The sequence below is a fragment of the Streptomyces sp. NPDC107654 genome, assembly GCF_055639035.1.
This window is the reverse complement of the sequence record NZ_JBVKBI010000003.1, coordinates 311,697-535,983: the sequence shown is the minus strand read 5'-3', so window position 1 is coordinate 535,983 and position 224,287 is coordinate 311,697. Positions and strand designations below refer to the sequence as shown.

167 protein-coding genes, 4 pseudogenes and 1 riboswitch (1 of these 172 running past the window's edge) are annotated in these 224,287 nt (G+C 74.7%); of the genes and pseudogenes, 88 read left to right on the top strand and 83 right to left on the bottom strand.

All coding sequences use genetic code 11. From position 1 onward, the window contains the following. The coding region (locus ACZ7N4_RS08275; RefSeq protein WP_471355157.1) for a transposase at window positions 1-147 on the bottom strand (147 nt) is incomplete at its 3' end. A gap of 56 nt (window positions 148-203) precedes the next feature. Between ACZ7N4_RS08275 and ACZ7N4_RS08270 the strand changes: the two are divergent. Further along, window positions 204-848: pseudogene (locus tag ACZ7N4_RS08270) on the top strand (M48 family metalloprotease); the annotation flags it as partial. Between the two features lie 56 nt (window positions 849-904). Here the strand turns inward: ACZ7N4_RS08270 and ACZ7N4_RS08265 are convergent. The 3 genes from ACZ7N4_RS08265 to ACZ7N4_RS08255 form a co-directional block, all read right to left on the bottom strand. After that, complete coding sequence (locus ACZ7N4_RS08265; RefSeq protein ID WP_471355155.1) at window positions 905-1,261, bottom strand: tetratricopeptide repeat protein; 357 nt, start codon at window positions 1,259-1,261, stop codon at window positions 905-907. 62 nt (window positions 1,262-1,323) lie between these two features. After that, window positions 1,324-2,214 (bottom strand): cytochrome c oxidase assembly protein, encoded by an 891-nt coding sequence (locus tag ACZ7N4_RS08260; RefSeq protein ID WP_471355103.1) that lies wholly within the window; start codon window positions 2,212-2,214, stop codon window positions 1,324-1,326. Then, window positions 2,214-2,780, bottom strand: a complete 567-nt coding sequence (locus ACZ7N4_RS08255) for a DUF2243 domain-containing protein (RefSeq protein WP_471355101.1) — start codon at window positions 2,778-2,780, stop codon at window positions 2,214-2,216. Before ACZ7N4_RS08255 ends, ACZ7N4_RS08260 begins: the two co-directional genes overlap by 1 nt. Window positions 2,781-3,035: 255 nt before the next feature. On the opposite strand from ACZ7N4_RS08255, the gene ACZ7N4_RS08250 reads away from it, so the two are divergent. Then, entirely contained in the window at window positions 3,036-3,809 is a 774-nt protein-coding gene (locus ACZ7N4_RS08250) for a chaplin (RefSeq protein WP_471355099.1), read from the top strand. Window positions 3,810-4,058: 249 nt separating this feature from the next. On the opposite strand, the gene ACZ7N4_RS08245 is transcribed toward ACZ7N4_RS08250, so the two are convergent. Then, entirely contained in the window at window positions 4,059-5,576 is a 1,518-nt protein-coding gene (locus ACZ7N4_RS08245) for a hypothetical protein (RefSeq protein ID WP_471355097.1), read from the bottom strand. 113 nt (window positions 5,577-5,689) lie between these two features. On the opposite strand from ACZ7N4_RS08245, the gene ACZ7N4_RS08240 reads away from it, so the two are divergent. Further along, window positions 5,690-7,030 (top strand): molybdopterin-dependent oxidoreductase, encoded by a 1,341-nt coding sequence (locus ACZ7N4_RS08240; protein ID WP_471355095.1) that lies wholly within the window; start codon window positions 5,690-5,692, stop codon window positions 7,028-7,030. Window positions 7,031-7,343: 313 nt separating this feature from the next. On the opposite strand, the gene ACZ7N4_RS08235 is transcribed toward ACZ7N4_RS08240, so the two are convergent. The 3 genes from ACZ7N4_RS08235 to ACZ7N4_RS08225 are packed head-to-tail and all read right to left on the bottom strand — an operon-like array spanning window position 7,344 to window position 9,693. Further along, entirely contained in the window at window positions 7,344-8,357 is a 1,014-nt protein-coding gene (locus ACZ7N4_RS08235) for a class I SAM-dependent methyltransferase (RefSeq protein WP_471355092.1), read from the bottom strand. Further along, window positions 8,354-8,983 (bottom strand): TIGR04282 family arsenosugar biosynthesis glycosyltransferase, encoded by a 630-nt coding sequence (locus ACZ7N4_RS08230; RefSeq protein ID WP_471355090.1) that lies wholly within the window; start codon window positions 8,981-8,983, stop codon window positions 8,354-8,356. The genes ACZ7N4_RS08235 and ACZ7N4_RS08230 overlap by 4 nt, the downstream gene beginning before the upstream one ends. Beyond that, window positions 8,980-9,693: a glycosyltransferase family 2 protein gene (locus tag ACZ7N4_RS08225; RefSeq protein ID WP_471355088.1), complete on the bottom strand. Its 714-nt coding sequence runs from the start codon at window positions 9,691-9,693 to the stop codon at window positions 8,980-8,982. Before ACZ7N4_RS08225 ends, ACZ7N4_RS08230 begins: the two co-directional genes overlap by 4 nt. A gap of 526 nt (window positions 9,694-10,219) precedes the next feature. Between ACZ7N4_RS08225 and ACZ7N4_RS08220 the strand changes: the two genes are divergently transcribed. Together ACZ7N4_RS08220 and ACZ7N4_RS08215 are read left to right on the top strand one after the other, a co-directional pair. Then, on the top strand, window positions 10,220-10,990 hold the full coding sequence (locus ACZ7N4_RS08220) for a response regulator transcription factor (protein WP_471355153.1): 771 nt from the start codon (window positions 10,220-10,222) through the stop codon (window positions 10,988-10,990). A gap of 1 nt (window position 10,991) precedes the next feature. Continuing rightward, a complete protein-coding gene (locus tag ACZ7N4_RS08215; protein WP_471355086.1) occupies window positions 10,992-12,107 on the top strand; it encodes a sensor histidine kinase in 1,116 nt (371 codons plus the stop codon). Between the two features lie 270 nt (window positions 12,108-12,377). Here the strand turns inward: ACZ7N4_RS08215 and ACZ7N4_RS08210 are convergent, their stop codons facing one another. Continuing rightward, on the bottom strand, window positions 12,378-13,367 hold the full coding sequence (locus ACZ7N4_RS08210) for an NAD-dependent epimerase/dehydratase family protein (RefSeq protein ID WP_471355084.1): 990 nt from the start codon (window positions 13,365-13,367) through the stop codon (window positions 12,378-12,380). Between the two features lie 829 nt (window positions 13,368-14,196). Next, a complete protein-coding gene (locus ACZ7N4_RS08205; RefSeq protein WP_471355081.1) occupies window positions 14,197-15,411 on the bottom strand; it encodes a cytochrome P450 in 1,215 nt (404 codons plus the stop codon). Between the two features lie 519 nt (window positions 15,412-15,930). On the opposite strand from ACZ7N4_RS08205, the gene ACZ7N4_RS08200 reads away from it, so the two are divergent. Beyond that, complete coding sequence (locus ACZ7N4_RS08200) at window positions 15,931-16,875, top strand: LysR family transcriptional regulator (protein ID WP_471355079.1); 945 nt, start codon at window positions 15,931-15,933, stop codon at window positions 16,873-16,875. A 17-nt stretch (window positions 16,876-16,892) separates the two neighbouring features. Here the strand turns inward: ACZ7N4_RS08200 and ACZ7N4_RS08195 are convergent, their stop codons facing one another. Both ACZ7N4_RS08195 and ACZ7N4_RS08190 read right to left on the bottom strand, forming a co-directional pair. Then, on the bottom strand, window positions 16,893-17,459 hold the full coding sequence (locus tag ACZ7N4_RS08195; protein ID WP_471355077.1) for a GNAT family N-acetyltransferase: 567 nt from the start codon (window positions 17,457-17,459) through the stop codon (window positions 16,893-16,895). 2 nt (window positions 17,460-17,461) lie between these two features. After that, on the bottom strand, window positions 17,462-18,061 hold the full coding sequence (locus tag ACZ7N4_RS08190) for an HD domain-containing protein (RefSeq protein ID WP_471355075.1): 600 nt from the start codon (window positions 18,059-18,061) through the stop codon (window positions 17,462-17,464). Window positions 18,062-18,123: 62 nt separating this feature from the next. Between ACZ7N4_RS08190 and ACZ7N4_RS08185 the strand changes: the two genes are divergently transcribed. Both ACZ7N4_RS08185 and ACZ7N4_RS08180 read left to right on the top strand, forming a co-directional pair. Beyond that, window positions 18,124-18,750, top strand: coding sequence for a transmembrane-type terpene cyclase (locus ACZ7N4_RS08185; protein WP_471355074.1), 627 nt, complete (start codon window positions 18,124-18,126; stop codon window positions 18,748-18,750). Window positions 18,751-18,909: 159 nt separating this feature from the next. Next, window positions 18,910-19,266, top strand: coding sequence for a cupin domain-containing protein (locus ACZ7N4_RS08180; protein ID WP_471355072.1), 357 nt, complete (start codon window positions 18,910-18,912; stop codon window positions 19,264-19,266). A 187-nt stretch (window positions 19,267-19,453) separates the two neighbouring features. On the opposite strand, the gene ACZ7N4_RS08175 is transcribed toward ACZ7N4_RS08180, so the two are convergent. From ACZ7N4_RS08175 to ACZ7N4_RS08165, 3 genes are all read right to left on the bottom strand, one after another. Continuing rightward, the gene (locus tag ACZ7N4_RS08175) at window positions 19,454-20,428 is read right to left on the bottom strand and encodes a D-cysteine desulfhydrase family protein (RefSeq protein ID WP_471355070.1); all 975 of its coding nucleotides are present in this window, start codon (window positions 20,426-20,428) and stop codon (window positions 19,454-19,456) included. A gap of 131 nt (window positions 20,429-20,559) precedes the next feature. Beyond that, on the bottom strand, window positions 20,560-21,921 hold the full coding sequence (locus ACZ7N4_RS08170) for a vWA domain-containing protein (RefSeq protein ID WP_471355067.1): 1,362 nt from the start codon (window positions 21,919-21,921) through the stop codon (window positions 20,560-20,562). Then, window positions 21,918-22,775, bottom strand: a complete 858-nt coding sequence (locus ACZ7N4_RS08165; protein ID WP_471355065.1) for an AAA family ATPase — start codon at window positions 22,773-22,775, stop codon at window positions 21,918-21,920. The genes ACZ7N4_RS08170 and ACZ7N4_RS08165 overlap by 4 nt, the downstream gene beginning before the upstream one ends. Window positions 22,776-22,938: 163 nt before the next feature. Here ACZ7N4_RS08165 and ACZ7N4_RS08160 point away from each other — a divergent pair, with 163 nt between their 5' ends. From ACZ7N4_RS08160 to ACZ7N4_RS08145, 4 genes are all read left to right on the top strand, one after another. Continuing rightward, window positions 22,939-23,511 (top strand): TetR/AcrR family transcriptional regulator, encoded by a 573-nt coding sequence (locus ACZ7N4_RS08160; RefSeq protein ID WP_471355063.1) that lies wholly within the window; start codon window positions 22,939-22,941, stop codon window positions 23,509-23,511. A 124-nt stretch (window positions 23,512-23,635) separates the two neighbouring features. Then, on the top strand, window positions 23,636-24,316 hold the full coding sequence (locus ACZ7N4_RS08155; protein WP_471355062.1) for an ABC transporter permease: 681 nt from the start codon (window positions 23,636-23,638) through the stop codon (window positions 24,314-24,316). A 28-nt stretch (window positions 24,317-24,344) separates the two neighbouring features. Continuing rightward, window positions 24,345-25,016 (top strand): ABC transporter permease, encoded by a 672-nt coding sequence (locus tag ACZ7N4_RS08150; RefSeq protein ID WP_471355059.1) that lies wholly within the window; start codon window positions 24,345-24,347, stop codon window positions 25,014-25,016. Further along, a complete protein-coding gene (locus tag ACZ7N4_RS08145; protein ID WP_471355058.1) occupies window positions 25,013-25,954 on the top strand; it encodes an ABC transporter substrate-binding protein in 942 nt (313 codons plus the stop codon). Before ACZ7N4_RS08150 ends, ACZ7N4_RS08145 begins: the two co-directional genes overlap by 4 nt. Before the next feature lie 6 nt (window positions 25,955-25,960). Here the strand turns inward: ACZ7N4_RS08145 and ACZ7N4_RS08140 are convergent, their stop codons facing one another. The 8 genes from ACZ7N4_RS08140 to rhaI form a co-directional block, all read right to left on the bottom strand. After that, the gene (locus tag ACZ7N4_RS08140; protein WP_471355056.1) at window positions 25,961-27,115 is read right to left on the bottom strand and encodes an ABC transporter ATP-binding protein; all 1,155 of its coding nucleotides are present in this window, start codon (window positions 27,113-27,115) and stop codon (window positions 25,961-25,963) included. 69 nt (window positions 27,116-27,184) lie between these two features. Next, entirely contained in the window at window positions 27,185-27,676 is a 492-nt protein-coding gene (locus ACZ7N4_RS08135; RefSeq protein WP_471355054.1) for a zinc-binding dehydrogenase, read from the bottom strand. Between the two features lie 160 nt (window positions 27,677-27,836). Further along, window positions 27,837-28,478: a LutC/YkgG family protein gene (locus ACZ7N4_RS08130; RefSeq protein WP_471355052.1), complete on the bottom strand. Its 642-nt coding sequence runs from the start codon at window positions 28,476-28,478 to the stop codon at window positions 27,837-27,839. After that, entirely contained in the window at window positions 28,475-29,953 is a 1,479-nt protein-coding gene (locus tag ACZ7N4_RS08125) for a LutB/LldF family L-lactate oxidation iron-sulfur protein (RefSeq protein ID WP_471355050.1), read from the bottom strand. The genes ACZ7N4_RS08130 and ACZ7N4_RS08125 overlap by 4 nt, the downstream gene beginning before the upstream one ends. A 25-nt stretch (window positions 29,954-29,978) precedes the next feature. Beyond that, window positions 29,979-30,734: a (Fe-S)-binding protein gene (locus ACZ7N4_RS08120; protein ID WP_471355048.1), complete on the bottom strand. Its 756-nt coding sequence runs from the start codon at window positions 30,732-30,734 to the stop codon at window positions 29,979-29,981. Between the two features lie 72 nt (window positions 30,735-30,806). Further along, on the bottom strand, window positions 30,807-32,273 hold the full coding sequence (locus ACZ7N4_RS08115; protein WP_471355046.1) for a rhamnulokinase: 1,467 nt from the start codon (window positions 32,271-32,273) through the stop codon (window positions 30,807-30,809). Continuing rightward, on the bottom strand, window positions 32,270-34,309 hold the full coding sequence (locus ACZ7N4_RS08110; RefSeq protein WP_471355044.1) for a bifunctional aldolase/short-chain dehydrogenase: 2,040 nt from the start codon (window positions 34,307-34,309) through the stop codon (window positions 32,270-32,272). Before ACZ7N4_RS08110 ends, ACZ7N4_RS08115 begins: the two co-directional genes overlap by 4 nt. A 108-nt stretch (window positions 34,310-34,417) precedes the next feature. Beyond that, a complete protein-coding gene (gene rhaI / locus ACZ7N4_RS08105) occupies window positions 34,418-35,578 on the bottom strand; it encodes an L-rhamnose isomerase (protein ID WP_471355042.1) in 1,161 nt (386 codons plus the stop codon). 280 nt (window positions 35,579-35,858) lie between these two features. On the opposite strand from rhaI, the gene ACZ7N4_RS08100 reads away from it, so the two are divergent. From ACZ7N4_RS08100 to ACZ7N4_RS08060, 9 genes are all read left to right on the top strand, one after another. Beyond that, entirely contained in the window at window positions 35,859-37,376 is a 1,518-nt protein-coding gene (locus ACZ7N4_RS08100) for a sugar ABC transporter ATP-binding protein (RefSeq protein WP_471355040.1), read from the top strand. Beyond that, window positions 37,373-38,497 carry an ABC transporter permease gene (locus ACZ7N4_RS08095; protein WP_471355038.1) on the top strand — a complete coding sequence of 375 codons (1,125 nt, stop codon included), beginning with the start codon at window positions 37,373-37,375 and terminating at the stop codon, window positions 38,495-38,497. Before ACZ7N4_RS08100 ends, ACZ7N4_RS08095 begins: the two co-directional genes overlap by 4 nt. Continuing rightward, the gene (locus ACZ7N4_RS08090) at window positions 38,490-39,479 is read left to right on the top strand and encodes an ABC transporter permease (RefSeq protein WP_471355036.1); all 990 of its coding nucleotides are present in this window, start codon (window positions 38,490-38,492) and stop codon (window positions 39,477-39,479) included. The genes ACZ7N4_RS08095 and ACZ7N4_RS08090 overlap by 8 nt, the downstream gene beginning before the upstream one ends. Window positions 39,480-39,507: 28 nt before the next feature. Continuing rightward, complete coding sequence (gene rhaS, locus ACZ7N4_RS08085; RefSeq protein WP_471355034.1) at window positions 39,508-40,584, top strand: rhamnose ABC transporter substrate-binding protein; 1,077 nt, start codon at window positions 39,508-39,510, stop codon at window positions 40,582-40,584. A 17-nt stretch (window positions 40,585-40,601) separates the two neighbouring features. Continuing rightward, window positions 40,602-40,922: an L-rhamnose mutarotase gene (locus tag ACZ7N4_RS08080; protein ID WP_471355032.1), complete on the top strand. Its 321-nt coding sequence runs from the start codon at window positions 40,602-40,604 to the stop codon at window positions 40,920-40,922. A gap of 24 nt (window positions 40,923-40,946) precedes the next feature. Continuing rightward, window positions 40,947-42,359, top strand: coding sequence for a BNR repeat-containing protein (locus tag ACZ7N4_RS08075; protein ID WP_471355030.1), 1,413 nt, complete (start codon window positions 40,947-40,949; stop codon window positions 42,357-42,359). A gap of 55 nt (window positions 42,360-42,414) precedes the next feature. After that, on the top strand, window positions 42,415-43,446 hold the full coding sequence (locus ACZ7N4_RS08070) for a LacI family DNA-binding transcriptional regulator (RefSeq protein WP_471355028.1): 1,032 nt from the start codon (window positions 42,415-42,417) through the stop codon (window positions 43,444-43,446). Window positions 43,447-43,555: 109 nt separating this feature from the next. Continuing rightward, window positions 43,556-44,854 (top strand): alpha/beta fold hydrolase, encoded by a 1,299-nt coding sequence (locus tag ACZ7N4_RS08065; RefSeq protein WP_471355026.1) that lies wholly within the window; start codon window positions 43,556-43,558, stop codon window positions 44,852-44,854. A 68-nt stretch (window positions 44,855-44,922) separates the two neighbouring features. Further along, entirely contained in the window at window positions 44,923-45,666 is a 744-nt protein-coding gene (locus ACZ7N4_RS08060; RefSeq protein ID WP_471355024.1) for a PIG-L deacetylase family protein, read from the top strand. A gap of 37 nt (window positions 45,667-45,703) precedes the next feature. On the opposite strand, the gene ACZ7N4_RS08055 is transcribed toward ACZ7N4_RS08060, so the two are convergent. After that, window positions 45,704-47,218 carry a cytochrome P450 gene (locus tag ACZ7N4_RS08055; RefSeq protein WP_471355022.1) on the bottom strand — a complete coding sequence of 505 codons (1,515 nt, stop codon included), beginning with the start codon at window positions 47,216-47,218 and terminating at the stop codon, window positions 45,704-45,706. A 121-nt stretch (window positions 47,219-47,339) separates the two neighbouring features. On the opposite strand from ACZ7N4_RS08055, the gene ACZ7N4_RS08050 reads away from it, so the two are divergent. Beyond that, window positions 47,340-47,948 carry a TetR/AcrR family transcriptional regulator gene (locus tag ACZ7N4_RS08050; protein ID WP_471355021.1) on the top strand — a complete coding sequence of 203 codons (609 nt, stop codon included), beginning with the start codon at window positions 47,340-47,342 and terminating at the stop codon, window positions 47,946-47,948. 101 nt (window positions 47,949-48,049) lie between these two features. After that, window positions 48,050-48,775 carry a DUF2470 domain-containing protein gene (locus ACZ7N4_RS08045; RefSeq protein ID WP_471355019.1) on the top strand — a complete coding sequence of 242 codons (726 nt, stop codon included), beginning with the start codon at window positions 48,050-48,052 and terminating at the stop codon, window positions 48,773-48,775. Here the strand turns inward: ACZ7N4_RS08045 and ACZ7N4_RS08040 are convergent. The 5 genes from ACZ7N4_RS08040 to ACZ7N4_RS08020 form a co-directional block, all read right to left on the bottom strand. Next, window positions 48,743-49,978 (bottom strand): lactonase family protein, encoded by a 1,236-nt coding sequence (locus ACZ7N4_RS08040; protein WP_471355017.1) that lies wholly within the window; start codon window positions 49,976-49,978, stop codon window positions 48,743-48,745. The two genes, ACZ7N4_RS08045 and ACZ7N4_RS08040, sit on opposite strands and share 33 nt — an antisense overlap. A 181-nt stretch (window positions 49,979-50,159) precedes the next feature. Continuing rightward, on the bottom strand, window positions 50,160-51,302 hold the full coding sequence (locus ACZ7N4_RS08035; RefSeq protein WP_471355015.1) for a hypothetical protein: 1,143 nt from the start codon (window positions 51,300-51,302) through the stop codon (window positions 50,160-50,162). 46 nt (window positions 51,303-51,348) lie between these two features. Continuing rightward, window positions 51,349-52,602 carry an FUSC family protein gene (locus tag ACZ7N4_RS08030; RefSeq protein WP_471355013.1) on the bottom strand — a complete coding sequence of 418 codons (1,254 nt, stop codon included), beginning with the start codon at window positions 52,600-52,602 and terminating at the stop codon, window positions 51,349-51,351. Window positions 52,603-52,691: 89 nt separating this feature from the next. Then, entirely contained in the window at window positions 52,692-53,186 is a 495-nt protein-coding gene (locus tag ACZ7N4_RS08025; protein ID WP_471355011.1) for an FBP domain-containing protein, read from the bottom strand. A 110-nt stretch (window positions 53,187-53,296) separates the two neighbouring features. Further along, window positions 53,297-53,938, bottom strand: a complete 642-nt coding sequence (locus tag ACZ7N4_RS08020; RefSeq protein ID WP_471355009.1) for a PAS domain-containing protein — start codon at window positions 53,936-53,938, stop codon at window positions 53,297-53,299. A gap of 659 nt (window positions 53,939-54,597) precedes the next feature. Between ACZ7N4_RS08020 and ACZ7N4_RS08015 the strand changes: the two genes are divergently transcribed. Both ACZ7N4_RS08015 and ACZ7N4_RS08010 read left to right on the top strand, forming a co-directional pair. Next, on the top strand, window positions 54,598-57,777 hold the full coding sequence (locus tag ACZ7N4_RS08015) for a bifunctional cytochrome P450/NADPH--P450 reductase (RefSeq protein WP_471355007.1): 3,180 nt from the start codon (window positions 54,598-54,600) through the stop codon (window positions 57,775-57,777). Window positions 57,778-58,032: 255 nt separating this feature from the next. Next, entirely contained in the window at window positions 58,033-59,322 is a 1,290-nt protein-coding gene (locus ACZ7N4_RS08010) for an ROK family protein (protein ID WP_471355004.1), read from the top strand. Window positions 59,323-59,436: 114 nt separating this feature from the next. On the opposite strand, the gene ACZ7N4_RS08005 is transcribed toward ACZ7N4_RS08010, so the two are convergent. The 4 genes from ACZ7N4_RS08005 to ACZ7N4_RS07990 all read right to left on the bottom strand — a co-directional run bounded on the left by ACZ7N4_RS08005 (window position 59,437) and on the right by ACZ7N4_RS07990 (window position 62,919). After that, a complete protein-coding gene (locus ACZ7N4_RS08005; RefSeq protein WP_471355002.1) occupies window positions 59,437-59,676 on the bottom strand; it encodes a hypothetical protein in 240 nt (79 codons plus the stop codon). Window positions 59,677-59,753: 77 nt separating this feature from the next. Further along, the gene (locus ACZ7N4_RS08000; RefSeq protein ID WP_471355000.1) at window positions 59,754-60,785 is read right to left on the bottom strand and encodes an SDR family oxidoreductase; all 1,032 of its coding nucleotides are present in this window, start codon (window positions 60,783-60,785) and stop codon (window positions 59,754-59,756) included. Window positions 60,786-61,162: 377 nt separating this feature from the next. Beyond that, window positions 61,163-61,819, bottom strand: coding sequence for an HAD family hydrolase (locus ACZ7N4_RS07995; RefSeq protein WP_471354998.1), 657 nt, complete (start codon window positions 61,817-61,819; stop codon window positions 61,163-61,165). Window positions 61,820-61,851: 32 nt separating this feature from the next. Further along, window positions 61,852-62,919 carry a PHP domain-containing protein gene (locus ACZ7N4_RS07990; protein ID WP_471354996.1) on the bottom strand — a complete coding sequence of 356 codons (1,068 nt, stop codon included), beginning with the start codon at window positions 62,917-62,919 and terminating at the stop codon, window positions 61,852-61,854. A 152-nt stretch (window positions 62,920-63,071) separates the two neighbouring features. Between ACZ7N4_RS07990 and ACZ7N4_RS07985 the strand changes: the two genes are divergently transcribed. Next, entirely contained in the window at window positions 63,072-63,860 is a 789-nt protein-coding gene (locus ACZ7N4_RS07985; RefSeq protein ID WP_471354994.1) for an SDR family oxidoreductase, read from the top strand. A 65-nt stretch (window positions 63,861-63,925) separates the two neighbouring features. Continuing rightward, window positions 63,926-64,171, top strand: coding sequence for a hypothetical protein (locus ACZ7N4_RS07980; protein WP_471354991.1), 246 nt, complete (start codon window positions 63,926-63,928; stop codon window positions 64,169-64,171). 18 nt (window positions 64,172-64,189) lie between these two features. On the opposite strand, the gene ACZ7N4_RS07975 is transcribed toward ACZ7N4_RS07980, so the two are convergent. Beyond that, entirely contained in the window at window positions 64,190-65,425 is a 1,236-nt protein-coding gene (locus tag ACZ7N4_RS07975) for a ricin-type beta-trefoil lectin domain protein (protein ID WP_471354989.1), read from the bottom strand. A gap of 99 nt (window positions 65,426-65,524) precedes the next feature. Continuing rightward, a complete protein-coding gene (locus ACZ7N4_RS07970; protein ID WP_471354987.1) occupies window positions 65,525-66,142 on the bottom strand; it encodes a VanZ family protein in 618 nt (205 codons plus the stop codon). A 251-nt stretch (window positions 66,143-66,393) separates the two neighbouring features. Here ACZ7N4_RS07970 and ACZ7N4_RS07965 point away from each other — a divergent pair, with 251 nt between their 5' ends. The 6 genes from ACZ7N4_RS07965 (at window position 66,394) to ACZ7N4_RS07940 (ending at window position 70,550) form a co-directional block, all read left to right on the top strand. Then, on the top strand, window positions 66,394-66,585 hold the full coding sequence (locus ACZ7N4_RS07965) for a hypothetical protein (RefSeq protein ID WP_471354985.1): 192 nt from the start codon (window positions 66,394-66,396) through the stop codon (window positions 66,583-66,585). Further along, window positions 66,582-67,034, top strand: coding sequence for an MrpF/PhaF family protein (locus ACZ7N4_RS07960; protein ID WP_471354983.1), 453 nt, complete (start codon window positions 66,582-66,584; stop codon window positions 67,032-67,034). The genes ACZ7N4_RS07965 and ACZ7N4_RS07960 overlap by 4 nt, the downstream gene beginning before the upstream one ends. 375 nt (window positions 67,035-67,409) lie before the next feature. After that, a complete protein-coding gene (locus ACZ7N4_RS07955) occupies window positions 67,410-67,670 on the top strand; it encodes a Na(+)/H(+) antiporter subunit B (protein ID WP_471354981.1) in 261 nt (86 codons plus the stop codon). Beyond that, complete coding sequence (locus tag ACZ7N4_RS07950) at window positions 67,667-68,428, top strand: MnhB domain-containing protein (RefSeq protein WP_471354979.1); 762 nt, start codon at window positions 67,667-67,669, stop codon at window positions 68,426-68,428. Before ACZ7N4_RS07955 ends, ACZ7N4_RS07950 begins: the two co-directional genes overlap by 4 nt. 8 nt (window positions 68,429-68,436) lie before the next feature. After that, entirely contained in the window at window positions 68,437-68,784 is a 348-nt protein-coding gene (locus tag ACZ7N4_RS07945; protein ID WP_471355151.1) for a sodium:proton antiporter, read from the top strand. Then, complete coding sequence (locus ACZ7N4_RS07940; RefSeq protein ID WP_471354977.1) at window positions 68,784-70,550, top strand: complex I subunit 5 family protein; 1,767 nt, start codon at window positions 68,784-68,786, stop codon at window positions 70,548-70,550. The genes ACZ7N4_RS07945 and ACZ7N4_RS07940 overlap by 1 nt, the downstream gene beginning before the upstream one ends. On the opposite strand, the gene ACZ7N4_RS07935 is transcribed toward ACZ7N4_RS07940, so the two are convergent. The 3 genes from ACZ7N4_RS07935 to ACZ7N4_RS07925 form a co-directional block, all read right to left on the bottom strand. Beyond that, complete coding sequence (locus ACZ7N4_RS07935; protein WP_471354975.1) at window positions 70,551-71,213, bottom strand: DUF4230 domain-containing protein; 663 nt, start codon at window positions 71,211-71,213, stop codon at window positions 70,551-70,553. Window positions 71,214-71,273: 60 nt separating this feature from the next. Further along, entirely contained in the window at window positions 71,274-71,654 is a 381-nt protein-coding gene (locus ACZ7N4_RS07930; RefSeq protein WP_471354973.1) for an anti-sigma factor antagonist, read from the bottom strand. A 156-nt stretch (window positions 71,655-71,810) separates the two neighbouring features. After that, window positions 71,811-72,761 carry an NADP-dependent oxidoreductase gene (locus tag ACZ7N4_RS07925; RefSeq protein ID WP_471354971.1) on the bottom strand — a complete coding sequence of 317 codons (951 nt, stop codon included), beginning with the start codon at window positions 72,759-72,761 and terminating at the stop codon, window positions 71,811-71,813. A 71-nt stretch (window positions 72,762-72,832) separates the two neighbouring features. Here ACZ7N4_RS07925 and ACZ7N4_RS07920 point away from each other — a divergent pair, with 71 nt between their 5' ends. Together ACZ7N4_RS07920 and ACZ7N4_RS07915 are read left to right on the top strand one after the other, a co-directional pair. Next, window positions 72,833-73,801 (top strand): GlxA family transcriptional regulator, encoded by a 969-nt coding sequence (locus ACZ7N4_RS07920; RefSeq protein ID WP_471354968.1) that lies wholly within the window; start codon window positions 72,833-72,835, stop codon window positions 73,799-73,801. 62 nt (window positions 73,802-73,863) lie between these two features. Continuing rightward, complete coding sequence (locus ACZ7N4_RS07915; RefSeq protein WP_471354967.1) at window positions 73,864-74,712, top strand: hypothetical protein; 849 nt, start codon at window positions 73,864-73,866, stop codon at window positions 74,710-74,712. 12 nt (window positions 74,713-74,724) lie between these two features. On the opposite strand, the gene ACZ7N4_RS07910 is transcribed toward ACZ7N4_RS07915, so the two are convergent. Both ACZ7N4_RS07910 and ACZ7N4_RS07905 read right to left on the bottom strand, forming a co-directional pair. Beyond that, window positions 74,725-76,350, bottom strand: coding sequence for an amidohydrolase (locus tag ACZ7N4_RS07910; RefSeq protein ID WP_471354965.1), 1,626 nt, complete (start codon window positions 76,348-76,350; stop codon window positions 74,725-74,727). An 18-nt stretch (window positions 76,351-76,368) separates the two neighbouring features. Further along, entirely contained in the window at window positions 76,369-77,871 is a 1,503-nt protein-coding gene (locus ACZ7N4_RS07905; RefSeq protein WP_471354963.1) for an APC family permease, read from the bottom strand. Window positions 77,872-77,996: 125 nt separating this feature from the next. On the opposite strand from ACZ7N4_RS07905, the gene ACZ7N4_RS07900 reads away from it, so the two are divergent. The 3 genes from ACZ7N4_RS07900 to ACZ7N4_RS07890 all read left to right on the top strand — a co-directional run bounded on the left by ACZ7N4_RS07900 (window position 77,997) and on the right by ACZ7N4_RS07890 (window position 79,702). Further along, window positions 77,997-78,728 carry a TetR/AcrR family transcriptional regulator gene (locus tag ACZ7N4_RS07900; protein WP_471354961.1) on the top strand — a complete coding sequence of 244 codons (732 nt, stop codon included), beginning with the start codon at window positions 77,997-77,999 and terminating at the stop codon, window positions 78,726-78,728. Window positions 78,729-78,760: 32 nt separating this feature from the next. Continuing rightward, window positions 78,761-79,225, top strand: a complete 465-nt coding sequence (locus tag ACZ7N4_RS07895) for a pyridoxamine 5'-phosphate oxidase family protein (protein ID WP_471354959.1) — start codon at window positions 78,761-78,763, stop codon at window positions 79,223-79,225. An 84-nt stretch (window positions 79,226-79,309) separates the two neighbouring features. Beyond that, window positions 79,310-79,702, top strand: coding sequence for a VOC family protein (locus ACZ7N4_RS07890; RefSeq protein ID WP_471354957.1), 393 nt, complete (start codon window positions 79,310-79,312; stop codon window positions 79,700-79,702). Window positions 79,703-79,776: 74 nt separating this feature from the next. Here ACZ7N4_RS07890 and ACZ7N4_RS07885 read toward each other — a convergent pair whose 3' ends face one another. Together ACZ7N4_RS07885 and ACZ7N4_RS07880 are read right to left on the bottom strand one after the other, a co-directional pair. Then, complete coding sequence (locus tag ACZ7N4_RS07885) at window positions 79,777-80,079, bottom strand: DUF4235 domain-containing protein (protein ID WP_471354955.1); 303 nt, start codon at window positions 80,077-80,079, stop codon at window positions 79,777-79,779. Window positions 80,080-80,107: 28 nt separating this feature from the next. Then, window positions 80,108-81,008: pseudogene (locus ACZ7N4_RS07880) on the bottom strand (glutathione S-transferase C-terminal domain-containing protein). A 257-nt stretch (window positions 81,009-81,265) separates the two neighbouring features. Here ACZ7N4_RS07880 and ACZ7N4_RS07875 point away from each other — a divergent pair. Next, window positions 81,266-82,192, top strand: a complete 927-nt coding sequence (locus ACZ7N4_RS07875) for a cation diffusion facilitator family transporter (protein WP_471355149.1) — start codon at window positions 81,266-81,268, stop codon at window positions 82,190-82,192. Window positions 82,193-82,271: 79 nt separating this feature from the next. Here the strand turns inward: ACZ7N4_RS07875 and ACZ7N4_RS07870 are convergent, their stop codons facing one another. After that, the gene (locus ACZ7N4_RS07870; RefSeq protein WP_467922392.1) at window positions 82,272-82,721 is read right to left on the bottom strand and encodes a nitroreductase family deazaflavin-dependent oxidoreductase; all 450 of its coding nucleotides are present in this window, start codon (window positions 82,719-82,721) and stop codon (window positions 82,272-82,274) included. A 239-nt stretch (window positions 82,722-82,960) separates the two neighbouring features. Between ACZ7N4_RS07870 and ACZ7N4_RS07865 the strand changes: the two genes are divergently transcribed. Beyond that, window positions 82,961-84,190, top strand: a complete 1,230-nt coding sequence (locus ACZ7N4_RS07865) for a cytochrome P450 (protein WP_471354952.1) — start codon at window positions 82,961-82,963, stop codon at window positions 84,188-84,190. A 12-nt stretch (window positions 84,191-84,202) separates the two neighbouring features. Beyond that, the gene (locus ACZ7N4_RS07860; RefSeq protein WP_189299357.1) at window positions 84,203-84,403 is read left to right on the top strand and encodes a ferredoxin; all 201 of its coding nucleotides are present in this window, start codon (window positions 84,203-84,205) and stop codon (window positions 84,401-84,403) included. Between the two features lie 62 nt (window positions 84,404-84,465). Here ACZ7N4_RS07860 and ACZ7N4_RS07855 read toward each other — a convergent pair. Continuing rightward, window positions 84,466-85,230: pseudogene (locus ACZ7N4_RS07855) on the bottom strand (endo alpha-1,4 polygalactosaminidase); the annotation flags it as partial. Between the two features lie 208 nt (window positions 85,231-85,438). Here ACZ7N4_RS07855 and ACZ7N4_RS07850 point away from each other — a divergent pair. Next, on the top strand, window positions 85,439-86,407 hold the full coding sequence (locus ACZ7N4_RS07850) for an aldo/keto reductase (protein ID WP_471354950.1): 969 nt from the start codon (window positions 85,439-85,441) through the stop codon (window positions 86,405-86,407). 212 nt (window positions 86,408-86,619) lie between these two features. Beyond that, on the top strand, window positions 86,620-88,710 hold the full coding sequence (locus ACZ7N4_RS07845; protein WP_471354948.1) for an RICIN domain-containing protein: 2,091 nt from the start codon (window positions 86,620-86,622) through the stop codon (window positions 88,708-88,710). A gap of 1 nt (window position 88,711) precedes the next feature. On the opposite strand, the gene ACZ7N4_RS07840 is transcribed toward ACZ7N4_RS07845, so the two are convergent. From ACZ7N4_RS07840 to ACZ7N4_RS07820, 5 genes are all read right to left on the bottom strand, one after another. Beyond that, window positions 88,712-89,221 carry a universal stress protein gene (locus tag ACZ7N4_RS07840; RefSeq protein ID WP_471355147.1) on the bottom strand — a complete coding sequence of 170 codons (510 nt, stop codon included), beginning with the start codon at window positions 89,219-89,221 and terminating at the stop codon, window positions 88,712-88,714. Window positions 89,222-89,238: 17 nt separating this feature from the next. Further along, the gene (locus tag ACZ7N4_RS07835) at window positions 89,239-90,492 is read right to left on the bottom strand and encodes an SLC13 family permease (protein WP_471355145.1); all 1,254 of its coding nucleotides are present in this window, start codon (window positions 90,490-90,492) and stop codon (window positions 89,239-89,241) included. A 63-nt stretch (window positions 90,493-90,555) separates the two neighbouring features. Beyond that, on the bottom strand, window positions 90,556-91,797 hold the full coding sequence (locus ACZ7N4_RS07830; protein ID WP_471354946.1) for a polysaccharide deacetylase family protein: 1,242 nt from the start codon (window positions 91,795-91,797) through the stop codon (window positions 90,556-90,558). Between the two features lie 197 nt (window positions 91,798-91,994). Further along, window positions 91,995-92,699, bottom strand: coding sequence for a DUF4232 domain-containing protein (locus tag ACZ7N4_RS07825; RefSeq protein WP_471354944.1), 705 nt, complete (start codon window positions 92,697-92,699; stop codon window positions 91,995-91,997). A 161-nt stretch (window positions 92,700-92,860) separates the two neighbouring features. Next, window positions 92,861-94,270, bottom strand: coding sequence for a serine/threonine-protein kinase (locus ACZ7N4_RS07820; protein WP_471354942.1), 1,410 nt, complete (start codon window positions 94,268-94,270; stop codon window positions 92,861-92,863). A gap of 44 nt (window positions 94,271-94,314) precedes the next feature. On the opposite strand from ACZ7N4_RS07820, the gene ACZ7N4_RS07815 reads away from it, so the two are divergent. Continuing rightward, window positions 94,315-94,863: an RNA polymerase sigma factor gene (locus ACZ7N4_RS07815; protein WP_471354940.1), complete on the top strand. Its 549-nt coding sequence runs from the start codon at window positions 94,315-94,317 to the stop codon at window positions 94,861-94,863. Window positions 94,864-94,878: 15 nt separating this feature from the next. Here the strand turns inward: ACZ7N4_RS07815 and ACZ7N4_RS07810 are convergent, their stop codons facing one another. Continuing rightward, window positions 94,879-97,278: a SpoIIE family protein phosphatase gene (locus ACZ7N4_RS07810; protein WP_471354938.1), complete on the bottom strand. Its 2,400-nt coding sequence runs from the start codon at window positions 97,276-97,278 to the stop codon at window positions 94,879-94,881. Window positions 97,279-97,553: 275 nt separating this feature from the next. Between ACZ7N4_RS07810 and ACZ7N4_RS07805 the strand changes: the two are divergent. The 4 genes and pseudogenes from ACZ7N4_RS07805 to ACZ7N4_RS07790 form a co-directional block, all read left to right on the top strand. Further along, window positions 97,554-98,056 (top strand): annotated as a pseudogene (locus ACZ7N4_RS07805) (hypothetical protein); the annotation flags it as partial. A gap of 225 nt (window positions 98,057-98,281) precedes the next feature. Beyond that, window positions 98,282-98,521: a hypothetical protein gene (locus ACZ7N4_RS07800; RefSeq protein ID WP_471355143.1), complete on the top strand. Its 240-nt coding sequence runs from the start codon at window positions 98,282-98,284 to the stop codon at window positions 98,519-98,521. A gap of 2 nt (window positions 98,522-98,523) precedes the next feature. Next, window positions 98,524-98,901: a toxin Doc gene (locus ACZ7N4_RS07795; RefSeq protein ID WP_471354936.1), complete on the top strand. Its 378-nt coding sequence runs from the start codon at window positions 98,524-98,526 to the stop codon at window positions 98,899-98,901. 369 nt (window positions 98,902-99,270) lie between these two features. Beyond that, on the top strand, window positions 99,271-100,812 hold the full coding sequence (locus tag ACZ7N4_RS07790) for an RICIN domain-containing protein (RefSeq protein WP_471354934.1): 1,542 nt from the start codon (window positions 99,271-99,273) through the stop codon (window positions 100,810-100,812). Window positions 100,813-101,069: 257 nt separating this feature from the next. Here ACZ7N4_RS07790 and ACZ7N4_RS07785 read toward each other — a convergent pair whose 3' ends face one another. Beyond that, window positions 101,070-102,248, bottom strand: coding sequence for a lactate 2-monooxygenase (locus ACZ7N4_RS07785; RefSeq protein WP_471354932.1), 1,179 nt, complete (start codon window positions 102,246-102,248; stop codon window positions 101,070-101,072). Window positions 102,249-102,703: 455 nt separating this feature from the next. Here ACZ7N4_RS07785 and ACZ7N4_RS07780 point away from each other — a divergent pair, with 455 nt between their 5' ends. Beyond that, window positions 102,704-103,138 (top strand): protease inhibitor, encoded by a 435-nt coding sequence (locus ACZ7N4_RS07780; RefSeq protein WP_471354929.1) that lies wholly within the window; start codon window positions 102,704-102,706, stop codon window positions 103,136-103,138. A 208-nt stretch (window positions 103,139-103,346) separates the two neighbouring features. On the opposite strand, the gene ACZ7N4_RS07775 is transcribed toward ACZ7N4_RS07780, so the two are convergent. The 5 genes from ACZ7N4_RS07775 to ACZ7N4_RS07755 all read right to left on the bottom strand — a co-directional run bounded on the left by ACZ7N4_RS07775 (window position 103,347) and on the right by ACZ7N4_RS07755 (window position 107,559). Then, complete coding sequence (locus ACZ7N4_RS07775) at window positions 103,347-103,595, bottom strand: CDGSH iron-sulfur domain-containing protein (RefSeq protein ID WP_471354927.1); 249 nt, start codon at window positions 103,593-103,595, stop codon at window positions 103,347-103,349. Beyond that, window positions 103,576-104,217 (bottom strand): HemK2/MTQ2 family protein methyltransferase, encoded by a 642-nt coding sequence (locus ACZ7N4_RS07770; protein ID WP_471355142.1) that lies wholly within the window; start codon window positions 104,215-104,217, stop codon window positions 103,576-103,578. Before ACZ7N4_RS07770 ends, ACZ7N4_RS07775 begins: the two co-directional genes overlap by 20 nt. Before the next feature lie 33 nt (window positions 104,218-104,250). Next, window positions 104,251-105,306, bottom strand: coding sequence for an iron-containing redox enzyme family protein (locus ACZ7N4_RS07765; RefSeq protein WP_471354924.1), 1,056 nt, complete (start codon window positions 105,304-105,306; stop codon window positions 104,251-104,253). Window positions 105,307-105,708: 402 nt separating this feature from the next. After that, window positions 105,709-105,918 carry a hypothetical protein gene (locus ACZ7N4_RS07760; RefSeq protein ID WP_471354922.1) on the bottom strand — a complete coding sequence of 70 codons (210 nt, stop codon included), beginning with the start codon at window positions 105,916-105,918 and terminating at the stop codon, window positions 105,709-105,711. Between the two features lie 135 nt (window positions 105,919-106,053). Further along, on the bottom strand, window positions 106,054-107,559 hold the full coding sequence (locus ACZ7N4_RS07755; RefSeq protein ID WP_471354920.1) for an MFS transporter: 1,506 nt from the start codon (window positions 107,557-107,559) through the stop codon (window positions 106,054-106,056). Between the two features lie 223 nt (window positions 107,560-107,782). Here ACZ7N4_RS07755 and ACZ7N4_RS07750 point away from each other — a divergent pair, with 223 nt between their 5' ends. From ACZ7N4_RS07750 to ACZ7N4_RS07740, 3 genes are read left to right on the top strand one after another with little or no spacing between them, the layout of a single operon-like run. Then, window positions 107,783-108,622: an SDR family NAD(P)-dependent oxidoreductase gene (locus ACZ7N4_RS07750; protein ID WP_471354918.1), complete on the top strand. Its 840-nt coding sequence runs from the start codon at window positions 107,783-107,785 to the stop codon at window positions 108,620-108,622. A gap of 5 nt (window positions 108,623-108,627) precedes the next feature. After that, window positions 108,628-109,587, top strand: a complete 960-nt coding sequence (locus ACZ7N4_RS07745) for a DMT family transporter (protein WP_471354915.1) — start codon at window positions 108,628-108,630, stop codon at window positions 109,585-109,587. A gap of 7 nt (window positions 109,588-109,594) precedes the next feature. Further along, window positions 109,595-110,386, top strand: a complete 792-nt coding sequence (locus tag ACZ7N4_RS07740) for a polysaccharide deacetylase family protein (protein ID WP_471354913.1) — start codon at window positions 109,595-109,597, stop codon at window positions 110,384-110,386. 355 nt (window positions 110,387-110,741) lie between these two features. Here the strand turns inward: ACZ7N4_RS07740 and ACZ7N4_RS07735 are convergent, their stop codons facing one another. Continuing rightward, window positions 110,742-111,869, bottom strand: a complete 1,128-nt coding sequence (locus tag ACZ7N4_RS07735; protein WP_471354912.1) for an MGDG synthase family glycosyltransferase — start codon at window positions 111,867-111,869, stop codon at window positions 110,742-110,744. Between the two features lie 191 nt (window positions 111,870-112,060). Between ACZ7N4_RS07735 and ACZ7N4_RS07730 the strand changes: the two genes are divergently transcribed. After that, window positions 112,061-112,879: a ribonuclease BN gene (locus tag ACZ7N4_RS07730; protein WP_471354910.1), complete on the top strand. Its 819-nt coding sequence runs from the start codon at window positions 112,061-112,063 to the stop codon at window positions 112,877-112,879. On the opposite strand, the gene ACZ7N4_RS07725 is transcribed toward ACZ7N4_RS07730, so the two are convergent. The 5 genes from ACZ7N4_RS07725 to ACZ7N4_RS07705 form a co-directional block, all read right to left on the bottom strand. Beyond that, window positions 112,876-115,692 carry an NHLP bacteriocin export ABC transporter permease/ATPase subunit gene (locus tag ACZ7N4_RS07725; protein ID WP_471354908.1) on the bottom strand — a complete coding sequence of 939 codons (2,817 nt, stop codon included), beginning with the start codon at window positions 115,690-115,692 and terminating at the stop codon, window positions 112,876-112,878. The two genes, ACZ7N4_RS07730 and ACZ7N4_RS07725, sit on opposite strands and share 4 nt — an antisense overlap. Before the next feature lies 1 nt (window position 115,693). Continuing rightward, on the bottom strand, window positions 115,694-117,928 hold the full coding sequence (locus ACZ7N4_RS07720; protein WP_471354906.1) for an NHLP family bacteriocin export ABC transporter peptidase/permease/ATPase subunit: 2,235 nt from the start codon (window positions 117,926-117,928) through the stop codon (window positions 115,694-115,696). Further along, entirely contained in the window at window positions 117,925-118,731 is an 807-nt protein-coding gene (locus ACZ7N4_RS07715) for a hypothetical protein (protein WP_471354904.1), read from the bottom strand. The genes ACZ7N4_RS07720 and ACZ7N4_RS07715 overlap by 4 nt, the downstream gene beginning before the upstream one ends. Window positions 118,732-118,832: 101 nt before the next feature. Beyond that, on the bottom strand, window positions 118,833-119,051 hold the full coding sequence (locus tag ACZ7N4_RS07710) for a type A2 lantipeptide (RefSeq protein ID WP_471354902.1): 219 nt from the start codon (window positions 119,049-119,051) through the stop codon (window positions 118,833-118,835). A 454-nt stretch (window positions 119,052-119,505) separates the two neighbouring features. Further along, window positions 119,506-119,919 (bottom strand): PaaI family thioesterase, encoded by a 414-nt coding sequence (locus tag ACZ7N4_RS07705; RefSeq protein WP_471354900.1) that lies wholly within the window; start codon window positions 119,917-119,919, stop codon window positions 119,506-119,508. A 273-nt stretch (window positions 119,920-120,192) separates the two neighbouring features. Here ACZ7N4_RS07705 and ACZ7N4_RS07700 point away from each other — a divergent pair, with 273 nt between their 5' ends. Next, window positions 120,193-121,659 (top strand): S1 family peptidase, encoded by a 1,467-nt coding sequence (locus ACZ7N4_RS07700; protein ID WP_471355139.1) that lies wholly within the window; start codon window positions 120,193-120,195, stop codon window positions 121,657-121,659. 367 nt (window positions 121,660-122,026) lie between these two features. On the opposite strand, the gene ACZ7N4_RS07695 is transcribed toward ACZ7N4_RS07700, so the two are convergent. Beyond that, the gene (locus ACZ7N4_RS07695; RefSeq protein WP_471355137.1) at window positions 122,027-124,162 is read right to left on the bottom strand and encodes a SpoIIE family protein phosphatase; all 2,136 of its coding nucleotides are present in this window, start codon (window positions 124,160-124,162) and stop codon (window positions 122,027-122,029) included. Between the two features lie 1,591 nt (window positions 124,163-125,753). Here ACZ7N4_RS07695 and ACZ7N4_RS07690 point away from each other — a divergent pair. The 11 genes from ACZ7N4_RS07690 to ACZ7N4_RS07640 all read left to right on the top strand — a co-directional run bounded on the left by ACZ7N4_RS07690 (window position 125,754) and on the right by ACZ7N4_RS07640 (window position 174,926). Continuing rightward, a complete protein-coding gene (locus ACZ7N4_RS07690) occupies window positions 125,754-126,962 on the top strand; it encodes a cytochrome P450 (protein ID WP_471354897.1) in 1,209 nt (402 codons plus the stop codon). A gap of 102 nt (window positions 126,963-127,064) precedes the next feature. Continuing rightward, window positions 127,065-128,426, top strand: a complete 1,362-nt coding sequence (locus ACZ7N4_RS07685; protein ID WP_471354895.1) for a serine hydrolase domain-containing protein — start codon at window positions 127,065-127,067, stop codon at window positions 128,424-128,426. 504 nt (window positions 128,427-128,930) lie between these two features. After that, entirely contained in the window at window positions 128,931-147,647 is an 18,717-nt protein-coding gene (locus tag ACZ7N4_RS07680; protein ID WP_471354893.1) for a non-ribosomal peptide synthetase, read from the top strand. 13 nt (window positions 147,648-147,660) lie between these two features. Continuing rightward, window positions 147,661-167,835: a non-ribosomal peptide synthase/polyketide synthase gene (locus tag ACZ7N4_RS07675; protein ID WP_471354890.1), complete on the top strand. Its 20,175-nt coding sequence runs from the start codon at window positions 147,661-147,663 to the stop codon at window positions 167,833-167,835. A 147-nt stretch (window positions 167,836-167,982) separates the two neighbouring features. After that, complete coding sequence (locus ACZ7N4_RS07670; RefSeq protein WP_067045059.1) at window positions 167,983-168,186, top strand: MbtH family protein; 204 nt, start codon at window positions 167,983-167,985, stop codon at window positions 168,184-168,186. Window positions 168,187-168,447: 261 nt separating this feature from the next. After that, window positions 168,448-168,978, top strand: a complete 531-nt coding sequence (locus ACZ7N4_RS07665; RefSeq protein ID WP_471354887.1) for a GNAT family N-acetyltransferase — start codon at window positions 168,448-168,450, stop codon at window positions 168,976-168,978. Then, entirely contained in the window at window positions 168,975-170,240 is a 1,266-nt protein-coding gene (locus tag ACZ7N4_RS07660) for an MFS transporter (RefSeq protein ID WP_471354885.1), read from the top strand. The genes ACZ7N4_RS07665 and ACZ7N4_RS07660 overlap by 4 nt, the downstream gene beginning before the upstream one ends. A gap of 838 nt (window positions 170,241-171,078) precedes the next feature. Then, window positions 171,079-173,529 carry a SpoIIE family protein phosphatase gene (locus ACZ7N4_RS07655; protein WP_471354882.1) on the top strand — a complete coding sequence of 817 codons (2,451 nt, stop codon included), beginning with the start codon at window positions 171,079-171,081 and terminating at the stop codon, window positions 173,527-173,529. A gap of 81 nt (window positions 173,530-173,610) precedes the next feature. Next, window positions 173,611-173,883: a hypothetical protein gene (locus tag ACZ7N4_RS07650; RefSeq protein ID WP_471354881.1), complete on the top strand. Its 273-nt coding sequence runs from the start codon at window positions 173,611-173,613 to the stop codon at window positions 173,881-173,883. A 338-nt stretch (window positions 173,884-174,221) separates the two neighbouring features. Beyond that, a complete protein-coding gene (locus ACZ7N4_RS07645) occupies window positions 174,222-174,590 on the top strand; it encodes a DUF6479 family protein (protein ID WP_471354879.1) in 369 nt (122 codons plus the stop codon). Between the two features lie 150 nt (window positions 174,591-174,740). Further along, on the top strand, window positions 174,741-174,926 hold the full coding sequence (locus ACZ7N4_RS07640) for a hypothetical protein (protein ID WP_471354877.1): 186 nt from the start codon (window positions 174,741-174,743) through the stop codon (window positions 174,924-174,926). 84 nt (window positions 174,927-175,010) lie between these two features. On the opposite strand, the gene ACZ7N4_RS07635 is transcribed toward ACZ7N4_RS07640, so the two are convergent. Both ACZ7N4_RS07635 and ACZ7N4_RS07630 read right to left on the bottom strand, forming a co-directional pair. After that, window positions 175,011-175,595 carry an isochorismatase family protein gene (locus ACZ7N4_RS07635; protein ID WP_471354874.1) on the bottom strand — a complete coding sequence of 195 codons (585 nt, stop codon included), beginning with the start codon at window positions 175,593-175,595 and terminating at the stop codon, window positions 175,011-175,013. 261 nt (window positions 175,596-175,856) lie between these two features. Beyond that, on the bottom strand, window positions 175,857-176,294 hold the full coding sequence (locus ACZ7N4_RS07630; protein ID WP_189299283.1) for a MarR family winged helix-turn-helix transcriptional regulator: 438 nt from the start codon (window positions 176,292-176,294) through the stop codon (window positions 175,857-175,859). Between the two features lie 158 nt (window positions 176,295-176,452). Between ACZ7N4_RS07630 and ACZ7N4_RS07625 the strand changes: the two genes are divergently transcribed. From ACZ7N4_RS07625 to ACZ7N4_RS07605, 5 genes are read left to right on the top strand one after another with little or no spacing between them, the layout of a single operon-like run. Further along, a complete protein-coding gene (locus tag ACZ7N4_RS07625) occupies window positions 176,453-179,497 on the top strand; it encodes an FAD-binding and (Fe-S)-binding domain-containing protein (RefSeq protein WP_471354873.1) in 3,045 nt (1,014 codons plus the stop codon). A gap of 2 nt (window positions 179,498-179,499) precedes the next feature. Further along, a complete protein-coding gene (locus ACZ7N4_RS07620; protein ID WP_471354871.1) occupies window positions 179,500-180,609 on the top strand; it encodes an enolase C-terminal domain-like protein in 1,110 nt (369 codons plus the stop codon). Between the two features lie 33 nt (window positions 180,610-180,642). Continuing rightward, window positions 180,643-181,650: an SDR family oxidoreductase gene (locus ACZ7N4_RS07615; protein ID WP_471354869.1), complete on the top strand. Its 1,008-nt coding sequence runs from the start codon at window positions 180,643-180,645 to the stop codon at window positions 181,648-181,650. Window positions 181,651-181,659: 9 nt separating this feature from the next. Next, window positions 181,660-182,160 carry a metallophosphoesterase family protein gene (locus ACZ7N4_RS07610; protein WP_471354867.1) on the top strand — a complete coding sequence of 167 codons (501 nt, stop codon included), beginning with the start codon at window positions 181,660-181,662 and terminating at the stop codon, window positions 182,158-182,160. A 25-nt stretch (window positions 182,161-182,185) separates the two neighbouring features. Continuing rightward, entirely contained in the window at window positions 182,186-182,776 is a 591-nt protein-coding gene (locus ACZ7N4_RS07605) for a GNAT family N-acetyltransferase (protein WP_471354864.1), read from the top strand. 205 nt (window positions 182,777-182,981) lie between these two features. On the opposite strand, the gene ACZ7N4_RS07600 is transcribed toward ACZ7N4_RS07605, so the two are convergent. Beyond that, window positions 182,982-184,088 (bottom strand): XdhC family protein, encoded by a 1,107-nt coding sequence (locus ACZ7N4_RS07600; RefSeq protein WP_471354861.1) that lies wholly within the window; start codon window positions 184,086-184,088, stop codon window positions 182,982-182,984. Between the two features lie 184 nt (window positions 184,089-184,272). Between ACZ7N4_RS07600 and ACZ7N4_RS07595 the strand changes: the two genes are divergently transcribed. Together ACZ7N4_RS07595 and ACZ7N4_RS07590 are read left to right on the top strand one after the other, a co-directional pair. Beyond that, complete coding sequence (locus tag ACZ7N4_RS07595) at window positions 184,273-186,267, top strand: GTP-binding protein (protein WP_471354860.1); 1,995 nt, start codon at window positions 184,273-184,275, stop codon at window positions 186,265-186,267. Between the two features lie 80 nt (window positions 186,268-186,347). Continuing rightward, window positions 186,348-188,210 (top strand): glycoside hydrolase family 5 protein, encoded by a 1,863-nt coding sequence (locus tag ACZ7N4_RS07590; RefSeq protein ID WP_471354858.1) that lies wholly within the window; start codon window positions 186,348-186,350, stop codon window positions 188,208-188,210. A gap of 61 nt (window positions 188,211-188,271) precedes the next feature. Here the strand turns inward: ACZ7N4_RS07590 and ACZ7N4_RS07585 are convergent, their stop codons facing one another. Then, a complete protein-coding gene (locus ACZ7N4_RS07585; RefSeq protein ID WP_471354857.1) occupies window positions 188,272-189,525 on the bottom strand; it encodes a YncE family protein in 1,254 nt (417 codons plus the stop codon). Between the two features lie 141 nt (window positions 189,526-189,666). Here ACZ7N4_RS07585 and ACZ7N4_RS07580 point away from each other — a divergent pair, with 141 nt between their 5' ends. Next, a complete protein-coding gene (locus ACZ7N4_RS07580; RefSeq protein WP_471354855.1) occupies window positions 189,667-190,329 on the top strand; it encodes a TetR/AcrR family transcriptional regulator in 663 nt (220 codons plus the stop codon). A gap of 125 nt (window positions 190,330-190,454) precedes the next feature. Continuing rightward, entirely contained in the window at window positions 190,455-191,480 is a 1,026-nt protein-coding gene (locus tag ACZ7N4_RS07575) for an alcohol dehydrogenase (RefSeq protein WP_471354853.1), read from the top strand. A gap of 15 nt (window positions 191,481-191,495) precedes the next feature. Here the strand turns inward: ACZ7N4_RS07575 and ACZ7N4_RS07570 are convergent, their stop codons facing one another. The 4 genes from ACZ7N4_RS07570 to ACZ7N4_RS07555 all read right to left on the bottom strand — a co-directional run bounded on the left by ACZ7N4_RS07570 (window position 191,496) and on the right by ACZ7N4_RS07555 (window position 194,704). Continuing rightward, window positions 191,496-192,725: a glycosyltransferase gene (locus tag ACZ7N4_RS07570; protein WP_471355135.1), complete on the bottom strand. Its 1,230-nt coding sequence runs from the start codon at window positions 192,723-192,725 to the stop codon at window positions 191,496-191,498. Window positions 192,726-192,989: 264 nt separating this feature from the next. Further along, entirely contained in the window at window positions 192,990-193,154 is a 165-nt protein-coding gene (locus tag ACZ7N4_RS07565) for a hypothetical protein (RefSeq protein ID WP_471354851.1), read from the bottom strand. A gap of 128 nt (window positions 193,155-193,282) precedes the next feature. Beyond that, the gene (locus ACZ7N4_RS07560) at window positions 193,283-194,131 is read right to left on the bottom strand and encodes a bifunctional 5,10-methylenetetrahydrofolate dehydrogenase/5,10-methenyltetrahydrofolate cyclohydrolase (protein ID WP_471354849.1); all 849 of its coding nucleotides are present in this window, start codon (window positions 194,129-194,131) and stop codon (window positions 193,283-193,285) included. Between the two features lie 25 nt (window positions 194,132-194,156). Then, a riboswitch (ZMP/ZTP riboswitch) is annotated at window positions 194,157-194,237 on the bottom strand. A 101-nt stretch (window positions 194,238-194,338) separates the two neighbouring features. Then, window positions 194,339-194,704: a nuclear transport factor 2 family protein gene (locus ACZ7N4_RS07555; protein WP_471354847.1), complete on the bottom strand. Its 366-nt coding sequence runs from the start codon at window positions 194,702-194,704 to the stop codon at window positions 194,339-194,341. Window positions 194,705-194,876: 172 nt separating this feature from the next. Between ACZ7N4_RS07555 and ACZ7N4_RS07550 the strand changes: the two genes are divergently transcribed. The 5 genes from ACZ7N4_RS07550 to ACZ7N4_RS07530 all read left to right on the top strand — a co-directional run bounded on the left by ACZ7N4_RS07550 (window position 194,877) and on the right by ACZ7N4_RS07530 (window position 198,970). After that, complete coding sequence (locus ACZ7N4_RS07550) at window positions 194,877-195,179, top strand: hypothetical protein (RefSeq protein WP_467922338.1); 303 nt, start codon at window positions 194,877-194,879, stop codon at window positions 195,177-195,179. Window positions 195,180-195,352: 173 nt separating this feature from the next. Then, on the top strand, window positions 195,353-196,441 hold the full coding sequence (locus ACZ7N4_RS07545; RefSeq protein ID WP_471354844.1) for an S-(hydroxymethyl)mycothiol dehydrogenase: 1,089 nt from the start codon (window positions 195,353-195,355) through the stop codon (window positions 196,439-196,441). After that, entirely contained in the window at window positions 196,441-197,070 is a 630-nt protein-coding gene (locus tag ACZ7N4_RS07540) for an MBL fold metallo-hydrolase (protein ID WP_471354843.1), read from the top strand. Before ACZ7N4_RS07545 ends, ACZ7N4_RS07540 begins: the two co-directional genes overlap by 1 nt. 100 nt (window positions 197,071-197,170) lie before the next feature. Continuing rightward, window positions 197,171-198,085 carry an SDR family oxidoreductase gene (locus ACZ7N4_RS07535; RefSeq protein WP_471354841.1) on the top strand — a complete coding sequence of 305 codons (915 nt, stop codon included), beginning with the start codon at window positions 197,171-197,173 and terminating at the stop codon, window positions 198,083-198,085. 96 nt (window positions 198,086-198,181) lie between these two features. Next, window positions 198,182-198,970 (top strand): SDR family NAD(P)-dependent oxidoreductase, encoded by a 789-nt coding sequence (locus ACZ7N4_RS07530; RefSeq protein ID WP_471354838.1) that lies wholly within the window; start codon window positions 198,182-198,184, stop codon window positions 198,968-198,970. A 74-nt stretch (window positions 198,971-199,044) separates the two neighbouring features. Here ACZ7N4_RS07530 and ACZ7N4_RS07525 read toward each other — a convergent pair whose 3' ends face one another. Continuing rightward, entirely contained in the window at window positions 199,045-200,433 is a 1,389-nt protein-coding gene (locus ACZ7N4_RS07525) for a pyridoxal phosphate-dependent decarboxylase family protein (RefSeq protein ID WP_471354836.1), read from the bottom strand. Between the two features lie 221 nt (window positions 200,434-200,654). On the opposite strand from ACZ7N4_RS07525, the gene ACZ7N4_RS07520 reads away from it, so the two are divergent. Beyond that, window positions 200,655-201,350 (top strand): L,D-transpeptidase family protein, encoded by a 696-nt coding sequence (locus ACZ7N4_RS07520; RefSeq protein WP_471354834.1) that lies wholly within the window; start codon window positions 200,655-200,657, stop codon window positions 201,348-201,350. A 106-nt stretch (window positions 201,351-201,456) separates the two neighbouring features. Next, a complete protein-coding gene (locus tag ACZ7N4_RS07515; protein ID WP_471354832.1) occupies window positions 201,457-201,636 on the top strand; it encodes a hypothetical protein in 180 nt (59 codons plus the stop codon). 73 nt (window positions 201,637-201,709) lie between these two features. Here the strand turns inward: ACZ7N4_RS07515 and ACZ7N4_RS07510 are convergent, their stop codons facing one another. The 3 genes from ACZ7N4_RS07510 to ACZ7N4_RS07500 form a co-directional block, all read right to left on the bottom strand. Then, the gene (locus ACZ7N4_RS07510; protein ID WP_471354830.1) at window positions 201,710-203,086 is read right to left on the bottom strand and encodes a S1 family peptidase; all 1,377 of its coding nucleotides are present in this window, start codon (window positions 203,084-203,086) and stop codon (window positions 201,710-201,712) included. Window positions 203,087-203,221: 135 nt separating this feature from the next. Next, on the bottom strand, window positions 203,222-204,052 hold the full coding sequence (locus tag ACZ7N4_RS07505) for an SAM-dependent methyltransferase (RefSeq protein WP_471354828.1): 831 nt from the start codon (window positions 204,050-204,052) through the stop codon (window positions 203,222-203,224). A gap of 62 nt (window positions 204,053-204,114) precedes the next feature. Continuing rightward, window positions 204,115-205,152, bottom strand: a complete 1,038-nt coding sequence (locus ACZ7N4_RS07500) for a hypothetical protein (protein ID WP_471355133.1) — start codon at window positions 205,150-205,152, stop codon at window positions 204,115-204,117. 377 nt (window positions 205,153-205,529) lie between these two features. On the opposite strand from ACZ7N4_RS07500, the gene ACZ7N4_RS07495 reads away from it, so the two are divergent. Together ACZ7N4_RS07495 and ACZ7N4_RS07490 are read left to right on the top strand one after the other, a co-directional pair. After that, the gene (locus ACZ7N4_RS07495; protein ID WP_471354826.1) at window positions 205,530-207,155 is read left to right on the top strand and encodes a TROVE domain-containing protein; all 1,626 of its coding nucleotides are present in this window, start codon (window positions 205,530-205,532) and stop codon (window positions 207,153-207,155) included. Window positions 207,156-207,206: 51 nt separating this feature from the next. After that, the gene (locus ACZ7N4_RS07490; RefSeq protein ID WP_471354824.1) at window positions 207,207-207,593 is read left to right on the top strand and encodes a PPOX class F420-dependent oxidoreductase; all 387 of its coding nucleotides are present in this window, start codon (window positions 207,207-207,209) and stop codon (window positions 207,591-207,593) included. 75 nt (window positions 207,594-207,668) lie between these two features. Here ACZ7N4_RS07490 and ACZ7N4_RS07485 read toward each other — a convergent pair whose 3' ends face one another. The 3 genes from ACZ7N4_RS07485 to ACZ7N4_RS07475 form a co-directional block, all read right to left on the bottom strand. Then, window positions 207,669-210,434 carry a hypothetical protein gene (locus ACZ7N4_RS07485; RefSeq protein WP_471354822.1) on the bottom strand — a complete coding sequence of 922 codons (2,766 nt, stop codon included), beginning with the start codon at window positions 210,432-210,434 and terminating at the stop codon, window positions 207,669-207,671. Window positions 210,435-210,634: 200 nt separating this feature from the next. Further along, window positions 210,635-211,051: a Zn-ribbon domain-containing OB-fold protein gene (locus ACZ7N4_RS07480; RefSeq protein ID WP_471354820.1), complete on the bottom strand. Its 417-nt coding sequence runs from the start codon at window positions 211,049-211,051 to the stop codon at window positions 210,635-210,637. Window positions 211,052-211,219: 168 nt separating this feature from the next. Next, complete coding sequence (locus ACZ7N4_RS07475; protein ID WP_471354817.1) at window positions 211,220-211,981, bottom strand: TetR family transcriptional regulator; 762 nt, start codon at window positions 211,979-211,981, stop codon at window positions 211,220-211,222. Between the two features lie 207 nt (window positions 211,982-212,188). Here ACZ7N4_RS07475 and ACZ7N4_RS07470 point away from each other — a divergent pair, with 207 nt between their 5' ends. The 3 genes from ACZ7N4_RS07470 (at window position 212,189) to ACZ7N4_RS07460 (ending at window position 214,421) form a co-directional block, all read left to right on the top strand. Further along, window positions 212,189-213,031 carry an ATP-grasp domain-containing protein gene (locus tag ACZ7N4_RS07470; protein WP_471354815.1) on the top strand — a complete coding sequence of 281 codons (843 nt, stop codon included), beginning with the start codon at window positions 212,189-212,191 and terminating at the stop codon, window positions 213,029-213,031. 111 nt (window positions 213,032-213,142) lie between these two features. Beyond that, complete coding sequence (locus tag ACZ7N4_RS07465; protein ID WP_471354813.1) at window positions 213,143-213,868, top strand: peptidoglycan-binding protein; 726 nt, start codon at window positions 213,143-213,145, stop codon at window positions 213,866-213,868. A gap of 40 nt (window positions 213,869-213,908) precedes the next feature. Beyond that, entirely contained in the window at window positions 213,909-214,421 is a 513-nt protein-coding gene (locus tag ACZ7N4_RS07460; RefSeq protein ID WP_471354811.1) for a flavin reductase family protein, read from the top strand. 49 nt (window positions 214,422-214,470) lie between these two features. Here the strand turns inward: ACZ7N4_RS07460 and ACZ7N4_RS07455 are convergent, their stop codons facing one another. From ACZ7N4_RS07455 to ACZ7N4_RS07435, 5 genes are all read right to left on the bottom strand, one after another. After that, window positions 214,471-216,840: a SpoIIE family protein phosphatase gene (locus ACZ7N4_RS07455; protein ID WP_471355131.1), complete on the bottom strand. Its 2,370-nt coding sequence runs from the start codon at window positions 216,838-216,840 to the stop codon at window positions 214,471-214,473. 201 nt (window positions 216,841-217,041) lie between these two features. Then, complete coding sequence (locus ACZ7N4_RS07450; RefSeq protein WP_471354808.1) at window positions 217,042-217,422, bottom strand: hypothetical protein; 381 nt, start codon at window positions 217,420-217,422, stop codon at window positions 217,042-217,044. A 344-nt stretch (window positions 217,423-217,766) separates the two neighbouring features. Continuing rightward, window positions 217,767-218,684 carry a MurR/RpiR family transcriptional regulator gene (locus ACZ7N4_RS07445; RefSeq protein WP_471354807.1) on the bottom strand — a complete coding sequence of 306 codons (918 nt, stop codon included), beginning with the start codon at window positions 218,682-218,684 and terminating at the stop codon, window positions 217,767-217,769. 78 nt (window positions 218,685-218,762) lie between these two features. After that, window positions 218,763-220,583, bottom strand: coding sequence for a phospholipid carrier-dependent glycosyltransferase (locus tag ACZ7N4_RS07440; RefSeq protein WP_471354804.1), 1,821 nt, complete (start codon window positions 220,581-220,583; stop codon window positions 218,763-218,765). Between the two features lie 470 nt (window positions 220,584-221,053). Further along, window positions 221,054-221,716, bottom strand: coding sequence for a nucleoside/nucleotide kinase family protein (locus ACZ7N4_RS07435; protein WP_471354802.1), 663 nt, complete (start codon window positions 221,714-221,716; stop codon window positions 221,054-221,056). 226 nt (window positions 221,717-221,942) lie between these two features. On the opposite strand from ACZ7N4_RS07435, the gene ACZ7N4_RS07430 reads away from it, so the two are divergent. Beyond that, window positions 221,943-222,683 carry an HAD family hydrolase gene (locus tag ACZ7N4_RS07430; protein ID WP_471354800.1) on the top strand — a complete coding sequence of 247 codons (741 nt, stop codon included), beginning with the start codon at window positions 221,943-221,945 and terminating at the stop codon, window positions 222,681-222,683. Beyond that, window positions 222,680-224,287, top strand: the 5' portion of a protein-coding gene (locus ACZ7N4_RS07425; RefSeq protein WP_471354798.1) for a glycoside hydrolase family 65 protein. The gene runs 747 nt beyond the window's last position; the window shows 1,608 of its 2,355 coding nt (coding positions 1-1,608); it begins with the start codon at window positions 222,680-222,682; its stop codon lies beyond the right edge, outside the window. Before ACZ7N4_RS07430 ends, ACZ7N4_RS07425 begins: the two co-directional genes overlap by 4 nt.

Here is a 224,287-nt window from a genome sequence, read left to right as displayed (position 1 = left end):
ACGCCACTGAACGCCGGTCCGCACCCGGTGCAGAATCCCGTCGATCACCTGCCGGTGATCCCGCCACCGGCCACAACGCCTGTTGCTGACCGGCAAGAACGGCCGCAGCCGTTCCCACTCGGCATCCGTCAGATCGCCCCGCCCCATGTCCACATCAACGACACGGGTGCGGAGTAGTCACATGATCGGCCGGACAAGTCCTAGTCGCCGCCGCCTGCGCCCGCACCCTGTGGCGGCACCGCCGGGTCACCCGCCGCGCCCGCCGCGCGCTGGCCGGCGTGCCCGGGCGCACGGTCGCGGTCCTGCCCGACCGCACGCCGTACGCGTACGCCCTCCCCGGCGGCCGGGGCCGGATCGTCGTCACCACGGCGCTGCTGGCCGGGCTCGCGCCCGCCGAGCGGCGCGCGCTGTTCGCCCACGAGCGTGCCCACCTGGCCGCCCGTCACCACCGCCACCTGCTCGCCGCGCACCTGGCGGCCCGCGCCAACCCGTTCCTGAGACCGCTGCGCACCGCCGTCGTCTACACGGCCGAGCGGTGGGCGGACGAGGAGGCGGCCCGCGCGGTCGGCGACCGGCGCACGGTCGCCCGCGCCATCGGCAAGGCGGCCCTGCTGTCCCCGGGCACCCCGGCACCGACCCTGGCCGCGCTCGCGGCGACCGGTCCCGTGCCGCGCCGGGTGGCCGCACTGCTGGCCCCCGCCCCCGCGGCCCGCACCTGGCCGTCGGCGTTCACCTCGGTGGGCCTGGCCGCCTGGGGCGCCGCCGCGGGCGCGCTGGTCTCCGCGATGTCGTCGGCGAACTCGGCCGTCACCCTGTTCCTGATCCTCCACACGGCGACCCCGTTGTGAACCGGCCGAGGGCCCGGCCCCTCGGGGGGCCGGGCCCTCGGCCGGATGACGCGCGCTCACTCCCGCGGGACCTCCGGGAAGTCACCCGCGAACGCCGCGGCGATCCGCAGGTGCCGCTCCGCCTCCTCGTGCCGGGCCTGCCGTTCGAGCGTGCGGCCCAGCATCAGCCGGGCGTAGTGCTCCACCGGGTCCCGCTTCACGATGATCCGCAGCTCGGCTTCGGCGCGGCGCAGCTGGGCCGAGTGGTAGTAGGCGCGGGCGAGCAGCAGCCGAGGCCCCGTCTGCTCCGGCACCTCCTCGACCAGCGCGGCCAGGACCCGGGCCGCGTCCGCGTACTCCTTCGCGTCGAAGTACCGCTGCGCGCGCTCCCAGCGCTCCGCCGGGGCCCCGTGGTCGTAGTACGTGGGCTTCACTCGCGTCTCCACTCGTGACCTCCTTCGACGCCCACAACGCAACGTGGTTGTTCAATATTCCACTACTCGGGGGTGGTGGCGGTGGCGGTCGCCTTGGAGAGGGCGGCCCGGCCGTACGGCGAGGCCGGCGACGGCTTGCGCGGAGCACGCGCCGCGGGCCGCCCGGTCCCGCGCCGCTCCGGACGCCAGGTCGTGACGAGCGCCGCCGCGAGCAGGAGTTCGGCGAGGTCACCGCCGTAGTACATGATCTCCGCGCCGCCCTGGACCTCCGGGACCGGGGCGTGGACGTCCACCCAGAACCCGCCGTACATCAGCTGCGCGACGACCGCGTGCACCGCGATGGCGCACCCCAGACAGACCAGCCGGGCCCGCACCCCGGGCCGGGACGGGGCCGGGTCGGGGCCGGCGACGGAGTGCGCGAACAGGCACCCCGACAGCAGGAAGTGCGCGTGCAGCAGCCAGTGTCCGGCCGGGTGGGCCGTCACGGTGTCGTAGAGCGGGGTGAAGTACACGACCGGAAGCGTCCCCGTGGACAGCAGCAGCGCCACGGCGGGGTGGGCGAGCAGGCGGGCCGGTCCGCTGTGCAGGAGCGCGGTGAGACGGCGGGCGCGCGGCGCGGGCAGGGCGCGCAGCAGGAGGGTGGCCGGGGCGCCGAGCACCAGCGCGAGGGGCGCGTACATGCCGATCAGCAGGTGCTGGGTCATGTGGCCGCGGAAGTCGCGGTGGGCGAAGGGCGCGAGCGGCGGCAGCAGCGCCACCGCCAGCAGGGCCATCCCGGCGCCGAAGCCGACGGTACGCCAGGGGTTCCAGCCCCGCGCCGGGTTGCGGCGGCTCGCCCGGCGGGCCAGCAGCAGATAGCCGCCCGCGCACACCAGCAGCGCCAGGGCCGGCAGCAGCACCCCCAGGGTGCCGCCGCTCTCCTGGTGGTGGCCGTGGGGCATGGGGTGGTCCATCAGGCGACACGTCCGTCTCGTCCGGCGCCGGCGCCGACGGCCGCGGGGTCGAAGGCCCGCCCGCCGCGCTGCAGCAGCCACCCCCCGGCCAGCAGCACGGCGCCCAGGACCAGGAAGGCGACGTCCCACCACATCTGGTGCGGGCCGCTGTGCACATGGTGGATGCCCAGGAGGTGGTGGTCCAGCACGCCCTCCACGAGATTGAACAGCCCCCACCCGGCCAGGACCCAGCCCCAGAGCACCCGCGAGGCCCACACCCGGCGCCGGCCGGTGGTCACCCGCGCGTACAGGACGGCGAGCCCACCGAGGACGGCGAGCCAGCACACGGTGTGGAAGACGCCGTCCCAAAGGGTGTTCATCTGCAGCCCGGAGACGGTGTGGGGGTCGTAGTACCGCACGCCGATACGGTCGTGATTGGTACTGCTGAGCATGTGGTGCCAGCGCAGGAGCTGGTGCAGCAGGATCCCGTCGACGAATCCGCCGAGTCCCACTCCCAGCAGGATCCCGGGCAGTTGCAGACTGGCGGGTGCGGTCGTGGCCCTGGCGTCGTGCACGGTGGTTGCCATCGCTCCTCGTCTCGGTCGGTGGATCACGGCAGTGGCTGCCGTACGACAGCTACCAGTTCCCCGGTTCCACCGCTGCGGCATGCTCGGCCATGTGTGCGGGTGCCGGTGCGGAACGGCTTGTTCTAGGGGCGAGGGGCCGCTCATGCGCCTCTTGTACCGGCGAAAGGTTGATAAGCCATAACTTGCACGGTTTGGCCAGCGTTTCACCGGATGCGGGTGAGTGCCCGCGACCGTATGTGGAAGGACAGGGAACCGATGAAACGGGTTACCCGAAACAGTGTGATCGCAGTCGCCGCCGCCTCCGGTGCGATGGCAGTGGCGGGGCCGGTGTACGCCGACTCCGCCGCGGAAGGCTCCGCGGCCGGCTCGCCCGGGCTGATCTCCGGCAACGGCATCCAGTTGCCGGTGCACCTCCCGGTGAACGTGTGCGGGAACACCGTGAACGTCGCCGGGCTGCTCAACCCCGCGATGGGCAACCGCTGCGCCAACACAGGCAACCACGCCACCGGGAAGGAGAAGCCCACGGCGTCCGGCGGGTCCACCACGTCGGGCGGGTCCACCGCGTCCGGCGGGTCGAGCGAGTCGGGCGGTGCCACGGCTCACTCCAGCACACAGAACTCCCCGGGCCTCGTCTCCGGGAACGGCATCCAGCTCCCGGTCGATCTGCCGGTCAACGTCAGCGGCAACACCGTCAACGTGGTGGGCATCGGCAACCCCGTCTTCGGCAACACGTCCGTGAACGGGTCGGTCGACCACCCGGAGGAGCCCGGCCGGACCACACCGCCCGCGCCGAAGCCGCCGACCCGGGTCACCCCGCCGGCGCACTCCGAGCCGCGGCCGCACCACCCTCCCAAGGCGCACACACTGCCCAAGCCGACCCCGGTCGTCGTGCCGCGGCCGACCGGCACCCTCGCGCACACCGGAACGGACAACGCGTGGGCGGCGGCCGCCGCGAGCCTGGCCTCGCTGATCGGCGGCACGGTGCTGCACCGGCGCTTCCGGTCCCGGGCGTCCGGCCGGGAGGGATGAGCCACGGGGCGGACGGCGCGACCCCTCCCTGACCGGGCCGGACCCCCGCACGCCCGCCCCCGGAGCGGCCGCTGCCCATGCCCTCACGGGCAGCGGCCGCTCCTCACCGCAGGAGTGTCGTTCGTGTGGGGGCGCGCGGGGCGTGCGGGTCCGCCCGGGGCCATGCGACTCCGGGCGGGTTCTCAAGACTCCGTGCGGGGTCGTGCGGTCCTGTCCGGGGACCACACGGCTCCGTGCGGGCCGGGTGGGTCACCAGCCGGTGAAGAGCAGGTGGTTCAGCAGCAGTGCGAGCACCGCCTGCGCGGCCAGCCAGGCGCGCGGCCGCGGAAGCAGCGCGCCGGCCGCGAGCAGCCACATCGCGAACGGCAGCCAGATCCGCTCCGTCTCGGCCTTGCTCATGCCGGACAGATCCGCGGCGAGTACGGCGACGAGGGCTGCCACGAGGAGGAAGGCGAGCCGGACTTCGGCCGGGGCGGATTGGGCCCCGGTCGGGGCCGGCCGGTTCTCGTTCGGGGTCGCCCGGGTCTTGGCCAGGGGGTTCTCGGTGGGGGTCGGCCGGTTCCCGTTCGGGGCCGGCCGGGTTTCGGCCGGGGTGGGTGGGGGGCTCGGTGGGGTGGGGTGGGGGTCGGGCCGGGGTGGGCCGTGGCGGTGGGTGAGTGCCGTGGCGGCACGCCGTAGGCCCGCCGCCGTGGCCAGGCCGGTGGTCAGGACCGTGCAGGCCGGGTTGGCCCAGACCCAGTAGCCGTACGGGCGGGTGCCGCCGACGCCCTGGTAGTAGCGCGTGACCAGGAGCCGGTACCCCTCCGCCCAGTCGAAGCCGGCGAGGGTGAAGGCCAGCGGGACGACAGCCGCACCGGCCACGAGGAGGAGCAGGAGGGCCGGTCGTTCGCGGAGCCCGCGCCGCCCTGCCACCAGCACCGCCGCCCCGATCAGCGCGAACAGCGTGAGGCCGTAGGAGAGGTAGCAGGTCAGGCCGTACAGCAGCCCGCTGCCCGCCGCCCACGCCGAGGACCGTCCGGTGACCGCGAGGGACAGCAGGGCCACGGACCAGGCGGCGACCGCCGCGAAGTACCCGTCGGCCGAGGCGCCCACCCACACGGCGGCCGGGGCCAGCACCAGGAACGGCGCCGCCCGCCGGGCCAGGTGCTCGCCGGCCAGGGCCCGCACCGCCACCAGCACCGCCACACAGGCGGTCGCGCCGACGGTGACGCACCAGGCACCGGCCCAGCCGCCGCCGCGCAGCCCGATCCGGTTCAGGAGGACGAAGGTGAGGGTGGCCGCCGGGGGGTGCCCGGCGATGTGGGCCGGCCAGGGATCCGGGGTGCCGCTCACGATGTGGTGGGTGAAGTCGCGCAGGGCGGCCGGGACGTCGTGGAAGCGCCCGATGACCGTGAGGTACTCGTTGCGGGTGGTGAGCCGCCCGGCCACCCCCCGCTGCCAGCCGTCGACCAGCGCCAGCGACCACGTCCAGGCCAGTGCCCCGGCCCAGGCCGCGAGGAGCAGCCGCCGCCACCGCAGCCGGGCGGCGACGGAGGGCCCGTGGGTCACCACGGCGGCCGCCACCAGGACGGCGGCCGGCGTGCCCGGACCCAGGTGCGGGTCCCAGTCCGCGAACAGCGGCGGCCAGTGGACGAAGAGGGTGCGGCGGGTGTCCTGGATGTGCCGGCCGACGAGCACGGCGACGAGGACGAGCAGGGCGGCGGCCACAGCGGCACCGAGGTCGGCGCGCAGGCCGGCGTACCGGTCGCGGAAGGGAGCCTGGGTCACACCGGAACGCTAGGGCGGCGGCCGGGGGAACGGGGGGACCGGTGGGCGGACGTCAGCGTTTCGTCATGGGTCGTGGCCCCGGTCCGGCCGCTCTCCCGGCCTACCGTCGGAACATGCGAGACGACCACCCACGGCTTCCCAGCTCACCCGGCTTCTGGCGCAGCCCGCTGCGCGGCCCCTGGTTCACCTCGGTGCTCGGTGTGGTGCTGCTCGCCGGCATCACCGTGCTGTTCGTGACCGGCCTGGTGTCGTACGCGGCGTACAACCCGGACCTGTCCCCGGTGAACGACCAGACCCCGGACAAGGGACTCCTGGGCTTCTACCTCTTCGCCTGGCCGACCGGCCCGGTGTGGCTGTACCGGTTCACCCAGGGCGTCCACGTCACCCTCGGCATCGTCCTGGTCCCGGTGCTGCTGGCCAAACTGTGGTCGGTGGTGCCGAGGCTGTTCGCCCTGCCCCCGGCCCGCTCCCTCGCGCACGCGCTGGAGCGGATCTCGCTGCTGCTGCTCGTCGGCGGCGGGCTGTTCGAGTTCACGACCGGTGTGCTCAACGTCCAGCTGGACTACGTCTTCCCGGGCTCCTTCTACCCGCTGCACTTCTACGGCGCCTGGGTGTTCTTCGCCGCGTTCGTCGCGCACGCCGTGCTGAAGGCGCCGACGGCGCTGCGGAACCTGCGGCGGCGCGGGCGCGGGGAAGGTGACCGGGTGCGCAAGGAGGGCGACCGGGTGCGCGAGAAGGGCGACCGCGTGCGCGAGAAGGGCGACCACGTGCGCGGGGAGGGTGACCGCGTGCGCGAGGAGGGCGACCTGGTCGCCCCGCGCCCCGACGCGCCCACCGTCTCGCGGCGCGGTGCCCTGGCGCTGGTCGGCGGCGGCTCGCTGCTGCTGTTCCTGACCACGGTGGGGCAGAGCCTGGGCGGCCCGTTCCGCCGTACGGCCCTCCTCGCGCCGCACGGCGGTGCCGACCCCGGCGGCGGGCCGAACGGGTTCCAGATCAACAAGACGGCCGCGTACGCCGGGATCACCCCGGGCGACACGCACCAGGACGCCTGGCGGCTCGTCGTCACCGGGCACGGCGGAACCGTGCGGCTCAGCCGCGCCGACCTGCTCCGCATGCCGCTGCACAGCTCGTCGTTGCCGATCGCCTGCGTCGAGGGCTGGTCCACGGCGGACCAGTGGTGGCGCGGTGTGCGGCTGCGCGACCTCGCGGCGCTCGTCGGCCACGACGGCGACCCGCCGGACGTGTTCGTGGAGTCGTTCCAGCGGCACGGCGCCTTCCGCCGCGCCGCCCTGCGCGCCAACCAGGTGGCCGACCCGCGCTCCCTGCTCGCCCTGTACGTCAACGGCGAGACCCTGTCCCCCGACCACGGCTACCCGGCGCGGATCATCGTGCCCGCCGCGCCCGGTGTGCTCAACACCAAGTGGGTGGCCCGGCTGACCTTCGGAGACCTGTGATGGGTCCGCGCCCGCCGCTCGGCAATCCCTTCCAGATCCTGCTGCTGGCCTGCTCGTTCGCGCTCGCCTGCTATGCCGGGGTGCGGCTGCTCGCGGGTGACTGGCGGGCCGTCGCCCTGTGGCTGGTGGGGGCGGCCCTGCTCCACGACCTGGTGCTGCTGCCGCTGTACACGCTCGCGGACCGGGCGGTCGTCCGCGGGCTCGGCGCCGCCGGGCGCCGGGAGGGGACGCTGTACGTCCGCGTCCCGGCCGCCCTGTCCGGGCTGCTCCTGCTGGTGTGGTTCCCGCTGATCAGCGGGATGACCGACCGGCGCTACCGGTCCGCCACCGGCCTCTCGACGGACGGCTTCCTCGCCCGCTGGCTGCTGATCAGCGCGGTCCTCTTCGGCGGCTCGGCGCTGCTGCTGGGGCTCAGGGTGCGCAGGGCCACGAAACGCCGCCCGCCGGCGGCCCACTGACCGACGGCCCGCCAGCCAGCCCCGCCCGCGTACCGCAGCAGGGCCGGGGTACCGAGCCGCGCCCAGGGGAAGGCGCCGCCGCCATCCATCGGCCCGCGGTCGGGGCCGTCGTAACCCGCCCCTCGCTCGAAGGCGCCCCTGCCCGCCCCGCGGTGGGGGCCGACGGCGGCCGTCGCGACGGTGGGGCCGCCGGCTGCCGCCGTCGGCTCGGTGCAGTTGCCGACCGTTCCGGCCGTGTGGGCGCAGCCGGCCGCCGTCGTCGGCTCGCCGTCGCCGCCAACCGTCCCGACCCTGAGGCCGTCGCCAGTGGCCGTCGGCTCGATGCCGCCCTCACCCGTCCCGCTCCCGGCTCCGAACCCGGTGACGACCTGGACCTCCGACCGCTCGTCGACGTCCACGACCGCCGTCTCGGCGATCAGCAGGCCACCGGGCCGCAGCAGTCGGGCCACCCGGTCCAGCAGGGCGCCCGGATCGCCGCCGATGCCGATGTTGCCGTCCATGAGCAGCACCGTGTCCCAGCGTCCCTCGCCGGGCAGCGGATCGAACACCGAGCGCCGCAGCGCCTGGCCACCGGTGCGCACGGTGTGTTCGACGGCGGCCTCGCTGACGTCGATGCCGAGGACGGTACGGCCCCGGGCGGCGAGTTCCGCCACCAGCCGCCCCGGCCCGCAGCCGACGTCGAGGACGGCGCCCTCGCACCGGTCCAGCACCGCCCGGTCCACCGGATCCGCCCGCGCGCACCACCGCTCGACCTCCAGCGGCAGCAGCCAGCCGTCGGTACGGCGCAGGAACAGCGGGCCGCGCCCGGTCCGCAGCGCGGCGGCGTAGGGATCGGCCCCCGCCCAGGCGAGGGCCGCCGGTGTGCTCACCGCCCCGCCCCGGATCCGGAGCGTGCGGCGCAGCGGGCCAGCCGCGCGGCGAACCGGCCGTGCGGGGCCAGGGCGGCGACCGCGACCGCGTCGGCGGCGGTGTCCACGTCCCGCAGCCGGGGCAGGTCACGCACCCGCAGCCCGGCCGCGACCAAACGCTCCCGCTGGACGGCACCCGTCCGCGGTGTCGACATGGGCACGCCCCGCAGCAGACCCGGATCGGGTTCGGCGAGCCCCAGCGCCCAGAAGCCGCCGTCCTCCGCCGGCCCGAAACACGCGTCGTGGTCGGAGAAGTCCACGGTGAGCAGCTCCGGCGTCACCTGCGGGGTGTCCATCCCGATGAGCAGGGCGGGACCCTCGCACCCCGCGAACGCGTCGGCGAGCCGCAGGTCCAGACCGCCCGCGCACTGCGGTACGACGTCGAAACCGGGCGGCAGCCAGGGGCCGGGAGCCCCGTCCAGCACCAGGACGCGCCGGGTGGCGGGAGCGGCCGCCACGGCGCTCAGCGTGTCGGCCAGTGCCGCCTCCGCGAGCGCCGCCGCGTCCGCGGGGCTGAACGGCGGGGTGAGACGCGTCTTCACCCGCCCCGGCCGCGGTTCCTTGGCGATGACGAGCAGTGTGGTCACGAGGCCGCCCTCCCGCCGGCCGGGGGCTCGGCCAGCACCCGGCTCATGTCCCGCACCGCCTGCCAGGTGCCCCGCCAGGTGCCCGTCACCTTGGAGGCGCCGGAGCGCGGCAGGTACGGCACGTCGCGCTCGGCGATCCGCCAGCCGGCGTCGGCCGCGCGCACCACCATCTGCAGCGGATAGCCGCTGCGCCGGTCGCTGAGACCGAGTGCGAGCAGCGGCTCCCGGCGGGCGGCGCGCAGCGGGCCGAGGTCGTGCAGCCGCACTCCGGTACGGCGGCGCAGCAGCCGTGCGAGCGCGAAGTTGCCGGCCCGGGCGTGCGCGGGCCAGGAACCCCGGCCCCGCGCCCGCCGCCGCCCCAGAACCAGGTCGGCCCGGCCGTCGAGGACGTCCCGGACGAAGGGCACCAGGTGGCCGGGGTCGAGGGAGGCGTCGCAGTCGCAGAAGCAGACGACGTCGGCGGTGGCGGCGGTCAGCCCGGCGTGACAGGCGGCACCGAAACCGCGCCGTGGTTCGTGGACGACGGTCGCGCCGAGCGCCCGGGCGATGTCCTCCGAGCCGTCGGTGGAGCCGTTGTCGACCACGAGGGCGCGCCAGCCCGCCGGGATCCGGGCGAGCACCCAGGGCAGGGCCGCCGCCTCGTCCAGACAGGGCAGCACCACGTCCACGCTCGCCGGTGATGAGGGAGAAGAGGTGGTCACGCCGTTCACCTTACGAACGCGAAAGGGACATCACGGACTGGCTCTCCTTACGAAACGCGGACGTCGGGGGCGGGGCGGGGTCATGGGTGCGACAGCCGCGAGGGGCCGGTGCGAGGCTGGGACCATGCAACAGCCGCACCTGCCCGGAGCCATGGACGGGGCCGCCCCCGGCCCCACCGCACCGCCCCCCGAGTCCGGCACCGGCACGGCCGCCGGGGCCCCCGAGCCCGCCACCGCGCCTGTTCCGGGTGCCGCCGTATCGGCCCTGGGGTCCGGCACCGTATCGGCCTCCGTGTCCGGCCAGGGTGTCGCCGCGTCTGTCTCCGAGTCCGGTACCGGCTCCGCCGCGCCGGCTCCTGCGTCCGGCATCGCGCCTGGCCCGGGTGCCGCGGCATCGGCCCTGGGGTCCGGCACCGTATCGGCCTCCGTGTCCGGCCAGGGCGTCGCTGCTTCTGCCTCCGAGTCCGGTACCGGCTCCGCCGCACCGGTTCCCGCGTCCGGTGCCGCAGCGGCCCGCGTCCCCGCTCCCACCGCCATGGCCCCCGCACCCACCCCCGGCTCCGCCGCCCCGGCCTCCGCTCCCACCCCCGGCCCCACCGCCCCGGCCCCCGCGTCCGCCCGGGTCCTGGTCGTGGACGACGACGCGACCGTTGCCGAGGTCGTCGCCGGATACCTGGGCCGCGCCGGCTACGTCGTGGACCGGGCCGACGACGGCCCCAGCGCCCTGACCCGTGCCGCCGCCCACTGGCCCGACCTCGTGGTGCTCGACCTGATGCTGCCCGGGATGGACGGCCTGGAGGTCTGCCGCCGGCTGCGCGCCCGGGCCTCCGTGCCGGTCGTCATGCTCACCGCCCGCGGTGACGAGGACGACCGCATCCTCGGCCTCGAGGTGGGCGCCGACGACTACGTGACCAAGCCCTTCAGCCCCCGTGAACTGGTCCTGCGGGTCCAGTCGGTGCTGCGCCGCGCCCGCCCGGGTACGCCCGCCGGCCCGCTGGCCGCGGCCGGCCTCGCCGTCGACCCCGCCGCCCGGCGCGCCACCAAGAACGGCGTCGAACTCGCTCTGACCCTCCGCGAGTTCGACCTCCTCGCCTTCTTCCTGCGGCACCCGGGCCGGGCGTACGGCCGGGAGGACCTGATGCGCGAGGTGTGGGGCTGGGACTTCGGTGACCTCTCCACCGTGACGGTCCACATCCGCCGGCTGCGCGGCAAGGTCGAGGACGATCCGGCCCGGCCGCGCCTGATCCAGACCGTGTGGGGCGTCGGCTACCGCTTCGACCCGGTCGGCCGGGCGGAGGAGGACTGACATGCGCGACACCCTCCTCATCGCCCTGTACGCCTTCGCCGGCGCCGCCGCCACCGGTCTCGCCGGGGCCGCCGCGCTACGGCTGCTGCGGCGCCGCTCGCTCACCGTGTCCCTCGCCGTCGTCGCCGCGGTCGGCGTGGGCGGCGTCCTCGCCGGCACCCTCGCGGTCGCCTGGGCGATGTTCCTGTCCCCGCACGACCTGACCGTGGTGACGACGGTCGTCGCGATGGCGGCCGTGGTCTCCCTGGTCACCGCGCTGCTGCTGGGCCGCTGGGTCGTCGCCCGCAGCCACGAACTCGCCCTGGCCGCACGCTCGTTCGGTGAGGCCGGTGACTTCGCCGCCCCCGTAGGTCCGGCCACCGCGGAACTGGCCGAACTGAGCCGCGAGCTGGCGGCCACCAGTGCGCGGCTCGCCGAGTCCCGGGAACGGGAACGCCTGTTGGAGACCTCGCGCCGGGAGCTCGTCGCCTGGATCTCCCACGACCTGCGCACCCCGCTCGCCGGTCTGCGCGCCATGTCGGAGGCCCTGGAGGACGGCGTCGCCGCCGACCCGGAACGCTATCTGAAGCAGATGCGCACCGAGGTGGAGCGCCTCAACGACATGGTCGGCGACCTCTTCGAACTCTCCCGCATCCACGCCGGCACCCTCCCCCTGGCACCGTCCCGGATCTCCCTCTACGACCTCGTCGGCGACGCCCTCGCGGGAGCCGACCCGCTCGCCCGCGCCCACGGCGTACGGCTGGTCGGCGACCGCGTGGAGCCGGTCCCGGTGGAGGTCGACGCCAAGGAGATGAGCCGTGTCCTGGGCAACCTGCTGGTCAACGCCATCCGCCGGACGCCCGCCGACGGCACGGTGGCCGTCGCCGCCGAACGCTCGTCCGACGGCGTGGTCCTGTCCGTGACGGACGGCTGCGGCGGCATCCCGGAGGAGGACCTGCCCCGCGTCTTCGACACCGGCTGGCGCGGCACCCACGCCCGCACCCCGCCCGCCGGGGCGGGCCTGGGCCTCGCCATCGTGCGCGGGATCGTCGAGGCCCACCGGGGCCGGGCCACCGTACGCAACATCCCCGGCGGCTGCCGCTTCGAGGTCACCCTGCCCGCGGCTCCCGCACCATGACCACGTCCACCGGATCCACGGTCCGGCGAGTGGGCCCCGGCCGCTCGTACAACCGCCGGACCGGACCGCCCCCGGGACGTCCAGCCGCGACAAGGTCAACCGCGACAAGGTCAGCCGTGAGCCGTGAGCCGTGAGCCGTGAGCCGTGAGCCGTGAGCCGTGAGCCGTGAGCCGGGAGTCGGGAGTCGGGAGTCGGGGCGCCGTCGCGGTCGCCGACGCGCCCCCGGCCCGCCCCCGGCGCCCGCCCGTCCGGCGCTCGCCTCGTTCCCGGTCACCCGGCGGACGCGAACTCCCGCATCCCCTCCGCGAACCCGACCTCCGGCTTCCAGCCCAGCTCGGCCCGCAGTCGTGCGGAGTCGGCCGTGATGTGCCGTACGTCCCCCAGCCGGTACTCCCCGGTGACCACCGGCGCGGGCCCGCCGCGGGCGTCGGCCAGGGCGTGGGCCATCTCCCCGACCGTGTGCGGCTCACCGCTGCCGGTGTTGTACGGGGTCAGCAGCCCCGGGGCGGACCCCGCCTCCAGCGCCACGAGGTTGGCCGCGGCCACGTCCCGCACATGGACGAAGTCCCGCCGCTGCCGCCCGTCCTCGAACACCCGCGGTGCCTCGCCCCGGGCGAGCGCGGACCGGAAGAAGGAGGCGACACCGGCGTACGGGGTGTCGCGGGGCATCCGGGGCCCGTACACGTTGTGGTAGCGCAGCGACACCGCGGACCCGCCCGTCGCCCGTGCCCAGGCGGCGGCCAGGTGCTCCTGCGCGAGCTTGGTCGTGGCGTACACGTTGCGCGGGTCGGCCGGCGCGTCCTCGCCGACCAGCCCGGGAGCCAGTTCCGCCCCGCACCCGGGGCACCTCGGCTCGAACCGCCCCGCGTCCAGATCGGCGACGGCCCGCGGCCCCGGCCGGACGACCCCGTCGCGCGGGCACACGTACCGCCCCTCCCCGTAGACCACCATCGACCCGGCCAGCACCAGGCGCCGTACCCCCGCCCCGGCCATGGCGGAGAGCAGCACGGCGGTGCCCAGGTCGTTGCGGGAGACGTACTCGGCCGCGTCCCCGAACCCCGTCCCGAGCCCCACCATCGCGGCCTGGTGGCAGACGGCGTCCACACCGGGCAGGGCCCGCGCCACCGCCACGGGATCGCGTACGTCCGCGCCCGGATCCTCCCGTACGTCGAACACCACCGCCTCGTGCCCGCGCGCCCGCAGCGCCTCGACGACATGAGACCCGATGAACCCGGCACCGCCGGTGACCAGAACCCGCATACGCCCACGCTAGGCCCGACGCGGCGGCGGGACGCGAGGCCGCGCCCGCACGTCACGACTCCGTAAGGCCTGCCCGCTCTCGGCGGCGCGGGACGGTCTCCCGTTCCATGCCGGACAGCCTTCTCGGGGTTGCGGACGGCGTACAGGCCGGTGACGAGGCCGTCGGCGAGGTGCACCGCGATGACCGTGTCGGTCCTGCCGTCGAGCCGGAGCAGCAGCGCCGGGCAGCCGTTGACCCGGGCCGGCCGCAGCGAGGCCGCGGCACCGCAACCCGCTCGGCACGGCGGCCGGCGCGGCCACCCGCTCGGCTCCGACCACGGGCGCCGGAGCGGCCTGGGCGACGCCGCCGCCGTCGCCGAGGAAGACGACGTCCGGCGGAGGATGTCCAGCAGCCTCTCCCGCAGCACGTCCTCCGCGTCGGCGGCCGAGCCGAGGATCCCGTACGCGCTGGTGGACAGCGGTGGGAGCGTCACCCGCCCCGGGTGCCACAGGGCGGCCGGCGCCGGCATCCGGTGGGTGTGGCAGGGGCGGGAGCGCACAGGCGGGGGAGCGGGGCATGAGCGGGGAGCGCGGCACGGGCGAGGTGGCCGAACGGCACGGGGGGCACGGGGCCGGACCGCGTGGGGAACGCCCGGACTCGGCCACCGAGGCGTTCGTCGCCCGCCGGAACACGGTCGGCGGGCAGGCGGGTCGGCGGAACACCCTCCGAGGAGCCGGCCGGCCGTCCGTACCGGTCACCGAGCGCCCGGAGGCGTGCCTCCAAGCGCCCTTCGACGACGGCTCTTCGACCACGGCGCGTCGAGTGGTACGGCCGACGTCCGCCCCGGCCCTACCAGGTGACCGGCAGACGCAGCGGGAAACGGCGGATGGTGCCGGTGTCCCACTCGATGTCGTCGGGATCGACGTCGAGACGCAGGTCGGGGAAGCGGGCCAGCAAGCCGGTGACCGCGCTGTCCAGCTCCGCCCGGGCGAGCGGGGCGGCGAGGCAGTGGTGCCCGCCCCAGCCGAACGTCATGTGCGGGCGCACGGGCCGTTCGAGGTCGAGCGTGTGCGGGTCGGGGAAGACGGCCGGGTCGCGGTTGGCCGCCAGGTAGGACACGTGCACGTAGTCGCCGGCCTTGATGGCGGTCCCCTCGATCTCCGCGTCCTCCAGCGCGATCCGCGGAATCCCCACGCCCTTGCGGAAGGGGATGAACCGCAGCAGCTCCTCCAGCGCGCCGGGGAACCGCTCCGGGTCGCGCGCGAGCGCGGCGCGTTCCTCGGGCCGGGTCAGCAGCAGATAGGCGATGTTGCTGATCTGGCAGGTGGCGGTGTCGTTGCCGCTGAGGATCAGCGTCACCGCCAGGACCGCCAACTCGTCGTCGCTCAGCGGCTCCTCGCCCGGCGGCACCTCGGCGGTGGCCATCGCGCTGAGCAGGTCCTCGCCGGGCGCGGTGCGGCGGGCCGGGATGAGTTCGGCGAAGTACTTGCGGAGGCTGGCCTTGGCGTCGGCCGCGTCCTGCCGGGCGTCCGGCGACGTGGCCAGCAGCCGCATGGTGTACGCGCGCAGCTCGTCGCGGTCGCCCTCGGGGACGGCGAGCAGTTCGCAGATCGTCAGGTGGGGCAGCGGGACCGACAGGTGGGTCACCAGGTCCGCGGGCGGCCCCTGCTCGGCCATCGCCGTGAGCAGCCCGGCCACCACCCGGTCCACGGCCGGCCGCATGGCCGCCACCCGCTCCCGGGTGAACGCCTGGGCCGTCACGTGCCGCAAACGGGTGACGTGCGGGGGGTCCGTCACATTGATCGACTCCGGCGACACGATGGGCTCGGGCGTCATCCTCGGATAGTCGCGCCCCACGATGGCCGCCCGGCTGAACCTGGGGTCGCAGGTCACCTGACGCACTCCGGCGAAGCTGGTCACCAGCCACGCCTCGGCCTCACCGTAGGGCAACCGGATCCTGCTGACCGGTCCGCGCCCCGCCAGCGCGGCCAGCGCGGGGTCGAAATCCAGCGCGTCGGCGAAGTCGAAGGGGCAGACGGGCACTGCCGTGTCGTGGAACGACATACAGCCTCCTTTGCGCGCCGCTGGGCGCGTCGCTTCCGAGGTGCGGGTCCTTCCCGTGTCGGCCGCCGAGTGCCGGACAACGATGTCAGCGCGCGGAGGCGCTGACCGGGCCGGCCGGGCTGCCCCCGGAAGAGGCCACCGCGACCACTATGCGGGAGATCGGCCGGCCTCGCAGAACAGACGCTCGGGGCAACCTCTCGGCCACCGCCCTTCCGCACGGCCTCAGCGGCAGGGCCGGCAGCTTTGGATCGGCGAGCTCCGGCGCGGGCGGGGTTCCCCGTCGTAGCCCTTCACCTCGCCGAAGCGGGCGCCCGTCATCCGGTCGCGGGAGGAGCAGCGCAGGCGGCATTCCTCCGGTCGGTGAACGCACCGCGCCGCCGGCTCCGCCGGTCGGTGCCGGTCTCGGCCGCCCCCGTTCACCGGGCCGCCGCCGGCCCCGCCGGTTCCCGCCGGCCCCGGTGGCACTCCGCACCGCCGGCCCCCGCCGTTCCCTCAGGTGGCGGCGGTGATACTCGGAGCGTGGAGACCGCTTCCCTGGACCTGAACCTGCTGCGTACCTTCCTCGCGGTGTACCGCTCCGGATCGTTCACCGGCGCCGCCCGCCTGCTGGGCCTGTCGCAGCCGACGGTGACGACACAGATGCGCGCGCTGGAACGGCAGACCGGGCGGGAGCTGTTCGAGCGGCTGCCGCGCGGGGTGACGCCGACGCCCGTGGCCGACGAGCTGGCGGCCCGGATCGCCACGCCCCTGGACGAGCTGGCCGCGGTCGCCGGCCCCGCCCCGGCCGCCGGCACCCGGGCCGAGCCCGTCCACCTGGCCGGGCCGGCGGAACTCCTGTGCACCATGGCCCTGCCGGCCCTCGCCCCCCTGGTCGCCGAGGGCGTACGGCTTCGGGTGGCGACCGGGCTGACCGATCCGCTGCTGGACGAGCTGCGCGCCGGCCGGCACGACCTGGTGATCGCCACCCACCGCCCGCGCGGCCGCACCCTGCAGGCCGCACCGCTCAGCGACGAGGAGTTCGTGCTGGTCGCCGCCCCCGTCTGGGCCGAGCGGCTCTCGGACCGGCCGAGCGCCCCGCTCACCGAGGGTGAACAGCGCCCGGCGCAGGGCGCGTTGGACCCCGCCGTCCTGCAGGGCGTCCCGCTCGTCACCTACGCCGAGGACCTGCCGATCGCCCGCCGCTACTGGCGGCACGTCTTCGGCCGGCGCCTGTCCCGTACCGCCGCGGTGACCGTCCCCGACCTGCGCGGGGTCCTCGCGGCGGTGGCCGCGGGCGCCGGGTTCGGCGTGCTGCCCCGCTACCTGTGCCAGGACCTGCTGGACTCCGGCGCGCTCGTCGCGCTGCAGGAACCGGAGGACCCGCCGATCAACACCGGCTTCCTGGTCCAGCGGCCCGGCGCCTCCGACAACCCCGACGTCGCCCGCGTCCGCGCCCTGCTGCTGCGGGCGGCGCGCACCTGGTAGTGGCGGGGGAGCGGGGTTCAGACCGTGCCGGTTGCGGGCGGGGCCGGCCACTCCGGTGCCAGCACGGCCCAGATCTCCTCGTCGTGCCGCTCGCCCCGGTACAGGTGACTCCCGCGCAGCACGGCCTCCCTGCGCATGCCGAGCCGACGGGCGACCGCGATGCTGGGCGCGTTGCCGGCCGACACCCACCACTCGACGCGGTGGACGCCCCGCTCCCGGACCGCCCAGTCGATGAGCAGGCGGGCCGCCCGGGTCACCAGACCCCGGCCCACCGCGGCGGGCTCCAGCCAGCAGCCCGCCTCCGCCGTGCCCCCGGGCACGTCCAGCCGGCGCAGGATCACCGCACCCACCAGGACGCCGTCGAGGCGGATCCCCCGGATGAGACCCGCGTCGGCCGCCTCCTTCGCGGCGTAGGTCTCCAGGAACGCCCGGCTGGAGGCCAGGTCCGTGACCACGTCCGGCAGTCCGTTGAACCGCCCGACGAACTCCCGTCCCCGGTCCATGTGGGCCAGGAACTCCTCGGCCTGCCAGGGCGGGAGCGGGCACAACGCGGCGCCGTCGGCGCCCAGCGGGAGCGTGAACACGATCACCTTCGCGTGAGAGGGTGGGACATCTGGTACGCCAGCCTACGGTCGGCGCCCTCCCCGAGGGCGGTGAGGGTCTCGTCCAGCTCCATGAACCACTGCCAGCCCGGGCGGCCGTCGGCCCCGGCCAGCCGTGCCACCACCAGGTCCTCCAGCTCGGGGACGCGCCTGTTCTTCCAGATCTTGTCCGCCAGGCCGACCAGCAGGTCCTCCACACCGGTACCGGGAGCCGTCCAGGAGGCGTGCGTGCCGGCGAACCGGGCCAGTTCGGCGGGCACCCCCTGCGCCAGCAGCAACTCCCGGCCGGCCGCCTCGTGCCGGGCGCCGGGCCCGGACAACTCGGCCGGGTGCAGGGCCTTGCCGATGTCGTGCGTGGCCGCACCGAACAGCACCGCCTCAGCGTCGAACTCCAGTTGGGGGCAGTGCTCTCGCACCCATGCCACGAGCCGGGCGGCGACGTCGTGCACCGCCCTCAGGTGCGCCACCAGGCGCGGCGGCGCGTCGACCCGCTCCAGCAGGTCGACGGCCCGCCCGGGCAGGGGGCGCAGGGGCGGGTCCGTGGTGTCGTCCGTCGCGATCGACGGTGTGTCGCCGGCTGTCACCGTGCCAGAGTAGTCAACGACGCGCACCTTACGGCCGGTTGACGGGGGTATGGATGCAGGCGGTGCACACGGCTTCTCTGCTCGGCACGGGCGTCTTCTGGACGGTGGCCTACGTACTGCTCATCCGCACGGGGCTGCGGGAGCGCACCTTCGGGATGCCGGTCGTCGCCTTCGCCACCAACATCAGCTGGGAGTTCGTGTTCGCGTTCGTGCGGCCCCCTTCCGGGGTCATGCACGTCGTCAACATCGTCTGGTTCTGCTTCGACCTGGCCATCGGCTACACGGTCGTACGCCACGGCCGCGACGAATTCCTCTACCTGCCCCGCCCGTTGTACCTGCCCGCCCTCGCCGCGCTGCTCCTCCTGGCCTACCCCGGGATGGACCTCGCCTCCGAGCAGTTCGACGAGGGCGGCGGTGCGATCACCGCGTTCGGCGGCAACCTGGCGATGTCCGCCATGTTCCTGGCGATGCTCGCCGCCCGCCGGAGCACCCGCGGCCAGTCCACCGGCATCGCCCTGACCAAGCTGCTGGGCACGGCCTGCGCCTCCCTGGCGATGCTCACCGAACCCGGCCCGGCGCCCCGCCACGACACCGCTCTCCTGCACTACCTCTACGCCGGCTGCCTGCTGCTGGACCTCGTCTACCTCGCCGCCCTGCGGAGCGTGCGCCGGGCGTCGGTCCCCGCCTGACATCGTTGTCGCGTACGGCCTGGTTGGCGCGGCGGGGTCGCGGGGCCGACGATGGTGGCGTGGGGTACGGCCGCCGCCGCAGCACCGGTGCCGTCCGAGGCCACCGGGGACGGAGGCCGGCCCTGGCCGCGGTCAGCGGCCGGAAGGGAGGACACCGTCATGCTGGAAGTGAAGACGGTCGAGAAGCCGGACGAACGGCGCGACTTCCCCCGCGGCCACCTCGAAGCACTCCACCTGACCGGGCTCGACTTCGCGGTGGGCACGTTCGAACCGGGATGGCGCTGGTCGGAGTGCGTGGCACCGATCGCGGGCACCGAGAGCTGCATGGTCCACCACAACGGATACGTGGTGCAGGGACGCATGCACCTCCGCATGGACGACGGCGGCGAGTCCGAGGTCGGTCCGGGCGACGTCTTCGTCTGCTCGCCCGGCCACGACGCCTGGGTGGTCGGTGACGAACAGGTCGTGGTGTACGACTTCGCCGGGACGATGGCGAACGAGTACGCGAAGGGTTAGCGGCGGAGCCCCGGGCCCCGCTCGCGAGATCCCCCCACCGGGCCGCACCGGGTGCGGCCCGGTGGCGTCCACACGGCACCGCACCGCACCGCACCGAACGGCACCGCACCTACGCACAGGCGACGGCACCCGTCCCGCGCAGCGGGGGCCTGTACGGGGCCGTCCGGGGCCGGGTGCGGCCCCCGCCTCACGCGTCGAAGACCTCCGCCCCCTCCTCCGCGAACGCGACCGCGTCCGGGTGGCCGAACAGGCCGGGCAGGCCGCCGGTGTGGAGGAAGACCGTCTTCTCGCCGGGGCGGACGTCGCCGTCCAGCACGGCTGCCCGGAGTCCGGCCAGGGCGCGGCCCGTGTAGATCGGGTCCAGGACCAGGCCCTCGCTGCGGGCGGCGAGCCGGAGGGCTTCGCGCACCGGGGCGGTCAGCGTGGCGTACCCGGCGCCCACCTGGTCCCGGCGGATCCGCAGGCCCTCCGGCGCGACCTCCGCGTCCGTGAGGGACGCGACGAGGTCCGCCACCGCCGCGGCCGGGTCGGTCAGCGCCCCGACGTCGACGCCCAGCACCGACCCGCTGCCGAGGGACGCGACCAGACCGGCCATCGTGCCGCCCGAGCCGAGCGCCACCACCGCCGTCCGCAGGTCCGGGAGTTGCTCGCGCAGCTCCTCGCCACAGCGCAGGTAGCCGCGTGCGCCCAGGGCGCTGGAGCCACCGAACGGGATGAGCGCCGGGCGGGCGCCGTCGGACCGCAGGCGCGCGCAGACCTCGGCCGCCGCCGTGTCGAGCCCGGCCCGGTCCACCTCGCCGGCCCAGGCGAGCCGGGCGCCGAGGAGGCCGTCCAGGGCCAGGTTCCCGGAGTGCGCGGTGCCCGGAGTGCCGCGCAGCACGAGGACGACGTCCAGGCCGAGCCGGGCGCCCGCGGCGGCGGTCAGCCGGGCGTGGTTGCTCTGCGGGGCACCCGTGGTCACGACCGTGTCCGCGCCCTCGGCGAGGGCCGCGCCCATCGCCCACTCCAGCTTGCGGATCTTGTTGCCGCCCCCGCCGAGCCCGGTCAGGTCGTCCCGCTTCACCCACAGGTCGTCCGGCCCGAGTCCGAGCGCGGCGGCCAGCCGGGGCGCCGGCTCCAGCGGGGTGGGAAAAGTGCCCAGCGGCACGGGAGGGTGATGCATGGCGGCGTCCTCGGGGCGGTCTCGGTGTCGTCGGCCGGGGGATCCCGGTGCTGTCGGCTGGTCGATCAGGGTGCCGGCGGCCGGTGGATCACGGCCTCGCCGGCCAGTGGATCACGTCCGGCCGTCCGGCGTCACACCGGGAGCAGCGCCGCGATCAGCCCGCTGAGCTGTCGGGCCGTGCGGCACTCGTGCATCTCGACCAGCTCGGCATAGGCCGGTGCGGCCGAGTCGCCGGTGCCCCAGCGGTCGCGCGGCTCGGGGTTCAGCCAGTGGACGCGCCGGGCCCGCCGGGAGAGTTCGCGTACGGCGGGGAGGTTCGGGTCGCTCATGTTGGTCCGCGCGTCACCGAGCACGAACACCGTCGTACGCGGGCCCACCGCACCGCCGTACCGCTCGGCGAACTCGCCCAGGGCCATGCCGTAGTCGCTGCTGCCGTGCCATCCGGTGAGCGTGGCCTCGGCGCGGATCCGGGCGCCGAGCCCGTCGGGGTCGGCGCGGCCGTGGTCGAGCAGGCCGGTGACCTCGTCCAGCCGGTTGACGAAGGCGAACACACGGACCTTGCCGAACTGGTCGTGCAGGGCCTGCACGAGGAGCATGGTGAAGTCGGAGAAGCCGGACACGGAGCCGGAGACGTCGCAGAGCAGGACGAGTTCGGGGCGGACCGGGCGGCGCCGGCGCAGCACCGGCCGCATCGGCACCCCGCCCGTGGACAGCGAGGAGCGCAGGGTGCGGCGCAGGTCGATCGTGCCGCGCGCGGCCCGGCGGCGCCGTGCGGCGAGGCGGGTGGCCAGCTTGCGCGCCAATGGCTGGACCGCCCTGCGCAGCTCGGCGAGTTGGTCCCGGTTGGCGTACAGGAAGTCGACCCGGTCGGCGGTGGGCCGGACCGCGCGCCGCGCGATCTCGTCCCGCCCGCGCCGCTCCGCGACCCGGCGCCGGGCCTCCGCGCCGACCATCCGCCGGAACTCCTCGATACGGCGCCTGATCTCGTCGTCCAGCAGCCGGTCCGCGAACCCGCCACCGCTGCCGCTACCGGCTCCCCGGCCCCGGACGTCGGCCCGGACCCGGGCCAGCAGGGTCTGGGGGCGCAGCCGGTCCAGGGTCTGGTACGCCGAGAAGCCGTCCGATCCCGGGGAACCGCCGTACCCGCCCAGGCCGTCGACCGCCTCCGCCGCCAACTGCGCCATCAGCGCCCGGTCGTCGGCGGCCAGCGCGTCCGCGAGCCGGTCGCGCAGCGTCTCCCGGTCCCGTGCGGCGTCCTCGGGGCCACCGACACCGCGCGGGAAGTACAGGTCGAAGACCGCGTCGAACAGGGTCCGTTGGCCCGGGCCGTGCAGCAGGGTCGCGGCCAGGCCCTCGCGCAGCAGCTCGCGGTCCGCGAGGCCCAGCGCCTCCACCGCGCGGGCCGCGTCCACGGTCTCGCCGGTGCCGATCCGCACCCCGTGCGCGCGCAGCGCCGCGGCCAGGCCGGTGATCCGGTCGGCGACGGCGGTCACAGCGCGTCCACGTCGAGCTTGGCCGCCGCCTTCTGGATGTCGTCCTGGTGCTTGAGGATCACCCCTAGGGTGTCCCGTACGACGGTCTCGTCCAGTGTGCCGGCGCCCAGGGCGAGCAGGGTGCGCGCCCAGTCGATGGTCTCGGCGACGGACGGCACCTTGCGCAGGTCCATGGCGCGCAGCGCGCCGACCACCCGGACCACGGACTCGGCCAGCGCCTCGCCGAGGCCCGGCGCCTTCAGCCGTACGATCCTCCGCTCCAGCTCCTCCTCCGGGAAGCCGATGTGCAGGAACAGGCAGCGGCGGCGCAGGGCCTCGGACAGTTCGCGGCCGGCGTTGGAGGTGAGCACGACGAACGGGCGGCGGGTCGCGGTGACCGTGCCCAGCTCCGGGACCGTGACCTGGAAGTCGCTGAGCACCTCCAGCAGCAGCCCCTCCATCTCGACGTCGGCCTTGTCGGTCTCGTCGATCAGCAGCACGGTCGGCTCGTCGCCGCGGATGGCGGTCAGCAGCGGGCGGGGGAGCAGGAACTCCTCGCTGAAGATGTCGGTGCGGGCCTCGTCCCAGCTCTCGTCGCGGCCCGCGCTGATGCGCAGCAGCTGCTTGGCGTGGTTCCACTCGTACAGGGCCCGGGACTCGTCGACGCCCTCGTAGCACTGGAGGCGGACCAGCCGGGCGTCGGCGACCTGGGCGACGGCCTTGGCCAGCTCCGTCTTGCCGACCCCGGCGGGGCCCTCGACCAGCAGCGGCTTGCCCAGCCGGGCGGCGAGGAAGACGGTGGTGGCGACGGCGGGCGAGGCGAGGTAGCCGGTCTCGGCGAGGCGGGCGGAGACGTCGTCGACGGACGTGAACAACGGGGCCTCCGGTGGTTCGGGGGTTCGGGGAGTCGCGGTCGGTGTGTCAGGGTGTGCGGTCCTCAGCGTCCGCCCTCCTATCTAAGCGCTTGTTCAGCCCTCGCGCCATGGGATACGACCCCGCAATACACCGATCGGTTTCACCGCGCGGTAACCTCGCTGTATGGCCGGCACACAGAAGGCGTCCCCGCGCGAGAGGCTCCTCGACGCCGCCGCGCGGCTCTCCTACCGCGACGGCGTGTCCATCGGCGTGGAGGCGCTCTGCCGGGAGGCGGGTGTCTCCAAGCGGTCGATGTACCAGCTCTTCGACAGCAAGGACGCGATGCTGGCGGCGAGCCTGGAGCGGCGCGTCCCGCGGTACCTGACCCTGTTCACGCACCCCGACGCGGAGGCCGCGACCCCCCGCGAGCGCATCCTGTACGTCTTCGAACAGCTCCGGAAGGGCTCCGCGGACCCCGGCTACCACGGCTGTCCCTACCTGGCGGCGCTGATCGAACTGAAGGATCCCGGGCACCCGGCGAGCGTGGTCGCCCGCGGGGTCAAGGACACCCTGACGCGGAGCTTCCGCGCGGACGCGGAGCGGGGCGGCGCCCGCGACCCCGAGCTGCTCGCCCGTCAGCTCGCGCTGGTCTTCGACGGCGCAAGCGCCCGGGCGGGCGCGCGGGTGGACCACTTGGACGACGGGCTCGCCACGGCGACGGTGACCGCCCTGCTGGACGCGGCGGGGGTGGGCTAGCCCCTCCGGGGCCCGGGAACCGGAGAACCGGGAAGCCCTCCCAGCAGCCCCCTCAGGGCCCCGGCGCCCCCGTACGGGCCAGCACAGCGTGCCGATCCGGTCGTCCGGCCGGTCCAATTAAACCGTGACCGCGCCCCCGGACGACTGCCTCGCGCGCAACGAATGGATCTGCGGCGCCTATCTGGGCACCCGCCGCCAGATCCTGCTGGAAGCGGTCGTCCAGCACCTCCAGCTGACCTTCCTGGCGGTCCTGATCGGCCTGGCCGTCGCCCTGCCGCTCGCGGTGCTGGCCCGCCGCTGGGGCTGGGCGGCAGGACCGGTGCTCGCGGTCACGACGATCCTCTACACCATCCCGTCGCTGGCCATGTTCTCCCTGCTCCTGCCCCTCTACGGCCTCTCGGCCGGTCTCGTCGTCGCCGGGCTGGTGCTGTACTCGCTCACCCTGCTGGTCCGCAACATCCTCGCGGGCCTGCGCGCGGTACCGGAGGAGACCCGGCAGGCCGCGCGCGGTCTCGGTTACGGCCCGGTCCGTCTGCTGCTCACCGTCGAGCTGCCCCTCGCCCTGCCCGCCGCGATGGCCGGCCTGCGCATCGCCACCGTCTCGGCGGTCTCCCTGGTCACGGTGGGCGCGATCGTCGGCTTCGGCGGGCTCGGCAACCTCATCTACGCGGGCATGAACACCTACTTCAAGGCCCAGGTGCTCACCGCGTCCGTGCTGTGCGTGCTGATCGCCGTCGCCGCCGACCTGCTCCTGCTGGGCGTGCAGCGGCTGATCACCCCCTGGACACGGGCGGCCCGCGGATGAGCCCCGCCCGGCCGCGGAAGGCCCCCGCATGAGCACCCTCACCGCCTCCTGGGACTGGCTCACCGACCCCGCGCACTGGCCGGGCGACGACGGCATCCGGCACCGGCTGCTCCAGCATCTCGCGCTCACCGTCGTCTGCCTGCTCCTCAGCTGTCTGATCGCCCTGCCCGTCGCGCTCGTCCTCGGCCACCTCGGCAAGGGCGGCGCGCTCGCCGTGAACCTCTCCAACGTCGGCCGGGCCGTCCCCACCTTCGCCGTGCTGGTCCTGCTGCTCCTCACCCCGGTCGGCAGGTGGGGCGAGGGTCCGACGGTGGTCGCCCTGGTGCTGTTCGCCGTACCGCCGCTGCTCACCAACGCCTACGTCGGGATGCGCGAGGTCGACCGCGGAGTGGTGCAGGCGGCCCGGGGCATGGGCATGACCGGCCGACAGCTGCTCTTCCGCGTGGAACTGCCCCTTTCGCTCCCGCTGCTGCTGAACGGGGTGCGGATCGCCGCCGTCCAGCTCGTCGCCACCGCCACCATCGCCGCGCTCGCGGGCGGCGGCGGCCTCGGCCGGATCATCACGGCCGGCTTCAACCTGGCCAGCACCCCCCAGGTGGTCGCGGGCGCGCTGCTCGTCGCCGTGTTCGCGCTCGTCGTCGAGGGCGTCTTCGAGATCGCCGAGCGGCTGGCACCGGCCTGGGTCAGGAGCGGCCGGTGAGGGGCCGTACGGCACTGGCCGCGCTCGCGCTCCTCGCGCTGGGCGCCTGCACCACGGGACCGTCCCTGGAGAACCGCGGCCAGGTCACCGCACCGCCCGGCGACAGCCGCCACCTGACCGTCGGCTCGGCCGGCTTCACCGAGAGCGACCTGCTCGCCCAGCTGTACGCCCAGCTGCTGAACCGGGCCGGCTACCGGACGTCCCTCCTCACCGTCGCCAACCGGGAACTGTACGAACCGGCCCTGGAGTCCGGCCAGATCGACGTCGTCCCCGAGTACGCGGCCACCTTCGCCGACTGGCTGGGCGCCAAGACGCACGGCGCCGACGCCGCCCCGGCCGGCTCGCCCGACCTCGGCGCCACCATGCGGGCGCTGCGCACCCTCACCGCGCCCCGAGGCCTCACCGTCCTCCCGCCGGGCCGGGCCGTCGACCAGAACGCCTTCGCGGTGACCGCCGCCTACGCCCGCCGGCACCGGCTGAGGACCCTCAGCGACCTCGGCGCCTCCGGACTGCGGGTACGGCTCGCGGCGGGCGACGAGTGCGTGCAACGGCCGTACTGCGCGCCGGGCCTGCGGAAGGTGTACGGCATCGACATCACCGGCGTCGACCCCAAGGGGGTCGGCACCACCCAGGCCAAGCGGGCGGTGCAGGCCGGGCGGGACCAGATGGTGCTGACCACCACCACCGACGCCACGCTCGGCTCCTTCGGCCTGGTCCTGCTCGCCGACGACCGTCACCTGCAGAACGCCGACTACGTCGTCCCGGTCGTCAACCGCGCCCGCGCGGGCGGCCCCGGCGTGGCGAAGGCGCTCGGCACGCTCAACGACGTCCTCACCACCGGAGACCTGGCCGCCATGAACCAGCAGGTCGACAGCTGGCGCCGGCTGCCCGCCGACGTGGCCCGCGCCTACCTGAGGAACAAGGGCCTGCTGAAGTGACCCCGGTCAGGCGTCCGCCACCGAGTCGAACGGCACCTCCCCCCGCGTCACGCCGCGCGCGTCCGCGTCCACCGAGCGGCGCAGCGCCTCGTGCAGCTTGGCGGGGGTCAGCACGCCGAGGAACCGCGCCCCCTCCAGCACCGCGACCCACCCGGCGTCGTACTGGAGCATCACCCCGAACGCCTGCTTCAGCGGTGCGCCGACCGGCACCCAGGCGGTCATCCGGTGGGTGAGGTCCCCGACCGTGCCGCCCACCACCAGTTCGTCGATGCCGACCCAGCCGCGCAGGTCACCGCCCGCGTCCAGGACCACCGCCCAGCGAGCGCCCTCGGCCCGCAGCCGCTCCAGCGCCCGCCCCGCGGGCTCGTCCAGCCGGGCCACGGGCGGCTGCTCCAGGTCGTCCCGTTCGATCGCGGTGACCGACAGCCGCTTCAGCCCGCGGTCCGCGCCCACGAACCCGGCGACGTACGGCGTCGCGGGCGCCCCGAGCACCGCGCCCGGCGTGTCGAACTGCTCGATACGGCCCTGCCCGTACACGGCGATCCGGTCGCCGAGCCGGACGGCCTCCTCGATGTCGTGCGTGACCAGCAACACCGTCTTGCGCACGGCGGCCTGCATCCTCAGGAACTCGTCCTGCAACTGCTCGCGCACCACCGGGTCGACGGCGCCGAACGGCTCGTCCATCAGCAGCACCGGCGGGTCCGCGGCCAGCGCCCGCGCCACGCCGACCCGCTGCCGCTGTCCGCCGGACAGCTGCTCCGGGTAGCGCGGTCCGTACGTCTTCGGGTCGAGGCCCACCAGGTCCAGCAGCTCGGCCGCCCGCGCCCGCGCCTTCGCCCGCTTCCAGCCGAGCAGCGCGGGCACGGCCGCGGTGTTGTCCAGGACGGTGCGGTGCGGGAAGAGACCCACCTGCTGGATGACGTACCCGATCCGGCGGCGCAGCCGGACCGGGTCGACGGTCGCGATGTCATCGCCGCCGACGAGGATCCGGCCGGAGGTCGGCTCGATGAGCCGGTTGACCATCATCATGGTGGTCGTCTTGCCGCACCCGGACGGGCCGACGAGCGTGACCAGTTCGCCCTCGGACACCTCGAAGGAGAGGTCGTCCACGGCCGTCGTACCGTCCGGATACCGCTTGGTGACCTGCTCGAACCGGATCATTCCCTCACGTTACGGCAGCGTGCCCGGGGGCTCATCCCGCCGTGCCCCGACCGGCGGACAGCGGGCCGGTCAGTGCCCGGTCGTCAGCAGGGTCTCGCCGTACCGTGTGCCTGCCTCCAGGGCCTCACGGGTCACGGTGCAGGTGCGCATGGCGAGCGGGGGCACGCCCAGGTCGAAGCCGGGGGAGGGGGTGGGTTCGCCGCTCAGCATCCCCCACGGCGGCAGCGTGCCGTCGGCGGGCACGGCCCGGGCCGGCTCCCGCACGCCCGGCCCGGCGACGGCGTCGAGGACCTGCTCGGCGCCCCGTCCGCCGGTCGGCTCCAGCACCCGGGCGGCCCCGTCCTCCTCGTCGGAGACGATCACCTCGGCGGCGCCGTCGTCCAGCAGCCGCTGCCGTTTGGCGCGGGTCCGGGTGACGGCGACGGGCGTCGCGCCGAGCCGGTTCGCCGTCTGGATCGCGGCCAGACCGGGGCTGCCGGAGGCCGCGTTCACCACGGTCACGTCGCCGGCCCGGATCCCGCAGACCTCCGCCATCACGCCGTACGCCGTCAGGTACGGCATCCCCACCGCCGCCGCTGACCGGGCCCGTCCCGCGGGAGCGGGGGAGCAGACGGCTTGACCCGACGCGGACCGGGTGCGGTCCGCGGCCCCGGCTGCACCTCTCCGGGACCCGGCTCACCCGGCTCCGGTCCTCCGGCAGGTTCTCGTACCAGCGGGGTCGTCAGTCGAGCAGGATCACCTCCAGGGTGCGCGGGCCGTGCACGCCCTCCACCCGGTCCAGCTCGATGTCGCTGGTGGCCGACGGGCCGGAGATCCAGGTCAACGGGCGGACCGGGTCGAGCCGTTCGAGGGCCTGCGGGACCGAGGACACGACCTGGTCCGGGACCCGGACGACACAGATGTGGTGGTCGGGGACGAGCGAGATACGGCGCCGGCCCTGGTCCGGGGAGCCGTCGAGGACGATCGTGCCGGTCTCGGCGACCGCCACGGCGCACCCCGTCACCACGCTGTCGACCCGGTCCAGCCGCTGCGCGGTGTCCGCCGCCCGGTCGTCGATCCGCACGGCGTCCACGGCGGCCGTCCACCCCGGGGGCAGCCCGGCCGGCACCAGTACCTCCCGGGAGCCCCGCTCGGCCAGCAACCTGCCGATCAGCGCGGGCAGTCGCTCCGGACCGCAGCGGTGCACGACCGCCCGGTAGTCCGCCAGGTTCTCCGCCAGCAGCTCCACCGTCTCCCCGGCGGTCCGCCGCCCGTGCTCGCGCAGATAGTCCCGGGGCACGGCCTCCTCGTACGGCCCCTCGTCCACGGGCACGTCGGCGAGGGCGCGCCGCACCCGGCCCAGGATCCGCTCCCTGCTGCTCACTCGGCACCGTCCTTCCCGCCGCGCGTGCGCTGCCACCAGTCCCGGAAGGGCTCCGGCGGCACGGCCGGCAGGTCCCGGGTGCCGCTCCACGCCCGGCCGGGTCCCGGCAGGGTGCGGGGGTGCAGCCGGCGGGTCCGGGAGGCCAGCCGCTGGCCGGTGCGAAGGGCGCCGGGGTGCGTGAACGCCCAGCGCGCCGCCCGCATCGCCGCCCGCTCGGCCGCGTGCCCCTTCGCCGGGCGGAGCACCACCTTGTTGCCCTGCCGCACCGCCGGACCCCCCTCCACCACCCGCTCCCGCAGGTGCACCAGCACCTCGGGGATGTCGATGGCGACCGGGCACACCTCGTAACAGGCCCCGCACAGGCTCGACGCGTACGGCAGGGAGGCGTCGATCGCGTCGGCCGTGCCCCTCAGTTGGGGGCTGAGGATGGCGCCGATGGGGCCCGGGTAGACCGAGCCGTACGCGTGTCCTCCGGCCCGCTCGTACACCGGGCACACGTTCAGGCAGGCCGAGCAGCGGATGCAGCGCAGCGCCTGGCGGCCGACCCGGTCGGCGAGGGTGTCGGTGCGGCCGTTGTCCAGCAGGACCAGATGGAAGGCGCGGGGCCCGTCCTCGTCCGTGGTGCCCGTCCACATGCTGGTGTACGGGTTCATGCGCTCGGCGGTGGAGGAGCGGGGGAGGGTCTGGAGGAAGACCTCCAGGTCCCGCCAGGTGGGGACGACCTTCTCGATGCCGACGACCGAGATGAGGGTCTCCGGCAGGGTCAGGCACATCCGGCCGTTGCCCTCGGACTCCACGACGACCAGCGTGCCGGTCTCGGCGACCATGAAGTTGGCACCGGAGACGCCGACCTTGGCGCGCAGGAACTTCTCCCGCAGGTGCAGCCGGGCCGCCTCGGCGAGTTCGGCGGGCGTGTCCGTGAGGTCCTCCGGCGCGGGCCGGCCCCACCTGCCCATCTCCTCGCGGAAGATGTCCCGGATCTCCCCCCGGTTGCGGTGGATGGCCGGGACCAGGATGTGCGAGGGGCGGTCCTCGCCCAACTGGACGATCAGCTCGGCGAGATCGGTTTCGTAGGCACGGATGCCCTCGGCCTCCAGAGCCTCGTTGAGGCCGATCTCCTGGGTGGCCATCGACTTGACCTTGACGACCTCCGACTCGCCGGTCTCCCGGACCAGCCGGGCGACGATCCGGTTGGCCTCGTCGGCGTCGGCGGCCCAGTGGACGGTACCGCCGGCCGCGGTGACCGACTCCTCCAGCCGGAGCAGATACCGGTCGAGATGGCGCAGCGTGTGGTCCTTGATCCGGCTGCCCGCCTCCCGCAGCGCCGCCCAGTCGGACAACTCGCCCACCGCCCTGGCCCGTTTGGCCCGGATGGTGTGGGTCGCGTGCCGCAGGTTGCCACGCAGGGTGGGGTTGTGGACGGCATCGTGCGCGGCCTGGGGGAAGGCCGGCATGCCGACGAACGTTCCGGTCATGCCGGTCCCTCCTCGGTCGTTGCGGTCATACCGCCGGTTCCTCCTCCGTGCTCGCCAGGATCTCCGCGATGTGCACCGGCCGCATGCCCGTCCGCAGCCGGCTCATCGTGCCGCCGAGGTGCATCAGACAGGAGTTGTCGGCCGCGCACAGCACCTCCGCACCCGTCGACTCGGCGTTGCGCACCTTGTCCACGCCCATCGCCGCCGACACCTCCGCGTTCTTCAGCGCGAACGTGCCGCCGAACCCGCAGCACTCCTCGGCGCCCGGCAGCTCGACCAGCTCCAGTCCCCTGACGGCCTGGAGCAGCCGGCGCGGCCGGTCGCCGAGCCCCAGCCCGCGCAGCCCGTGACAGGTCGGGTGGTACGTCACCTTGTGCGGGTAGCAGGCGCCGACGTCCGTCACGCCGAGCACGTCCACCAGGAACTCGGTCAGCTCGTACGTCTTCGGCACCACCGGCGCCAGCGTCCGCGCGAGAACGTCCCCGCGTCCCTCGGCCCGCGCCCGTTCCCCCATCCGCGGATACAGCTCCCGCACCATCGCCCCGCACGAACCGGACGGCGTCACGATCGCCTCGTACTCCCGGAAGACATCGGAGAAGTGGCGGGCCAGGGGTTCGGCCTCGTGGCGGTAGCCGGTGTTGTAGTGCGCCTGCCCGCAGCAGCTCTGGCCCATCGGGAAGTCGACGTCGACACCCAGTCTGGTCAGCAGTTTCACCACGGCACGCCCGGTGTCCGGATAGAGCGTGTCGTTGACGCAGGTCAGGAACAGGGCGACACGCATCGCGGCTCCTCGGTGGCGGTCGTCGGACGAGTGCAGGGTAGTCGGCGGTGTCGCACCGAGGGGAGGCGCGGCTCACCGCGTGGCGAGCCGCGCCTCGGCCGCCCGCCACCGGCCGCTGTCGCCGCGGGGCGTGTACCGGGTGAGCGGCTGGGTCCGGGTCAGCAGCCGGCGCAGCGCGGCCAGGTCGCCGACGAGTCCGTGCGCGCGGGCCTGCACGAGGACGTTGCCGAGGGCCGCCGCCTCGGTCGCACCGGCCACCACCGGCAGACCGCAGGCGTCGGCCGTCAGCTGGCACAGCAGCGCGTTGCGGGTGCCGCCGCCGACCAGGTGCACCACGTCCACCGGACGGTCGGCCAGCCGCCGCGCCTCCCGTACGGCCCGCCGGTGGGCGAGGGCCAGCGAGTCGAGGATGCACCGGGTGGTCTCGGCCCGCGTCCGCGGCACCGGCTGCCCCGACACCCGGCACGCCTCGGCGATCCGCTCCGGCATCCGCCCCGGCGCCAGGAACGCCTCGTCCCCGGCGTCCACCACCGAGCGCAGCGCCGGCACGGTGGCCGCCTCCCGCAGCAGCGCCCCCAGATCCGGCTCCCCCCAGGCCCGTACGCACTCCTGGAGCAGCCACAGCCCCATGATGTTGCGCAGATAGCGGACGGTGCCGTCGAGCCCCAGCTCGTTGGTGAAGTTCGCCGCCCGGCTCTCCTCGGTGAGTACGGGCGCGTCCAGCTCGAGGCCCGCCAGGGACCAGGTGCCGGTGCAGATGTAGGCGAAGCGCTCCCCGGCCGTCGCCGGGATCGCGGCCACCGCGGAGGCGGTGTCGTGCGAGCCGACGGCCGTCACCGGCACCGGTCCGGCCAGGCCCGTCTCCGCCAGCACCTCCGGCCGCAGCGTCCCGGCCGGATCGCCGGGCCGCCGCAGGGGCGCGAACAGGCCGAGGTCGACACCCAGCCGCTCGGCGACCCCGTAGGCCCAGTCACGGGTGCGGGGGTCGATCAGCTGGGTGGTGGAGGCGTTGGTCAGCTCGGTGCCCTGCTCGCCGGTGAGCCAGTACGTCAGCAGGTCCGGGATGAGCAACAGCCTTCGCGCACACCTCGGTTGTGCGGTCGAGCGGGCTGCCGTCAGCTGGTACAGGGTGTTGAACGGGGCGTACTGGATGCCGGTCGCCGCGTACAGCTCCGACGCCGGCACGTTCGCCCACACCTTCTCCGCCACGCCCTCCGTGCGGGCGTCGCGGTAGTGCACCGGGTTGCCGAGCAGGGCCCCGTCGGCGTCCAGCAGACCGTAGTCGACGCCCCAGCCGTCGACGCCGACGGAGGCGAGCCGTCCACCGCAGCGGGCGCCGGCCGCCCGCAGTCCGTCCAGGACACCGCCGTACAGGGCGAGCACGTCCCAGCGCAGCCCCTCCGGCACCCGCACCGGCCGGTTGGGGAACCGGTGCGCCTCGCTCAGCTCCACCGAGTCCGGGCCCACCCGCCCCACCATCACCCGCCCGCTGGAGGCGCCCAGGTCGACGGCGGCGTACGACTTCACGCCCGCGCTCACCGCAGGAACGCGGCCGCCACACCCGCGTCGACCGGGATGTGCAGGCCGGTGGTGTGGGTGAGGTCCCCGCCGGTGAGCGCGAACACCGCGTTCGCCACGTGCTCGGGCAGCACCTCCCGCTTCAGGAGGGTCCGCCGCGCGTAGAACTCGCCCAGCTCCTCCTCCGGCACCCCGTACACCGCGGCCCGCTGCGCCCCCCAGCCCCCGGCGAAGATCCCGGACCCGCGCACCACTCCGTCCGGGTTCACCCCGTTCACCCGGATCCCGTGCTCGCCCAGCTCGGCGGCGAGCAGCCGCACCTGATGGGCCTGGTCGGCCTTGGCCGCGGAGTAGGCGATGTTGTCCGGCCCGGCGAAGACGGCGTTCTTCGAGGCGATGTAGACGATGTCACCGCCCAGCCCCTGCGCGGTCATCACCCGCGCCGCCTCCCTGGACACGAGGAAGGACCCGCGGGCCATGACGGCGTGCTGGAGGTCCCAGTCGTCCGCCGACGTCTCCAGCAGCGGCTTGGAGACGGAGATCCCGGCGTTGTTCACGACGAGGTCCACCCCGCCGAAGGCGAGCACGGCCGCCCGGAACGCGGCGGCGATCCGTTCCTCGGACGTCACGTCGACGGTGACGGCGACCGCCGTGTCGGGACCGCCCAGCTCCTCGGCGACGGCCGAGGCCGTCTCCCCGTTCAGATCGGCGACGACGACACACGCCCCCTCGGCCGCCAGCCGGTGCGCGATCGCCTTCCCGATCCCGCTGCCGGCCCCCGTCACGAACGCGACGCGCGTGGCGAGCGGCTTCGGCGCGGGCATCCGCCGCAGCTTGGCCTCCTCCAGCGCCCAGTACTCGATGCGGAACTTCTCGGCTTCCTCGATCGGCGCGTACGACGAGACGGCCTCGGCCCCGCGCATCACGTTGACGGCGTTGACGTAGAACTCGCCGGCCACCCGGGCGGTCTGCTTGTCCTTGCCGAAGGAGAACATGCCGACGCCCGGGACGAGGACGACGGCCGGGTCGGCGCCGCGCATGGCGGGGGAGTCGGGCAGCGAGTGCCGCCGGTAGTAGGCGGCGTACTCCTCGCGGTACGCGGCGTGCAGCTCCTTCAGCCGGGCCACGGCCTCGTCCAGCGGCGCCGCCGGCGGCAGGTCCAGGACGAGCGGCCGTACCTTGGTCCGCAGGAAGTGGTCGGGGCAGGAGGTGCCGAGGGCGGCGAGCCGGGGATGTCCGGCACGCGCGAGGAAGTCGAGCACGACGTCCGAGTCGTCGAAGTGCCCGACCTGGGGCCTGTCCCGCGAGGCGAGCGCGCGGACGTACGGCGCGAGGGCCGCGGCCCGCTCCCTCCGCTCGGCCTCGGGCAGCGCCTCGTACCCCTCGACGACCGGCCCGAACGGCTCCGCCCTCCCCCTCTCGGCGAGGAACGCCTCGGCGGTGCGGATGATGTGCAGCGAGTTCCGCTCGCACTCCTCGGAGGAGTCGCCCCAGGCGGTGATCCCGTGGCCGCCGAGGACGCATCCGACGGCCCGCGGATGGGCGGCCCTGACGGCGGCGATGTCCAGCCCGAGCTGGAACCCGGGCCGCCGCCACGGCACCCACACCACGCTGTCCCCGAAGCACTCGGCGGTCAGCTTCTCCCCGTCGGCCGCACAGGCCAGCGCGATGCCGGAGTCGGGGTGCAGATGATCCACGTGCGGGGCGTCCACCAATCCGTGCATGGCGGTGTCGATGGAGGGCGCGGCCCCGCCCCTGCCGTGCAGGCAGTAGTCGAACGCGGCGACCATCTCGTCCTCGCGCTCGACCCCCGGGTACACCTCCGCCAGAGCCCGCAGCCGGTCCAGCCGCAACACGGCCAGCCCGCCCTCGGTGAGCGTACCGAGGTCGCCGCCGGACCCCTTGACCCACATCAGCTCCACGTCACCGCCGGTGACGGGGTCGGTGGCGGTGCCTTTCGCGGAGGCGTTGCCCCCGGCGTAGTTGGTGGTGCGGGGGTCGGAACCGAGGCGGTGGGAGCGGTCGAGGAGAGCGGCGACTTCGGGGTGGGTGGTCATGAGTACGGTTCCTTTTCCGGAAGGGGGACGTGTGGAAAGGGACGCGGGGAACTGCGCGAGAGACCACGACGGGCCCGCGCTCCGCGACGGCGCTCGGAGGCCGACGCTTCACGCCCCCCAGCCGGCCGGCTCCCCGCCCACCCGCTCGGCGACGATCCGCTCGGCCCACCCGGAGCGGGCATACGCGGCCATGGGATCCGGATCCAGCCCCGACTCCTCCCGGACCTCGGCGAGGAGCCCGCGCACATCGGTGTCGTACGCGTCCATCAGCACGGCATTGGCCGCCAGCACGTCCCCCGCCCCCTGAGCCGCGGCCAGCGCCTCGCGGTCGACGAGCAGGGCCTTCGCCGTGGCCTCCTGGACGTTCATCACCGACCGGATGATCGCGGGGATCTTCGGCTCGATGTTGTGGCACTGGTCGAGCATGAACGCGACCTCGGAGGTGAACCCGCCGCCCCGGATCACCTCGCACATGATCCGGAACAACTGGAACGGGTCCGCCGCCCCCACCATCAGGTCGTCGTCGGCGTAGAAGCGCGAGTTGAAGTCGAACCCGCCGAGCTTCCGCTCCCGCAGCAGCGTCGCCACGATGAACTCGATGTTGGTCCCCGGAGCGTGATGCCCGGTGTCCACGACCACCCGGGCCTTCTCGCCGAGCTTGAGGCAGTGCGCGTACGCGGTCCCCCAGTCCGGCACGTCCGTGGTGTAGAACGCCGGCTCGAAGAACTTGTACTCCAGCAGCATCCGCTGCCCCTCGCCGAGCCGCGCGTACACCTCGGCCAGCCCCTCCGCGAGCCGGTCCTGCCGGGCGCGGATGTCGTCCTGCCCGGGATAGTTCGTGCCGTCGGCGAACCACAGCTTCAGGTCCCGCGAGCCGGTGGCGTCCATGATGTCGACGCACCGGAGCAGATGGTCGACGGCCTTGCGCCGCACCGCCGCGTCGGGGTGGCAGACGCTGCCCAGCCTGTAGTCGTCGTCCTGGAAGGTGTTGGAGTTGACGGCGCCCAGCCGCACGCCCCGCTCCTCGGCGTACTCCGCGAGGGCCGCGTAGTCCTCCACCGTGTCCCAGGGGATGTGCAGGGCGACGGTCGGCGCCACCCCGGTGAGGGCGTGCACCCGCGCCGCGTCCTGGAGCTTCTCCCACGGCGAGCGCGGCACCCCGGCCTGGGCGAAGACCTTGAAGCGGGTCCCGGAGTTCCCGTACGCCCACGACGGCGTCTCGACGGCCTGGGTCTTGAGCGCGGCCTTCACCGCGGCGAGGTCGGTCACTTCGGGGCTCCTGGGAAGTCGGTGGACGACTGAGCGGAATGAAACGATTCAGGACGGCAAGCTAGGTGCCGACCGAAGGGGTGTCAAGCAGTCCGGCGGCTCCCGGCGCTGCGTGATTCCGCCATGAATCCCGCCTGTCGAAACCTTTTCAACACGGACCCATTGACGTGGCATGGCTGTGGTGCCTACCGTCCCGGCCATCCACTTGAAACCTTTCACGACCCCGGGGCGGCGACGCGGCCCTGCCGTCCCCGCCGCCGGTGTCGCCGAGGAGCCCCCCATGACCCACCCGCCTGACACGGGACCGGCCCCCGTACTGGCGCTGAAGGGCGTCTCCAAGTCCTTCGGCGCCGTACGCGCCCTGCGGGACGTCTCCCTGGAACTGCTGCCCGGCGAGGTGCACGCCCTCGCCGGCGAGAACGGCGCGGGCAAGTCGACGCTGATCAAGACCCTCGCCGGAGTACACCGGCCGGACACCGGGCAAGTGCTGCTCGACGGCGAGCCCGTGGTGTTCCACGGCCCCGGCGACGCCCGTGACGCCGGCATCGCCGTGATCTACCAGGAACCGACCCTCTTCCCGGACCTGTCGATCGCCGAGAACATCTTCATGGGCCGCCGGCCCCGGCGCTCCCTGGGCCGGATCGACCACCGGGCCACCCGCGCGGCGACGGCCGCCCTGATGCGGCGGCTCGGCGTCGACCTCGACCCCGACCGGCCCGCCCGCGGGCTGTCCATGGCGGACCAGCAGATCGTGGAGATCGCCAAGGCACTCTCCTTCGACGCCCGGGTGCTGGTCATGGACGAGCCGACGGCCGCCCTGACCGGCAGCGAGGTCGCCCGTCTGTTCGGTGTCGTCCGCACGCTGCGCGAGCAGGGCGCGGCCGTGCTGTTCATCTCGCACCGCCTGGAGGAGATCTTCGCGATCTGCCGGAAGGTGACCACGCTGCGGGACGGCGCCCGGATCGCCAGTGAGCCGCTCGCCGGGATGACAGAGGACGACCTGATCCGCCGGATGGTCGGCCGTGACCTGGCCGAGCTGTACCCCAAGCAGGAGGTGGAGTTGGGCGAGGTGGTGCTGAGCGTCCGCCGGCTGACCCGCGAGGGCGTCTTCACCGACGTGTCCTTCGAGGTACGGCGCGGGGAGATCGTCGGCCTCGCGGGGCTCGTGGGGGCGGGCCGTACCGAGGTGGCCCGCGCGGTGTTCGGTGTGGACCGCTGGGACGCGGGCGAGGTCGAGGTCGCCGGGCGCCGGCTCCGGGGCGGCGCGCCGTCCCTGGCGATGGCGGCGGGGCTGGCCCTCGTCCCGGAGGACCGGCGGGCCCAGGGCCTGGTGATGGACCTGTCGATCGAGCGGAACATCGGCCTGACCGGGCTCCGTACGACCGCCCGGGCCGGACTGGTGAACCCGGGCGCCGAGCGCGGCCGCTCCCTGGACTGGGCGGTGCGGCTCCAGGTGAAGTACGCCCGGATCGCGGACGCCGTCGCCACGCTGTCCGGCGGCAACCAGCAGAAGGTCGTCCTCGCCAAGTGGCTCGCCACCGGACCCCGGGTGCTCATCGTGGACGAGCCGACCCGGGGCATCGACGTCGGCACCAAGGCCGAGGTGCACCGGCTGCTCGGCGACCTGGCCGCCGACGGGGTCGCCGTCCTGATGATCTCCTCCGACCTGCCGGAGATCCTCGGCATGGCCGACCGGGTGCTCGTGATGCACGAGGGCCGGATCACCGCCGAGATCCCCCGTTCCCGAGCCACCGAGGAGACCGTGCTGGCCGCCGCCACCGGGAGGGCCGCCGCATGACACCGGCCGGCACGGACGAGTCCCCCGCCGCCGGGACGCCCCGCCCCGGCGGCGCCCGGCTGGTCGACCGCGTCCTCAGGACGCGCGAACTCGCGATCCTGGCCGTCTTCCTGGTGATGATCGCCGTCACGCAGGCGGGCAACAGCGCGTTCCTGTCCGCGCAGGGCATCAAGGACCTGCTGCTCAACGCCACCATCCTGGTTCTGGTCGCCACCGGGCAGTCCCTCGTCGTCCTCACCCGCAACGTCGACCTGTCCGTCGGGTCCACCCTCGGCCTCAGCGCCTTCGCCGCCGGCACCTGTCTGCACGGCGGCGGCAGCCCGGTCGTGGCGATCCTCCTCGCCGTACTGGCCGGCGTCGGCTCGGGACTGCTCAACGGGCTCCTGGTCAGCCTGGGCCAGGTGCCCGCGCTGGTCGTCACCCTCGGCACCCTGTACGTCATCCGGGGCGTCGACTCCCTCTGGGTCGGTTCCCGGCAGATCACCGCGGCCGATCTCCCCGACGGCTTCGTGGACTTCGGCTCCGGCGGCATCTCCGCGCTCCCCTGGCTCGCCGTGATCGCGCTGGCCGTGCTCGTGGCCACGGGGTACTACCTCAAGCACTACGGCGGCGGGCGGGAGCTGTACGCCCTCGGCTCCCACCCGGAGGCGGCCCGGCTGGCCGGCATCCCGGTGCGCAAGCGGGTCCTGGCCGCGTACACCTTCTGCGGCGCGCTCGCCGGACTCGCCGGAGCGATGTACCTGGCCCGGTTCGGCAACGTCGACTCCGGCACCGGCAACGGCTACGAACTCACCGTCGTCAGCGCGGTCGTGGTCGGCGGCATCGCCTTCACCGGAGGGTCCGGGAGTGTCTACGGCGCCGCCCTCGGCGCGCTGCTGCTCACCTCGGTCAACAGCGTGCTGCCCGCGCTCGGCGTCAGCTCCGTCTGGGTGCTCGCGATCAACGGCGTCCTGCTGCTGTTCGCCATCGCCGTCGACCGGGTCGTGGCGCTGCGCGTGGCCGCCGCCCTGAGGAAGAAGTCGGCCCCGGGGAGGACCGCGATGGCGAAGGAGACGGCCACTGCCGAGGAGACGGCCGGTGCCGAGGAGACGACGGACGCGAAGGAGACCTCCGGTGCCTGAGTCGCTCACCCGCGCGGTCCGCTGGGACACGGTCGTCGGCGCGCTGCTCGTCGTCCTGCTGCTGCTGTCGTTCGGCTGCGTCGACGGCTTCGGCAACGCGCTCAACCTGTCGTTCCTGCTCGGCAACACGCTCCCCATCGCGCTGATCGCCCTGCCGATGACCCTGCTGGTCGTCGCCGGCGAGATCGACCTGTCCGTCGCGTCCACGGCCGGGCTGTCCGGTGCGGTGATGGGCAGGCTCTGGAACGAGGGCATGGCCATCGAGACGATCATCCCGCTGTGCCTGCTGCTGGGCGTGGTGTGCGGGCTGGTCAACGGCCTGCTGGTGACCCGGCTCGGCCTGCCCTCGCTCGCGGTCACCATCGGCACGCTCGCCGCGTACCGGGGCATCGCACAGATCGTCCTCGGCTCGGACGCGGTGACCGACTTCCCCGGCCGGTACCTGGACTTCGCCGCCGGACGCATCGGGGACACCTTCGTCCCGCGGGCCTTCCCGCCCTTCCTCGTCCTGCTCGCCGTCGCGGTGGTCGTGCTGCACGCCACCCCCTTCGGGCGGTCGCTGTTCGCGATCGGCGCCGGCGAGGAGGCCGCGCGCTTCGCCGGTATCCGCGTCAAGCGGCAGAAGCTGGTCCTGTTCACGGTGACGGGCCTCATGGCCTCCCTCACCGGGATCTTCTGGGCGCTGCACTACGCCAGCGCCCGCTACGACAACGCGACCGGCCTGGAACTCTCCGTCGTGGCCGCCGTCCTGCTCGGCGGCATCGACTTCGACGGCGGCAAGGGCACGCTCGGCGGCGCCGTCGCCGGGGTGTTCCTGCTCGGCGCGCTGCAGAACGTCATGAGCCTCCAGGACGTCTCCGCGCAGTCACAGACCGTCGTCACCGGCGTCCTGCTCGTCCTCTCCGTGCTCGGCCCCAGGGTCGCCCGTCGGATCTCCGGGGCGAGGGCGGTCCGGAGAGCCGCCTCGACTCCGGCCTCGTAACCCAGCCCTCCTCGTAAAGGACACAGCCATGCGCCCGTCATCCCTCCGCCGTGCCTGCGCGGCCCTCGCCGCCGGAACCTCCCTCGCCCTCGCGCTGACCGCGTGCGGCGGCACCACCAAGAAGGACGTCCACGAGGAGGGCGCCGCCGTCGCCCCCGGCAAGGCCGACCCGAACGCGGCGACCAGGAAGGGGCTGACCGTGGGCTTCCTGCCCAAGCAGGTCAACAACCCCTACTTCACCACCGCCGACAAGGGCGGTGAGAAGGCGCTCGGCGAACTCGGCTCCCGGTACGAGGAGGTGGGGCCGAGCAGCGCCACCGACACCTCCGGGCAGGTGAGTTACGTCAACACGCTCACCCAGCAGCGGGTGGACGCCATTGCCGTCTCCGCGCAGGACCCGGGCGCGCTGTGCACCGCGCTGAAGCAGGCCTTGACGAACGACATCAAGGTCGTCACCTACGACTCCGACACCGGCCCCGGCTGCCGCAACGCCTTCGTCTCGCAGGCCGGTGCCGAGGACCTGGGCCGTACCGAGGTGCGGCTGCTCGCCGGACAGATCGGGTACAAGGGAAAGATCGCGATCCTGTCGGCCGCGCAGACCGCGGCCAACCAGAACACCTGGATCGGCTACATGAAGGACGAGCTGAAGAACCCCAGGTACAAGGACGTCCAGCTCGTCGCAACCGTCTACGGCAACGACGACGCCCAGCAGTCCTTCCAGCAGACCCAGGGCCTGCTCCAGGAGCACCCCGATGTGAAGGGGATCATCTCCCCGACCACGGTCGGCATCAAGGCCGCCGCCCAGTACCTGTCCGGTTCCCGGTACAAGGGCAGGGTCAAGCTGACCGGGCTCGGCACGCCGAACGACATGCGCAAGTACGTCAAGAACGGCACCGTCGACGCCTTCGAGCTGTGGGACCCGGCGAAGCTCGGCGACCTGGCCGCCCGGACCGCCGTCGCGCTGGCCTCGGGACAGATCACCGGCAGGGAGGGTGAGACCTTCAAGGCCGGCGGCACGACGTACACCGTCGGCAAGGACGGCGTGATCATCCTGGGCAAGCCCACCGTGTTCGATGCCGGGAACATCGACCGGTTCCACTTCTGAGCCGACGGGAGAGGCCGATGCCGCGCGTGTGTTTCCTGCTGAAGGTCAGATCTGACCGGCTCGCCGAGTACCGGGAGCGGCACGCCGCCGTCTGGCCGGAGATGCTGCAGGCCCTGTGGGCGACCGGCTGGCACAACTACTCGCTGTTCCTGCGCGAGGACGGCCTGCTCGTCGGCTACCTGGAGACGGAGGACTTCGCCGCCGCCCAGGCGGGCATGGCGGCCACCGACGTCAACACCCGCTGGCAGCGGGAGATGGCGCCGTTCTTCGAGTCCCTGGACGGCGCCCGCCCCGACGAAGCCATGAGACCGCTCACCGAGGTGTTCCACCTCGCCTGATCGCCTGATCACCTGGAGCCGAAGATGAGACGACGCACCGTGCCGGCCGGCGCCCTCGCCGCCTCCGCCACGGCCGCCGGAACCGCGCGGTCGACCGTCCCGGGTCCGTCGGTCACGAGCAGGGGAACCACCCAACTCGACGCCCGAGCCGTTTACTTCGTCTCCTACGACGGCCTGGTCAACAACAACTCCTTCCAGAAGAACGGCCTGCTGACCCACAAGGGCCACCAGTACGCCGCCTGGTACACGGCGAGCCGCGACGCGGTCGTCGCCCGCCGGGCCCTCGGCTCCGCCACCTGGTCGACGGCCACCCTGCCGCACCGGCTCAAGGCCGACGACTCCCACAACGTCATCTCGCTGGGCGTCTCCGCGACGGACGGCCGCCTCCACGTGAACATGGACTCCCACAGCGACGGCTTCTTCTACGTCAAGTCCGCCGCCGGGCTCCTGGACGACCCGGCCGGCACCGCCTGGACCCCGACCGTGTTCGGCGCCGTACAGACGACCCTCGACGGGCTCGCGCTCACCCCGCGGTTCACCTACCCGCAGTTCGTCGCCACCCCGGAGGGCCGGCTCCAGCTCGGCTACCGCGCCGGAATCTCCGGCAACGGCCGCAACGCGCTGGCCGAGTACGACGGTTCCCGCTGGACCGCGCTCGGGGAGTGGACCGGCGCGACCGGTACGTACACCAGTGAGCACGGCTCCAGCACCGCCCGGAGCATGTATCTGCACGGCATCGACTACGACAGGCGGGGCCGGCTGCACGCCCTGTTCACCTGGCGGGAGCAGAACGCGGCCGTCCTGCGCGGTGGCGGCGGCCTCACCAACCACGACACCGGCTACGTCTGGTCCGACGACCGCGGCCGTACCTGGCGCAACGACGCGGGCACCGTCGTCGGCACCACCGGCGGCTGCGACCGGGTCACCGTCGGCGACGGCGGCCTCGTGGTCGACCCACTGGGCCCGGACCACGCGCTGATGAACCAGGAGAGCCAGACCACCGACTCCGCCGGCCGGCCGCACGCCGTCATCAGCTACGTCCCCGGCCGCTTCGACCGGTGCACCACCGACCACGTCGCCGACCGCACCGCCCACGGACGCGCCTTCCACCTGCGCAAGACCGCCTCCGGCGGCTGGCACAAGACCGAGATCCCGGTCCCCCTCGGCTCCAGCCGGCGCACCAAGCTGGTCCTGGACCGGTACGACAACGCCTACGCCGTCCTCCCGTACGGCCGTATCGCCGCGGCGTCGCAGGCCTCCGGGTACACGGACTGGACGCTGCTGTACGACGGCGGCGGACTGAACGCCTTCGGCGAGGTCGTCGTCGACGAGACCCGGACCGGGGCGGACGACGTGCTGTCCTTCCTGTACCAGGAGAAGTCCACCGGCACCACGCCCTCGCCCCTGCACGTGGCCGACTTCGCCCTGCCGGCGTGACGGTAATGTGAAGGTCGTCCCGCCGCATCCGCGTTCCCTGGAGGTCCGAAGCCCGATGGCCCAGTCGGTGGGTATCAAGGACGTCGCCCGCGCCGCCGGAGTCTCGGTGGGCACCGTGTCCAACGTCATCAACCGCCCGGACACCGTGGCCGGCGAGACCCGGGCCCGCGTGCTGTCCGCGATCGACCGGCTCGGCTACGTCCGCAGCGAGTCGGCACGTCAGCTGCGTGCGGGCCGCAGCCGGATCATGGGGCTGCTCGTGCTGGACATGGGCAACCCGTTCTTCGTGGACGTCGCGCGCGGCGCCGAGCGGGCGGCCCGCCGGGCGGGGCTCGGCGTGATGGTGTGCAACAGCGCGCAGGACGCGGCCGAGGAGGCGGAGTACCTGTCGCTCTTCGCCGAGCAGCGGGTGCGAGGTGTGCTGCTCACCCCGGCCGACGCCAGCGGCCGCAACATCGAGGGCTTCCGCCGGCACGGCATCCCGTTCGTGCTGGTCGACCGGGTCGCCGAGGACACCACCGAGTGCTCGGTCTCCGTGGACGACGTCGCGGGCGGCGCGCTCGCGGTCCGGCATCTGGTGGACGCCGGACACCGCACCGTCGCCTACGTCAGCGGGCCGCCCGGCCTCAACCAGGTCCGCGACCGGCGTACCGGCGCGCTGCACGCGCTCGCCGAGGCCGGGCTCGGCCCCGACGCGCTGCGCGAACTGCCGACCGAGCGCCTCGACGTGGCCGCCGGCCGGGACGCCGGTGCCCGGCTGCTCGGCCTCGCCGACCGGCCCACCGCCGTCTTCTGCGCCAACGACCTGCTCGCCCTCGGCGTGCTCCAGGCGATGTACGCGGCGGGCGTCACCGTCCCGGACGACCTGGCGATCGTCGGCTACGACGACATCGAGTTCGCCGCCGCGGCCGCCGTGCCGCTCACCTCCGTACGCCAGCCCGCCGTCACCATGGGCGCCCTCGCCGCCGAACTGCTGCTGGAGGAGACCGAGCAGGGCGGGGGCGAGGGGAGACGGACGCACGAGCACCGGCGCGTGGTGCTCCAGCCGGAGCTGGTGGTGCGGCGCTCCAGCCTCGCCGCGCGCTGAGCACCGCACTGACCGGGGGTTCAGTGGCCGTCCCTGATCCGGGACTCCTCCCGCGCCCGTTCATGTGCTCAACTGGGACCCGCCCAGACCGTCCGTCCCAGGAGACCCGTTGAGCCTCAGCTACCGTCAGCCCGGCGTCGTCCTCACCGACCACCGCTTCACCGTGCCCCTCGACCACGCCGACCCCGGGGGCGAGACCATCGAGCTGTACGCCCGCGAGGCGGTGGCGAGCGACAAGGCGGGGCAGGACCTGCCGTGGCTGGTGTACCTCACGGGCGGTCCCGGCTTCGGGGCGAATCGTTTCGTCGGCCGTCAGTCCTGGCTCGACCGGGCCCTGAAGGAGTACCGCGTCCTGCTGCTCGACCAGCGCGGCACCGGCCGCTCCACGCCCGCCACCCGGCAGACCCTGCCGCTGCGCGGCGGCCCCGCCGCCCAGGCCGACTACCTCACCCGCTTCCGCGCCGACTCCATCGTCCGCGACTGCGAGGCCATCCGCCCGCGGCTCACCGGCGGCGCCCCGTGGACCGTGCTCGGCCAGAGCTTCGGCGGCTTCTCTACGGTGTCGTACCTCTCCCTCGCCCCCGAGGGCGTCCACACCGCGATCATCACCGGCGGCCTGCCCTCCCTGCACGCCCACGCCGACGACGTCTACCGGGCCGCCTACCCGCGCATCGAGCGCAAGGTCGCAGCCCACTACGACCGCTACCCGCAGGACGTGGAACGGGCCCGCCGCATCGCCGACCATCTCCTCACCCGCGACGTGGTCCTGCCGAACGGCTACCGCTTCACGGTGGAGGCCTTCCAGTCCCTCGGCCTGATGCTCGGCACTAGCGACGGCAGCCACCGGCTGCACCTCCTGCTGGAGGACGCCTTCGTCCGCACGCCGGCCGGCCACGAACTGTCCGACGCCTTCCAGGAACAGGCGCAGTCCATCCTGTCGTACGCCGGCCACCCCCTCTACGCCCTCGTCCACGAGACCATCTACGGCCAGGACGCCCGCCCCACCGCCTGGGCAGCCGAACGCGTCCGCGCCGAGTTCCCCCGGTTCGACGCGGCCAAGGCGCTCACCGGCGACGGCCCCGTGCTCTTCACCGGCGAGACGGTCCACCCCTGGATGTTCGAGACCGACCCGGCCCTGCGGCCCCTGCGCGAGACCGCCGACCTGCTCGCAGCCCGCACCGACTGGCGCCCGCTGTACGACCCGTCCCGGCTCGCCGTCAACGAGGTCCCCGTCGCCGCGGCCGTCTACCACGACGACATGTTCGTCGACGCCGGACATTCCCTGGAGACCGCCGCCGCGATCCGCGGGCTGCGTCCCTGGGTCACCAACGAGTACGAGCACGACGGCCTGCGCGTGGCGCCCCGGGTGCTGGACCGGCTGCTGGCGCTGGTGCGCGACGAGGTGTGACGTACGCGGGGGACCGGGCGGCCGGCGAAAGGAGTTGCGCGGGGGACAGGGCGGCATAGGGTGCGCCCATGACGGAGTCCAAGATCACTCAGCTCGATCCCCTGCCCGGCGACTGGCGGCGTGCCCTCGCCGTGGTGGCGCATCCCGACGACCTGGAGTACGGCTGCTCCGCGGCCGTCGCCGCCTGGACCGACGCCGGCCGGGAGGTCGCCTATGTACTGGCCACCCGCGGCGAGGCGGGCATCGACACCCTGGACCCCGCCGCCTGCGGCCCGCTGCGCGAGCGCGAGCAGCGGGCCAGTGCCGCCGTGGTCGGCGTCACCACGGTGGAGTTCCTCGACCACCGGGACGGCGTGATCGAGTACGGCACCGCGCTGCGCCGCGACATCGCCGCCGCGATACGGCGTCACCGCCCCGAACTCGTCGTCACCCTCAACCACCGCGACACCTGGGGCGGGGTCGCCTGGAACACCCCCGACCACGTCGCCGTCGGCCGCGCCACCCTGGACGCCGCGTCCGACGCCGGCAACCGCTGGATCTTCCCGGAACTCGCCGAGCAGGGCCTCGAGCCCTGGAACGGCGTCCGCTGGGTGGCCGTCGCCGGTTCCAGCAGCCCCACGCACGCCGTCGACGCCACACCCGGCCTGGACCGGGCGGTGCGCTCGCTGCTCGAACACCGCACCTACATCGAGGCGTTGACCGACCAGGACCCGGAGGTCTACGTCCGTGACTTCCTGACGGAGACCACCACCGCCACCGGCGAGCGCTTCGGCGGCACACCGGCGGTGGCCTTCGAGGTGTTCGGCCGGTAACCGGCCCGGGACTGCGGCGGACCGTGCGCTTCGCGGGTCAGGAGGGCGTCGCGCCCGTGCGGTGGAGCCGCGTGCCGGTGTCGGCCGGCGTCCCTTCCGGGCGCTGCGGCCGTCGTTCCAGCCGCAGTCGCAACCCCTCCGGCATCAGCGTCAGTCGTTCGGTGACTCTCAGGCGGTAGCCGGGGTCGGCCGACAGGTCGTAGCGGCGCAGCAGCAGTCCGAGGACCAGGGTCGCCTCGTGCAGGGCGAACTGGCGGCCGATGCAGGCCCGGGCGCCGGTGCCGAACGGCTTGAACACGTGCGGGGGACGGGCCCGTACGGCCGGCGCGGTGAAGCGGTCCGGGTCGAAACGCTCGGCGTCCTCGCCCCACACCTCCGGTTCGCGGTGCAGCATCGGGGTCAGCACCATGGCCCACGCGCCCCGGCGCATCGGGTGCTCGCCGGCGAGGACCGTGTCCCGGCGGGCCTCGCGGGCGAAGGCGGGCGCGGTCGGCCACAGCCGCAGCGACTCGTCCAGCACCCGGCGGACATAGCGCAGCTTGGCTATCCGGTCGTAGGCGGGCCGCTCGGTGTCGCCCCAGACGCGGTCCACCTCGGCGCGGGCCCGGGCGGCGATCTCGGGGTGCCGGGCGAGGTGGTACAGGGCGAAGGAGAGCGCGCCCGAGGTGGTCTCGTGGCCCGCGACCAGGAACGTGATCACCTGCTTGCGGACGTTCTCCGCCGACAGCCGCTCCCCGGTCTCCGGGTGCGCGGTCGCCAGCATGCGGTCCAGCAGGTCCCCCTCACCGCCCCCGGACCGGCGCCGGGCGGCGACCAGGCCGTCCACCGTGCGGTCGAGGTACGCCATGTCGGCCGCGTTGCGCCGGGCGGCGGCCCGCAGCAGCAGCGGGGCCAGCGGGCCGGGCACGCTGTTCAGCCGCTGGGCGTAGCCGAGCGTGCCGACCATCGCCGTGACGAAGGGGTGCGGGCGCTCCCGCTCGAAGGAGCCGAAGTCGTGCCCGAATCCGGTCCGCGCGATCGTCTCCAGGGTCAGCCTGGTCATGTCCCCGGGCACGTCCACCGTGCGCCCGGCCGCCAGCTGCCGGTCCCAGTGGTCGGTCAGCCGGCCGGCGACGGCCAGCATCATGCCGTGGTAGCCCTCCATGGCCTCCCGGCCGAACCCGGGCGCCAGCACGTCGTGCGCCAGCTGCCAGTTGGGTTCGTGGTTGTAGGCGGTGAACAGGCCGTCGCCGGCCAGCGGCCGCAGGTTGGCGACACCGAGGCCGACGTGCTTGGCGAACCGGGACTCGTCGGCGAGGTCGGCGACGTACCGCGACCCCCAGACGAACACGAACTCCTTGCCGAACGCCCGGCGCCGGAAGACCGGCCCCAGCTCGCGCGCGAAGCGCATCGAGTCCTGCAGCGGCCGGTGCCGGTCGGCGCCGAGCACATCGCCGAGCAGCGGCAGCCTGCGCGGCGGATGCGGGATGCGGTGCAGCTCGGGCCAGCCCTGCTCGGCGCTCCGGAAACCCCTCGGCAGCCCGGTCCCCATGGTCTCCGTCGTCCCCGCCATGACGCGATCTCCCTTGATCCAGCGGACGGTTGAAGCAGCGGCGCGCGCGTGTTGTACGTGGGTTCAATAACGCGGTTCAGTGTGGTCCCCTTGTTGAATCCGCGTCAAGTAAAGTGACGCCATGCCCGCGAACCAGGGGGAGCGTGCCCGGCGCAGACTCAGCACCGGGGAACGCCGTGAGCAGCTGCTGTCGGTCGGCGCGAAGCTGTTCTCGGAGAGCCCCTACGACGAGGTGTGGATCGAGCAGGTCGCCGAGATCGCCGGGGTGTCGCGCGGGCTGCTGTACCACTACTTCCCGACCAAGCGGGACTTCTTCGCCGCCGTGGTCGAGCGGGAGAGCGCGCGCATGCTGCGCATGACGGCGGCCGAGCCCGGGATCCCGGTGCGCGAGCAGCTAGCCGCCGGCCTCGACGTCTACCTCGGCTACGTCCAGGCCCACGCCCACGGCTTCCGCGCCTTCCACCGGGCCGACGCGGCCGGCGACCAGGCCGTGCGCCGGGTCTACCAGCGGGCCCTGGCGGCGCAGGAGAAGCAGATCCTGTCCGCGCTCGCCGCCGACCCCGAGTTCGGTCCCGTCGTCCAGACCGCTCCCCGGGTGCGGCTGGCGGTGCGCGGCTGGCTCGCCTTCACCACCGCGGTGTGCCTCGAATGGCTGCGCGGGGAGGGTGAGTTGAACCGCGAGCAGGTGCGCGACCTGTGCGCCCGGGCGCTGCTGGGCGTCCTGCCGTAGGCCCGTCGCGAATGTCGTCGTGACCGTCCGCCCCGCGGGGCGTGGTTGGCGTGCACCCGGATCTCCGATAAGTTAGGCAAGGCTTACCTTAGGAGGTCGGGATGGGTGACACCCAGGACTGGACGGCCGCGCCCGGCGCGGCGGAACGGGCGCGCTCGGTGCTGGCCACCGCGTGGTCGTGCGCGGTGACCGCGGACGGCGCCCGCGAGGAGTACGTCGGCGCGCACTCCGTGACCGAGGACGGCGCGGTGCGGCTGGCGGTGCCCGACGACAGCGCCCTGTACGGCGCGGTCCTGTGCGCCCCCCGCCAGGAGCCCCCCGCCCTGCTGGAGTTCGCCGACGTCGCCCCCGTACCGGTGCGCCACCGCGTCCGCGCCCGGCTCTGGCTCTCCGGACGGCTCACCCCGTCCGAGGGCACCCTCCTCTTCCAGCCCACCCGCGTGGTGCTGCGCCGGTCCTCCGGAGCCGTGGTGGTGGACCCGGACGAGTTCGCCGCCGCCCGGCCCGACCCCCTCGCCGGCGCCGAGGCCCGGCTGCTCACCCACCTCGCCGACGCCCACCCGGACGCCGTCGAGCGCCTCACCCGCCTGGTCCGGCCCGAGAGCCTGCACGCCGCGACCCGGGTGGCGCCGCTCGCCGTCGACCGGCACGGACTGACCCTGCGCATCGAACGCACCCGCGCCCACGGCGACGTACGGCTGTCCTTCCACACGCCCGCCGACGACGTCGCCCAGCTCACCGAGCGCGTCCACGCCCTGCTGGCCCAGGCCGGTGCGGCCGCCTGTCCCCGCGCGCTACAGCGGCAGCGCGCAGACGGCGACGGGTGACGCGAACGGCTCGCCGGTCAGGCGGAGCCCGCCGCTGCCGGGGTCGACGCGGAACACGGTGACCGTGCCGGAGCGCTGGTTCGCCGCGAACAGCAGCCGGCCGTCCGGCGCGAACGCGATCTGCCGCGGGAAGTCCCCGCCCACCGGCACCGTGCCGAGCAGCCGCAGTCCGGCGCCGCCCGCCTCGACGGCGTAGCGGGCGAGGCTGTTGTGGCCCCGGTTGGCGAGGAAGGCGTACCGGCCGTCCGCCGTCACCAGGACCTGCGCCGGGTAGTTCGTCCCGCCCCGTGATCCGGTGGGCTGCGGCTCGCCGATCGTCAGGCGTCCGGTGCCCGGGTCGTAGCCGCACACGGTGACGGTGTCGTCCACCTCGTTGGCCAGATAGGCGCACCGGCCGCCCGGATGGAAGGTCAGGTGGCGCGGCCCCGCACCGGGCCGGGCGTGCGCCCGCGCGACCTCGGTGAGCGTGCCCTTCGCCTGGTCGAGGCGGTAGGTGTAGACGGTGTCGGTGCCGAGGTCCACGGCGAGGACGTGCCCGCCGTCGGGACTCGTGAGGATCTGGTGGGCGTGCGGGCCCTGCTGTCCGGGACCGGGCGGCGGAGCATCGTGCGTGACCAGGTCGCTTCGCTCGCCGAGGGCGCCCGTGGCGTCGACCGGGTGCACGGCGACACTGCCCGAACCATAGTTGGCGCTCAGCAGCCAGCGCCCGCTCGGGTGCACCGACAGATGACAGGGTCCGGCGCCGCCGGTGCTCCGGGTGCCGAGGACCCGCCGGTCCGCCAGGCGTACGGCCGTCACCCCGCCGCCCTGCCGCTCGTCCACCGCGTACAGCGTGCGGCCGTCGGGGTGCACGGCGAGATACGACGGGTCGGGGACCCCGCCGAGCGTGCCCGCCCCGGTGATCCGGCCCGACCCGGGGTCGTACGACGCGAGACCGATGCCGGTGCCGCCGCCGTCGACGGAGGTGTAGGTGCCCACGTACAGCGGGCGTGGACCGGAGGGCCTGCGGGACGGCGGGGCCGCGTCCGGACGGCTCTCGGGGGCCGCGCGGTCCGCCGGCGGGGCCGCCGGGGACGGCACCGCCACGACGGCCGCCGTGCCGGCCACCGCCCCGACGAACCGCCGTCTGGTCCAGCCGCCGCGCCCGCGCTCCCGCCGGGCCGGGGAAGCCCCCTCGCCCGCCGTCCGTGCCTCCGTGTCCATGCCGCACCTCAGGTCGTCGGTCGCCCCCCTCGTGACAGCCACCTTGGCCCGCGCACACCGCCAAGGGCAAGCCCGGCAACGGGTGTTGCGTATGCTGCAACCGGCGGATGCGAGGGGCGCGGCGGCGGCGGTGGTGCCGGCACGGATACCGGCGCCGGTACCGGGGTCGGTACCGGCGGGGTCACCACTCCCCGTCCTCCACCGGCTTGCCCGGGGCGTCCTTGAGCGGTGCCACCTGCCCGGCGGACGGCGCCTGCCAGGGGTCCAGGTCGTCCCCGAGCCACTCGCCGACCGGCTTGACCGCCTCCAGGGGGTCCGCGGGGGCGAGGTCCTCGGCGTCCTCGTCGTAGTAGTCGTACCAGGGCAGGCCCGCCCGGGTGTACGCGGCCCGGTCCACCGGCGACGGCGGGGGCTCCTCGCCGGTGATCCGGCGCCACTCCGGGGGCGTGACCAGGTGCACGAAGACCCGCCCGGCCGGCTCCTCGGACCAGTCGTCGAGCGGCCGGTCGTCCCGGTAGACCTCCTGCCGCATCGAGCCGCCCGCGCCGAGCCCCATGGCCGCGGCGCGCCGGGGAGCGGCCGACGGGGGAGCGGACGCCGGGGAACCGGGGGCGCCGAAGGACGCGGGGGCGCCGAACGGCGCGGCGGGCGGGGGCGGCGGCGCTCCGCCGGGGGCCGCCGCGGCCATGGGCGGCGCTGCGCCGAACCCGCCGGGCGCCCCGTAGCCGCCGTAGCCGCCGGGCGGACCGGAGGGGCCCTGCCGCAGTGCCCGCGCACGCTCCCGCTCCCGGCGCCGCCACTCGGCGAGGGCCTCCTCCCGCAGCGGGAACGACTGGAGCTGGACCCCGCCCCACACCTCCTCGCCGGTGACCTGTCCCTCGACGGTGGCGCCCAGCCCCAGCGGGACGGCCACGAACTGGCGGACCGTGCCCCTGCCGGAGTTGATGCCGTCCAGCCACGGCTGGCGGGGCAGCACCACGTAGTTCTGCGGCCGTCGGGACAGCCGGTCGTGCCACGGCTTGCCGGAGACCGCGCACACCTTGCCCACGCCGACCTGGAGGGCGGCCGGCTCCGCCGTGCCCCCGAAGTTCAGCCACATCGCCTCGCGCAGGTACACCGGCAGCATCACGCCGCCCCGCGCCCGCATCCGCTCCGGCACCCGGTCGGCGTGGTCGGCCACCCGGCGGACCGGGAACTCGCCCAGGCCCGGCGGCAGCGGATGGGTGCCGCTCTCCGGCAGGCGCAGCGTGCGGACGAACCGCACCGCCACCCCGCCGGGCAGCCGCAGTGTGTTCCCGTCGATCCGGACTCCGCCACCGGTCATCCGCACGCTCCCTCGCCCTCGACGCCGGCCCGCCCCGGCGGCTCTCTCAGCGATAACGCTCGCCGAACCCCGCGCGGTTCCGCCACAGCTCCTCATGCACCCCCAGCCGGTCGCGCAGCCAGGCCAGCCGGGGCAGCTTGGTCCGCTGTCCGCGCGAGACCCGGTCCAGCTCCTCCAGCAGGCGGCGGGCGCGGTGCTCGGTGTTGAGCTCGTCGATGATCCGGGTGGTCTCGGTCAGCACGGCGCCGAGCAGCTGCCAGTGCGCCCAGTCCTTGCGGATCTCCTCCTGGAGCAGCTCGGCCAGCCGGTCCCGGGTGCCGGCCGCCGTGCGCAGTTCGGCACTCAGCCGCTCCTCCGCCGACTCGGCGTTCTCGCTCAGATGGGTGGTCACCAGAACGGCGAAGCTGACGATGGCGTCGGCGATCTCCGACAGCAACTGCTCCACGGTCGCCCCCACCCGGGGCGGGAACAGCTCCTCGGACCCGCGGGCCTTCGCCAGGTCCGTGAAGGAGCGGGCCAGCACCCGCAGCACCACCGTGCAGATCTCCAGCGTGTCCAGACCGGTGCGCAGCACCACCCGGTGCAGCAGCCCCTCCTTCACCCGGGGATTGAGCCGCAGGCTGTCCTCGGCCTGTCGCAGTGACGCGTCCACCTGAACGATGTCGTGGTCGAGCCGGCGTGCCTCGTGCAGCCGCTCGGCGGCCTGCTGCCACGGGATCCGGCCGGCGGCCTCCTCACCCATCCGCAGCATCAGCTGCCGCACCCGCCGGGCCAGGTCCTCGATGGACCGGCCGGCCGCGTCCACCCACACCGGGGGCGGGAGCAGCAGGTTGCAGGCGGTGCCGACGACCGCGCCGATCAGCGTCTCCACGATGCGCGCCCACGCCGTGAACCCGACCGTGGTCACCCCGAGCACCAGCATGGCGCTGATCGCCACCTCGGCCACGTACTCGTCGACGCGCACCAGGTGCCCGACGGCGAGTGCGGCGACGATCAGCAGAGCGAGGCTCCACCAGGTCAGGCCCACCAGCACACTGAAGGCGATGGCGACCAGCACACCCGCGACCACCGCGTTCACCCGGCGGATGCCGTTGGTGAGGGTGGCGTAGAAGGTCACCTGGACGACCAGCAGCGCGGTCAGCGGTGCGGTGAGCGGGGCGGGCTCGGGACTCAGCCGGAGCGCGATGACGTAGGCGACCGTCGCCGCCGCGGCCGACCGCAGCGTCTGGACGACCACCGGCTCCCGGCGGCGTTGCGCCAGACGCAGGAGCCCCGCGGTCCATTTCTGTACGTCGTGCATCCCTTGGCCTGTTCCCCATCCTCGGGGGCAACGAACGTGGCCGTTTGCGGACTGATTCCGTTTGTTTCCGTCTGTTTCGGGCCAGGTGCTTACGCGTACAGCTTGTCGAGGAAGGCCGAGAGATTGCCGCGCGTGCGGGCGATCTGCTCCTCCAGGGTCAGGCTCTCCTCGAACCGGGCGCCGGACTCGGGGATCTTCCTGCCGCGCACGTACAGCGAACACGCGAGGTCCGTGCACATGTACAGCCCGACCGAGTTGCCCTCGCGGCCCGCCGCGCCCGCCTTCCGCGCGGTCATCAGGGACACCCCGCCGCCGGGATGCGTGGTCAGGCACACCGAACACATGCTGCGGTGCAGGAAGCCGCGCTGGGAGGCGGGGAAGCGCAGGGCGACGCCGGTGAGCCGGCCGTCCCGCTCGGTGACCAGATAGCTGCGGTCCGGGGCGCCGGGATCGCGCCAACCGAGGAAGTCCAGGTCGTCCCAGGGGCGTTCACCGAGATCACGCGGGACGGCCAGCCGCTTGGCCTCACCCTTCGAACAGTTGACGAACGAGGTGCGGATGTCCTGCTCGGTGAGCGGTTCCATGGGGAGTCCTTCCGGAGTCGAGGAACAAAACCTAGGGTCTCTAGGCTCGCGGCTATCTTATTTAGCCAACGGAAGGGCGGGCGAATGAATTTTCTGGCCCCCCACGCCACCTACGACCTCTGGGTGACCTGCGGCTCCGGTGGCCACACGCCCGGCGCCAGCACGCCCAGGGCATAGGCGCGGGCGACCAGCTCGGTGCGGTTGGCGGCGCCCCAGCGGGCCGACAGCCGGCGCAGGTGATAGGTGACGCCGTCCCTGGTCAGACCCAGTTCGCGGGCGGCGCGGGCAGTGGTCGCGCCGCCCGCCAGCAGGGCCAGCACCCGCCGCTCCACCTCCGTGGTCCGCACCGGCTCCGGGCCCGGAGCGGACTGCTCGCCACCCACCCGCAGCATCACCAGCAGCGCCGGTGTCTCCTCCACGGTGTCGCTCACCGGATCCGCCGTCAGCTCCCCGTACCGCTCGCCCCCGCCGGGCGCCGGCCAGCACACCGACACCTGGTAGCGGGAGCGGTGCCGCAACCGCAGCGCCTCGGCGATCCGCTCCACCTGCCCGGCCTCCTGCGGCCGGAACAGCTCCAGCACGTGCCGGCCGCGCAGCCGGCCCGGGGTCGTACCGCACTCCGCGGCCATCGCCGGGTTCGCCAGCACCACCTGGCCGTACACATCGCACACCGCCACCGGCACCGCCACCCGGTCGAACAGCATCAGCGCACGGTTGCGCCACACCACCGCGTCGGCCCCACCCGTTTCCATGGCACCTCCCGGTCCACCGGCCGACTGCCATCCAAGAGGAAACGGCAGGTCAGCGGCAACTCGGGGGAGTAGAGCCGGAGGGGTGGGACATTCGGGGGCGCGAACTCGGGGGAGCGGGACAGTGGGGGAGCGGGATCCGGAGGGGCGGGAGCTCGGGGGGAGCGGGTGCCGCGGGAGGCCGGGCCCGGCGCTCCGTGACCATCGCCGGTAGCCGTCCGGCCGCGCGGAGCAGGACACTGCGGGAGGCGGCGGAGCCGGTCCCGGCCCCCGTGCGGCGCACAGGGCGACGACCCGCCGGGTGACGAACTGTCGAACGATGGCCCCGCCGGGCGACGAACCGTGGATGACGAACCGTCGAGTGACGCCCCCGCCGAGCGATGCCCCCCGAGCGACGTCCCGCCGCGGCACCCGGCGTCTCCGGTCGTCAGCCGGGCGGATGCCGAGGCCGCGCTCAGCCGCGGCGCGGCGCAAACGGCTCCGGCGCGGCACAAACGGCTCCGGCGCGGCGCAAACGCCTCCGGCGCCGCGCGGGCGGCCCGCGCAAGCCCCGGCGCCGACTTTCCACTGCACGAACGTGTAGTGCCGTGGCACGGCCGCCGGCCGCCCGTCGACCACCCTGGACGCAGTAGTCCGCTACCGCGAAAGGCAGTTGTCGCGCCATGCCCCCCACCGCACTGCACCCCGCACCGGCCGCACCCCTGGCCGGCGTCCCCGTCGTCGACATCACCGCCACCGGTCCCGGCCGCACCCCGATCCAGCAGATCATGGGGCTGATGCGGGAGCACGGGCCGGTGCTGGTGCGCCGGCTGCACGGCCGGGACGCGATGTTCGTCGCCGACGCCGACCTGGTCGCCGACCTGGCCGACGAGGAGCGCTTCGCCAAGCACGTCGGGCCCGCCCTGGAGAACGTGCGCGAGTTCGCCGCCGACGGCCTGTTCACGGCGTACAACGACGAGCCCAACTGGGCCAGGGCGCACGACATCCTGATGCCCGCCTTCGCGCTCGGCTCCATGCGCACCTACCACCCCGTGATGCTGAAGGTGGCCCGGCGGCTCATCGACTCCTGGGACCGTGCGGCGCGGGACGGCCGGCCCGTCGACGTGCCCGACGACATGACCCGGATGACCCTCGACACCATCGGGCTGGCCGGGTTCGACTACGACTTCGGCTCCTTCGAGCGCGACGAGCCGCATCCCTTCGTGGAGTCGATGGTCCGCTGCCTGGAGTGGAGCATGACCCGCCTGGCCCGCACCCCGGACGCGGACCACTCCGCGGCCGACGCGGCCTTCCGCCGGGACGCCGACTACCTCGCCCGGGTCGTGGACGACGTGATCGCCGCCCGCACCGGCACCGACCAGAGCGGCGCCGACGACCTGCTCGGGCTCATGCTCAGTGCCCCGCACCCCGCCGACGGCACCACCCTGGACCCGGCCAACATCCGCAACCAGGTCATCACCTTCCTGATCGCCGGGCACGAGACCACCTCCGGCGCGATGTCCTTCGCCCTGTACCACCTCGCCAAGCACCCCGCCGTCCTCCGGCTCGTGCAGCGCGAGGCCGACGCGCTGTGGGGCGACACCCCCGACCCCGAGCCGACGTACGAGGACATCGGCCGGCTCACCTACACCCGCCAGGTACTGAACGAGGCGCTGCGGCTGTGGCCGACGGCCGCCGCGTTCAGCCGGCACGCTCGCGAGGACACCCTGCTCGGCGGCCGGATCCCGCTGCGCGCCGGACAGGCCGTCACCGTGCTCGCGCCGATGCTCCACCGCCAGGCGGTGTGGGGCGACAACCCGGAGCTGTTCGACCCCGAGCGGTTCACCCCCGAGGCCGAGGCGGCCCGCCCGGTGCACGCCTTCAAGCCGTTCGGCACCGGTGAACGCGCCTGCATCGGACGGCAGTTCGCGCTGCACGAGGCGACCATGCTGCTCGCCCTGCTGGTCCACCGCTACCGGCTGCACGACCACGCCGGCTACCGGCTCACCGTGAAGGAGACTCTCACCCTCAAGCCCGAGGGCTTCACCCTCACGCTCGCCCCGCGCACCCCCGCCGACCGCGTGCACGCCCCCCTGCCCGGCGCCGCCCTCGCGCCGGCCGCCGGCACCCCCGCCCCGGACGCCCTCCCGGCCCGCGTCCGCCCCGGCACCCGCGCCCTCTTCCTGCACGGCAGCAACTACGGCACCTGCCGGGACTTCGCCGCCCGGCTCGCCGACGAGGCCGCGGCCGTGGGCTGCGCCACCGAGGTCGCCGCGCTGGACGCGTACGCGGACGGCCTGCCCACGGACCGGCCCGTCGTCATCACCGCGGCCTCCTACAACGGCCGCCCCACCGACGACGCCGTCGCCTTCACCGCCTGGCTCGACGGCACCCCCGACCTGACCGGTGTGACCTACGCCGTCCTCGGCGTCGGCGACCGCAACTGGGCCGCCACCTACCAGCAGGTCCCGACCCGCGTCGATGCCCGCCTCGCCGAACTCGGCGCCACCCGGCTCACCGAGCGCGCCGCCGCGGACGCCTCCGGCGATCTCACCGGCACGGTCGGGGAGTTCACGACCCGGCTGCGCACCGCGCTGCTGACGGAGTACGGCGACCCGGACGCCGGCGACGACAACCCCGCCGAGCCCGCCCACGCCTACACGGTGCGCACCCTGACCGGAGGCCCGCTGGACGCCCTCGCCGAGCGGCACGGTCTGGTCCCGATGAAGGTCACCGAGGCGTACGACCTCACCGCCCCGGACCACCCCCGCACCAAGCGGTTCCTGCGCATCGCGCTGCCCGAGGGCGTCACGTACCGCACCGCCGACCACCTGACCGTGCTGCCCGCCAACGCCCCGCAGTCGGTGGACCGGGCGGTGGCCGCCTTCGGCCTCGACGCCGACGCCGTCCTGGACATCCGGGCCGGCCGTCCGCGCCGCGACGGCCTCGCCGTCGACCGCCCGCTGACCGTGCGCGAACTGCTCACGCACCACGTCGAGTTGCAGGAACGGCCGACCGAACGGCAGCGGACCCTCCTCGCCGAGGCCAACCCCTGCCCGCCCGAGCGTGCCGCTCTCGCCGCCCTGACCGGCGACGATCCGCGCACCCTGGTCGAACTCGCCGAGGACCACCCCGCCCTGCGCGGCGCCCTCGGCTGGCCGCTCCTGCTCGACCTGCTGACCCCGCTGCGGCCCCGCCATTACTCGATCTCCTCGGCGCCGGCGGCCGATCCGCGCCACGCCGACCTCATGGTGTCCGTGCTCGACGCACCGGCCCGCTCGGGCAAGGGCCGCTACCGGGGCACCGGTTCCGGCCACCTCGCCTCCCTGCGCCCCGGCGACACCGTGTACGCCCGCGTCCAGCCCTGCCGCGAGGCGTTCCGGATCGACGGCTCGACGCCGGTCGTGATGGTCGCGGCGGGCACCGGGCTCGCCCCGTTCCGCGGCACCGTCGCCGACCGCCTCGCCGCCCGCCGGGCAGGCGCCGAGCTCCCCGCGGCACTGCTCTACTTCGGCTGTGACGCGCCCGGCGCCGACTACCTGCACGCCGAGGAGCTGACGGCCGCCGAGCGGGCCGGAGCGGTGTCCCTGCGCCCGGCCTTCAGCGCCGCCCCGGAGAACGGGGCCGCCTTCGTGCAGCACCGGATCGCCGCCGAGGGGGACGAGGTGTGGCGGCTGCTGACCGCGGGCGCCCGGGTGTACGTCTGCGGCGACGGCGCCCGCATGGCCCCCGGCGTCCGCGAGGCCTTCCGTACCCTGTACCGGGAACACACCCCCGGCGCCGACCGGGCGGCGGCCGAGCGGTGGCTCGACGCGCTGGTGGCGGACGGGCGTTACGTGGAGGACGTGTACGCGGCGGGCTGAGCCGGCGCCGGGGAGGGGGCACGGGATGGGCCGACTCCGGCGAGGCCGTCGGCCGAGACGGTGCCCCGGGCGGTCGACGCGGACCGGCCGCGGCGGACCTGGGAGACGGTCGCGCCGGAGCTGGTCGCCGCGCTGGAGGGACCGCAAACGTCTCCGCCTTAGCTCATAGCGTGAACTAAGGGTTGGCAGAATGTCGCGTTCCGGCTGCCCGAAGGGGTATGTTGCAGGTCGGGCACGGTTCGTGAAGGGAGCCACATGGCGGGGCGCAACGGGCGCACGGTACGCGACCTGAGACGAGGCAACCGTACGGCCGTGCTCCAGCGGCTGTACTTCGACGGACCGCTCAGCCGGTTCGAGCTGGGGCCGGCCACCGGACTCAGCTCGGGTTCGGTCAGCAACGTGGTCGCGGACCTGATCGCCGACGGACTGGTCGAGGAGGCCGGCAGCGTCGACTCCGACGGCGGCCGCCCCCGCACCCTGCTGCGGGCCGCCCCGGGCAGCGGCCAGATGATCGGCGTCGACGTCGGCGAGACCCGCGTCCGGGTGGAGCTGTTCGACCTGGCCCTCACCGAACTGGCCCGTGTGGAGAGGCCGTTGACCCCCCAGGGCTACGACGTCGACGTGATCGCCGGCCACATCCGCGACGGCGTCGCCGAGGTCCTCACCGCCGAACAGGCCGACCCGGGGCGGCTGCTCGGTGTGGGGGTCGGCGTCCCGGGCATCGTGGAACGGACCCCGGACCGGGGCGCCGTCGTCCACGGGCAGACCATCGGCTGGGACGCGGTCCCGCTGGAGCAGCTGCTCCGCTCGGCCTCCCCGCTCCCGGACGGGGTGCCGTACTTCATCGACAACGGCGCCAAGACCCTCGGCCAGGCCGAGATGTGGTTCGGCGCCGGGCGCGGCGCCCGCAACGCCGTGGTCGTGCTCTTCGGCTCCGGTGTCGGTGCCTGCCTTGTCACACCGGAGGTGGAGCACGGGCGCGCCGTGGAGTGGGGGCATCTGACGGTCCGGGTGCGCGGGCGCCGCTGCCGCTGCGGCGCGCCGGGCTGCCTGGAGGCCTACGCGGGCGCGGAGTCGCTGCTCGCCCGCTGGCGCGAGGAGGGCGGCCGGCCGCCCGAGGGCACCGACGAGGAGACCGCGCTCACCGCGATGCTCGCCGCCGCGTACCCGCCCGAAGGCGGTACGGCCGACCCGGTCGCGCTGGCCGTCCTGGAGGAGACCGCGGAGTACCTGGGTGCCGGCCTGTCCGACCTGATCAACCTCTTCCAGCCGGAGCGGATCCTGATCGGCGGCTGGGCGGGCCTCCAGCTGGGCACCCGCTTCCTGCCCTCCGTACGCCGGCACGCGGCCACGTACGCCCTGCGGCACCCGGCCGACAAGGTCACCATCGACCTCGGCCGGCTCGGCCCGGACGCGGTCACGGTCGGAGCGGCGATCCTCCCTCTGGCCGAGTTCTTCGCCGCCGGCGGCCGCCGCCCCGAGCCCACCACCGAGCCCCGCCTCCCCGCCTGGCGGACCGCCCTCCAGGACCGGGCTCCCCGCTGAGCTCGGCATCCTCGCCGAGCTGGGCGCCCCCGCTGAGTGGGGCGCCCTCGTCCTCGCCGGGCGGGGCGTCTTCCCTGGTTCGGACCGACGGGCCGCCCCGCGGGAAGGCGCCGCTCAGGCCGGCGGCTCGTCCGGACCCGGATGTTCCGGGTGGACCGTGCCGCTCCGGGGGGAGCCGCGGGGGCCGGTGCCGGCCTCGTCCGTGTCCGGTACGGCGTCCTCGTCCGGTTCGTCGTCCCCCGGGCGTGCGGGGGAGACGTCCCACGGGTCATCCTCGGTACGGGCCTGCTGGTCGGGCATGTCCCGGGGGACCGGCCGGGGCCCGGATCCGGACCCGGGTTTCTGCACAGACATGACGTTCTCCGTTCCTCCCTCGACTGACGACTGAACCGACGCTTCCGCCTCGGCCGAGCCGGCATGTCCTTCCCGGCTCAGCCGACCTTCCGTCCGCGCATCGGCTCGGTCTCCATTCCGCCACCCTTCTGCAGTCCGTCCAGGAACTCCTGGAACACCTCGGTCGCCGTGCGCCGGGGTTCCCAGCCCAGCTCGGCGCGGGCCCGTGCGCAGTCCATCAGGGGCAGCCGCAGCACCGCGTCGAACAGGTGGGGGGAGGCGGGCAGCAGGTGCAGCCCCCACGCGGCGGCGATCGCCGAGCGGGCCGCCGTGCGCGGCAGCCGCAACGGCCGGGAGCCGAGCAGCTCGGCGAGGACCCCCGCGTCGAGCGGGGGATCGGCGGCCAGGTTGAAGGCGCCCCGGGCGCCGTCCGTGCGCACCGCGAGCCGGTAGGCCTCGGCCGCGTCGTCCGTGTGCAGCGCCTGGACCCTCAGTCCCGGGATGTCCGGCAGGAACGGCAGCAGCTCCGGCCGGGCCAGCGGGCCGGGCAGGAACCGCCCGCCGAAGATCCGCCGCTGCTCGCTCGCCGACTCCCACTTGAACAGGAACGCCGGGCGCATCCGGACCACCCGCACCTCCGGGTGGTCCCGTTCGAACACGTCCAGCGTGCGCTCCAGATAGGCCTTCTCCCGGCAGTACGCGGCATCCGGCCAGCCGTGGGTCGGCCAGGACTCGTCCACCGGCCGGTCCTTCGGGCCCGGCGAGTACGCCCCGACGGAGGACGCGTGCACCAGCACCGGCACCCGAGCCGCGGCGACCGCCTCGAAGACCCGGATGCTGCCGAGCACATTGGTCCGCCAGGTGGTGGCCGGATCGTGCGTCGGCTGGAACGCCCAGGCCAGGTGGATCACGGCGTCGGCACCTTCGAACCGCTCGGCGAGGTTGTCCTCGTCCGAGCCCAGGTCGACGGCGGACCACTCGGTCTTCGGCGGAGACCACCGGGGCGTCCGCCGGGCCAGTCCCCGCACCGACTTCACACCGGGATCCTCCGAGAGCAGACGCACCACACTCGTCCCGACATTGCCGGTGGCGCCTGTCACGACCACTCTGCTGCCCGCTGAGCTGCTCACCTTCGGCTCCTCTCGTCGGCATCGGCGGAGGCCGCGGAGCGGCCGGGTACCCGGCGGCCGGGCCCGCACACGCGGCACCCCCCGGGCAGCCGACAGCCGACAGCGGGCAGCAGGCAACGGGCGGTGGCGACGGTCGGCCGGCAGAGGAAAGCCCCGGCCGTGACGGGGGAATCACGACCGGGGCGGTCAGGTGGTGGGCGCGGATGGCGGTCGCCTCTCGGCGAGACGCTCCACAGGGCTTCAGCCGAACGATCGTCCCTGTGGGCAGAAGGTGAGGCCCGGGGACACTGTCCCATCCACACCCACGGTTGGTTCAACGGGCAACCACATCCGGGTGTTCCACCCCGGCACGTGACCTCCGTCACCACGCGCACCGCTCAGCCCAGCGGGCTGCCGTCCAGCCGCGCGAGGAGGTCGGCGGGGTCGGCGTACACCGTCTCCGCCCCGGCCTCCTCCAGGTCGGCGCGCGGGATCCCGCCGCACAGCACCCCCACACAGCGCACCCCCGCCTTGCTGCCCGCCCGCATGTCCCACACGGTGTCCCCGACGAACACCGCCCGCGAGGCCGGCACCCCGGCCAGCTCCAGCGCGTGTTCCACGGGCTCCGGGGCCGGTTTGCCCTGCGTCACGTCGTCCGCGCTCGCCGTGGCCGTGATGGCGTCGTCCGCGTCGATCGCCCGGCGCAGCGCGCCCAGCTCCGCACCGCTCGCCGAGGTGGCGAGGACCACCGTCCAGCCGTTCCCGTGCAGCCGCCGCAGCAGTTCCCCGGCGCCCGGAAGCGCGGGGAGCCGGTCGAAGTACTGCCCGTACAGCGCCTTGTGCGCCGCGCTCAGCCGTTCGTCCTGGTCCCGGTCCCGGTCGTCGCCGAGCAGATGGGCGACCAGGTCGGTGGAGCCGAGCCCGACGGCCCGGTGCACGGCGTGCATGGGGACGTCGTGCCCCGCCTGCCGGAACGCCTCCCACCAGGTGACGACATGCAGGTGATTGGTGTCGACGAGGGTTCCGTCGACGTCGAACACGGCGGCACGGTCCATCCCAGGTCCTTTCTCAGCCCTGTGGGCATCTGTCAGCTTCCGCTCCGGGTACCACGCCCGGCCCCCGCCACGCGCGCCGGCAGCCGCCCCTCACGGGTCCAGCCCAGCAGCTCCTCGGCCGACCAGGTGGTCACCACCCGCTCGGGCGGCACCCCGCACTCCTCGGCCCGGGCGCAGCCGAGGATCTGCCAGTCCAGCTGGCCGGGCGCGTGCGCGTCGGTGTCGACCGAGAACAGCACGCCCGCCTCCACCGCCCGGCGCAGCAGCCGCCGCGGCGGGTCCAGCCGTTCCGGACGGCTGTTGATCTCCACGGCGGTGTCCGACTCGGCGCACGCGGCGAAGACCTCGTCCGCGTCGAACTGCGACTCCGGCCGCCCCCGGCCCGTGACCAGGCGTCCGGTGCAGTGCCCGAGGACGTCGGCGTGCGGATCGCGTACGGCGGCCACCATCCGGCGGGTCATCGACCGCGCGTCCATCCGGAGTTTGGAGTGGACCGACACCACGACCACGTCCAGCTGCTCCAGCAGCTCGGGTTCCTGGTCCAGCGAGCCGTCCTCCAGGATGTCGCACTCGATGCCGGTGAGCAGCCGGAACGGCGCCCACCGCGCGTTCAGCTCCGCCACCACCGCGAGCTGCTCCCGCAGCCGCTCCGGCGACAGCCCGCGGGCCACGGTCAGCCGGGGCGAGTGGTCGGTGAGCGCGGTCCACTCATGCCCCAGCCCGGCCGCCGCCCGCCCCATCTCCTCGATCGGGCTGCCCCCGTCGGACCAGTCGGAGTGCGTGTGGCAGTCCCCGCGGACCATCGCCCGCAGCCCGGCACCGGCGCCCTCGGCACCGGCCGACACCCCCGCCTCCTCCTCCAGCCTGCGCAGGTACGCGGGCACCTCCCCGGCCAGCGCCTCCCGCACCACCTGCGCGGTCTTCGGCCCGACCCCCTTGAGCGACTCCAGCGTCCCGGACGCGGCCCGCTCGGCCACCTCGCCCCCGGGCAGTGCGGCCAGCGTCCGGGAAGCGGTGCGGAAGGCCCGTACCCGGTAGGTGGGCGCGAGCGCCCGCTCCAGAAGGAAGGCGATCCGGTCGAGAGCGGCGACGGGGTCCATGCACACCAAGGTCGCACCAGACGCCCCGGAGGGCGCGGGGAACCGCCCGGGGACCGGCCACCCGCACCCGCGCCCCGTCCCTCTCGGTGACCCCGTTTGCCGCCCGCGCCCCCGGGTACTGCGATGCCCACGCTCACACGAGGAGGTCGGCCATGCCCCGCGCAGCGATCGTCACCGGTTCGGACTCCGGCATCGGCCGGGCCACCGCCGTACGCCTGGCCGAGGCGGGCCTGGACGTCGGCATCACCTGGCACGCGGACGAGAAGGGCGCCGAGGAGACCGCGGAAGAGGTCCGCCGCGCCGGCCGCCGCGCCGCCGTGGCCCGGCTGGACCTCACCCGGCTGCCCGAGGCCGCCGACACCGTGGACGAGCTGTGCGCCGAGCTCGGCCGGGTCGACGTCCTGGTCAACAACGCCGGTACGGGCACCATGACCCCGTACCTGGACCTGACCCTGACCGACGTGCGCCGGGTCCTGGACGTCGACCTCGTCGGCCCGTTCCTGCTGGGGCAGCGGGCCGCCCGGCAGATGATCCGGCAGGGGGAGGGCGGCCGGATCGTCAACGTCACCTCCGTGCACGAGCACCAGCCCCGGGTGGGCGCGGCCCCGTACTGCGCGGCCAAGGGCGGCCTCGGCCTGCTCACCCAGGTGATGGCCCTGGAGCTGGCCGAGCACGGCATCACGGTGAACGCGGTCGCGCCGGGCGAGATCGCCACCCCGATGACCGGTCAGGAGGACACCGACGTCCACACCGAGCGCCGCCCCGGCGTGCCGCTCGGCCGCCCCGGCGACGCTCGCGAGGTCGCCGCGGTGATCGCGTTCCTCGCGAGCCCCGACGCCTCCTACGTCACCGGCGCCTCCTGGAGCGTCGACGGCGGCATGCTCCGTATGGGTCCGCAGGCCGGCTCCCACCTGACCAGCGACGACTGGCGCCGCCCCTGAGCCGGTGCGCTGAACGCTCCGGGTGGACGCCCCGTCGGCGCGGGTGGCGTTCTACCCTCGATTGCATGACCGAACAAGCAGCTCCCCACATCTCCCAGCCGCGGATCCTGGTCCTCGGGGTGTGCCCGGGCAGGCACGGCGAGCCGCCCTTCCGGATCATGGAGATCGACGGCCAGGTGGTCGGTCAGGCCAGGACCGTCACCGACGTGCTGGAGACGGCTGCCGCCTACGGCATCCCCATCCACGACCTCGACGACCCGGACGCGGTCCGCTTCGTGGGCGGGGACAAGTACACCTGGACGCTGCACTGACCGGCCGGCACGTCCGGCTCAGCCCACCGTCCACTTCTGGTTGGCGCCGCCCGTGCAGGTCCGGATCTGCAGCCGTGTCCCGTTGGCCGCGTTGTTGCCGGTGACGTCCAGGCACTTGTCCGCCTGCGGGTTGACGATGTCGCGCGCCCCGGTGACGGTCCACTTCTGGTTGGGGCCGCCGGTGCAGTCCCACAGCTGGACGGTGGAGCCGTCCGCCGTGCCGTTGCCCGTGACGTCCAGGCACTTGCCGAGCGCCCGCAGCGTGCCGTCCGAACCGACGGTCCAGGACTGCGCGCCCGTGCCGTTGCAGTCGTAGAGCTGGACCGGGGTGCCGTTCGCGGGGTTCGCGCCGGCCACGTCCACGCACTTGCCCGCGAGCCCCCGGATCGGCACACCGGCGGCGCTGCCGCTGGTGGTCACCGACACCGAGTCCACCACCAGCGTCTGCGGGAACTGCGTCGAGCCGTCCGGGTCGCCGGGCCAGTAGCCGCCGACCGCGAGGTTCAGGATCAGGAAGAACGGCTTGTTGTAGACCCAGGTCTTCCCGCCCAGGTCGGCGGGGGTGCGGCGCTGGTAGACGTTCCCGTCCACGGACCAGGTGATCGAGTCGGGCGCCCAGTCGACGGCGAAGGTGTGGAAGGCGTCCGCGAAGGCCTGCCCGTTGGGCAGGGTGTAGCCGGCGCCTATGCCGCCCGAGCCGGAGTAGCCGGGGCCGTGGATGGTGCCGTGCACCGTCGAGGGTTCAAATCCGACGTTCTCCATCACGTCGATCTCGCCGGAGTCCGGCCAGTTGACCGGCGTGCCGAGCATCCAGAACGCGGGCCACATGCCCTGCCCGCGCGGGATCTTCATCCGGGCCTCGACATGGCCGTACTGGGCGGTGAACTTCCCGGCCGTGTTCAGCCGGGCCGAGGTGTACTGGCAGCTGCCGTACCAGCACTGGTAGCCGGCGGGGTTCTCCTTCCGGGCCGTGATCACCAGGTGGCCCTGGCCGTCCAGGGCGGCGTTCTTCGTGCCGGACGTGTAGTACTGCCGCTCGTGGTTGTTGACGTTGTCCCCGGTCTCCAGAGTCCACTTCGAGGCGTCGACCGCGGCGCCGGCGGGCCCGTCGAAGGTGTCGGAGAAGGTGGTGACGGCCGCTGCCGCCGGGGTGGCGGCGTGGGCGGCCCGGGCCGGGCCGACGGCGACCGAGCCGACCAGGGCGGCGGACAGTGCGGCGAAGAGGCATCTGCGGAGCAGGCGCGGGGAGGCCATGGCTCTCCGTTCGGTGTGGGGGCGGGAGCTGTGTGCCTCTTGATTTAAGGAGTGAGATAAGGGGGCGTCAATACTCTGGTACGGACCTGGTGCCGACGATCACTCGGCCGCCGGTTCCCGCACCCGCCGGTGCACCCCTCGCCCGAACCGCCGCCCCAGCAGCAGCCAACCCAGCAGCGCCCCGGCCGTGTTGAGGATGACATCGTCGATGTCGAAGGCCCGCCCGGTGACCACCGCCCCCTGGACCAGCTCCACCATCAGCATCACCAGGGCGGTCAGCCCCAGCACCTGGAACGCACCCCGGGCGCGCGGCGCGAGGACCGGCACGAGCACCCCGAACGGCACGCCGAGCAGCAGGTTCCCGCCGAGCTGCCGGATGGCGTCGCGTGCCGACGCCTGCGCCAGATAGGCGTGCACCGAGCGGCCCGGGTGCAGGTTGCTGTGCGTCAACGACACCGACGCGGGCGACGGCTGCAGCGTGATGCGGGCCAGGACGACGGCGAACACCACCATCGCCGCGAACGCCGCCAGCACCGCCAGCAGCCGGACGGGAAGCGGCAGCGCGTGCCGCGCGGGACCGGGTGGGACCGGTTCGGCGGTCTGCCGCCTCCGGCCGGCGCGCAGCGACTCCGGCAGTCGCGGGCGGACCCGCTCGGCCGGCCGCCGCATCCGGGCGGTGCGCAGCAACTCCGGCAGTCGCGGGACGGTCCGGGTCATTCGCTCCTCCAGTCGTCAACTCCGGCGGTCGGAAACTCGGTTACCCGCACCCCGGCCGAGGATGCCGCCGCCCGGTGCGCACCCGCCCCTGGTTTCCGTTCACACCTGGGAGGCACTCCGGGTGCGGACCCGCGTGCCGCCGCTGCCGCCCGGGGCGGGCGGTGCTTGGATGCCCCCAGCGGCACTCCGGACACATCGCCGCGTACCCGAGCACAGCGGACCAGAGCGCAGCGGACTCCAGGAGGTGCCGCATGACCCGCCGTACGGCTCGCACGGCGCTCCTGGCCGGCGGTGAACTCCTCGCCTGGTGGGCAGCGCTGGCGCTGCTGTGGCTGGTGCTCATCAGCACGGTCGACACCCTGGAACGGATCGTCGGAGCGAGCTGCGCCGCCGCCGGCGCACTGCTGGCCCGGGCCGGCCGGCGGGCGGTGACCTGGAGGTGAACGGCTGGATCCTCGCGGCGACCGTCGAGCTGGGCGGGGGAGGCGCGGCCGCCCTGTGGGGCGTGGCCACCGGACCGCCGGCCCGCCGGGTGATCGCCCAGAACCTGACCACCTCCGCCGTCTGCCCGGCCCTGCTGCTCCTCGCCCAGGGCTACGGCCGCCCGTCCTACGTCGATCTCGCCCTGCTCCTCGCCCTCCTCGGCCCGGTCGGCACCCTGGTCTTCGCCCGCCTCCTCTCCGACGACCTGGCCGGGCAGCGCCCGAGCGCGTGGGCGCTGACCTGGGCGGCGGCGGCACTGGGCGCCGCGGTCGTCCTCGCCCTGTGCGTGGCCGGCGACGCGGGCCGGGCGACCGTGAAGCTCCTGGTGATCGGCGCCCTGCTGATCAGCGGCAACCTGATCGCCTCCCGCGCACTGGCGGGCGGGATCCGGGGGGTGGGCGGTGGCTGACGGGACGCGGGGCAGGGGCGGCTCCGGTGGCGCTTTGGCGGTAACCCCGGCCGTCCGCCGGGCGGCCGGCCCGGTGACGCACGTCGGGGACGTCGGGTGCGTCGTGGCTGACCAGGCCCGGGGTGACGGGGGAGTTGTGGGTGTGCGCCGGGTGGCCGGCCCGGTGGCGAGCGGCTGGGATGCCGGCTGTGCGTGGGCTGACGGGGTGGGGGACTCGGCCGGTGTCTCGGGAGTTCGGGATGTGCGCCGGGTGGCCGGCCCGGTGGCGGGCGGCAGGGACTGCGTCGTGGCTGACGGGGTGTGGGGTCTGGCCGGGGAGCGGGGAGTTCCGGGCGGCCGGTGCGTGCCGGCCAGTGTGCGGAAGGCGGGTGCCGTGTGTCCGACGTGCTGATCGTCGTCGTCCTCGTGCTCGTGGCCGCCTCCGCCACCGCGGCCGTGGCCCAGCGCGACCCCGCCCGTCAGGCGCTGGTGCTGTCCTTCCTCGGCGTGCTGCTGGCCGCGCTGTTCACCGTGCTCCAGGCCCCCGACGCCGGCCTGTCCCAGCTCGCCGTCGGCTCCGCCCTCACCCCGCTGCTGATCATGCTGTCGGTGCGCAAGGTCAAACGCCGGGGCCGCTCGAAGGAGGGGCCGAGGTGAACCGGCTGCGGCCGGCCCTGCTGACCGTCGGCGGCACCGGCCTGGCCGCCCTGCTCGCCGCCGCCTGCCTCAGCCTGCCGGACTTCGGCGGCCGCCGGCACCCGTACGGCGACCGGGCCGTGCACGCCTCCCTCGCCCGGCACACCGCCAACGCCATCGCCTCCGTCAACTTCGACCAGCGCGCCTACGACACCCTCGGCGAGATGAGCATCCTGTTCGCCGCCGTCCTCGGCTGCCTGGTGCTGCTGCGCCAGGCCCGCGACGAGCAGCGGGCGCGGCCCGAACCCGCCGAGGTGGCCCGCCCGGTCCGCCGCTACGCCCTGCTCGTGCTGCCCGTCGCCCTGCTCACCGGCCTGTACATCATCGCCCACGGCCAGCTCAGCCCCGGCGGCGGCTTCCAGGGCGGGGTCGTCGCCGCGACCGCCCTGCACCTGCTCTACCTCGGCGCCGACTACCGCGCACTGGAACGCGTCCGCCCGCTCGGCGTCTACGAGACCACCGACTCCCTCGCGGTCGCCGCCTACCTCGTGCTGGGCACCGCCTCGGTCCTGGCCGGCACCGCCTTCCTCGCCAACACCCTGCTTCCGTACGGCACCTTCGACACGCTGTCCTCCGGCGGCACCGTCCCACTGCTGAACGCGGCCGTCGGCATGGAGGTGGCCGGCGCGGTCGTCGTCCTGCTCGCCCACTTCCTCGACCAGGCCGTGGAGATCGAGGAGCCGAGCGGGGAACGGACCGAGGGGACGCACCAGAGATGAACGCCGTGATGCACGTCCTTCCGTACCTGACGGCCGCCTACCTCTTCCTGACGGGCTGCTACGGCCTCGCCACCAGCCGGAACCTGATCCACGCCGTCGGCTGCCTCGCCGTGTGCCAGTCCGCCACCTACGTGCTGCTGCTGGCGGTCGGCTACCGCGACGGCGGCACCGCGCCCGTCTTCTCCGACATGAAGCCCGGCTTCCGGCCGGTGGTCGACCCGGTGGTGCAGGCCCTCACCCTCACCGACATCGTCGTCGGCGCCACCGTCACCGCGCTGCTGCTGGCCCTCGTCCTGCAGATCGCCAAACGGCACGGCACGATCGACCCCGACGAACTGCGGGAGCTGCGCGGCTGATGCACCACCTGATCCCGCTGACCGTCGCGGTCCCGCTGCTCGGCGCCGCCCTGCTGGTGGCCGTGGGCCGCCGACTGCCCCGGATCGCCGTCGAGATCACCGGGTTCGCCTTCTCCGGCGGTACCGCCGCCCTCACACTCGTGCTGCTGCTGAACTCCGCGCCGCCGATGGTCGAGTGGGTCGGCGGCTGGCTGCCCGTCGGCGGCGAGAGCGTCGGCATCCTGGTGGTCGGGGACGGCCCGGGGCTCGGCATGGCCTCGCTGGCCTCCCTGCTGACCCTCGCCGCCCTCGCCTACTCCTGGCGCTACTTCGACGAGCCCCCGCGGGACCGCGCCGGCTCCTTCACCGCGCTGATGCTGGTGTTCCAGGGCGCCATGTGCGGGTTCGCCCTGGCCGGTGACCTGTTCAACGCGTTCGTGTTCTTCGAGCTGATGAGCGTGGTGGCGTACGCCCTGACCGGCTACCGCATCGACGAGGCCAAGGCCGTGCAGGGCGCCCTGACCTTCGGTGTCGTCAACTCCCTCGGCGCGTACGCCCTGCTGATGGGCATCGCCCTGCTGTACGCCCGCACCGGGGAGCTGGCCATGGCGAAGATCGGCCGGGGGCTCGACGCCACCGCAGGGCAGGGCGGCCCGGACGCGCTGGTCCTCGCCGCCTTCGTGCTGGTGCTCACCGGGCTGCTGGTGAAGGCGGCGGCCGTGCCGTTCCACTTCTGGCTCCCGGACGCGCACGCCGTCGCCCCCACTCCCGTCTGCATGCTCCTGTCCGGCGTCATGGTCGAACTCGGCTCCTACGGCGTGTGGCGGGTGTACGGCACCGTCTTCGCCGGCCCCGGCGGCATCCCCGCCGCCGACCTGACCCGGGCCCTGGTGGTCCTCGGCGCCCTCACGGCCGTGACCGGCGCCGTCATGTGCTGGTACCAGCGGCACATCAAACGGCTCCTCGCGTACTCCACCGTCTCCCACACCGGCCTGTTCCTCGTCGGGCTCGGCGTCCTCAGCCCCGAGGGCGACGACGGCGTGGCCCTCTACCTGCTCGGCCACGCCGGTGTGAAGGCCGCGCTGTTCGCCTGCGCGGGCGTCCTGCTGGACCGGTTCGCCAGTGTGGACGAGCACGCGCTGCACGGCCGGGGCCGGTCCCTGCAGGCCACCGGGGTCATGTTCGCGGTCGGAGCCCTCGGCCTCGCCGGCCTGCCGCCGTTCGGTACGGCGCTGGGCAAGGCGGTCACCGAGGAGGCGGTGGGCGGCCCGCTCACCGTGGTGTACGTGGCCGCCTCCGCGATCACCGCGGGCGCGGTACTGCGGGTCACCGCCCGCGTCTTCCTGGGCCTCGGCCCGCGCCCCGGGGACGCCGCGTACGAGACCGGCGGCTCCGACGAGGAACCGGAGACGTCCGGGCCGCTGCGCCGGATCCCGGACACCATGACGACCGTGCCCGCCGTCCTGCTCGCCGCCGCCCTCGCGATCGGGGTGGTCCCGGGCTTCGGTGCCGTGGTGGCCCGGTCCGTCAACGAGGCCGGCTCGGGCGGCGCGCACGCCTCCGTGCACTGGACCGCGCACGGTGCGCTGCTGGGCGTGGCCTCCGCCGCGCTGGCCGTGGCGCTGGCCGGTCTCGCCGTCACCCGCCCGGGCTGGGTGGCCGCCCCCGGCTGGGCCGCGCCCGTCAGGCGCCTGCAGTCCGGGCACGTCGGCGACTACGTGGCCTGGCTGCTGGTGGGCGCGACCGTCCTGGGAGCGCTGGCCCTGCCCGGGGTGCTGGGCTCCTGATCAGGGGCCGTACGCGATGTGCACCTTCGTGAAGCCGAGGGAGCGCAGCAGCCCCTGGAGCATGTCGGTGGTGTTGCTCTCGGCGCGCGCGGTCAGCCCGCTGTGTTTCGCCGCGTCCCCGATGTGCCGCACGGCGAGCCGTTGCACGGCCTGCTCGCTGTTGGGGTTGTCCGAGAACAGGTCGCCGAGCCGGTCCAGCAGACCACGCTGCTTGGACACGGCGTAGGAGTGGTCGGGGTCCAGGGCCGGCCTGCCGAGCCGCGCGTGCGGCAGCCGGATGGTCGCGGACGTACGGTCGCCGTCGACCGTGACGTCCTTCTCGCCGACCCGGCCGAGGTCGACGTAGGCGTCCACGGTGCCCGCGCCGACGTACAGGGTGCGGGTGCCGCGGATGGCGTCGGGCAGGAACTTCGCGTCCTTCTCCAGGTCCACGACGACCTGGAAGTTGCCCGACGCCGCGTCGTAACGGCTCATGTCCTGGATCGACTTGAGCAGCGCGGGTCCGGAACGGTCTTCGGTCTCGGTGCCGAACAGGTCCTTGATGCCCGGCAGTACCGCCAGCCGTATCCCGGCGAACAGCAGGGCGAGCACCAGCACGATCGCCGCCACGGCCATGGTCATGAACTTGGCCCAGCCCGGCAGGCGCCTCACGGGAGTCGTCATCGCGACGGCCCTCCTTCCTGCCGACCGGATGCCCGCGGACGGCCGGAACAGACCGGTCCGTCACAGCGAACCGGACGCGGCCTCGGAGCGGGCCAGGGCCGCGTCCAGGTCCGGCTGCGGGGGCAGCAAGCGGGTCAGCCCGGTGACCCGGAACACCCGCAGGGTCAACGGGTGCGTGCACACCAGGTGCAGCTGCCCGCCGCGCTCCAGCACCCGGACGCGCGCCCGGTACAGCAGGCGCAGGCCCGAGCAGTCGAAGAACTCCACCGGCCGCAGGTCGATGACGACCCGGGCGCCGGGCCGGTCGGTGACCCGGTCGAGGAACGGGCCGATCTCCGTCGCCGCGGCGATGTCGATCTCACCCCGGAACTCCAGCACCGTGTGCCCGCGGTGGTCGTACATGCCCAGTTGCCGGGTGAGGGGTACGGGTTCGTGTCGCACCTCGGCACCACCTCCCACCCCGCGCCCCGACGTCGCTTCCCGATCGTCAAGTTACCCTCGATGGAAGGAATTTGAGCATGTTCGATTGACATATGTCTTCGAGTTTGTCGCGCGTCGGCCCGTGTCGTTCGTACCGTGCCGCCCGGCCGGTGCCGCTCAGTCCGCCAGCAGCACCAGCTTCCCCGTGGTCCGGCCGGTGTCGCCCAGCTCGTGCGCCTTCGCCGCGTCGGTCAGCGGGAACGTCCCCGCGATCGTCGCCTTCAGCCGCCCGGACTCCGCCAGTTCCGCGATCGCCCGCATCCCCGAGCGGTCCGCGTCGACCAGCATGCGCACCGCCCGCACGCCGAGCCGCTCGGCCTCCTCGGGGAAGTCGTCGTCGCCCACCGGAAGGATCGACACCACCACACCGCCCGGCCGCAGCATCCGCAGGGACCGCACGGAGGTCTCGCCGCCGAGCGTGTCCAGGACCACGTCGACGTCCCGGACCGTCTCCGTGACATCGGTGGACCGGTAGTCGACCGGCTCGTCCACGCCGATCTCCCGCAGGAAGTCGTGCTTGCCCGCGCTCGCCGTACCGATCACGTACGCCCCGCGCGCCTTGGCGATCTGCACGGCCACATGGCCTACGCCGCCGGCCGCCGCGTGGATCAGCACCCGCTGCCCCGGCCGGACGTCCGCGTGCTCGGTCAGCGCCTGCCAGGCGGTCAGGGAGACCAGCGGCAGCGCACCCGCCTGGACGTGGTCGAGGGAGGCCGGCTTGTGCACCAGGGCCCGGACCGGGACCGTGACGTACTCGGCGTGCGAGCCGTGGCCGAAGGGATACGGCAGCATGCCGAAGACCTCGTCGCCGGGCCGGAAGGCCGCCGCGCCGATCCCGGTCTCCGCGACCTCCCCGGAGACGTCCCAGCCGAGGACGAACGGGGGCTCGCCCAGGAACCCGCCGGTGGCCCGGTGCTTCCAGTCGGTGGGGTTCACCCCGGCGGCCCGAACCCGGACCAGCACCTCGTTCGGGCCCGGCTTCGGCCGCTCGACTCGTACTTCCTTGAGGACCTCGGGACCGCCGAGGACGTCCTGGCTGATGGCTCGCATCGTGTTCACATCGCTCATGGTCCCCCAGCCTGCCGGAGCCCGCCCGGCCGGGAAATGGCATGAACGCCAACCTTCGATAGGATCGTGCCATGTCTGATGTGGAGCTGCGCCCCCGGCGCCCGGAGCGGGTCGTCGTCCTGGCGCTCGACGGCGTCTACCCCTTCGAGCTGGGCATTCCCAGCCGCATCTTCGGCGCGGCCGACGGCCACTACGAGGTGCTCACCTGTTCGGTGGACGGCCGCCCGGTGCGCACCAACGCCGACTTCACCATCGGCGTCGCCCACGGCCCCGAGATCCTCCCGACGGCCGACACGGTCGTGGTCGCCTCCATGGCGCCCGTCCACATCCCCACCGAACTGTCCGCCGGGGTCCGCGACGCCCTGGCCCGGATCCGCCCGGACGCCCGGATCGTCTCCATCTGCACGGCCGCCTTCGTGCTCGCCGAGGCCGGCCTCCTCGACGGCCGCAGGGCCACCACCCACTGGCAGGTGGCCGACCTGTTCCGCCGCCGCCACCCCCGGGTGGAGCTCGACCCGGACGTCCTCTTCGTCGCCGACGGACGCATCCTCACCTCGGCCGGGGCGGCCTCCGGCGTCGACATCTGCCTGCACATCGTCCGCACCGACCACGGCAGCGAGCTGGCGAACGCCGTCGCCCGCCGCTGCGTCGTGCCCCCGTTCCGGGACGGCGGCCAGGCCCAGTACATCGAGCAGCCGGTCCCCGAGAGCGGTCCCGCCAGTACGGCCGCGACCCGCGCCTGGGCGCTGGAGCGCCTGGACGAGCCGCTCACCCTGGCCGACCTCGCCGACCATGCCCGGATGAGCCTGCGCACCTTCGCCCGCCGCTTCAACGACGAGGTCGGCCTCAGCCCCGGCCGCTGGCTGATCCAGCAGCGGGTGGCCCGCGCCCGGCACCTGCTGGAGGCCAGCGACCTGCCGGTGGACCGGATCGCCGCCGAGGTCGGTTTCGCCACCGGCGCCTCGCTGCGCCAGCACCTGCACGCGGCGATCGGCGTCTCCCCGCAGGCCTACCGGAGAACCTTCCAGCAGGCCCGCTGAACGTTCCGGCCCGCCCCGGCGTCGAAGGAGCGCACACGGCAGCGGGAGAACGGGGGCGGGGCATGCGCGGAGGGCTCGTGGCGGCGGGGGCGGTGCTGGCGGCGGTCGCCGTCGCGGGGTGCGACGACGGGCCCCGGCCCGACCTGGTGGTGCGGGGCGCCCCTCCGGCGCACCCCTACAGCGGCCCCCTGCACGTCCCCACCAGGCAACTCGACGAGGAAACCCCCGACGCGGTCCGGCAGGCCTCCGGTGCGGCCGGCCGGGCGCTGGAGTGCGACGGGGAGATCTTCGACGGCTCCGGACCCGACGGCTGGAGCGGGTCCGACGGCGGGGACACCCCGGAGGAGGGCCTCGCCCTCTACTTCGACATGGTCCAGCCGGAGCAGCCCGACCACGGCTACCGCGTGGAGCGCGAGGAGCGGGACCGGGTCCTCTACTCCTACGACGTGCGCGGCCGCACCAAGGTGGCGGTCGTGGTGGCCAGGGACCGGAAGGGCCGGCCCGGCTGGGGCCCGGAGACCAGCGCCTCCTGCGACCCGGCCGAACTCCCGGAGAGCTTCACGGCCACCACCGACTGGCAGATCTGGACCGACCACGCGGGCCGCCGGGTCCCGGTCACCACGGTGCACGGCTCGACCGGGCCGGAGCACTGCGGCTGGCAGTCCGCCGCCTTCCTCGCCCTGGGGAAGCGGACCTACGCCCGTGACCCCGAGGGCGTACTGGGCCGGGACGGGCTGCTCCGGGCGCCGTACCGGGCGGCGGTCCGCATGCCCGCCGACGCCCGGGACACCGGATACCACCGCCGTGGCCGGCGGCTGTGGCTGACGCCCGACAGGGCGACGGCGTACGTCCGCGCGGACCACGGCGTGGAGGCGTGGCCGCTGGTCGAGGAGGGCGTCGGCTGCGACTGACCGGCGCCGCGCTCAGCGCGCGGCGTACACGCACGTGCCTCCCACGTAGGTCAGCGCCACACTCGTCTCCGCGATCGCCTCCGGCGGCCCCGAGAACGGGTCCCGGTCCAGGACCACCAGGTCGGCGAGCGCGCCGACGGCCACCCGGCCGGTGTCGTCCAGATGGTTCACGTACGCCGAACCGGCCGTGTACGCCGTCACCGCGTCGGAGAGGGAGAGCCGCTCGTCCGGCAGGAACACCGGCCCGGTGCCGCCCGGTTCGATCCGGTTGACCGCGACATGGATGCCCTGGAGGGGGTCCGGGCTGCTCACCGGCCAGTCGCTGCCCGCCGCGAGCCGCGCCCCGGAGCGCAGCAGCGCCCCGAACGGGTACTGGAGCCGGGCCCGTTCAGGTCCCAGGAACGGGATCGTCAGCTCGTCCATCTGCGGCTCGTGGGCGGCCCACAGCGGCTGGATGTTCGCGGTGGCGCCGAGCCGGGCGAACCGCGGCACGTCGTCCGGGTGCACCACCTGGAGGTGGGCCAGATGCGGACGGGTGTCGAGCGCCCCGCCTGCCTCCCGGGCCGTCTCGATCGCGTCCAGCGCGTCCCGTACGGCCCGGTCGCCCAGCGCGTGGAAGTGGCACTGGAAGCCGAGCGCGTCCAACTCGGTGACGTATCGGGGGAGTTGGTCCGGGTCGATGAAGCTCGTGCCGCGGTTGGCCGTGGCGCAGCCGCACCGGTCCAGGTATGGTTCGAGCAGCGCGGCGGTGTGGTTCTCCGCGACCCCGTCCAGCATCAGCTTCACCGTGCCCGCCCGGAACCGGCCCCGGCTCATCGCGGCCCGCCTCCCGACGAGTTCCGGGATCTGCTCGGCACCCCGCTCCCGGTCCCACCACAGGGCGCCCACGACCCGGGCGGTGAGCGAACCGTCCGCGGCCGCGGTGAGGTACGCCTCCGCCGGGTCGTCCATGCCGAGGAAGTCACCGACCAGCGCGTCCTGCCAGGCGGTGATGCCGAGCGCGTGCAGATGCCGCTGGGCGTGCAGCAGCGCCGCCAGCCGGTCGGCGGGGGTGGCGGGCGGGGTCAGCCGGCCGACCAGCTGCATCGCGCCCTCCTGGAGCGTGCCACCGGGTTCCCCGGAGGCGTCCCGTTCGATCCGCCCGTCCGCCGGGTCCGGAGTGTCCCGGCCGATCCCGGCCAGCTCCAGTGCGCGGCTGTTCACCCAGGCGCCGTGATGGTCACGGTTGGGCAGGTACACCGGCCGGTCCGGGACGGCCGCGTCCAGCAGCTCCTTCGTCGGCGTACCGCCCGCGAACGCCTCCATCGACCAGCCGCCGCCGAGGATCCACTCCCGCTCCGGGTGGGCGTCGGCGTAGGCGCGTACGGCGGCCACGGTCTCCTCGGCCGTCGTCCGGCCCGTCAGGTCGCACCGGGACAGTTCCAGCCCGGCCGGCACCGGATGGACGTGCGCGTCCTGGAAACCGGGCAGCAGCAACCGCCCGGCCAGGTCCACCACCTCCGTGCGGGGACCGGCGAGTTCGCGTACGTCCGCGTGCCCGACGGCGGTGATCCGGTCCCCGGTGACGGCCACGGCGGTGGCGGTGCGGCCCTCGGGGGTGAGGACGGGGCCGCCGGTGAAGAGCAAGTCAGCGTGCATGATGCCTTTCCAGGTCGGTCAGTTGGAGGGAGTGAGCAGCTTCGGCGAGCCGGCGTCGGTGCCCGCACCCGTGGTGAAGTACGGCGACTTGCGCACCCACTTCGCCCAGCCGGCCACCGGCAACCCGGACGTGATCATCGCAAGCGGCACGAACAGCAGGAACCAGCCGTTGTCCGCACTGATCGCGAAGTGGTCGGCGGAGGCGTAGAAGGACCAGCCGAGGTAGCCGCCGAGGGCCAGCAGGGCCAGCGCGCCCAGTGCGGGCGACACCACCGCCCGCAGCGCCTGCCGACGGTCCGTGCGCAGCAGTGAGCGGAACCGCACGGCCGCGGCGAGCGCCGTGAGCGCGTACGACAGGGCGACCACGATCCCGACCGCGTTCACCGTCGCCGTGATCAGGTCGGCGAGACGCGGGATCACCACGGCGGCCAGCGCCACCGCCACGGCCAGCGCCCCGATCAGCAGCGTGCCCGCCGCCGGCGTTCCGTACCGGGCGCCGACCCGGGACCACACCGGACCGAGCGTACGGTCCCGGCTCATCGCGAACGCCCCGCGGGCCGTCGGGATGACCCCGGCCTGCAGCGAGGCCACGGCCGAGAACATCAGCGCCACCAGGGGCAGCGCGGCCAGCGGCTGTCCGGCGAGCCGGTCGCCGTAGTACGCCAGCCCCCGCGCCCCGTGCCCGGCCAGCTCCGGCCCGGACAGCACCCGCTGGAAGGCGACCGAGCCGAGCAGGAACAGGCCGAGCATCGTCACCAGGGTGATCAGCCCGGCCCGTGAGGCGTCCCGCGGTGCGCGCACCTCCTCGGTGACGGAGAACGCGGCCTCGAACCCCCAGTAGCAGAACACCGACAGCAGCAGTCCCTGCGCCAGCGCGGTCGCCGAGGGGACGGCGAACGGGTCGAACCAGGACAGCCGGAAGGGGTGCGGGCCGGTGACGAGGCCGTAGCCGCAGAAGCCGAGCAGGACGGCGTACTCGAAGGCCAGCAGCCAGGTCTGCAAGCGGGCCGCCGTACGCACCCCGGACACCGCGGTCACGGTGACCGCGGCCAGCACCAGCACGCCCACGGCCGTCGTCTGGGCGGTCGAGTCCGGGTCCAGGCCGAGCGGGCCGATCCGGTGCAGGCCCGCCAGACCGGCCAGCTGCAGCAGTGCCGAACCGGTGACCGCCGTGGTGTAGGCGAGGAACGCCACGCTCGCCACCAGGTTCACCCAGCCGACCGTGAAACCCAGCCAGGGACCGAGCGAGCGGCCCACCCACACATAGCCGTTGCCCGCGTTCGGCTCCACCCGGTTGAGCCGGGCGTAGGCGCCGGCGATGCCCAGCACCGGCAGGAACGCCAGCAGCATGATCGCCGGCAGGTGCGGCCCGACCACCCCGGCGGTGACCCCGAGCCCGATGCCGATGCTGGTGGTCGCCGCCGTGCTGGACGCGGCGACGGCGACGCCGTCCAGCACGCCCAGCGACCTGCGCAGCGCGGGCCGCGCGGGATCGTCCGCCGCGTGGGGTCTGTCGTTCATGGCCGGCTCTCCGCTCCTGCCGCGGGGACTCCGATCGGCCCCGGTGAGCGGACATGTAACTGCCGGGGCACTTAACAGGTCAACGGTGTTGTCGTAAGGTGCCGGGCACGTCCCAGGAGGCCACCATGAGCGACCGCGTCGTCCCGCCCGCCGCCCGGCAGCGCCGCCGTCCCACCAAACAGGGGGTCGTGCTCTCCGCCGGGCTGATCGTCGGCACCGCGCTGCGGCTGATCGAGGAGCACGGTGCCGACGCCCTCTCGGTGCGCCGCCTCGGCCGGGCCCTGGGCGCCGACCCCAGCTCGCTGTACCGGTACTTCCGGGACACCGACGACCTGATGCTCGCGATCGCCGACGAACTGATCGGCCGGAGCCTGCGCTCCTGGCGGCCCACCGGCGACTGGACCGCCGACCTGCGGGACCTCGGACTGCGCATGCACGCCGGAGCCCTCGCGCACCCGCGGGCGGCGATGCTCAGCGCCCATCGCGTCACCGGCCGCGCGCACGAGATCCAGGCCGTGGAGAGCATCCTCGGCGTGCTGCGCCGGGCCGGGTTCCCGGACGCGGAGGCGGTGCGGATCTACCACGCGTTCGTGGACCAGGCCCTCGCCTTCGGGGCCCTCGACTCCGCGGGCACCGCCCTGCCCCGGGCCGCGCGCGAGGCGGAGGCGGAGGTGTGGCGGACCACCTACGGCCGGCTGCCCGCCGAGACCCACCCGCACATCGCGGCCACCGCCCGCCATCTCGACGCCAGCATGCGCGTCAGCTCCTACCCGGCCGCCCTGGACCTGTTCCTCACCGCCGCCCGGACACGCCTGGGGCAACTCCGTGCGCGCACCGGGAATCCCCGGCCACACTGATCGCAACGATCACTCCGAGGAGGCCGTACGCCATGACCCCGCCCCCCGCCCGCAGCTTCGAGCAGCGCAAGAAGGACACCCTCCACCGGCTGGAGAACGACGTCGACGCGTGGGTCGCCACCGCCGGACCCGACGGCGCGGCCCCGTATCTCGTCCCGCTGTCCTACGTGTGGGACGGCGGCTCGCTGCTGCTCGCCACTCCGGCCGACAGCCCCACCGGCCGCAACCTCGTGGCCACCGGCCTGGCCCGGCTCGGCATCGGCCCCACGCGGGACGTCGTCGTGGTCGAGGGCGTCGTGCGGGCGGTGACGCCCGAGGACCTGCCGGAGGAGGACGCCGAGGTCTTCGCCGGGAAGACCGGCTTCGATCCGCGCCGGCTGGCCGAGCGCTACCTGTACTTCAGGGTCCTGCCGCAGCGGATCCAGGCCTGGCGCGAGGCGAACGAGCTGCGCGGGCGGGATCTGATGCGCGACGGCGCGTGGCTGCCGGCCGACTGAATCGCGCGGCCCGGGATATCCGCCTGGGAAGAGGCCGAGAGACCGAGCGGCCCGGACGACACTTCCTCGATCCCGGGAGGATCCATGACACTGGTGAAGGCGGGCATGGTGGTGCTGGACTGCTCCGAGCCCGAGGAACTCGCCGAGTTCTACAAGGAGTTGCTGGACGGCGAGCTGGCCGCCGCGTCCGCCAACCTGGTGGAGGTGCGCGGCGCCGACGGGTTCCGGCTGGCCTTCCGGCGCGATGTCAACGCCACCCCGGCCAGTTGGCCTCGCCCCGAGAACTCCCTTCAGCTCCATCTCGACTTCCTGGTCGACGACTTGGACGAGGCCGAGCGGCGCGTCGTGTCCCTGGGCGGCCGCCCCGTCGAGACGAGGGCCGCCACGGGCGTCCACGAACACCGCGCCTACGCCGACCCCGCCGGCCACTCCTTCACCCTGCGCCTGGTTCCCCGGACGGCACCCAAGCAGGGGTGAGGGCCGCGGCCGCGCCGCCGCGGTGGAGGGGTGGGGGCGCCGCAGTGAGGGGCTGCGGCGCCGGGGCCGAGGGGTCAGTCGCGGCCGGTCTTGTCCGTGGTCGGCCACACGCCCGTCGAGCGGGCGATGGCCTTCGCGCCGGTGCGGTCGACCGCGCTGCGCACCACCGCGAAGATCGCGCCCTGGACCGCCGCGGCCAGCAGGATCTCACCCCAGCCGCGGTCCGGGTCCAGCGCGTCGGGCGCGTCCTCCTCGTGCCGGATGGCCATCCACGCCTTGCGGAAGGCCATACCGGCCAGCGCACCGCCCGCCCAGCTGAGCACGAATCCGACCGGCTGGTAGACGACAGGGAGCTTCTTCTTCTTGTTCTTGGCCATGTGTGACTACTTCCTCGTGAGGCGCCCCTCATGCGGGGCGCCCTTGCGGGGCCACCCGTTCGCCCGGGGGCACCGGCCCCGGCGGCGTCCCGTCCCCGAACGGCCGGCCGCCCAGCTCCGCGCGGCCGTGCGGGCTCAGCCAGCCCGCGAGATCAGGCCCGAGCGGCACGATGCCGGTGGGGTTGATACCGGAGTGCACCTGGTAGTAGTGCCGTTTGATGTGGTCGAAGTCGACCGTGTCGCCGAAGCCCGGGGTCTGGAACAGATCCCGCGCGTACGCCCAGAGCACCGGGTGCTCCGCCAGCTTCCAGCGATTGCACTTGAAGTGCCCGTGGTACACCGCGTCGAACCGGACCAGCGTGGTGAACAGCCGGATGTCCGGTTCCGTGAGGGTGTCGCCGACCAGATACCGCTGTCCGGACAGCCGCTCACCGAGCAGTTCCAGCCGCCGGAACACGGCCGCGCACGCCTCCTCGTACACCGTCTGCCGCGAGGCGAACCCGGCCCGGTACACACCGTTGTTCACGTCCTCGTAGACCTCGGCCATCACCTGGTCGATCTCCTCGCGCCGGCCGGGCGGGTACAGGTCCGGCGCGCCGGCGCGGTGCAGCGCCGTCCACTCGGTGGCCAGGTCGAGGGTGAGCCGCTGGTAGTCGTTGGTGACCAGCCGCCCGCTCGGCACGTCCACCACGGCGGGCACGCTCACCCCGCCCGGGTAGCCGGTCTCCCGCCGGTCGTAGGCCTCGCTCAGGAACCGGATGCCGAGCACCGGGTCCCGGCCGCCGGGGTCCAGGGTGAACCGCCAGCCGGTAGCGGCCCGCCTCGACCGGCCAGCCGTCCCGGCCGTCGGCGGTGATCCGGTCCGCGAAGTGGCTCCTGGACCGGGTGAAGGCCCGGTGCCCGTAGGCGCTGTTGCCGTCGCCGCCCATGCTCTCCTCCTCGCCGCACGGAGTCACGAAGTCTCCTGGCCTCCGCGTTCCCCGTTTCGCGCGGCCCGCACGGTGTGAGCCGTGCGGTCCGGGGCAGTCGGCCAAGGGTGAGCAGGACATCCTCGGAACGAGAGACGGCCGCCCGGACGGCCGACGTCACAGCCGATACCCATGCCCCGGCCGAAGCCGCGGCCGATGCCCCGGCCCGTGCCCCCTCCGGTGGCGCGGCCGACACCCAAGCCGACCGGCACACCACGATCACCGTCCTCGTGGCCCTCGGCGCCAATCTGGTGATCGCCGTCGCCAAGGCGGCCGGCGGTGTCCTCGCGGGCTCGCCCGCGCTGCTCTCGGAGGCCGCGCACTCGGTCGCCGACAGCCTCAACGAGGTCTTCCTGCTGGCCGCGCTGCGCCGCAGCCGCCGCCCCGCCGACGCCCGGCACCCCTTCGGCTACGGCAAGGAGCGCTTCTTCTGGTCGCTGCTCGCCGCCGTGGGCATCTTCGTCATGGGCGGCTGCTTCTCCTTCTTCCAGGGCCTGGAGGCGCTCCGCGGCGGCGCGGAGGAGAAGTTCAGCGGCTACGTGGCGGGCCTGATCGTGCTCGGGGTGGCCCTGTTCGCCGAGGGGGCCTCGCTGCTGCGCGCGCTGCACCAGGTCCGCCGGCAGGGCGGCGGTCTCGGCGCGCTGCGCGATCCCGCGCTGCGCACGGTGGTCGCCGAGGACGGCACCGCGGTGCTCGGCGTGACCCTGGCCCTCATCGGGATGGGCCTGCACATGGCGACCGGACAGGTCGTCTGGGAGGCCTCCGCCTCGCTGGCCATCGGCCTGCTGCTCGTCTACGTCGCCTACCGGCTGGGCCGTGAGGCCAAGGCCCAGCTGATCGGGGAGGCCGCCGACCCGGAGCTGACCGGCAGGATCCGGGCGCTGCTGCGGGCGCAGCCGGAGATCGACAGCGTGGAGGCCGTGTTCACCATGAAGATGGGCCTCGACTCCACCCTGGTCGCCGCCCGCGTCGACCTGGCGCCGGGCCTGGACAGCGAGCGCGTCGAGGAGGTCGCCGTGCGCATCAAGCGGTCCCTCACCCGGACGTTCCCCGCCGTCGGCCAGATCTTCCTGGACGTCACCGACCGGCCGGCGGGCGAGGCACGAGAAAGCCCCGCCGCGACGGGGGAACGCGGCGGGGCCTGACGCACCAGTGCCCGTCCGGGCGCCGGTTCACACGCCACCGGAACAGATTTTTCTGAAACGGTCCGGTCTGAGGCCGGAATCAGCTCTCGTCGAGCGGCTCCAGCACGAAGACCGGGATCTCCCGGGAGGTCTTCTCCTGGTAGTCGGCGTAGGGCGGGTACGCGGCCACCGCCCGCTCCCACCACTCGGCCTTCTCCGCCCCGGTGACCTCACGGGCCCGCATGTCCCGCTTCCGCGGCCCGTCCTGCAGCTCGACGTGCGGGTCCGACTTCACGTTGAAGTACCAGACCGGGTGCTTCGGAGCGCCACCGAGGGAGGCGACCGCCGCGTACCGCCCCTCGTGCTCCACCCGCATCAGCGGCGTCTTGCGGATCTTCCCGCTCTTCGCGCCCCGCGTGGTCAGCACGATCACCGGCATCCCGGTGTCGAGCAGCGTCGTCCCCTTCGTCCCGCCGGAGCTCTCGTACAGCTCGACCTGCTCGCGCACCCACTGCGTCGGGCTGGGCTCGTACTCGCCCTCAAGAGGCATGGATCCCGCTTCCTTTCCTCGGTCCAACGATTCCGTGCCACCCGATCACTGCCCGCCGGCGGCGGAAAAGATCCCTCGCGAGCCGAACGGACGGTGGCCCGATCCGGTCGCTCCGAACGGGGTACTTCGGCCAGATGACGAAGGTCACCGAAGTGGCCGAACTTGACGTCGACCCATAGATGCCTGGGGCATCTAATGAAGATCGGCACGACGCACTCTTTCGTCTGCGAGGTCTTTCCATGACGGAACTGACGGACACCAACGGCCCGGCTGCCCCGGCCGACCCCGTCGCCTTCCCCCAGGACCGCACCTGTCCCTACCACCCGCCCACCGGCTACGCCCCGCTGCGCGACGGGCGACCCCTGTCCCGCGTCACCCTCTACGACGGCCGCGAGGTCTGGGCCGTCACCGCCCACGCCGCCGCACGCGCCCTGCTCGCCGACCCCCGGCTGTCCACCGAGCGCCGCCACCCCGGCTTCCCCGTGCCCACGCCCCGGTTCGAGGCGGGCCGCAACCGCAGGGTGGCCCTGCTCGGCCTGGACGACCCCGAGCACCACCGGCAGCGGCGCATGCTGATCCCGTCGTTCACCGTCAAGCGGGCGGCGGCCCTGCGCCCCTGGATCCAGCGGATCGTGGACGGACTGCTGGACACGATGATCGAGCAGGGACCGCCCGCCGAGCTGGTCTCCGCGTTCGCGCTGCCCGTGCCCTCCATGGTGATCTGCGGCCTGCTCGGCGTGCCGTACGCCGACCACGAGTTCTTCGAGGAACAGTCCCGCAGGCTGCTGCGCGGCCCGACCGGCGCCGACACCGTCGCCGCCCGCGAGCGGCTGGAGGAGTACCTCGGCGGGCTGATCGACGCCAAGGCCGAGGAGACCGAGCCCGGCGACGGCATCCTCGACGAACTGGTCCACCAGCGGCTCCGCACCGGCGAGGTGGACCGCACCGACGCCGTCTCGCTCGCCATCATCCTGCTGGTCGCCGGTCACGAGACCACGGCCAACATGATCTCCCTCGGCACCTACACCCTGTTCCAGCACCCCGACCGGCTGGCCGAGCTGCGCGCCGACCCCTCGCTGCTGCCCGCCGCGGTGGAGGAGCTGATGCGGATGCTGTCCATCGCGGAGGGGCTGCAGCGGGTGGCGCTGGAGGACATCGAGGTCGCCGGCACCACGATCCGGGCCGGTGAGGGCGTGCTCTTCTCCACGTCGGTGATCAACCGCGACACCTCCGTCTACGACGAACCCGACGCCCTGGACTTCCACCGTCCCGACCGCCACCACATCGCGTTCGGCTTCGGCATCCACCAGTGCCTGGGCCAGAACCTGGCCCGCGCGGAACTGGAGATCGCCCTCGGCAGCCTCTTCACCCGGCTGCCCGGTCTGCGGCCGGCCGTCCCGGTCGAGGACATTCCCTTCAAACCCGGCGACACGATCCAGGGAATGCTGGAACTCCCGGTGACCTGGTAAGAGGCTCTGCTCATGCATATCGACATCGACAAGGACGTCTGTATCGGCGCCGGACAGTGCGCGCTGGCCGCGCCGGGCGTCTTCACCCAGGACGACGACGGCTACAGCACCCTCCTGCCCGGCCGCGAGGACGGAGCCGGCGACGCGAACGTCCGGGAGGCGGCCCGCGCCTGCCCGGTCAGCGCGATCACCGTGCGGGACAGCACCGGCTGACCGGCTGACGGACCGGGGTGGTACGGCGACCAGGGCGCCGTACCACCCCGGCCCACGCCCCAGCGAACCTTCCGGACGTACGCGGCGGCGTCCGGGGTGGACACGTCGCGGTCGCGGCGGACGATGCTCAGCCGGTGGCCCCAGCGGGCGCGGGCCGCGCGCAGGCCGCCGTCGGTGTACTCGACGTCCACCACCCGGTCGTCGAACGCCTTCGCGTATACCTCGCACTCGTCGTACTGCCCGCACTCCTCCGTGACCGCGAAATCCAGCCCGGCCCGTTCGCGACGCCCGGCCAGCTCCGCGGTGTTCTTCTGCGCGACGGCCAGGTGCCGGGCGTGCGCGTGCCGGGTGAGCAGTTGCATGAACGCGGTGGCGTCGGACGCGGTGAGCAGCCCGCCGGAGCGGGTGTAGCTGTCGTAGTTGTCGGGCTCCACGGCGTCGTAGCCCCGGTCCGCGCAGCCGTCGACCCACCGCGCGACGCGCCGGGCCACGCGCTCCCGCTTGGCCCGGGTGCGGATGTCGAGCAGCGGCTCGTCCCAGTCCTGGTCGATCACGACCTCGCCGCGCGCGTCGCGCAGCAGCAGACCGGCCGGCCAGGAGGGGCGTTCGGCGGGCTGCGCCTGGAACGCGTTGACGTAACAGATGTTGTACAGGCCCGGTGCGGGGGAGTCGGAGCGGTCACGGCTGACGATCCGCACGCCCGTGGGCGGGGGGTAGGCGCCGCCGATCTGGTAGTCGAACCCGGCGTGCCGCGGCGGCAACCGCACCGCACCGTCGTCCTCGTGTGCGCCGGACGCACAGCCGGCCAGTGCCGTCACCGTGACCAGCAGCGTCGTCGCCAGGGCGCCGAGGGCCGTGCGCGACCCGCCGGCACGGTACACACCCGAGGGGGACACGTTCGCTCCGTCCTGCCCACGCCGGGCGGCGCGGCGCGTGTCAGGATCACATCCTCCGCACCGCGGCGGCGTCAAGTCGGTCCCCGCGACACCGTCGTAGGCTGCGATGACCATCGCCCCGAAGGCAGGAGCAGCAACGATGCAGTACGTGAAGCTCGGTTCGACGGGCCTGGACGTCTCGCGGATCTGTCTGGGCTGCATGACGTACGGCCTGCCCGACCGCGGCGCCCACGAGTGGACCCTCGACGAGGAGGCGGCCCGCCCGCTGATCCGGCAGGCGCTGGAGGCGGGCGTCACCTTCTTCGACACCGCGAACGTCTACTCCGACGGCACCAGCGAGGAGATCGTCGGCAAGGCCCTGCGGGACTTCGCCGACCGCGACGAGATCGTGCTCGCCACCAAGGTGAACGGCCGGATGCGGCCGGGTCCCAACGGGGCGGGGCTGTCCCGCAAGGCCGTCATGAGCGAGATCGACCACAGCCTGCGCCGGCTCGGCACCGACTACGTCGACCTCTACCAGATCCACCGCTACGACCACGCGACGCCGATCGAGGAGACGATGGAGGCGCTGCACGACCTGGTCAAGGCGGGCAAGGTGCGCTACATCGGGGCGAGTTCGATGTACGCGTGGGAGTTCTCCAAGGCGCAGTACACCGCCGAGCGGCACGGCTGGACCAGGTTCGTGTCCATGCAGAACCACTACAACCTGCTCTACCGCGAGGAGGAACGGGAGATGCTGCCCCTCTGCGCGGACCAGGGCGTCGGCGTGCTGCCGTGGAGCCCGCTCGCCCGCGGCCGGCTCACCCGTGACTGGGGCGCGGTCACCGACCGCAGCGCCACCGACGAGTTCGGCAGCCGGCTGTACCTGGAGAGCGACCGCGCGATCGTCGAGACCGTCACCCGGATCGCGGACGGCCGCGGTGTGCCCCGCGCCCAGGTGGCCCTCGCCTGGCTGCTCCACCAGGACACCGTGGCGGCCCCCGTCGTCGGCGCCGCCAAGCCGCACCACATCGAGGACGCGGTGGCCGCGGTGGAACTGGAGCTGAGCGAGAAGGAGCTGGAGGAACTCCAGCGGCCGTACACCCCGCGCGCGGTCAGCGGCCACTGACCCGTCCCCGCCGGCGCTCTGAAAGGCCGCAGTTGACGCATTGTCAATGGCAAAAGGCGTGCGCGGAATGCCGAGAATCGCAAGATCTCTTGTTCGGAAGTGTTCGGCTGTGCAAAAGTGCCGCCTCAGGTGGACGTTCGAGCTGCCTCATGACCTCGCCATACTGATTGGTATGGACTAATTCCCCGTAGTGCGTCTGGAGGAATTCGGCCGTGACCGAGGCAGGCCCGTCGGACGAACAGCTGAGTGCCGAACTGAAGAAGTGGACGGGAGCGTCACCGGCGCTGCATCCCGTCGGTGAACTCCTGGACCGGCACTGGGCGGCCGCCTTCGCCTACGCCCGGCTGTGCACCGACGGGCCGCGCGCCGCGGGCATGCTCACCACGGCCGCCTTCACCCGGCTGTTCGGCGCGTCCCTCCGGCAGGCCGGCCCGACCGCCGCCTGGCGGCCCCAGGTGCTGGTCGCCGTCCGCCGGATCGCGGCCGAGTGGGACACCGACGGTCGCCGGGAACTCCTCCACCCCGGCCTGCGCCCCGGCGACGGAACCGGCGAGCGCGCCGCGGCCCGGCTGCTGCCGCCGCCCGACCGGCGGCTGCTGTCCCGGGCGTTCCAGCGCATCCCCGAGATCTCCCGTGCCGTGCTGTGGCACACCGAGGTCGAGGCCGAACCCCCGGTCCTGCCCGCCGCGCTGCTCGGCCTGGAGGAAGAGGACGTCCGCGTCGAACTGCGCCGGGCCCGCGAGCGGCTGCGCGAGGAGTGCCTCCAGGTGCACCGCGAACTCGCCCCCGACGCCGAGTGCCGGCGCTATCAGCGCATGCTCGACGTGACCTTCCGGCGCGGCGGCACCGACATCGACCCGGACCTGCGCGAGCACCTGGCCGGCTGCGGTCACTGCGGCCGCACCGCCGGCCAGCTCACCCGGTTCGACGACGGCCTCGGCCTCGCGCTCGCCGAGGCGGTCCTCGGCTGGGGCGCCCGCGACTACGTGACCTCCCGGGCGGCCCGCGCCGAGGAGCCCACCGCACCCGCCCCGGCGGCCTCCGCCGTCGTGGCGGGGGGCGGGGACACCGCCGCTCCCGGAGGGGAGCAGGCCTTCGCGTCCCCGGGTGCGGACACCTTCGCGTCCTCGGGCGGGGACGCCTTCGCACCGCGGGCGGGGGAACCCTTCGCGCCCCCGAAGGCGGAGCCCTTCGTACCCGCCGAGCCCACGGACGCCGCCGATCCCGCCGGCCCGGCGGACCCCGCCGCGCCGGCGCCGCCCCGAGCCGCCCCGCGCCGGCGGGCAGCCGGCCGCGGCACCTTCACGGCCCGCCGCCGAACGGCCGCCGCCCCCGCCGCCGAAAGCCCTCAAGGCCCCGGGGACGACATCGGAGCCCCAACCGGAACCGGAGCCACGCCGAGCACGGCCCCCGCCCCCGCCTCCCCCCGCTCCGCGCACCGCGCCGCGCGGCGTGCGCGGCGGCGGAACCTCGCGCTGGCCGTCGTCACCGTCGGCGGCCTCGTCGTACTGCCGCTCACGCTGTGGTCGGCGCTCGACTCCGGCGGGAGTCCGGCGCCCGGTCCCACGCCGTCCCGCACGCCGGGCGGGGACGCGGCCTCCCCGGGCCCCTCCTGGGCCGGGCGGACCGCGCCGGGCCAGGGTGCCCTGCACGGCAGGCTGCGCAACCTCGCCTCCGGCCTGTGCGTCGGTGTCGTCGGGGAGAAGGCCGTCGAGGGCGCCGAGACGGAGCTCGCCGGCTGTTCCGCCGCCCCGACCCAGCAGTGGACGTACGAGACCGACGGGCTGCTGCGCACCGCCGCCGCCCCCGACCTGTGCCTGGACTCGAGCCTCGGCTACTCCGTGCGCCTAGCCCCCTGTACGGCCACCGGCCGGGCCGCCCGCGACATCCGCTACGACTTCACCCTCCAGGGCGTCCTGGTACCGCGCTCGGACCAGGGGCTGGCCCTCACACCCGCCGCCACCGACGGCTCCGGCGCCCTCGTGCTCAAGACCCGCGCCCCCGGCACCGCCCAGCGCTGGTCCGTCGACACCGCCCACCCGGACCTGCGGATGGAGAACGTCAACTGGGACGGCGACGGCACCCCGGTGGCCACCGCCACCGCACCGCCCGCGCCGCCGGCTGCCACGGTCACGCCCTCCGGGACGACCCGGCCCAGGCCCGCGCCGAGCACGGCCACGGCCCTTCCGGCGCCCTCGCCGACCGTCACCGTCGACCCCTGCACGGCGTACCCGGAGTACTGCGGCCGGGATGGCGGCGGCTGGGACGGGGGCGGTTGGGGCGGGGGGCGGCATCGCCGCTGAGTCAGGGGTGGTGCGGCGGCGGGATCGTCCCCAGGTCCGGGGCCGGTTCCGGCCACACCAGCAGCACCGGGCAGGGCGCGTGGTCGACGGCGAACCGGACGGCCGGGCCGAGACTTCCCGGCCCCAGCCGGGAGCGGTCCCCGTCCCGGGCCAGCACCAGCAGCCCGGCCCCCTCGGCGGCGGCCACCACCTCCCGCTCGACCCGGCCCGACCGCTCCTCGCGCGCACACGGCCGGCCCAGCCGTTCCGCGGCGGCGGCGAGGAGCGAGGCCGCCGACGTGCCGCCGAGCGCCTCCAGCCGGTCACCCGGATCCCTGCCCCAGCCCTCGGCCGGGAGGCGCCCCGGGTGACGGCGTCCGAGCAGCCCGGCGAAGGCCCCGTGGGCCACCGCGGGCACGTCCGGCCCGCTCACATGGAGCAGCACCACCTCGGCGTCGTCCGGAGCGTGGGCGCGCACCGCGTCCACGCAGGCGGGCCAGGTGCCCTCCACGAGCCAGGCGATCACCCGCATCTTCCAGGCCTTCCGCGTCACAGCACCAGCAGCGATCCCCACAGTGCCACCACCGCGACCGCGAGGGAGGACGGCACGGCGAACAGCCCGAGCCGGGTGAACTCCGCGAGGTCCACGTCGTGCTCGTGCTGGTGCACGATACGCCGCCACAGCAGCGTGGCCAGCGACCCGGCGTAGGTGAGGTTGGGGCCGATGTTCACGCCCAGCAGCACGGCGAGGACGGCCCCCGGCCCGGCGGGCGTCGCCAGCGGCAGCAGCACCAGCACCGCGGGCAGGTTGTTGATCAGGTTGGCCAGCAGCGCGGCCAGCGCGGCGATGCCGAGCAGCGCGGGCAGCCCGGTGCCGTCCGGCACGGCATGCCCGAGCACGTCCGCCAGCCCGTTGTCGACGACCGCCCGCACCACGACGCCCAGCGCCAGCACGAACGCCAGGAACCCCGGGGCCGCCGCCCGGACCACGGTCAGCGGGCCCGCCTGCCGGCGCACCAGCGCCCGCCCGGCCAGCACCAGCGCGCCGGCCGCGGCCACCCAGGCGGGGTCCACGCCGAACGCCGACGCCACCACGAACCCGGCCAGCGTGCACCCCACGGTCACCAGCGCGAACAGCGGCAGCGGCGGCACCTCGGCGGTGTCCCGGCCCGCCGGCGCCGCCGCCGTGAGGTCCCGGGCGAAGAACCGCCGGAAGACCAGGTATTCGACGCCGATCGCGGCCAGCCACGGCAGCGCCATCAGTGCCGCGAACCGGGTGAAGCTCAGCCCGCTCGCCGTGAACGCCAGAAGGTTCGTCAGGTTGGACACCGGCAGCAGCAGCGACGCCGTGTTCGACAGGTGCGTGCAGGCGTACACGTGCGGTTTGGGCCGTACGCCCGTCCGCGCGGCCGTCGCGAAGACCACCGGGGTGAGCAGCACGATCGTGGCGTCCAGGCTGAGGACGGCGGTGATGGCCGAGGCCAGCGCGAACACCGCCGTCAGCAGCCGCACCGGCCGGCCCGCCGCCCACCGGGCCGTCCACGCCCCGCACGCGCGGAACAGCCCCTCGACGTCGCAGAAGTGGGCGAGCACCAGGACCGCCGCCAGGAATCCGACCACCGGGCCGAGCCGTTCGGCCTCGGCCCGGGCGTGTGCGAGCGGGATCGCACCGGTCGCCACCGCGATGCCGGCGGCGGGCACGGCCATCACCGCCTCCGGCCACCCGAAGGGCCGCACGACGGCCCAGGCCAGCACGGCGACCAGCAGGGCGGCGGACAGTGCCTCGGCGAGCGGGGTGTTCAGGGCGGTTCCTTCCGGAGGCGGTCGCAGGGTGCACGCCCATGAAAACAGACGACCGGCGACGCCCTACGACGACCGGTCGCCGGCCGTACCGAGGAACTCCGCCCAGCCGCCCGCCGGGGACCGCCCGGGCGGGAGCGTGCGCAGTCTGCGCAGCACCGCCGGGTCCTGCGCCTCCAGCCAGGCCACCAGTTGCCTGAAGGAGACGAAGCGCACGTCGTCGTAGGAAGCCATCTTCCCGATGGCCTCCTCGACGGCGTCCATGTAGATGCCGCCGTTCCAGCGTTCGAAGTGGTTGCCGATGAAGAGGGGAGCCCGGTTGGTCTCGTAGGCCCGCCGGAAACCGGCCAGGTAGGTGTCGCGGGCCTGGGCGCGCCAGGTGTCGTAGCGCGCGCGGTCGCCGAGCGGATTGCCGCCGGACTGGTTGAACATCATGTTGTAGTCCATCGACAGCACCTGGAAGGAGTGCCCGGCGAACGGTATGGACTGCAGCGGGAAGTCCCAGATCCTCCCGCCCTGCACCTTGCCCGGCCACATCTGGAGTCCGCCGGGGGAGCTGGCGTCGTACGTCCAGCCGAGCGCGGCGGCCGTCGGCAGGAGGTTCGCCTGCCCCTCCAGGCAGGGGGTGCGGCCGCCGGTCAGCTCCTTGCGGTAGTCGAAGGGGAGGGGTTCGAGGTCGGTGAAGCCGGTGTTGGTCTTCCACCGCGTCACGAAACCGACGGCCTGCTCGATCTCGCTGCGCCACTCGGCCGGGGACCACCTGCGCACGCCGGCCGCGCCGCAGAAGTGCCCGTTGAAGTGGGTGCCGATCTCGTGGCCCTCCAGCCAGGCGGCGCGCACCTGCTGGAGCGTGGCGTGGATGTGCCGGTCGGCGAGGTAGCCGATCGCGGAGGCGCCGACGGGGTGCTGCGGGGGCCGGTAGAGGTGCTTCTTGGACTCGGGCAGGGTGTAGATGCCGCTGAGGAAGAACGTCATCTTCGCGCCGTGGTCCGCGGCCACCTTGCGGAACCGGGAGAACAGCCTGTTGCTCACCTCGCCCGCGCCGTCCCACGAGAACACCACGAACTGCGGCGGCCGCCGGCCCTCCTTCAGCCGCTCCGGCTTCGGCTGGTGCGGCTGGGCACCCGTGTCGGCGGTGGAGCCGTCGCCGATGGGCTTCGCCGGCCGGGCCTGTTCGGTGCCCTTCCCGTCCGCCGGGTCCGGCCCGCCGGTGCGGAGGCCGGTGCCGGAGGAGCAGGCGGCCAGTGTCCCCAGGGCACCCGCCGCCGCCCCGGCCGTCAGCGCCCGCCTGCGTGAGATCCCGCTCATCTTCTCCCCGATTCCCTGGTCACGGCCCTCTCGGGCCCTGCGCGTCGTGCGGTCGACCGGGTTCGATGACGGGAGGCGGGGGAAAGATCGCGACCGGCGGCGCCTGTTGCCGTCCTGTGACAATTGGGGCGCCGTCATGACGAACCCCGCTGCCTCGGGGGAGATGACAGCGGGGTCCGGGTGCAGGAGGCTCCGGCTCAGGGGCCGGTGCCGGGGCTGAGCACCGTCAGCCGGACGGCGGAGGAGTTCCCGGAGACCGGCACCGGCCCGCCCGACCAGGCCGCCTTCAACGGATCCCGCTCGTCCGGCGGGGTGACCACCAGCGCGGACGGCCGGGCCGTCTTCGCGCCGCTGATCTCCGGGTTGGAGAAGGTCAGCCCCGCCCAGGCGCTCTTACCGGGCCGGAGGGTGACGGTCACCGGGCTGCCGGGCTCCCGCTTCGGGTCCGGGCCGAGCTGGGTGCCGGAGCCGTTGACGAAGGCCGCGCCCGGGTAGCCGCGCACGGTACAGGTGCGGGCGGAGGTGTTGGTGAGGACCAACGGGAAGTTCTCCTGGCCGGCGCCCGGGTCGTTGCGGCCCACGGAGGCGCGCAGCTCGGAGGTGTGGCAGCGGGTGCTCACCGCGGCCGGCGCGGTCGAGGCCCGTGACGCCGAGGCCGTGGCGCCGCCCGGGGAGCCGGTCGCCTCCGGCACGGACACCGCGCTGCTGCCGGCGGGTGAGGAGGCCGGGGCGGACCGCGGGGCCGTCGGGGTGTCCCGTGCGGGTGCGGCCGTACCGGAGACGGTGGCCGGCCCGGCGCTGTGCGCGCCGGAGTCGTCGCCGCAGGCGGTCAGGAGGCCCAGCACGGCGACCGTGCCCACGAGCAGGGCACCGGGCCGCGCGGACCGGGGGGTGTACACCATGTCTCCACGCTCCTGGAGGGTCACGGCACGCGACCTGGACGCGTGCCTACGGCGCCGGGTGCGCCGTCCTCTCCGTCCGATGCACGGACCGCCGGAAAAGTTCGGGACGCGGCGGATTATGTCGGGTTCTTTTCCCCGTTCCGGCCCTCGGCAGCCGCCCGTCAGGCCACCCGCAGGGAGCGGAGCACGGAGTCGGTCGCGTCCTCGCCGTCCCCTTGGCGCACCTGCACGTACACCTGCGGGTGCGCGGCGCCGCCCGCCGGCACCAGCGCGGACTCGGTGACCGAACCGCCGTCCGGGCAGCCGCTCCAGGACCGGACCAGCCCCCGCCAGTGGGCGTCCGAGAAGCTGCGGGCGCCCGTGTACCGGCAGCCGGAGTGGGCGAGGGCCTTCACTTTCGCGCCGACGTCACCGTGCGCGCTGACCCCGACGAACACGCCGTCCACGGCGGACCTCGGGTCGGACCAGCGGGACAGGTCGCCGGCCACCACGAGGCCCGGCTCGTGCCCGGACGCCAGCCCGAGCGCCCCCGGGTCCCAGCCGGAGTCGCGCAGTTCGCGGCCGAACGCGTCCGGCACCCGCAGGGTGACCCGCCCGCTGGCGTCCGCGACCCGCGTCCCGCCGTCCGCGGAGCCGTCCCGGTGCAGGGCCACGGTCACCGTGACCGCGGCGGCGGTGGCGGCGAGGACCGCGGCGACGGCCAGGGTCACGGTGGTGAGCCGGCCGCGCACCCTGTCCAGGCGCCGCCCGGACCGAGCCGACGCCGCCGACCCCGCCGACGGTGCCGCGGCCAGCCGGTCCAGCTCGTCCGCGAGGGCCTGGGCGCCCGGCCAGCGCCGCGCCCGGTCCGGCTCCAGCGCGCGCAGCAGGGCCCGCTCCACGCCCTCGCCGAGCTCCGGCCGCAGCCGCCGGGGCGGGGTCACCCGGCCCGGCGGGCCCGGCACCGTCCCGGTGAGCAGCTCGTAGCCGACCGCGCCCAGGCTGTAGACGTCCGCCCGCTCGTCTATCCCCGCCCCGGGTTCGGCCTGCTCCGGCGGCCGGTAGCCCGCCGAACCCGCCGCCAGGGTCAGCACCGAGGCCTGCGCGAGGCTCTTGGCCAGGCCCAGGTCGGCCAGCAGCACCCGCCGGGTGCCGTCCGGGGCGGTGTGCAGCAGTACGTTGGTGGGCTTGATGTCGCGGTGCACGATGCCCGCCTCGTGCAGCGCGGCGGCACCACGCGCGGCCTCGGCGGTCAGCGCGAGCGCCTCCCGTACCGGCAGCGGACCGTCCGCCAGCAGATCGGCGAGGGTTCCGCCGCCCGCGTACTCCATCACGAAGTACGGCCTGCCGTCCGGGAGTTCCCCGATGTCGTAGACCTGCACCACCCGGCCGGAGCCGGCCCGGCGCAGCAGCCGCGCCTCGGACAGGAAGCGCTCGCGGATGTCGAGCCGGTGCGCCCAGTTCTCGGCGAGGACCTTCACCGCCACGGGGGCCTGGAGCTCGGGGTCGTGGGCGAGCCACACCGTGGCGAAGGCGCCGCTGCCCAGCGGACGTTCGAGGCGGTGGCGGCCGATCCGCTCCAGGGGGTGCATACGACTATCATGCCTGGCCTGAGATCGACTGGGAGGGGGCGTCCGTGCAGGACCCGGCGCCGATGGAGGAGTTCGCCCGGCGTGCCGCGGCCGGCGACAGCGCGGCCCTGGACCGGCTGCTGACCGAGATCCGGCCCGAGGTCGTGCGGCGCTGCGCACGCTTCCTGCCGTGCCGGGAGGACGCCGAGGAGGCCGCCCAGGACGTGCTGCTCCAGGTGGCCCGGCACCTGTCCGGCTTCGAGGGCCGCAGCCGCTTCGGCACCTGGCTGTACACGGTCGTCGCCAACTGCTGCCGGCAGAAGTACCGGGAGCTGAAGCGGCGGGCCGCCGAGCAGCCCGCGGCCATCGAGCCCGCGCACGCCGTCGACCCGCGCACCACCAGCGTGATCGCCGGCTCCCGAGTGGACCTGCTGGAGGCACTGGACCGCCTGGAGCGGGAGCATCCGCACCTGGTCGCGCCGCTGGTCTACCGGGACATCTGCCAGCTCGACTACGCCGAGGCCGCCGAACGCGCCGGCATCCCGCTCGGCACCTTCAAGTCCCGGCTGCACGAGGCCCGCAAGCAGGTGCGGCCCTGGCTGACGGCCTCCTGACGCGCCGCCCGGGGCCTACAGGTCCTCCTCGAACAGCGGCAGTTCCGCCCAGATCGTCTTGCCCTCCGCGTGGTGCCGGCTGCCCCAGCGCTGGGTGAGCTGGGCGACCAGCAGCAGTCCCCGGCCGCCCTCGTCGAAGACCTTGGCCCGGCGCAGGTGCGGGGCGGTGTGGCTGGTGTCGGAGACCTCGCAGATCAGGGTGGCGGCCGCGTGGATCAGCCGGAGCCGGATGGGCCGCGCGCCGTACCGGATGGCGTTGGTGACCAGCTCGCTGACCACCAGTTCCGCCGTGAACGCCGCCTCGCTCAGCGACCAGGTGTCCAGCTGTTCCACCACCTGCTTGCGGATCGGCGCGACCAGCGCCGGGTCGGCGGGGATGTCCCAGGTCGCCACCTGCGAGGCGGGCAGGCCCCGGGTGCGGGCGAGGAGCAGGGCGACGTCGTCCGGTGCGCCGCCGGACGGGAGCAGCGTGTGCAGGACCCGGTCGCAGGTCGCGTCCAGGGAGTCGGCGTACGCACCGAGCGCCCCGTCCAGCAGTTCCCGGCCGGCCTCCGGGTCCCGGTTCCGGCACCACACCAGCCCGTCCGTGTACAGCGCGAGGACGGTTCCCTCGGGCAGTTCCACCTCGGTGGACTCGAAGGGCAGCCCGCCCAGCCCCAGCGGGGGACCGGCGGGCACGTCCAGGACGCTCGGTGTGCCGCCCGGCGGCAGCACCACGGGCGGCGGATGCCCGGCGCGGGCCAGGGTGCACCGCCGGGACACCGGGTCGTACACGGCGTACAGGCAGGTCGCGCCGACCTCGCCCGGGCTTCCGTCCTCGCCGGGGCCGGCGTCGGGCCCGGACTCCTCCGACAGCCGGACCACCAGGTCGTCGAGGTGGGTGAGCAGCTCGTCCGGGGCCAGGTCGATGTCGGCGAGGGTACGGACGGCGGTGCGCAGCCGGCCCATGGTGGCCGAGGCCTGGATGCCGTGTCCCACGACGTCCCCGACGACCATCGCCACCCGCATCCCGGACAGCGGGATCACGTCGAACCAGTCCCCGCCCACACCGGCCCGCGCGGCCGGCAGATAGCGCGAGGAGACCTCCAGCGCGGCCGTGCGCGGCAGGGACCGGGGCAGCAGACTGCGCTGGAGCGCGAGCGCTGTCTCCCGCTCGCGCGAGTACCGGCGGGCGTTGTCGATGCAGACGGCGGCCCGCGCGGTGATCTCCTCGGCCAGCAGCACGTCGTCCACGGTGAAGGAGTCCGGGCGGCGGTGCCGGGTGAGCACGGCGACCCCCAGGGTCAGCCCGCGCGCCTGGATGGGCACCGACATGGAGGAGTGGATACCGAACCGCCGCACCCGCTCACCGCGCTCCGGGTGCCAGTGCAGCCACTGGTCCATGTCGCCGGCGGCCACCGAGGTGGTGATCGTACGGCCGGCGGTGAGCGAGTCGGCCTGCGGGGAGAAGGCCGGGTACTCCTCCGCCGCGCCCGGTTCGGTCACCGCCTCCGGCACACCGTCGAGCACGGACTGGTGGGCGGCGCGGCGCAGCCGTACCGGCGCGGTGATGCGGGCGGGGGGCTCGCCGCCGTACTCCCGCACGTCCAGCAGGTCGATGGTGACGAAGTCGGCGAGCGCGGGCACGCACACGTCCGCCAGTTCCTGTGCGGTCCGGGTGACGTCGAGCGTGCTGCCGATGCGCACGCTGGCCTCGTTGACCAGGTGCAGCCGCTGCCGGGCCCGGTGGTTGTCGGTGACGTCGTGCGCGGCCAGGCACACCCCCCGCACCCGGCCCGTCCCGTCCCGGACCGGGGCCATGCGGGCGAGCCAGGCGTGGGTCCGGTCCTCCCCGCCGGTGCGCTGGAAGGTCTGGACGTCCAGCGGCTCGCCCGAGGTCAGCACCCGGAGCATTCCGCGCTCCAGCTCCTCGCCGTGCGGGCTGCCGCTGATCTCCGTGAGCCGGAGCCCGCGCAGCCGTTCCGCGGGCAGTCCGACGACACCGGCCATCGCCGTGTTCATCCGGCGCAGCCGCAGCCGGTCGTCGTAGACCGCGACCGCGCACGGCGACTGCATCAGGCCGGCCTCGCCGAGCGGGTCGTCCGCGGCGGGGGGCCGCGCGTCGGTGAGCGGGGTGACCACGAGCCAGTCGCCGGGGTGCTCGTCGCGGCGCGGGCGGCGGTGGGCGAGCAGCCAGACGGGGAGGGTACGTCCGTCCCGGTGGCGCAATCCGACCGTGCCCGACCAGCGTGGACCCCGGGGCGGGTCCGCCGGGCCGGCGTCGGCCAGCAGTTCGGCGGCGGGGCGGCCCAGCACGGCGGCGGCCGGATGGCCGAGCAGCCGGCGGGCGCCTTCGTTCCACTCGGTCAGCGTGCCGTCGTCGCCGATGGCAGCCCGGGCCGTCGCCGCATCGTCGAACGGGTAGACCCGGCTCATCCTTGCCGCTCCCAAGCGCACACTCACAGTGAACAGGTGGCTCCAGTCGTGTTCCAGCGTAGTGCGTCGCGCCCTGCCGTGACGCCGACTCCCGCCTTCGCTCCGACCGGTCGAACACGGTCGGGCACGGTCAAAGGAGGACATCAGGGCCGATCCTCGGCCGGGATCAGACACCGAAGACCGGACTTTTGACGGTCGCGTGTGCCGGGACGTCAGAATCTGTTTGCTCACGATCAGTTGTGAGTCTTTCTGGGTCCTGACGAGGGAGAGCCGCCCTGACGGTCACGCGCAGATCGGTTCTGGTCGCAGCCACGGCGGCGCCCGCGGCCGGAACGCTCGTGAACGTTCCCGCTGACCCGGCCGTCCTCGCCGCCGGGGAACGCCGTACGGCTGCCGCTGTGGGACGGCCGGCGGTTCGCCCTGGTCGACCCCGGCGGCCTCACCGACCCGACCGGCGCCCGCGCGCGGGCCGCCGACCCCGGTCACGACGACGCGGCCTGGTGCGAGGTCGCCGTGCCGCACGACTGGAGCATCGAGCAGACCCCCACCACCGAGCGCGGCACCACCAGCGGCACCGGCTTCTTCCCCGGCGGCCTCGGCTGGTACCGGTTCGCCTTCACGCTCCCGGGGGGCTGCGCCGGCCAGCGGGCGCGAGGCCCGCCGGGTGATCACGGAGCCGGTGCACGTCGCCCGCCGGGGCACGTACGTCACCACCCCGGACGTCTCGGCCGGCCGCGCGCTGGTCCGGGTGCGGACGACCGTGCGCAACGTGTCCGGCGCGAAGACGGAGTGGGCCACCGCCTCCGACACCCCGACGGTCGTCACCTTCGACCCGGCCCGCGGCTCCCGGATCCGCCTGACCCTCACCAGCGCGTGCCCGGGCGGGCGCAGGGAGCGGTGCGGATCAGCGGACCGGACGTGTGAACACCGCCCGGTACCGCAGTCAACCCCTGCTGAGCTGCGGATATTTACGCGTGAGTACCCGCGCGGTACCGTGTGGGCCATGCCAGCTCTCAACGTGGAGTTCAGCGAACGGGAACTAGAGGACCTGCGGCGGATCGCCAAGGAGCGCGGTACGTCGATGAAGGCCCTCGTGCGTGAGGCCGCAGCCGCCGACATCGCCCGGCACCGCGCCCTGCAGGAGGGCGCCGAGGTGTTCCGCCGCTTCTTCGCCGGGCACGCCGAGGAATTTGCGGCGGCCTTCCCCGACGACGAGCGTCCCGGCAAGGGCGAGGCCGCCTGAGGATGGCCTCCGTCATCCACATCGACGTCCCGTGGCTGCTCCAGCGGTACGAGGAGGTCCTGCCCGGCCGGCCCGCGGTGGACGACCTCTCCGCCCTGGTCGCCGCCGTCGCCCGGCACCGGGTGGACCCGCCCCGGCTCGGCCTGGTCTCCGACGCTGCCTGGCGCGCCGCCGCACTGCTGCACACCCTCGCCGTGCTCAAGCCGCTGCCCGCGGCCAACGCCCGCTTCGCCTGCGCGACCGCCGTGGCCTACATGTGCGTCAGCGGCGTCGGCATCGACCCGCCCCGCGGCGCCCTCGTCGGCCTGGCCCGCGACCTGATCTCCGGCAAGACCGACGTGTACGGCGCCGCCGACCGGCTCCGCTCCTGGCAGGGCTGACCGGACGCCGGGCGGTCGGCCCCGTCCCGGCCGGCGGAGGGAGGCCGCCGGGACCGCCGGCCGGGAGCGGGACCATCGGGGGAGGACCGGCTCCCAGTCCACCACCGGCGCGCCCGCCACGGGAGCGTGCGTGCCCGGCCGGCGCGTGCGCGGACTTCACACGGGGCGCATGCGGAAGAGGCCGGCTTTTCGCCAACGCCCTTCAGTGCCCGCCTTTTTGACCTTCTTTCAATCCGCCTGAAGTCGTCCATCCGCCTTGTTGCCCCTGCGGCGGGTGTGCAAGGGTTCAAACGCGGTGAATTTCCGCTCGTACCACGCGCCAAAAGGCATCACGCGCCAAAAGGCCACGCGCCAAAAGGAATCCGCTCCGTGCTCACCCCCCACCCCCCTCGTCCTTCCTACCCGCCGTCCGGCGCCGAGCCCGGGGAATCCGACGAGTTCCTCGCCGGCCCGCTGCGGGCCGGCTCCGACGCGGAGGCCTCCCGGTCGGCCGCCCTCCTGATGGCCCGGCACTGGCAGCAGGCCCAGGAGTACGCGGTCATCTGCCTGGCCGCCCCCGGACCCGTCGCCCACATGGTCACCGCCACCGCCTTCCACCAGGTCCTCGGCAGGCTGGCGCTCGGCGAACCCGCCGACGCGCTGCGGCCGCGCCTGCTGGTGACCGTCCGGGACACGGTCGTCAACTGGTCCGGCACCGACCGCATCACCGCCGTACTGCCCGGACTCGGAAAACCCGCCGGGGTCCGAGGAATACGCACCGCGCAGCCGCCGACACCCGAGAACCGCGCCCTCTCCGACCGCGCGTTCCACGCCCTTTCCCGGCTGGAACAGGCACTGCTGTGGCACACCGAGGTCGAGGCCGAACCGCCGGACGTGCCCGCCGGACTGCTCGGCATGGACCTCCGCAGTGCCACGGCCGCGCTCGAACAGGCCCGGGAGAAATTCCGCGAGGGCCTGGTGCGCGCCCACCGGGACCTCGCGCCCGGCAAGGAGTGCCGCTACTACAACCGCCTGCTCGACGTCCCGATCCGCCGCGGCGGCGCGCTGCTGCCCGACGTCCAGGAGCACCTGGCCGGCTGCGCCTACTGCCGGCACGCGGCCGAGCAACTCGGCCACACCGACGCCGCCCTGGGCGTGCTGCTCGCCGAGGCCGTGCTCGGCTGGGGCGCCCGCCGCTACCTCGACTCCCGTCCCGGCCGCCGCCCGGGCCCCGCCGGCTCCGGCTCACGGCGCCCCGGCGGACGCCGGCGCGGCGGCGGGCGGCGCCGCGCCGGGGACGGCGGACCCCGGCCGCAGGCCCGGTTCCTCGCCGGGGTGACCGCGCGCCGCGCATCCGGCGGCACCGCCTGGTCGTCCCGGACGCTGCTGACCGGCGTCGGCGTGGCCTCGGCCGGGCTGCTCGCGACCGTCCTCGCGATCAGCGTCTGGCCGAACGGCGGCGACGGCACCCAACCGGTCGTCTCCACCGGCACCGCCCCCGGCACGTCGACACCGTCCGGCACCCCGGGTCCGCCCACCGCCGGCCGGCCGGGCGCCCTGCGCGACGCCGCCGGGCTGTGCCTGGACGTCAGGGGCACCCCGGCGGCCGGGGCGAGCACCGTCCTCGCCGTGTGCTCCGGCGCGGCCACCCAGCGGTGGACGTACGAGGCCGACGGGCTGCTGCGCAGCGGTGCCGGCGCCGGCCTGTGCCTGGACTCGCACGCCGACGCGGGTGTGGTGGTGCTCGGCGACTGCGCGGACGCCGGGTCGGGGCGGGCGGACGACGTGCGCTACGACCTCACGCCCCGGGGCGAGTTGCTGCCGCGGTGGGACCGGACCCTGGCGCTCGCCGCAGGCGGGGAGGCGGCCGGCGCCGACCTCGTGGTCAAGGTCCGCGACGGGTCGGCCGCCCAGAGGTGGAACGCGGCGTAGGCCACCGGAGGCCTGCCGGCGGCGCGGGCCGGGCGGGACGCGTCCGGCCGGCGAGAGCGTGTCGAGGACGACGAGCAGGGCCGGCCCGACGGAGCCGGCGAGTACGGTGCTGCGCCTACCCGGCGGCTGGGCCGAGCGGCCGCTCCCGGGCCGCCGGCGGCTGGGCTGAGCCCCCCGGGCCGCCGGGCCGAACAGCCACCGCGGCCGGGCTGAACGTCCTTGGCGGGGAGCGGCCGGCCGCCGCCGGTGACGCGCCGTCAGGGAGTCGCCGTGCCGTCCGTCTCCACGTCCGACCGGGTCACCGTACCCGGGCTCGCGTGGCCCGACAGGGCCAGCGTCAGGTCGAACTCCGCCAGGAGGCAGCGGATCACGTGGTCCACGCCCGCCTCGCCGTCCAGGCCGAGGCCGTAGACGTACGGCCGGCCCAGCAGGACCGCGCGGGCACCGAGGGCGAGGGCCTTGAAGACGTCGGCGCCGGTACGGACCCCGCTGTCGAACAGCACCGTGAGGCGGTCACCGACCGCGTCCGCGACCCGGGGGAGCGCGTCGGCCGCGCCGATGGAGCCGGCCACCTGACGGCCGCCGTGGTTGGAGACCACCACGCCGTCCATCCCGGCGTCGGCGGCGAGCCGGGCGTCGTCGGGGTGCAGGACGCCCTTGAGGACGATCGGGCCGTCCCAGTGCTCGCGCAGGAAGGCGAGGTCCGGCCAGGTGTGTCCGGCGTCCCCGAACAGGCCGAGGAAGTGCAGCACCGCCGCGTTCGGGTCCTCCTCCACCGGCTTGGCGAGTCCGGCCCGGAACGCGGGGTCGGTGAAGTAGTTCGCGGTGCCCACGCCGTGCAGGAACGGCAGGTACGCCTGGTCAAGGTCGCGGGGCCGCCACGCCAGCAGCGGGGTGTCCAGGGTGACCACGAGCACCGAGAAACCGGCCGCCGCCGCCCGGGCGAGGAAGCTCCGGGTCACCTCGCGGTCCTTGCCCCAGTACAGCTGGAACCACCGCTCGGCGTCCCCCATCGCCTCCGCCACCTGCTCCAGCGGGGTGCTCGACGCCGAGGACAGGATGTACGGCACGCCCCGCGCGGCGGCGGCCCGGGCGGCGGCGGACTCGGCTTCCGGGTGCATGATCGACAGCACGCCGACCGGCGCCAGCGCCAGCGGCGCCGGCAGGGTCCGGCCGAGCACCTCCGTCGTGAGGTCGCGCAGCCGGACGTCCCGCAGCATGCGCGGCACGATCCGGTGCCGGTCGAGGGCGGCCCGGTTGGCGCGGGCCGTACTGCCGTCGCCCGCGCTGCCCGCCACATAGCCCACCGGACCCGGCCCCAGCCGGTGTCCGGCCAGTTCCTCCAGCCGGGTCGGATCGGTGGGGAGCCGGGGCACCGCCCCGGTCGTGCCGTTCAGATAGATCTCGTACTGGAAGTCCGCCCAGTGCGGTGCCATCCGTCCCTCCCGAGGTCGTCGGCCGCGTGCGCCCCCGACCATACCGACCGGTAAGTCAGTAGCGGCAGGGTCGGCACGGGGTCGGTACGGGGGTCGGTACGCGGCCGGGGCGGCTCCGGGGGTGGCGGAGGCGCCCGCTCCTGGTGATCACTTCATGAACACAAGGAGTCATGAAGGGACTTTCGGCGGGCGGAGCCGGAATGTTTCAGGACGATTAACGAACAGCTGATTTTCGGCCACCTGGCCGCTCCCGGGGCGGGGGAACGGCTCTGTTACGGGGTCCCGTCGTTCGATTTCCGTGACTTCACGCCACTGATTCAACACGAAAGGTTACTGAAACCCATGGGTTCGATGTGAGTTTCGGCGGTGGACTCGGCAGAGTGGCGCACGCCGCTCCGGTGCCCGACCGGACCGGAGCCGGCAACTCGTCCGATTCGAGCGGAAGGATGCACACAATGCGGAACACCGCGCGCTGGGCAGCGGCCATCGGCCTGACGGCCGTCGCCGTCTGCGGACCCCTGACCGGGGCCGCCGTCGCTGCACCGGGCGCCGCCCCGTCGTCGCTCTACGCCCCCTCGGCGCTGGTGCTCACCACCGGCCACGGCAACGACGCGGCCACGGCCACACCGGAGCGCGCCGTCACCCTGAACTGCGCCCCCACGGCCTCGGGCACCCACCCGGCAGCGGCCGACGCCTGCGCCGAACTGCGCGGCGTCGGCGGCCAACTCGACGCCCTGAAGCCCGCCGGCGACGTGATGTGCACCAAGGTCTACGACCCCGTCGTCGTCACCGTCCAGGGCGTCTGGCAGGGCAAGCGCGTCTCCTACGAGCGCACCTTCGGCAACGCGTGCATGAGGGACGCCGTCGGCGGAACCCTGTTCGCTTTCTAGGACCGGGATCGCAAGGGGTCCTCGTGGACGCCGGATCAGGCCCGCAACTGGGGAGTGCGGCCCCTGCAGCGGGGAACCTGCGATCTCGCACCGGGACCGACGGGCGGAGTGGGGCCGCCCGCCGGACCCGGTCACACAGCCGCTCCCCGGCAGGTCCGTGGGGGGCCTTCCGGGGAGCGGCGAAAAACAGTCTGTTTCAACGGGGTACTCAGGACCTGCGCCGGTGACTCGTGTCGCACCAGGGGTAGCGACGACTGCGCCGGCAGGTACAGAGAGCGACGCGGAACCGGTCCGAGAAGACCGTGCTCCCGTCCTCCAACTCGATCTCCACGGGCCCTTCCACCAGGAGGGGCCCGCGTCGTTGCACGGTGATCCGGCGGGCCCGTTCGGCGGGGTCCGGCGCGGAGCCGGCGGGGGTGTCCGCCGCGCGGTCGCGGTCAGCAGGGTCGTTCGGCACGGATGACCACCAGTTCCTCCCTGTCCTCGGCCGGCGCGAGCAGCCCGCACCGACGCAGCCAGTCGGCCCGGGAGCGCAGCACCGGTCCCAGCGGGATCCAGCGGCGGCGGACCACGGCGGCCTTCAGTCCTCCCGCCCGCAGCAGCTCCAGGGTGCGGTCCGGACCGCTCAGCGCCGAGTGCACGATCAGCAGTGTCCCCCCGGGGCTCAGCAGCGCCGGCGCGTCCCGGCAGATCGGGTCGAGCAGCAGCCGCCCGTCGCGCCCCGCGTCCCAGGCGAGGGACCGGCCGCGCGGCCCGCGCCCGGTGTCGGGCGCCGGCACGTAGGGCGGGTTGGCCAGGATGAGGTCGTACGTACGGCCCCGCACCGGCGCGAACAGGTTGCCGCGCCGGATGTGTACCGGCAGCCGGCGCAGCCAGGCGTTCAGCCGGACCGTCCACACCGCCCGCCGGGACACGTCCACCGCGGTCACCTCGGCACCCCTGCGGGCCGCCTCCAGGGCCAGCGCACCGCTTCCGGTGCCCACGTCCAGCACGCGGGTGCCGGGTGGCGGGGCCACCTCGTGCAGGGCCTCGGCCAGCAGTTCCGTGTCGTCCTGCGGGGCGTACACACCCGGGAGCATCACTGCGATCACCCTGTCCGAATACCCGGGGAATCAGGATGCATGGGATGTTTCCTGTTTCCGGGGTGCCGGCTGTTCCCGGTGTGCCCGCTGGGGTGCTTCCAGCGGGGTCCGCAGGGCCGACCGTCCCGTGCGCCAGCGGGCGAGCAGCCGTCGGGCCAGCCGCTCCTCCAGGTACTCGGTCGCGTCGATCCCGAAGACGATGTCCGGTGCCAGCTCCGGCTCCTCCGCGAGCAGCCCGCCGATCACGTCGTGCCGGACGACCTGCTCGTGCACCGCGTCCGCCTCCACGTGCTCGTCGTAGAAGAATTCCGCGGCCGGGCCGGCGCCGGTACGGCGCATCGCCTCGGCCAGCCGGCGGGAGCCGGGCGAGGAGGTGATCTCCACGTCGGCGAAGTGACCCACCAGCGCGCCGCGCAGCTCGCGGTGGAGACCGAACAGGGACATCAGGTTGACCACGGCGAGCATCTCGGCCGGGGCCGCGTCCAGATGGCGGCCGTACGCCGTGTCCAGGCCCAGGTCCGTCATCAGGTCGGCGAACAGGCGGGCGTGCACCCGTTCCGGGCGTCCGCCGCCGAACTCGTCGTACTCCACCGCGGCCATCGCCGCCTTGGCCCGGCCCCACAGCCGCGGCAGCACCCAGGCGTGCGGGTCGGCCTCCTTCAGGTGGTACAGCGAGCGCAGCGCCGCGTACTCCCGCAGTTGCCACAGTTCGCCCTCGTCACACAGGAAGTGGCTGACGCCCGTGCCCTCGGCCGGTTCGACCAGCAGGGCGGCGAGCGCCTCGTCCAGGCTGTCGTGGACCGGGGTGTCGGCGCGCAACGCCGTCCGGAAGCGCCGCTCCAGCGCCGCGCGGACGCGCAGCAGCTCCGGGTCCCACTCGATGTCCGGCGGGACCCCGTCGAAGCCGCGGTAGTGCAGCTCGTAGCAGAGGTACAGGGCGAGCTGGAGGTCGTCTCCGTACGGGTCCGCCTCCTCGGCGTCCGCGGGGCGGGGCAGGGGGCCCGTGCCGCGCAGGTACGCGGCGACCGCGGCGGAGAGCGGGCCGCGGTCCGGGGGCAGCAGGGGTCCTCGCGCGTGCTGGTTCATGGGGCTCGGGTACCCGGCCTGCGGGAATGCACCGCGGTCGCGGCCGTGTGCGGGGCGAGTTCCGTCACCGGCACGGAACCGCCGGGGCCGTCACCGGGGCCGGGGGCCGGTTCTTCCGCCGGGACTCGGCTCCGCTGGTGTGGCCGCCGGGTGTCGTCACCGGCGCCGGGGGCGGGACTCCCCGGCCGGGCCTCGGCTCCACCGGTACGGATGCCGCCGGCTCTCCTCACCGGCGCCGGGGACACGGTCCCGCTGCCAGGCCTCGCCACCACCGGCATCCGGGCCCCGGCCCGGACTCTCGGGCCGGGCGCTCGCGGACCAGCCCGGGAGCCGCCCGGCCCCCGCCCCGCCCCCGGTCGGTCCGCATCCGTTGCCGTGTCCCGGCCGGTACGCCCAGTGGTCTCAGTCTCCGTTCGCCTGTTCCTGTGCCCCGGTGTTCGGGGTGATGGCGTCGCCGGCCTTGCCCGTGCCGTCGTCCGAGTCGTCCGTGCCGTGGCCGTCCGTGTCCGCGGTGGTCTTCCCCTCGTCGCGTTTCTCGGCCTGCTCGACCTCCCGGAGCACCTCCTCCAGGGCCGACTCCGGCCGGTCCTCGTGGTCGTTCCCGCCCGGCATGGTCGTCTCCTTCCGCCGTGTTGGTGATCTCCCCTGCGAGTTACCCGCGGACGCGGTCTCAAGCGCCCCGCCGGACGGGGGAGGGGGCCGCCGTCCCCTTGCGGACGGCGGCCCCTCTTCCGGATCCGGTGGCGGTCACATGTGGACGACGGGTGCGGCGCCCGCGTCCTGTCGGGGCACTCCGCGCCGGTAGGAGAGGAGCGCGATGACCGTGCCCGCGCCGAAGAGGGCCGCCGACCACCAGAACGCGGTGGTGTAGCTCTCGATCGTGGCCTGCGCCCGCACCAGCTCGCTGGTGGCGTCCCGGCCGGACAGGTACGCGGTGGCGGCGCTCGACGCGAGGGTGTTCAGCAGCGCCGTGCCGATCGAGCCGCCGACCTGCTGCATCGCGTTGACGGCCGCGGAGGCGACGCCGGCGTCCTCGGCCGCCACCCCGCCGGTGGCCAGCTGCATCGCCGGCGGCATGACCAGGCCGAGGCCCACACCGATCACGACCAGCTGCGGCAGCACCGCGCCGAGGTAGCCGGAGCCGAGGCCTATGCCGGTCAGCCAGGCCATGCCGGCCGTGGCGACCGCGAAGCCCAGCGGGATGACCACCTTCGGGCCGAGCCGGGGCAGCAGCATCGTGGTGCCGAGCTGCGCGGCCACCATCAGCGCGCCGACCATCGGCAGGAACGCCACGCCAGTCTTCGTGGGGCTGAAGCCGAGGATGAGCTGGAGGTAGTAGGTCAGGAAGAGGAACACGCCGAACATGCCCGCGCCGGTGATCAGCACCGCCAGGAAGGACGCCGCGCGGTCCCGGTCCAGCAGGATGCGCATCGGCAGCAGCGGGTGCGCGGCCCGGGTCTGCCACCAGGCGAAGGCCGCCAGCAGCACACCGCCCGCGACCAGGAAGCCCCAGGTCAGCGGGGAGTCCCAGTCGTGCGTCTCGGCGTTCGAGAAGCCGAAGACCAGGCCGAACAGACCGGCGGCCACCAGCACCGTGCCCGGCACGTCGAGCCTGGCGCCCGCCGCGTCGCGGTGGTTGCCCAGCAGGATCCAGCCGCCCGCGAAGGCGACGACCGCGATGGCGACGTTGACGTACAGCGTCCAGCGCCAGTCCAGCGCGTCGGTCAGCACCCCGCCGAGCAGCAGGCCGACCGCACCGCCGGCGCCGGCGATCGCGCCGTAGACGCTGAACGCGCGCGCCCGCTCCCGGGCGTCGGTGAACGTGGTGTTCAGCAGCGACAGCGCGGCCGGGGCGAGGAGCGCGCCGAAGGCGCCCTGCAGGGCGCGGGCGACGACCAGCATGGTGAAGCCGTTCGCGGCGCCGCCGAGCGCCGAGGCCGCGGCGAAGCCGACGACGCCGACGAGGAAGGCCGGCTTGCGGCCGAACAGGTCGGCGATCCGGCCGCCGAGGAGCAGCAGGGAGGCGAAGGCGAGGGCGTAGGCCGTGACGATCCACTGGCGGTTGCCGTCGGAGAAACCGAGGTCGGTCTGGGCGGACGGCAGGGCGATGTTCACGATCGTCGCGTCCAGCACCACCATCAGCTGGGCGACGGCGATGACCGCGAGGATCCACCACCGCTTGGGCGAGTCCTGGGCGCGCTCTGTCACCGCCGCTCCGGTCCGGGAGCCTTCGGCCAGGGTTTTCTCGGGCATGCGGAACCACTCCGGGAAACGGGGAGGGTAAACAGCTCGCTCGTAAACGAAACTGTTTCGTACACGAAAAGCCTAGGACACCATCAGCGAAACGGCAACGTTTCTTTATTGCGGGGAGCTCCGCCGTGCGCGGCGTTTCAGTCTGTGGCGCCCTGGAAACACCGCGAAGGTTCGGCCCCGGCATTCGCGAGCCCGTGCACGCCGTCGCAGTGAGGTCGTCACCATGTCCCAAGCCCCGTCCCCCGCAGGTCCGTCGAACGACACCCGCCCGCTCCCGGCCCCGGCCGTGACGGCGGCCGCCGCCCCGCGCCCCGGCCGGGGCGGCACCGCCCTGGTGACGGGTGCCTCCTCCGGCATCGGCGCGGCCGTGGCCCGCCGGCTGGCCGCCGAGGGCGGTTGGCGGCTGGCGCTGAACGGGCGGGACGTCACCCGACTGGAGCAGGTCGCCGCCGAGGCCGGAGCGATCCCGCTGCCCGCCGACCTGACCCGCCCCGGCGCCGACCGCCGGCTCACCGCGCTCGCCCTGGACCACCTCGGCGGGCTCGACCTGCTGGTGGCGGGCGCCGGCGTGGGCTGGGCGGGGGACTTCACCGGCATGCCCGCCGCGCGCATCGACGAGGTCGTGGGCGTCGACCTGCTGGCCACCGTGCACCTGGTGCGCAACGTGCTGCCGCACATGGTCGCCGCCGGCTCCGGGCGCGTCGTGCTCATCGGATCCCTCGCCGGCAGCGTGGGCGTGCGCGGCGAGGCCGTCTACTCCGCGGCCAAGGCCGCCCTGGCCGCCTTCGCCGACTGCCTGCGCTACGAACTGCGCGGCACCGGGGTGGGCGTCGGCCTCGTCGTCCCCGGCGTGGTCGACACGCCCTTCTTCGACCGGCGCGGCACGCCCTACACCCGTGCCTGGCCGCGGCCCGTCCCCGTCGAGCGCGTGGCGGACGCGGTCTGCGCCGCCGCCCTGCACGGCCGGGACGAGGTGTACGTCCCCGGGTGGCTACGGCTGCCCGCCCGGGTGCGCGGTGCGGCGCCCGGACTGTACCGGCGGCTCGCCGCCCGCTTCGGATGACCGCCATGACCGCCGTCACGGTGCTGCTCGCCCTGCTCGCCGCCCTGTCCAACGCGTCCGCCTCGGTGCTCCAGCGCCGGGCCGCCGTGCAACAGCAGGAACGGGAGCGGGAGCGGGAGCCGGAGCAGGCCGGTGGGGCGGCCGACGGCGAGCGGTCCGCCGTACGCCGGTTCACCGATCTGCTGCGCCGCCCCTACTGGCTGGCGGGCGCCGGGCTGCTGGTGCTGTCCAGCCTGCTGCAGGCCGGGGCGCTGGCCGTGGGCAGCCTGTCGCTGGTCCAGCCTCTGCTCGCCGCCGAACTCCTGTTCACCCTGGCCGTGGGCAGCGTCGTCTTCCGGCGCCGCCCGGACGGCCGGACCTGGCTGGCGTTCGCCGCGCTCGGCGGCGGGCTCGCCCTGTTCCTGCTCGCCGCCGCGCCGACCCCCGGCCGGCCCACCGCGCGGCCGGGGGACTGGCTGCTCGGCGGCGGCGGGGCGTTCGGCGCCGTCGTGCTGCTGGTGGCCGCCGCACGCCCGGCCCGGGGCGCCTCCCGGGCCGCGCTGCTCGGCCTCGCCTCCGCCGTGTCCTTCGCCCTCACCGCCGCGCTGCTCAAGGAGGCCGTGGGGCGGCTGGGACAGGGCCCCGCGGCGATGTTCGGGCACTGGTCGCTGTACGCCATGGGGGCCGCCGGGCTCGTCGCCTTCCTGCTGCTCCAGGGCGCGTTCGGGGCGGGCTCGCTGACCGCATCCCAGCCGGCGCTCACCCTCGGCGACGCGCTCACCAGCGTCGTCCTCGGCTGGGTGCTGTTCGCCGAGTCGATCCGCCTGGGCCTGCACCTGCTGCCGGAGGCGATCGGCGTCGCCCTGATCGGGGCGGGCAGCATCGGGCTGTCCCACGCCTCGTCCGTCGGCGGGGAGTGGGACGCCACGGACCCGGGGACGTCCTCCGGATCCGCCCCCGCCGTGCCACGCACCCCCAGGAGGTAGGTCACCGATGTCCCCCGTGTCCGGTCGTGCCCGGCGGACGGCCGCCGTCCTGCTGCCTGCCGGTGCCGCCCTGGCCCACATCGGCCCGGCGGCAAGCTGGCTGCCGGGCGTACGACTGCTGCTCCTCCCCGGACTGGCCGGTACCGGCCGCCCCCGGCACGTCGCGCTCACCTTCGACGACGGACCGGACCCCGCCACGACCCCGCGCTTCCTCGACGCGCTGGACGGGCTCGGGGCGCGGGCCACCTTCTTCGTCCTCGGCGAGCACGTGCTCCGCCACCCCGACGTGGTCCGGGAGACGGTACGGCGCGGGCACGAGCTGGGCGTGCACGGCTGGACCCACGACCGGCCCTGGCGCCCCGCGTTCGCCCGGGACGCCGAGGACATCGCCCGGACGGTCCGTGCGGTGCACGACCTCACCGGTCACCGCCCGCGGTGGTACCGCCCGCCGTACGGCATCCTCACCACCAGCCGCTGGTGGGCCGCCCGGCGGGCCGGGCTGCGGACGGTGCTGTGGTCGGCGTGGGGCAGGGACTGGACGGCCGACGCGACACCGGAGTCCGTACGGGCCCGGGTCGCCGCGGACCTCCGCGGCGGCGGCACCGTCCTGCTGCACGACTCCGACCGCCACTCGTACCCCGACTGCTGGCGCGCCACTCTGACGGCCCTGCCGGCCATCGTCCAGGACTGCCGGAAGACGGGCCTCACGGTCGGGCCCCTCCGCGACCACGGCCCGACTCCGGAGCCGGGCGGCAGTGCCGCCGCGGCCGGGTCGGTGGTGGGCGACCGGGGGGTGTGAGAAACGGGGCCTGGTGAGGCGATGGGGCGGGGGAGGGACGGGGCCCGGCGAACCGCACCGGACCGTCGCGGAGTGGCGGCGGGCGCGCCGCTCGTCCTCACCGCCGGGGGAGGGGCGAGCGGCTGCCGCGGGGGGCGTGGCGGGGGAGCGGGTCAGGGTCCGATGATGCAGGGCGCGTATCCGTCATCCGGCCGGGGACGCGGGTCAGGGTCCGGTGCCGCGTGGCGGGGCGTTCGGCTGTCGGCCGGGGGAGCCGCCGCCCGGTGCGGTGCGGTGCGGTGCGGTGCGGTGCGGTGCGGTGCGAGCGTCGTCCCGCTCCGGCCATGGCTTCCGTCACGCGTAGGGCCCCGCCGCCTCACAGGTCCGGCCCGCACAGGTCCGTCACGCAGTCCAGCGGGTCGCGGCGGAACAGGGCCTGGCCGCGGGTCACCCGGTCGTCGCGTGCCCGGGTGTTCTCGCCGAGCCGGGCGAGCGCCGCCAGCAGGGCGGGGCCGTCCGGGGCCAGTTCGGACAGGCCCAGGGCGGCCATGCGGTGGACGCCGTCCGTGCCGTGGCCGGGGAGCGGGCGGTGGCCGATGACGGGCAGGCCGGTGGCGAGGGCCTGGACGGCGGTCTGGCCGGCCGCGTTGTCCACCAGGGCGTGGCACGCGGCCAGCAGGCCGGGCATGTCGTCGACCCAGCCGAGGGGCAGCGCCGCCGGCTCGCGGCAGAGGCCGGCGAGGAGCCGCTCGTTGCGGCCGCACAGCACCACCGGCAGGTACCCGGCCGCCGCCAGCAGCCGGGCGGTGGCGGCCGGGCGGGACGCCGCCCCCCACGCGCCGGCGGACAGCAGCACCGGCGGCCGGCCGGGTGCCCGCGCCGCGAACCGCTCCCGCCACCGGGCCGCGCCGGGGGCCGGCGCGCGGAAGGCGGGCGCGACCACCGGGCCGGTCGTCACCACCGGAACGGCGAGGAACCGGCGCACCTCCCGCGCCGCCGCGTCCGTGAGGCACAGGTACCGGTCGTTGCCCGGGTGCAGCCACTGCCGGTGCACCGCGAAGTCGAGGAGGAAGACGGCGCTCGGCACCCGCAGCCCGCCCCGCGCCCGCAGATGGCCGGTCAGCTGTGCCGCCAGGTGGAACACGGACACCACCACGTCGGCGTCCGTCCGGTCGACCAGTTCCGCCAGCCGGTCCCCGGCCAGCCGGGCCAGCGGGACCCCGCTCGGCCGTCGCCCGGGCCCGCCGCGCAGGAACGCGCCGTAGATCCCGGCGTACAGCCAGGGCGCGTGCCGTACCGTCGCCTGGTAGCCGCGGCGCAGCCCCGTGCCCAGCCCGTACGGCAGCAGCCGCAGCACGTCGACCACATGGGCCTCGTGGCCCCGGGCCGCAGCCCGCCGGGCGAGTTCGGCGGCCACGGTGTCGTGACCGGCTCCCATGCCGGCGCTCACGATCAGCGTCCGGCGTCGGCAGCCCGGCGCGTGAGGGTCGTCGGTGGTTGGCACGGAGCCCGATTCTCCGCCCGTACCGGCCGCGAACGGCGGACGTGCCCCGTCGTGTCGCCGCATCCGGCGGTCACCCGTGCGCAGCAGCGCGCCGCGTCCCGGCCCCTCCTCCGGCTGCGAGCCGCCCGGTGCGTGCCAGGCTGGATGCATCGGCACAACGCAGCGTGTGGGCGGCGAGCACGGGAGGAGCCGTGAGGCGGTTGCGGCGCGGCCTGCACCGCGCGTGGGAGTGGGTGCGTCTGCGGGCCCTGTTCGAGCACGGCCGTGAGCTGGAGCTGATGCACCGGGCCATGGGTTTCGCCACCCTGGCCCTGGTGACGCTGGCCCCGCTGCTCATCGTGGTCGCCGCGGCCGACCCCCTGGTGCGCGGCGGCTTCGCCTCCTGGCTCACCGACGGGATGGGGCTGTCCGGCCGGTCCGCCCACGTGATCACCGACGTCATCAGCCCCCCGCGCAAGGTCATCGGCACCACCAGCGTCTTCGGTGGCGTCCTGCTCGCTGTGTTCGGCGTGTCCTTCGGCGGCAGCGTGCAGAACGCCTACGAACGGATCTGGGGCCTGCCCTCCGGCCCCTGGCACCGGGTGTGGCGGCAGGCGACCTGGCTGGTGGTGCTGACGGCGTACCTCTACCAGGAGGTGGCGACCAAGTCGACGCTGCACGGCACACAGCGGATCGCGCTGTCCACGCTGAGCGGGGTGCTGTTCTTCTGGTGGGGGCAGCGCTTCCTGCTCGGCGGGCAGGTGCACTGGCGCTCCCTGCTGCCGGGCGCGGTGGCCACCGTCATCGGCCTGGCCGGCCTGCGCGCCTTCTCCCACCTGGTCTTCACCCCGCTCATCGTGACCAACGCGCTCAGCTACGGCGCCGTCGGCACCGTCCTCGTCGTGGAGTCCTGGCTCATCGGCGTCGGGTTCGTCATCTACGGCGGCGCCTTGTGCGGCCGCTGGTTCACCGAGCACCACTGGCGGCCGTCCCACCACCACAACCCGGGGGAGCGGGAGGAGCCTTGCTAGGCCAGCTGCCGGCGCACCAGCTCGTGCAGCCGGCCCCCGGTGTCCGCGAGCAGCTCGGCCGGGGCGCCCTGCTGGACGACCCTGCCGTCCTCCATCACGATCACCCGGTCGGCGTCCAGGACGGTCGACAGCCGGTGGGCGATGACGATCCGGGTGGCGTTCAGCTTGCGGGTGCTGTCGATGACGGTGCGCTGGGTGTCGTTGTCCAGGGCGCTGGTCGCCTCGTCGAAGAAGAGGATCCGCGGGCGCCGGATCAGCGCCTGGGCGATCATCAGGCGCTGCCGCTGGCCGCCGGAGACCGCTCCGTTGCCGGCGACGATCGTGTGCAGCCCCATCGGCATCCGCTTGATGTCCTCCGCCAGCCCCGCCAGCTCGGCCGCCGCCATCACCTCCTCCGGCGTGTACGGCTCGGCGCCGCAGATGACGTCCATGATCGAGCCGCTGAACGGCTGGGCGTGCTGGAGGACCACCCCGCACTGCCTGCGCACCGCCGACTGGTCGAGCGCCGCCAGGTCCTGGCCGTCGTACAGGACACTGCCGGACACCGGCCGGTCGAAGCCGATGAGCAGGCGCAGCAGCGTGGACTTGCCGCAGCCGCTCGGGCCGACGACCGCCACGAACTCGCCCGGCCGCACGGCGAAGGACACGTCGTCCAGGACGAGCGGGCCGTCGTCGGCGTACCGGAAGGAGAGCCGGCGGGCCTCCAGCGCGCCGGACAGCGGGCCCGGGCGGGTGCTCGCCGTGCGCACCTCCGGCGTGGCCTCCAGCACCGGCTTGATCTCCTCGAACAGCGGCAGCGCCGCCACCGCCGACACGAACGCGCCGGTCAGCTGGGTGACCGAGGTCAGCACCATGGTCACCGACGTGCTGAAGGCCAGGAAGTCCGCCGCCGACATCGCCCCCCGGGCGGGGCCCGCCAGCAGCATGAACATCAGCAGGGTGCACACGGGGAGGTAGACCGCGCCGAGGACCGTGGTCAGGTTCTTGATCCGGCCGGCCTTCTGCTGGAGTTCCCGGCTGCGCGCGAACTCGCGTGCCCAGGCCGCGTAGGCGTAGTTCTCGGCCGCCGCCACCCGCAGCTTGGGCAGCCCGCGCAGGGTCTGGAACGCCTGGTTGTTCAGCTTGTTGCCGAGCGTCACCAGCCGCCGCTGCCAGCGCACCTGCCACAGTCCGAGCCCGCCGAACACCGCCGCGATGACGACGAGCATCCCGATCGCCGCCGTCGCCATCGCCGGGCTGTACCAGAACAGCAGGCCGAGGTTCATCGCGCCGACCGTCACCGACTGGGCGACGACCGGGCCGACGCCCGCCAGCAGCCGGCGGATCGCGCTGATGCCCATCGCCGCACTGGCCAGCTCACCGGTCGAGCGCCGGGTGAAGAAGCGGGTGGGCAGCCGCAGCAGCCGGTCCCAGACGGCGGGCTGGAGCGCCGCCTCGATCCGGCCCTCCAGACGGAGGATGGACAGGTTCTCCAGCAGGGTGAACGCGGCCGCGACCACCCCGCTGACCATGACCGCCAGACACACCTGGACGATCAGGTCCTCCTGCGCCCTCGGCACGTACTCGCCGAGCACCTTGCCGGTGGCGATCGGCACCAGCGCGCCGATCGCCACCGTCACCAGTCCCGCGAGCAGCAGACCCAGCAGGTCGGCGCGGGTGCCGCGCAGGCTGAACCGCAGCAGCCCGAGCGGCCCCAGGGCCCGGTCGGGCAGCGGCCGGTAGAACATCACCGCACGCGGCTCGAACTCCTCCGCGTTGGCCTTCTCGACGGGCGTCTCCCGCCCGGTCCCGGGGTGGACGGCCACATAGCCGCCGCGCCGCCACAGCAGTGCCACCGGTGCCCCGGACAGCGCCCGGTGGCCGACCAGCGGTCCCACGTTCTCCCGCCACCAGCGCCCGTCCAGGCGAACGGCCCGGGTGCGCACCCGGGAGGCCAGCGCGACCCGCTCCACCGGGTCCAGGCGGTCGCTCTCCGTGCCGCTCTGCGCCGGCTCGGCCAGCCGGATCCCGGCGGCCTCCGCGACGAGCCGGCAGGCCGCGTGGGTGGCGTCGGCGTCGGCGGCGGTCGTACGGCGCGAGGAGCGTTTGCCGATGGCGGCCAGCAGCGTCCGGTCGGCCTGGGCGCGGACCGCCTCACCGGCCTTGATGCCGGCGGCGGTACGCGTCTCGTGGGTGCGCTCCAGCTGCTCGATCCACCGGTCCAGCGCGGTCAGCAACCGGTACTGCTGGTCCACCATGCTCTGCCACAGCGCGGGGTCCATCAGCAGGTCCGCGGCGGCCTCCGCGCCGTACAGCGAGCCGTACTGGACGCTGCCCGGCGGCACCTGCATCCAGAACACGTCGTCGTCGCCCGGTGCCTCGGCCCGCTCCTCGGCCATCGGCGCCTGGAACAGCACGGACAGGCCGCGGCCGACGCCCAGGGCGAGCGCGTACTCCAGCGGGCTCGACGTCGGCGGCACGTACTGCGGGTTGCCGTACTCGTCGTAGGACCAGGTCTGGGTCTGCGCCGGCTGGTACAGCTCGCGCAGGTTGACGCGGTGCACCACGCAGTCCCGGACCGGGCGGGCCACGAGGGTGTGCTGGGGGCCGGCGACCGGGCCGAGCAGCAGCGTGCCCGCCTCCAGCCGGCCGAGGTGGTGCCAGTGGCCCTGCTGGGCGGCGTCCACCGCGAACAGGTCCAGGGCGCCGGCCGCGACGAGCCACAGCACCTGCGGACCCTCCAGGTCCAGTCGGCCCAGACCGGCGCAGTCCAGCCGCGTGCCCAGCGAGCCGAGCGCGCCGAGGACGAGGTCCCCTTCGTGTACGGAGGTCATCTCACCGCTCCCTGACCAGCGCCGCGTACGCGCCGCCGCGCGCCACCAGCTCCTCGTGCCGTCCGCGCTCCACGACCGTGCCGTGCTGGAGGACGACGATCTCGTCGCTGTCGCGGACCGTGCTCAGCCGGTGTGCGATCACCACGCAGGCGCAGCCGCGCCGCCGCAGGTTGTCCATCACGACCTGTTCGGTCTCGGCGTCCAGCGCGCTGGTCACCTCGTCGAGGACGAGGATGCTCGGGCGGCGGACCAACGCCCTCGCGATCTCCAGCCGTTGGCGCTGCCCGCCGGAGAAGTTGCGGCCGTCCTGCTCCACCTTGCTGTGGATGCCGCCGGGCCGGCGCATCACCACCTCGTACAGGGCCGCGTCCCGCAGCGCCTCCACCACGGCCTCGTCGGGGATCGAGGGGTCCCACAGGGCGACGTTGTCGCGGACCGAGCCCTCGAAGAGGAAGACGTCCTGGTCGACGAAGGAGACGGAGGCGGCGAGCGCGCCGCGCGGGATGTCCTCCAGCCGGCGGCCGTCGATGCGGATCACCCCGTCCCACGGCGTGTACAGGCCGGAGATCAGCCGGGAGACCGTGGACTTGCCGCTGCCCGAGCCGCCGACCAGCGCCACCTGCTGTCCGGGGCCGACGGTCAGGTCGAAGTCCGTCAGCAGCGGCTTGTCCAGCGGGCTGTAGCCGAAGGTGATGTTCTCCAGCTCGACGTGCCCGTGCAGCCGCCGGGCCGACTCGCCCCCGCCGGGACGGGCGTACAGCGGGTCGGCCTGGAAGTTCTCCACGTCCTTCAGCCGGGCCACGTCGGCCGCGAAGTCCTGGATCCGGCCCGCCACGCCGTTGAGCCGGGTCAGCGGCGCGGTAAAGCGGGTGACCAGCGCCTGGAACGCGACCAGCAGACCGACCGAGAGGTGCCCCTCGACCGCGCGCAGCCCGCCGATCCACAGGATGAGCGCGCTGTTGAAGGTGGCGAGCGTCGGCGCGACCACCCCGAGCCAGGCGCTCGGCACCCCGAGCCTTTGCTGTTCCTCCAGCGTGGTGGCGTGCTGTCCGGCCCACTTGCGGAAGTAGCCGTCCTCGCCGCCGGTCGCCTTCAGTGTCTCGATCAGCTGCAGGCCGGTGTACGAGGTGTTGGTGAGCCGTGCGGTGTCCGCGCGCAGCTTCGCCGTCCGGGTCGCGCGCAGCCGTACGACGAGCCGCATGGCGACCACGTTCAGCAGGGCCACGGCGATGCCGACGAACGTCAGCTGCGGGTCGTAGGTGTAGAGCAGGACCGCGTACAGCACGACCACGATCGCGTCGACGCCGGCCGCCGCGAGGTCGCGGGCCAGGGTCTCGGCGACCTGGTCGTTGGACTGCAGGCGTTGCACCAGGTCGGCTGGGGAGCGCTGGGCGAAGAACGTCACCGGCAGCCGCAGCAGGTGGCGCAGGAAGCGGGCGCTGGAGAGGGTGGAGGTGATGATCCTGCCGTGCAGCAGGTTGGTCTGCTGGAGCCAGGTCAGCACCAGGGTGAGCAGCACGCAGGCGGCCATCGACGTGAACAGCACGCCCAGCAGCGAGGTCTGGCCGCCGATGAGGAACGTGTCGATGTAGGTGCGGCTGAGCGCGGGCACGGCCGCGCCGACCGCGACCAGCAGCAGGCTGGCCAGGACGGCGGCCGGCAGGGTGCCCGCGGTGCCGCGCAGCCGGGCCGGCATCGCGCCGAGCACACCGGGCCTGCGCCCGCCCCTGGTGAAGTCCTCGCCGGGCTCCAGGACCAGCACGACACCGGTGAAGCTGCCGTCGAACTCGTCCATGGGCACGAAACGGCGGCCCTTGGCGGGGTCGTTGACGTACACCCCGCGCCGGCCGAAGCGACGGCCCATGCCGTCGTAGACGACGTAGTGGTTGAACTCCCAGAAGAGGATGGCGGGGGCCCGCACCTCGGTGAGGGCGGCCAGGTCCATCTGCATCCCCTTGGCCGTCAGGCCGTAACCGCGGGCCGCCTTCAGCAGGTTGGAGGCGCGGGAGCCGTCGCGGGAGACACCGCAGGCGATGCGCAGCTCCTCCAGCGGGACGTGCCGCCCGTAGTGCCCGAGGACCATCGCGAGGGAGGCGGCGCCGCACTCGACGGCCTCCATCTGGAGCACGGTGGGGGTACGGACCGTGCCGGTGCGGGCCTTGGGGGCCGGGCGCCTGGCGGGGGCGGCCCGTCTGCGGCCACGGGTTTCCTGGGTTCTTCCCTGCTGGAGGGTCACGGGAGCAGCCAATCGACGGGACGCTGGTCGGCGAGCCGGACGGAGCCGGTGGCGAGGGTCATGGAGTCGAGCCGGAACGGCGGGCCGTCGGAGGTGGACCAGCGGTAACCGCTCTTCGTGGACGAGGACGTGCCGAGTTCCACCAGGACGGCCACCGGGCGGCCCTTGCGGGTGAACTGCTCGCCGAGCTGGCTGTCGCCGAGGAACGCGGAGATCGACTGGGCGGACTGCGCGGAGCGGTCCACCGACTTCACCTCGCCGCGCAGCACGCCGTACTGCTGTGCCGGTACGGAGGAGACGGTCAGGTCGACCGAGGCGTGCGCGGGGATGGCCGCCGCGTTCTCGGCGGGCACGTACACGGTCGCGTACAGCGGGTCGGAGGCGTGGGCGACCTTCTCGACCGCGGCGACGTCGGCGCCGGTCCGGATGATCTGGCCGATGGTCGCGGCGAGTGTGGTGACGCGGCCGGCGGCGACGGTCCGGACGACCGTGTCGCCCCGCTCCGTACGGACCTTCAGGACGGGCGCGTTCGCGGGCAGCCGCTGTCCCTGCCGGGCGAGGACGGCCGTCACCTGTCCGGCCACCGGGCTCTGGAGGACGTAACTGCCCTGACCGTGGGTGAGGATGGCGGGCGCGCTCACCGTGGAGGCGACCGAGCCGGTCACGGCCCACACGGAGGCGACGGCCATGACCACGACGGTGACGCCGAGCGCGAGCCAGCCCTGCGGACGGGCGAGCCGCACCGGCAGGTCCAGTTCCTCCGGCGACTGGAGCTTGGCGAGGGCCTGTTGGCGGAACTGCACGGAACTTGCCTCACCTGAGGGTCGGACGCATGGGGTTCAGGGCACCCGAGAGTCCCGGAGCCGTGGGACGGCTCCGGGACTTCGGTGACACCGAGGTGCGATCAGAGACCGGCGACCAGGCCGTTGACCGGGGCGGTGTTCAGGCCGGTGACGCCCTCGACGGTGCCGACGACCGTGTTGACCAGACCGGTCACGCCCGGGGCGATCTCGTTCACGGTGCCGAGGGTGCTGTTGAGGGTGGCGGAGGACAGGCCACCGGAGACGTTGTCCAGCTCGGCGTCCGAGATCTCGACGGTCTCAACCTGGGGGGTGGAGTTCATGGTGGAACTTCCCTTCGTATGGATATTTCACAAGGGGGGAGCGGCCCCCTCTGGGGACAGACGGACGGCCGCCGACCGCGGGCGCCGGGCACCGTCTGCGACGGGCCCGCCGGACCCCGGCGGTGCGATGGATCAAAGCACGCAGGCAGGGCGCGCTTCCAATCCAATGAGGGCTCTCACCTGGGCACTTGCCCCACGAAGGGGTCCATCCGTGCAGGTGTGCGCACGGGGTGTCGGCGACTCCTTCACATGCCGCACCGCATCGTCGCACCGGCTGCCTCGCCCGCCGGACCGCGAATCCGGCACTCCTCGCCAAAGGCGTGTCAGGGGGCGCGTGTATGTGCAGAAGCCCGGGTGCCGGTGAGGTGGCTGAGTGGTGGATGTGCAGATTCCCTGAAGGACGGATTCCGCTTCCTGTTCGGAACCGACCGTTACCGATCAGTAGCTGTCTGTGTCAGCCGAGAATCGCATAGACCGTGCTCGCCCGGGCGGCGAGCGCGCCCGAGGCGGCATCGCTCAACGTGACGTCCGCGAACGCCATCCGGCGGCCCAGCTTCGTGAGGACCGCTTCGATCCGGACATCCGCACCGGTCACCGCGCGCTGGAACGACGTCGACTGCTGCACCGTCGTCATCGGCACGAACCCGCCCCGCGCGGCGGACACCGCGATCACCGTCGCCGTGTCGGCCGCGGCCATCAGCGCCTGCCCGGACAACCCGCCGCCCTCCCGCGCCAGCCGCTCCGACCAGGGCAGCCGCAGCACGGCCCGGTCCTCGCCCACCGCCTCGACGGTCAGCCCCAGATCGAGCACCCAGGGGGCGAAGTTGGCCAAGAGGATCTTGTCGGCTTCGGCGGCAGTCATCGTCATATGGGGGATTGTTCCCGCCCGCCCGCCACGACACGCCCGGCATGGCCGATTCGCCACGCCAATACGGCCGTACGGAACCGGAATTGAACACACCATGCGGCCGGCGCGTACCTACGGCCATCCAGGCGCCGCGATACCCGTCCCCCGTCCATCCCCCTACCCACCCCCCAATGCTTCCCTCAGTCCCCCCAGTCCCCCCAGTCCCCCCCACGAACTGCCCGTGAACGGCAGACCCCCCGTCCCAGGAGGTCGAGAAGTTTGAGTCACAAGCGAATGCCCAAGCGCAAGGCCGCGATAGCGGTGGGCGGTGTCGCGGCGCTCGGAGCGGCGGCCTTCCTGCTGCCCCACGCCAACGCGTCCCAGGACGAGAACCAGGCGTCGGGCACGACCGGCACCGCCAGGACCCTGAAGGCGGCGGACGCCTCCGGCCTCGCCGCCCAGCTGCAGAAGATCCTCGGCGACGCCTTCGCCGGGTCGTACTACGACAGTGGCAAGCAGCAGCTCGTCGTCAACGTGGTCAGCGGCGACGACAACGTCATCCTCCAGGCGAAGAAGGCGGGCGCGATCGTCCGTCAGGTGGAGAACAGCGCCGGCGAACTCAAGGCCGCCGCGCGGACGCTGAAGACCAAGGCCACGATCCCGGGCACCTCCTGGGCCGTCGACCCGCGCACCGACAAGGTCCTCGTCACCGCCGACTCCACCGTGACCGGCGCCGAGTGGGACCGACTGCGGTCGACGGTGAAGAGCCTCGGCGCGGACATGGCGACCCTGAAGAAGTCCTCCGGCACCTTCAAGACGTTCGTCTCCGGCGGCGACGCCATCTTCTCCCAGGTGCAGGGCGGCAACGTCCGCTGCTCCCTCGGTTTCAACGTCACCGCCTCCGACGGCAGCCCCGCCTTCCTGACGGCCGGTCACTGCGGCGTCGCCGCCAAGGACTGGTCCGACTCGCAGAACGGTCAGCCCATCGCCACCGTCGACCAGGCCACCTTCCCCGGCCAGGGCGACTTCTCCCTCGTCAAGTACAACGACCCGAACACCCAGGCGCCCAGCGAGGTCGACGTCGGCAACGGCCGGACCGTGCAGATCAAGCAGGCCGCCGATGCCACCGTCGGCGCGACCGTGTTCCGCATGGGTTCCACCACCGGGCTGCACGACGGCCAGGTCACCGGCCTCGACGCCACCGTCAACTTCCAGAGCGAGACCGACCCCAACGGCGTCGACACCGTCACCGGTCTCATCCAGACCAACGTGTGCGCCGAACCCGGCGACAGCGGCGGCTCGCTGTTCACCCAGGACGGCAGCGCTCTCGGCCTCACCTCCGGCGGCAGCGGCGACTGCACCAACGGCGGCGAGACCTTCTTCCAGCCGGTCACCACCGCCCTCCAGGCCACCGGCGCCACGCTCGGCGACGGCGGCGCGGGGGCGGGCGGCCAGGCGGGTGCGGGGGACCAGGCGGGCGCCGGTGACCAGTCCGGTGCCGGTGACGGATCCGGTGCCGGTGACGAGGCGGGCGCGGGGGCCGGCGATCAGTCCGGCGAGGGTGCCGGGGCCGGTGACCAGTCCGGTGCCGGTGCCGGTGACCAGTCCGGGGTCGGCGAGGGTGCCGGAGCCGGTGACCAGGCGGGGGCCGGCGGCGACCAGATCGGTGGCGGTGCCGACCCGTCCGCACCGTCCGACGCCTCCGCCTCCGGCTCCGGTGCGGCGCACGACGGATCGTCGTCCCTCACCGGCACCCGCTGAGCGGACCGCCACACCCTGAGACTCCCCGGCCGGCCTCCCCCCTCGGTCCCGGCCGCCGGGGAGTGGTCCGGCCCTCCGGCGGGAGGGCCGGACCACGGCTGAGCGGGTCCGGGGGGAGGCGGCCGGCGACGGGCCAGGTGGTGGGGGCGACGGTCGCGTCGCGACTGGGCGCGGGAGACGGCTGGAGCGTGGACGGGCGGGGCCGGGGACCGGAACGCGGGCGGACGGGGGCAGACGGTCGGGTCACGGTCGCGCGCGGGGCAGTCGGGGCGCGGGTGTGCGTGGCGGGTGGGCCGGGTCACCGTCGAGCGGGTGAGACGGTCCGGTCCGCGGCTGAGTGCGCTCGGGCTGCGCGGCCGCCGTTCGGTCAGATGTCGTCGCGGGCCCGGAGCAGCAGCACCGCCACGTCGTCCACCCGCTGCCGGGCCGCCACGCTGTACCGGAGCACCTCGTCCGCCAGGCTCTCCAGCGGCTGGTGGCCCACGTCCGCGAGCAGCTCGCCGAGGCCGGCCAGTGCGTCCTCGATGTCGACGCCGGGTGATTCCACCAGGCCGTCGGTGTAGAGGACCAGCACCGCGCCGGGAGCCAGGGACACCTCGGTCGTCGGATACACGGCCGCGGCGTCGATCCCGAGCAGCGGCCCCCCGGCCAGGTCCAGCACCCGTACCCGCCCGTCCGGCCGGCGCAGCAGCGGCGGCGGATGACCCGCCCGGGCCATCACGGCTCGCCCCCGCGCCGGGTCCAGCCGCAGGTAGAGGCAACTGGCGAACAGGTCCGCCCCCAGATCGATCAGCAGCCGGTTGGTGCTGCTCATCACCTCGTGCGGGGCCTGCCCCACCGTCGTGTACGCCCGCACGCCCGTGCGGACCTGGCCCATCAGGCCCGCCGCGGTCACGTTGTGCCCCTGGACGTCCCCGATCACCGCCGCCGCCAGCGGGCGGGACGGCACCAGGTCGTAGAAGTCGCCGCCGATCTCCATGCCCTGGGTGGCCGGAAGATAGCGGGCCGCCGCCTCGATGCCGGGCGGCGGGGTCAGAGAGTGCGGCAGCAGGGCCTGTTGCAGCCCGTGCGCCAGGCGGTTCTTCGCGTCGTAGAGCAGGGCCCGCTCCAGGGCCTGCGCGATCAGCCCGCCGAGCGAGGTGAGCACCGCCCGCTCGTCGGCCGGGAAGGCGTGCGGCTCGGCGTAGGCGAACACACACGCGCCGACCGGCCTCCCGGACGCGATCAGCGGCAGGTACGCCCAGGCCGCGAAGCCGTCCGGGGCCTCGTGCCGGTCCGGATACAGCCGCTCCAGCTGCTCCCGTGAGTCGAAGAACGCGGGGACCCCGCTGTTCAGGGCCTGGGTGCCAGGGGTCCGCTGGGACAGCGGCAGCCCGTGGAACCGCTGTACGACACGCGCGTCCGGGTAACCGCGGTGCCCCAGCACGTGCAGCCGGCCGTCCTGCGCCCGCAGCAGCGCCATTGCCCGGCTGCCGACGGCCGGCGCCACCTCGTCCCAGACCAGCTGCACCACGTCCTGCACCCCGACCGCCTCGGTCAGCGCACCCGCGAGGCTCAGCACCTGGGAGATGGTCACCAGCCGGGACGGGCCCGGCCCCGCCTGCGGAGCCCCGCGCGCCATGTCCGCCACCGCCCGGGCCCGGCTGACGCGCACGCTCAGCCCGGTGGTGCTCGGGTACAGCCGGAACGACAGCCACTCGCCGGGCGGACGCAGCGCCACGAACGAGGTGACCTGCTGGCTCATCAGCGCCGCGCGGTACCGGTCCTCGTACATGGGGTCGTTCAGCCAGGGCACCGACACCCAGGGCAGCGTGCCCAGCAGTTCCCCGGCCGGCCGGCCGAGCAGTTCGGAGGCGGCCGGGTTCACGAAACCGATCCGCCCGTGCAGGTCCAGCGACATCAGGCCGTACGGCAGCCGGGACACCATCCGTGCCGCCTCCACCGTGCCCAGGTCGCCCGCCACGCCCGACACCGGCACCGCCAGCACGTCCGACTCGTGGCCGAGCGGCCGCTGCTCCCGCGCGGCCCGTTCCAGCCGCAGCGCCAGCCGTTCGCAGGCCGCCGTCAGATGGTCCCGCTCCCGGTCGGACAGCCGTTCGGGATGCGTGCCCGGCCAGGTGACGAACACCGCGCCGTACACCGTGTGCTCCGTCGCCACCGGTGCCGCGGCCAGCGCGAACGGGTACGGCAGCACCACCGAGATCCGGGGGTAGCGGCGGGCCATCTCCTCCTCGCCGCTCACCCAGACCAGCCGTCTCCCGCGTGCCGCTTCCGCGACCGGGATCGGCGCGCTCAGCCCGACCCGCTCCCACGGGGCCGCGAAGGCCCGGGGCATGCCGGCCATCACGGCCATCTCCAGGACCGGTTCTCCGGGCCTGAGCAGGTAGACCGCGCCGGAGTGCGCCCCCACCTCCTCCAGCAGCGCGGCCAGCGCGAGCGACAGCACCGGCTGCCCGGGCGGCGTCGCCTGCCTGGGCCCTGGCCTGTCGGACACGCCGACCACCTCCTCGTACGGCCGCGCGTCGCACTCCGGGCACAAGAGTCCCTCGCGGCGGCGCCCCGCGCACGGCGAGCGCGCACGGGACACCGCCGGTGGCGCCCTGCGCGTCGGATGGCTCCGGATACCCCGGCCCGGCGGCTCCATGCGCCGGAGCCGTCGGAGCCGTCGGAGCCGCCTGAACGGCTGTCGCCGCCGGGCCGTGCGGGTACGCCGGAGTCGCTGGGGCGGCCGGGCTCCGGAAGTCGCCGGGTCCGGCCGGGTTGCCTGGGCCGGCGGAGCCGCTGGTTCGCCCGGGTCGGCGGGGCTCCCGGAGCCGCTGGAGTCGTCGGGGGTGGGCGGCGGTCGGGGAGGCCGGTGAAGGGGACGGAGCCGGCCCGGACGGGTGGGGCTGCCCTGCCGGCTTTCCGGCCGCGGCTCCTCGGCCAATCCGCGGTCGGTGTGAAGCACGGGTGGCGTACGCGCTTCCCGTGTGCGCCCCTGTAGCGCCGGGATGGCCGAATCCACGCACCGAGGCTGGGCTTACGGGCCGTCCGGCGGGCGCGGAGGCGCGTGCCGGGGCGGGGGTGCGGGGCAGTCCGGGCGTGTCGGCGGCGGGCCGGGATGACGCGCCGCGCGTGTCGTCGAGGTGCCCGGGCGGCGGTTCCGGAATACCCGATGGTCGGATCATCGGACCAGGTCAGGGGCGGTTCCGCCAACGGGGTCGAACGGCGGGGCCGCGCAGCGGCGCACGAGGACGGGGCGGAGGACGGGCCGCCGACGGGTGCCCGGCGGCAACTTTTCTGCGGCGAGGGCGGTTTGCGGTCGAAGCGCCGGGGCACACGCGGGGGCGGCGATCCGGCCGTGGTCCTGTGTGCGCACCTGGCATCGTGAAATGGCCGGACCGTGACGCAAAAGCACCGTCGGAATACGCTCCGTTCAACTTCAGGGGGTTGCTTGCGCGTGACTCACCGTGAAGACTGTGGCCGAGTTCCATCGAAACGAAGGTGTTGCGGAGTGCGCATCGTGCCAATCGCGGGGCGGCACGCGCCGCGACTGCGTATTCTCACCCTTCGTTTCCACGGCCCGGGGCAGCGTGCCCCGTTGTCCGTTCACGAGCCGGGAGGGTCCCGTGCGCACGCCGCGCGGGAGGTATCGCCGAGGGGGATGGGTTATGTCGAATTGGCGCGCCGCACCGCCAGGCTCGCTGCGGGGCCGTGGCCGGCCGCGCAGCCGCCGCGTCCTTCACCGCATGTGCTGAGGCGCCGGGTGTCGACGCGCTCCGTGCGGACGCACCACGGGCGGACGCGCCGTGTGCCGAGGCACCGTATGCGCTGAGGCTCCCGCCCTGAGCTGAAGGCCCCAGCCCGGCGCTGAGGCTCCGGCCCCCCGCGCGGAGACCTCCGGCCCGCCCCGGCGGCAGGCCGACGGCGGCCGTCCGTCCCGCCGCGCACGAGGAGGCAACGCGGGTCGCGCTCCCGCCGTCCGTCCGGATGCCGCGGCAGCGGAAGACCCGCCGTGTCCGGAACCACCCGCGGCCCCGGCCGTGCCGCACCGGCTCGTGGCAGACCCCGGTGTGCTACTCCTCCATGCCCGTACCCGCTAGCAAGGAGACAAGGTGACCAGCAGGCAACCGACCGGCGAACGGCTCCTCCTGGAGGAGTTACCCCACCGCTGGCGGGGTTTACGCGAGGCCGGGCCTGTCCGGTACGACGAGAAGCAGGGGGTCTGGCAGGTGCTGGACCACGAGACCGTCGCCACCGTGCTCGCCGACCCGGCGACGTACTCCTCGGACCTCTCCGCCCTCGCCCCCACCCAGTCCGACTTCGAGACCTTCACCCAGGGCAACTTCGTCGGCATGGACCCGCCGGAACACCGCAAGCTCCGCACCCTGGTGAGCCAGGCGTTCACCCCGCGGGTGGTCCAGGGGCTCGGCCCGCGCATCGAGGCCGTGACCGCCCGGCTGCTGGACGAGGTCGCCGACCGCGACCGCTTCGACCTGGTCGACGCGCTGGCCTATCCCCTGCCGATCATCGTGATCGCCGAACTGCTCGGCATCCCCGCGGAGGAGCACCGGCTCTTCCAGGAGTGGGCGAGCGTCCTGTTCGGCGGCGACCAGCTCGGCGAGGCGCCCGACATGGCCGACCTGGAGCGGGCGTTGGAGGCCATCGCCCCCACCGTGCGCGAGATGAACGACTACATGCTCGACCACATCCGCGCCCGCCGCGCCCACCCCGGTGACGACCTCACCAGCAGACTCATCGCCGCCGAGGTGGACGGTGTCCGCCTCGCCGACCAGGAGATGGTCGGCTTCGTGGCCCTGCTGCTCGTCGCCGGACACATCACCACGACCGCGCTGCTGGGCAACGCCGTCGTCACCTTCGACCGGCACCCCGGCACCGACGCCGCGCTGCGCGAGGACCCCGCCCGGATCCCCGCCGCCGTCGAGGAGGTGCTGCGCTGGCTGCCGCCCTTCCCGGAGCTGGGCCGCCGCGTCACCCGGCCCGTCACCCTCGGCGGCCACGACCTCCCGGCCGACGCCCTTCTGATGGCGCACCTGGGCGCCGCCAACCGGGACCCCGCACGCTTCGACTCGCCCGACACCTTCGACCCGACCCGGAACCCGAACCCCCATCTGACCTTCGGGCACGGCATCCACTTCTGCTTCGGCGCGCCGCTGGCCCGGCTGGAGGCGCGGATCGCCCTGCGCATGTTGCATGAACGATTCCGCATGCTGGCGATCCCCTCGTACGAGGACATCGCCTACCAGAACCCGGCCGTCATCATCGGCGTACGGCATCTGCCCGTCGAGGTCGGCAGACCGTAGCCCGGGCGCCACGAGCGCCCCCGGGCCGGCCCCCACACCGCTCGTGCAGGGCCGGACCGGCACACCCGCACATGAGACCCACCCAACGGGAGTCCCCTTCTCATGCCGTACACCATCCCCGCCGCTCCGGCCGCCTCCCGGACGCCGTCCCTGATACACCGGGAACTGCAGGACCGTCTCGACGCCCTCGCCCGGACCCACCGGGTGCCGGGCGCCCAACTCGCCCTGGACACCGGCACGGACCTCCTCTCCGTGCACACCGGCACGGCCGACGCCGCCACCGGCACCCCCTTCACCGCGGACACGGCGGTACCGCTGGGCTCGCTCACCAAGCCCTACACCGCCGCACTCGTCATGCTCCTGGCCGACGACGGCGACCTCGACCTGGACGAGCCCGCCGCCGCGCACCTCCCGGAGCTGAGCGGCGCCCCGGAGGTGACGATCCGCCAACTCCTCAGTCACACCGGAGGGTTACCCACCGGTTGGGACTCGGACACCGCCGCCACCTCCACCGCCGCCCGCTATCTCGCGGCCGTCTGCACCAACCGCGACGCGCTGTTCCCGCCGGGGACCGACTTCTCCTACTCCAACGCCGGCTACGTCGCCGCCGGGCGGCTGGTCGAGACGGTCACCGGCATGCCGTGGACCGAGGCGGTCGGTGCGCTGCTCCTCGAACCCCTCGGGGTCATACCCGCGTTCATAGGCGACGGCGTGCCCGCGCGCCCCGTGGCCGCCGGACACGCCGTCAACACAGCGACCGGGCAGGCGCTTCCGGCCCGGCAGAACCTGGCGCCGCTGGAGGCCCCGGCCGGCGCGCTGCTCGCGAGCGCCCGGGACCTGGCCGCGTTCGGCGCCGCGCTGGTCGGCCGCGCGGACCTGCTGCCGCCGGCCGTCGCCAAGGAGATGCGCCGCGCCGAGACCGCCGCCCGCCCGGGCGCGCTGGCCGACGGCTGGGGCGCGGGCGTCGCCCTCTACCAGCGGGACGACCGCGTGTGGTGCGGGCACGACGGCAACGCCCAGGGCACCTCCTGCCATCTGCGGACCGACCCGGAGAGCGGGGTCGTGGTCGCCTTCACCGGCAACTCCGCCGGCGCCACCGCGCTGTGGCGCGACCTCGCCGGTGAACTGGACCGGCTGGCCGGCATCCGGGTGCCCGCCGTACCTGCCGGTGTGCGCTTGGCGGAACGGGGCCTGCCCGTCGCGCCGCCCGACTGCCTGGGCACCTACCGCAACGGCGCCATGACGTACCGCGTCGCGCCCGGCCCGGACGGCTCGCCCGCCCTGTCGGTGGACGGCGACCTCCCCATCCCCCTGGTCTGCTACGCGGACCTGTCCTGCGACCTGCTCGATCCGGACACCGGGCGCGTCGAGCCCGGCGGCCGCTTCCACCGCGATCCGGCCTCCGGCCGGGTGGACCGGGTGCAGATCTCGGGACGCATCGCCTGCCGGGTCGCCGACGGCTGAGCCGGGGCGTACGGGTACGGGGGGCGGCCGTCGCCGGGCCGGCCGACCGGGTCTCGCCGGGTCTGACGTGATGCGGCCTGGACTTTCCTCGGTACGGGTCGATTCGGACGGGCCGGTTCGTTGCGGGCCGGTTGGTTGCGGGCCGGTTCGGTCCGGCCGGGCTCGGCTCCGCCCCCCCGGGGCGGTGGCCGTCACCGGGCGCGGTGCCGCACCGGATCGCCTCGTCGCCTCCGCGCCGCGGAGCGGTCGACCCGCACAGCGGGCCGGACCGCGCTCGTGGCCGGCTCCGGCCGGCCGTCCCCGCCGCGGCCGACCCCTCCCGCTCCCGTTCTCTCCCGTCCCGCCCCGCCCCGTCCCGCGCCGGGTCGCCGTCGTCGGCCCCGGCAGGGCGTGCCCCGTACCGCCGCACCGTCACGCGCATCCGGTGTGCCACCCCGAACCGGCGCACCACCCCCTTGCCGGGCCCCGACGCCGCATCGTTCCGCTCTTCGAAGGACTTCACCCATGACGGACCTGCACGACAAGCCCGCACAGGCGTCCTCACTGCCGCCGCACCCGACGCTCGGCGAGTTGTTCACCGCGTGGGTGGCCCGCACCCCGGACGCACCGGCCCTCACCGACGGCCGGCGGACCTGGACCTACCGCGAACTCGCGGACCGTGCCGACCGGTTGGCCGTACACCTGGCCCGACGGGGAGCCGGGCCGGACCGGGTCGTCGCCCTGGTCCTGCCGCGCTCCATGGAGCTCATAGCGGCCGAGCTGGCCGTCGCCCGGGCGGGCGCCGCCTTCCTCCCCGTGGACCCCGCCTACCCCGCCGAGCGCCGCGCGCTGATGCTCGCCGACGCCGCGCCCGCCGTCACCCTCGACGATCCGCACCGGGTCAGCGAGCTGCTGGACAGCGAGGACGGAGCGGTGGCCGGGGCCCGGGTCCACGCCGACCACGCCGCCTACGTCATCTACACCTCCGGTTCCACCGGCACCCCCAAGGGCGTGACCGTCACCCACCGGGGCATCGGCGGCTTCACCGCGGCCGCGGCGGAACGGTACGCGGTGGGCCCCGGCGACCGCGTGCTCCAGTTCTCCTCGCCGAGCTTCGACGCCTCCGTGCTGGAGCTGTTCGTCTCCGTGCTGTCCGGCGCCACGCTCGTCGTACCGCCGCACGGTCCCTGGCTGGGTGACGAACTCGCCGCGGTCCTGGACGAGCACCGCATCACCCACGCCCTGATCCCGCCGGCCGCGCTGGCCACCCTGCCCGACCCCGCGCAGGGCACCGCGCGCCATCTGCGCACCCTGATCGTGGGCGCCGAGGCCTGCTCGGCGGAGCTGGTCGACCGCTGGGCACCCGGCCGCCGCATGATCAACTCTTACGGCCCGACCGAGGCCACCATCGTCTCCACCTGGACCGGGCCGCTCACCGCGGGCCGGGGCACCCCGACGATCGGCGGCGCCCTGCCGCACACCCGGGTGTACGTCCTCGACGCCGCGCTGCGTCCGGTCGCGCCCGGGGCGGACGGTGAGCTGTTCGTCGGCGGCGACGCGGTGGCCCGCGGTTATCTGGGCCGCCCGGGGCTGACCGCCGCTCGCTTCGTCGCCGACCCCTTCGGCCCGCCCGGCGCCCGGCTGTACCGCACCGGGGACCGGGCGCGCTGGACGGCCGACGGGGAACTGGAGTTCCTGGGCCGGCTGGACCGGCAGGTGAAGATCCGCGGCTTCCGGATCGAGCCGGGGGAGATCGAGGCCGCCCTGCGCCGCGCCGGTGCCGGGAGCGTGGGCGAGACGGTGGTCGTGGTCCGCGAGGACGAGCCCGGCCACCAGCGCCTCGTCGCCTACGTCACCCCGTCCACCGCCCCGACGCCGACGACCCCGTCCACCGCCCCGACGCCGACGACCCCGTCCACCGTCCCGACGCCGACGACTCCGCTCACCGCGTCGACGCCCGACACCCCGGAAGCCGTCCCCGCGCCCGCCCCGACCCCCCTGGACCCCGCGGCCCTCCGTGCCGCCGTAGCCGCCCTGCTCCCCGCCCACATGGTGCCGTCGGCCGTCGTGGTGCTGGAGCGGATGCCGCTCACCCCGCAGCACAAGATCGACCGGAGGGCGCTGCCGGTTCCCGAGCGGGCCGTCGCGGGCGGGCATGTGGCGCCGAGATCTAACGAGGAGCGGGCGCTCGCGGAGATCTGGGCCCAGACCCTGGGGGTCGACACGGTCGGCGTGACGGACGACTTCTTCGAGCTGGGCGGTGAATCCATCCTCGCGGCCCGGGTCCTGGCCCGGATCCGGGACGAGCTGGGTGTGCGGCTGACGGTGCGGGACGTGTTCACCGCGCGGACGGTCGCGGGCCTGGCCACGCTGCTGGGCGTCCCGTCGGCCGCCGTACCGCCGGAGCCGATCCCCCCGGCCCCCGGTCGAGGCACCCTGCCACTGTCCAGCGCGCAGCGGCGGCTCTGGTACCTCGACGAGCTGAACCCGGGCGGCACCGAGTACAACACCGGCGTGTCCCTGCGGCTGCGCGGCCCCCTGGACCCGGACGCGCTGCGCCGTGCCCTGCACCGGCTCGCGGCCCGCCACGCCTCCCTGCGCACCACCTTCGCCACCGCCGACGGCCAGGGCGTCCAGCGTGTCGCCCCGGAGCCGGACCTGCCGCTGCGGACCGCCGACCTCACCGACGTACCCGAGGCGCGCCGCACCGAGGCCGCCGAGGCGCTGCTCACCGAGGAACTGAGCCGCCCCTTCGACCTGGCGGCCGGCCCGCTCACCCGGGCCCTGCTCGTCCGGCTCGACGCCGAGGACCACCTGCTGCTCCTCGCCCAGCACCACATCGTCACCGACGGCTGGTCCGTGGGCGTCCTCACCCGGGAACTCGCCGCCCTCCACCACGCGGAGACCACCGGCGAGCCCGACGCCCTGCCGCGACCCGCCGTGCAGTACACCGATTTCGCGGTGTGGGAGCGCCGGCAGCGGGGCGGTGACGCCGACCGCGTCGACCTGGCCTACTGGAAGCGGCACCTGGCGGACCTCCAGCACCTCGAACTGCCCACCGACCGGGCGCGTCCCGCCGTCCGCACCACCGCCGGAGCCGCCCACCGGCACCGGCTCCCCGCGGAGCTGGTGAGCCGGCTGCGGCAGCTCGCCGCCGGACGCGGCACCACCGTGTTCACCCTGTTCGCGGGCGCCTCCGCGCTGCTCTTCTCCCGGTACTCCGGGCAGCGGGACGTCGCGTTCGGCACCGTCACCACCGGCCGCGGCCGACGGGACCTGGAGGAGGTGCCGGGGTTCTTCGCCAACACGGTGGTGCTGCGCGGCGAGGTGGACGAGCGGGCGACCGTGGACCGGTTCGTGGAGAGCATGCGGACGACCGTGCTGGACGCCTTCGCCCACGACGGGGTGCCGTTCGACCGGGTCGTGGAGGAGCTGGCCCCGCCCCGCGACCCGAGCCGCACCCCGCTGGTGCAGGCGCTCGTGGTGCAGCAGACCGCGCTTCCCGAGCCGCCGCTCTCCGGCGGGGTGCGCTTCACGGAGCACCCGCTGCCCCGCCCGGCCGCCCGCTTCGACCTGGTGCTGGAGTTCACCCCGGACACGGACGGCGGCTGCGTGCTCACCGCCGAGTTCAACACCGACCTGTTCGACGCCCCCACCGTGGCCCGGATGGCCGCCCACCTGCACCGCCTGCTGGAGGGCATGGCGGACGGCCCGGGGCGCAGGCTGGCCGAGCTGCCGATGCTCTCCGTCGAGGAGCAGCGCACCCTGGTGGACACCTGGAACCCGGCCGCCCGCCGGGCCCGGGACACCGGACACGCCACGCTGCCCGCCCTGTTCCACGCCCAGGCGGCCCGCACCCCCGACCGCACCGCCGTGATCTGCGGTCCGGACCGGCTGGACTACGCCGAGGTCGCCCGGCGCGCCAACCGGCTGGCCCGGCTGCTCCTCGCGCGCGGCGCGGGCCCGGAGACCCTGGTCGCCCTGTGCCTGCCGCGCACCGCCGACCTGGTGCCGGTGCTGTGGGCGGTGCTCACCTCCGGTGCGGGCTACCTCCCCGTCGACCCCGGCTATCCCGCCGAGCGCGTCCGGCTCATGCTCGCCGACGCCCGTCCCTCCCTCGTGATCGCCACCCGGGAGACCGCCTCCGCCCTGCCCGCGGACTGCGACCCGCTGTTCCTGGAGGACTGCGCCGACCCGGCCGTTCCCGACACCGACCTCACCGACGCCGACCGGCCCCGCCCGCTGCTGCCGGACCACCCCGCGTACGTCATCTACACCTCCGGTTCCACCGGCCGCCCCAAGGGGGTCGTGGTCACCCACCGCAGTGTCGTCGCGCTGGCGGCGTGGACGGAGGACCGGTTCGCCGCCGCGGGCCTCGACCATGTGATCGCCTCCACCTCCCTCAACTTCGACGTCTCCGTCTTCGAGCTGCTGTGCCCCCTGACCGCCGGCGGCACCGTCGAGGTGGTCGCCGATCTGCCGGCACTGGCCGACGGCACCGGCCCCCGGCGGGCCGGGCTGCTCAGCGGAGTGCCGTCCGTCGTCTCCCGGCTGATCGCGGGCGGTACGGCACCCGTGACCGCGGACACCGTCGTCCTCGCCGGTGAGGCCCTGCCCGCCCAGACCCTGCACGACCTGCGCGCCGCCCTGCCCGGCTGCCGGATCGCCAACATCTACGGGCCCACCGAGGCCACCGTGTACGCCACCGGCTGGTTCGCCGGCGACCGGCTGCCGGAGCAGGCCCCGCCGATCGGCGGGCCGGTCGCACTCACCCGGGCCTACGTCCTGGACCACGCCCTGCGGCCACAACCCGTGGGAGTCACCGGCGAGTTGTACCTCGGGGGCGCCGGCCTGGCCCGCGGCTACCTGAACCGGCCCGGGCTGACCGCGGTCCGGTTCGTCGCCGACCCGTTCGGCGCGCCGGGGGAGCGCATGTACCGCACCGGCGACCTGGTGCGCCGCCGCGCCGACGGCGCCCTGGAGTACGTGGGCCGGATCGACCAGCAGGTCAAGGTGCGCGGCTTCCGCATCGAACTCGGCGAGGTGGAGGAGGCGTTGCGCGGCTGCACCGGAGTGGCCGAGGCCGCGGCCACCGTCACCACGGACGGCGACGGCCACCGCCGCCTGGCCGGGTACGTCGTCCCGGCCGCCGGGCAGCGGGTGGAACCCGAGGCCGTGCGCCGCGAGCTCGGCCGTACGCTGCCCGACTACATGGTCCCGTCGACCGTACAGGTCCTGGACGGCCTGCCGCTCAGCCCGAACGGCAAGCTGGACCGGGGCCGGCTCCCCGACCCGGGCCCCGCCGTGCGCGCCGTACGGCACGTCGCCCCCCGCACGCCCACCGAGCGCACCCTCGCCACGATCTGGGCCGAGGTGCTGCGGGTGGAACGCATCGGCGTGGACGACAACTTCTTCGAACTCGGCGGCGACTCGATCCTCAGCATCCAGGTCGTGGCCCGCGCCCGTCAGGCGGGCCTGCCGCTGACCTCCCGGGACGTCTACCGGCACCAGACGGTCGCCGCCCTCGCCCGCTGCGCGGACGCCGCCCAGGGCCCCCGCGAGACCGTCCCCGTACCGGAGGCGGCCACCGGCACGGCCCCCCTGACCCCCATCCAGCGCTGGTTCTTCGACGCCCTGGCCGAGCGCGCCGGCCACTACGCGCAGGCACTGTCCGTCCAGGTGCCCGACGACCTGGACGCGGCGGCCCTGGAGGACGCGCTGAACGACCTGGTCGGCCGGCACGACGCCCTGCGCTCCCGCTTCGTCGCCGACGACCCGGACCCCGGCGTCCGCTGGCACATCGACGACCGCACCCCCCGCCTCCACCTGGCCCGCCACACCGGCCCCGACACGGACACCCCCCACTTCGGGCCCTTCGACCTCGCGCGCGGGCCGCTGCTGCGGGCCGTGCTGCACGACCGGGGAGCCGGCCGGCCCCCCGTCCTGCACCTCGCCGTCCACCACCTCGTGGTCGACGGCGTCTCCTGGCGGGTGCTGCTGGACGACCTGGACCGCGCCTACCGGGCCCGCCGCGCCGGCGAGGACGGCACGGCGGCACTGCCCGCCAAGTCCTCGCCGCTGCGCGCCTGGTCCCGCCGGCTGACCGCCCACGCCGCCGACGGCGGCTTCGACGACGAACGGGAGTACTGGGCCCGGGCCGTCCCGGAGACGGAGCCCGCGATCCCGGCGGCAGGCCCCGGCACCTACGGCGCACAGCGCGCGGTGACCGTGCGGATCGGCGCCGAGGACACCGCCGCCCTGCTGCGCACCCTGCCCGACACCTACCGCACCCAGGCCAACGACGTCCTGCTCTCCGCCCTCGGCCGGGCCCTGTGCGCCGGGACCGGACGGGACCGGGTCGTGGTCGACGTCGAGGGGCACGGCCGCGAGGAACTCTTCCCCGAACTGGACCTCAGCCGCACGGTCGGCTGGTTCACCACCCGGTACCCCGTCGCGCTCGCCGTCCCCCAGGACGCCGGCTGGGACGCCGTACTGAAGCGGGTCAAGGAGCAGCTGCGCGCCGTACCCCGGCACGGCCTGGGCCACGACGCGCTGCGCCACCTGGCCGGCCCGGAGGTACGGCCGCACACCCCGGCCGCGCAGATCAGCTTCAACTACCTGGGCCGGATGGGCTTCTCCGCGGAGCCCGACGGCCTGTACCGGGGCACGGTCCGGCCGCTGGAGCTGGACGCCGACCCGGCCGCCGCACGCCCGCACGCCCTGGAGGTCGTCGGCCGGCTGGACGGTGACTGCCTGGAGTTCACCTGGTTCTCCTCGGACCGGCTGCACCAGGAGGGCACGGTCGCGGAGCTGGCCGGGCGCTTCGCGGACGCGCTCGCCGACCTCGCCCGGTACGCGGGCCGGCCCGGCGCCGCCGGGCGCACCCCGTCCGACTTCCCGCTGGCCCGGCTCGACCAGGCCGCCGTCGACCGGATCGCGGGCGCGGACCCGGCGGCGGTCGCCGACGTGTACCCGCTCACACCCACCCAGGCCGGCATGCTCTTCCACGGCCTGTCCCAGGACGACCGCGGGGTCTACTTCCAGCAGCTGACGTTCGTCCTGGACGGCGTCCCCGACCCGCGGGCCCTCGCCGCGGCCTGGCAGCACGTCACCGACCGCACCGAGGTCCTGCGGGCCCGGGCCGTCTGGCAGGACGTGCCCGAACCCCTGCTGGTCGTGCAGCGCCACGCGGACGTGCCGGTCACCCACCTGGACTGGCGGGACCTGACGGACCAGGAGCGCGGCGCCCGGCTGGACGACGTACTGGCCCGTGACCGGGCCGACGGCATCGACCTCGGGCGGGCCCCGCTCCAGCGCCTGCTCCTGGCCCGCGTCTCCGACACCGCGGTGCGTGTCGTCTGGTCCTTCCACCACCTGCTCCTGGACGGCTGGAGCCTGTTCCAGGTCCTCTCCGACGTCTTCGCCCACCACGCCGGAACCACCCCCGACGCCCTCCCGGACCGCCCGCCCTACCGCGACTACGTCGCCTGGCTGCGCGGGCACGACCCGGCCGCCGCCGAACAGCACTGGCGGCAGCGTCTGTCCGGACTGGCCGAGGCCACACCGCTGCCCTACGACCGGGAGCCGCGCGAGGCCCACCGCGCCGAGTCCACGCACGCGGTCCGCACCACGCTGCCCGCGGCCGCGAGCCGGGCGCTCCAGGAGCTGGCCCGCACGTCCGGCCTGACCCAGAACACGCTGGTGCAGGGCGCCTGGGCGCTGCTGCTGGCCCGGCTGGCGGGCCGGGACGAGGTGGTGTTCGGCACCACCGTGTCCGGACGGCCGCCGGAGCTGCCCGGTGCCGACGCCATGACCGGCCTGTTCATCACCACCCTGCCCACCCGGGTCACCGTCCCCGGCGACGGCACCCTGACCGACTGGCTGCGCGCCCTCCAGCAGGACCAGAGCGAGGACCGGCGCTTTGGTCACGTGCCGCTCACCCGGCTCCGGGCGCTCACCGAACTCCCCGAGCGGGTCGGCCTGTTCGACAGCATCGTGGTCTTCGAGAACTACCCGGTGGACGACGACCTCGCCGCCGCCCACGGACTCGCCCTGAGCGGCCTGGAAGGCGTCGAGACCACCAACTACCCGCTGAGCCTCACCGCCTACCCGGGCACCGAACTGACGCTGCGCCTCGGCTACGACCCCGAGCTGTTCGACGCCGGCACCGCCGAGCGGCTGGCCGAGTACCTGAGCGTCCTGCTCACCCACCTGCCCGCCGGCGCCGGCCGCCCGCCCGCCCGGCTCCCGCTGCTCGCCCCGGACCGCCGCGAGCAGGTGCTGCACACCTGGAACGACACCGCCACCGGCCTGCCCGACACCACCGTGGCGGACCTCTTCGCCGCCCAGGTCCGCCGTGCCCCCGGCGCCGTCGCCCTGGAGGCCGGTGACACCCGCCTCACCTACCGCGAACTCGACCAGCGCGCGGGCGAGTTGGCGGCACGCCTGGCCGGGCTCGGGGTGCGGCCGGAACGCCCGGTCGGTGTGCTCATGGACCGTTCCGTGGACCTGGTCGTCACGCAGCTGGCGCTCGTCCGCACCGGCGGGGTGTACGTGCCGCTGGACGGCAGGGCACCGGTCGAACGGCTCCGCGGAACACTGGCCGTGGCCGGCGCCGGCCTCCTGCTCACCGACGCCGGCTGGGAGGAGACGGCGCGGCAGCTGCTGCCCGGCGACGGCGTCCTGCGCGTGGACGACGGCGTCCCGCGTGCCGGCGACGATGTTCCGCGTGCCGGCGACGGTGTTCCGCGCGCCGACGGGACCACCGGCGCGGCGGAGGCTCCGGCGCCCGTCCACGCCGTCCACCCCGACAACGTCCAGTACCTGATGTTCACCTCCGGCTCCACCGGCACCCCCAAGGGGGTCGCGGTGCGCCAGCGGGACGTCGTCGCCCTCGCCCTGGACCGGGCCTTCGCCGGGCACGACCGGGTCCTCGTGCACTCGCCGCACGCCTTCGACGCCGCCACCTACGAGGTGTGGGTGCCGCTCCTGCGCGGAGGCACCGCCGTGCTCGCCCCGCCGGCCGACCTGGACGCCGCCCAGGTCCGGCACGCCGTCACGGAGCGGGGCGTGAGCTGCCTGTGGCTCACCGCCGGACTGTTCCGGCTGCTGGCCCAGGAGGACCCCGGCTGCCTGCGCGGCGCCCGCGAGGTGTGGACGGGCGGCGAGGCCGTGCCGGGCGCGGTCGTACGCCGGGTGCTGGAAGCCTGCCCCGGACTGACCGTCGTGGACGGCTACGGCCCCACCGAGACCACCACCTTCGCCACCCGCCGCGTCTTCCGCGCCGGCGACCCGCTGCCCGCCGTCCTGCCCATCGGACGCCCGCTGGACAACACCCGCGTGTACGTCCTGGACGCCGCCCTCCAGCCCCAGCCGCCCGGCGTCCCCGGCGAGCTGTACATCGCCGGCGCGGGCCTCGCCCGGGGCTACGCGGGCCGCCCCGGGGCCACCGCCGCCCGCTACGTCGCCGACCCCTACGGGCCGTCCGGCACGCGCATGTACCGCACCGGCGACGTCGTGCGCTGGAGCGCCGACGGCGAGCTGGAGTTCGTCGGCCGCGCCGACGACCAGATCAAGATCCGCGGCTTCCGTGTCGAACCCGCCGAGATCGAGGCCCGTCTCACCGCGCACCCCGGCATCGCCGAGGCCGTCGTCTCCCTGTACGAGGACGCCGGACGCAAGCGGCTCGCCGCGCACCTCGTCCCGGCCGCCGGCGCCACGGTGCCCTCCGCCGGCGAACTCCGCGCCCACCTGGCGGCCGGACTGCCCGACTACATGCTGCCCGCCGCGTTCGTCACCGTGCCGGAACTGCCCCTGACCGCCAACGGCAAGGTCGACCGGCGCCGGCTGCCCGCCCCCGACTGGGCGGCGGGCGGCGAGCGCGCCCACCGCCCCCCGCGCACCGAGACCGAGCGAATCCTCGCCGGGATCTGGGCCGAACTGCTCGGCGTCGAACGGGTCGGCGTGGACGACAACTTCTTCATGCTGGGCGGCGACTCGATCCTCAGCATCCAGGTGGTCTCCCGGGCCCGCGCCGCGGGACTCACGCTCACCCCGCGCGACCTCTTCCGGCACCCCACGGTGGCCGAGCTGGCCGCGGCCGGCGGGGACGCGGCGCCCGCCGTCGCCGGCACCGAACCGGTCTCGGGGGCGGTGGACCTCACCCCGATCCAGCACTGGTTCCTGGACCCGCGCCCGGCCCACGCCGGCTTCTTCAACCAGTCCGTCGTCATCGAGACGGCCGGCCCGGTGGACCAGGACGCCCTGCTCCGCGCCCTCACCGCCCTGTGGACCCGGCACGACGCCCTGCGCGCCCGGTTCGTCCTCGACGGCGCCCAGGACGTGTGGCGCCAGGACATCGCCGACGCCGACGGCCCGGTTCCCGAGCTGCTCCAAGTCCACGCCCCGCAGGACGAGGAGCGCGTCACGGCGGAGGCCCACTCCCGACTGCGCCTCGACACCGGCCCGTTGTTCACCGCCCGGCTGTTCACCGCCGACGGCACCCGGCCCGCCCGGCTGCTGCTCCTCGCCCACCACCTGGTGGTCGACGGCGTCTCCTGGCGGATCCTGCTGGAGGACCTGGAGACCGCCTACCGGCAGGCCGCGTCGGGCGAGCCGGTACGGCTGCCCGCCCGCACCACCTCCGTCCGGGAGTGGGCCCGCCGGCTGCGCGACCACGACCGCTTCACCGCACAGCTCGCCCACTGGGAGCGGGCCGCCCGCGCCTGCGCCGACCCGCTGCCGGTGGACCACGACGGCGGCAACACCGCGGCCGACGTCCGCGAGGTCACCGTCCGCCTGGACCGCGACCGCACCGACCGCCTCCTGCGCCGCGTCCCCGGCGTCTACCGCACCCGCGTCGACGACGTCCTGCTCACCGCCCTGGGCAGGGTCCTCGCCGACTGGACCGGACGCGACACCGTCGCCGTCGGCCTGGAGGGGCACGGGCGCGAGGACCAGCTGTTCGAGGACGTCGACCTGTCCCGCACGGTCGGCTGGTTCACCTCGCTCTTCCCGGTCGCCCTGACCGTCCCGGCGGAGGACTGGGGCACCGCCCTGAAGTCGGTCAAGGAGCAGCTGCGGGCCGTCCCCGACCGGGGGCTCGGCTACGGCGTCCTGCGCCACCTCGCCCGCGAGTCCACGCTCACCCGCGCACCCGCACCCGGTATCGCCTTCAACTACCTGGGCCGCTTCGACTGGTCCGCCGACGGCGGCGCCCTTCTCGGAGCGGTGCCCGGCGGCCTGGACGGCGCGGAGGCACCCGGCACCGAGCGGCCCCACCTGCTGGACGTCGTGGCCCGGGTCGAGGACGACCGGCTGGAGATCACCTGGTACTACAGCGCCGGACGGCACCGCGAGGACACCGTCACCGCGCTCGCCGAGGGCATGCTCCGGGCCCTCGACGACATCGTCGCCCACTGCTCCCGGCCCGGCGCGGGCGGCCGCACCCCCTCGGACTTCCCGCTGGCCCGCCTGGACCAGGCCGCCGTGGACCGGATCGCCGGGGACGGCCGGGACGTCGCGGACGTCTACCCGCTGACCCCGATGCAGGCGGGCATGCTCTTCCACAGCCTGCTCGACCCCGCCGCCCGCACCTACGTCAACCAGGTCCAGCTGGTGCTGTCCGGCGTCACCGACCCGCACGCCCTCGCCGAGGCCTGGCAGCACACCGCCGACGCCAACCCGGTGCTGCGCACCGGCCTGGTGTGGCAGGAGACCCCGGAACCGCTCCAGGTGGTCCGGCACCGGGCCACCGTGCCCGTCACCCACCTCGACTGGTCCGACGGCCACGGGCACGACCTGGACCGGCTGCTCGCAGAGGACCGGGAGGCGGGCATCGACCTCGGCGCGGCGCCCCTGATGAGGCTGACACTGATCCGGCTGGACGCGGACCGGGTCCGCCTGCTGTGGACCTTCCACCACGTCCTGCTCGACGGCTGGAGCGCGGCCCAGCTCTTCGACGAGGTCTGCGAACGCTACGCGGCCCTCACCTCCGGGCGCCGCCCGGAGGTGGCCGAGCGCAGGCCCTTCGCCGACTACCTGCGCTGGCTGGCCGGGCGGGACACCGGCCGGGCGGAGGCGTACTGGCGCGCGACCCTCGCCGGCTTCCAGGCCCCCACCGAACTGCCCCGGGACCGGAGGCCCGCCGAGGCCCACCGCGCCTCCTCCTCCGGGTCGGTGCGGATGACCCTCGGCCCGGACGTCTCGGCACGGCTGCGGGAGACCGCCCAGCGCGCCGGGCTCACCCTCAACACCGTGCTCCAGGGCGCCTGGGCGCTGCTGCTGTCCCGCTACGGCGGCGGCGAGGACGTGGTGTTCGGTACGACCGTCTCCGGGCGGCCCGCCGAACTCCCGGGCGTCACCTCGATGGTGGGCCTGTTCATCAACACCCTGCCCACCCGGGCCCGCGTCGACGGCGACCGGCCGATGCTCGACTGGCTGCGCGAGCTGCAGACCGCCCAGTCCGAGGCCCGGCGCCACGACTTCGTCTCCCTGGCCCAGGTGCAGTCCTGGAGCGAGGTCCCGGGCGGCAGCGGGCTGTTCGACTCCATCGTGGTGTTCGAGAACTACCCGTTCGACGAGGGGGCGCTGGCCCGGCACGGCCTCGCCATGGAACAGGAACGGGACGTCGAACCGACGAACTACCCGCTCAGTGTGGTCGTCGCGCCCGGGGACACCCTGTCCGTGAACCTGGACCACGACCCGGCCGTCTTCGACACCGCGACGGTGCAGGCGCTCGGAGAGAGCCTGCGGACCCTGCTGACCGGCATGGCCGCCGACCCCGACCGCCGTCTGGCCGACCTGCCGCTGCTGGACCCGGCCGCGGGGCGCGCGCTGGTGGACCGGTTCGGCGGCAGGCCCGCCACGGTCCCGCACGACACCCTGCCGGAGGCGTTCCGGCGGCAGGCCGGGCGGACCCCGGACGCCCCGGCCGTCCGCCACGGCGGCACGAGCCTCACCTACCGCGAACTCGACGCCCGCTCCAGAGCGCTGGCCCGGCGGCTCATCGCGGCCGGCGCCGGCCCCGAGCGCTTCGTCGCCCTGTGCCTGCCCCGCACCGCCGACCTGGTCGTGGCCCTCCTCGCGGTGCTCAAGAGCGGCGCCGGCTACCTCCCGGTCGACCCCCAGTACCCGGCCGAGCGCGTCGCGTTCCTCTTCGAGGACGTACGGCCCGACGCCGTGATCACCGCCACGGAGACCGCCGGCCGGCTGCCCGAGGGCCCGTACACCCGGATCCTGCTGGACGAGGACGACGAGCGGCCGGACACCGAGGTGCCGGACACCCCGGTCGGCGACGGAGAGCGGCGCGGCCCCCTGCTGCCCGGCCACCCCGCCTACGTCATCCACACCTCCGGCTCGACCGGCCGTCCCAAGGGCGTCGTCGTCAGCCACGCCTCCGTGCTGGCCCTGACCGACTGGGCCGCGGCCGAGTTCACCGGCCGGGGCCTGGCGCACGTCATCGCCTCCACCTCGCTCAACTTCGACGTGTCGGTCTTCGAGATCTTCTCGCCCCTGCTCTCCGGGGGCTGCGTGGAGATCGTCCGCGACCTGCTGGCCCTCGCCGAGCGCCCCGGACCCTGGCGGGCCGGACTGCTCAGCGCGGTGCCCTCCGCCCTGGACCGGCTGCTCGCCGAGGACGCCGTGCGGATCACCGCCGACACCGTCGTCCTCGCGGGGGAGGGGCTGCCCGCCCGGACCGTGCGCCGGGTCCGGGACGCGGTCCCCGGCAGCGAGGTGCGCAACATCTACGGCCCCACCGAGGCCACCGTCTACGCCACCGCCTTCACCTGCGACCCGGCCGACCCCGACCGCGACCCGCCGATCGGCCGGCCGCTCGGCGGCGCCCGCGCCTACGTCCTGGACGCCAGGATGCGCCCGGTGCCCCCCGGCGCGCCCGGCGAACTGTTCCTCGCCGGGACCGGCGTCGCCCGCGGCTACCTCGGCCGCCCCGGCCTCACCGCGACCCGCTTCCTGCCCGACCCGTTCGGTCCGCCCGGCAGCCGCATGTACCGCACCGGCGACCTGGTCCGCTGGACGTCCGACGGTGACCTCGTCTACCTCGGCCGCGGCGACGACCAGGTGAAGGTGCGCGGCTTCCGCATCGAACTCGGCGAGGTCGAGGCCGCGCTGGCCCGCCACCCGGGCGTGGCCGCGGCGGCGGCCCGCGTGGTCGAGCAGGCCGGCCACCGCCGCCTCGTCGGCTACGCGGTGCCGCAGGCGACGGACCTGCCGGACCCCGCCGAGCTGCGGGCCTTCCTCTCCCGCAGCCTCCCCGACCACCTGGTCCCGGCCCTCGTCGTGCCGCTGGAGCGGCTGCCGCTCGGCGCCACCGGGAAGCTCGACCGGCGGGCGCTGCCCGTGCCCGAGCCGTCCGCGGCGGGCGGCGGCGAGGCGGGGCGGCCGCCGCGCACCGCGGCGGAGCGGACCCTCGCGGACATCTGGTGCGAGGTGCTCGGCGTGCCCGAAGTCGGCGCCGACGACAACTACTTCACGCTCGGCGGCGACTCCGTCCTCGGCATCCGCATCGTCTCCGCGGCCCGCCGGGCCGGGCTCGCCCTGACCCCCCGGCACCTGTTCACCCACCAGACCCTCGCCGAACTCGCCGCCGCGGCCGAGCGGTTGCCGGACTCGGCCGCCTCCGCGGTCGTCGCCGACCAGGGCCCCGTGACCGGCGACGCCCCGCTCACCCCCGTACAGCACTGGCTCCTGGACACCCTCACCGGAGACCCCGCCCACTTCAGCCAGACGGTCGCCTACGAGCTGGCCACGGACCCCGACGAGGGGCTGCTGCGGGCCGCCCTGGCCGCCGTACTGGAGCACCACGACGCGCTGCGGCTGCGCTTCGAGCGGGCCGGGGACGGGCGCTGGCGGCAGTACGGCACCGCGCCCGGTGACACCGCCCCGCACCTGGAGGTGCACCACCGCGCGGACCCGGACCGGGTGGCCCGGGACCTCGGCTCCGGCTTCGACCTGGCCGCCGGGCCGCTGCTGAGGGCCGCGCTGTGCCGGCCGGACGACGGCGGCCGGCCGGTGCTGCTGCTGTCCGCGCACCACCTGGTGGTGGACGCCGTGTCCTGGCGGCTGCTCCTGGAGGACCTGGACACCGCCTACCGCGCGCTGCGGGACGGAGAGCGGCCCGCCCTCGGCGCCAAGACCACCTCGTTCCGGGACTGGGCCCGCCGGCTCGCCGCGCACACCGAGGCCGGCGGCTTCGACGCCGAACTCGCCCACTGGCAGGGCCTCGACACCGGCACCGCCCTGCCGGCCGACCACCCCGGCGGCACGAACACCGTCGCCGACGAGGAGAGCGTGACCGCCGGCCTCGACGCCGAGGAGACCCGCCGGCTGCTCCAGGAGGTGCCGGAGGCCTACCGCACCCGCGTGGGCGACGTCCTGCTGAGCGCCCTCGGCCGGGTCCTGGCCCGCTGGACGGGCCGGGACCGGGTGGCGGTGACCCTGGAGGGCCACGGCCGGGAGAACCCGTTCACGGACGTCGACCTCGCCCGCACCGCCGGCTGGTTCACCGCAGTCCACCCGGTCGCCCTGGACGTGCCCCGGGACGCCGGCACCGGCGCCGTCCTGAAGTCCGTCAAGGAGAACCTGCGGGCCGTACCCCACGGCGGACTCGGCTACGGCGCGCTGCGCTTCCTGCACCCCACGGCCGGCCGCGAGCTGCCCGCCCTGCCGCCCGTCTGCTTCAACTACCTGGGCCGGCCGGACGGGAACCCCGCCCCGGGCGGCCTGCTGCACGCGCCCCACGGCGGTCTCACCGGCGGCATGGACCACGCCGCCGACCGGCCGTTCCTCCTCGACGTCCTCGGCCGCGTCACCGAGGACCGGCTGGAGTTCACCTGGTCGTACTCCCGCTCCGTGCACCGGCCGGAGACCGTCGCCCGGCTGGCGGCCGAACTGGCCGGTGAACTCCGCGCGATCGTCCGGCACTGCGCCGAACCCGGCGCGGGCGGCCGTACCCCGTCCGACTTCCCGCTCGCGCCGCTGGACCAGGCGGCCGTGGACCGGATCGCCGGTGACGGCCGGGACGTGGCGGACGTCTACCCGCTCACGCCCACCCAGGCGGGCATGGTGATGCACGGGCTGGACGAGGCCGAACACGGTCTGTACGTCGAGCAGATCACCTTCGTCGCCGACGGCGCCCGCGACCTCGCCACGCTGGCCGCAGCCTGGCAGCACGTCGTCGACCGCACCCCCGTGCTGCGCACCTCCGTCGTCCTGCACGGCGTACCCGTGCCGCTCCAGGTCGTCCACCGGGGAGTGACCCTGCCGGTCACCGAGCACGACTGGAGCGGGCTGCCGGAAGACCGGCGGGAGGCGGAGCTGGAGCGCCTGCTCGCCGACGAGCGCGCCCGGGGCATCGCCCTGGACCGCGCCCCGCTGCTGCGGCTCGCCCTGGTCCGGCTCGGCCCGGACGCGGCCCGCGTGGTGTGGACCTTCCACCACGTCCTGCTGGACGGCTGGAGCGTCTTCCACGTCCTGTCCGACGTCACGGCCGCACACGCCGCCCTCACCCGCGGCGAGCGGCCCCGGCTGCCCGAGCGCAGGCCCTTCGCGGACTACGCCGCCTGGCTGGCCGCCCGCGACACCGGCTCCGCCGAGCGGCACTGGCGCGAGGCCCTGGCCGGCCTCGCCACGCCGACCCCGCTGCCGTACGACCGCAGGCCCGCCCCGGGCGCCACGGCCCGCTCCGGCACCTGGCTGTCGGAGCGGCTCGACGCCGAACGGTCACGGCGGCTGACGGAGTTCGCCCGCCGGCACCGGCTCACGCTCAACACGCTGGTGCAGGGCGCCTGGGCGCTGCTGCTGGCGCGGTGGAGCGGGGAGCGCGAGGTGTGCTTCGGTACCACCGTCTCCGGCCGGCCCGCCGACCTGCCCGGCGCCGACACCGTCACCGGCCTGTTCATCACCACGCTGCCCGCCCGGACCGCGGTCGACGGCGGCGCCCGGTGCACCGAGTGGCTGCGCGCGGTGCAGGAGGAGCGGGCCGAGGACCGCCGGCACGACCACCTGCCGCTCAACGAACTGCACGCGCTCACGCAACTCCCGCACGGAACACCACTGTTCGACAGCCTCGTGGTCTTCGAGAACTACCCGGTCGGGGACACCACCGCCGGGGCGCACGGGCTCGCCCTGCGCGACCTGGACGCCCGCGAGGCCACCAACTACCCCCTCACCGTGGTCGTCTCGCCCGGCGACCGGCTGGCCGTCGAACTCGGCTACGACCCGCGCTACTTCGACGCGGCCACCGCCTCCTCGCTGGCCGGACAGCTGCTGCACACCCTGGACGCCCTGGCCGCCTCCGACGGCACCGCCCGCCTGGACGACCTCGACGTGCTGCCGCCCGCGCAACGGGACCGGCTGCTGCACGGCCCGGCCCGCCCGGCGCTCGCCCCGGTGGCCGCCGCCACCCTGCCCGCGCTGGTCGAGGCCGCGGTCGACCGGTGGCCGACCGCGCCCGCGCTCGAAGCGCCCGGCAGGCTCCTCACGTTCACCGAGGCCGAGACCTCGGCCAACCGGCTCGCGCACCGGCTCATCGCCCGGGGCGCCGGACCCGGCGACCTCGTCGCGCTGCTGCTGCCCCGCTCGGCGGACATGGTGCTGGCCCAGCTCGCGGTGGCGAAGGCGGGCGCCGCGTTCCTGCCCGTCGACCCCGCCTACCCGGAGGAGCGGATCGCGCTGATGCTGAGGGACGCGGCCCCCACCCTCACCCTCGACGCGAAGGAGGTCGCGGACCTGCTCGCCGCCCCGCCGGACGAGGTGCCCGGACACCGGCCCGGCGACGCCGACCGGACCCGCCCGCTCGACCTGGACGACCCGGCCTACGTCATCTACACCTCCGGCTCCACCGGCACCCCCAAGGGCGTCGTCGTCACCCACCGCGGGATCGCCGCGTTCTCCGCCGCCGAGGCCGCCCACTACCAGGTCGCCCCGGGCGACCGGGTGCTGGCCTTCGCCACGCCCAGCTTCGACGCCTCCGTGCTGGAGCTGTGCGCGTCCCTGCCGCACGGCGCCCGGCTGGTCGTGCCCCGGCCCGGCCCGCTGCTCGGCGCCGAACTGGCCGACACGCTGCGGGCCGGACGGATCACCCACACCCTGCTGCCGCCGGCCGCGCTCGCCACCGTGCCCGCCGACACGCCCGGCACGCTGCCCGACCTGAAGACGCTGATCGTCGGCGCCGACGCGTGCGGTGCCGAACTCGTCGCCCGCTGGGCCCCGCACCACCGCATGGTCAACTCCTACGGCCCCACCGAGGCCACCGTCGTCGCCACCTGGTCCGCACCGCTGACGGCGGACGGCGCCGCACCGCCCATCGGCCGCCCGCTGCCCGCCACCGGCGCCTACGTCCTCGACGCCCGGCTGCGGCCGGTCCCCGACGGTGTCGCCGGTGAACTGTGGCTGTCCGGAGCGGCATTGGCCCGCGGCTACCTCGGCAGGCCCGGGCTGACCGCGGCCCGGTTCCGCGCCGACCCGTTCGGGCCGCCCGGCACCCGCATGTACCGCACCGGCGACCTGGTGCGCCGGGACAGCGCCGGCGAACTGCACTACCTGGGCCGCACCGACCACCAGCTGAAGCTGCGCGGCCACCGCATCGAGGCGGGCGAGGTCGAGGCGGCCCTGGTCCGCCACCCGGGCGTGCTGGACGCCGTGGTGACCGTACGCGAGGACGAACCGGGGCAGCCGCGCCTGGTCGCCCACCTGCTCACGGCACCCGGCGCGGAACCGCCCACCGCGCCCGAGCTGCGCGAGCTGGCCGCCCGCTCCCTGCCCGGCCACATGGTCCCCTCGGCGTTCATGGTGCTGGACCGTTTCCCGGTCACCGAGAACGGCAAGACCGACCGGGCCGCCCTGCCCGCCCCGGCCCCGGCCGAGGAACAGCAGCCGGGGGCCGGGTACGTCGCACCCCGCACGCCCACCGAGGAGGCGCTGGCGGCGATCTGGGAGGAGACCCTCCAGACCGCCGTGGGCGCCGAGGACGACTACTTCCTGCTCGGCGGCGACTCCATGCGCGCCCTGCTCATCGCCTCCCGCGCCAACGACGCGTTCGGCGTCACGCTCACCCCCCGGGACGTCCTGGTCTCCCGCACGGTCGCCGCCCTGGCGGACGTCGTGGAGGAACAGGTCCTGAGCGAACTCGAGGACGCCGCGTACGGCATCGACACCGAAGACGCCGCGTACACCATCGACTCCGAAGACGCCGCTGCCGGCGGCCACGACCACGAACGGTGAGGATCCGACGACCATGACGTCTTCGACCCCTTCGAACCCCTCCGGACCCGCCCGGCCCTCCCGACGGGACCGCGCCGAGGCACTGCCCGACCAGATGCGGGAGGCACTGAGGCGGCGGCTGGCCGGACGGGCCGGCGGCACGGCCCCGGCCGCCCGGCAGGGCATACCGCGCGCCGACCGGGACCGCCCGCTGCCGCTGTCCTTCGCGCAAGCGCGGCTGTGGTTCCTGGACCGGCTGCGCCCCGGCGACCCCCGCTACAACAGCGCCGTCGCCGTCCGCCTCACCGGCACACTGGACGGCGACGCCCTGCGGGAGGCCCTCACCGCCGTCGTGGCCCGGCACGAGGCCCTGCGCACCACCTTCGAGGAGACCGACGGCCGCCCGGTGCAGCGCGTGCACCCCGCCGGCCCGGTGCCGCTGCCGGTCCGGGACGCCGGTGACCTGGACGCGGACCTGCTGGCCGAGTACTCCCGCCCGTTCGACCTGCGGCACGGCCCGCTGCTGCGCGCCCTGCTGCTGCGCGAGTCCGCCACCGCGCACGTCCTGCTGCTGACGGCCCATCACATCGTCACGGACGGCTGGTCGATGGGCGTGGTCCTGGACGAACTGTGCACCGCCTACGACGCCCTCGCCCGGGGAGGCCGGCCGGACCTGCCCCCGCCGGCCACGCAGTACCCGGACTTCGCGGTGTGGCAGCGCGAACAGCTCTCCGGCGCCCGACTGGAGCGCCACCTGGCCTACTGGAAGGAGCAGTTGGCGGGCGCGGTCGCCCCGGAGCTGCCCCTGGACCGGCCCCGGCGCGGCGAGGAGGCGGGCGAGGGCGCCGTCCACACCTTCACCGTCCCGGCCCCTCTCGCCGAGCGGCTGCGCGACCTCGCCAGAGAACAGCACAGCACCCTCCACACCGCCCTGGTCGCGGCCGTCCAGGCGCTGCTGGCCCGTTGGTCCGGCCAGGACGACATCACCGTGGGCTCGCTGACACCCGGCCGGTCCCGCACCGACCTCGAACGGGCCGTCGGGTTCTTCGTGAACACGGTCGTCCTGCGCACCCCGGTGGACGCCTCCGGATCCTTCCGTGAGCTGCTGGAGAAGGCGGCCGGCACGGTCGGTGACGCCTTCGCGCACGGCGACACGCCGTTCGAGCGGATCGTGGAGGCGGTGGGCGCACCCCGCGAGGCGGGCCGCAACCCCCTGTTCGACGTGATGGTCCTGCTGCACCCCGACCCGCCCGCCGCGTCCGCCCCCCGCGGCCTCGCCACCACCCCGGTCACCGTGCCCCGGCAGGCCGCCACCTTCGACCTGAGCATCGAGTTCGTGCCGGACGGCACGGCGCTCACCGGCCTGCTGGAGTACCGCACCGACCTGTTCGACGCGGCCACCGCCGAGCGGCTGGCAGGACAGCTGCTGCGCCTGCTGGAGGGCGCCGCCGAGACACCGGACCGGCCGCTGGGCAGCCTGCCCCTGCTGTCCGGGGACGAGATACGGCGTGTCGTCCACGAGTGGAGCACCGGCCCGCGCCACCCCGGGGACGACACCCCGTACCCGGTGCTCTTCGAGCGCCGCGCGGCCCGCACCCCCGACGCGCTCGCCCTGGTCGCGGGCGGCGAACGGCTGGACTACGCCACGCTCAACGCCCGCGCCAACCGGCTCGCCCACCACCTCGTCGCGCTCGGCGCCGGCCCCGAACGACTCGTCGCGCTGCGGCTGCCGCGCACCGCCGACATGATCACCGCGATCCTCGCCGTCTGGAAGTCCGGCGCCGGCTACCTGCCGCTGGACCCGGCCCTGCCCGCCGAACGCGTCCGCTACCTGCTGGACGACGCCCGCCCGGCCCTCGTCCTGGACGAGGACCTCGTGCGCTCCGTCCCCGCGACCGCCCCGGACACCGACCCGACCGACGCCGACCGGCGCGCCCCGCTGCACCCCGAGCACACCGCGTACGTCATCCACACCTCCGGCTCCACCGGCCGCCCCAAGGGCGTCGCCGTGTCCCACCGCGCGGCGGCGCACCTGCTGGCCGCGCACCGGGCCGGGTTCGTCGCCGAGGCCGGCGGCGGTCCGCTCCGGGTCGCGCTCACCGCGTCCTTCTCCTTCGACACCTCCCTCGAAGGCGTGCTGCTGATGGCCGACGGCCACCCGCTGCACCTGGTCGACGAGACGACCCGGATGGACCCGGCCGCACTGGTCGAGTACGTCGTCCGGCACCGCGTCGACTTCCTCGACGTCACCCCGTCCTACCTGCGGCAGCTGCTGCCCGCCGGCCTGCTCACCGACCCCCGGCACCACCCCCGGGTCCTCATGCTGGGCGGCGAGGCGGTCGGCCCGGCGCTCTGGCGGGAGCTGGCCGCCCACCCGGACGTGACCGCGTACAACTTCTACGGTCCGACCGAGTGCACGGTCGACGCGCTGTACTGCCGTATCGACGGCGGCGACCGGCCGCTGGTGGGCCGCCCCCTGCCCGGGGTCCGGGCCTATGTGCTGGACGACCGGCTGCGGCCGGTGCCGCCCGGCGTCGGCGGCGAGCTGTACCTCGCGGGCGTGCAGCTGGCCCGGGGCTACACCGGCCGCCCCGGCCTGACCGCCGCCCGCTTCCCCGCCGACCCCTACGGCCCGCCCGGCACCCGCATGTACCGCACCGGGGACCTGGCCCGCTGGACCGCCGACGGCCGCCTGGACTACCTCGGCCGCGCCGACGACCAGGTGAAGGTCCGCGGCCACCGCATCGAGCCCGGCGAGATCGAGGCGGCCCTGCTGGAGCTGCCCGGCATCGCCGCCGCCGCGGTCGTCGCCCTGCCCGACGCGCACGGCCACACCCGCCTCGCCGCCTACGTCGTCCCCGCGCCCGGCGCCCCCCGCCCCGCCCCCGCCGAGCTGCGGGCGGCCCTGCGCCGCACCCTGCCGGACGCCCTGGTCCCGGCCTCCTTCACACCGCTGGACGCGCTGCCGCTGACCACCAGCGGCAAGCTGGACCGGCGTGCCCTGCCCGCGCCCGAGACCACCGAGCGGCACGGGGAGTTCGTGGCCCCGCGCACCCCGCAGGAGGAGACGCTGGCCGCCATCTGGGCCGAGGTGCTCGGCGTGGCCAGGGTGGGTGTCACGGACAACTTCTTCGAGCTGGGCGGCGACTCCATCCTGAGCATCCAGACCGTCTCCCGGGCCCGCGCCGCCGGTCTGCGGATCGGCTCGCAGGACGTCTTCCGGCACCAGACGGTCGCCGACCTGGCCGCCGCCGCGACCCACGGCGCCGCCGCGTCGGACGGCGCCGCCGGCGCCCGCCGCACCGCCGCCGTGCCCGCCCCCCGGCGCCCGCACGAGGACGGGCCCGCCCCGCTCACCCCGGTCCAGGAGTGGTTCCTCGCCACCCACGGCCCGCTGCGCCACTTCAGCATGTCGATGCTGCTCGACCTGCCGCTCGACCTGGACGAACGGGCGCTGGAACGGGCACTGGAGGCCCTGGTGGCCCGCCACCCCGCCCTGCGCACCCGCTTCACCCGCACCGACGGCACCTGGCGGCAGCACCCCGGCACCGGCCCCGCCACCGGACTGCTCACCCGGCACGGCCCGGACACCTCACCCGAGGAGGCCGCCGAGGCCGCCCGCGCGGCACTGGACCCGGCCACCGGCGCGCTGTTCCGCGCCGCCCTGCTCACCGGCGGGCAGCGCCCCCGGCTCTTCGTCACCGCCCACCACCTGGCGGTCGACAGCGTCTCCTGGCGGGTGCTGCTGGCCGGTCTCGAAGAGGCCTACCGGCAGGCCCAGGCGGGGGAGGAGCCCCGGCCGGAGACCGAGCACACCCCGTTCGCCGACTGGGCGCGCGAGCTGGCCGCACGGGTCCGGGCCGGAGACCTGGACGACGACCTGCCCCACTGGACGCGGGAGGCCGCGCTGCCGCGCACCCCGCTCCCCGCCGACCTGCCCGGCACCCCGCTCGCCGGATCCGTGCGCACCGTCCGCACCCGGCTGGACCGCGCCACCACCGAGGCCCTGCTGCGCCGCGTGCCGCCCGTCTACCGCACCCAGGTCAACGACGTGCTGCTGAGCGCGCTGGCCCGGGTCCTGTCCGACTGGACCGGCACCGACCGGGTGACCGTCGCCCTGGAGGGCCACGGCCGGGAGGAGGATCTCGCCGAGGGCACCGACCTGTCCCGCACGGTCGGCTGGTTCACCACCCAGTACCCGGTCACCCTGACCCCCGCGGACCCGGCCGACTGGGGGGCCACGCTCAAGGCCGTCAAGGAAGCGCTGCGGGCCGTGCCCCGGCGCGGCCTGGGCTACCAGGCGCTCGGCCACCTCGGCTCCCCCGACCCCTCGGCAGCGGCCCTCGCCGGACTCCCCCTGCCCCAGGTGTGCTTCACCTACCACGGCCAGTGGGAGGCCTCCGCGGGGCGGGACTTCGCGCCCGCCGCCGACGTACCCGGCCGGGACACGGACCCCGGCGCCCCCCTCGACCACCTCCTGGACGTCTCCGCCCTGGTCGCCGACGGCGAACTGGAGATCACCTGGCACTACAGCGACCAGGTGCACCGGGAGGACACCGTACGGCGGTTGGCCGACGGCATGGTCCGCGCGCTCGCCGGCATCACCGAGCACTGCGCCCGGCCCGGCGCGGGCGGCCGTACCCCCTCCGACTTCCCGCTCGCCCGCCTCGACCAGGCCGGTGTGGACCGCCTCGCCGGGGACGGCCGGGACGTCGAGGACCTGCTGCCGCTCACCCCGCTCCAGGAGGGCATGCTCTTCCACCGGCTGGTCGGCGGCCCCGACGACGTCTACCTCGACCAGGCCGCCCTGCTGCTCGACGGGGTGACCGACCCCGACGCCCTCGCCCTGGCCTGGCAGCGGGTCACCGACCGCACCCCCGCGCTGCGCACCTCGGTGGTGTGGGAGGGCGTACCGGTGCCGCTCCAGGTCGTGCACCGCCGCGTGACCGTCCCCGTCGAGCAGAGGGACTGGCGGGACCTGGACGCGGAGGAACGGGACCGACGGTTCGAACGGCTGCGCGCGGACGACCTCGCGCGCGGCCTGGACCTCGGCACCGCACCCCTGATGCGGCTCACCCTCGTCCGGCTGCCCGAGGCCCGGGTGCAGCTGCTGTGGACCTCCCACCACCTGATCCTGGACGGCTGGAGCCTGGCCCAGGTGCTCACCGACGTGTTCGAGGAGTACGCGGCCCTCACCACGGGCACCGCCTCCCGGCCCCCGGCCCGGCAGCCCTTCGGCGCCTACGTGCGCTGGCTCGCCGGCCAGGACACCGAGGCCGCCCGCGCCCACTGGCGGACCGTGCTCGCCGGGTTCGCCACCCCCACCCCGCTGCCCGTCGACCGCGTCCGGCGCCGCGACCACGAGACCCGCTCCGGCCGCGTGCACACCGCCGGACTGTCCGAGGAGGTCTCCGCCCGGCTGGCCCGCACCGCCCGCGCGGCCGGACTGACCCTCGGCACCGTCGTACAGGGCGCCTGGGCACTGCTGCTGTCCCGCTACAGCGCCGAGCCGGACGTGCTGTTCGGCACCACCGTCTCCGGACGCCCCGACGACCTGCCCGGCGTCGAGTCGATGGTCGGCATGTTCATCAACACCCTGCCCACCCGCGTCCGCGTGGACGGTGGCCGCACCGCCACCGCCTGGCTCCGCGAGCTCCAGCAGGCGCAGGCCGAGGCCCGGCGGTTCGCGGCGGTCTCCCTCGCCGAACTGACCTCGCTGAGCGACACCCCCGCCGGCACCCCGCTGTTCGACAGCATGGTGGCCTTCGAGAACTACCCCTTCGACCAGGCCCGTTCGGCCGGCACCGGGATACGCCTCACGGACGTCTCCGCCCGCGACGCCACCAACTACCCCCTCGTCCTGCGCGCCTACCAGGGCGAACGGTTCGGCTTCGACCTCGCCTACGACCCCGAGCTGTTCGACGCGGCGACGGTGGGCGACCTCGCCGGCCGGCTGTGCCTGCTGCTCACCGAGCTGGCCGACGACCCGGACCGGCCCGTGCGCGCCCTCGCCTGGACGACCGCCGAGGAGCGGCGCCGGCTGCTCGCCGACGGGAACGGCACCGAGGAGGGCAGGCCCGCCGACACCCTGGACGCCCTGTTCAGCGCCCAGGCCGCCCGCACCCCGCGCGCCGAGGCCGTCGGCTGCGGAGACGACCGGCTCGACTACGCCACCCTGGACGAGCGTTCCGGCCGGCTCGCGCACCGGCTCGCCGAACTCGGCGCCGGACCCGAGACGTTCGTGGCGCTCGCCCTGCCCCGCTCCACCGACCTCGTCGTGGCCGTCCTCGCCGTCCTCAAGACCGGCGCCGCCTACCTGCCCATCGACCCCGCGCTGCCCGCCGAACGCGTCCGGCACCTGCTCGCGGACGCGGAGCCGGTGGCCCTGGTCACCACCCGGCAGAACACGGCCGAGAGCGCCGTACCCCGGGTCCTGCTGGACGACCCGGAGGTCCGCGCCGACCTCGACCGGCGCCCGGCCGCCGGCCCGGCGCGCCGCGCACTGCCCGAGAGCCCCGCCTACGCCATCTACACCTCCGGCTCCACCGGCCGGCCCAAGGGCGTCGTCGTCCCGCACGCCAACGTGGTCCGGCTGTTCACCCGCACCCGGGAGTGGTTCGGCTTCGGCCCCGACGACGTGTGGACGCTGTTCCACTCCTACGCCTTCGACTTCTCGGTGTGGGAGCTGTGGGGCCCGCTGCTGCACGGCGGCCGGCTCGTGATCGTCCCCGACGACACCGCCCGCTCCCCGGAGGACTTCCTGCGCCTGCTCGCCGACGAACAGGTCACCGTCCTCAACCAGACCCCCTCCGCGTTCTACCCGCTCAGCCGGGCGGACGCCGAACTCCCCGACGTGAGCGCCCGGCTGGCGCTGCGCACGGTGATCTTCGGCGGTGAGGCGCTGGACGTGACCCGGCTCGCCGACTGGTACGCCCGCCACCCGGACACCGCGCCCCGCCTGGTCAACATGTACGGCATCACCGAGACCACCGTGCACGTCACCTACGCCCCGCTGGACCACCGGGCGGCCGGCGCGGGCCCCGCCAGCCCCATCGGCACCGGCATCCCCGACCTGCGGCTGTACGTCCTCGACGACACGCTGCGGCCGGTGCCGCCCGGCGCCGTCGGCGAGCTGTTCGTCGCCGGCGAGGGCCTCGCGCGCGGCTACCTGAACCGGCCCGGACTCACCGCGACCCGGTTCCCCGCCGACCCCTTCGGCAGGCCCGGAACCCGCATGTACCGCACCGGGGACCGGGTCCGCCTGCGGGCAGACGGCACCCTGGAGTACCTGGGCCGCGCCGACCAGCAGGTCAAGATCCGCGGCTACCGCATCGAGCCCGGGGAGATCGAGGCCGCCCTGCACAGTCACCCGGGCGTGGGCGCGGCCGCCGTCGGCGTGTACGAGGACACCGCCGGAACCCGCCGGCTGGTCGCCCACGTCGTCGGCACCGGCACCGGCGAGCGCGCCGTACCGCCCCCGTCCGCCGCCGAACTCCGCACCCACCTCGCCGGGTTGCTGCCCGCGCACATGGTGCCGGCCGCCTACGTCCCGCTGGCCGCGCTGCCGCTCACCGTCAACGGCAAGCTCGACCGGCGCGCCCTGCCCGCGCCCGGCCCCGACGGCTTCGCCGCCGACACCACCCGGATCCCGCCGCGCACCCCGGCCGAGCGGCTGGTCGCCGCCGCGTGGACCGACGTCCTGGACACCGGCGAGGTCGGCGCCGACGACGACTTCTTCGCCCTCGGCGGCGACTCCATCCTCGCCGTCCGCGTCACCTCCCGGCTGCGCGCCGCCTTCGGCCGGGACGTCTCACCCCGGCTGCTGTTCACCCACTCCACCCTGTCCGGCCTCGCGGCCGCGCTGGGCGAGCCCCGGGCCGCGAGCACCGCCGACGTGATCCCGGCCGCCGACCCGGACGCGCCGGCACCACTGTCGTACGCCCAGCAACGTCTGTGGTTCCTCGACCGGTTCGAGCCGGGCAGCACCGAGTACACCACCCTGTCCGTGCTGCGGCTGCGCGGCCCGCTCGACACCGCCGCCCTGCGCATCGCCCTGGACGGGCTCGTCGCCCGGCACGAGACCCTGCGCACCACGTTCGCCGAACACGACGGCCAGGCCCGGCAGACCGTGCACCCGCCGCGCCCCGTGGAGCTCCCGCTGGACGACCTCGCGGACACGGCCGCCCTCGACGCCCTCCTGGAGCGGGAGGCCGCCACCCCGTTCGACCTGACCACCGGGCCGCTGCTGCGGGCCCGCCTGGCCAGGTTCGCCGCCGACGAGCACGTCCTCGTGCTGGCCGCGCACCACATCGTCACCGACGGCTGGTCCACCGGCGTACTCGCCCGTGACCTCGGCGAGCTGTACACGGCCGCCCTGGCGGACCGCCGCCCCGAACTGCCCGCACTGCCCGTCCGCTACACCGACTACGCCGCCTGGCAGCGCGGCCGCGCCGAACAGGCCGAGGCCGAACTCGCCCACTGGCGCCGCACCCTGGACGGCGTCACCCCGCTGGAGCTGCCCACCGACCGGCCGCGCCCCGCCGTCCGCACCCGGGACGGCGCCCTGGTCACCTTCACCCTTCCCGCGGCGCTCACCGAGCGGCTGCGCGAGCGGGGCCGGGAGGCGGACGCCACCCTCTACATGACCCTGGTGACCGCCTGCCAGATCCTCCTCGCCCGCTGGGCGGGCCAGGAGGACGTCACCGTCGGCACCGTCACCGCCGGCCGTGACCGGCCCGAACTCCACGACATGGTCGGCATGTTCGTCAACACCCTGGTGCTGCGCGCCCGGGTCCGCCCCGGACTGCCCTTCCGGGACCTGCTCGCCGAGGTGCGCACCACCGTCCTGGAGGCGTTCGCCCACCAGGAAGTCCCCTTCGAGCGTGTCGTGGACGCCGTCCAGCCCGAACGGGACACCAGCCGCACCCCCCTGTTCCAGGTCATGGTCGCCCTGCACAACCTCGGCACCGAACCGCTCCGGCTGCCCGGCCTGGAGGTGGAGCCGCTGACCCCGCCGGTCCGCACCGCCACCTACGACCTCGCCTTCGACTTCGTCGAGACCGACGGCGGACTCACCGGCCACCTGGAGTACAACACCGGGCTGTTCGACACCGGCACCGCCGAACGCCTCGCCGCCCGGCTGCGCCTCCTGCTGGAGGCCGCCGCCCAGGATCCCGGACTGCCGGTGGGCCGGCTGCCGCTGATGACCGACGACGAACGCCGGCAGGTCCTCCGGTACGGGCAGGGCACCCCGCTGCCCGAGCCGGACGGCACCTTCCCCGCCCTGTTCGCGGCCCAGGCCGCCCGCACCCCGCACCACACCGCCCTGGTCGCCCGCGACACCACCCTGGACCTCGCCGCACTCGACCAGCGCGCCAACCGGCTCGCCCACCACCTCATCGCCCGGGGCGCGGGCCCGGAGGACGTCGTCGCCGTACGGCTCCCGCGCACCTCCGACCTGATGGTGGCGCTCCTCGCCGTCCTCAAGGCCGGCGCCACCCTGCTCTGCCTGGACCCCGGACTCCCGCGGGAACGGCAGGACCTCCTCCTCGCCGACGCCCGTCCGCACACCCTTCTCACCGGCCTCGACACCGTGCCCTGGGACCGGCTGCCCGCCCACGACCCGACCGACGCCGACCGGATCCGGCCCCTGCTGCCCGAGCACACCGCCTACATCGTCTACACCTCCGGCTCCACCGGCCGCCCCAAGGGCGTCGCCGTCGAACACCGGCAGCTGGTCAACCTCTGCCACGACCACCGCGCGAACCTGCTCGCCCCGCACACCGCCGGCGGACGGCGGCTGCGAGCCGCGCTCAGCGCCTCCTTCTCCTTCGACACCTCGTGGGAAGGACCGCTGCTGCTCGCCCTCGGCCACGAGGTCCACCTGATCGACGAGGACGTACGCATGGACCCGGAGGCGTTCTGCGCCCAGGTCGACGCCCGCCGCCTCGACCTGGTGAACGTCACCCCGTCCTTCCTGCGCGAACTCACCGCCGCCGGACTGCTCGCCCCCGGCCGCCACCACCCGCGCCTGCTGCTCGTCGGCGGCGAGGCCGTCACCCCGGCCGGATGGCGCGAACTCGTGCGCGCGGAACGGGAACTGGGCGTCGCGGTGTACAACATGTACGGGCCCACCGAGTGCACCGTCGACGCCGTCTACGGCCGCGCCGGCGACCGGCCCGACCGCCCCGCCATCGGCCGGCCCGGCGGAAATCTGCGCGCCTACGTCCTCGACGGCGCCCTGCGCCCGGTGCCGCCCGGGGTGCCCGGCGAGCTGTACCTGGCCGGCGCACAGGTGGCCCGCGGCTATCTCGGCCGGCCGGGCCTCACCGCCGCCCGCTTCCTCGCCGACCCGTTCGGCGGTCCGGGACAGCGGATGTACCGCACCGGGGACCGGGCCCGCTGGGACCGGGACGGGCTGCTGGAATTCCTCGGCCGGGTGGACGAACAGGTCAAGATCCGCGGGTTCCGCATCGAGCCCGGCGAGGTCGAGGCCGCGCTCCTGGACCACCCGGACGTCGCCGACGCAGCGGTCACCGCCCGCGAACACGCCGGCCGGCTCATGGTCGTCGGCTATGTCGTGCCGGCCGCCGGCCGCACCCCGTCCGCCGACGAGCTGCGGCTCGCCCTGCGCCGTACCCTGCCCGACCACATGGTGCCCGCCGCGTTCGTCCCGCTGGCCCGCATCCCCCGCACCACCAGCGGCAAGACCGACCGGCGCGCCCTGCCCGCACCGCCCGCGCAGCCCGACAGCACCACTCCGTACGTCGCGCCCCGGCCCGGCACGGAGGAACGCCTGGCCGCGATCTGGGCGGAGGTGCTCGGCGTCGAACGGGTCGGCGCGCGCGACAACTTCTTCGCGCTCGGCGGCGACTCGATCCTGAGCATCCAGATCGTCTCCCGCGCCCGGCAGGCCGGACTCGCCCTCACCACCAAGGACGTCTTCCGCCACCAGACGGTCGCCGAACTCGCCCTGCGCGTGCGCGAGTCGGCCCCGCCACCGGTCGCCGTCGAGGAGACGGCCGAGGCGCCGCTCACCCCGATCCAGCGCTGGTACCTGGACGGCCGCGCCCCCGGGCAGCGGCTCCGGTTCACCATGACCCAGCGCTTCGAACTCGCCGCCGGCACGGACGGACCGGCGCTGCGGACCGCCGTCGACGCCCTCGTGCGCCACCACCCCGCCCTGCGGACCCGCTTCCACCACACCGCCGACGGCTGGCGTCAGGAGACGCTGCCCGAGGCCCCGGACGGCGTCTTCACCCGCCACGACGTGACCGCGCTGGACGACCCGGCGCTGGAGCGCGAGGTCCAGCGGCTCACGGACGAGGCACAGGCCGCCCTCGACCCCCTGACGGGCCGGGTCGTCCGCGTCCTGTTCTTCGACCGGGGCCCGGAGCGGCCGGCCCAACTGGTCGTCACCGCCCACCACCTGGTGATCGACGGGGTGTCCTGGCGCATCGTGCTGGCGGACCTGGAGGCCGCCCACCAGGCCGCCGCGGCCGGCCGCGACACCGAACTGCCCGCCCCGGGCACCTCCTACGGCCACTGGGCCGCCCGCCTCGACCGGCACACCCGCTCCGGCGCGCTGGACGCCGACCTGCCGTACTGGACGCGCACCGGCGCGGCCCCGGCCGAACTGCCCGCCGGGCGGCCCGGACCGAACACCCACGGCACCGCCGCCACCCTCACGGTCGCCCTGGACGCGGACACCACCGACGCCCTGCTGCGCCAGGTCCCCGAGACCTACCGCACCCAGGTCAACGACGTCCTGCTCAGCGCCCTCGGCCGCACCCTGGCCCGCTGGTGCGGGCGGGACACCGTCCTGCTGGGCGTGGAAGGCCACGGCCGCGAGGACCTGTTCGACGACGTCGACCTCTCCCGGACCGTCGGCTGGTTCACCGCCGAGTACCCGCTCGCCCTGCGCGTCGACCCGGACGCCGGCTGGCACGACACCCTCCGCGCCGTCAAGGAGCAGCTGCGCGCCGTGCCGTCGCGCGGCCTGAGCCACGGCGCGCTGCGCCACCTCCTGCCCGGCAGCCCGCTCACCGGCGTCCCGGCACCACAGGTCGGCTTCAACTACCACGGCCAGTGGGACACGGGCGGCAGCGGCGGCCTGATCCACGGCTCCCTGCCCCCGGCCGGTTGTGACACGGACCCGGACGAACCGCGCCCGTACGTGCTGGACATCACCGGAGTGGTGCAGCAGGGCCGCCTGGAACTCGGCTGGACCTACCCGCCGGCGGTCCACGACGAGGACACCGTCCGCCGGCTCGCCGAGGACACCCTCACCGCCCTGCGGGACATCGTGGCGCACTGCGCCCGCCCCGACGCGGGCGGCCGCACCCCCTCCGACTTCCCCCTCGCCGGACTGGGCCAGGACCAGCTGGACCGGCTCCTCGGCACCGGCCGGCACGCCGAGGACGTCCTTCCGCTCACCCCGCTCCAGTCGGGCATGCTCTTCCACGGGCTGGTGGACACCGAGCACGCCTACTTCGACCGCACGGCCGTACGGCTGTCCGGGGTGGCCGACCCGCACGCCTTCGCCGCGGCCTGGCAGCAGGTCGCCGACCGCACCCCGGCGCTGCGCACCAGCGTCCACTGGCAGGGCCTGCCCCACCCGGTGCAGGTCGTCCACCACCGCGCCGAGCTGCCCGTCACCCACCTCGACTGGCGCGCCCTGACGCCCGCGCAGCGCGCGGAGGCCACCGAGCGGCTGCTCGCCGAGGACCGCGCGGCCGGCATGGACCTCACCACCGCGCCGCTGACCCGCCTCACCCTGGCCGCCCTGCCCGGCGACGAGGTCCTGCTGCTGTGGTCCACCCACCACATCGTCCTCGACGGCTGGAGCACCGGACAGCTGCTCACCGAGGTGTGCGAGCGGTACGCCGCCCTGACCGGCGGCCCGGACCCGGCACCCCCGGTACGGCGGCCCTTCGCGGACTTCCTGCACTGGCTGGGCGAACAGGACGAGACGGCGGCCGAACGGCACTGGGCCGACACGCTGGCCGGGTTCACCGCCCGCACCCCGCTGCCGTACGACCGCACCCCCGCCGAGGCCCACCGGGCCCGTTCCGCCGCGGCGGTCCACCGCGAGCTGGACCCCTCTGTCTCGGGCCGCCTGCGGGAGACCGCCGCCCGTGCGGGCCTCACCGTCAACACCGTGGTGGAGGGCGCCTGGGCGCTGCTGCTGGCCCGTTCCAGCGGCCGGGACGACGTGGTCTTCGGCACCACCGTCTCCGGCCGCCCGGCCGAACTGCCCGGCGTCGAGGGCATGATCGGCATGTTCATCAACACCGTGCCGACCCGGGTCCGCGTCCCCGCCGGGCCGGTGCTGCCCTGGCTGCGCGGTCTCCAGGAACGGCAGAGCGACGCCCGCCGCTTCGACTTCCTCGCCCTGCCCCGCATCCAGGCCGTCAGCGACGTCCCGCCCGGCGAGCCGCTGTTCGACAGCATGGTGGTGTTCGAGAACTACCCCGTGGACGAGTCGGCCACGGCCCGCACCGGTGTCCGCGTCGAGGAGGTCCGCGCCGACGACGCCACCACCTTCCCCTGGTGCCTGCGCGCCCACCTGGCCGGACGGCTCGGCTTCGACCTGGCCTACGACCCGGACCTGTTCGACCCCGGCACCGCCGAGCGCGCCGCGGACCGGCTGGCCGTCCTGCTCACCTCCCTCGCCGACGGGTTCGACACCGACCTGGCCGGCCTCGACCTGCTCACCCCGGCCGACCGCGACCTGCTGGCCGCCTGGAACACCACCGCCCGCCCGGCCGCCCCGGCGAGCCCCGTGGACCTCTTCGCCGAGCAGGCCCGCCGCACCCCGGACGCGATCGCGGTCCGCGACGGTGACCGTGAGCTGACGTACGGCGAACTGGCCGACTGGTCCGCCGCGCTGGCCGGGCAGCTGACGTCCGGCGGACTCGCGGCCGAGGACCGGGTGGCGCTGCTGATGGACCGCTCCGCCGAACTCGTCGTCGCCCAGCTCGCGGTGCTCATGGCCGGCGGCGCCTACGTCCCCGTCGACACCCGGGCCCCCGAGGACCGCCGCCGCACCCTGCTCGCCCAGGCGGGCACGACCCTCCGGCTCACCGCCGCCGAGGTGACCGCCGCCCGCACGGGCACGGGGGACGACCGGACACCGCCCGCCGACGTGCCGCCCGCCGACACCGGCCGGCCGGCCGGGGAGCGAGCACCGGGTTCCGACGCCGACATCCTGCCGGCGCGTGGCACGGGCGCGCAGGGGGAGCGCGCTCCGGGCTCCGGCTCCGGCCTGCCCGTGCCCGGTACGGCCGCGGAAGGGGAGCGGACGCCGGGTTCCGGCTCCTCCCTGCCGGCGCGCGGTACGCCCGCGGAAGCGGAGCGTGCCCCCGTCCCGGACTCCGGCCGGTCCGCGTACGCCGTCACGGCGCGGCGGACGCCGGACGCCGACCCCGACCGGCTGGCCTACGTGATGTTCACCTCCGGCTCCACCGGCCTGCCCAAGGCTGTCGCGGTGCGGCACCGGGACGTGGCGGCGCTGGCCACCGACAGCCGGTTCGCCGGCGGGGTCTGCGACCGGGTGCTGCTGCACTCGCCGGTGGCCTTCGACGCCGCCACCTTCGAGGTGTGGGCGCCCCTGCTCACCGGCGGCTGCGTGGTCGTGGCCCCCGGCGGCAGCGTGGACGCGGCCCTGCTGCGCCGGCTGGCCGCCGAGGGCGGGCTGACCGCGCTGTGGCTGACCGCCGGACTGTTCCGGCTGCTCGCGCAGGACGCCCCCGACTGCTTCCGGGGCCTCACCCAGGTGTGGACCGGCGGTGACGTCGTCCCCGCCCAGGCCGTGCGCCGGGTGCTGGCCGCCTGCCCGGGCCTGACCGTCGTGGACGGCTACGGGCCCACCGAGACCACGACCTTCGCGACCGCCCACGCCCTCGGCGACCCGGCGGCGATTCCGGACACCGTGCCCATCGGCCGGCCGCTGGACGACATGCGCGTGCACGTCCTCGACGCCCGGCTGCGGCCCGTACCGCCCGGCTGCGCCGGCGAGCTGTACCTGGCCGGCGAGGGCGTGGCCCGCGGCTACCTGGGACGCCCCGGCGACACCGCCGCCCGCTTCCTCGCCGACCCCTGCGGCCCGCCCGGCGCCCGGATGTACCGCACGGGCGACCTGGCCCGTCGGCGGCCGGACGGCACCGTCGAGTTCCTCGGCCGCGCCGACGACCAGGTCAAGATCCGGGGCTTCCGGGTGGAGCCGGGCGAGGTCGAGGCCGCGCTCGCCGCCCACCCGGACGTCGTGGACGTCGCCGTACTGGCCCGCGAGGACCGGCCCGGCGCCAAACGGCTCGTGGCCTACGTCGTCGGACCGGCCGGAAGGGACCCCGAGGAACTGCGGACCTTCGCCGCCCGCACCCTGCCCGACTACCTCGTCCCCACCGCCGTCGTCCCGCTCGACGCGCTCCCGCTCAGCCGCAACGGCAAGGTCGACCGGGCGGCCCTGCCCGCCCCGCAGGCCCTGCCGGGGCGCGCCCGGGTCGAGCCGCGCACCGAGACCGAGCGCCGCACGGCCGCCGTGTTCGGCGAGGTGCTCGGCAGCGAACCGCCCGGTGTGGAGGACGACTTCTTCCAGCTCGGCGGCGACTCGATCCTCAGCATCCGGCTCGCCTCCCGCCTCGCCGAGACCTTCGACACCGACCTGACCCCGCGCGCGGTGTTCACCCACCCCACCCCGGCCGGCCTCGCCCGCCTGCTCGACACCCGGCGGGGCAGCGGCCGGGCGGCGATCGCCCCGGCCGCCCGGGACGGGGCCGCACCGATGTCGTACGCCCAGCAACGGCTCTGGTTCCTGGAGGAGTTCGCCCCCGGCGGCGCCGAGTACGTGACCGCGCTCGCCCTGAGGCTGCGCGGCACCCTGGACACCGGAGCCCTGCGCGCGGCCCTCGCCGCCCTGGTGGCCCGGCACGAGTCGCTGCGCACCACCTTCGACAGCGTCGACGGACACGGCGTCCAGCTCGTCCACCCGCCCCGGGAGGTGCCGCTGCCCGTACGGGACCTGTCCGGCGCCGACGAACCCCTCCCGGCGCTCCGGGAGTTGCTCGCCGAGGAACGCTCCCGCCCCTTCGACCTGCGCCGTGGGCCGCTGCTGCGCACCGGGCTGGTCCGGCTGGCCGAGCACGACCACGTCCTCACCCTCACCCTGCACCACATCGTCACCGACGGCTGGTCCACCTCCGTCCTGCTGGGCGACCTCGCCCACCTCTACCGCGCCGAACTCGGCGCCGAGGAAGGCGAACTGCCGCCGCTCCCGGTGCAGTACGCCGACTACGCGCACTGGCAGCGCACCGCCGGGGCCACCGGCACCGACGAGCACCTCGCCTACTGGAAACGGCATCTGGCCGACACCGCGCCGCTGGAGCTGCCCACCGACCGGCCCCGGCCGCCGGTACGCACCAGCGCCGGAGCGACCACCCGGCTGGTCGTGGCCGCCGGGACCGTCCAGCGGCTGACCCGGCTCGCCCGGGAGCACGGAACCACCCTGTTCACCACGCTCGTCGCCGCCGCCCAGGCCTACCTCGCCCGGCTCTCCGGCGCCGAGGACATCGCCGTCGGCACCGTCACCTCCGGCCGCGACCGGCCCGAGACCCAGGGCCTCGTCGGATTCTTCGTCAACACCCTGGTGCTGCGCTCCCGGGTGGAGGTCGAGGAGCCGTTCACCCGGTTCCTCACCGCCGTACGGCAGACCGTCCTCGACGCCTTCGCCCACCAGGACGTGCCGTTCGAGCGGGTCGTGGACGAGGTGGACCCGGTCCGCGACCCCAGCCGCAGCCCGCTCTTCCAGGTCATGGTCGTCCTGCAGAACACCCCGGCCGCCGCCCTCGACCTGCCCGGACTGGACGTCACGGACGTCGAACCGGACTCCGACCAGGCGGCGTTCGACCTCACCCTGGAGTTCGCCGAGACCGGCTCCGGAGACCTGCACGGGCTCCTCACCTACAACACCGACCTGTTCGACCCGGACACCGCCGAACGGATGGCCGGACAGCTCGGCACCCTGCTGCACGCGGTCGCCGAGCACCCCGGCCGCCCGCTCGGCGCCCTGCCGCTGACCACCGACGACGAGCTGAAGAACCTGCTGGAGCAGGGCCGGGGCACCTTCCGCCCGGTGCCCGAGTCCACCCTGGCCGCCCTCTTCGAACGGCAGGCGGCCCGTACCCCGGAGGCGGTGGCGCTCGTGGACGGCGACCGGGAACTGACGTACGCGGAGGTGGACCGGGCCGCCAACCGGCTCGCCCACCGGCTCCTGGGGGAGGGGGTGGGACCGGAGCGGATCGTCGCCCTGGCGCTGCCCCGCTCGGCGGCGGCCGTCGTGGCCCAGCTCGCGGTCGCCAAGGCCGGCGGCGCCTTCCTGCCCGTGGACCCCGACTACCCGCCGCAGCGCCGGGAGTTCATGATCCGGGACGCGGGCGCCCACCTGGTCCTCGGCGACCCGGCCCAGGTGTGGGCCGCCGAGGGGCCGCAGACGGCACCCACCGACACCGACCGCACCGCACGGCTCACCCCGGCCCACCCCGCCTACGTCATCTACACCTCCGGCTCCACCGGCACCCCCAAGGGCGTGGTGGTCACCCACCGCGGCCTCGCCTCCTTCGCGGCGGCGGCCGCCGAACAGTACGCGGCCGGCCCCGGCGACCGGGTCCTGCAGTTCGCCTCGCCCAGCTTCGACGCCTCCGTGCTGGAGCTGTGCGTCTCCCTGCTCAGCGGAGCCGCACTGGTCACCGGGGAGGAGGGCCCGCTGGTCGGGGAGCGGCTGGCCGAGGTGCTCGCCGAGCGGCACATCACCCACACCCTGATCCCCCCGGCCGCGCTGGCCACCGTCCCGCCGGAGACCGCCGCCGCCCTGCCGTGCCTGCGCACGCTCATCGTGGGCGCCGAGGCCTGCCCCGCCGACCTGGTCGACACCTGGGCCCCCGGCCGCCGGATGATCAACTCCTACGGCCCCACCGAGGCCACCGTGGTCGCCACCTGGACCGGTCCGCTCACCCCCGGCACCGGCGCCCCGCCCATCGGCCGCCCCGCGGCCGGCACCCGCGTCCGCGTGCTCGACGCCGCCCTGCGTCCCGTACCGCCCGGCGTGACGGGCGAGCTGTACCTCGCGGGGCCCGGGCTCGCCCGCGGCTATCTGAGCCGGCCCGGCCTCACCGCCCAGCGGTTCGTCGCCGACCCGTTCGGCGTGCCGGGGGAGCGGATGTACCGCACGGGGGACCTGGTCCGCTGGACCGCCGACGGCCGGCTCGTCTACGCCGGACGCGCCGACGACCAGGTCAAGCTGCGCGGATTCCGCATCGAGCCCGGCGAGATCGAGGGCGCCCTGCGCCGCAGCCCCCTGGTGCGGGACGCGGTCGTGGCCGTACGCGCGGAGGACACGCCCGGCGCGCCCGCCCGGCTCGTCGCCTACGTCGTCCCGGTGGAGCCGTCCGGCACCGCGCTGCCCGTCGGCGAGCTGCGCCTGCACCTGGCCGGGCTGCTGCCCCCGCACATGGTCCCGGCGGTCTTCGTCCCCCTCGACCGGCTGCCGCTCACCCCGAACGGCAAGACCGACCGGCGGGCCCTGCCCGCACCCGGGCCCGTGCAGGCCACGGACGGCCCCCGGACCGCTCCGCGCACCGACACCGAACGCCGCGTCGCCCGCATCTGGGCCGATGTGCTGGGCATCGAGGAGGTCGGCGCCGACGACAACTTCTTCGCGCTCGGCGGCGACTCCGTCCTCAGCATGCAGGTCGTCTCCCGGCTGCGCCGCGACGGGCTGCAGGTGTCCACCCGTGACCTGTTCACCCACCAGACGGTGGCCGAACTCGCCACCGTGGTCCGGGCGGTGACCCAGCGGACCGGGGACGGCCCGGTGACCGGCGAGGTGCCGCTCACCCCGATCCAGGAGTGGTTCCTCACCACCCCGCGCGCCGCCCACCACCACTTCAACCAGTCCGCGCTGCTCGAACTCGACGGCACCCCCGACCCGCGGGCGCTGCGCGCCGCCCTCGACGCGCTGCTGGAGCACCACGACGCGCTGCGCATGCGGTTCACCCGGGAAGCCGACGGCTGGCGGCAGTTCAACCCGCCGCCCGCCGCGGCCCACGACCTCCTCGTCCGGCACGACCTGACCGGTCTCTCCGCCGAGGAGGCCGACACGGCCATGGCGAAGGCCGCCGACGAACTCCACGCGAGCTTCGACCTGTCCCGGGGACCGCAGCTGCGGGCGGCCCTGTTCACCGGGGACCCGGACCGGCCCGCCTTCCTGCTCCTCGTCGCCCACCACCTGGTCGTGGACGCCGTCTCCTGGCGCATCCTGCGCGACGACCTGGAGACCGCCTACCGGCAGGCGCTCCAGGGCGGCCCGGTCACGCTGGGGGAGCGCGGCACCAGCTTCCGCGCCTGGTCGCGCGGCCTCGCCGCGTACGTCGCCGAGGGCCGCCTCGACCACGAACTGCCGTACTGGGAACAGGCGGTGGACACCGACCCCGCGCCGCCCGCGCCCCCCGCCGCCGGACCGGCCGCCACGGTGAGCGTCGAACTCGGCGAGGAGGACACCACGGCCCTGCTGCGTTCGGCGCCCGCCGCCTACCGCACCCGGGTCAACGACGTCCTGCTCGCCGCGCTCGCCCTGGCGCTGGCCCGCTGGACCGGGCGCGAGCGGGTCCGTCTGGACCTGGAGGGGCACGGCCGCGAGGACCTCCTCGACGGTGTCGACCTCTCCCGCACCGTCGGCTGGTTCACCACGGTCTACCCGGTCGCCCTCCAGGTGCCCGACCCCGGCGACCTCGGCCCGGACCGGGACTGGCGGTCCCTGGTGAAGTCGGTGCGCCGTCAGCTGCGCGCCCTGCCCGGCAACGGCATCGGCTTCGGCGCGCTGCGCACCTTCGGCCCGCCCGAGGTCCGCGCACGCCTCGGCGGCAGCGCGCACAGCCAGGTGGTGTTCAACTACCTCGGCCAGTGGGACGCCCGCCCCGAGACCGCCGACGGCGGCCTGGTCCGCGCCGAACACGGTTCCTTCGGGCAGGACCACGACCCCCGGGATCCCGGCTCGCACCTGCTGGAGGTGGTGGGCGCGGTGCAGCACGGCCGGCTCGCCTTCACCTGGCACCACCGGCCCGGCGTCCACGACACGGAGACCGTGCGCCGGGTGGCCGAGGAGTTCGCCGCGGCCCTGCGCCACCTGGCCCGGCACGCCCGGGGAGGCCGGTGACGACCCTCCGGACCCGCGAGGCGCCGGTCCGCCGCTCCACCCGGCCCGGCCCCCGCTCACCCCCGTGCCCCCGCTGACCACCACCCGTCCCGCACCACCCACCGCACCTCTCTCTCCCACCCGAACCGGACGACGAAGGAAGACGACATGGACGAGAACACCCGCTACCAGGTCCTGCGCAACGACGAGGAGCAGTACTCCCTGTGGCCCGCCGACATCGAGGTCCCCGCGGGCTGGCAGCCCGTCGGCAAGGAGGGCACCGAGGCCGAGTGCTCCGCCTACGTCGACGAGGTCTGGACCGACATGCGGCCCAAGAGCCTGCGCGAGCGCATGGAGAACGCCGGCGCCTGACCGCCGAGGCCACGCCGGGCCGGTGAGACACACACCGGCCCGGCGGTGCCCGCCCCTGCACCTGCGGCACCCGCCGGACACCCCGCGGAGGGCGTCCTGCATCTGCGGCATCCACCGGACGTCCCCCGGAGGGCGTCCGGCGGACGCCCTCCCTCACGCCCTCCCACGTGCCGCACCCACCCGACGCCCCCCACCCGTCGCCGTCCCGGCGCCCCACCGCCCTCGGCCCCCGCCCCACCGCATCACTCCCGAGGAGCCGCCATGACCACCCCTGTCCTGCGCACCGCGCGCCTGGAGTTCATCCCCTACCGGCCCGAGCACGAGGACGTCTTCGTCGCCCTGCTGCGCGACGCGGAGGTGTGCCGCTGGATGGGGCAGGAACGCGTCCCGGAACCGCAGTTCCGCGAGCTGTTCCGCGCCATCCTCACCGACGTCTATCCCCAGCGCCGCTTCGACGTCTGGGGCCTGTGGCTCGACGGCGCGTACGTCGGCCACGCCGAGGTGAAGCCGACCGGCAACGTCGACGGCCACGAACTCGTCACCGCGCTCGCCCCCGGTTACTGGGGCCGCGGCCTGGGCGGCGAGGCGGTACGCGGCCTGCTCCGGCACGCCGCCGACGACCTCGGACTCACCGAGGCCTACGGCATGGTCGGCGCAGGAAACACCGCCAGCCTGGCCATGTGCGAGCGCCTGGGCTTCCGTCATGTCCGGGACGTCGTAGGCGAGGACGGCTCCGTGACGAAACTGCTGGTGATCCCCACCAAGGATGCCGGAGGTGAGGGTTCCGCATGACCGGGACACCGCTCGGCCGGGGCACCGCCGGGACCCGGGACGAGGAGCCGGAGGCCGGTCTGTGGCGGAACCGGGACTTCACTCTCCTGTGGACCGGACAGTGCCTGTCCGACCTGGGCGGTGCCATGGTGGACCTGGCGCTGCCGCTGCTGGTGCTCCAGCAGACCGGTTCCCCGGCGCGGGCCGGGCTCGTCGGCACCGCCGGGCTCGTCACCACGCTGGTGTGTCGGCTGCCGGCCGGAGTCCTCGCCGACCGGTTCGACCGACGCAGGCTGATGATCGCCTGCGATGTGCTGCGGCTCGTCGCGTACGCCCTGCTCGGCTGGGCGGTCGTGGCCGGCGGGGCGAGCCTGCCGGTGATCCTCGTGGTGGTGGTCGCCGGCGCCGCCGCCACGGCCGTCTTCAGCACCGCCGAGCACGCCTCCGTACGCAGCCTGGTCAGCCCCGGCCAGCTGACCTCCGCCGTCGCCCGCAACGAGGCACGGACCTACGGCGTCACGCTGGCCGGCCCGCCCCTGGGCGGCCTGCTGTTCGGGCTCGGCCGGGCCCTGCCCTTCTTCTGCGACGCGCTGAGCTTCCTGCTGTCCCTCGCGGCCGTCAGCCGCATCCGCCGCCCTCTCCAGCAGCCCCGCCGGGAGCCCGCCCCGCCCGTCGGCGTGTCCACCAGGGAGGGGCTGCGCTTCCTGCTGCGGCACCCGTTCCTGCGGGCCCTGCTGCTGATCGCCGCTCCGCTGAACATGGCCTTCACCGGCATGGTCTTCGCGATGACCCTCGCGCTGCGCCGGGCCGGCGTCTCCCCGTTCCTGGTGGGTGTCGCCGGCATGGTCTTCGCGCTGGGCGGTCTGCTCGGCGCCCTCGCCGCCCCGGCGCTCCAGCGGCGGCTGCGGCTGCCCGTCCTGATCACCGTGCTGTGCTGGACGACCGCCGCGCTGATGACGGTGGGCGCGCTGCTGGCGGGCACGATCCCGGCCGCCGTACCGCTGGCCGCCGCGGTGTTCCTCGGGCCCACGGCCAACGCGGCCCTCTTCGCCCACCAGGCCGCGGTCACCCCCGACCACCTCCAGGGCCGAGTGATCGCCGGCGTCCTGCTCGCCGCGGGTTCGGCCGCCGCGCTGGCCCCCGCCCTGGCCGGCGCGCTGCTTGCCCGCTGGCCCCCGGGGCCGGCCCTGCTGGTCTTCCCCGCGCTGGTCACCGCCGCCGCGGTGACGGCCACCCTGAGCAAGGGCATCCGGAGCGAGGGCTCGGGGACGACGCCCGCCTAGGGGTTCGGTTCGTCCTGATCAGGGCCGATCGGGCCGCGGCGTCCACTGCCGCGGCATCCGGTGCGGGTATCGCACCGGAGGACCGCCCCCGCACCGGGCGTGCTCGGGTGCTCCGGCAACGCGGCGGGGTGCCGTGCCCGGGCTGATCCGGACCGGCCCACCTCGGGCCGGCGTCCGGATCATCCCGGCATCGCGGGTCCGGCACCCCCCTGCGCGGCGCACCGGATCCCGCTCGGTTCGTGCACCGGACCGGCTCGGGCCGGCCGCACCGTCCCGCACCGGACTCCTCCGCGCGGCGCACCAGGCCCCTCCGCGCGGCGCACCGGACCCGCTCGGACCCGCTCGGGACCGCCCGCACCGCCCCGCATCGGCCCCCTCCGCGCGGCGCACCGGATCCCTCCGCGCGGCGCACCGGATCCCGCTCGGTTCGTGCACCGGACCCGCTCGGGTCGGCCGCACCGCCCCGCACTGGACTCGTCCGCGCCCCGCACCGCGCCGCACCGGACCCCTCCGCGCGCCGCACCGGACCCCTCCGCGCGCCGCACCGGACCCCTCCGCGCGGCGCACCGGATCCCGCTCGGTTCGTGCACCGGACCCGCTCGGGTCGGCCGCACCGCCTCGCATCGGCCCCCTCCGCGCGGCGCACCGGATCCCTCCGCGCGGCGCACCGGATCCCTCCGCGCGGCGCACCGGGCCCCGCTCGGTTCGTGCACCGGACCCCGCTCTGTTCGGCCGCACCTCACCGTGCCGCGCCCCGCGGCCGGACCGCTCCGAACGGCAGCGCCCGGTGCCGGTCACAGGGGCTGCGCGGGCGGCTCATACGCGCTGTAATGGCGAGGTGGTGAGTGAGGGCGCTGCGGTCAGCGGGACGAGAACGGCGCCGGAGCGTGCCGAAGTCGCCCTCGCCTCGCTGATGGCGACCCCGCCGACCCCCGACCGGCTCCGCCGGCTCCTGGAACAGGCGCTGGTGTTCGCCGGAGTGTCCTTCGCCGGCGTGTACACGCCCGGTGACGACCCCACCCAGCTCTGCCTCGCCGAGTCGGCCGGCCTGCCCCGCACCCTGTACGGCCTGCGGGACTGCTATCCGGCCACCGGCACCTTCCCGGTCGCCGAGACCCACCGCACCGGACACCCGCGCTGGCTCGGCCCCGCCGAGCTGGCCGCGTGCCCCGACGCCCGCCGCACCCCGTCCCCGGACTTCTCCCTCGCCGTCCTGCCGCTCGGCCCGCCCGGCGGCGGCTGCCTCCTGGCCGTCGGCGAGCACCCCGGCGGATTCGGCACCGACGACCGGGCCTGCCTGGAACTGATCGCCCGCGCGGTCGCCGTCCCGGCGCCGCCCGCGGCCGGCGACACCGGCGAGCTGCCCGAGGACGCCTTCAGCCTCGCCATGGACACCGGCCGGGTCGAGGTCGGGGAGGCCATCCTGCGGCTGTTCGGGATCGGCCGGGACAGCTTCGACGGCCGCGTGGAGACGCTGCTCGGCCGCGCGGTGCCCGAGGACCTGCCCGCGCTGATGTCCGTGGTCGAGGCCGACCACATGTCCATCGGCGACCGCGAGCTGGAGTTCCGCATCCTGCAGCCAGGCGGCCGGCCCAGGTGGCTGCGGCTGCGCGGCCGGCTGCAACCCGGCGGCGAGGGCCGCCCCGCCCGGCTGGTCGGCACCGTCGCCGACGCCTCCACCCTGCGCTCCGGAGTCACCGACGTCGCCCGGGTGCAGCGGCTCGCCGCCGCCCTCGCCACCGCCGGCACCGTCAAGGACGTCGGCCAGGCCGTCGTCGCCGCGCTGCGGGGTCCGCTGCAGGCCGACCGGATCGCCCTGGCCGAACTGGAGAACGACCGGCTGGTCGTCACCGTCCTGGACCCGCCCGAGCCCGAGGCCTGGCCGGAGGTGTGGCGCAGCGAGTGGCGCACCGAGTGGCCCGACGCACCGGTGCGCGCCATGCCCACCCTGGCCGCCGCGCTGCGCGAGGGACGCGCCCGGATCTGGTCCGCCGGCAGCCCGCTGGAGCCCGCCCTCGCCGAGGTCGGCCCGGGCGGCCTGGCCGTGCTGCCGCTGCCCGCCGGCGGCCGCATGGCCGGTGCCTGCCTGATCGGCTGGGACCGCCCGCACGAGTTCGCCCCCGACGAGCGGGCCCTGCTCACCGCCTGCGCCGGCCTGGCCGGCCAGGCCCTGCTGCGCGCCCACGCGTTCGACGCCGAGCACGAGCTCGTCGGCATGCTCCAGCGCACCCTGCTGCCGCGCCGCCTGCCCCGGCTGCCCGGCGCGGTCGCCGTCGCCCGCTACCTGCCCACCACGGCGGGCCTGGAGGTCGGCGGCGACTGGTACGACGTGATCCCGCTCGCCGACAACCACGTCGCCCTCGTCATCGGCGACGTCCAGGGGCACAACGCGGGCGCCGCCACGCTGATGGGCCAGATGCGCACCGCGCTGCGCGCCTACGCCGCCGAAGGGCACCCCCCGGACGTGGTCGTCGCGCACGCCAACCGGCTGTTGCTGGACATGGAGACCGACCTCTTCGCCACCTGCGCCTACGTCGACGTCGACATGGAGCAGGGCACGGCCTGGTGCGTACGCGCCGGGCACGTGCAGCCGGTGCTGCGGCACCCGGACGGCACCGCCGAGATCGTGCGGGCCGAGGGCGGCCCGCCGCTCGGTGTGCTCGCCCAGGCCGACTTCCCCATGACCCCGCTGCGCCTGCAGCCCGGAACCGTGCTCGCGCTGACCACCGACGGCCTGGTGGAGGCACCCGGCACCGACCTCGACGCCGGCATGGACCGCCTCGCCCGCGAACTGGCCGCCGCGGACCCCGCCCACCTCGGCCTGGTCGCCGACGCCCTGCTCACCGGCGCCCACCGCGGCGACGACGTGGCGCTGCTGCTGATGCGCTACGACGGCCTGGCCGTACGGCCGCTGCGGGAGAGCTGGACGGTGTGGCGGGTGCCGGAGGCGGTCCGGCACGCCCGCCGCTTCACCCGGCGCACCCTGCGCTCCTGGGGCGTCTCCCGGGACACCCTCGACGCGGCCCTGCTGGTCGTCTCCGAACTCGTCACCAACGCCCTGGTGCACACCGGCGGCCCGGTCCGGCTCGACATGAGCCTGGTCAACCACCGGCTGCGGCTCGCCGTCGCCGACTCCTCGCCCCGCAGCCCCGTGAAACCGGCCAGCATCGGCTGGGAGGCCACCGGTGGCCGGGGCATCCTGCTGGTGGAGGCGGTGTCGGAGGCGTGGGGGACGGTTCCGGTGAGCGGCGGCAAGCAGGTCTGGGCGGACCTCGCACCCGAAGGCTGACCCGCCACCCGGGTACGGCTGGGAGCCGTTCAGGCCGGTTGGACGGGCGGCCTCCGGCCCGCGTGCCTAGGGTCGGTTGATGTGGCACACACCTTCGAAGAACTGGTGCAGAAGCAGCGCGCGGCCGAAGCGGCCCGCGCCACGGTCGAGGACCTCCGCACGACCTACGGCCCGCCGGCCGAGCGGGGGATGACCGGGGCCCAGTCGGGCACCTACGAGACCGCGCTGCGCGCCTGGCGCGACCTGGCCCGCGATGTGCAGACGGCGGTGAGCGAGTACGCCAGGGAGACGGGCCGCCCGCGGGCCGAGATCGAGGCGGAGGTGGAAGGCGCGGCGGCCCGGCCCCCGGACTGACCCACCCCCGGACTGACGCACCCCCGGACTGACCCACCCCCGGACTGACGCGCACCCGGACTGACCCACCCCCGGTCCGGCCCACCCCCGGACCGGCCCACCCCCGGTGCGACCCCGTCCCCGGACCGGCCCAACCCGCCGATCCGCCCGAGCCGCACCACCGACGCGCGCTGCCGGCCGCCGGATCCGCCGGGCACGCCGTCCGCCGCGCAGCGGTCCAGCCGCCCCACCGGCCCGCCCTTCCGTCGGTCTGCCCGTCCCACCCGTCCGCCGTCCTCCCGGCCTGCCCTTATGTGCCGGCCGCGCATCTGCCGGGCCCGGCCGGGTACCCGGCGGTCATGAACACTGCCATGTACGAAGCGGCCACGGGCGCGCAGGTCTTCGGGTACGTCCTCATCCTGGTGGCCGGGGTGGCCTGCGTCGCAGGACTGATCTGGGCCTTCCGGCTGGGCAGCAAGGTGCGGGACCGGGAACCGGCGCCGCCGCGCCCCGACGAGCAGCCCAGGATGCCGGCGTCCGGGCCGGTCCGCGAGACCCGTGAGGTCCGCGAGCCCGACGAGGTGCCCCGAGCCGCAGACGAGAGCGAACGCCTCACCCCGCACCAGCTCGGCAACGTCGGCACCAAGCGCGCCGACGACCAGAGCCGCCCCCGCTGGTCGCCCGGTTCGAGCGGCTCCTTCGGCGGTGGAGGCGGCGGCCGGACCTGAGCCGCCGGGGCCCGACGCCCCTGTTTGCGGCGCCCGCGGCCCGGGGACCCGGTCGGACACAAACCGCAGCCCCGGGCCCGGCGGGCCCGGCGAACGGCTCCCGCGCGGCGGGCGGGACACGCCCCCGCGGCGGCGGGAAGCGGAAGGAAGATGAACGACGTGACCGCGCATGCCAGCGAGAAACCGGCCGTTCCTCACGCGGAGACGGGCTGGGCCACCGCCCACCGCCTGCGCCACCGGCGAGTGCGCACCTGCGTGCCCGCCGTCCTGGACGGCGCCTCGGCGCACCGGGAGGGCCCGGAGCCGGAGGACAACATCGTCCTCGGCGAGGACTGAACGGCCACCACCGGACGACGTGACCACGGGAGTGCGGCCGGGCGTGGCCACGGCAGCGCGCTCAGCCGTAGCCACGGCAGACGGTCAGGGGTGGGTCTTGGCGAGCAGCTCCAGGATCTCCGCGGTCGTACCGCTCTCGCCGAGCCGCGGGAAGATCCGCTCGACACTGTTCGCGTGCGCCTCTCCGTCGGCGTCGGCCATGGCGTCGGTGGCGAGGGTGACGTGGTAGCCGTGCGCGTAGGCGTCGCGGGCGGTGGACTCGACCCCGATGCTGGTGGCGATCCCGGTCAGGACGATCTGCGTGACGCCCCGACGGCGCAGCTGGACGTCCAGGTCGGTGCCGTGGAAGGCGCTCCAGTTGTGCTTGGTGACCCGGATGTCGCCGGGGTGCCCGGCCAGGTCGTCGACGACGGTGTCCCAGCCCTCGGGGAAGGCCAGCCCGCGAGGCCCGTGCTCGGTGCGGCCGGGGACGGCGTCGGCGCCGTCGGGCGCGAAGGAGACCCGGACCAGGACCACGGGCAGACCGCGGGAGCGGAAGGCCTCGGCGAGGCCGGCCGTACGGGAGACGACGTCGGGGCCCGGGTACGGCTGGGTGGGCATGGCCACGATGCCGTGCTGGAGGTCGATCGCGACGAGGGCGGTGCGGGGGTCGAGCGCGGTGAGCGACATGGGTCGGTCGGGCCTTTCGGGAGGTGGGGGCGGGCCGGCCGGGGGACCGGCCGGACAGGGTCGTCGCCGGCAGCGGTGCGCAGCCGGCGAGCGGGGCCGGGGCCGGGGCGTGGCGCTCCGGCCGTGTCGGCGCGGCAACGGGAGGAACGCCGCGGCGGCGGACAGCCGGTCAGCGCGCCGAGGTTCGTCGGCGGAGGAGCCGCCGGCCGGACGCGTCGGGGCCGGGGCCGGCCGTCCGGAGAGGGGTGGTGGGTCCCGGGGTCACGGCCGGGAGAGCCGGTCCATCAGCTCCAGCGCCGTGAGCACGGTCCGCCGCTCCTCCTCGGTGTAGCGGTCCTGGAAGGCGCGGGCCAGCCACTCCTCGCGCACCTGCCGGTTCCCCGCGACGCGGGCCCGGCCGGTGTCGGTCAGCGTGACCAGCTGGCGGCGGCCGTCGTCGGGGTCGGGGGCGCGGCGGATCAGCCCGTGCTGCTCCAGGGCGGCCAGCGTGGTGGCCATCGACTGGGGGCGCACCCCCTCGGCGGCGGCGAGCGCGCTGGCCGTGGCCGCGCCGTGCTTGCCCACCAGGGTGAGCGCCGACTCCTGGGAGGGGCTGAGGTCGGCGTCCTGCGCCACCTCCCGGATGCGGCGCCGCAGCCTGCTGAACACCACGCGCAGATCGCGTGCGGCGCGGGCGGCGGAGTCGGAGATGTCGGCCATGGCCGCCAGGCTAGGACCATCAGCCTCGGCTGTCCAGTTGGGGCTGTTCAGTTTTACCTGTGCATTGGTGGGGTACTCGCCGTGCCGCGGACGGCGCGGCACGTCAGCGCGGCGCGCCGGCGGCACGGCGGTGCACCACGGAGCGAAGAGGAGCCCAGATGACCCCTGCGGACAGGTCCGGCCTGGAGGCGGCCCTGAGCGCCGAAGTGGACGGTGAAGTCCGCTTCGACGCGGGCAGCCGAGGCGCCTACGCCACGGACGGTTCGAACTACCGGCAGGTCCCGCTGGGCGTCGTCGTGCCCCGCACCGTCGAGGCGGGAGCCCGGGCGGTGTCGGTGTGCGCGCGCTTCGGCGCCCCCGTCCTCTCCCGGGGCGGCGGCACCAGCCTCGCCGGCCAGTCCACCAACACCGCCGTCGTGATCGACTGGAGCAAGTACTGCACGGGGGTGCTCTCCGTCGACCCCGAAGGGCGCACCTGCGTGGTCGAGCCCGGCATCGTGCTGGACGAACTCAACCGGCGACTCGCCCGCCACAAGCTCCAGTTCGGGCCGAAGCCGTCCACCCACAGCCACTGCGCGCTCGGCGGCATGATCGGCAACAACTCCTGCGGCGCCTCCGCCCAGGCCTACGGCAAGACCGTCGACAACATCCGCCGCCTGGAGATCCTCACCTACGACGGGCAGCGCGCCTGGGTCGGACCCACCCCGCCCGACGAACGCGCCCGGATCATCGCCGGAGGCGGCCGGCTCGCCGAGATCTACGCGGGCCTCGACCGCATCGCCACCGAGTACCTGGCCGACATCCGCCGCGGCTACCCCAAGATCCCCCGCCGGGTCTCCGGCTACAACCTCGACTCGCTGCTGCCCGAGAACGGCTTCGACGTCGCCAGGGCCCTCGTGGGCAGCGAGGGCACCCTGGTGACCGTCCTGCGCGCCGAACTCGACCTCGTCCCGGTGCCGGCGTACCAGTCCCTGCTCGTCCTCGGCTACGACGACATCTGCGCCGCCGCCGACGACGTCCCCCGCCTGCTGGAGCACTGCTCGCCCAGCCAACTGGAGGCCCTCGACGGGCGCATGGCCCAGCTCATGCGCGAGGAGGGCGCCTTCCTGGAATCCCTCGACAACCTCCCCGAGGGCGACAGCTGGCTGCTGGTGCAGTACAGCGGCGACAGCCAGGAGGACGTCGACGAACAGGCGCACGGGCTGCTGCGGGCCCTCGGCCGCGGTGAGAAGGAGGCGAGCGTCGCCTTCTCCGACGATCCCGAACGCGAGCAGAAGATGCTCAAGGCCCGCGAGGCCGGACTCGGCGTCACCGCCCGCCCGCCGGACGACCGGGAGACCTGGGAGGGCTGGGAGGACTCCGCCGTACCGCCCGAGCGGCTCGGCGACTACCTGCGGGACCTGAAGGGCCTGTTCGCCGAGTTCGACTACGACCACCCGTCCCTGTACGGCCACTTCGGGCAGGGCTGCGTCCACACCCGCATCCCCTTCGGGCTGAAGACCGCCGAGGGCGTGGCCGACTTCCGCCGCTTCCTGGAGCGCGCCGCCGACCTCGTCTCCTCCTACGGCGGCTCGCTCTCCGGCGAGCACGGGGACGGCCAGGCCCGGGGCGAGCTGCTCACCCGCATGTTCGGGGAACGGCTCGTCACCGCGTTCGGCGAGCTGAAGGCCCTCTTCGACCCGGACGACCGGATGAACCCCGGCAAGATCGTCCACCCCAACCCGGTCGACGGACAGCTGCGGCTCGGCCCCGCCTGGCGGCCCGCCACCCCGGAGACCCACTTCGGTTACCCGGAGGACGACCACTCCTTCAACCGCGCGGTCATGCGCTGCGTCGGCATCGGCAACTGCCGCGGCCACTCCGGCGGCGTCATGTGCCCCTCCTACCGGGCCACCATGGAGGAGGAGCACTCCACGCGCGGCCGGGCCCGGCTGCTGTTCGAGATGCTCGACGGACACGCCGACTCCGCGATCAAGGACGGCTGGCGGTCCACCGCCGTCCACGACGCCCTCGACCTCTGCCTGGCCTGCAAGGGCTGCAAGTCCGACTGCCCGACCGGCGTGGACATGGCCACCCTGAAGGCCGAGTTCATGTCCCACCACTACGAGGGCCGGCTGCGCCCCATGGCCCACTACTCCATGGGCTGGCTGCCCCTCTGGGCCCGGCTTTCGCGGGCCGCTCCGTCCCTGGTCAACTCGGCGCTCCACGCGCCCGGCCTCGCCCGCCTGGGCAAGCGGCTGGCCGGGATCGACGAGGCCCGCCCGGCACCCGTGTTCGCCGAGGAGTCCTTCCTCCAGTGGTGGCGGGCACGCGACCGGGAGGAACCCGACCCGGCCGACCCGCGCACCGTCGTCCTGTGGCCCGACACCTTCAGCACCTACTTCCACCCGTCCATCGCCCGGTCGGCCGTCCGCGTCCTGGAGGACGCCGGCTTCCGCGTCGCCGTCCCCACCCGGCCGGTGTGCTGCGGCCTCACCTGGATCTCCACCGGCCAACTGCCCACCGCCAAAAAGGTGCTGCGCCACACCCTCGACGTGCTGCGCCCCTATCTGGAGGCCGGCACCCCGGTCATCGGCCTGGAGCCCTCCTGCACGGCAGTCTTCCGCTCCGACGCCCCCGAGCTGATGCCCGGCGACCAGGACGTGCAGCGGCTCGCCGCCCGGACGCGCACCTTCGCCGAGCAGCTCGTCCACCACGCCCCCGACGACTGGGAGCCGCCGCGACTGGCCCGGCAGGCGACCGTGCAGACCCACTGCCACCAGCACGCCATCATGAAGTTCGACGCCGACCGCGAACTCATGCGCCGTGCCCACCTCGACGCCGAGGTGCTCGACGAGGGCTGCTGCGGCCTGGCCGGCAACTTCGGCTTCGAACGCGGCCACCACGAGGTGTCCATGGCCGTCGCCGAGCAGGGCGTCCTGCCCGCCGTCCGCGGGGCCGCCCCGGGCAGCCTCGTCCTCGCCGACGGCTTCAGCTGCCGTACCCAGATCGAACAGGGCGGCACCGGCCGCCGCGCCCTCCACCTCGCCGAGGTCCTCGCCCTCGCCCTCGACGGCACCCTGCCCAGCGACCGCCCCGAGCGGCTGGCCGACCGCCCCGCCGAGCCGTCCCGCACGGTCCGCTGGGCGACGACCGCCTCCGTGGCCGCCCTCGCCCTGGGTGCCGTGGGAGCCGTGGGCGCGCTGCGGCAGCCGAGGAGGTGACCGTGAGCGCCCAGCCGGCCGTCGAGGCCGTGGACACCGCCGTCTACACCGTGCCCACCGACGCCCCCGAGGCGGACGGCACCCTCGCCTGGGACAAGACCACCCTCGTCCTGGTCACCGTCCGCTCCGGCACCACCACCGGGCTCGGCTACACCTACGCGCCCGCCGCCACCGCCCACCTCGTCCGCGAACTCCTCGCCGGCACCGTCACCGGCCTCGCCGCCCACGACGTGCCGCGCGCCAACGAGCGGATGAGCCGGGCCGTGCGCAACGCCGGACTGCCCGGCGTCGCCGCCCAGGCGATCGCCGCCGTCGACATCGCCCTGTGGGACCTCAAGGCGCGACTGCTCGGGCTGCCCCTCGTCCACCTGCTGGGCGCCGCCCACGACGAGGTCCCCGTCTACGGCAGCGGCGGCTTCACCACCTACGACGGCGCCCGGCAGGAGCGCCAGCTGCGCGGCTGGGCCGAGGAACAGGGCATCCCCCGCGTCAAGATCAAGATCGGGGAGTCGTGGGGCGCCCGGGAGGAGCGCGACCTGGAACGCGTCGCCCGCGCGCGGGCGGCCGTCGGCGACACCGTCGAGCTGTACGTCGACGCCAACGGCGGCTACACCGGCGGCCAGGCCCTGCGCCTCGCCGACGCGCTCGCCGACCAAGGCGTCACCTGGTTCGAGGAACCCGTCTCCTCCGACCACCTCACCACCCTCGCCGACATCCGCCGCCGCACCCCGATCGACGTCACCGCCGGCGAATACGGCTACACCCTCCCCTACTTCGAGCACATGCTGGCCGCCGGGGCCGTCGACTGCCTCCAGGCCGACGTCACCCGGTGCGGTGGCATCACCGTCTGGCTGCGCGCGGCCGCACTCGCCCACGCGCGCGGGATCGACGTCTCCGGGCACTGCGCCCCGCACGCCCACGCCCACGTGGCCGCCGCCGTACCCAACCTGCGCCACCTGGAGTGGTTCCACGACCACGTCCGCATCGAGCGGCTCCTGTTCGACGGCGTCCTCGACCCCGGCGGCGGCAGCATCACCCCGGGCGCCGACGGGACCCCCGGCCTCGGCCTGACCCTCGCCGAGGAGCGGGCGGCGCCCTACCGGGTCGAGTGACCGACACCGCACACGCAGGAGGAAAGGAAGACCATGCCCACCGTCGTCATCACCGGTGCCAGCGCCGGCATCGGCCGCGCCACCGCCCGCCTCTACGCCCGGCGCGGCGCCGACGTCGTCCTGGTCGCACGCGGCGAGGGCGGCCTGGAGGCGGCGGCCGACGAGGTCGCCGCCCTCGGCGGCCGGCCCCTGGTGCACGTCGCCGACGCGGCCGACCCGGCCCAGCTGGAGGCCGCCGCCGAGGCCGCGGAGAAGACCTTCGGCCCCATCGACGTATGGATCAACTGCGCGTTCTCCACCGTGTTCGCCCCGTTCGAGGAGATCACGGCCGAGGAGTTCAAGCGCGTCACCGAGGTGACCTACCTCGGTTTCGTCAACGGCACCCGCACGGCCCTGAAGCGCATGCTGCCCCGCGACCGCGGCACCATCGTGCAGGTCGGCTCCGCGCTCGGGGAACGGTCGATCCCGCTGCAGTCGGCGTACTGCGGGGCCAAGCACGCCATCAACGGCTTCACCTCCTCCCTGCGCACCGAACTGCTGCACCGGGGCAGCAACGTGCACGTCACCGTCGTCCAGATGCCCGCCGTGAACACCCCCCAGTTCGAGTGGGTCCGCTCCCGGCTCGCCAAGCACCCCATGCCCGTCCCGCCGATCTACCAGCCGGAGGTCGCCGCGCGGGGCGTGCTGTACGCCGCCGACCACCCGCACCGCAAGCAGTACTACGTCGGCGCGTCCACCGTCGCCACCATCTGGGCCAACCGGCTCGTCCCCGCGCTGCTCGACCGCTATCTGGCCCGCACCGGCTTCGACTCCCAGCAGACCGACCGCATCCCGCCGGCCGGCCTGGACAACCTCTTCGCACCGGTCGACCGGGAACCCGCCGACGACCAGGGTGCCCACGGCGCCTTCGACGACACCGCACACGCCCGCTCCTGGCAGGAGACCCTGCTCCGGCACCCCGCGGCGACCGCCCTCGGCGCCGGCGCCGCCCTGCTCGGCACCGTGAGCGGCCTGCGCCGCCTGACCTCCCGAGCCGCCTAGGCTGGGGGTGTGCGCCTCCTGCTGATGTCCGACACGCACCTGCCCCAGCGGGCCAAGCGGCTCCCGGAGCGGCTGCTCGCCGAACTCCCGCGCGCGGACGTGGTGTTCCACGCCGGGGACTGGGTCGACACCGCCACCCTCGACCTGCTGGAGAGCCGCAGCCGCCGGCTGGTCGCCGTGTACGGCAACAACGACGGCCCCGAGCTGCGTGCCCGGCTCCCCGAGGTGGCCCACGCCGAGCTGGGCGGCCTGCGCTTCGGCGTCGTCCACGAGACCGGCCCCGCCCAGGGCCGCGAGGCCCGCTGCGCCGCCCGCTTCCCCGACCTGGACGTCCTCGTCTTCGGGCACAGTCACATCCCCTGGGACACCACCGCACCCGGCGGCCTGCGCCTGCTCAACCCCGGCTCCCCGACCGACCGCCGCCGCCAGCCCCACTGCACCTACCTGACGGCGACGGTGGCCGACGGGACGCTCACGGACGTCACCCTGCACCGGCTGCCCAGGCCCTGACGGCCGGCCGTGCGAGGATGCCGGGATGATCTCCCGCGCCGGCATACCCGACGTCGTACCCGCGGGCCGCATGGCCGGCCGCGAGCAGCCCGGCCTGGACCTGCCGGGCGGCCCCCGGCTGCGGCCCTGGCGGGCCGAGGACGCCGGCGCGCTGGTCGCGGCCGGACAGGACCCCGCGATCCGGCGGTGGAACCTGTTCACCGTGGCCGACCGCGCGGACGCCCGCACCCGGATCGACCGCATGCACGCGCGGTGGAGGGCCGAGACCGGTGCCGTGTGGGCCCTCGCCCGGCCGGACGGCCCGGCCGTCGGACTCGTCGGGCTCAACGACATCGACCTGGCGGGTGGCAGCGCCGAACTCGTCTACTGGCTGCTGCCGGAGGCGCGCGGCGCCGGCCTCGCCGTCACGGCCACCCGGCGGCTCTCCCGGTGGGCCCTCACCGACCTGGGCCTGCACCGGCTGCGGCTGTGCCACTCGACGGCCAACCCCGCGTCCTGCCGGGTGGCGCGTCAGGCCGGCTTCACCTTCGAGGGCACCCAGCGCAGCGCCCTGCTGCACGCCGACGGCCGGCACGACCAGCACCTGCACGCGCGCGTGGCCGGCGACCCCGAGTAGTACGCGCGGGGGGATTGCCGGTGCGGTATGGCAGCCGTGGAGTTGCGGCCAGGGAGGCGGTGATCGGGAGAGGAGGGCGGCCGCCTCAGGCTCCACCGCCGGCCGCCTCAGGCCCAGCCGCCGGTCCCGGGGCGCGCCGGGGGCTTCTCGGTCCGGTCGGTCGGGGGCGTCGGCTCGTGCCGGGCGATGTCCGGGTGCCGGCACCTCACCCCACGCCCCGAGGGTGAATCGCCCCCGTCGTCCCGCTCAGCGGGGCCCCGCTGCCACCCCAGCGCAGGGCCACGATCTCCGCCGCCACCGACACCGCCACCTCCTCCGGCGTACGGGCCCCGAGGTCCAGGCCGACCGGGGAGCGCAGGCGGGCCAGTTCCCGGTCGGTGAGGCCGCACTCGACCAGGCGGCGGAGCCGGTCGTCATGGGTGCGCCGGCTGCCCATCGCCCCGATGTACGCCGCCGGCCGCCGCAGCGCCTCCCGCAGCACCGGCACGTCGAACTTCGGGTCGTGGGTGAGGACGCAGATGACCGTCCGCCCGTCGGTGCGCGTCCCGCGCAGATACCGGTGCGGCCAGTCCACGACGACCTCCACGCCCTCCGGGAACCGCCGTGGCGTGGCGAACACCGGCCGGGCGTCGCACACGGTCACCCGGTAGCCGAGGAAGTCCCCGAGCCGGGCCACGGCGGCGGCGTAGTCGATGGCACCGAACACCAGCATGCGCGGCGGCGTAGCGAAGGACTGCAGGAAGACGGTCACCGTGTCCTCGCGCCGCTCGCCGTGCGGTCCGTAGTGCCTCAGGCCCGTCGCGCCGAGCGCGAGTTCGCCGCGCGCGTCGGCGGCGACGGCCACGTCGAGCCCGCGCGTGCCCAGGCTGCCGGCGGCCGTGCGCGGCCACACCGCGAGGGTGGCCCCGCGCTGCGCCGGCCCGTCGACCACGGTGGCCGCGGTGACCGGCTCACCGCCCGCGACGGACGCGGCGACCGCGCCGAACACCGGGTCCCGGGCCCGGGTCACCGGCCGTACCAGCACGGTGATCCCGCCCCCGCAGGTGAGGCCGACCGCGAAGGCGTCCTCGTCGCTGTAGCCGAACGACTCCAGCCGTACGGCGCCGCTCTCGACGACCTCCTGGGCCAGCTCGAACACCGCGCCCTCCACACAGCCGCCGGACACGCTGCCGACCACCTCGCCGTCCGGCCCGACCGCCAGCGCGGCGCCGGGCCCGCGCGGCGCGCTGTGGCCGACCGAGACGACCGTGGCCAGCCCGAACGGCACCCGGGCGGCGTACCACCGGTTGAGTACGGGGAGAATCTCGCGCATCGTCCGCTCCTCGGCTCAGCCCCCGCCACGGGCCTCCCGTTGAACGTTAATCCGTTGGCGCCGCGACCGCCGTTCTGCTGCACTGCACCGGTCGGTCTTCCCAGACAGCCAGGAGCGAAGATGCGCGCTGCGTCCATGTCCACCCCGGCAGCAACGGCCCCCTCTCTCAAGGACATGACGTTCCGTGCACTTGCTCAATCTGGGAATCCTCGCGCACGTCGACGCAGGTAAGACCAGCCTGACCGAACGGCTGCTGCACACCGCCGGTGTGATCGACGAGATCGGCAGCGTCGACGCCGGCAGCACCACCACCGACACCCTCGCGCTGGAGCGGCGGCGCGGCATCACGATCAAATCCGCCGTCGTGTCGTTCCCGCTCGACGGCGTCACCGTCAACCTGATCGACACCCCCGGTCACCCGGACTTCATCGCCGAGGTGGAGCGGGTGCTCGGCGTGCTCGACGGTGCCGTCCTGGTCGTCTCCGCCGTCGAGGGCGTCCAGGCGCAGACCCGCGTGCTGATGCGCACCCTGCGCCGGCTGCGCATCCCCACCCTGGTCTTCGTCAACAAGATCGACCGGCGCGGTGCCCGGGACACCGCCGTACTCGACCAGATGGCCGAGCGGCTCGCCGTACCGGTCGTCCCGATGGGCACGGCCGCCGGGCTCGGCACGCGAGCCGCCCGGTTCCGCCCCGGCCTCGGCCCGGCGGCGCTGGAGGCGCTGGCGGACCGGGACGACGGTCTGCTCGCCGCCTACCTCGACGGTACGGTCCCCGAGGCCCGGCTGCGCCGCGTCCTGACGGCACGGACCCGTGACGCCTCGGTCCACCCGGTGTACTTCGGCTCCGCGATCACCGGCGCCGGCGTACCCGAGCTGATCGACGGCGTCGAGCGGCTGCTCCCGCCCGCAGCCGGCGACCCGGACGCCCCCGTGTCCGGCACGGTCTTCAAGGTCGAGCGGGGCCCGGCGGGGGAGAAGGTGGCCTACGCCCGCCTCTTCACCGGCACCCTGCGCGTCCGCGACCGGATCCCGTTCGGGGACGGCCGCCGCAGCGCCGGCACCGAAGGACGCGTCACCGCGCTCAGCGTCTTCGAGCACGGCACGGACACCCGGACGGACAGCGCCGGGGCGGGCCGGATCGTCAAGGTGTGGGGCCTCGGCGGCGTCCGCGTCGGCGACGCGCTGGGAGCGCCGGGGCGGTCGTACGAGCACCACTTCGCGCCGCCCACCCTGGAGACCGTCGTCGTGCCCGGCCCCGGTACCGACCGGCGCTCCCTGCACCTCGCGCTCACCCAGCTGGCCGAACAGGACCCGTTGATCGGCGTCCGCCACGACGCGCTGCGCGGGGAGACCTCGGTGTCCCTCTACGGCGAGGTGCAGAAGGAGGTCCTCCAGGCCACCCTCGACGACGAGTACGGCCTGGACGTCACCTTCCGCGAGACGACGACCCTGTGCGTCGAACGGCCGGCCGGCACCGGACACGCCGTCGAGTTCAACAAGAAGGACCCCAACCCCTTCCTCGCCACCGTCGGCCTGCGCGTGGACCCCGCCCCGCCCGGCGCGGGCGTCGCGTTCCGGCTGGAGGTGGAGCTGGGCTCGATGCCGTACGCCTTCTTCAAGGCCGTCGAGGACACCGTCCGGGAGACGCTCGGCCAGGGGCTGCACGGCTGGCAGGTCACCGACTGCACGGTCACCCTGACCCACTCCGGCTACTCGCCCCGGCAGAGCCACGCCCACCAGGGCTTCGACAAGAGCATGTCGAGCACCGGCTACGACTTCCGGGGACTGACCCCGCTGGTCCTGATCGAAGCGCTGCGCCGCGCCGGCACCCTGGTGCACGAGCCGGTGCACCGCTTCCGGCTGGAGGCGCCGGCCGACACGCTCGGCGCGCTGCTGCCGGTGCTGGCCCGGCTCGGCGCGGTACCGGAAAACACCGGCACGCGGGCCGCGGTCTGTGTGCTGGAGGGCACGGTGCCGGCCGCCCGGGTGCACGCGCTGGAGAAGCGGCTGCCGGGGGTGACCCGGGGCGAGGGTGAACTGGAGACGGCTTTCGACCACTACGCGCCGGTCACGCGCGGCACGGTCCCGAGGCGCCCGCGTACCGACCACAACCCGCTGAACCGGAAGGAGTACCTGCTGAACGTGACCCGCCGGGCGGGGGAGCGGACCACGTCCTGACCACCCCCTGACCAATCGTCAACTTACTCACAGGTCAGAAACTCTTGACGCTCCCGGGGCGGCATCCGACTGTGGTGAACATGCCGAATTTCCGCGTGCGTCTGCTGGCCGTCCTGGTCGTCCTCGGCGGATCCCTGACGGTGGCGGGTGTCCCGCCCGCCACCGGAGCCACCGACACCCCCACCGACTCGCTCTGGTTCGACGGCGCTCCGCTGACCGTGCGGGACGGCCGGTTCACCGACGGCCGGGGCCGCGAGATCGTGCTGCGCGGCTACAACGTCTCCGGCGAGACCAAACTGGAGGAGAACGGCGGCCTGCCCTTCGCCTCGGCCGCCGACGCCCGGAAGTCCGCTGCCGCGCTGCGCGCCCTCGGCGGCGGCAACGCGGTCCGCTTCCTGCTGTCATGGGCGCACGCCGAGCCGGTACGCGGCCAGGTGGACACCGCCTACCTGGACGCCGCGACCGAACAGATGCGTGCCTTCCTGGACGCGGGCATCCGGGTCCAGCCCGACTTCCACCAGGACCTCTTCTCCCGGTACCTGTTCGACACGGGCAGCTGGTACACCGGCGACGGTGCCCCCGAGTGGGCCGTCGACGCGGGGAGTTACCCGAAGGAGTCCTGCGGCATCTGTCTCTTCTGGGGCCAGAACATCACGCAGAACGGGGCCGTGCAGAAGGCCCAGTACGACTTCTGGCACAACGCCCACGGAGTGCAGGACGCCTTCCTGGCCACCGCCCAGACCACCATGGTCCACCTGCGCCGGCACCTGAGCGACGCCGAGTTCGCGGGCATCACCGGCTTCGACCCGTACAACGAGCCGTACGCCGGCGGCTACGACCCCGGGCAGGACTCCCGCACCTGGGAGCGTGACCTGCTCTGGCCGTTCCACGTCAGGTTCCGCGCCCGCATGGACGCCGCCGGCTGGCAGGACAAGCCCGCCCTCGTCGAGCCGAACCTCTTCTGGAACGCCGGCATCTCCACCCGGAAACAGGAGGGCGGCCTGCTGGACGCGGGCACGCTCGGCCCGGACTACGTGTTCAACACCCACTTCTACGACCAGAAGGCCATCTCCGGCATCCTGATGTGGGGCAAGGCGGCCGACGGCCAGTACGCCGCCGACTTCGCCACCGTCCGCGACCGCGCCGCGACCGCCGGCACCGCGGCCCTCGTCAGCGAGTTCGGCCACCCCCTGTCCGGCACGGTGTCCGACAAGGCGCCGACCGTCCTGAAGGCCATGTACCAGGCCCTCGACTCCCGCCTGAAGGGGGCAGGTTGGTGGACCGCCCCGGCCACCTCCGGCCCGGTGCTGTCCGGCACCCAGTGGCAGTGGGACCTCTACAACGGCCGGCACCACGAGCTGATGAACGGCAACCCCGGCAAGGCGCTCACCGCCGGGGACGCCTGGAACGACGAGGACCTGTCGGCGGTGCGGCTGGACGACTCCGGGAGCGTCACCCTGCGCCAGGACGCCCGCCTCCTGGACCGCCTCTACCCGAGCGCCACGGCCGGCACGGCCCTCGCCTTCACCTACGAGGACCGCTCCCGGGACGGCTCCACCACCCTCACCTGGAACCCGGTGCCGGCGTCGCTGCCGAACGTGGCGAAGCTCGTTGGCTCGGGGCAGTACGGGCTGCTGGTGTGGCGCTCGGGCGACGGCACGGCACCCACCGAACTGCATCTTCCGGCGTCCTTCCCGACCGCCGCGACCACGGTCGTCTCCGACCTCGGCGCGGTCCACGCCCCGCCCGCGTACACCTCCGCCACCCCGGTCGCCGTGGCCCGGGAACCGGGCGGTACGGGCAGCCGGCGGCTGCTGCTCACCGACGCGGACTCCGGCGTCCTGCACTACGCCCTGGTCACCAACGGCACCGCGGCACCCCCGGCGGAGCTGCTGAGCGCGGCGAAGGCGGAGCTGGCCGGATGGGCGGCGGCGCGGTTCTGACGGCACGGGTGTGGCCTCCGGGGCGAGTGGGGGCACCCCGGAGGCCACGGCTCGGCCGGCGTCAACCGCCGTTCGGACCCGTCCAGTCGGACGGGACGTGCCCCAGCCGGACGCGCTGCGGATGGTCGCCGACCGGGACCGACGCCACCTTCCTGCCGGTGGCGAAGTCGATCGCCGTCACCTGGTCGGCGCCGCTCTCCGAGACGATGCAGTCCTTGCCGTCCCCGCTGACCGTCGCCCAGTACGGCTTCGACGCCGTGACCAGCGGCCCCTCCTGGAGCGTGGCCCGGTCGACCACGGTGGCGTAGTCGTCCATGGTGCCCGCCACGCACAGCTTGGTGCCCTCGGGGCTCATCGAGATGCCGTGGTGGCGCGAGTCGTTGACCCAGGTGGTGCGGTCCTCGCTGGTCGCCGGGTTCTTCGGCAGCGTCTTCACCCGGGTGATCTTGTCGCCGGCGACGTCGTACTCGAGGAAGCCGTTGAAGAACGACACCTGGAAGTACAGCTTGGACTCGTCGGGGGAGAACACGGCCGGGCGGACCGCGTCGGAGAAGTCCTTCAGCCCGTACGCGTCCAGCCGCTGCCGCATGTCGACGACCTTGACCTGCTGGTACGTCCTCGCGTTCACCACCGTGATGCGCCGGTCACCCTTCGTCCAGTCCCAGCCGGGGTCGTCCAGCGCGGTGTTGACGTCACCGATCGACATGTTCCAGATGTACCTGCCGTCCCGGGTGAAGATGTTCTCGTGCGGCTTGTCGCCGGTCTTGAACGACCCCAGTTGCCTCCCGGTGCCGATGTCGAGGACGTGGACGGTGTTCGCGGTCGAGGCGGAGACCGCCACCCGGGTGCCGTCCGGGGAGACCGCCATGTGGTCGGCGCGGTAACCGGCGACCGGGAAGCGCCAGTTGACCTTTCCGGTGGCCAGGTCGATGGAGACGACGTCCGCGAAACTCGGCCGGGACACCACCACCGACCGGCCGTCCGGAGTCGAGTACATGTCGTCGGCGAACTGGTCGTGGCCCTCGCCGACGCTGTTGCGTATCGCCTGGAAGTAGATCCACTTGATCGGATCCGCGTTGATCTCCGCCATCCGAGCGTCCTTGTCCGGGACGACGTCGATCCGGCCGATCTTCGCGAAGTCGCCGGAGGAGCGGATGACATCGGCGGTGCCGTCCCAGTTGTTGCCGACGAACAGCACCTCGCGCAGCCCGTCCGGGGCGGCCGCGCCTGCGGAGGCGGCGGTCGCCGGGGCGGCGGCGGTCAGGACGAGGGCGGCGGCCACGGAGCACAGGTGCCTGGTTCTGGAGGCAGCCATGACGGCTCTCTTTCCTCGGAGGAATCTGAACACGGGTGGCTTCACAGTGAACTTACTGAAAAGTAAGGAAGGGGGCGCCTTCTCGACAAGATGTGTGCACGACAAGATTGGGGTGATCGGTGAGGCGACGGAGGGGGACGCGTGGGGGGCAGGCTCAGAGCGCCGACGGGACGCTACGGCGGACGCTCCGCCGAGGAACGGCAGGCCGAGCGCCGCCGCCGCTTCCTCGACGCCGCACTGCGCCTGTTCGGCGACACGCCCGGCTACCGGGGCACCACCGTGGCCGCGCTGAGCCAGGCGGCGGGCCTGTCCACGCGCCAGTTCTACGAGGAGTTCCGCACCCTGGAGGACGTCCTCGCCGCCCTGCACCTGGAGGTCAACGGCCGGGCCGAACAGGCCGTCCTGGACGCCCTCGCCACCGCCGGTGGCCTGCCGCTCGCCGAGCGCGCCACCGTGCTCTTCCGGGCCTACGCCCACGGCGTCACCAGCGACCCGCGCCGCATCCGCATCGCGTTCGTGGAGATCGTCGGGGTCAGCCCGCGCCTGGAGGAACAGCGCCTGGCCCGCCGCGCCCGCTGGGTCGACCTCATCCGCGCCGAGGCGGACGCCGCCGTGGCCCGGGGGGAGGCGGCACCGCGCGACTACCGCCTCGCGGCCACGGCCTTCATCGGCAGCGTCAACGGTCTCCTGCACGACTGGACGGCCGGCTGGGTGGACGCCACGCTCGACGAGATCGTGGACGAGCTGGTCCGGCTGCTGCTGGGCATGCTCCGGCCCGGGGGCTGGCGCCCCGCGCGCCCCTGACACCCGGCCCGCGCGGCCGGGCCGGCCGGGTCGGCGGGACGCCCGGCCGGGCTCGGCGCGCGCGATCGGGCCGGAGCTGGTCTGCTGGTGCGGGGGACCGTCGTACCCGTACCCCGGAGTGATGCATGAGTACCTATCGAGTCGCGCAGGTCACCGCGCCGGGCGGCGCGTTCGAGCTGGTCGAGCGCGAGGTGCCGCGGCCCGGACCCGGCCATGTGCGGATCGCCGTCGAGGCGTGCGGGATCTGCCACAGTGACACCCTCTTCGTCAACGGCTCAGTACCCGGCGTCACCTTCCCCGTGGTGCCCGGGCACGAGATCGCCGGCCGCGTGGAGGAGCTCGGCGAGGGCGCCCAGGACTGGGGCTACCGGGCCGGCGACCGGGTGGCGGTCGGCTGGTTCGGCGGCAGCTGCGGCCACTGCGTGCCGTGCCGCCAGGGCGACTTCATCGAGTGCACCACCCTCAAGGTGCCCGGATGGGCCTACGACGGAGGCTTCGCCGACAAGGTGATCGCGCCCGTCGACGCCCTGGCCCGCGTCCCCGACGCGCTGGCGGCGGCCGACGCGGGCCCCATGGCCTGCGCGGGCGTGACCACGTACAACGGGCTGCGGCACAGCCCGGCCCGGCCCGGGGACCTGGTCGCGGTCCTCGGCCTCGGCGGCCTCGGCCACCTCGGCGTCCAGTACGCGGCGGCGATGGGCTTCGAGACCGTGGCGATCGCCCGGGGCGCGGAGAAGGCCGACTTCGCCAAGCAGCTCGGCGCGCACCACTACGTGGACAGCACGTCCGGCACCCCGGTCGCCGAGGCCCTGCAGTCCCTCGGCGGCGCCAGGGCCGTGCTGGCCACCGCCGGGAACTCCGAGGCCATCTCGGCCACCGTGGACGGCCTCGCCCACCGCGGGGAGCTGGTGGTCATCGGAGCGGACGCCCAGCCCCTGGGCATCAGTCCGTTCCAGGTGATCATGGGCAGCCGCGTGGTCCGCGGGCACGCCTCCGGCACCTCACGGGACGTCGAGGACACCATGGCCTTCAGCGCCCTGCACGGCATCCGCCCGATGACCGAGACGGTTCCGCTGGAGCAGGCCGGAGAGGCGTACGAGAAGATGCTCGCCGGCGCCGCCCGGTTCCGGATGGTGCTCACCGCCGGCTGACACCCCGGGGCCGCCTCAGCCGCCCAGCCGGTCCAGCGCGGCCAGCACCGGCGCGGCGCCGTCCTCGGCCCGGACAAGCGCACCCAGGGCGCGGGCGCGCCGCCGGTACGCCGGCTCCCGGCTGGCCCGCACCAGCGCCGCGGCCAGCGCGTCCACGCTCAGGCGGCGCAGCGGTACGACGGCCGGGGCGACCCCGAGCGCGACCAGCCGGGCGGACCAGAAACCCGCGTCGAACTGGACCGGCACCGGCACGGCCGGCACCCCGGCGCGCAGCCCGGCCGCCGTGGTGCCCGCGCCCGCGTGGTGGACCACGGCGGCCATCTCCGGGAACAGCAGCGAGTGCGGCACCTCGTCGATGGTCAGCATGTCGTCCCCGTCCGCCGCCAGGCCGCCCCAGCCGCGCTGGATCACCCCGCGCAGCCCGGCCCGGCGCAGCGCCGCCACCACCCGCGCGCTGAGCCGCCCGGCATCCGGCACGGTGGCGCTGCCCAGCCCGACGAACACCGGCGGCGGCCCGGCGCCGAGGAACTCCCGCAGTTCCGCGGGGAGTCGTCGTTCACCGTCGTACGGCCACCAGTAACCGCCCACCTCCAGACCCGCCCGCCAGTCCCCGGGCCGGGGCACCACCAGCGGGCTGAAGCCGTGGTGCACCGGCCAGTTCCGCCGCTCCCGCGCGCGCCGCGCCGCACCGGTCCGCAGCGGGGGAAGGCCGAGCCGTTCCCGCAGGGCCGGGACGGCACCGGCGAAGACGTGCTCCACGGCCACGCCCACCCCCTGCCCGGCGAGCCGGTTGACCGGCCCGCCCCAGGAGCCGACGCCGAGCATCGCGGGGGCGAACTCCCGGGTGGCGGCCAGAGGTTGGAGATACACGCCGAGGCTCGGCAGGCACAGCCCCTCGGCGATCGTGTGCCCGAGCGGGGCCAGGGAGGCGGACAGCAGCAGGACGTCGCTGTCCCGCGCCGCGGCCACCAGGTCCTCGGTCAGCCGTCCCGCCAGGCGCCGCGCCAGGGCCACCACGCGCAGCAGCTTTCCGGCGTCGCTCGTACTGCGGTGCAGGCCTCGGCCACGCGGGGACTCCAGCTCCGCCCGCGGATCCACCGGCAGCTCGTGGAACCGCACCCCCGACCCGGTCACCAGCGGTGCGAAGCGCCCGTGTGTGACCAGGGTGACCTCGTGCCCGGCCCGGGCGAGCCGGTGTCCGAGCCCGGTGTAGGGGGCGGCGTCACCCCGGGAACCCGCCGTCATGATGGCAACGCGCACGACGGCCAGTATGGCCGTTCCACGCCGGGCCGTGCCTGGACGCGCACAACCCCGGTACCGGCAAGGGCACTTCCCTGGCGTTGCGGGCCGGCACGGGCGGCGCCGACCAGAGGTGGTCCCGGGCCGGACGGCCCGCGCCGGGCGGCGGCCACCGCCACCAGGACCACCGCGCCGCCCGGCCGTGCCGAGCCCGCCGGACGCGTGCGTCCCCGTTCCCGCCCGCCCGGTCGCGCTGAGCCCGCCGGACGCCTACGCCCCCGTTCCCGCCCGCCCGGCCGTGCCGAGCCCGCCCGACGCCTGCGTCCCCGGCCCGGCGACGAGGGCGGACGCCGCCCACGTCGAGTGCTCGTCGGCCCCGGAGGCCGCCTTCCCGAGAGCCGCCCCGGAGGCCGGGGTGCGGGCACGGGACGTCATGGGGGGGCAGCACCTGGATGCGCTGCCCTGCCCCCTTGCATCCCCACGGCCCCCCGCCCCTTGCGTCCCCACGGCCCCCGCCGCCCCCCTTGCGTCCTCACCGCCCCCGCCCCCGCGCCCCGCTCCGCTCAGGCCCCGAGTTGCCGGGTGGCGGCCTCCACGGTCTGCTCCAGCAGCGTGGCGATGGTCATCGGACCGACCCCGCCCGGCACCGGAGTGATCAACGAGGCCCGTTCCACGGCCGAGTCGAAGTCGACGTCGCCGACGTTGCCCGGGTTGTAGCCCGCGTCGACCACGACCGCGCCCGGCTTGATGTCCTGCCCGCGGATCAGCCGCGGCCGGCCGACCGCGGCCACGACGATGTCCGCATCGCGGACCGCCGCCGACAGGTCCCGGGTGCGCGAGTGGCAGTACGTCACGGTCGCGTCCCGGGCCAGCAGGAGCATCCCCGCCGGCTTGCCGAGGATCGCGCTGCGGCCCACCACCACGGCCCGCTTCCCCGACGGATCGACGCCGTACTCGTCCAGCAGCCGCACGATGCCGCCCGGCGTGCAGGAGACGAACCCCGGCAGCCCGAAGCTCATCGTGGCGAACGAGGCGAAGGTGACGCCGTCCACGTCCTTCTCCGGCGCGATCGCCTCGAACGCGGCCCGTTCGTCGACGTGGTCGCCCACCGGGTGCTGCAGCAGGATCCCGTGCACACCCGGATCGGCCGACAAGTCCCGCAGCACGCCGACGAGTTCGGCGGTCGTGGTGGCCGCGGGAAGGGCCACGTGCCGGGACTCGATGCCGGCCTTGCGGCAGCGGTTCTGCTTCATGCGGACGTACGTCACGGAGGCCGGGTCCTCGCCGACCAGCACGGTCGCGAGGCAGGGCGCGGTGCCGGTGCGCTCGGTGAGGCCGGCGGCCTTCCGCGCGGTCTTCTCGACCGTGCGGCGGGCGAGCGCGGTGCCGTCCATGAGACGGGCCTGGGTCATGCTGCACACTCCTGGGCTGGATCGACTCTCTCGCCCAGGCGCGCGGCAACCACCACGGACCGCTCCCCGGTGGTGCTCCACCTCAGCGCCAGTCACGGCCCGGGGACAGCGTAACCGAGCCGGCCCGGCCCGCGCCGAGAAGGTCCAGGTCAGCCGATCCGGACCCGTGCGCCCTTGCCGCCGGTGCCGGCCCCGTCCGCCGCCGGTCTACTCGTCCCAGGCCTGGATGATGAGCTGGTCGGCGATCTTGCCGTCCCGCAGGGTGACCATCGACTCGACCAGGACCCGGGTGCCGTCCGCGTACTCGCAGGACTCGCTGTAGGCGGCACGGTCGCCCTGCACGACGCACTGGTCCAGCCTGTGCGTCATGTCGCGGCTGTAGACGTCGTCCAGCAACTCGGCGATCTGGCCCCGGCCGTGCAGGACCGTCGGGTGGCTGGGCTGGTTGTTGCGGTCGACGATGCGGATCTCCGCGTCGTCCGCGTAGAGCGACAGCAGGTTGTTGCCGGTGTTCCCCTCGATGGCCCGGCGCAGTGTCTCGGTGTCGAAACCGGACCCCGTGGTGGTACCCATGGTGACCTCCTTCAGGTGCCCGCGGCCCGACCGGGAGCGGGCCTCACGGGCCCCCTCTCCGAGACTCCTCCGCCCCGGCGGCCACGGCAAGCGCTGCCGCCGCGCTCCGCCTCACGGGTGAGCGCGGCCCGCCGCCCGTGTCCGTCGGGGGCCCGCCGCCGTTGCTGAGGACATGATCTCAACACGACGTATCGCCGCCGCCGTCGGACTGGCCGCCGGGATCGCCGGTCTCGCCGCACCGCAGGCGAACGCGGCGGACACCGGCACACCGCTCGTCGGGAAGCTCGGCGTGCTGACCACGCTGGACTCGCTCGCCGGCGGTGACATCCCCGCACCGCAGCGGGACCGTGTCCCGCGGGTCTCCGAGCAGGTGGGGGAGCTGAAGCACCTCCGTGAGCTGAACCAGCTGAACCAGCTGGAGCAGGTCATCGCGCCCGCGGCGCCCCTGCTCGGACTGGTCGGCGCCATCCACTGACGAGACTTCGCGAGGTGAGGGCCGCCCCGGCCGGGGCGGCCCTCACCGCTGTGCGCGGGCGGTGCCGGCGTCCCCTGGCGGAAAGATCCACGATCACCCTCGTGGTCCGTCCCGCTACCGATCGGTCGCGCGTAGGGTCGGCCCGGAAGGCAACCGAGGGAAGGGACCAGACGATGGCGCAGGAAGTGCGCGGCGTGATCGCACCGGGCAAGGACGAGCCCGTACGGGTCGAGACGATCGTGGTGCCGGACCCGGGGCCCGGCGAAGCCGTCGTACGCGTCCAGGCCTGCGGGGTCTGTCACACCGATCTGCACTACAAGCAGGGTGGAATCTCGGACGACTTCCCCTTCCTGCTCGGCCACGAGGCCGCCGGTGTCGTGGAGTCCGTCGGCGAGGGCGTCACGGACGTCGCCCCCGGTGACTTCGTGATCCTCAACTGGCGTGCCGTGTGCGGGCAGTGCAGGGCCTGTCTGCGCGGCCGGCCCTGGTACTGCTTCGACACCCACAACGCGCGGCAGAGGATGACTCTCGCCGCCACCGGCCGGGAGCTGTCCCCGGCGCTGGGGATCGGCGCCTTCGCCGAGAAGACGCTCGTCGCGGCCGGCCAGTGCACCAAGGTCGACCCGGCCGTCTCCCCGGCGGTCGCGGGCCTCCTCGGCTGCGGGGTGATGGCCGGTATCGGCGCAGCGATCAACACCGGGGCTGTCGGCCGCGGCGACTCGGTCGCCGTCATCGGCTGCGGCGGAGTCGGCGGCGCGGCGATCGCCGGGGCGAGCCTGGCCGGCGCGGCGAGGATCATCGCCGTGGACATCGACGGCCGCAAGCTGGACAAGGCCCGCACGCTGGGCGCCACCCACACGGTCAACTCCAAGGAGACCGACCCGGTCGAGGCGATCCGCGAGCTGACCGGCGGCTTCGGGGCCGACGTCGTCATCGAGGCCGTCGGCCGCCCGGAGACGTACCGACAGGCTTTCTACGCCCGCGACCTCGCCGGCACCGTCGTCCTCGTCGGCGTGCCCACCCCCGAGATGAAGCTCGAACTGCCCCTGCTGGACGTGTTCGGCCGCGGTGGCGCCCTGAAGTCCAGCTGGTACGGCGACTGTCTGCCCACCCGGGACTTCCCCATGCTGATCGACCTCCATCTGCAAGGCCGCCTGCCGCTCGACGCGTTCGTCACCGAGACCGTCCGACTCGACCAGGTGGAGCAGGCGTTCGAGCGGATGCACCACGGGGACGTACTGCGTTCGGTGGTGGTGTTCTGATGACCGTACGCATCGAACGCCTCGTCACCTCCGGGCAGTTCACCCTCGACGGCGGCACCTGGGACGTCGAGAACAACGTGTGGATCGTCGGCGACGAGCGCGAGGTGATCGTCATCGACGCCGCCCACGACGCCGAGGCCATCGCCCGCGCCGTCGCCGGCCGGCGCCTCATCGCCATCGTGTGCACCCACGCCCACAACGACCACGTCAACGCCGCCCCGGAACTCGCCGATCTGACGGGCGCCACCATCTGGCTGCACCCCGACGACCTGCCGCTGTGGAAGCAGACCCACCCCCACCGCGACCCCGACCGGCACCTGCTCGACGGCCAGGTCATCGAGGCCGCCGGCGCCGACCTCACCGTCCTGCACACCCCCGGTCACGCCCCGGGCGCCGTCTGCCTGTACGACCCCGGACTCGGCACCGTCTTCACGGGCGACACCCTCTTCCAGGGCGGCCCCGGTGCCACCGGACGCTCCTACTCCCACTTCCCGACGATCATCGACTCCATCCGCAACCGCCTCCTCACCCTCCCCCCGGAGACCAAGGTCCTCACCGGGCACGGGGACGCCACCACCGTCGGCGCCGAGGCACCCCACCTGGAGGAGTGGATCGCCCGCGGCCACTGAGCCACGGAACGCCCCGCGAAAACCGACAGAGGATGTCCGGCTTCCCGGCGACAGTGAGCACGACAGCACATCGCACACATCGCACGCACGGAGGCCGGACATGTCAGGACCGCTGGAAGGCAGGGTGGCGCTGGTCGCCGGGGCGACCCGGGGCGCGGGCCGCGGCATCGCCGTGGAACTCGGCGCGGCCGGCGCCACCGTCTACGTCACCGGGCGCAGCACCCGCGCCCGCCGCTCCGAGTACGACCGCCCCGAGACCGTCGAGGACACCGCCGACCTCGTCACCGCGGCCGGCGGACGGGGCATCGCCGTGCCCGCCGACCACCTGGACAGGACCGCCGTACGCGACCTCGTGGACCGCGTCGCGGACGAGCGGGGCCGCCTCGACGTACTCGTCAACGACATCTGGGGCGGCGAGAAGCTCTTCGCGTGGGACACCCCCGTCTGGGAGCACGACCTCGACAAGGGGCTCCGGCTCCTCCGCCTGGCCGTCGAGACCCACGCCGTCACCAGCCACCACGCGCTGCCGCTGCTGCTGCGCCACCCCGGCGGGCTGGTCGTGGAGGTCACCGACGGCACCGCCGACTACAACCGCGACACCTACCGCGTGAACTTCTTCTACGACCTCGCCAAGGCGTCCGTCCTGCGCATGGCCTTCGCCCTCGGCCACGAACTCGGCCCGCGCGGCGCGACGGCCGTGGCGCTGACCCCGGGCTGGATGCGCTCGGAGATCATGCTCGAAGCGTTCGGCGTCCGCGAGGAGAACTGGCGCGACGCCCTGGAACGCGAGCCCCACTTCGCCATCTCCGAGACCCCCCGCTTCACCGGCCGGGCCGTCGCCGCCCTGGCCGCCGACCCGGACGTGTCCCGGTTCAACGGGCGGTCCCTCTCCAGCGGTGGCCTGGCGCGGGCGTACGGCTTCACCGACCTCGACGGCAGCCGGCCGGACGCCTGGCGGTACCTGGTCGAGGTGCGGGACGCGGGCAGGCCGGCCGATGTCACCGGATACCGGTGAGAACCCGGCGCCGTACCGGTGCCGGACGTCACCGGATCCCGTCGGACCCGGCTCCGTACCGGTGAAACCGGGCCCGGGGAGCCGTACCGTCGGCCCATGACTGATCCGACACGGTTCGCGGGGCACGGAGTTCTCGTCACGGGCGGCGGCCGCGGCATCGGCGCGGCCGTCGCCCGGCGCGTCGCCGAGGAGGGCGGCCGGGTGCTGGTCACCGACCGGGACCTGCCGGAAGCCGAGCGGACCGCCGCCGCGCTGCGCCGGGAGGGCCGCACCGCCGAGGCGTTCGCCTGCGACGTGGCCGACCGCACCGCCGTGGAGGCGGCCGTCGACCGCGCCGTCACCGCGTTCGGCTCCCTCGACGTGCTGGTCAACTGCGCCGCCCACTGCACCCCGGACGCACCGCGCTACGAGGAGGACGCCGACGACTCCTGGGCACGCGACCTCGACATCACCCTCACCGGCGCCCACCGCTGCTGCCGGGCCGCGCTGCCCCACCTCGCCGCCTCCGGCCGCGGGGCGATCGTGAGCATCGGCTCCGTCAACGGCCTGCAGGACTTCGGCAACCACGCCTACAGCGCCGCCAAGGCCGGTCTCGCCTCCCTCACCCGGACCCTCGCCGGGCACGCGGCGGCCCGGGGCGTCCGGGTCAACCTCGTGGTGCCGGGCACGGTCCGCACCTCGGCGTGGGAAGGACGCGAGGACGACCTCGACGCCGTCCGCGCCCTGTACCCGCTCGGCCGGGTCGGCGAACCGGAGGACATCGCCGCCGCGGTCGCCTTCCTCGCCTCCCGTGACGCCGCCTGGATCACCGGCACCACCCTCGTGGTCGACGGTGGCCTCACCGCCGTCAACACCGGCTTCCACGCGGCCGTACGACGCTCCTGACCGCCGCCGGCACCGGCCTCGCGCGCGGCGCGCACGACGTCCTCGCCGGCCCGCGTACGGCGTCCCGACCGCGCTCAGCCCGAGGCCGCCGCCAGTGCCCGCAGCACCCGCTCGGTATCGGCCTGGGTGGTGCGCCAGTTGCTGAACGCCGCGCGCAGCCCGGGCACCCCGCCGTACACCGTCGGGGTCACATAGGCCTCGCCGGACGCCGCGACCGCCCGGGCCAGCGCCGCCACCCGCTCAGGCGAGGGGTCCGCGGCGAGGGTGAAGCACACCACGTTGAGCCGGACCGGGGCCAACAGGCGCAGGCCCGGCAGCGCGTCGATGCCCGCGCCGAGCACGCGGGCCAGGGCCACGTTGCGTTCCACGATCTCCCGGTGCCCGGAGCGCCCGTACGCCACCAGTGAGAACCAGGCCGGCAGGGCCCGCAGCCGGCGCGAGTTCTCCGGGGTCAGATGCAGGAACTCCGGTTCGCTCTCGGGCAGGCCCAGGTACGGGGAGGCGTTGTGGAACACCGTCACCTGCAGATCGCGCCGCCGGGTGAACTGGACGGCCGCGTCATAGGGGACGTTGAGCCACTTGTGCAGGTCCACGCAGACCGAGTCGGCCGAGTCCAGTCCGTCGACCAGCGCGGCGTGCTCCGGGGAGAGCGCCGCGAAGGCACCGAACGCCGCGTCCACGTGCAGCCAGAAGTCGTACCGCTCCTTCAGCGCCGCGATCGCCCGCAGATCGTCGAAGTCGACGGTGTTCACGGTGCCCGCGTTCGCGACCACGACCACCGGCCGGCCCGCCCGCTCGGCCAGCGCCGCCTCCAGCGCGGTCACGTCGACGGCCTCGCGATTGCCGGGCAGCAGCGGGACCTGCCGCAGCCGGTCCCGGCCCAGGCCCAGTACGGACATCGCCTTCGTGATGCTGGAGTGGGGGCTGCCCGAGAGCACGTCGAGCGGGCCCAGCGCGGCGGTGCCCGCCCGGGAGACGTCCACGCCCAGCCGCTCACCGGCCCACTCCCGGCCGATCGCCAGACCGACCGTGTTGGACATGGTCGCGCCCGTCACGAACGCCCCGCTGTGCGCCTCGCCCAGCCCGAACAGCTCCCGCAGCCACGCCACCGTCTCCCGCTCCAGCTCCTGCGCCCAGGACCCGCCCGCCCCGGACAGGTTCTGGTCGAACGCGGACGTCAGCCAGTCCCCGGCCACGGCCGCGGGCGTCGCGCCTCCGGTGACGAAGCCGAGGTAGCGCGGACCGGCGGAGCCGGAGAAGCCGGGCGCCCACCGCTCGGCGAACCGGGCGAGCGCGCCGTCACCGCCCGCACCCCCCTCCGGGAGAGGATCCCGCCCGGGCACCGGCCCGGGCGCGGCGACCGGTCGCTCGGCCAGCCCGGTCACCTCCCGGGCGGCGAGATCACGGGCGGCCTGCAGCAGTTCGGGGAGCCGGGCGAGATCACCGGCGAGCGTGCGGTGCATGCGCCGCAGCGTAGACCGGAGCGACCGCCGGACACCTGGTACCCCGTTTCTCCACCGGGGGCGTCACGGCCTGAAGTTCACCGTTTCGTCACAGCCTGACCGAAACCACAACCCTGCCCCGCCCAGCCGGGTCTAGTAGTCACAGACCGAGGGAATCGCTGGAGAGCACCGGGGAGGCCCGGGCGAACGAACCGGCACAAGGCGAAGGGGAAGAGGCCGCCATGGGGGCAATACGCAGACGAGGCGTGGTAGCGCTGGGCGTCACGGGACTGGTGGCGCCGCTCGCGCTCGCGCTGACCGCGACGCCGGCGCAGGCCGCGAGCTGCACCACGCGGACGGGGCCGTACCAGAAGCAGGTGGAGAAGTTCCTGGGCCGGCCGGTCGACGGCAGGCAGTCCGCCGCCGACTGCCGGGCCGTCCAGGCCTTCCAGAACAAGCACGGCATCACACCGAACATCGGCTACGCCGGCCCCGTCACCTGGGGTGTGATGGATCTCATGAACAAGCAGAAGGCCGTCGGGAACAAGCCGAACCGGGACGGCAAGTGCCCGGTGAACAAGGGCCGGATCGCCTGCGTGAACCTCACGCTCCAGCTCAGCTGGATCCAGGACGGCAGCCGGCTCGTCTTCGGCCCCGTGCCGGTGCGCACCGGACGCGACGGCTACGAGACCCGCACCGGCCTGAAGAAGATCTACTGGCGTGACATCGACCACCGTTCGACCATCTACGACGTGCCGATGCCCTACAGCCAGTTCTTCGACGGCGGCCAGGCCTTCCACTCGGTGGGCCTGAGCATGTGGAACCCGCCGGGTTCGCACGGCTGCGTCAACATGACCACCACGGACGCCAAGAAGTACTGGTCCCTGCTGAGGAACGGCGACGACGTCTTCGTGTACGGCCGGAAGCCGGGCACCTGAGCCGGTGGTCGACATGCGAGGTCGGCGCGTTGACGTGATGAGCAACACGGTCCGCAATGTCCGGATTGCGGATACTTACTCACAGCGTCTTCACCTCGGTCGGCATATGCTTCACAGCATGTCCACCACTGTTGAAGCCGTCTCCGAGCGATCGGCCGCGGAGGTCAACGAGGAGATCCGGGCCCTGTGGCGCCGGTCGGGCGGGACACTGACCACCGAGCAGCGCGCGGAGTACCAGCGCCTCGTGATGGAGTGGGCCGCCGCGGCCCCGCACCGGGCGGCCTGACCGACCCCGCGCACCGCATCAGGGGCACCCGTGAGTGTACGGGTGCCCCTGTCGTCGTGCCCTTCCCGTCCGCTCAGCCCCACGTCGCCGAGTAGTGCCGCTGATACGCCTTGCGGTCCTGCTCGGCCCGGATGTACCGGGTCGCGACCAGCGCGATCAGGCTGCCCGCGATGACCAGCAGCCCCGGCCCGACGTTCCGGGTGTCCGTCAGCCGCGCCAGCAGGGTGCTGCCCTCCGACGCGCCCGTCACCGGTGCCGAGGAGCCCGGCGAGGCCGCGCTGGGGGCCATCGCGCCCTGGGCCCCGGCCGCCGACGGCGCGGGGGAGGGGGTGCCGCCAGGGGCGCCGCCCGCGTTCTGCGCCGACACGATCAGCCGGACCCCGAGCGCCGTCAGGGCCTTGGTCACCGGCTGGAAGAACGTCGTCCCGCCCGTCGTGCAGTCGCCGTTGCCGCCCGAGGTGACACCGAGCGCCACACCCTCGGAGAACATCGGGCCTCCGCTGTCCCCCGGTTCGGCGCACACGTTCGTCTCGATGAGCCCGGTGACCGTGCCCTCCGGGTAGTTGACGGTCGCGTTCAGCGCGGTGACCTGGCCGTCGTGCAGACCGCTGGTGCTGCCGCTGCGGAACACCCGCTGCCCGACCGCCGGATCGGCGGCCCCGGTGATCCGCACCCCCTTGCCGCCGCCGATCGCGACGACGTCGGCACCCGCCCCCGCCTTGCCGCCGTCGTACTGCACGAGCGAGAAGTCACTGCCCGGGAACGCGCTGTTCACCGTCGTGCCGAGCTGCCGGTTCCCCTGGTTGCCGGCGAACCAGGTGGACCCCGACGGCCCGCAGTGCCCGGCCGTCAGGATGAACTCCGACTGCCCGTTGGTGACGTTGAACCCCGCCGAGCAGCGACCGCCCGTCGACAGGATCGGCTGGGCGCCGTTCAGCCGTGTGGTGAACGCGCCCTTCGTCCGCTCCATGTGCACGAACCCGCCGATCCCCGCGGCGACCCGGCTCAGCCGGGACCAGTCACCGGCGGACACCGTGCGGTCCGCCCGCACCACCACCCGGTTGGTCCGGTAGTCCACCGCCCACGCCGTGCCCGGCACCCGGGGAGCCGAACGCAGCGTCGCCGTCGCCGACTTCAGCTCGTCCATGCTGTGCGGGACGACCTTCGCCTCGGCCCCGGCCCGCCGCACCTCCCGCGCAGCCGTCGCGTCGGTCACCGCCACCACCGGACGCCCGTCCGCACCGATCCAGCTGCCCGCCGTACGGGCGGTGCCGAGCCGCGCCGCGAGCGCGGCACCCGTGTCGCCCCTGGCGGCGAGCGGGCTGGCGGAGGCGGGAGGCGTCTCGCTCGCCATGGCCGCCTGGGTGACCATCGCACCCCCCAGGAGGAGACCGCCGACCGCCGCCAGCCGTGTCACTCGCCGGACGACCCGTCGTCGTGCGTGCCGCATGCATGGCTCCCGAAGCCGAACCCGAACGCGCGCTGCCCGTACCGGCACCGCGAGGCCCCCGTACCGTCGAGGGCCCGCACCTCCATACGGCGCCCGGGGCCACGGCGTTCACCGGCGGCGGACTCCCGCACCCGGTCAGTTCTTGCGGGCGACCCCGCCGAACATCGCGACCTCCTCCGGCTCGGCCCCGGCACCGTGCTCCGGGCGCCACCGCGAGCACGACACCACACCCGGCTCCAGCAGCTCCAGACCGTCGAAGAACCGGGCCACGTCCTCCGGCGTGCGCTGCGTCAGCTTCGGAGTGCCGTGCTCGTTCCAGAACTTCACCGCCTCGTCCACGTCCGGCATCGACGGGCTGGTGACGGTGTGCGACAGCACCAGATGGCTGCCCGCGGGCAGCCGGTCCGTCAACTGCCGCACCAGGCCGTACGGATCCTCCTCGTCACCGACGAAGATGACCACGCCGAGCAGCATCAACGCCACCGGCTCACTGAAGTCCAGGGTCTTCGCGGCGTGTTCGAGTATCGCGTCGACATTGCGCAGATCCTCGTCCAGATAGTCGGTACGGCCCTCCGGCGTGCTGGTCAGCAGGGCACGCGCGTGCGCCAGGACGAGCGGGTCGTTGTCGACGTACACGATCCGGGACTCCGGCGCGATCCGCTGCGCCACCTCGTGCGTGTTGTCGGCGGTGGGCAACCCGGTGCCGATGTCCAGGAACTGCCGGATGCCCACCTCGCCGGCCAGATGGCGCACGGCCCGGCCCAGGAAGCGCCGGTCGGCGCGCGCGTACTCCCCGATCCCCGGGTGCAGTTGCCGGATCTGGTCGCCGGCCGCACGGTCGACCTCGTAGTTGTCCTTGCCGCCCAGCCAGTAGTTCCAGATCCGGGCGGTGTGCGGCTGGCCGGTGTTGATACGGGCGCGCAGCGACGCGGCCACGTCGTTGGTGGCTGCCGGGTTGTCGGTCACGTGGGTCAGCTCCTGGATACCTGAGGGAGAACCTGCGGGAGGAACACCGTGCAGCACGCAATCTAGACGCCCGAGTCGATCTCCGCCGACCGGCCCGGGATTTCCGCGCCCGGAGCGAGCCGCGCCCAGCTGCGCGCGTCGCTCCACACCGACTGCGCACTCACGTAGGGGCGCAGACGGTCCGTCAGCTCCGGATCACCCACACCGGCCAGCTCGTCCGAGGCGATCCTGCGGGCGGCCCCGGCCAGGAAGTCGGCGATCTGCACCCGGGCGTCGTCCCGGGAGTCGACCAGCCGCAGTCCGGCCAGCGCGATCCCGTCCCGCCGCGCGGACTGCACGATCCGGGCGATCCGCCCCGGCGTCAGCGCGTTCTGCCGGTCGTGCACGAGCACCACCGGCCGCCCGCCCGCGCTCCAGTACGCGGCCGTGTGCCGGACCGCCGGGAACAGCGGATCGAGTACCGGGAAGAGGGCCGGCAGCGCCCGCATCCGGGCCCGGTAGTCCTCCGCCCGCGACCGGCCGGCGGCCACCCGGCCGAGGACCGCCGCGGCCCCGGATCCGGGAGCCGACCGTACGAGCCGGTCGACGACCGTGAAGAACGCCTCCCCGGTCGCGTCCTCGGACCCGCCCGGACCCACCCGCAGCAGTGCGTTGGCGGCCACCAGGAACTCCCGCCACCGCCCGGCACCGAAGAGCTCCGGCCCGTGCCGGTACAGGGCGACGGCGTCCTCCGGGTCGGCGGACAGCAGCCCCACGACCCGGTCCACGACCAGGAACGCCTTGTCCGTCAGGTGCACATGGGCCCGCCCGTGCACCGGCCCGCCCTCGGCCAGCAGCCACACCAGCACCGCCCGGTGTTTCCCGCGCAGCAGGTGACCCGCCTTGTACTCCTCGGCGGGCGAGCGGATCCGGCGCCGGACCTCCGCGACGCACTCCAGGGCCGCCTCCACCGGCAGGGCCACGCTCGCGTGCGCGAACACCTCGGTGTTCCCGCCGACCAGGTTCTGCCCGTCCGACCCCGACTCGTCACAGGCGACCTCCAGGACGCGGCCCACCGCCGCCCACGGTTCCCGCGCCCCGCAGGCCCCGCCTCCGTCCACGTTCACAGCCCTCCGCCCACGTCACGGTCGTGCGTCTCACCGACTCCCCATCCGTCTACCCGCGTTCCCTCCTCCGGCACCGCGCCCCCCCGCACCGGCCGCCCTCCGCACACGACCGTCGGCCGGGAGGCGGACGTAATGCGCTGGTGCGCGGCCCGGTGGCCCTTGTAGGCTGGCATCGCGACCGCGCCTCCGATGCGCCCGGCTGCGGCTCCTTCCTCTGACAACCAAGTGACGCCGCCGCCTCTTCTGATCTCGGCAGGCGCGGGCGTCCTCACCCACTCCGCCGGCCCCTTCGGCCGGGGCCGTCCCCACTCTCGAATCCGGGGGATTCGCTGCCTCGTCACACCCCACGCGTCTCCAAGATCTGGCCCGAGATGCTCGTCGCCCCGCACGTTTCGGCGGCGGCCGCCCGCTCCCCGCACCCACCACGGCTCCCTCACGAACCCGCCCCGCAGGACGTCCGCACCCACGAGGGCGGCCCCGCCTTCGTCCGGGAGCCCCGCGACGAGCTGTTCCTCCTCGCCGTCGGCAACTTCGTCTCCCAGGAGACCTTCTACGAGAGCGCCGAGGACCGGGACGACCGGTACACCCGCCTCGTCGGCGAACTCGCCGTCCAGGACCCGGTCTGGACGGCCGGCCTGCTGCGCTGGCTCCGCGACGAGGGCAACATGCGCACGGCGTCCCTGGTGGGCGCCGCCGCGTACGTACGAGCCCGGCTCCGGGCCGGGGCGACCGGAGGCCCGTCCAACCGGTCAGTGATCGACTCGGTGCTCCAGCGCGCCGACGAGCCCGGCGAACTGCTCGCCCACTGGATCTCGGTCCACGGGCGGAACGTGCCGCAGCCCGTCAAGCGGGGCCTCGCCGACGCCGTACGCCGGCTGTACACGTCCCGGTCCCTGCTCAAGTACGACACCCCGTCCAGGAGCTTCCGCTTCGGTGACGTGCTCAATCTGGTCCACGCCTCCCCCGACCCGGAGAAGCCCTGGCAGGCCGCGCTCTTCCGCTACGCCCTGGACCGCCGCCACCACCCGGAGCAGGCGGTACCGCCGGCCTCCGACCACCTGCTGACCGCCCACCGGGCGCTGACCGGGACGGCAGTGGGGGAGCGGCGGACCGTGGTGACCGCGCCGGACGGCCCCGAGCGGCTGGCCGCGGCGGGCATGACGTGGGAGGCCCTGGCGGGCTGGCTCCACGGACCGATGGACGCCGCCGTCTGGGAAGCCGTGATCCCCACGATGGCGCCGATGGCGCTCCTGCGGAACCTGCGGAACTTCGACGAGGCGGGGATCTCGGACGACGTCGCGGCCCGGGTCGCCGCACGGCTCTCGGACGCCTCCGAGGTCGCCCGGTCCCGGCAGTTCCCCATCCGCTACCTGGCCGCCCACCGGCACGCGCCGTCGCAGCGCTGGGCAGCGGCACTGGAACGGGCACTGGGCCACTCGCTGGCCAACGTACCGGCCCTGCCCGGCCGGACCCTGATCCTGGTGGACCGGTCGGACTCCATGTTCTGGGACACCGTCTCCGAGCGGTCCCGGCTGACTCGGGCGGACGCGGCGGCCGTGTTCGGTACCGCGCTGGCCATGCGCGCCGAGCGGGCGGATCTGGTGGAGTTCGGCTGGCGCAGCGCGGAGGTGCCGTTCGAGCCGGGCGAGCCGGTCCTGGAGGTGCTGAAACGGTTCCACGCGCTCGGCGGCACCCACACCACGAAGGCGGTGCGCACCCATTACCGGGAACACGACCGGGGCCTGATCGTCACCGACGAGCAGGCCGCTCCCTGCAGTCCCGGCGGGCCGCCCGAACCGGTCCCGGCCGACATCCCCGTCTACACGTGGAACCTGGCGGGGTACCAGCCCGCCCACGGTCCCACGGGCCCCCACCGGCACACCTTCGGCGGCCTCACGGACGCCGCGTTCCGGATGGTCGGCCTCATCGAGGCGGGCCGGGAGTCCGCGTGGCCGTGGACCGCGAACCGGCCCGAGGCGAAGGAGACGGCCTCGTAGCCGGCCGGCCGACGGCCACGCGCGCGGCGGGCCGCCTCCTAGACTGCGGACATGGACGACACGCGGCTCGAACGGCTCGGCACCGGCAAGTACCTGCTGGTGACCACCTACCGCAAGAACGGCGCCCCCGTCGCCACCCCGGTCTGGGTGGTCCGGGACGGCGGCACCCTCGGGGCGTGGACGGCCGCCGACAGCGGGAAGGTCAAGCGGATCCGGCGCCGCGCCGACGTCCTCGTCGGCCCCTGCGACCTGCGCGGCAACCCCACCGGTGACCAGCTCCCGGCCACCGCGGAGATCACCGACGCGGCCACCACCGCCCGCTACCGGACCCTCATCGCCCGCAAGTACGGCATCCTCGGCCGCCTCACCCTGCTGGGCAGCCGGCTCCGGCGCGGCCTGGACGGCACGGTCGGCATCCGGGTGACCCTCGCGGAGTGAGAGCCACCCGGGCGCCGGCGGGGTGGGGGACACGCGGATCCCGGCGTCCTGCGACGGGATCCGGGTCCCGGCGTCCTACGACGCGTCGCGCACCGAACCCGCCAGTTCGAGGCCGCCGGTCCGCGGTTCCCCGGACTGCGGGTCGACCTCCCGGAACCGCACCGACTCCGTGGCCTCCCGGACCCGGTCCTTCACCGTGGGCAGGGTGATGTCGGCGCTGGTCCGTCCCGCCGGGACGTCCACCCACAGATACAGCCCGGACAGCTTGGACAGCGGGCGCTCGGGATCGGGCTTCTCCCCGGTCATGTCGCGCAGCCAGTTCGCCGGAACGTCCTTGGTGGACAACTCCGGAGCGGTGGCCGGAGCGACCGCGAACAGCGCGCCCATGTCGACGTCCACCGCCTCCGACAGCGACAGCCGCCACTTCAGCGGCTGCCCCTCGGTCACCGCGCCGGCGACCGGCGTCACGGTCATCTCAGGCGCCGGATCGTCGTCGTGGACGGTGATCCCGCCCCGGTGGGAACCGACGACCGCGCCGCGGACCGCCTTCACCAGCACGTCGTACGACACGTCGGCGCCGTAGCGGGTGTCGCCCTTCACCTCGACCGGTACGTCGATGTCCTGACCGCCCGGACGCACCGTCACCAGCCGGTCCGTGGCCTTCCCGGTGACCGGGTCGACGACGTACACCCGGACCTGGCCGCTGCCGCCCCGGCCCGTCACCCGGACGGGAACCCGATAGGTGCGCACACCCGCGTCACCCTCGTCCACGGTCCTGCGGCCGACGTCCACGCGCGGCAGCGCCTCCGTCCGCACCGCGGGCGTCCCGGGCCGCCAGCCCCACGCGTCCATCAGCCAGGCCCGCCCGGATCCCGAACGCGGTGTCAGCTCCAGGGACGTGACCGAGCGCAGGTCGAGCCCGGCGCGGCGGGCCGCGGTCAGCGGGACGCGGATCTCCCGCGCCCAGTAGGAGGCGGTCCGCTCACTGCCGGGCAGTCCGGCGGGCGTGATCCGGCCGAGCTTCGCCTTCCTGCCGGACGCGTCGGTCAGCGACACGTCCAGCGGCGCGGCCCCCGTGTTCGGCGGCACGAACAGCCGCAGCGCCAGCGCCTTGGCCCCGGACAGCGACACCGGCTTCTTCGCGGTCACCCGGGCCGGGGTGCCGGCGCGGGTCCAGCGCAGCGCGATCGCGTGCCGGCCCGCCTCCCGGTCGGTCTCCCACTGCGCGAAGTGCGGCGAGGCACCCCTGGCACCCGTTCCCAGGCACGCCTCGGCCGGACTCGGATCGACCGCGGAGCACAGCCTGCCGCCGGTCACCGACACCCCGCCGTCCGGCAGGAACCCGCCGCCCCGGCGGGCCCCCACCGCGTGGCTCAGCACCCGGGCCGGGTCCGCCGACGGTGCCCGCTTCCCGGAGCCGTCCAGCAGCGGCCGGACCCGGTCGTCCCCGGCGAGGAACAGCCGCGCCGCGGCGGCGATGTACGTCGAACCGGCCCGGTGCTGCTGGTCGGCGGTGAGCCGGGTCGGGGCCCGCTTGCCGCACACCGGGTCGTGGTGCCGCGGGTCGTCGGAGAAGTCGTCCTCGGAGGGGGCGGCGGACTGGCCCGGCGTCCACTCCGAGTTGAAGAAGTTGTGGTTGGCGCCGATGACGTACACCGCGCTGTGCAGCGCGGTGCCGTTGCCGACCCCGCGCGTGCCGTCGACGTACACCTCGCCCTGCAGGTCGGAGACGTCGCCGTCACAGCCCGGCAGGATCGTCACCGACGGCACGTCCGGTACCGGGTTCTGGCCGAAGACGGTCGGGCCGATGAGGACGGTGCCGCGGACGTTCCAGCGCACCGGCCCGTGGTAGCCGTCCTGTCCGGCGGGCGGCGGGGCGAGACTGTCCAGCGCGGCCCGGTTGACGCCCTCGCCGCCCCGCGAGTGCCCGACCAGCAGCACCCGGGACAGACCGGCGCGGGGCGCCTGACGGACCGCCTTCGGCGCGGTTGCGGGGTGTTCGGCCCACTCGGCCCAGTGGGCCAGGTGCAGCCGCACCAGCGACGACCGGGCCTGCGCGCCGCCGTCCTCGGCCGCGAAGTCCTGCCCGTTGATCCCGTTGGCCGAGACCGACACGGTGACATAGCCCTGGGAGGCGAGCAGCTTCTGGTCCCGCAGATAGCCGCGGTGACTGGGCACCGGCCTGGTACCGGCCGGGCAGGGCCAGGCACCGGCGACGTCCTCGCGCCCCTTGTAGCAGGTGACGTGCCGGCCGTGCAGGAACAACGCCAGCGGGCGCTTGCCGGACGCGCCGACCGGGGCGACGACCACCGCGCGCATCTCCACCGGTGCCGGGAAGCCCGGCAGCCTGACCGACTTCAGCCCGTACTCGCCGGTCGTGGTACGGAACGCGCCCGGCTTGCCCGGGTCCACGCCGTTCGCCGGCAGCGGCGCAGGCAGCCGGGCCGCCGACGCGGCACCGGACGCCTCCCGCTCGTCCAACCGACGTCCGCCGGACCACACTTCCAGCCCGTGCGGGACGGCGGCCCGGCGTCCGGCGAGCGGCAGCCGGAAGGTGCGCCCGTCCGCGGCCGGCCGCGGCACGCCCAACAGCCTTCCTCCCGCACGGAATTCGACCCGCGCGTCCCCCATCGGCACCCGCCGGTCCGACCGCCACACCAGCTGCGGCGTCGGCCCCCCACCGGCCAGCCGCCACCCCGACGGCAGCGGCGCGCCACCGTCGGCCGCCAACGCCCCTGTGCCGCCGGGTGGTTGGGCGTGGGCGACTGCCACCCCCGGGGATGCTCCCGCCACCGCGAGCAACGCGGCGGCGGTCACCCATATGCGCCGGGCACGGACCACAGTTCCTCCTCGAACCCCGACCACGGACGTCCCGGCCGTCCCGGGAGCCCCTCGCTCCCGGAGGATGGAAAGCGGGGACCGTGGGTTGCCTGTGACGGCGGGGTGGTGGATCACACCGTGGAGGGAGGGACCGGATCCGGCCGGGTGCGAAGACTGGGGCGAGGCGGCCGGGCGGCAGGGTGCTCAGCGGGGTACGCCGGTCAGGTCCAGGCCCGGTACGGCTCGTCCAGCAACTGGAAGACGGGCTCGCCGCGTACCGGGTCCTTGGCCGTGGACAACCGCACCCGGTCGCCGCTGTGGATGCCGACCGGCGGGCCCATGACCCGGCCCCGTACGACGAACCCCTCGGCCATCTCTATCAGCGACACATTGCGCGCCGCCGGTGTGTTGCGGTGCACCACGGTGGAGTGGCGGACCGTGCCGACGCCCTCGCTGCGCTCCGTGCACAGCTCGCTGCCCTGGCAGACCGGACACAGCAGTCGGTGGTACATCGCGGTGCCGCACCAGGTGCAGCGCTGGAAGAGGATGGCGTCCCTGGAGTCCGCGGCGGCGGGATCGAGCACACCCGCCGCGGAACCGGCCGTCGGATGCGAGGTGCTTGCTGAGTGGTGGTACACGCTGGTCAACTCCCTGCGCTCGGCCGGAATCCCGCGTGCCCGGCGCGGACCGCGCACGCGTGCGCACGGTTGCCGTGCCACCGTGCACGCCGACAGAGTATGGCACTGAGTGTCACTCGTAAAGGCACTGCGTACCCGGAATTCGTCATCGGCGGCTCCGGACGAGGGTCAGGCGCGGCCGAGTGCCGTCTCCAGTTCCTGCACCACCCGCCACAGCGGGGCGTCCCGGCGGGACACCAGCACGACCACGTCGTCGGACCGCCCCGCCGCGTCGCCGGCGCCGGCGGGGCCGGCCCACACGGCCGCCGTGGCCATGGCCGGCGTGGGCGCTGCCGTCGAGCGGCCGAACGTCATCTGCACGTACCCGAGGGCGTGGTCCACCGCCGCACCCGGGTCCCCCTTGCCGTCCGACCGCAGCCAGGAACGCAGCGCGTTGTTGTGCGCGGCGACGACCGCGGCCGCGATCACGTCGGCGCGCAGGGTCCCGTCCGGCCGCCCCGCGAACCGCGCGCGCAGGTACTCGGCGAGCGCGCGCTCGTAGCGCCACACCACCGACAGCTCGTAGGCGCGCAGGCCCGGCACCTCACGGGTGAGGCGGTAGCGCTGCACGGAGAAGGTGGGGTTCTCGGCGTACATCCGCAGTACCAGCCGGGCCGCGTCGCACACCCGCCGCACCGGCTCGTGCTCGGCGCCGCCCGCCGCGAGGAAGGCGGTCATCTCGGCCAGACAGCGCTCGTGGTCGGGGAAGACCACATCCTCCTTGGAGGGGAAGTAGCGGAAGAAGGAACGCCGGCCGACCCCGGCCAGTGCCACGATGTCGTCCACCGTGGTCTGCTCGTACCCGCGTTCCAGGAAGAGCCGGAAGGCCGCCGCCACCAGGGCGTCCCGGATCGGCGGCTTCGCGGCCGGCACCGCGCTGCTGGAGCTCATGAACGGGAACGTAGCACCCGAACCGGTCTCCTGACACTCAGTGCAGCGAGAGCCCTCCCACGAGGGAACTGAGTGCTTCCGGACGTAACCGGCACCACGTCCCGCGGGCGGTCACCGAGGGCGACGAAAAGCCCCGGCACCCCGCGGCGTAACCTTTCTCCGCCACCGCCACCGCAGCAGCAGCCGGTACCGCCCCCGAGGAGTCCCATGTCCGCCGCCCGTCCCCGTCTGCTCTACGTCACCGACCTGGCGTACGAGGCCCGCGGGCGCCGCTACTGCGACGAGGACATCCTCCTCACCTCCCGGCTGCGCACCCACTTCGACCTCGCCCTGTGCCATCCGCTGGACGCGGCGGCCCTGATGGACGGATTCGACACCGTCGTCGTCCGCAACAGCGGCCCCGTCCTCGGCTACCGGAGGGAATACGACGACTTCCGCGCCCGGGCGCTCGCCGCCGGCACCCGGGTGTACAACCCGCTCACCGGGAAGGCCGACATGGCCGGCAAGCAGTACCTGCTCGATCTGACCGCCGCCGGCTACCCCGTGATCCCGACCGTCGACCGGGTCGAGGACGTGGACCGGCTCCCGGCCGCCTCGCGGTACGTGGTGAAGCCCAAGCTCGGCGCGGACTCCCTCGGCCTGCGGATCGTCCCCGCCGGCCGGCTCGCCGGGCACACCGCCGGGGACGTCCTGATCCAGCCCTGCGTCGACTTCGCCTACGAGGTGTCCTTCTACTTCGTCGACGACGACTTCCAGTACGCCCTGTACGCCCCCGACCCCCGGCGCCGCTGGGAGCTGAAGCCGTACGCGGCCACCGCCGCCGACCTGGAGTTCGCGCGCCGGTTCATCGACTGGAACGACCTCGGCCACGGCATCCAGCGCGTCGACGCCTGCCGCGCCCCCGACGGCGGCCTGCTGCTGGTCGAACTGGAGGACCTGAACCCCTACCTCTCCCTGGACGCGCTGGAGGAGGAGGCCAGGGATGCCTTCGTCACCGCGTTCACGGCGTCCCTGAACCGGTTCGCGCAGGGAGCGCTCAGCCGGGCCTGACCAGGGACCCGGGTCCACGGGAACGGGGGCGCTGAACGGGGTGGCGACGGGCGCCGTATCTGAGCGCGGGGCCGTGGAGGCCCCCGTGCCGAGGGACGGAAGGAGAGCCAGGTGCCGACACCTCCCGACCCCCGGCGGCCGCCACCGGAACCGCTCCCGGAGCCCATCCGGGTCGTACGGCTCCGCCACTTCGACGCCCTCGCCGAGCTGATGCGCGACTTCCGGCCCGACCCCGCCGTGACGCCCGGCCCCGGGGCGTCCGATCCCTCGGCGTCCGGCCCCCTGACGCCCGGCCCGGTGCGGTATGAGCCCCTCGCCGAGCCCTTCGCCGAGGCCCGCACCCGGCAACGGCCGCCCGCACCCACCGCCGGTCCCGCCGCGGCCACCCCCGCCCCCCGCCCAGGGCGGCGTCGGACCGTCGTCGTGGCCGTGGCGGCGGCCGCACTCCTCGGCTTCGGCGGCGCGCTGCTGCTCCCCGGCCGCCGGCAGGCCGACGCGACCGCGTCCTCGCCCGCCTCGGCCACACAAGCCCCGCCGGCCGCCGCTCCGGCTCCCACCGCATCGACCGCCCCCTCCGCCGCGACCGACCCCGACGGCCCCGGCGTCCTCCGCCAGGGAGACACCGGCCCCGACGTCACCGAACTCCAGCAGCGCCTGCTGCGCGTCCCGGACGTCTACCGCGGCGGCTCCGCGAGCGGCACCTACGACGTCACGCTCACCGAGGCCGTGGCCCGCTTCCAGCTCTGGTACGGCATCAGCGGCGACGAGAGAGGCGTGTACGGCGACGACACGCGCCGCGCACTGGAGTCCCGGACCGGCTTCGGCGACGATGCATGAGCGGACGGAACCGAGCGACGACGGACGGGAGTGCAGCGGCATGGCGGAGGAAAACGGTACGCGCGGCCGGACGGTGGAGCTGAGCGCCTTCTTCCAACGGCTCGACCCGGACATGTGCGTCGTCACCGTGGTGGCCGGCGGCGAGCGCGCCGGCTGCCTCGTCGGGTTCGCCTCGCAGTGCTCCATCGAGCCGCTCCGGTTCACCGTGTGGCTCTCCAAGGCCAACCACACCTACCGGGTCGCCCGCGCCGCCCAGTACCTCGCCGTCCATCTGCTCACCCGCGACCAGCGGGACCTCGCGGAAGTCTTCGGCGGCGAGACGGGCGACGAGACCGACAAGTTCGTCGGGCTCGACTGGCGGGAGGAGCACGGCGGCGCCCTCGTCCTCCAGGACGCGGCGGCCTGGTTCGTCGGCACGATCCTGCACCGCACCGACGGCGGAGACCACGTGGGTTTCGTGCTGGACCCGGTCCAGTGGGGCGAAGGGCGGGGCGGGCCGCTGCTGCGGCTCTCCGACGCCGTCACCATCGACGCCGGCCACCCCGCCGACTGAGCGGCCCGGCCGGGTCGGCCGAGTGGCCGGCCCGGTCCGGGTGGCGTCCTCAGCCGCCGGCCGTGCCCTCCGCCGCGTCCTGCACTGCCTCCAGGGGCATCCGGATGTCCAGCACGCACACGTCGTCCCGCCGTTCGTCCGCCAGCATCGTCGCGAGCACGGCCTCCAGGGAGTCGGACCCGCCGGAGCCGTGCGTGCGCACCGCCTCGGCCAGCCGGTCGAAGCCCGCGTCGAGGCCCTCGCCGGGGCGTTCGACCAGGCCGTCGGTGTAGAGCAGCAGCCGGTCACCGGGTTCCAGCCGCAGTTCCAGCGACTCGTAGTCGGGCGCGGACATCGCGCCGAGCAGCATGCCGCCCGGCCGGTCGAGGAAGCGCACCTCGCCCCCGCGCACCAGCAGCGGCGGCGGGTGCCCGGCCTGCGCCCAGGCCAGGACGTGCCGGTCGGGGTCGTAGCGGGCCAGCACCATGGTGGCGGTGGTCTGGCTGTCGCGGGAGTGCAGCAGCAGCTGGTTGAGCCGCGCCAGTGCCCCGGTGAGCGAGGAGCCGGTGCTGACCATGCCCTTCGCGGTGAATCTCAGCTGGGCCATGGTGGCCACCGCGTCGATGCCGTGGCCCGCCACGTCACCGACCACGAACAGCGCGTCGGAGTTGGGCAGTTCGATGGCGCTGAACCAGTCGCCGCCGACGTGGATGCCGGACTGCGCGGGCAGGTAGGCGACCTCGACACGCAGCCCGGCCAGCTGGACGGGCTTGCTCGGCAGCGGGAGCAGGGCGTGCTGCAGCCGGGCCGCCAGGGCCCGCTCGGCCTGGAGGATGCCGCGCTGCAGGAGCATCGCGCGTTCGCTCTCCACCAGCGCGAGTTCCGCGCTGCGCTGCGCGGTGAGGTCCTGGACGAAGCTGTGCACCTCGACCGGGGTCCCGTCGGGTGCGTTGACGGCCTCCGCGACCATCCGCAGGTGCCGGACACCCGTGGGCGCCTCGATGCGGAACGGCGCGTCGAACGGCCGCCCCTCGCACACCAGTCCGTCGATCGCGCGGGCCAGCGGCCCGGTGTCCTCCGGCACGACCAGGCCCGGCAGTTCCTCCAGCGGCACCGGCCCCTGCCCGGGGTGCCGGCCGAGCACGGCGTACGTCTGCGCGGCCCAGGACGCCTCCTGCGTGAGCAGGTTCCAGTTCGCCCAGCCCAGGTTGCCGAGCCGCTGGACATCGGAGAGGCGCTGCTCCTGCCGCTCCGCCGGGTCGTGCCGCAGCCAGGTCACCACCAGGCCCTCGCCGAGCGGTGCCGCCCGCACCGTGTAGGTGGCGGTCACCGGCACGTCGTCGACCACGTCCTGGTAGGCGAACGGTTCGCCCTCGAAGGGGAGGCCGGTCTGCAACGCCCGCAGATAGCCCTGCCACAGCGGTTCGCCCGCGACGGACGGGTAGCTCTCCAGGATGTGCGAGCCGACCATCTCCCGGCCGGTCCGGCCGAACACGTCGACCGCCTCCGCGGTGGCGGCGTCGATGCGGTAGTCCTCCACCTCGCCGGAGGAGGCGCGCAGCGGGGTCAGCAGGATGACCGCGCCCGGCAGCGCGTCGAACACCGCCTGCACGGTCTGGGCGACATCGCCGGGCGCCCCGTTGCGCGGGCTGTCGAAGGCGCGCAGCCGGCCCGCGGACAGCCGGGCCACGGCCCGCAGCAGCTCCCGCTCACGCGGTGTGAACGGCCCGCTCCGCCGACGCAGCACCCCGAGGGCGACGTGCGCGGCGTCCCCGGCCGGCACGGGCAGCCAGGCCCGGCTGAGCCACCTCTCCGGGGGATCCCCGATGAGCAGGTACCGGCTGCGGTCCGCGGCGAGGTCGTCCAGCCAGACGGCTTCCCCGGACCGTACGACGCCCAGCGCGGGCACGCCGGTCAGCGGGGGCACGTGGCGCCACTGGGCGGCGAGGGCGGGCTCGATGCCGGCGCACCCGATGAGCCCCAGGCCGCCCTCGGGCAGCCGCTCGTACAGCATGACCGCGTCGGCGCCGGCCTCGGGCTTCAGGTGGCTCAGCAGGCAGCCGGCGAGTTCCTGCGGCGAGCCGACCGGGACCAGGTCGCGGCCGATCCAGGCGAGTACGTCCGCCAGGTCCGTGGTGCCGGCCGTGGGACTCCCGGCGGGGCCGGAGCGGCCGCCGGCGGTGACGGGTCCGAGGGCGGCGGGCGGCGGCGAGGCCAGGGCGGCGGGCGGCGGCGAGGCCGGGGCTGCGGGCGGTGTCCTGGGCGGCAGGGCGCCCAGGGTGAGCCAGCACTGTTCGAGGAGGGTGCGGTTACCGTCCCGGGCGCGCTGCGCCAGCTCGTCGTGGGCCGCGTCCGGGGTGCAGCCGGTGACGGCCATCAGCACGCCCTTGGCCCGCTCCAGGACGGCCGAGGTCGCGGCCAGGTCCCTCAGCCGTTCCATCTCCACGCGCTGCCGGGCGACGACCTTGGCCAGCGCCGCCAGCTCCGCGCCGGCGTCGCGGTCCACCGGGGGCAGAGACTCGCTCGTCACGCGTTGAGCATTGCACACATGGGGCCGTTCGATCACTCGTCTGCCGAGTCGGGATTCCCGTGACCTTCGGACGACACCCCCCTCGGGGGACCTGCGCAGGGCGCCGGGGGGTCAGCGGCCCGTGCCACGTCCGGCCAGTGCCTCGCTCACCGCGCGGACGCTGCGCGCGATGTGCTGCAGCTGGAGGACCTCCGCCGCGTACAGCTTGATCGTATGTTCGATCACCGATTCGGGCAGGCCGAGGACGGGCAGCTCGGCCCGCGCGGTCTGCAGCGCGGTCCGCGCGATCCGGATCTCCTGTTGCACCTGGATCTGCGCGTGCCGGGCGAGCAGAACCGGGTGCCGGATGAGCGCCGGGTAGCTCGCGTAGCGCGCGGGGATCAGATCGCGCAGCCACTTGGCCGCAGAGCGCTCCCAGTCGTACGAGCCCGGCGTCTTGACCTGACAGGGCCAGTCGGGGCTGATGCGCGTGCTGGTGAGAGTCATGATCATCGCTTCCGGTGTGCGGCGTCGTGAGGGTGGTCGACGGATTCGGGGCGGCCCCGGTCTAGGGGATGACCGGGACCGCCACGGGCGTGCCGCGCAGACGACACGCCCCGGTACACCCCGGGCGCCGACGTGGGTAGGGGACGGCGTCGGGGTGTCCGTGCGGGGCCCCGGACGCGGGGAACCGGTACTGCGTCCGCCGAGCAGTATTTATATATGCCGAGTGGTTTGCAAGGCGTATGAAAACATTCATGCGCGATATGCGGTGAATCATCCCCGTCCAGGGGGCTGGTGACCGCAAGATCTTCACGAATGCCCGGCGCGGCCGGAAGAACGGCCGGCCGGCGCGCTCAGTCCCTGAGGAAGAACTGGTGCTGCTCGGAGAGCTGCTCGTACTTCTCCAGCCGGGCCTGGGTGCGCTCCGGATCGGCGTCGGTCATGGCCTGGAGCAGCGCCGCGGCCAGCACGCCGGGCGCGGCGTAGGAGTCGAACACCAGCCGGGAGCCGGTGCCGGTGGCGAAGGTGATGTCGGCCTCGTCGGCCAGCGGCCCCAGCGCCAGGTCGGTCACCAGCGCGACCTTCAGACCCGCCCCGCGCGCCACCCGGACGGCCTGGAGCGTCTCCTGGGAGTGCCGGGGCATGGCGAAGGCCAGCACCCAGCTGCCGCCGGCCTCACGGGCCTGCAGCAGCGCGTCGTAGGCCACGCTGCCGCCGCGGGTCACCAGCCGTACGTCGGGGTGGATGCGGCGGGCGGCGTAGCCGAAGTACTCGGCGAGCGACACCGAGATGCGCAGGCCCAGCACGGTCAGCGGGGTGGAGCGGGACAGCTCGCGGCCGACGCGGATGACCCGGTCGGGGTCGGCGAAGTCCCGCCGCAGGTTCTCCAGGTTCTGGAGCTCGGCGTCGACGGCGGCCTGCAGCTCGTTGGCCCGGTCCTCCTCGCCCGGCCCGCCGGCCAGGCTGCTCAGCGCGATCGACTGGAGTTGCTCGCGCAGCGCGGGGTAGCCGCTGAAACCGACGGCGCCGGCGAAGCGGGTCACCGAGGGCTGGCTGACCCCCACCCGGTCCGCCAGCTCGGTGATCGACAGGAACGCGGCCTCGGTGAGGTGCTCGATCAGGTACTGGGCGATGCGCCGCTGCCCCGGCGACAGACGAGGCCCGTCGAAGAGTTCCCGCAGCCGGGAGGTCGGGGCGGCCTCGGCCTCGGGCGCCGTCTTGCCCGACGTGATCGCTGACGCCTGTGCGCGTGCCTGCTGCGGCGAGGGCACCGGTCGGCCTCCTTTGTCTGCCACGATCACTCAACATAGCTCACCGACCGCCGTGACCAGCGGGTTGGAGCAGTGGCCTCACCTCCGGTACAGGCTGATGGAACGGCCCACCGAGCCGACCGGCCGGCTGGTCGCGATCAGCTCGGCGAGCCGCCCGCGCGCCTTGGCGACGGAGGAGTCCGAGACCACCAGCAGCCCGTGCACCCGGTCCGGCGGCACCGTACGCGGATCGGCGGCGCGGATGCCGTAGTACGACGGCACGCCGCTGCCCTTGTACACCAGCCACACCCGCTCGCCGGGGTACCGCTCCCGGAGCCGGTCGGCGAGCCGCCCCAGGTCCTGTCCCCAGTCCACGTTCGAGTCGTGCAGCAGCCGGTGGGTGTGCGCCGTCCCGCCGAACGCCTCGTTCGCATACGGCAGGTAGTACGGGAACGTCCGCACCGAACTCACCGCCACCCACAGCACCAGCGCGCCCGTCAGCGGCCCCGCCCACCGCCGGCGCGGCCCGAGCACACAGGCCGCGGTCACCGCGCAGAACACCGGCACGAACAGCGCGTACCGGGTGCCGAAGTCCCGCGAACCCGTCATCGCCGCCGCCAGCAGGACCGCCGGCGGCAGGAGCAGGTACGGCGCCGCGGGCCGCAGCCGGCGCCGCGCCACGACCGCCACGGCACCGGCCCCGCCCAGCGCCAGCAGACCCAGCGGGGTCTTCACCAGCAGGGCGGCCGGCAGGTAGTACCAGAGCGAACCGGTGTACAGGTGCCCGAACAGGTACCCCTGCCAGGGGAGGCCCTCCAGCCCGAACTGCACCCGCATCCCGGCCCGGTAGGCCGGCGGCACCGGCAGCAGCTCCACCAGCCGCCCCCGCAGCCCGTGCACGGCCGGCACCGGCTCGGCGGGCAGGAACCGCAGCCGCGGGTCGACGGCCAGGTACACGGCCCACACGACGACGACCGCGACGACCGCCACGACGAGGGCACCCACGAGCGCCCCTACGCCCCGCCGCTCCACGAGCCGCCCCAGGACCGCCCGGGCGGACCGACGAGGGCCGGAGAGGGAAGGGCGGACGGGGGTGGAAGGGCCGGACGGGGAAGGTCCGGAGGGGGAAGGGACGGGGAGGGAGGCCCGGGACAGGAGGGGGAGCGGCGGTCGGTGCGCGGCCCACGCGGAGACCGCCGCCAGACCCATCACCACCGGCACCGCCGGCAGCGCGCTCATCTTGGTCGCCACGGCCGCGCCCAGGGCCGCACCCGCCGGCGGCAGGTACAGGACGGGGCGGCGCCGGGCCCGCCAGGCGAGCCAGGCCGAGGTCAGGACGGAAGCGGCCGCCGGCAGGTCCAGGGTGGCCAGCGAACCGTGGGCGATCACGTCGGGGGAGAAGGCGTACAGGGCCAGCGCGGCCGACCCGGCCGCCGTACCCGCCAGGTCCCGGGCGAACGCGAACACCACGAGCCCGCACAGCAGCGTCAGCACGATCACCGGCAGCCGCGCCCACAGCATCAGCCGCCAGGGGTCGTTGCCCGAGGCGTACAGCAGGTGCCGGCCCACCTCGCCCTGGCTGCCGGTGTACGACGGGTCGAAGTGCGGGTCCGCCACCGCCACCCCGACCGCGATCAGCAGCTTCCCGAGCGGCGGATGCTCGGGGTTGTAGCGCAGCCGGTGCTCGCGCAGATAGTCGGTGGCCGTCGCGACGTACACGGGCTCGTCGATCGTGGGGGTCTGCTGGACGGCCGTGGTGACCATCGCGGCGGCCATCTGCGCCAGCAGCAGGACCACCAGGAGCGGCACCAGCCACCGCCGGTGCCGCCGCAGCAGCGCGTACCGGCCGGCCGGGACCTGCCGTTCCGGCCGTGCGGGAGCCTCCGAGAGGAGGACCGGGTGCTGTTCGTGCGCCATCATCCGCCCAGCGGCCGCACCGGCCCCGCGGTGGCCGGCGGGCGCGGGGACCTGGTCATGGCTCCACTGTCGCACCGCGCCCGCCCCCGCGGCCGTCACCGCCGCACGAGTCGTACCGACAGACCCTCTGCCGTGTACACCGGTACGGCCCGCAGCCCCTCGGAGTTCACCTCGGTCCGCTCGAACCTCCCGGCACGCCTCGGCGCGGCCGGAACCGGCAGGGTGCTGCCCGCGGCCGGCGGCCGTTCGGCGACCAGCCGCACCGCCCAGCACCGCCGGGCACCGCCCGGTGGCCGGCCGTCGGCGGCGCCTTGCCGCCGGCCCGCACGGTGACCTCCAACGCGCCCGGCTCCTGGGCGCGGGCGCCGTGGACCCGGCCGGGCAGGCCCCGGCGACCGGTGGGCGCGCGGGGCGTGAACGCGCGGCCCGCGGCGCACGGAACCGAACGCCGGCCCCGGCACCGCACCCGTGCGTCAGCGCAGTACGCCGGCCGGCACGACCAGGTCCGCGCGCTCCCGTGTCGTCGCGACCAGGTCGGCGTTGCGCTGGTCGATGCCCCGCACCCAGGCCACGGCCGCCGCGTGCTCCTTGCCGAACTCCTCGTGCCGGGCGACCAGTCGGTGGACCCGCTCCTCCTCGTCCATCTCGCAGAACCACACCTCGTCCAGGCAGGGCCGCACCCGCGCCCACGAACCTTCCCGCAGCAGAAGGTAGTTGCCCTCGGTCACCACCAGCCGGGCCTGCGGCGGCACCGGGATCGCGCCGGCGACCGGCTGCTCCAGCACCCGCTCGAAGCCCGGCGCGTACACCACGTCGTCGGTCTCCTCGCGCAGCCGCCGCAGCAGCGCCGCGTACCCGCCCGCGTCGAAGGTGTCCGGCGCGCCCTTGCGGTCACGGCGGCCCAGCCGGTCCAGTTCGGCGTCGGCGAGGTGGAAGCCGTCCATGGGCACGTGCGCCGCCCAGGGCGGTCCGTCACCGTTCAGGGCGGCCACCAGGCGCTCGGCCAGGGTCGTCTTGCCCGCGCCGGGACTCCCCGCGATACCGAGCAGGGCCCGCCGGCCGCTCCGGGGGAGGGCGCGGGCGCGGGCGAGGAGACCGTCGAAGGTCAGCGGAAGGGGGCCGGACGTCGGAGGCACGGAGTGGGGGGTCGTAGAGCGGGAGGTCGAGGGTGCGGAGTCGGGGGTCGTGGACGCGGAGTGGGAGGGCGTAGGCGCGGAATCGGAGGAGGGAGGCACGGAATCGGAGGAGGGAGGCACGGAGCCGGAGTTCGGTGGCACACAGGAGAGTGTGGCACCGACCGTCCGCGCGGCATGTGGCGTGCGCCACTCGCTGGAGCGCTCCGGACGGGGAACAGTCCCCGGTATGAGTCAGCTCGGTCTGCCCGACACCATCCAGGCCTGCCTGTTCGACCTCGACGGGGTCGTCACCAAGACGGCCGTCGTGCACGCGGCGGCGTGGAAGGAGACGTTCGACGCCTTCCTGCGCGCCTACGAGGGCGAGCAGGGACGGCCGTTCGACACCGTCGCCGACTACGACGAGTACGTCGACGGCCGCCCCCGCGCCGACGGCGTCCGCGCCTTCCTCGCCTCGCGCGGCATCCACCTGCCCGAGGGCGGCCCCGGCGACCCGCCGGACGCCCGCACCGTCCACGGCCTCGGCAACCGCAAGAACGAGCTGCTGCTGGAGCGGATCCGCACCGGCGGGGTCGAGGCCTACGAGGGCACCCTGCGCTATCTGGAGGCGGTCCGCGCCGCGGGCCTGCGCACCGCGATCGTCTCCTCCAGCGCCAACTGCCGCGACGTGCTGCGCTCCATCGACGCCGAGCACTTCTTCGACGTACGCATCGACGGCGTGGTGGCCGTCGAGCGGAACCTGCCGGGCAAGCCGCACCCCGACACCTTCCTCGCCGCCGCCCGGGACCTGGGCGTCGAGGCGTCCCGCGCGGCCGTCTTCGAGGACGCGCTGGCCGGCATGGACGCGGGCCGCGCGGGCCGCTTCGGATACGTCGTGGGCGTGGACCGGACGGGCCAGACCGACGCGCTGTACGCGCACGGCGCCGACACCGTCGTGAAGGACCTCGCCGAACTCGGAGGCAAGCAGTGATCACCGACCGGTCGTACGCCGTCGAACCGTGGACCGTCCGCGAGACCGCGCTCGACCTCGACGTCCTCGCTCAGAGCGAGTCGGTGTTCGCCCTCTCCAACGGGCACGTCGGCTGGCGCGGCAACCTCGACGAGGGCGAACCCCACGGTCTGCCGGGCAGTTACCTCAACGGCGTCCACGAGGTCCACCCGCTGCCGTACGCGGAAGCCGGCTACGGCTACCCGGAGTCCGGGCAGACCGTCATCGACGTCACCAACGGCAAGGTCCTGCGGCTGCTCGTGGACGACGAGCCGTTCGACCTGCGCTACGGCCGGCTCGTCGCCCACGAGCGCGTCCTCGACCTGCGCCGCGGGGTGCTGGAACGGACCTGCGAGTGGATCTCGCCGGCCGGCTCCACGGTCCGGGTGCGCTCCACCCGGCTGGTGTCGCTGACCCAGCGGGCGATCGCCGCCGTGGCCTACGAGGTGGAGGCCGTCGACAGCCGCAGCCGCGTGGTGATCCAGTCGGAGCTGGTCGCCAACGAGAGCCTGCCCGAACCCGACGGCGACCCGCGCGCGGCGCGGGCCCTCAAGTCACCGCTGGAGCAGGAGGACGGCTTCGCCGGCGGAAACCGGCTGCGGCTGGTGCACCGCACCCGGCGCAGCGGGCTCAGGGTCGCCGTGGCCGCCGACCACGTCGTCACCGGCCCCGACCGCACCACCACCAGCAGCGAGAGCAGCACCGACGTCGCCCGGCTCACCGTCACCTCCGTGCTGGAGCCCGGCCAGACGCTGCGGGTGGAGAAACTGGTCGCGCACGGCTGGTCCGGCACCCGGTCGCTGCCCGCCATGGCCGACCAGGTCGACGCCGCGCTCGCCGCGGCCGGCCACGACGGCTGGCAGGGTCTGCTCGACGGTCAGCGGGCCTGCCTGGACGACTTCTGGGCCCGTGCCGACGTCGAGGTGGAGGGCGACGAGGAGATCCAGCAGGCCGTCCGCTTCGCGCTGTTCCACGTCCTGCAGGCCGGCGCCCGCGCCGAGCGGCGCGCCATCCCGGCCAAGGGACTGACCGGCTCCGGCTACGACGGGCACGCGTTCTGGGACACCGAGATGTTCGTCCTGCCCGTCCTCACCCACACCGCGCCCGCCGCCGTCGCCGAGGCACTGCGCTGGCGCCACAGCACCCTGGACGAGGCCCGCGAACGCGCGGTGCAACTGGGGCTCGCCGGGGCCGCGTTCCCCTGGCGGACCATCGCGGGACCGGAGGGCTCCGCGTACTGGCCGGCCGGCACCGCCGCCTTCCACGTGAACGCCGGCATAGCCGACGCCGTCGTCCGCTACGTCGCGGCCACCGATGACACCGCCTTCGAACGGGAGACCGGCGTGGAGCTGCTGGTCGAGACCGCCCGGCTGTGGCGGTCGCTGGGCCACCACGACACCCACGGCGTCTTCCACCTCGACGGCGTCACCGGCCCCGACGAATACAGCGCGGTCGCCGACGACAACACGTACACCAACCTGATGGCCCGCCAGAACCTGCGCGCCGCGGCCGAAGCCGTGGAACGCCACCCGGCCGAGGCGCGGCGGCTCGGGGTGGACGAGGAGGAGAGCGCGGCCTGGCGGGAC

Bases quoted from the DNA above. Each gene is read 5' to 3' on its own strand.
- ACZ7N4_RS08260 (WP_471355103.1), bottom strand. From the start codon at position 2,214: ATGGACCACCCCATGCCCCACGGCCACCACCAGGAGAGCGGCGGCACC.
- ACZ7N4_RS08255 (WP_471355101.1), bottom strand. From the start codon at position 2,780: ATGGCAACCACCGTGCACGACGCCAGGGCCACGACCGCACCCGCCAGT.
- ACZ7N4_RS08250 (WP_471355099.1), top strand. From the start codon at position 3,036: ATGAAACGGGTTACCCGAAACAGTGTGATCGCAGTCGCCGCCGCCTCC.
- ACZ7N4_RS08240 (WP_471355095.1), top strand. From the start codon at position 5,690: ATGCGAGACGACCACCCACGGCTTCCCAGCTCACCCGGCTTCTGGCGC.
- ACZ7N4_RS08220 (WP_471355153.1), top strand. From the start codon at position 10,220: ATGGCCCCCGCACCCACCCCCGGCTCCGCCGCCCCGGCCTCCGCTCCC.
- ACZ7N4_RS08215 (WP_471355086.1), top strand. From the start codon at position 10,992: ATGCGCGACACCCTCCTCATCGCCCTGTACGCCTTCGCCGGCGCCGCC.
- ACZ7N4_RS08210 (WP_471355084.1), bottom strand. From the start codon at position 13,367: ATGCGGGTTCTGGTCACCGGCGGTGCCGGGTTCATCGGGTCTCATGTC.
- ACZ7N4_RS08205 (WP_471355081.1), bottom strand. From the start codon at position 15,411: ATGTCGTTCCACGACACGGCAGTGCCCGTCTGCCCCTTCGACTTCGCC.
- ACZ7N4_RS08180 (WP_471355072.1), top strand. From the start codon at position 18,910: ATGCTGGAAGTGAAGACGGTCGAGAAGCCGGACGAACGGCGCGACTTC.
- ACZ7N4_RS08175 (WP_471355070.1), bottom strand. From the start codon at position 20,428: ATGCATCACCCTCCCGTGCCGCTGGGCACTTTTCCCACCCCGCTGGAG.
- ACZ7N4_RS08160 (WP_471355063.1), top strand. From the start codon at position 22,939: ATGGCCGGCACACAGAAGGCGTCCCCGCGCGAGAGGCTCCTCGACGCC.
- ACZ7N4_RS08150 (WP_471355059.1), top strand. From the start codon at position 24,345: ATGAGCACCCTCACCGCCTCCTGGGACTGGCTCACCGACCCCGCGCAC.
- ACZ7N4_RS08140 (WP_471355056.1), bottom strand. From the start codon at position 27,115: ATGATCCGGTTCGAGCAGGTCACCAAGCGGTATCCGGACGGTACGACG.
- ACZ7N4_RS08135 (WP_471355054.1), bottom strand. From the start codon at position 27,676: ATGCCGTACCTGACGGCGTACGGCGTGATGGCGGAGGTCTGCGGGATC.
- ACZ7N4_RS08125 (WP_471355050.1), bottom strand. From the start codon at position 29,953: ATGACCGGAACGTTCGTCGGCATGCCGGCCTTCCCCCAGGCCGCGCAC.
- ACZ7N4_RS08120 (WP_471355048.1), bottom strand. From the start codon at position 30,734: ATGCGTGTCGCCCTGTTCCTGACCTGCGTCAACGACACGCTCTATCCG.
- ACZ7N4_RS08110 (WP_471355044.1), bottom strand. From the start codon at position 34,309: ATGACCACCCACCCCGAAGTCGCCGCTCTCCTCGACCGCTCCCACCGC.
- ACZ7N4_RS08100 (WP_471355040.1), top strand. From the start codon at position 35,859: ATGACCCACCCGCCTGACACGGGACCGGCCCCCGTACTGGCGCTGAAG.
- ACZ7N4_RS08095 (WP_471355038.1), top strand. From the start codon at position 37,373: ATGACACCGGCCGGCACGGACGAGTCCCCCGCCGCCGGGACGCCCCGC.
- rhaS (WP_471355034.1), top strand. From the start codon at position 39,508: ATGCGCCCGTCATCCCTCCGCCGTGCCTGCGCGGCCCTCGCCGCCGGA.
- ACZ7N4_RS08080 (WP_471355032.1), top strand. From the start codon at position 40,602: ATGCCGCGCGTGTGTTTCCTGCTGAAGGTCAGATCTGACCGGCTCGCC.
- ACZ7N4_RS08075 (WP_471355030.1), top strand. From the start codon at position 40,947: ATGAGACGACGCACCGTGCCGGCCGGCGCCCTCGCCGCCTCCGCCACG.
- ACZ7N4_RS08070 (WP_471355028.1), top strand. From the start codon at position 42,415: ATGGCCCAGTCGGTGGGTATCAAGGACGTCGCCCGCGCCGCCGGAGTC.
- ACZ7N4_RS08060 (WP_471355024.1), top strand. From the start codon at position 44,923: ATGACGGAGTCCAAGATCACTCAGCTCGATCCCCTGCCCGGCGACTGG.
- ACZ7N4_RS08055 (WP_471355022.1), bottom strand. From the start codon at position 47,218: ATGGCGGGGACGACGGAGACCATGGGGACCGGGCTGCCGAGGGGTTTC.
- ACZ7N4_RS08050 (WP_471355021.1), top strand. From the start codon at position 47,340: ATGCCCGCGAACCAGGGGGAGCGTGCCCGGCGCAGACTCAGCACCGGG.
- ACZ7N4_RS08045 (WP_471355019.1), top strand. From the start codon at position 48,050: ATGGGTGACACCCAGGACTGGACGGCCGCGCCCGGCGCGGCGGAACGG.
- ACZ7N4_RS08040 (WP_471355017.1), bottom strand. From the start codon at position 49,978: ATGGACACGGAGGCACGGACGGCGGGCGAGGGGGCTTCCCCGGCCCGG.
- ACZ7N4_RS08035 (WP_471355015.1), bottom strand. From the start codon at position 51,302: ATGACCGGTGGCGGAGTCCGGATCGACGGGAACACACTGCGGCTGCCC.
- ACZ7N4_RS08030 (WP_471355013.1), bottom strand. From the start codon at position 52,602: ATGCACGACGTACAGAAATGGACCGCGGGGCTCCTGCGTCTGGCGCAA.
- ACZ7N4_RS08025 (WP_471355011.1), bottom strand. From the start codon at position 53,186: ATGGAACCGCTCACCGAGCAGGACATCCGCACCTCGTTCGTCAACTGT.
- ACZ7N4_RS08020 (WP_471355009.1), bottom strand. From the start codon at position 53,938: ATGGAAACGGGTGGGGCCGACGCGGTGGTGTGGCGCAACCGTGCGCTG.
- ACZ7N4_RS08015 (WP_471355007.1), top strand. From the start codon at position 54,598: ATGCCCCCCACCGCACTGCACCCCGCACCGGCCGCACCCCTGGCCGGC.
- ACZ7N4_RS08010 (WP_471355004.1), top strand. From the start codon at position 58,033: ATGGCGGGGCGCAACGGGCGCACGGTACGCGACCTGAGACGAGGCAAC.
- ACZ7N4_RS08005 (WP_471355002.1), bottom strand. From the start codon at position 59,676: ATGTCTGTGCAGAAACCCGGGTCCGGATCCGGGCCCCGGCCGGTCCCC.
- ACZ7N4_RS07995 (WP_471354998.1), bottom strand. From the start codon at position 61,819: ATGGACCGTGCCGCCGTGTTCGACGTCGACGGAACCCTCGTCGACACC.
- ACZ7N4_RS07990 (WP_471354996.1), bottom strand. From the start codon at position 62,919: ATGGACCCCGTCGCCGCTCTCGACCGGATCGCCTTCCTTCTGGAGCGG.
- ACZ7N4_RS07985 (WP_471354994.1), top strand. From the start codon at position 63,072: ATGCCCCGCGCAGCGATCGTCACCGGTTCGGACTCCGGCATCGGCCGG.
- ACZ7N4_RS07980 (WP_471354991.1), top strand. From the start codon at position 63,926: ATGACCGAACAAGCAGCTCCCCACATCTCCCAGCCGCGGATCCTGGTC.
- ACZ7N4_RS07975 (WP_471354989.1), bottom strand. From the start codon at position 65,425: ATGGCCTCCCCGCGCCTGCTCCGCAGATGCCTCTTCGCCGCACTGTCC.
- ACZ7N4_RS07970 (WP_471354987.1), bottom strand. From the start codon at position 66,142: ATGACCCGGACCGTCCCGCGACTGCCGGAGTTGCTGCGCACCGCCCGG.
- ACZ7N4_RS07965 (WP_471354985.1), top strand. From the start codon at position 66,394: ATGACCCGCCGTACGGCTCGCACGGCGCTCCTGGCCGGCGGTGAACTC.
- ACZ7N4_RS07945 (WP_471355151.1), top strand. From the start codon at position 68,437: ATGCACGTCCTTCCGTACCTGACGGCCGCCTACCTCTTCCTGACGGGC.
- ACZ7N4_RS07940 (WP_471354977.1), top strand. From the start codon at position 68,784: ATGCACCACCTGATCCCGCTGACCGTCGCGGTCCCGCTGCTCGGCGCC.
- ACZ7N4_RS07935 (WP_471354975.1), bottom strand. From the start codon at position 71,213: ATGACGACTCCCGTGAGGCGCCTGCCGGGCTGGGCCAAGTTCATGACC.
- ACZ7N4_RS07925 (WP_471354971.1), bottom strand. From the start codon at position 72,761: ATGAGCGATGTGAACACGATGCGAGCCATCAGCCAGGACGTCCTCGGC.
- ACZ7N4_RS07920 (WP_471354968.1), top strand. From the start codon at position 72,833: ATGTCTGATGTGGAGCTGCGCCCCCGGCGCCCGGAGCGGGTCGTCGTC.
- ACZ7N4_RS07915 (WP_471354967.1), top strand. From the start codon at position 73,864: ATGCGCGGAGGGCTCGTGGCGGCGGGGGCGGTGCTGGCGGCGGTCGCC.
- ACZ7N4_RS07910 (WP_471354965.1), bottom strand. From the start codon at position 76,350: ATGCACGCTGACTTGCTCTTCACCGGCGGCCCCGTCCTCACCCCCGAG.
- ACZ7N4_RS07905 (WP_471354963.1), bottom strand. From the start codon at position 77,871: ATGAACGACAGACCCCACGCGGCGGACGATCCCGCGCGGCCCGCGCTG.
- ACZ7N4_RS07900 (WP_471354961.1), top strand. From the start codon at position 77,997: ATGAGCGACCGCGTCGTCCCGCCCGCCGCCCGGCAGCGCCGCCGTCCC.
- ACZ7N4_RS07895 (WP_471354959.1), top strand. From the start codon at position 78,761: ATGACCCCGCCCCCCGCCCGCAGCTTCGAGCAGCGCAAGAAGGACACC.
- ACZ7N4_RS07890 (WP_471354957.1), top strand. From the start codon at position 79,310: ATGACACTGGTGAAGGCGGGCATGGTGGTGCTGGACTGCTCCGAGCCC.
- ACZ7N4_RS07885 (WP_471354955.1), bottom strand. From the start codon at position 80,079: ATGGCCAAGAACAAGAAGAAGAAGCTCCCTGTCGTCTACCAGCCGGTC.
- ACZ7N4_RS07870 (WP_467922392.1), bottom strand. From the start codon at position 82,721: ATGCCTCTTGAGGGCGAGTACGAGCCCAGCCCGACGCAGTGGGTGCGC.
- ACZ7N4_RS07865 (WP_471354952.1), top strand. From the start codon at position 82,961: ATGACGGAACTGACGGACACCAACGGCCCGGCTGCCCCGGCCGACCCC.
- ACZ7N4_RS07860 (WP_189299357.1), top strand. From the start codon at position 84,203: ATGCATATCGACATCGACAAGGACGTCTGTATCGGCGCCGGACAGTGC.
- ACZ7N4_RS07850 (WP_471354950.1), top strand. From the start codon at position 85,439: ATGCAGTACGTGAAGCTCGGTTCGACGGGCCTGGACGTCTCGCGGATC.
- ACZ7N4_RS07840 (WP_471355147.1), bottom strand. From the start codon at position 89,221: ATGCGGGTGATCGCCTGGCTCGTGGAGGGCACCTGGCCCGCCTGCGTG.
- ACZ7N4_RS07830 (WP_471354946.1), bottom strand. From the start codon at position 91,797: ATGAGCGGGATCTCACGCAGGCGGGCGCTGACGGCCGGGGCGGCGGCG.
- ACZ7N4_RS07825 (WP_471354944.1), bottom strand. From the start codon at position 92,699: ATGGTGTACACCCCCCGGTCCGCGCGGCCCGGTGCCCTGCTCGTGGGC.
- ACZ7N4_RS07820 (WP_471354942.1), bottom strand. From the start codon at position 94,270: ATGCACCCCCTGGAGCGGATCGGCCGCCACCGCCTCGAACGTCCGCTG.
- ACZ7N4_RS07810 (WP_471354938.1), bottom strand. From the start codon at position 97,278: ATGAGCCGGGTCTACCCGTTCGACGATGCGGCGACGGCCCGGGCTGCC.
- ACZ7N4_RS07800 (WP_471355143.1), top strand. From the start codon at position 98,282: ATGCCAGCTCTCAACGTGGAGTTCAGCGAACGGGAACTAGAGGACCTG.
- ACZ7N4_RS07795 (WP_471354936.1), top strand. From the start codon at position 98,524: ATGGCCTCCGTCATCCACATCGACGTCCCGTGGCTGCTCCAGCGGTAC.
- ACZ7N4_RS07785 (WP_471354932.1), bottom strand. From the start codon at position 102,248: ATGGCACCGCACTGGGCGGACTTCCAGTACGAGATCTATCTGAACGGC.
- ACZ7N4_RS07780 (WP_471354929.1), top strand. From the start codon at position 102,704: ATGCGGAACACCGCGCGCTGGGCAGCGGCCATCGGCCTGACGGCCGTC.
- ACZ7N4_RS07770 (WP_471355142.1), bottom strand. From the start codon at position 104,217: ATGCTCCCGGGTGTGTACGCCCCGCAGGACGACACGGAACTGCTGGCC.
- ACZ7N4_RS07765 (WP_471354924.1), bottom strand. From the start codon at position 105,306: ATGAACCAGCACGCGCGAGGACCCCTGCTGCCCCCGGACCGCGGCCCG.
- ACZ7N4_RS07760 (WP_471354922.1), bottom strand. From the start codon at position 105,918: ATGCCGGGCGGGAACGACCACGAGGACCGGCCGGAGTCGGCCCTGGAG.
- ACZ7N4_RS07755 (WP_471354920.1), bottom strand. From the start codon at position 107,559: ATGCCCGAGAAAACCCTGGCCGAAGGCTCCCGGACCGGAGCGGCGGTG.
- ACZ7N4_RS07750 (WP_471354918.1), top strand. From the start codon at position 107,783: ATGTCCCAAGCCCCGTCCCCCGCAGGTCCGTCGAACGACACCCGCCCG.
- ACZ7N4_RS07745 (WP_471354915.1), top strand. From the start codon at position 108,628: ATGACCGCCGTCACGGTGCTGCTCGCCCTGCTCGCCGCCCTGTCCAAC.
- ACZ7N4_RS07740 (WP_471354913.1), top strand. From the start codon at position 109,595: ATGTCCCCCGTGTCCGGTCGTGCCCGGCGGACGGCCGCCGTCCTGCTG.
- ACZ7N4_RS07725 (WP_471354908.1), bottom strand. From the start codon at position 115,692: ATGACCTCCGTACACGAAGGGGACCTCGTCCTCGGCGCGCTCGGCTCG.
- ACZ7N4_RS07710 (WP_471354902.1), bottom strand. From the start codon at position 119,051: ATGAACTCCACCCCCCAGGTTGAGACCGTCGAGATCTCGGACGCCGAG.
- ACZ7N4_RS07705 (WP_471354900.1), bottom strand. From the start codon at position 119,919: ATGACGATGACTGCCGCCGAAGCCGACAAGATCCTCTTGGCCAACTTC.
- ACZ7N4_RS07700 (WP_471355139.1), top strand. From the start codon at position 120,193: ATGCCCAAGCGCAAGGCCGCGATAGCGGTGGGCGGTGTCGCGGCGCTC.
- ACZ7N4_RS07685 (WP_471354895.1), top strand. From the start codon at position 127,065: ATGCCGTACACCATCCCCGCCGCTCCGGCCGCCTCCCGGACGCCGTCC.
- ACZ7N4_RS07680 (WP_471354893.1), top strand. From the start codon at position 128,931: ATGACGGACCTGCACGACAAGCCCGCACAGGCGTCCTCACTGCCGCCG.
- ACZ7N4_RS07675 (WP_471354890.1), top strand. From the start codon at position 147,661: ATGACGTCTTCGACCCCTTCGAACCCCTCCGGACCCGCCCGGCCCTCC.
- ACZ7N4_RS07670 (WP_067045059.1), top strand. From the start codon at position 167,983: ATGGACGAGAACACCCGCTACCAGGTCCTGCGCAACGACGAGGAGCAG.
- ACZ7N4_RS07665 (WP_471354887.1), top strand. From the start codon at position 168,448: ATGACCACCCCTGTCCTGCGCACCGCGCGCCTGGAGTTCATCCCCTAC.
- ACZ7N4_RS07660 (WP_471354885.1), top strand. From the start codon at position 168,975: ATGACCGGGACACCGCTCGGCCGGGGCACCGCCGGGACCCGGGACGAG.
- ACZ7N4_RS07645 (WP_471354879.1), top strand. From the start codon at position 174,222: ATGAACACTGCCATGTACGAAGCGGCCACGGGCGCGCAGGTCTTCGGG.
- ACZ7N4_RS07640 (WP_471354877.1), top strand. From the start codon at position 174,741: ATGAACGACGTGACCGCGCATGCCAGCGAGAAACCGGCCGTTCCTCAC.
- ACZ7N4_RS07635 (WP_471354874.1), bottom strand. From the start codon at position 175,595: ATGTCGCTCACCGCGCTCGACCCCCGCACCGCCCTCGTCGCGATCGAC.
- ACZ7N4_RS07630 (WP_189299283.1), bottom strand. From the start codon at position 176,294: ATGGCCGACATCTCCGACTCCGCCGCCCGCGCCGCACGCGATCTGCGC.
- ACZ7N4_RS07625 (WP_471354873.1), top strand. From the start codon at position 176,453: ATGACCCCTGCGGACAGGTCCGGCCTGGAGGCGGCCCTGAGCGCCGAA.
- ACZ7N4_RS07615 (WP_471354869.1), top strand. From the start codon at position 180,643: ATGCCCACCGTCGTCATCACCGGTGCCAGCGCCGGCATCGGCCGCGCC.
- ACZ7N4_RS07605 (WP_471354864.1), top strand. From the start codon at position 182,186: ATGATCTCCCGCGCCGGCATACCCGACGTCGTACCCGCGGGCCGCATG.
- ACZ7N4_RS07600 (WP_471354861.1), bottom strand. From the start codon at position 184,088: ATGCGCGAGATTCTCCCCGTACTCAACCGGTGGTACGCCGCCCGGGTG.
- ACZ7N4_RS07590 (WP_471354858.1), top strand. From the start codon at position 186,348: ATGCCGAATTTCCGCGTGCGTCTGCTGGCCGTCCTGGTCGTCCTCGGC.
- ACZ7N4_RS07585 (WP_471354857.1), bottom strand. From the start codon at position 189,525: ATGGCTGCCTCCAGAACCAGGCACCTGTGCTCCGTGGCCGCCGCCCTC.
- ACZ7N4_RS07575 (WP_471354853.1), top strand. From the start codon at position 190,455: ATGAGTACCTATCGAGTCGCGCAGGTCACCGCGCCGGGCGGCGCGTTC.
- ACZ7N4_RS07570 (WP_471355135.1), bottom strand. From the start codon at position 192,725: ATGACGGCGGGTTCCCGGGGTGACGCCGCCCCCTACACCGGGCTCGGA.
- ACZ7N4_RS07565 (WP_471354851.1), bottom strand. From the start codon at position 193,154: ATGACGTCCCGTGCCCGCACCCCGGCCTCCGGGGCGGCTCTCGGGAAG.
- ACZ7N4_RS07560 (WP_471354849.1), bottom strand. From the start codon at position 194,131: ATGACCCAGGCCCGTCTCATGGACGGCACCGCGCTCGCCCGCCGCACG.
- ACZ7N4_RS07555 (WP_471354847.1), bottom strand. From the start codon at position 194,704: ATGGGTACCACCACGGGGTCCGGTTTCGACACCGAGACACTGCGCCGG.
- ACZ7N4_RS07550 (WP_467922338.1), top strand. From the start codon at position 194,877: ATGATCTCAACACGACGTATCGCCGCCGCCGTCGGACTGGCCGCCGGG.
- ACZ7N4_RS07545 (WP_471354844.1), top strand. From the start codon at position 195,353: ATGGCGCAGGAAGTGCGCGGCGTGATCGCACCGGGCAAGGACGAGCCC.
- ACZ7N4_RS07540 (WP_471354843.1), top strand. From the start codon at position 196,441: ATGACCGTACGCATCGAACGCCTCGTCACCTCCGGGCAGTTCACCCTC.
- ACZ7N4_RS07535 (WP_471354841.1), top strand. From the start codon at position 197,171: ATGTCAGGACCGCTGGAAGGCAGGGTGGCGCTGGTCGCCGGGGCGACC.
- ACZ7N4_RS07530 (WP_471354838.1), top strand. From the start codon at position 198,182: ATGACTGATCCGACACGGTTCGCGGGGCACGGAGTTCTCGTCACGGGC.
- ACZ7N4_RS07525 (WP_471354836.1), bottom strand. From the start codon at position 200,433: ATGCACCGCACGCTCGCCGGTGATCTCGCCCGGCTCCCCGAACTGCTG.
- ACZ7N4_RS07520 (WP_471354834.1), top strand. From the start codon at position 200,655: ATGGGGGCAATACGCAGACGAGGCGTGGTAGCGCTGGGCGTCACGGGA.
- ACZ7N4_RS07515 (WP_471354832.1), top strand. From the start codon at position 201,457: ATGCTTCACAGCATGTCCACCACTGTTGAAGCCGTCTCCGAGCGATCG.
- ACZ7N4_RS07510 (WP_471354830.1), bottom strand. From the start codon at position 203,086: ATGCGGCACGCACGACGACGGGTCGTCCGGCGAGTGACACGGCTGGCG.
- ACZ7N4_RS07495 (WP_471354826.1), top strand. From the start codon at position 205,530: ATGCTCGTCGCCCCGCACGTTTCGGCGGCGGCCGCCCGCTCCCCGCAC.
- ACZ7N4_RS07490 (WP_471354824.1), top strand. From the start codon at position 207,207: ATGGACGACACGCGGCTCGAACGGCTCGGCACCGGCAAGTACCTGCTG.
- ACZ7N4_RS07475 (WP_471354817.1), bottom strand. From the start codon at position 211,981: ATGAGCTCCAGCAGCGCGGTGCCGGCCGCGAAGCCGCCGATCCGGGAC.
- ACZ7N4_RS07470 (WP_471354815.1), top strand. From the start codon at position 212,189: ATGTCCGCCGCCCGTCCCCGTCTGCTCTACGTCACCGACCTGGCGTAC.
- ACZ7N4_RS07460 (WP_471354811.1), top strand. From the start codon at position 213,909: ATGGCGGAGGAAAACGGTACGCGCGGCCGGACGGTGGAGCTGAGCGCC.
- ACZ7N4_RS07455 (WP_471355131.1), bottom strand. From the start codon at position 216,840: ATGGAACGGCTGAGGGACCTGGCCGCGACCTCGGCCGTCCTGGAGCGG.
- ACZ7N4_RS07450 (WP_471354808.1), bottom strand. From the start codon at position 217,422: ATGATCATGACTCTCACCAGCACGCGCATCAGCCCCGACTGGCCCTGT.
- ACZ7N4_RS07440 (WP_471354804.1), bottom strand. From the start codon at position 220,583: ATGATGGCGCACGAACAGCACCCGGTCCTCCTCTCGGAGGCTCCCGCA.
- ACZ7N4_RS07430 (WP_471354800.1), top strand. From the start codon at position 221,943: ATGAGTCAGCTCGGTCTGCCCGACACCATCCAGGCCTGCCTGTTCGAC.